The sequence below is a fragment of the Roseivirga sp. AWQ4_251 genome (genome assembly GCF_056158225.1).
Genome location: NZ_JBSWSW010000002.1, coordinates 1,559,307 through 1,789,992 on the forward strand (window position 1 = coordinate 1,559,307; position 230,686 = coordinate 1,789,992).

The following is a 230,686-nucleotide window of genomic DNA, read 5'->3' on the forward strand; positions in this document are numbered from 1 at the left end:
AGTCCATGCAAAGTCACGAACGTTTTCTGCTTTGTAGTGCCAAGTGTTTTTGCCAGTTGGTTTGCCTTGCTCAGCTGCTTTTGCTTCTTCCAAGGTTACAATTTCAACAGGGTCAACAAGCGATTTTTTGGCCTCTTCCCATCTCTTTTTCTGCTCAGCAGAAAGAATGTTGTTTGCGTTTTGAAGAACACCAGTAGATCCTACAACGTGGTCGTTAGGCACTGTCATTTTTACATCAAAGTTTCCGAATGTAAGCGCAAACTCTCCACGGCCAGTGAATTGTTTGTTATTCCATCCTTGGAAGTCTGAGTAAACGGCCATTCTTGGGTACCAGCCAGTAATGGTGTAAATGTAGTTTCCATCTTCTGGAAAATACTCATAACCACCACGAGCACCAGATTCGCTACGAGGGGTTGTGTTATACCACCATTTGATGTTGAATACCATTTTGGCGCCTGGCTTTAAAGGAGAAGCCAAATCGATACGCATCATGGTTTCGTTGATGGTATGTGTTAAAGCATTTCCTTTGGCGTCAGAAACTTCAGTTATATGAAAACCCCAATCGTTGTTGTGGCCATTCAATGACTGAATTTGACCATAAGACATTCTGTTTCTGATGCTGCTTTCATCCCATTTGTATGAAGGATTATCAGGCTGTCTTACGTTTTCGTCAAGCGAAATCCAAAGGTAATCCAATGGATCAGGAGAGTTGTTGTAATAGGTAATCGTTTCAGAACCAGTTAGTCTCTGGTTGTTGTCGTCCAACTCTGCTTCAATTACATAGTCAGCTCTTTGCTGCCAATACTTGTGTCCAGGAGCTCCTGAAGCTGTTCGGTAAACACTTGGGTCGCGCAACATACGCTCCAACTGTTCAAACCTCTTACCGTGGTTGCTATTGATAACTTGGGCCATGGCTTGGCCAGAAATTAATGCAAAGGCAGCCACTACAAAAAGTACTCTTTTCATATCTAATGGTTAGTTTGCTTATAAAGTTAACCCCGGTACCCCGAGGTTTAATTGCTAAAATACATGATACCTTTTTGAAAAAGGCTAAGTCTCTCCCCAGACTTTTTATGAATTACCAGAATTTTGTGCTCATCATCAAAGTGATGGCTATTCCGGCAATGGCCGATGAAATGACCATGTTCCAGTCTCTTTTAGCCACATTGAAAAGACCAATGAATACAAAAGAGATAATCATAAAGAATGCTACTATTATAATTTGGCCCAATTCTAAACCTAAGTTAAAGGCTAGCAATTGAGTGACAATGCTTTCATTTCTGCCTAAAAGGCTCTTTAAATAATTAGAAAACCCAAGCCCGTGAATCAACCCAAAGAATAGGGCGAAGAAATAGTTAAGGTTTAGGGCAGACGGCTTAATGCTGTTTTGCTTTCTTAAAATATTACTGAAGGCCGTAATGAAAATGGTTACGGGAATTAGAAACTCAATAATATCGGTACGGAAATTGACCAGTTGGAAAGTGCTTAATGCAAGTGTAATGGAATGCCCAATGGTAAAAGCCGTGATAAGAATCAATACTTTTCGCCAGTCTTGAATCAGGTAAATGGCACAAAGCGCTACCACAAAAAGAATGTGATCAAAACCGTTTACATCTAATATATGTTCGTAGCCTAGCTGGAAATAAAGTTTAAACTGATCCATTTATAATTAAGACGATGCCCTGAAGGATTTTCATTTAGCTTTGCAATTATAAAACTTAATTTTTGAAGCGCATACAAAAGAACTAGCCATGCCTACAAAGCTTTTATATACGGTGATCTTAAGCCTTTTTTGGAGTTTTCACCCATTTCACGTAAGTGTTTGCGATATAGAACACGACCCTGAAACCAATGCTTTACAAATTAGTCAACGCCTATTTATGGACGACCTGGCCACGGGCCTTCAGAAGTTCCATAAAATAGATTACATCGATACTTATAAGCCCGATAACCTGCAAAAACTGGATAGTTTGATTGGCTCTTACATTAAGGCAAAGCTTTTTATTACGGTAGACGGAAAAGATGTTTCTTTCAATTATTTGGGGAGCGAATTAGAAGGCGATGCTCGCTGGTGCTACATTGAAGTGAAGGGAATAAAAAGCATTGAACAAGCCGATGTTGCCAATACGTTGTTGGTAGAAACTTTCCCTGATCAAGAAAACATCGTTCATTTTAAAGCAAATGGCCAGCTTAAGAGTTATAAGCTTAACAAAAGAGAAATTTCACACACTTTTAAATTCGATTAATGCGACAACTCGCCTTTTTAAGCTTTTTGGCCTTAACCTTTAGCTGTTCCTTTGGCTCAAAAGAAGAGCAAAAATCTGCTGAATATTCATTAGATATTCCGAAGGCTACTTTTGTTACTTACCAGCTGCAAGAAGTGAAGGAATTTAAAGGCCCATGCACCGATCAGGAAAGTGGTGAACGCTGTTTGAGCATCGATATTCAATATCCTGTCATCAAATCAGGAGCTTCTGAACAAGCGCTCGACACCATTAACCTTCATATTGAAAAGGAAATTCTGAAGTACGCCTTTATCAACGAGCCTAAAGATGATTTTGACTTGCTGATTGAAGAAATGAGTACGGCTTATGATAAGTTTTTGAAAGAAAATCCAGATTATAAAGCAGGTTGGTTGTTGGAAATTAGCTCCGATATCATTTATCAAGATTCAACCTTTATCAGTACAGCTTCAACTATTTTTTCTTATACCGGAGGCGCGCATCCAAGTTCTTACCAAGTGTATCGCAGCTACGATTTAAAATCTGGTAAAGTGATCACGCTGAATGACTTTTTGGTGAAAGGTTATGAAAAGGAACTGAATGATTTGGCTGAGATTGAATTCAGAATGGACAAACAAATTCCACCAGAAAGATCGCTTGAAGATGAAGGTTACTTTTTTGATGAAGGAAAATTTTCGTTGAACGAAAACTTCGCCATCATCGATAAGAGCTTGCTTTTTTACTATAATCCTTATGAAATAGGTCCGCGATCAATGGGCGCAACGGAACTGGAGTTGAAACTTACGGATTACGTAGAACTGCTTAAGCCAAATGGCCTTTTGGGTAAGTTGAAAACGGAATAGAGTTTAATGAAATTTAAATTCTCGGAATAGCTCCCAGACTTTTCCATTATGTTTTAAAAGCCAGAAGGAGCTAACGGTAAACTCAGCTTCAAAGGTTTTTGACTCAAATTCCTGCCAAGCCTGTTCAAAAGCAGGCTTTTTTAAATCTCGAAAAGCCACAGTAATGTGAGGATTAAACCCTCGATTATGATTGCCATTAAACAGCTGCATTTGGCGCCAAGTGTATTTGATTAGCTGTTTTTGAAAGTCCATTAGGCTTTCAGAATAATCATTTTTGATAAAAATGGTCTTGGGAGCAAATGCGCCAAACCCGTTAAGCTTAAGGCTAAACGGAATAGGTTTTGGAGCTTTTTCCAAATACTCGAAAAGTTGATCTTCCTTATTTTCTTTCCAAAGAAAGGGCATGTGCACAGTGATATGAGCCGGAGAACGCAAAGCGCCCTTGCTTGCATAAACTCCAGCAAAATGCGCTTTAATCTCTTCTATTTTCTTACAAATGGCTTCCGGAGGAATAACAGCCAAGAAGTATTTTTGCTCATTCATCACTTAGGGGCAAAGTTATGCTATTTGTCAACGAGTTAAGTGACTGAAAGCATGGGTTTAAAACTAAAGACTGTTATCTTGAAATGATTTAATTTCTTAGGTGATTTTTTATGAAAAAGCTTTTTTCACTTTTTATTCTTGTGCTTTTCCTCTCAGCTTGTGGTAATTCATCCGAAAAAGCGGAAGCCGTAGTAGGCAATTACGAATTACAAATTGTTGATTCTGTTCAAGTAGATCTGTTTTCTCAGGGGTTGAATGTGATGGATGTTAACGATAAAACAGGCGATATTTTAGCCATTCAATCCGATCCTCCGGTAGTGTATGTGTTGAATGCAAAGGGCGAGATTTTGAAGAAAATGGACAAGCCAGCAGATTCTCCGGAAGGAGTGGGTTCATATGTTCTTTCGGCTGAATTTTATGAAGACGGTTTTGCTTTGATGGGCCATTTGCGTGTAAAAACCTACGATTCTGATTTCAATGTGAGAAAATCTACAAGGGTAAACGGCATACAGTCGGGTATGATTTATTTAGGCAGCAATCATTTGATGGAATTAAAAGGTGAAGATCATAATCGTTTGGTAGCTTATTTTGGCCCGCATTCTGAAAATTCTCCATTAACCGAAGAGTTCTATCAAGACTTTACCATTTTCGATGTGCTGGATCCATATTTGGCTTCCGATGAAAATTTGAACCTGAATGATACGTCTTCTCTTGTATATAAGCCTGTGGCAAAACTTGATAGTGAAAGCCGATTTTTAACCAGTGGAAGAGCCTTTTATTTTCTGCGCCCGATTTTCGACCTGAAGGATCACAGCTTTTATTATGCTTTTGAGAGCGATACAACGCTTTACGAACTTTCAGTGCCCGATGGAAAAACCTTGAGTAAAGTTTCAATCCCCTTCGATAGTTTCATTCCTTTTGATGGATATACCATGGGACAAGCTGGGCTTAAAGAACAGGGGCAACCTGGCGACAGAAGCGGGAGGATTGAAAAGGTATTTCACGTTGGCGATATGGATGTTGTCATTTACACTTCTGGTATTAAAAGGTCTAAAATAGAAGAGTTTGATGTTGAATCTCCAGACTTTCGAGACCAGCTTAGAAAGCTTGACTACAAAAAATACTTGATTCTAAAAGATGGGAAGAGAATGAATGCGGATTTGAGGCTTCCCAATAAAATATCATATTTTAATATATCTGACAATGACGGATACCTTTGGGCACGTCAAAATATCAATGATCTGGAAGAAGAGCCTGATTTGATTACTTTTTATAAAATGAAAGTGGTTCCTGTGAAATAGTTTTTAAAAGATATCAAGGTTTATCTCATAACATCTCTATTACCTATTTCCATTTGTATGATAGGCCGGCCCAGTTAGCCTATTCAGCTTTGAGGGCTAGTCAAATTGCGTTAAATTCCTCACGCTTAATACTAACTATATGAAAAGAATACTCTACGGCCTTTTACTCTTGGCTTTTTCTACATTTTTAATCCAGGCTCAAAGCCTGAAAAGCCCTGATGAATTTTTGGGCTACGAATTAGGAACTAGGTTTACTCCCAACTATAAAGTTGTTGACTACTACGAATATATTGCCGGCCAATTGGGCAATGTGAAGTTGCAGAAATATGGAGAAACCAACGAATTGCGCCCTTTGGTAGTGGCTTACGTTTCTTCTCAAGCTAACATCGACAAGTGGGAGCAAATTAGAACCGATAACTTGAAAAGAACAGGTTTGATGGAAGGCGAACCTTCAGCTGAAAAAATCGGGATTGTTTGGTTAAGCTATAATGTTCATGGCAACGAAGCTAATTCTACCGAAACGGCTATGAAGACTTTGTATGAGCTTGTTCGCCCTGGCAATGCAAAATCTAAAGAGTGGTTGAAAAACACAGTGGTGATTATGGATCCATGTATCAACCCTGATGGTAGAGACAGATACAGCAACTGGATCAATCAAGTGGCAGGAACTACGCCAAACCCAAATCCTGATGCTGCAGAACATCATGAGCCGTGGCCAGGGGGTAGAGCGAATCATTATTTATTCGACTTGAACCGTGACTGGGCTTGGCAAACACAAATTGAATCGCAACAACGTATGAAGCTCTATAATACTATTATGCCTCATATTCATGTAGATTTTCACGAGCAGGGCAGCAACAGCCCTTATTATTTTGCGCCTGCTGCCGAGCCTATTCACGAGCAAGTAACTCAATGGCAAAGAGATTTTCAGGATATCATCGGTAAAAACCACGCTAAGTATTTTGACGAAAACGGTTGGTTGTTCTTCACCAAAGAAAGCTTCGACATGCTTTATCCTTCGTATGGCGATTCGTACCCAATGTACAATGGAGCCATTGGAATGACATATGAGCAGGGAAGTAGCGATTTGGGCATTCTTACCGATGAAGGTGACACTTTGAAGCTTTCAGACGCCATTGCCCACCATTTTACAACGGGTATGTCTACGGTTGAAACTGCTTCAAAATACAATGAGAAGATGGTGGATGAGTTTGCCGCTTATTTCAACAAAGCCAAAAACAATCCTAAATCTAAGTTCAAAACTTACATTGTAAGAGGCACTAATCACCCGGATAAACTGAAAAGACTTACTGAGCTATTAGACGCTCAAAAAATTGAATATGGTGTTGGCCAAGTAAAAAAGCCGGTTTCTGCATTTGACTATAAAACTGGAAAAACCGGAAATGTAAGTTCGCAAAACGGAGATATAGTAATCAGCGCTTATCAGCCAAAGGCGGTGTTGGTCCAGGCTTTATTTGAGCCTAATACTTTTGCCAGCATTACCGATACTTATGACATTACTGCATGGGCAATTCCTTATATGTTCGGATTGGAAGCTTACGCTACTGAAGCTAAAATTGACGTTACTCCTCAAGCTTACCAAGTGCCTCAAGCCACAATAGATGCAAGTGGCAAACCAGCAGCTTATTTGCTGAAGTGGGAATCTTTGGAAGATGCAAAATTCTTGGCCGAACTGCTTAAGAATGATATCAAATTGAGATTTTCTGAAGCACCATTTGCTGTAGCTGGCAATGCTTACGAGCCAGGAACACTAATTATAACCCGAAAGGGAAATACGCACATGGGCAGCAAATTTGACGATATCGTTAAAAAAGCAGCTAAGGATTTGAACAGAAACTTATATTCAACGCCAACCACTTTTGTTGAAACAGGTAAAGATTTTGGTTCTAATGGTGTTCCGTTTTTGAAAGCTCCAAAAATTTTAGTTTTGAGAGGCGATGGTGTTTCCTCTTTGGGCTTTGGTGAATTTTGGTATTTCATGGAGCAAGAACTTCATTACCCAATCACCATGGTAAATACTGATGATTTCGGTTCTATCGATTTAGATAAATACAATACTTTGGTTTTGCCAAGCGGTTCTTATGGAAGAGCTCTGGGCGGAAGCAAAATGGATGAGGTAAAATCTTGGGTTCGTGGAGGCGGAAAAATCATCGCCATAGAACGTGCACTAAGTACTTTCTCTGGAAAGGATGGCTTCAGTTTAGATTCATACGCTTCGGATGCCGAAAGAAAAGCAGCCAACAATAAAACTGATGAGCAGAAGGAGAAAGAAGCACTTACTTCATATGCCGATAGAAGCGACTTGTATTCTAGCTTCCGTTTGCCTGGCGCAATTTTCAAGCTTAAAGTAGACAATACTCATCCGATGGCCTTTGGTTATGCCGATCAGTATTTCACTATTAAGAACAACAGCAGCCGTTATGCTTATTTGCCTAGCGGTGGAAATGTGGGTATTATTGAAAGTACCGATTCATACATCAGTGGCGTGGCTGGCGATAAAGCGAAAGAATCTTTAGCTAAATCTATGGTGTTTGGTGTGGAGAATTACGGCAGAGGAGCCATTGTTTATATGGCGGACAATCCTTTGTTCAGAGCTTTCTGGCAGAACGGAAAACTGTTTGTAGCCAATTCAATATTCTTTGTAGCTCAATAGAATCGAATGGTCTAAAAATAGAAAGGCCTCGTAGCAATGTTGCTGCGAGGCCTTTTTCATTCTTCTTTATAATTTTTAAAACTTAATGCCTATTTCTAAAGCGAAAAGCCTGTTTTTAAGCGTGAATTCGTCAAAAGCTGGGTTTTGCGATTTGATTTGATTGATAAAACCAAGGTTGTAAGAAAGTCCGGCAAAAACACGTGTATTCACACCAATGCTTCTTTCAAGCCCTCCACCAAAATTTCCTGCCAAATCATAACTTTTGAATTCGCGGATCATGTCATCATTATCCGGATTTCCATCGCTGCTGATTCTAATTTCAGGTATAAAACCAAAGTTGAAATATACTTTAGTGTCTAAAATCACTTCGTTGGTGTAAAGTTTCAATAGCAGCGGCACTTGAATAAACTCTTGGTCGAATTGCGAATAGCCTAATCGGGTTGAAATACTTTGCGTGGAGCGGGCCTCGATATCTACATTTTTCGAAGCGTAATTTACTCCAAAGCTGAAGTAGTAATTTTCTTGAAACTTATAATCTACAAAGCCTCCAAGTAAAAACTTAACCGACACACCGTTGGAGTTGAAATTGGTATCGCCATCAGTCGAAGGGTTGGAGTATGAAAGTGTTGGGCCTACTTTGATCCCAATGTTGTATTCTTGAGCGGCAGCGGTTAAGCTCACAATTGAGACAATAACGGCTGCAAATATGCATTTCCTCATGTGGATTAAAATAAATAAATACTTTTGTCATTTAAAAAGTGAGTATGCGCAAAAGCTGGTTTATTGTTCTTGTTTTCTTTTTTGTTCTGGGTTGTGGCAAAAGCGACCCTTGCACAGATATCCCAAACATCGATATCGATTTCACTTATGAAAGTCTGATTGAAGAGATTCATTCTGTTTCGGATACTTCTGAATTAAAACGCTTTTTTAAAGAGAATCCTATGGTGAAGGAATTCTTTTTTCAGGCAGCGCAGTATCCTTCAGAATCTGAAATGCTAACCGACATATTTGGCCAGCTGAAAAACCCTTACATCGATACTTTGTATCAAGAAACGGTTTCATTCTTTAATGAAGAAAACCTATCGAACGAGCTAGAAATTGCCTTTAAGCGCATTAAAGATCATTATCCTGACTACAAAGTACCGAAAGTACAAACCGTTTATTCAGGCTTTGGAAGCGATATTTACTTTTCTGATTCTCTATTGATTATCGGCTTGGATTTCTATTTGGGAGAAGAAGCTTCATTTAGACCTAATGTTTACGAATACTTAAAGCCTCGTCTTACACCTAATCACTTGGTGCCACAGATTGTCCAGTTTTCTTCATTGAAATTCAATAAAACGGATATGGGGCAACGCACAATTTTGGACGAAATGGTTTATTATGGAAAGGCACTTCAGTTTACCAAAACCATTTTGCCTTGTACGGCCGACAGCTTGATTATGGGGTATAGCAGTAAAGAAATGGCTTCGGCCATTCGCAGCGAGGGCTTTCTTTGGTCGTATTTTGTAGATAACGCCTTGCTCTACGACAAAACTCCAATGAATTTGACCAAGTACATCGATGAGCGACCAAAGGTTCCTGAAATCGATCCGATTTGCCCTGGCCGAATTGGGCAATGGTTAGGTTGGAGAATTGTTCAAAAGTATGTTGAGGAAAAAGAACCTTCTTTTGAAGAATTGATGGAAATGACGGATGCCAACGATATCCTTATGCAGTCAAAATATAGACCTCGGAATCACTGATTCTGATTTGTCTTTGATTGTTCAATACGCCAATTAGTTTCTGGATTTGAAGACGCTTAGCATAGTGATTTTCTGCTACTTGGCGAGCGTTGTTTTTATATCGCTCTAGAACTTCCGGATTCCTCATAAACCCTTTGATGTGTTCAAGAAACTCATCAGGGTTGTGAGGGTTGGCATAAAAGCCACATTCGTATTTTTCAACCAAATCTTTAGTCCAGCCTTTGGAGTTTACTACGGTGAGTTTACCTGAAGCCAAACTATCGAACATTTTGTTAGGGCTATTGGTGCCTAAAACAGGAATATCCGCAAAACAGACATAGGTTGCGTCTGTAATGTTCAAAATGCGCTTTACACCTTCTTTATTCTGATGGCTGTAAAATTCTAAATTATGGAGCTTTTTAAGGTAAGCCGATAACTTTAAGTTGGTAAGTCTACCGCCCTCGCCCACAATCTTAAAATTGATATTGAGATTTTGCTTTTGGCTGGCTTCGGCAATATCCAAGAAGAATTCCAAATGATTTGCCGTTCCAATACTTCCTAAATAGGTAACCACAAAGGGCATGTCAGCATGGTAAAAAGAGGTAAGTTTTGGATCTTTTTTCTCCTTGCTGAAAAATTCACAATCGGCCATATTGGGTATCATGAAAACATCCTTTTCAGGAACTACTTTCTTAATCCAATCCCGCATGCCAGGTGAGAGCGCTACTATTTTATCGGCATGGTTGTAAATCTTAGCCTCTAGTTTATAAAGCCATTTCTTAAGTGGTTTTCCTTTGATCACTCCAATTTGAATGGGTGCAGTTGGCCACAAATCTCTTACTTCAAAAACATAAGGCTTGTTGAGCTTTTCTTTTATCCAAAGCCCAATAAGGCCAACCGTTAAAGGTGTAGAAGTGATATAGGCTAAATCAAAATCTATTTTTTCTTTGACGATCAGTTTTTTGGCTTTCTTCACGAACTTCATGAAAGAAGAAACACGCTTCGCAAAACCCATATCGTTGGTATAACTGACAGGTAAATAGTGAACCGTTATGCCATCAATTTCCACCTTACGATAAATATTCTCATTGTGGCTGGTAATCATTTCTACTTCAAATCCATTATCTACCAAACCTTTCGCTAAATAATAAGAGCGAATGGCACCACCTTCTTGTGGTGTTTTAAAGTATTGATGGATGTATAGAATCTTCATAGGTAAGTATTATACACCTTAACGCAGAATTCCCTCCTTCTTTTCAAAATATCTGCAAAAATGTGTCAGTTCACATTTCTCACATTTCGGTGTTCGAGCCAAGCAGGTATATCTGCCATGAAGAATGAGCCAATGGTGAGCCAATGGAATTACCTCTTTCGAAAGGTTTTTAACGAGCTGTTTTTCAACGGCCAGTGGAGTAGAGGCATTTTGGTTTACAAGGCCTAATCTTTTAGAAACGCGAAATACATGCGTGTCTACTGCCATGCTTGGCTGATTCCAGATTACAGAAGTAATTACATTCGCAGTTTTTCGGCCTACTCCAGGTAGTTTTTGCAGTTGCTCAATGGTTTCGGGTATTTCGGAATTAAAGTCTTCCACCAACATTTTGCCTAAGCCCAAAAGGTGCTTGGTTTTGTTATTGGGGTACGAAACCGTTTTGATGTAAGGGAAAAGCTCATCGAAATTTGATGCTGCCAAGTGCTCTGGCGTTGGAAAATCCTGAAATAATTTAGGGGTAACCAGATTTATGCGTTTGTCAGTACATTGGGCACTAAGCACAACAGCCACAAGCAATTCAAACGGATTTGAATAGCTCAATTCCGTTTCTGCTTGTGGTTGATTTTCGCTGAAGTAATTTACAAATGCCGTGTATCTTTCTTTCCTCGTCATGCCCAAAAATAGGCTATTTCATGGAATGGAGATCGTAGGATTTTGAGTAACTCAGTATTTTATCGATTGATTTGTCAGAAGGAGCCATTTCAGCTTTGCTTAATGACTTTACAGTTTGCTGTAATGCTTTAAGTTCTGCGCCCATTTCTTCATCAAAAATGGCGGACGTTTCAATTTCGATATTTTCTTCAGTTTTGGTTTCCTGATATATATAACGGATCAGGTCATTCTGGGTAAAGGTTTTTATCATACGCAACGTTTAATTGGTCCATCTTCTTTCTAAGATTGATGAGCGCATAACGCATTCTACCAAGAGCAGTGTTTATGCTCACATCAGTAACTTCCGCAATTTCCTGAAAACTCATTTGCATATAGTGCCTCATCATAAGCACTTCACGCTGAGCATCGGGCAATTCCTTGATAAGTTCCCTTAATAACGCATGTGTGTCGTCTTTTATTTGACGGCTCTCAATAGATTCTTCAGAAAATTCCAAAGTGTTGAAAACATTGCTTCCGTCCTCCATTACAATGGTAGGGTAGCGTTTGGCTTTTCTAAAATGGTCAATGGCTAAATTATGAGCAATTCGGGTTACCCATGGCAAGAATTTTCCTTCTTCGTTATAACGGCCCGATTTTACCGTATTCACTACTTTAACGTATGTTTCTTGCAATAAATCTTCCGCCAAATCGTGATCTTTCACAATCATATAAATGGTGGTGAAGATTTTGTTTTTGTGGCGCGATACTAATTCCCCGAAGGCTTCTTCGTTACCGTTTTTGTATAGCGAAATCAGCTGGCTGTCGCTTACTGTATTATTCCTCATGTTAGTTACTGTTAGGTCTAAGTAGAGGTTTATATCATGCGGTAACGTTTGGGTTTAGAAATGATTAATAATTCGAATCTCAAATGTATTCATTCAAACAAATATTGCAAACGATAAATCGGCAAAATTTTAATGTGGGTTTGTGAATTTTCAGATGAGACTGAACACTCCAAACAAACCGCAACTATAATGCCATTGTGCGGAACTTTATTCTGATAAATGGATTTATTTTTCAGTTAACAAATAGCCGCTAGCTCTGTTATCTTTGCAATCTTATGAATTCAACAATTCTCGAACCCACTACCCCTATCGATAACCTTGATCCCAAGGAATTTATCATCATTAAAGGAGCTAAAGTAAACAACCTTAAAAGTGTAGATGTGGCCATACCACGAAACAAACTGGTTGTTGTTACTGGTCTTTCGGGTTCAGGAAAGTCGTCTTTGGCATTTGATACGCTTTTCGCTGAAGGCCAAAGAATGTATGTAGAAAGCTTGAGTTCATACGCTCGTCAGTTCTTGGGTAGAATGGAAAAGCCTGAAGTTGACTATATCAAGGGTGTTTCACCCGCCATAGCCATTGAGCAAAAAGTGAGCACTAGAAACCCTAGGTCTACTGTGGGCACCAGTACGGAGATTTACGATTATTTGAAATTACTTTTTGCCCGAATTGGTAGAACCTACAGTCCAATCAGCGGAAAGGAAGTTAGCAGAGATAGTGTAACCAGTATTGTTGAATTTTTAATGTCCAAGGATGAAGAAGCCAGGATTATGGTGCTTTGCCCTTTGATTGTTAAGGAAGAAAGGAGTTTGGAAGAGGAATTGAATCTTCTTTTGCAGAAAGGATACACCAGAGTTTTAGCGAAGGGTTCACCTTATTTTATTGAAGATTTGCTCAAAGATGGTCAAGACTTTAGGTCGAAAGATTTGGAAATTCTGATCGATCGCGGAGTTGTTACACATAATGAAGATACGCAGTTCCGATTTGCCGATTCTGTTCAAACCGCGCTTTTCGAAGGTCAAGGAGACTGTATTATTGATGTTGTTGGCGAGGGACGAACCTATTTCTCCGATAGGTTTGAAGCAGACGGAATGTTGTTTGAAGAACCGAGCGTTAACCTTTTCACTTTCAATAATCCTTACGGAGCTTGTAAGCGTTGCGAAGGCTTTGGGAAGATTTTAGGTATAGACCCCGATTTGGTAATTCCTGATAAATCGCTTTCGGTTTTCGAAGGTGCAATTGCGCCATGGCGAAGCGAAACCATGAGTACTTGGTTAAAACCGTTACTCAAGCATGGTATCGAATTCGATTTTCCAATTCACAGAACTTATGCGGAACTAACCCAAAAGGAGAAAGAAATACTCTGGACTGGCAATAAATACTTCAAAGGGCTCAATAAGTTCTTTGAACACCTCGAGTTTAAAAGCCATAAAATTCAATATCGTGTGTTGCTTTCGCGTTATCGCGGCCGCACAGATTGCCCAGATTGCCACGGCACCAGATTGAGAAAGGATGCTTCTTATGTTAAAATCAACAATAAGAGCATTACCGAGCTGGTTTTAATGGCCGTAAAGGATTCTGCCGAATTCTTTAAAAACTTGGAGCTTAGCCAGCATGAAGAAAAGGTGGCTAAAAGGCTTCTTCGAGAAATTCAAAACAGGCTGGAATATCTTGAAAGAGTAGGCTTGGGTTATCTAACCTTAAATAGGCTTACCAGCACACTTTCCGGAGGAGAATATCAGCGAATCAAATTGGCAACTTCTTTAGGAAGTGCCTTGGTAGGTTCAATGTACATTTTGGACGAACCAAGCATTGGTCTTCATCCACGAGATACTGATCGATTAATTTCGGTTTTACTTACCCTTCGCGATTTGGGAAATACCGTAGTTGTGGTTGAACATGAGGAAAAGGTGATGCAGGCCGCAGATCAAATTATCGATATTGGGCCTAATGCTGGTTCTCATGGAGGCGAATTGGTTTTTCAAGGCAGCATAGATCAACTGATGGAACATGGCCAAACGCACACGGCCAATTATTTAAGTGGAAGGGAGAAATTACCGATTCCTGAACAGCGTAGAGCTTGGAGAGATAAGTTGAAAGTAAAAGGCGCTCGTGAGAATAATCTCAAAAATGTCAGTGTGGATATTCCGTTAGATGTACTTACTGTAATTACAGGCGTAAGTGGATCTGGAAAATCTACTTTGATTAAGAAGATTGTCTACCCGGCTTTGGGAAAAATGCTAGGCACTGTTGGAGAGCAGACTGGCAAAATGGATGCTTTAGAAGGTGATGTAAAGAAGGTAACCCAAATTGAATTTGTAGATCAAAATCCTATTGGCAAATCTTCTCGCTCCAATCCTGTAACTTATGTGAAGGCCTATGATGCCATTCGAGCGTTATATTCAAATCAGCCTTTGGCAAAGCAGAGAGGTTATAAACCTGCATTCTTTTCTTTCAATGTTGATGGAGGGCGTTGTGAAACCTGCCAAGGAGAAGGTGTCGTGAAGATTGAGATGCAGTTTATGGCAGATATTCAGCTGACTTGTGAAAGCTGCAAAGGCCAGCGATTCAAACAGGAAATTCTGGAAGTGACTCATAACGGAAAGAACATTGCCGAAGTTCTGGATATGACCATTGATGATGCATTGATCTTTTTTGAAGATGAGAAGGCAGTGTATAACAAGCTACTTCCGCTTCAAGAAGTGGGTTTGGGCTATATTCGTTTGGGGCAATCGTCCAATTCTCTCAGTGGAGGCGAAGCCCAACGAGTAAAACTGGCGTATTATTTAGGCAAAGGAAAGAGCAACACCAAAGAGCATATTCTCTTCATTTTTGATGAACCCACCACAGGTCTTCATTTTCACGATATCAGTAAACTGATGAAGGCGATCAATGCTTTGATTGAGCAAGGAAACTCCGTAGTGATTATTGAACACAACACGGAAGTAATCAAATTAGCGGATTGGATTATTGATCTTGGACCAGAAGGAGGTCATGAAGGCGGTAATATTACCTTTACAGGAACGCCTGAAGAAATGATTCAGCTAGAAGATAACTACACCGCGAATTATCTGAAAGACGTTATGAAATAGGCTTCTTTCGAGCTTTTATTTTTCTGTTGATCACCCCTAAAACATTGGCTGAAATGATGAGCCCAGCACCCATGATTTTTGCGGTGCTCATACTTTCATTTAGAAAAATGTAGCTGGTGATCATGGCAATGGGAGTGCCTAGGTAGAAAATCAAACTGGTGTTTGTGGTAGGTAAAACCGTAGAAGCTCTGAGCCATAATGTATGAGCTCCAACAGTGCAAACTATACCAAGAATAAAGAGGTAAATCCAGTCTTGTTGACTTAATTCCCAATCAGATTTGGGAGATAGGATTATAAATACGATCAGGGCAAAAGTATATTGACCGAAGGCCCGTGTCAAAGAGTTGATATGCTGATTTTTCTGTTGGATAAAGGGCAGAATGGCAAAAAAGAAAGCGCTCACTAATCCTATTAAAATACCAGCGGTAAGGTCGTTTTCAAGGTTGAATTCTGGAACAATCAGAAAAATACCGACTAAAGCAATGGCTACGGCAAACACATCGGCAAGCAGAGGTTTCTTCCCGTTAATGATCCAGTTTAGATAGATCATATGAAGCCCAAAGGATGAAACAGAAAGAATGGCGATGGAAGGCGTGGAAAGCTTAACGCTGATAAAATAGGTGACCCAATGCACTCCAAAGGTAATCCCGATCCAGAAAAGGGCTTTCCAATCTTGCTTGGTCAGTTTTTTCAGCTTTTTACTTCTAACAATCAGGTATAAAAATCCAGAGCCAATAATGAGCCTAATAATGCCTATGGTAATTGCATTGACAGAAACTTCTTTAATAAAAACGGGGGTGATACCGAAAAGAAAAACGGCAATCAAACCTTCAATGTAATAGCGTGGGTTCAAGGGCTTTGTAATTCGGCTGCAAGTACGTTAAAATCTTGTCAATTTTGCCAAGAAGGAATGTTATATAAAAAAGAAGCCACACTGCGAAAACAATGTGGCTTCTCTCTAAGGTTTATGTTTTTTAGTCTTTTACTTCTGCGTTCTTAGTTTTCAAAAGTCCCTTTCTTTTCAAAATGGTCTCAACAAATTTTACCTCATTTTGAGTTTTGAAAACACTGAAAGGAAACATCATCATTTGGGCTTTGTTTACCACTAGCACAAACTGGTTCTTATCCATCCAAGCAGATTTGATCTGTTCCCATTTGATTGGCATGCCTTGCTTTGAGTTCAGTTTTATCAAAATCTGACGGCTGTCAATTTCGTATGAAAGTTTTTCGAAAAGCATTTTGCTTTGCTCCAGTTGAGTAACTCCAGTAAACTGAATTAACCAGAATAATATATAGAGCACAAAAGCAATTAGGGCTCCAATCCACCACCAATTAGATGGAATTACAAAGGCCATACTTGAAATGGCAACGGCAATTAAAACCACCCACCATTGCTCTTTTAAAATGTTGCGCATGCCTGCGCGGATATAAGCTTTTTTGTCTAAAGCGTACTTTTTTGTCTTTACAATCATGATTATTTCCCTGCTAACTCACACAGTGCCGAAAAAGGAACACAAACATAAGGATCAAAACCAAGGCTTCAATCATTAACTTCAAAAAATTCTGATCATTCCCTTTCAACTTGTTCTTCAGCTTTTAGACTAATATCCAAACTCTTGGCAGAGTGGGTAAGTGCTCCAACGGAAATATAGTCTACTCCGGTTTCAGCCACGGCCTGAATGGTTGATTCGGTAATGCCACCGGAGGCTTCAGTTTCTAAGCGGCCATTGATTATAGCTAAAGCCTCTTTCATCAGCTCGGGACTCATATTGTCCAGCATTATTCTGTCTACCCCTTCAAGGCTCAAAACCTCCTTAACTTCTTCTAAATCTCGAGTTTCTACTTCAATTTTTAGAGATCGGCCAGTATCATTTAAATATCGTTTTGTGGCTTCAACAGCATTTGTTATACCTCCTGCAAAATCGTTATGATTGTCCTTAAGCATCACCATGTCGAAAAGGCCAAATCGGTGGTTCACGCCACCACCAATAAACACAGCCCATTTTTCCATCAGTCGAAAATTTGGAGTGGTTTTGCGCGTATCCAGAAGTTTGCAAGAAGTGTGGGAAATCAGACTGTTGAGTTTGTTGGTATAAGTGGCAATTCCGCTCATACGCTGCATGCAATTGAGCATAAGTCTTTCGCCCGAAAGAATAGCCTGCGAATTGCCATGGATCCTCATGATGATGTCTCCTTTTGAAACACTTTCTCCATCTTTTACCAAAGCTTCAACCCGAATATTTGGATTGATTTTATGAAATATTTTTTCGGCTAATTCTATTCCTGCAATAATACCGCTGTCTTTCATAAGCAGATAAGCAGAATTTTCAGCATCGGCAGGAATAGATGCCAGAGAAGAATGATCTCCATCGCCCAAATCTTCTGCCAAGGCAGCAGTAATAAATTGATTTAAGGATTGTTCGGTTATGTATTTCGGCCACATGTGCCAAAATTAACAAATTGTGGGTGAGACTTATCGATCTTCTGTAAATTCCAATCGGTAAACTTTATAAGCTGATTTGTATTTCTTGGCCCTAACTACCACTCTGAATTTCTGATTTCCTGAAATATAGGAACCGATAGCATAGATAATTCCTCCATCAGAACTTCCTTCATGAATAAACTCAGTTTTATCTGCGGGGTAATTCTGAAAAAATTGCTTCAAAACAATTTCAGCCTGGTTGGTGCTATAATCTTTCTTCTCGTTGTCTAGCTTAATTTCTACCCTTTCGTGAAGAAATTTTGACAGTTCTCGGGAACTAGAAGATTTTAATGCCTCTTGTACATTATTGATGATGGTTTCTTCACTGTTTTGGGCATTGACCGCCAGCGAAAAAAACGTCACAATAATGGTAAGTATAAATACTTTAAAATTTTGAATCCTCATTTTTAGTGACTTAGCGCAAAAGTGAAACGAAAATAATGCCAATTATTACTTCCCTCCTAAGTGTTCAAAATCAAATTAATACAATGGTTTATCACTTACAAACCCGAGCATAATAATATATATTTGTCCCTATGGAAAAACGCGTGATTTTAATGATTCTGGATGGCTGGGGACTAGGAAATAACGACTCCGTGTCTGCCATTGCCCAAGCCAAAACTCCTTATATAGACAATCTTTACAAAACCTATTCACACAGCAAGCTTGAGGCTTCTGGCTTAGCGGTTGGTCTGCCTGAAGGCCAAATGGGTAATTCAGAAGTAGGCCACATGAATATTGGTGCTGGCCGAGTGGTTTACCAAGATTTAGTTAAAGTAAACAAGGCTGTTGAAGAGGGCACTTTGGCCGAAAGTCCGGTTTTGAAAGAAGCGTTGTCATATGCCAAGTCAGAAAATAAGAAGGTTCATTTCATCGGTTTGCTTTCCGATGGTGGAGTTCATTCTCATATCAACCACTTAAAAGGTCTTTTGTCAATCGCTGCAGATCAAGGTTTGAGCGATGTTTTTGTTCATGCATTTACGGACGGCAGAGATACTGACCCTAAAGGTGGAATTAAATATTTAGCAGACCTCGAAAACCATATGTCTCAAACTACTGGTTCGGTGGCTTCTGTGGTGGGTAGGTATTACGCCATGGACCGCGATAACCGTTGGGAAAGAGTAAAATTGGCTTATGATGCCATGGTTAAAGGTGTTGGTAAATCAACCGAAAATGTTCAGTTGAGTGTAGAAAGGTCTTACGAAGAAGGCGTAACCGATGAGTTTATCAAGCCAATCATTCAAACTCAAAATGGCGCTCCAATTGCTACCATCGAAGAGGGCGATGTTGTGCTTTGTTTCAACTTTAGAACCGATCGTGGTAGAGAAATTACTCAGGCTTTAACTCAAAAGGATTTCCCTGAGCAAGACATGCGAGCTTTGAAGCTTCACTACGTTACCATGACCAACTATGACGATACTTTCAAAGATGTTCATGTGATTTTCGACAAGGACAATTTGAAGAATACAATCGGAGAAGTATTGGCCAATGCTGGTAAAAAGCAGATTAGAATTGCCGAAACTGAGAAATATCCTCACGTTACTTTCTTCTTTAGTGGCGGAAGAGAAACTGAGTTTGACGGTGAAAAAAGAATTCTTTGCCCTTCTCCTAAAGTTGCCACCTATGATTTACAACCTGAAATGAGTGCTAATGACATCAAAGAGGCAATCATTAAAGAATTAGGTCAGAAGGAGGTAGATTTTGTTTGCTTGAATTTTGCAAATCCTGATATGGTAGGCCACACTGGTGTTTTCGAAGCTGCAGTAAAGGCTTGTGAAACCGTTGATAAATGTGCTGGAGAAGTATTGGATGCAGCTTTGGCCAATGACTATACTGCCATTGTAATTGCCGACCATGGTAATTCTGATATTATGGTAAACCCTGATGGAACGCCAAATACTGCACATACAACGAACCTCGTGCCCTGCATTCTTGTTGACAAGGAATTGAAACCTGAATTGAAGGATGGAAAATTAGGCGATTTAGCCCCGACCATTCTTACCCTAATGGGTGTGGACATTCCTGAAGACATGACAGGAGACGTATTGTTATAATGAAGAAAATTTTTGCATTAGCATTTACTGTGCTTTTGATAAGCGCTTGTGAAAAAGGTGAGAAATCGGAACCGATTAGAACAGGCGCTTATTTCGATTTGGTGGAGTTACTCGATGAGCAAACCGCCATTATGGGAGAAGAAAAGCCTAAACTTTCTAAGGAATTGGAAGTAGATGGCGAAACAGAAACCATAACTACCACTCTGGATTCTGCCAAAATGTGGAAGGATGAATTGGAGCTATTTTACCAGGCCGATATTAACAGACTTGGCTTAGAGAATGCTTACACTTCTTCTTCAGAATCATTGGAAAATGGCCAAACCAAGAAGGTAGATAAGGCAAAGTCGAAGGACACTATGATTCGCTCTATCGAGTATTATTATGAGCAAGAACGCCTTTCGAACATCAAGATTACAGTAGAGGAAAAAAACACCATTTACAAGTTCAATAAAGAGCTCAATTTAGAGTTCAGCAATGTAAATGGGCAAAATCTATTGACCTCCTTCTCAATTTATGGAGATCAGAAAATGGTATTAAAAAGCCCGTTGAATTATAATCTACGGGCTAATATCGATTGGAATTTATAGTTTGAAGAGAGCTTCGAGGAAACCGAGGTTCTCTTTACCTTTCTTCACAAGAAACAGAGGAATATCGCCACTTTCCATTACCAGCTTTTCTGCTACACTTCCAATTAAGAATGCAGCAGCGCCAGTTCTACCTTTCGAGCCCAGTATAATCAAGTCTACATCCTTTTCAGACGCAGTTCGGTAAATCTTATCTGCGGGGTGCGGGTCATCGTCTAGGGCGAAAGTATGCTCATATTCTACGCCTGTCAGATCAATTTTCTTGAAGAACTTCTCACACTCTTTTTTAGTGTTTTCAAGCATAATTTCAGCAAACTCATCATAGCTCTTTCCAGATTTATGATAGCCCACGGGAACCTTGTAAACGTGGTTGCTTAGCAACTTAGCACCAGTTTTACGTTGCACGTCCATTCCAATTTCAAAAGCCATAAGTGAATGCTCGGAATAATCCACCGGAACCATAATTTTATGAAGTTCCATACGGGGATTTTCAGGTACATACATGACTGATGAAGGGCTGCTTTTGGCAATTTTTTTAGAATTCAAACCTGTACCGGTCAGCTTCTGCTTCCTTCCCAAAATCATAAGGTCAACAACTTTAACCTTAGCTGTTTTTAGAACTTCATCAGTAATATTTCCAGTAGCAACAATTACATTCAAATCGCAACCTTCTGGTTTTTGAAAATGCTTATCGAGCGTATGCCTAATTTCATGTTCTAAGGTTTCATCTACCGGAACGGCCATGTGAGGGTATTTCTCTTTGATTTCCTCAGGCAATTCTAAGGTTTCGGCTACGTGAAGAAAATAAACAGAGTTGATCTCAAAAACCTTGGCAATCATTGAAGCATATTCAATGAGGTGGTTATCCATTTCGCTCAGGTCTAAGCAGACCATCATTCTTTGAAATTTATCTAAATCGTGCATGAGTGATGAAGTGTCTATTTACAGTGTAATTTATTGAAATAATCTGCCCAATTCTATGCCAAAAGGCTTTTTTTGATTGAACGGTAATTGAACTTGGGGTTTAAGATCAACATTCCTAACTTCGTGCGGTTTTAAAATTATAAGACTGTGGCAAAAGAGGGCTTTTTGGAAAAAATGAAGGAGCGATGGCATTTAGAATCGCTTACTCAGGTGGTGTTGGTCTTGGTTGTTTTCTCGCTTACGGGAATGTCGGTGGTTGCGATTAAACCCTTTATTTTCGATTTCTTTGGCATGAGTAGCCTGCCTTTGTTTGAGAAGATTTTGCTGTATATCGTCTTAATTTTCCCGCTTTACCAACTTTTCTTTCTCATTTATGGTACCCTGTTTGGGCAATTCCGTTTTGTGTGGAATTGGGAGAAAAGAACGGTAAGATCTATTGGGCGCTTGTTTACCAAAAAAAGCAACAAAGGCGAATAGCCTTCAAGGAACTTAATCGGCTTTTCATTCATTTTACACGTGAATGATTATATTTGATTGTGGACGCGCACGTTAAACAACTTTTAAAAGAACATTCTTTACGCCTTACCCAAGGCCGGGCCGATATTGTGGATATATTTCTCAATAATGAGGTGGCGGTTTCTCATGCCGATATCGAAGCAACGGTTGATGGTAAATACGATAGGGTAACGATTTATAGAACCTTAAAGTCGTTTTTGGACAAAGGCCTAATCCATAAAATTCTGGATGATAGAGGAGGAATTCGTTATGCACTTTGTGCGGACGAATGCTCTGAAGGTGCTCATCAACACAACCACATTCACTTCAAATGCAATGTTTGCGAACAAACCACTTGTTTAGAACATGTTGAAATTCCTTCGGTGAAACTTCCTAAAGGTTTTGAAGCTGAAGAAAGCAATTACTTGGTCACGGGTGTTTGCGATAAATGCCGAGTAAACTAGACCTTAAATTACGTTTTCTAATTCTTTATTCTTCTCCGTTTTGCTTGGCCATGAAACGCCAGGAGGAAGATCAATTTGAGGAGGTGTTAGCTCAAAACCTCCATCCGAATCATCATTATCAGTTTTGTTAATCAACCAGTGCCTCTTTATAAATTGAAATGAGAGGTAGGTGACTAGCACATAAACAATGCTGCTTAATATCAAATCAAGGTAAATGCTATTCATAAGCTTTCAACTTAGAGACATAATATCGCAATGTTTCTTCAGAAAGCCAATCAATAGCACTTCACTAAGTAAGAATACTTTTTCTTTTAGAAGAAGAAAATGAGCCAAATGACTACAAAGATTGGCAACAAAATAGGAACTGAATACCTAAGAATGTAGCCAAAGAAAGAAGGCATGTGAATACCGGTTTGTTCTGCAATGGACTTCACCATAAAGTTTGGGCCGTTACCAATGTAAGTCATGGCCCCGAAGAATACCGCACCAACCGCTATGGCGGTTAAGTTCAATACCGAATCATCATAAATTCCTCCGGCAGCATAACTTTGTACATCTAATATTGAGTTGATGTCACCACCTTGCGAGGCAAGGGCAGCCGCTAAGAAATTCAAATAAGTTGGAGCGTTATCCAAAAATCCTGAAAGAACTCCTGTTCCCCAGTACAAAGTATTATGGCTGATCAATTCAACTCCTGTTTCAGACTGAGCGAATTCACTTACCAAAGCCAAGGCAGGCATCATCGTTCCGAAAATCCCAATGAAAATAAATGCTACCTCACGAATAGGTTCAAAGTTAAATTCATTGCCTTCGATCGCCCTTTTATCAGCAAAACGGAAAGAGAAATAGCCTACGCTCAACATGATCAATTCTCTTAAGAAAGAGAATTTTTGTCCATGATAATGAATGGCTGGAACGCCCTCAATTACGTTCGGGTCTAAGAAAACTGAGGCAATAATTACTGCTAACCAAAAGAAGTTTCTAGCCCCAAGAATAGAAGTTTTATTCGTGTAATTAGGTACTTCGTCAGGATCAACGTCAGTGTTTCTTTTGTCTAGTATGTAGAAAATAACAGACAATATACCGAGAGCCGTGGCCCATGGAAAGAAGTTATGAACCAGTGTCCACATGAATGGAACACCTTTCAAGAAACCAAGAAATAATGGTGGATCACCAATTGGAGTTAAAGCACCACCAATATTGCTCACCATAAAAATGAAGAAGATAATATGGTAAGGCTGAATTCTTCCTTTGTTTAAGCGAACAAAAGGTCTGATCAAAAGCATAGATGCTCCGGTAGTACCGATCAAGTTGGCGATAACAGCACCAACTACAAGCAAACCTACATTGGTGATTGGTGTAGCCTTTTTGTCTACATTGATCATTATTCCACCCGATGCTATATATAAGGAAGAAAGCAGTGCAATAAACTGAACGTATTCTGCAAGCGCGTGCACAGGATGAGTTACGTCACCTAAACCGAATAGATAATAAAGTACAACGATTGCCGCTAATGAAACAGCAACAATGGGATAGTTCTTATGCCAAAAATGCTCGTAGAAAAGTGGGCCAGTAGCAATCATAGCCAACAGCAACACAAATGGGATTACAGACCAGCCTGGAGGTGAGACGTGATGCTCACCTGCAGCGGTTTCGTGTTCAGCATTTTCTTCATGATGTTCTTGCTCCACTATGGCAGCGGAATAGGCAGGAATCGGAACTTCGCTATATCTATCGACATTTTCTGCCCTGGCTATAAAGACCGAGAAAAACAGTAATATGGATAGTAAGAGTCTGGTTATCATGTAGGTTGATGTTGTCGCTAAAATATACTTCTGAATTGATATTACAAATTGCTCACAATGAATTCGGGGCAAGATAATCATTAGTGGCAAAACGAATGTTAATCTAATGTCAAATCAGCTTTTTGAGTGCAATTTCAAACGCTGTATTGGCAATATGAGTAGGTTCGCTGTTTTGTTTGTAAATATCTTCCAAGGCTTTTCTTATGGTTAAAGAAGTGTCCTGAAATATAGCTTGGTCTGTTATTTCTACCAATCCGCTCATAAAATAGGCAAAAGCTCTGGCCATTCCACAGTTGGCGATAAAATCAGGAATAACAGAAATTTGCTCGTCTACAAACTGCGCGATTGGCCCAAAGAAAATTTCTTTATCAGCAAATGGCACGTTGGCCCCAGAAGCAATTACTTCTAGTTTGGTCGCTAACATTTTGTCTACATATTCCTTTTTGAGCAGCCTTGAAGCAGCTGCGGGAACAAAAATTTCAGCGTCTAAATCCCAAATTTTTTCATTCACTTCTTCATAGGTAAGCATATTTTCAGCCACCAATTGATTGCCCTTTCTATTTAGAAATAATTGGGTGACTTCTTCGAAAGAGAAACCCTCAGTGTTGATTACACCGCCATCTCTATCAATAATGCCGACAATCTTTACGCCTGCTTTGGCGAGATAGTATGCGGCAGACGCACCAACATTTCCCCAGCCTTGAATTACAGCATGCTTGGTATTTAGGCTTCCGCCCCAGAGGTCGTAATAATGAATTACAGACTCGGCTACGCCATAACCCGTAATTAAATCCGCAACCGTGTATTTGTGTTCTAAAGCAGGAGTGTAGTTGATGTCTTCCACCACTTTTGAAACGCCAGTGCGTAATTGCCCTAGAAGTTTAATTTTCAATGGTTCGTTAGCTTGGTAGTGCCCATTTACCACGCCTTCTTGCGGATGCCAAAGGCCATAATCTTCAGTGATCGGAATTACTTCATCAATTTCATCAATGTTTAAATCACCCCCAGTTCCGTAGTAATTTTTAAGCAGTGGATAAACGGCTTTGTACCACCTTTTAAGCACTTCTTTTTTTCTTGGGTCGTTTGGGTCGAAATTGATACCAGACTTAGCCCCTCCAATGGCTGGTCCGCTTACCGTAAATTTCACTTCCATGGTTTTGGCCAACGATTCTACCTCATTTCGATCGAGCCCTGGGCGCATGCGGGTTCCTCCTCCTGCACTGCCTCCTCGAAGCGAATTAATGACCACCCAGCCGCAGGCTTCGGTTTCAGAATCGTTCCATTCAAATACAATTTCCGGCTTTTTGTTTTCGAATTTTTCTAGAAGATCTCTCATTTCCTTATAGTTTCTATGGGCGTAAAACTAATGATTAAACTGTCATACGCTAATGTTTTTACGATTGAAGTTGCTCAATTTGAAAATTAAAACTAAATTAATAGTTGTTAAATTGGAAGGTTCGTTATCATGGTTTTGACTGCGGAAAAATGTGGAGAATTGCTACTTCCTTTTTGATGAACATTCAAACCAGGGTTTTACATCTTTCTTGTAGTCAGACGGTTAACCTGCAAACGGTTGCCTAATTACTGGATAAGAGAAGGTGGCTTTAGAAATTACCTCTTTTCACAAATTTCGTTAAAAATGACTGATTTTAAGCCAATTATTAAGCGATCTAACTCTCATTTTTTTGAATCTAAAAGAAAAGCTGGCATATTTGTATCCCTCGAATTAGTGCTCGTTGGAACGAACCGTGTTTTGGTAAGCAATGCTTAAAAATCTAATAAAATATTCAGCCCTTTTATGGGCCTTTTTATTCTCTACAGGGCTTAATGCTCAATTTACTCAGAGTAGTTACTCTACTTTAGGTATTGGAGATGTTAACTGGGGAGGTTATTCGCACAATTCTGCCATGGGTGGCTTAGGAATAAGCTACAATAACCGCTTCTTTTTGAATAATATCAATCCGGCTTTGGTGGCTACCAATTACGAGTTGGTTTTTCAATTAGGAGCTTCTTTGGATTCGCGTAACTATACCCAGACAGATCCAAATACTTTGGATAATAATACCTTCAATTCATTTACAGGTGGGTTTAAAGATTTCGGTTTTTCACTTCCAATTAAATATGGAAAGTGGAATATGGCCTTGGGAATCAGTCCTTATTCTTCGGCCAACTATGGTTTGCTTCAAACCAATGACGGACCTGAAGGCTCTACCGTTTACACTGAGCTAAACGGTAATGGAGGTATTGATGAGGTTTATGTTACTCAGGCCTTCAAAATTGGAAGGGATTTAATGATTGGAGTGAAAGGTTCTTACTTATTCGGTTCAATTTTCCGCCAATCAGAATATGTTTTGGGTAACGTGGATGTAGCCACATTTGGCTCCACATATTATAATGAAAGAAGAAGCTTTTCTGATGTAACGGCCAGATTGGGTTTGGCTTACCGCTTAAGACTTTCTAAAACCAAAGCGCTTAACTTGGGTGCTTTCTACAATATCGAAACCAACCTGAGAAGTCGTAATCTCACTAAGTTTGAAAGTAGAAATGCCAGTGGTAATGTGTTGAGTAGCGATACGCTCATCAACAATGTTGATTCTCATTTGACTATTCCTGAAAGATTAGGTTTTGGTATTTCGTACGAGAAATTCCAGAAGTTTACCATTGGTGTTGATTTGCAAACTCAGGCTTGGAGCCAGTTTGTTACTGAATCTGGAACAACCAGTTCAGACTTCGGAGATGCTTATAGAATTGCCGTTGGTGGAGAATTTATACCAAATTCTGAAAACGGTAAGCTTTCTAGCAGAATTACTTATAGATTCGGGTTTCACTACGAAAGGACCCCATATTTAATCAATAATAATCAAGTAGGTGATTTTGGTATAGATTTTGGAACGTCTATTCCATTGAATGCTTTTTGGGGTGTTTCAAACGTCAACTTAGGGTTTTCATTCGGTCAGCGTGGTCAGGCAACTGATGGGTTGATCAAAGAGAATTACATTAAAATTAATCTTGGATTTAGCTTGCAAGACGTAACCTGGTTTGCAAGACAACAATATAACTAAACTACAGAGACATGAAATTTAAGTTATTATTTACCTTGATGATCCTTTCAATTGGATATTCAGCTTCGGCACAGTTCAATTGGCCTGAGGATCCTGAACAAAGAAAGGACGCTCAAGTAAAGTGGACTTTGTTTAGTGACAGCGAAAGCACTGGCAACTATGATGCTGCCAAGCCTCACTTGGAATACTTAATTAAAGAGTATCCAAATTTGAGTCAATCTACCTACATCAATGGTGTGAAAATTTGGGACGAGTTTTTTGACAATGCCAAAACAGATGAGGAAAGACAAGTTGCTGCTGATAAAGTGATGGAGCTTTACAACAAGAGATTTGAGATTTTCCCAGAATCTAAAAAAGAGAATATCGATAGACAAGCCATCAGTGCTTTCAAATACTACTATAGAGATGCCGATAAAACTCAGTTTCTTTTAGACATCTTTAAAGAAACTTATGATTTGGAAGGTAACGAAGCTTACTATCCTGTGGCAAAGTATTACATGAATACTGCTGCATTGGCTTTCGCTAGAAAAACTGGAATTACTGACGAAGAAATTCTTCAGATTTACGATAGAGCTTCAGAGCATATCGATGCTCAAATTGCAGATGCGAAAAGCAAAGGAAGAAGCACTAAGGCGATGGAAGCTAACAAAGAAACTATCGACCAAAAATTGGCTGACCTTAATTTGATCGACTGTGCTTTTATTGTAGAGAACTTGATTCCTAAGTTTGAAGCAGATCCATCGAATGCTGAATTAGCGAACCAAATTTTTGTTCAAGCTTACAACGGTGGTTGTACTGAAGAAGATTGGTTTGTAAGTGCTGCTGAAACTTTGTTTAAAGCAGATCCTTCTTACGGAATTGCTAACCTTTTAGCTTCAAGATATGCTCAAGAGAAGAATTACGAGCTTTCTAAGCAGTATTACAGAAAAGCATTAGAATTAACTGACGATAATACGGATAAAGGTAAAGCGTTGAAGCAAATTGCTCACACTGAAAGAGTAGAAGGCAATAAAGCTGAAGCTAGAAAAATAGCTTTGGAAGCTGCTGAAGTTGATCCAACTTTGAAAGAAGAGATGTACACTTTGATTGGTGACATGATTTTGTCAAGCTCAGAGTGTGATCAAAAGAAAAGCCAAGTAGATGACAGAGCGAAATTTATCGCTGCTTACGACTACTACATTCAAGGTGGAAACCAGGCTAAAGCCAATCAGGCTAGAACATACTTCCCAAGCCAAGGCGAAATCTTTACTGAAGGTAAAGAAGTAGGACAGTCTGTGTTTGTTGGATGTTGGATTCAGAAAAGCGTTAAGCTTCAAAAGAGACCTGATCAGCAATAAGATTTTGATTAACTGATATTGAGCGGTCTTCTCTACACTTTAGGGAAGGCCGTTTTTCATGAAATGACTTTTAAAAAATACATACTACTTCTGCCGGTAATTTTTCTGTGCTCTTGCGTAGGGGAAACCAAAAAACTCTCTGAAATGGAAGAGTATACTGGGCCTTCTCTGGAGTCGGAAGATGTTATGGTGATCATGACGGAAAATTCTATTTTGAAGCTGATCATAACTGGAGGCGAGCAGCTAACGTATCAGAATTCAGATGTGGAATTTCCTGATAAGATCAGAATCGATTTTTTCGATCCTGAAGGTGACACTACTTCCGTTTTGACTGCCGACTACGGTTATTTTGATGCTAAAACGAAGCTTTATAGAGCCACAGGCGATGTGTATGTTCACAATTTAAAAGAGAAACAAACATTAAGAACCGAGGAGCTGTTTTGGAATCAGGTAACCGAAAAGATTTTTACCGAACGCTTCTTTACCATCGAAACCGAAACGGACTTAATTAAGGGAGAGGGATTGGAAGCGCCTCAAGACTTTTCGGAATATTCTATTAAAACGCCAAGGGGCGAACTTGAAATTACAGAAGAGAATGAAGAACTTAACTGATACCATAATTTTCTCTCTTTGCGTGGTAATGTTTATCATAGCTGTTCATCAGACTATGACTTACGGACTGGCGGCATCATATTTTATTTTTATGATATCAATCGGTCTGTTATTTTTATACAGATTCCGCAAGGCCAAGCATAAAGAAAGAGAAGAAAAAGTACAGGCTCAGCAAAAGCCAAAGCGCAAAAACAAACGTTAATGGACTATTATCAAGGCTCGATTATTTTAATTAGCCTCATTTTCTCAGCTTTTTTTTCAGGGACAGAAATTGCTTTTGTCAGTTCCAGCAAGTTGCAGATTGAATTACAAAGCAAAAAAGGAGCCTTGAGTGGTCGTATTTTAGCTTTTTTCATTCAGAAACCTTCGCGCTTAATCAACACTGCTTTGGTGGGCAATACCATTGCTTTGGTTATTTATGGTTATTTCATGGCCTTAATTCTGGATCCGCTTATTAGTAGCGCTTTGCCAGAATATCTGGATAGCCCAGGAATTGTGCTGATTTTCCAAACCATACTTTCCACTTTACTGGTACTTTTTACCGCTGAGTTTACGCCAAAAAGCATATTTCTTATTAATCCGAACAGGCTTTTGAGCATTTTGGCTTTGCCCATTGCTTTGGTTTTTGGCTTGATGTTTCCCTTGGTTTGGATTATCGAGCAAATGTCGAAGTTCATTATCGTGTTTGTTCTCAGACAGAATTTCTCAGAAGATAGACCTGTTTTTGGTTTGACGGATTTGCGATCTTACATTCAGCGCAATTCACATGAAGATATCAAAGAAACTCGCGTAGAGCTGGACACCAAGATTTTTAATAATGCCTTGGAATTCAAAACCGTGAAGGTTCGTGAGTGTATGATTCCAAGAACGGAGATTGCGGCAGTTGAACTTGAAGATTCCATTGATGACCTCAAGGAAGAATTTATAGAAAGTGGCCACTCAAAAGTTTTGGTATATAAAAATAGCATCGATGAAGTGATCGGCTATTGCCACGCCTTAGAGCTTTTCAAAAAACCACAGGATATTGAAAGTATTCTGACCCCAATTATTATCGTTCCTGAAACCATGCTGGTAAATGAACTGATGATTCAATTCATTCAGGAAAGAAAAAGCCTTGCTTTGGTAGTTGATGAATTTGGTGGAACCTCAGGGCTCGTAAGTTTAGAAGACGTTATCGAGGAGATTTTTGGAGAGATTCAGGATGAACACGATGTGGAAGATTGGGTAGAACAGGAGTTAGGAGATAACAAGTATATTTTCAGTGCGCGCCACGAGGTAGACTACCTAAATGAGAAGTACGAATTCGATATTCCTGAAGGCGATTACGACACTTTAGGAGGCTTCATTTTATCCGTTACAGAGAATATTCCGCAAGTAAACGAGAGCATTTCTATTCCGCCATATAAGATAAAAATAGTGTCGATGGAAGATGCGCGCATCGACAATGTGATGTTCACGGTAATTCCTGACGAAGAAGACTGATTAACAGGCCTTTTTGTATCCCTTTTCTTTTGATTATAGTGCATAAAACAGTTATGTTTGCGCCTATTTCAATTAATAAGTACAAATGGCAATAATTAATACGCTCCGTGAAAAGATGGGGCGAATCGTGGTAATCGCAATTGGGGTGTCGCTATTGGCTTTCATCCTTTCTGATTTTAAATCCATTTTGGGTATCGCAGACTCTAGTAGAGACGTTGGTGAAATAGCCGGAGAAACTATTAGTCAAGAAGAATATACCAATCTGGTAGAAAGCATCAAGCAGAATTACATGGCTCAATATGGTGTAACGCCTAACGAGTTTTTGATGCAAACCATTAGAAATCAGGCTTGGGAGCAGCTTATTGCTCAAATTGCATACACTCAACGATTCGATGAGGCTGGTATCGAAGTTTCTACAGATGAAAGAGTAGACATGGTACAAGGTAAGAATGTTGCCCCTGCAGTGTTGCAGCAGTTCTCTGACCCTCAAACTGGTGAACTTGACAGAGAGTTCTTGAACCAAGTTTTAGTAAGCAGTGATTTGGATGCCCAATCTAGAATTAGATGGCAGATGTTTGAAAATAGCCTTGCCGAAAGCAGAAGAATGGCTAAATATCAAGCGCTATTCCAAAAGACAAACTACGTAACACTTGCTGAAGCTCAACAAGAATACTACAACCAACAAGCTAGTGCTACTGTAAACTATTTGTACGTTCCATTTATTTCGGTTGACGATGCTTCTATTGGAAACATCAGCGATTCTGATTTGAATGCTTATTTGAAATCTCACGAAGACGAATACAAAGTAGAAGAGAGCCGTTCTGTTGATTACGTTTCTTTCCCAATTATTCCTTCAGCAGCTGATTCAGCTTATTATAGAGATGAAATGGCCAGATTGAAAAGCCAATTAGAAAATTCTGACAACGACTCTACTTTCGCAGTAATCAATACAGAGCAAGGATTAGGTTTCTCTACTTACGATCCTACTGCCCTTCCAATTGAAATTGCCGAGAACCTTTCAGGTTTGAAAAAAGGTGATGTGGTTGGACCAAACTTGTCTAACGGAATTTACAGACTGTACAAACTTTCTGATATCGTTAAAAGCGAAAGTGAATTTGTTCGCGTTAGCCACATTTTGATTAAGACTGAAGGTCTTTCTGCTTCAGATAAAGCAAAAGCAAAAACTAAAGCTGATGGTTTATTGAGAAGAGCTAGAAACGGTGAAGACTTCGCTACATTGGCCAGAGAAAATTCTGACGATGGTTCTGCTACTGCTGGTGGCGATTTAGGTTGGTACAAGAAAGGTGGTTCTGGTCAAGGTCAATGGACTGAGCCTTTTGAAAACGCTGCTTTTGGAGCTTCAAGAACTGGCGTAATCAATAAAGTAATAGAAAGTGAATTCGGTTACCACATTATCGATGTTGTAAACGCACCTTCTAACAACAGATACAAATTGGCTATCATCATTAAAGAGTTGACTCCTTCTGACGAAACTATTGATGCTGCTTACCAAAAAGCTGGTGATTTTGTTTTCAATGCTGATTCATACGATGAATTCATCAATTACGCTTCAGAGAATGGTTATTCTGTTTTCAATGCAGACAACATTCTTTCTAGCAGCTCTAGCATCGGCCGTTTGCAAAACGCAAGACAAGTTGTTACTTGGACTTATGGTGACGCTTCTGTAGGTGATGTTCAAGATTTCGAATTGGGCGATGAATATATTGTAGCGGTTTACAGAGGAAAAGTTGAAGCAGGTATTGCTAAGCTTGATGATGTAAGAGGCGAAATCAAAATCAAAGTTCAAAACGAAAGAAAAGCGAAGTCTATCAAAGACAAACTTGCTAATGCTTCAGGTTCATTGTCTGATATCAGCAATTCATTCGATGCGCTTGCTCAAGTATATAATGATACTCAAATCAAACTTGCTAATGCTTCTTTACCAAATGTAGGCAGTGCTCCAGCAGCAGTTGGTGCAGCTTTCGCTTTAAAGAATGCTGGCGATAGAACTAAAGCAATCACTACCGATAGCGGTGTGGTTATTATCGAGTTGAAATCTAAAACTGAACCAGCTACTATTTCTGACTACACTACTTATGTGAATCAGGTTCAGCAAAGATTATCGGCAAGCAGCCAATTCAAGCTTAATCAAGCAGTAAGGGCCAAAGCCGACATCGTTGATAAACGTTATAAATTCTATTAAGAAATTGAATCGGCCTTCGGGCCGATTTTTTTTACCCATACGTTCTTAACTTTAGGGCATGGAAAAGTATACAACAGAACAGTTCAAGGAAAAGCTGGAGAACACGCATGATTTTCCTGCGCTTTATATGTTCAAATTTATTGTGACGGACGGAAAGCAGGAGGAGGTAAAAAGGCTTTTCCCAGGCCATGAAGTACAGTTTAAGGCATCCAGCAAGGGTACTTACATTAGTGTTACGGCTAAACCTATGATGCCTTCCAGCGATGCTATTATAGAAATCTACAAAGAAGCTGCTAAAATAGAAGGAATCATTGCCCTTTAGATTCAAACACTATATGGTTTTCTGTGCTTTTGCACTGGTTTTGGGTTGCTCAAAAAAGGAGAACGAAACCCAAACTAAGGAAACTATTGCCCCTTCCAAAGAGAGTAAAAAACAGCAACCACAGGATTCGCTTCAGGCAGAACCTTCTTCCGAAGATGAAGAGCGCACCGATTGGCAAAACCCTGATTTGATCATCGATTTGTTGGGCAATTTGGAAAACGAAGTTGTTGCGGATGTAGGTGCTGGTTCGGGCTATTTCACTTTTAAAATAGCAAGAAGAGCCAAAAAGGTTATTGCTTTAGATATTGATCCAAACTCTCTGGAGTACATTCAAAACCAAAAGGAAATAGTAGGAAGCTGGGCCGACAATATAGAAACCCGGCTAACTCCTGCCGATGTCCCGAACTTGTTGGATAATGAAGCAGATGTAGTTTTGGTTGTGAATACCTATGCCTACTTACCCAATAAAACCGAGTATCTGCCGAGGCTAAAAAGGGGAATGAAAAAGGGAGGTAGACTGGTAATCGTTGATTTTAAGGCTGGTGAAATCCCGATTGGTCCTTCAGATGAAAGTAAGATTGCTGCCAATGAAGTTGTACGTCAATTGAGAGCGGCAGGCTTTTCGAAAACAAAAACGGATTTGAACAGTCTACAATATCAGTACATTATAACAGCCATAAATGAGTAGACCATGTGGGAAGAGAAGGATAACAAATTAGTGAGAGAGTTTAAATTCGATGATTTTACACAAGCTTTTGGCTTTATGACAAAAGTGGCCATTGAAGCTGAAAAAATGAATCATCATCCAAACTGGTCTAATGTTTATAATACGGTGAATATTGAACTCACAACTCACGATGAGGGTAACACCATTACAGAAAAGGACCGTAAATTAGCAGCGAAAATCGATAGCCTAATTTAATGACTGAAATTTCACTCTACCTTGTGCCAACTCCCATTGGGAATTTAGAAGATATAACGCTACGTGCGCTTAGGGTTTTAAATGAGGTAGATATGATTTTGGCGGAAGATACCCGCACTTCTGGCAAGTTGTTAAAGCACCACAATATTGCCAAACCTTTACAGAGCTATCATATTTTTAACGAGCACAAAACAGTAGAGCAGCTCATCGGCAGAATGGAAAAAGGCGAACGCTTTGCCTTAGTTTCTGATGCTGGAACACCTTCTATTTCAGATCCAGGGTTTCTTTTGGTCCGCGAGGTGATTAAAGCTGGTTTAGAGGTGAACTGCTTGCCCGGTGCAACCGCTTTTGTGCCTGCATTGGTAAACTCAGGTTTGCCTTCCGATCGCTTTGTGTTTGAAGGTTTCCTGCCTCATAAGAAAGGTCGCCAGACCCGCTTGCAAAAACTTGCGGAAGAAGAACGAACTATTATTCTTTATGAATCTCCTCATCGCTTGATCAAGTGCCTTGAGCAATTAAAAGAGCATTTGGGTGATAGAAAAGCTTCCGTTTCCAGAGAAATTACAAAAATGTTTGAAGAGACCGTTCGTGGTTCACTTTCCGAAGTCATTGCGCATTTTACTGAAAAAGGCGTGAAAGGCGAATTTGTGGTTTTGGTGGAAGGGAAATCTTGATTGAGGCTCTAGCGGTTATATTTTGCGTATAGCTTATTAATCTTTTCCTTGGCGCGTGAGAGCCTCATTTTAACCGCGCTTTCAGAAATTCCCAGAGACAGTTCAATTTCTTTTATGGAATGTTTCTCTTTGTATTTTAAAAGCAGAATCAGTTTTTCCTCAGGTGTAATTTCTTCCAAAAGTTGATTTAGGGCGTTTTCCAAACTGTCCAAATCTACATTTTCTTCGTTAACCAAATCGGCCATTTCTTCTTGTAGCTTTTCCGAAATCACCTTGTGGGTTTTCTTTTTCTCTTTTCTTAAATAATCAATGCAAGTGTGGTGAATAATGGCATATAGCCAAGTTTTAAATTTGGCTTCTTTCCTGAACTGCTTCAGCTGCATAAAAACCTTGATCAATATCTCTTGACAAAGGTCTTCAGCCGCATCATCGTTTTTCACGTAACTGAAACACTTTTTCAGAATATAGCCCTCATATCGCGTAGTAATAAGGGCGAAATAGCGCTCATGAGCCCCACCATTTAGCATGGCCACTATTTCCTCATCGCTCAAGTTTGGATTATTGATCATAAAATAATTGTTGAACCACCTGTGACTTTTCAGAATGATTGCGTCAAAGGTGCATTAAAGTTAAAAAATTAGATGATCGTTCTGGATAAGACATGGTTTGATATTGATATGCTGCCTCAGCCTACGGACTCCACTTGTGGGCCAACTTGCTTGCAGGCTGTTTATCAATATTACGATGATTATATATCGCTGCCTGAGGTTATTGGGCAAGTGAAGCAGCTTAAAACGGGCGGAACCTTGGCTGTAAACCTTGGAAACCACGCTTTGAGAAAAGGATACAAGGCTACGATTTACACTTACAATTTGCAGCTTTTCGACCCTTCTTGGTTCGAAGGCTCCGAAGTGGATTTGCAGCACAAACTTTCCCTTCAAAGAAGATATAAAATCCAGCGTAGAATTCAGTTCGCATCTAATGCATACATGAAGTTTCTAAAGTTGGGTGGAGAAATAAAGTTTGAAGACTTAACTCCAGATCTGATCAAGGGATTTTTGAATGCTCAAAAACCGATTTTAACGGGCTTAAGTGCCACATACTTGTATGGCAGTAAGCGCGAAATCGGAGAAACCGTAACCGAATATGATGATTTAAGGGGTGTGCCAGTAGGTCACTTCGTGGTGTTAAATGGATATCATGAAGAGAGTGGTGAAGTGTCTGTGGCAGACCCGTTAAAAAATAATCCGTTGAGCCAAGGCCACCACTACAGTGTGGGCATCAACCGACTGATTAACGCCATCATGTTGGGCATTGTAACCTACGATGCCAATCTTCTTATCATCGAACCTAAAAGCTAATGTCGAAACTGATAGTAACAGAAAACCCAAAAAAATGGAAGTTTGATATACCCGGAGTAGAGGTGATTTCTGCCAGAGAATACTTCGCTAACGAAGGTTTAAGGCATCTCAACAATGTAAAAGTCATCAACCTTTGCCGCTCTTATCAATATCAAACTACTGGCTATTATGTTTCGTTATTGGCCGAAGCCCGAAATCACAAGGTGCTGCCCGAAGTGGCCACAATTCAAGATTTCCGCTTTCCGGCCATGATTAAGGATGATGCTCAAGACTTTGACGAATTGATTCAGAAAACCTTTAAAGGCTTAACTGAACTCAAGTTCGAACTGAAAATTTATTTTGGTTTTACAGGAAGTGTAAACACCGGAAAATTGGGACTCTTGCTCTTCAACTTGTTCCAGTCCCCTATTCTAAAAGCGGTTTTTATCAAAAAGGAAAAGTGGGTGTTAGAACAACTTAAACCCATGAACATTTATGATTTATCTGCGGAAGATAGACTGACATTGGGCGAGCAATTGGGACTTTTTTTAACCCGAAAAATGGTGGTTAGAAAGAACAACCCAAGAAGAAAGTACGATTTGGCCATTTTGGTGAATCCAGAGGATAACAACCCACCGTCAAACGCAAAGGCCTTACAGAAATTTGTAAAAGCCGCTGAGAAAACGGGTTTCAATACTGAAATCATCACCAAAAACGATTACGCAAGGCTCACTCAGTTCGATGCTTTGTTGATCAGGGAAACCACGAATGTAAATAACCACACTTTCCGTTTTGCGAAAAAAGCTGAATCAGAAGGTTTAGTGGTCATTGATGACCCAATGTCGATTTTGAGATGTACCAACAAAGTATACCTCAACGAATTGATGACAAGCCACAAAATCCCTGTTCCGAAGTCAACAATCATTTCACGCGATAAAGCCACGCCTGATACAGAAAAGCTTCAATTCCCTTTCATTTTGAAAGAGCCCGATGGTGCATTTTCAAAAGGAGTTAAAAAGGTGAATAACCCCGATGAGCTAAAAGCTTTATTGAAAGGCTTTTTCAAGGGGTCTGAATTGCTCATTGGTCAGGAGTTTATGCCAACACCTTTTGATTGGCGAGTAGGAATCATCAACAACGAACCGCTTTATATCTGTCGTTATCATATGGCCAGAAACCATTGGCAGATTGTAAACTGGAAAGAAGGCGATAAGCATGTGGAAGGCAATGCCGATACTTTGGCTGTGGAGCAAGCACCTGTGGGCTTGTTGAGAACCGCTTTGAAAGCGACCAAGCTGATTGGCAACGGACTTTATGGAGTAGACATAAAGGAAGTGAACGGAAAATTCTACGTGATTGAGATCAACGACAACCCGAACATTGATTCGGGTGTGGAAGATAAAATATTGAAAAACAGGCTCTATGAGCGCATTATGGAAGTAATGCTAGAGCGAATTAAAGCGAAATAACATGACAAACACAAACCGTCTTCATCTGTTTCAAGGTTTTGGAATAGAACTGGAATATATGATTGTGGATATGGAAACCTTGAGCGTTAAGCCTATTGCCGATGAGGTTTTTAAAGCGCTTACTGGTGAATATATGGGTGAAGTTAACTTGGGCAGCGTTACGTGGTCCAACGAACTTGCCTTGCATGTATTGGAGCTAAAATGTTCGGAGCCTACAGCTGATTTAAAACAATTGGCTGAGGATTTTAAAGATGCCATTGAGCAAATGAACGAGCTTTTGGCTGGTTTCAATGCAAGGTTAATGCCTTCAGCAGCCCACCCATGGATGAATCCTGAAAGGGAATCATTCCGCTGGTTGCATGATAATGCTGAAATCTATGAAGCTTACGATCGAATCTTCAACTGTAAAGGACATGGCTGGAGCAACCTTCAAAGCACGCACATCAACTTGCCTTTTTATGATGATGAAGAATTCTCAAAGTTGCATGGAGCCATTAGGGTATTGCTACCGTTGATTCCTGCGCTTTCTGCGAGTTCACCTATTATTGAAGGTAAGTTTACAGGCTTTTTGGATAAGCGTTTGGACTATTATCAAAACAACCAAAAGTCAGTACCTTCTTTAACAGGCAAGGTAATTCCGGAAGCTATTTTCTCTAAAAGAAGCTATAGAAAGTACATATACAGCCAAATAGAGCAAGATATTGCTCCGCTTGACCATGATGGAATTCTAGATCCTATTTGGTTGAATTCACGAGGGGCGATTGCTCGTTTTGATCGTGGTGCCATTGAAATCCGCATCATTGACATTCAGGAATGCCCTTCGGCAGACTTGGCCATTGCCAACTTGGTGATTGCTGCTTTGCAAATGTTGGTCGATGAAAAAGTGATTAGCACAGAAGCTCAGCATGAGTTTAAAACCACTGATTTATATCAAATATTCAAGTCGGTAATTCGTCATGGAGAACATGCCATGATTCATGATAAGGCATATTTGAAGGCTTTCGGTTTCGATCCTTTTGAAGAGGTTTCGGCTGCCGAATTCTGGAAAACGATGTTCATCAAATTGCTTCAGTTATATCCTGAAAGATTGGAACCTTGGTACGAACAAATCCATATGATTTTAGATCAGGGAACATTGTCGAGCCGTATTTTGGACGCTTGCAACGAGAATTTTGATCACAGCAATTTGAAAATGGTGTACCGTGAGTTAACCGATTGTTTGGAGAATAACGAGATGTTCGATCCATGCCTGGAAGACGCATTTTAATTACCTGCGAACATGCAGGAAATGCCATCCCAGAGCATTTTGCATATTTATTTAAAGGGGAAGATGAGGTGTTGAAGTCGCATCGGGGTTGGGACCCTGGTGCGGCTCAAATTGCTACTTATTTGGGTAGCGAGGCTGGCTGGCCAGTTTTTCTCCACCCTACAACCCGTCTTTTAGTTGAGGTGAATCGTTCTACTTTCCATCCTAACCTTTTCAGCGAGTTTACCATGGGATTAGATCCTGATGTAAAGAAGTTCCTTCTAGGAAAATATTATCAACCCTATCGTAAGTCGGTTTATCAATGGATTGAAAAACAAGTTGAAAGCAATTATGAAGTTGTACATTTTTCAATTCACACCTTTACCCCCGAATGGAATGGTAAAAAGCGACCAACCGATATCGGTATTTTGTTCGATGAAAAAAGAAAGAGGGAAAGCAAAATAGCGGCCGCTTTAAAGCAAGACTTAACGCATGCCGCCCCTCTACTTCGTATCGATGATAATGAACCTTATAAAGGCTCTGACGATGGTTTTACCACGGCTTTAAGAAAGAAGTTTGGAGTAAAGAAATACTCAGGAATAGAGATTGAAGTGAATCAGAAATTCTACTTCAATCAAGAACTGGGTTCCGTTCAATATTTGTTGAAACAGGCCATTAAAAACCTAGAGTTAGTTACGGCTTAGTTTGAAATTTAATTTTTGAATCGCTTTTCCATTTAAAATCTCAGCTGAGATTAAGGTTTGGTAATTCTGATTTTTCTGGAAAACCTTAGCAGAGTTACATAATGCCATATTAAGTTAATGTGGCTTACAAAAGAGAAGCCTTTTGAAACCCTTATATTTGCGTCAGAATAAGCCAGCCGTTATGCAACAACTACTTCAAGACGTTATTATACTCGCCAAAGAAACCGGAGAATTCATTCGTCAAGAATCCCTGAAATTTGATCAGTCGATGGTGGAATATAAGGGGAAGAACGATTTGGTTTCTTATGTAGATAAGCGCGCAGAAAAAATGATTGTGGATGGCTTAAAGCAGATTTTGCCAGGCGCTGGGTTTATTACTGAAGAAGGAACTGAAACCAAAAAATCAGACAGCTATAACTGGATTATTGATCCGTTGGATGGCACAACCAACTTTATTCATGGTTTGCCCGTTTTTGCGGTTTCAATTGCTTTGATGAAGCGCAATGAATTGGTTTTAGGCGTTGTTTACGAAGTGAATAGAGATGAATGTTTTCACGCGATGAAAGGTGGTGGTGCATTCTTAAATCATATGCCTATTTCGGTTTCTAAAGCCGATTCGCTAAGTCAATCGCTGATTGCAACGGGTTTCCCTTATTACAATTTTGAGCAGATGCATGCTTACCTTAACATTCTGAATGAGTTTATGCAAAACACGCACGGGCTGAGAAGAATGGGGAGTGCTGCCGTTGATTTGGCTTATACTGCCTGTGGCCGTTTTGAGGGCTTCTTCGAATATAATTTGAATTCATACGATGTGGCGGCAGGCGTTTTAATCGTTAAAGAAGCTGGTGGAATTGTAACCGATTTTAAAGGTGGAAACAATTTCGTTTTCGGTAGAGAACTGATTGCGGGTAATGCCAACCAGCCCGAAATGCTGGCGGTGATTCAAAAGCACTGGCACTAAATTACTTTTACCGCCAGGCTGTTTGGAATAATTCTAAATAACCTCGAACTTCGAAGTAGATTTCACGGTTAGATAGGCGATTATGGTACAGGAAATCATTATTGGAGCAATCTTTTTAGCGGCCGTATTTTTTATGGCTCGCAATCTTTATAAGCAATACAAAAGCGATAAAGGGTGTGCTGTGGGCTGCGCCTCATGTAATATTCCAGAGCCAAGTAAAAAGGATAAAGTTGAGCTTCCGAAGCATTTAAAAGCCCAATAATCTTTTCCGGTTAAGCCCAAACCCTAGTTCCTTCCGAGCAATTTTTACACATTTCAATTTCGCTGCGTGATTTTATCAAAGCCTTGCGAAAATTAGAGTAAGCCTCACCTTTCCAAATACTGTGGAAGTTTTCCGAAGCCATTTGGCCTAGTTGATAATGAGCGTCCTTATCGAAACAGCAGGGGACAACTTTTCCATCCCAAGTAATTACACAAGAGTGCCACATTTTCCAGCAGTGATTCAGTAATCGGTTTTTGATTTCCCACTTACCATCGGCTTTCTTTCTATAGCGTGCATATTTTTCAAGGGTCGGAATCAAATCAGAACCATCTTCATAATCATAGATCTGAGCCGTTTTAAAAGCTACTTCATCTACGCCTAAATCTTTGGCCAATTGTTGCACATCATCCAGCTGATGCTCGTTTGGTTTCACCACTAAATATTGAAAAATAATATGCGGGGTTTTGCTCTTGAGCTCCTCCTTCCATTTCACAATATTCTTAGTGCCTTCAATTACCTTTTCTAGCTTGCCGCCAATGCGGTATTGTTCGTAGGTTTCTTGAGTGGTACCGTCAATAGAAATAATCAATCTATCGAGGCCAGATTCCACGGTAGCTTTGGCGTTTTTGTCATTTAAATAATGAGCATTGGTGGAAGTTGCGGTGTACACTTTTTTAGAAGAAGCATAGGCAACATGTTTCAAGAAGTTGGAATTTAAATACGGTTCTCCTTGAAAATAGAAAATAAGATAACTGAGTTTGGGCGCTAGTTCGTCAATCGTTTTTCGGAACATTTCGTCCGTTAACATGCCCGTTTCCCGAGTAAAGTTACGCAGTCCGCTGGGGCATTCTGGGCAGCGCAAATTGCATGACGTTGTAGGTTCCAGAGAAATGCTGGTGGGCATTCCCCAGTGAATTGGTTTTTTGGTCAGTTTTGAAACCCAATAACTGCCAGCCAACTGCATCATGTTCCAAACCCTAAGTGGGCTGAGTTTCGAAATGTAGTTTAAGCCGTCAGTAAAATTTCGGTTCATGGCTTCAAATTAGGTTGGCAAATTTCTGCATCAAAACCGTAACCTCATTTTAATCGGATAAGTATTTTATCTTCGTACTCAGATTCAAGAAAACGAATGAAGCGCACAGTAATCTTTCTCGGTCTTCTATTGGCCACCCTCAACCTTTCGGCCCAGTTTTTAAGACTTTCTACCCAAGCCGAAGTAAGCATTATTACTGTTGGGCCGGGTTCGGAGCTTTACGATTGTTTTGGCCATGGCGCTATTCGGGTTAAAGACCCTTACTTGAGTATTGATGAGGTTTATAACTATGGTACATACGATTCTTTCGAAGATAATTTCGAAGCCAAATTTGCCCAAGGTAAGCTTCGCTACCGTTTGGACGTGCAAGATTTTAATCGGTTTTTGGGCTATTACCAATATCAGAGCCGTTGGGTAACAGAACAGGTTTTGAACCTGAACCAGCACGAAAAACAGGAGATTTTTGATTTTTTGAGATTGAATGCAATTCCAGAAAATAGCTATTATTTATACGACTTCTTCTACGACAATTGCGCTACCAAACTGCGCGATGTAGTGAAAGATGTTTTAGGCGATAAATTGATTTTCAAAGAAGAATACCTCACCGACCAAAAAACCTTTAGAGACCTGATTCAGGAAAATACATTCAATCACCCTTGGTGGGATTTTGGAATTGACATTGCGCTTGGAGCGGTAATCGATGTAAAAGCCACGCCTTGGGAACATATGTTTTTGCCCGATTATGTGAAAGAAGCTTACGACCATGCTGTAATTGAAAGGCCTTACGGAGAAGAAGCTGCTATAAAACAAACCAACAAGCTTTTTGAATCAGATTACTATGAAGTGAGGCACGAATCAATTTCGCCTTGGATGGTTTTTTCGCTCATTTCGCTGCTTGTTATTGTGCTTACTTTCAGAGATTTGACCCAAAACACCAGAGCGCGTTATCTCGATTTCAGCATTCTGTTCATCACAGGTTTAGTGGGCTTATTGGTGTTTCTGCTTTGGTTTGCTACGGATCATTCGGCTACGGCTAAAAACATGAATTTACTCTGGGCTTTTATGCCCAATTTGGTGGTGGCCTTTTACATTGTAAAGAAAAAGCCCGCTCGCTGGGTTCGTGTTTACGTACGTTTTCTATTCATTCTATTGCTTGCCATGGCGTTGATTTGGGTGTTCCAAATTCAGGTGTATTCTATCGCCATGTTGCCTATTATGCTTTTCATGGCCGTTCGCTATGCATTTCTTTGGCAAAAGGCTTTAGCAAAGTAAGCGATCAGGTTTTTTTGCTCTTAAAATCAATTGATTTGTAGAGGTTTATCTACAACTGGCGGAGAAAGTGCGCACCTACATCCCTTCAAAACGGCCTATTTCGGGCTTTTTACAGCTGGCATAGTATTTCCCTTATAGAGATTAACAATTTCGTTAAAATCTAAACTATAAAATTATGTTACGTTGGACACTAACCTTTCTCGTTATAGCCGTAATAGCGGCCATTCTTGGTTTCGGTGGATTAGCAGCTGGAGCCGCGTACATCGCTAAAATCATTTTCTTCATCTTCCTTGTGCTGTTGGTGATTTCACTATTCAGTGGTTTGGTAAGACGGCCTTAGCACAAAGCATTAAAAGAAACCATCACAAGAAGCTCTTTTGGGTATTTGTCTTTATAGATAAATACTCCTGCTTCTTTCAAAAAACCTCAATCTAAAGCATAGTCACTATGCTTTTTTTGACCCCAAGTATTATGAAAGCGGAGAAAAAAGAAATCATACTTATCTATAATTCTGAAAAGAAAGAAGATAGAATGGCGCTTACTTATGCGTCATCAGTAGGTGGATATCAGTTGAATGAAAGGAACATCATCAAAGATCCTTTAACGCCAACTCAAGTGGCTGAAGTAGCCGATGATTTGGGCGTTCAGGTTGTGGATTTGATAGATAGACAATCGGAGTTTTACATGGATGAGGTTAAAGATGCCAGCCTTTCTAATGAAGAAGTACTGAAATTGATGAAGCAACATCCAGAATTGCTAAAAACACCCATTGCCATGATGAATGATAAGGTGTTTTTCGTAAATTCTTCATACGATTTCGTGAATGTTGGCCTCGACTTTAAGCCTGATGAAGCTGAAAGTGGAAACGTTTATGAAACGCAGAAGAATAAATAGCGGCATTGAAAAGCTGCTTTAAAACCATTGATTAACCTAGCATAATTGAATGACAGACCGAGTTTCTGAATCTTTTCAAAGATTCTGGGATACCATGATTGCCCAACTGCCTCAAATTGTAGTGGGTGTTGTGATTTTTGCCTTATTAATTCTATTGGGCTCATTTCTGAGAGGATTGGTCCGTAAAAGATTGCTTAGGCGAGTAAACGATCAGCTTTTGGTCAACTTTATTGGCCGCTGTGTTTTCTTGGTCTTCTTCATTTTAGGTGTTGTGATTTTCTTGAACCAAGTAGGCTTGGGCAAAGCTGCGGGAGGCTTGCTGGCAGGTGCTGGCGTTTCGGCCTTAATTATTGGTTTTGCTTTTAAAGATATTGGTGAGAATTTCCTCTCCGGATTTTTTCTGGCCTTTAGTCGCCCGTTTGGGATTGGCGATATTATTCAGATCGAATCTTTTACGGGAACCGTGAAACAGCTGAACTTGAGGAATACGCATATCCGCACTTTTGATGGTCGCGATATTTTTGTTCCTAATTCCATGCTCATCAAAAATCCGCTGACCAATTTCACGCGCGATGGCCTTATGCGGCATGATTTTATTGTCGGTTTGGACTATGGCGATGACATTGCTGCAGCTACCAAATCCATATTAGAAGAACTCTCATCGCTTCAGAATATAAGCCGTTCCCAAGACTTAGAACCTTTTGTGATCATAAACGATTTGGGCACAAGCACGATCAATCTAAAAGTCCATTTCTGGATCAATACTTTCGATTTTCTGGGGTCTACCACGGTTTTAAAAAGTATGGTGATTCAAGCCGTAATTAAAAGGCTTATGAATGAAGGCTTTACCATGCCTGCCGATATTGTTGAACTTAAGATTTATCAAGAAGGTCAACCGATTCCTGTTTCTATTCGAGATGAAATTGGGTTTTTAAAGAAACCAACTCAAGGCTCTTAATTTGACTTAAGGCCTTTTAAAACGATATCTTCACGAATAAGAACATCCCTCATAAATAGATTTCTGTTTATTTTTTTCTGCCCTGATTCTTTAAAAGCTCTTAATATGTTTGAAAGGGTTAATGCCTCAATGAGCGAAAGATTAAGCTCGAAATCATCTCTACAATCGTTAATAAATTCATCGCTAAAATTAGGAGCCACGAGTAGTGTTTTAATTACTGAGTAGCCATAGGATTGTACCATTTCCTTGTATGCTTTAATCTGCCGAGATACCGTGCTGAATTTGGTGTAATTATCTTTGCTCGTTTTACATTCGATTAGAATCACATTGTTATCTCCTAGATTTACTAGAATATCAATTTGATTCTTCTTGTTGTTGATTTCTCGCTTTAAATGATCATCTACGGTTAAACCAAGCGTATCTAATATACTAGCTGTGATATCTTCAAATTTTAGTCCTAGATCTGCTTCCTTGATTTGTAAGCCATTTTCTTTCAGGGCATTGAGATCCCTTGTTCCTATCAAATGATAATTTTCTATGTAAAGGCTTTCAATGTCTTGATATGCCTTTAAGATGTTTGAAATTTCATCACCTCTTGTGGATATTTCTTTTGACTTACAAAAGCTCTGAATAGAATCTTGGCTTAAAAGATCCAGAATATCACGAGGCTTAATATTGAAATCGAGAAGATATTTTCCCGATAACACGTTTTCCTCACTCAACTCAAATTCTTCTTTTAATAGTTTGTTGATGCCTTTAATAGAGGAACCTAAATCGATTAACAGCCTTTCGTATCCTTCTATGGAAATACCGATTTTATCATCCTTTTCAACATTTAAGAAGTGATCAGTGATTAAATCAATTTTTGCTTCTATTGTGGCTCCACCGAAATTCGAAATATGAAGCTTTTCTGCAATGGTATTCAGGGTTTTCTTTCTTTCAGTAAGATTTGTTCCTGGTTTATGAATGTCTTCAGATAATGTCCTTTTTATGTTTAAGCCTTCAGAAATTATGGTTTTGATTTTAACTTCTCTTTCGGCTTTCCAGTCAATGTTATGTTTCTTACAAATAAGGTTGATTTGAGCATCTGAAAGTGTTTTTAAAGTTCTTCTAAAATGCTTGTCTGCTACTTCTTTCCCCCTGACATGCCTCAGTACTCGAACGATTTCATCTGCAACAAATACCTTGTTCTGTTTTTGCGAGTAAAATAAAACCCCTTTGTTCTTTAGCTCATCAATTATGGATTGAACTTCTTTTGAAACGAGAGGTATTATCTGATAATTTATGAGTTGTATTTCTTCTTGCGATAAGCCTAGTTCATTGGCGAGAGTTACTAAAATGCTCAGCTCATCACTGGTTATTTTAGAGTCAACATTATTGGCTATATCGTTGAAATAGGCAGTTTTTAAACATGCATGATAAATATGATAATCCCTTAGCCTGCTTTCAGAGAGTTCTGCATTATTCATCTCTTCTTGAAGGCTCTTAATTTTCTTTTTAATTGCCTTTACTTCTTTTACATATAAGGAGTAGAACCATTCTCGATTCATAATTGCGTTTCCGTCTCTACTGATTATATCAATGAGAAGGTCGAATTGAGAGGAAGTGTCAAGAAATTCATTTCTTAAGTACGTTTCAAAATCCTTTTCCAAGTACTTGAAAACTTCGCTAATCAACAGACTGTCTAGGTTCTTCAATTCGCCATCGTAACTCGATGTGATTTTGTCTATTGCCAACCTATTTTCAGAAACGGGAATAATCTCATTGATGATTTTCAGGAAAGAGTTCTTCTCTCGGAAGTTCAATTGTTCGACAATTTCATGAAGTTTCATAGTGCTGTATGGTTTGGTATGACCATTTAATCTACAAAAAATCAAATATTAATTAATCATATTATTAAACAATAAGCCTGAGTTGTTACTAATCCTTGCGAATTTTTTCAATAATCTTTTCTTCTCCTCCATTTTTCTACTGACATAGGGTTGTCACTAGTGCCCTTTAGGTTTGTGTAAGATTTAAATATACACACCATGAAAAATGAAACACTTGACGCTGTAGTGATTAGCCCTAGCCACCTTTTAACGCATTGGCAAGGCCATAGAACATTAACCCGAAGAGTAATCGAAGCTTTTCCAGAAGATCAACTCTTTAATTATTCCATTGGCGGAATGCGCCCTTTTTCTCAATTGGCACTTGAAATGATTCATATGGCGGTTCCCAGCGTAAAGGGGAGCGTTACTGGTCAATGGGAAGGTTTTGGCGATGGCTTTAAAGAACCTACCACCAAAGCAGAAATTTTAGCCCTTTGGGACGAATCTACTGAGCAATTGAATGAGCTTTTCCCTCAAATTAAGCCAGAGCGTTTTCAAGAAGTTGAATTGGCTTTTGGGCAATACGAAGGCACTATTCAAGCCTTGATTTTCTATTGTATCGATAATGAAATTCACCACAGAGGCCAAGGCTATGTTTATTTAAGAGCTTTGGGCGTTGAACCTCCAGCTTTTTGGGATAGAGTAAGATAAGCGAATGGAGTTTCACTTTTCAAAATTTGGTGAAACGGCCCATAGGATAAAAACTCAAAACAGAAAGAGTTGCACCATGTGTGGCTCTTTTTTTATACTATCTCGATTCGGAAATCAGCTCTTCAACCACTTCCCTAATCAAATCACTTTCAAAGCCCTTCATCATTAAATGCTGGCTTAGCTTACCCCTGATGATGTAGTCGTTTTGGCCTAATAAAGCATTGAATTTTTTCTCTCCGTGTTTCTTCAGCGTTTCGTAGTAAGCGTCTTCATCAATTTCCAGAAGGCCCTTTTTTACGCAGTAATCCGATATTTTATGTTGTTTTAGGCCTTGCAGAATTTTCTTTCGGCCCCAGCCCTTCATTCTAAATTTCCCGCCAACATAAGCTTTTGCAAATCGCTCTTCATTGATAAAACCTTCCATAATCAAGTCGGCCAAAATTTCTTCAACCTCATCAAAATGAAGGCCATAACTGTAAAGCTTATCCCGAACTTCTTGTTGCGACCTTTCTTGGTAAGCACAAAAATCGGCCGCTTTCAACTTGGCTGCTTTAGGCTCTAATCTCTTCTGTTTTCTATCTTCACTTTGAAATGCCATCGAACTAAGATAGAATGAATTATCTTTGGCACGAAACGCGAAAAATCGAATCATGAGAAAAAAAATCGTAGCAGGTAACTGGAAAATGAACAAAAGCTTCAGCGAAGGCCTTACACTGGCTTCTGAAGTAGTGAACATAGTAAAAGACGAATTAACCGATGATGTGTCGGTAATCATGTGTACGCCATTTATTCACTTGGCTCAAGTGGGTAAAACTGCTCAGGAAAGCGATAGCGTATTTTTAGGTGCTCAAAACATGAGCGAACATGCTTCAGGTGCCTACACGGGTGATATTTCTGCGGAAATGATCAAATCTGTTGGTGCTGAATTTGTGATTTTAGGTCACAGTGAAAGAAGAGAATATCACAACGAAAGCAACGAATTGTTAGCCAAAAAGGTAGATGTAGCTTTGGCCAATGAATTGACTCCTATTTTCTGTTGTGGCGAAGCTTTGGAAATCAGAGAAGCTGGAACTGAAGTAGCTTATGTAACGAATCAGCTAAAAGAAAGTCTTTTTCATTTAAGCGAAGAAGAAATTCAAAAAGTGGTGATTGCATACGAGCCAATTTGGGCAATCGGAACGGGCAAAACCGCAAGTTCGGAGCAAGCGCAAGAAATGCACAAAGCCCTTCGCGATTATTTGGCTGGCCAATATGGACAAGCCGTAGCCGATGAAATTTCTATTCTTTACGGTGGAAGTGCAAAACCAGGAAATGCTCCTGAGTTGTTCTCTCAACCTGATGTGGACGGAGGTTTAATTGGTGGAGCTTCTTTGAAAGCTCGTGATTTTGTGGATATCGCTAAGTCATTCTGAATTTATACTGCGTGAGCGAAATGAATTATATAGAAATCAAAGTCCATTGCGACCCAACTTTTGGCGAAATCCTAATTGCTGAAATGGGCGAATTGGACTTTGATACTTTCGTTGAAACCGAAGTTGGTTTCGATGCATACATTCCTGAGGATCAGTTTAGCCACCCTGCCTTGCAACAGCTTTTTAACAATTATAGAAAGCAAACCCGCATTTGGTACGAGCTAAAGAAAATCCCAAAACAAAACTGGAATGAGGAGTGGGAAAAAAACTACGACCCTATTGAAGTAGGCACAGATATTTTTGTGCGAGCAACTTTCCACGAATCCAGACCAGGTTTTACCCACGAGATCATCATTAACCCACAGATGTCCTTCGGAACGGGCCATCACGAAACCACTCACCAAATGCTGGCCATGCAGTTGGGGCTCGATCATAAGGGAAAAACTGTGCTCGATGTAGGTTCTGGAACTGGAATTTTGGCCATTATGGGCGCTAAACTTGGTGCTGCCGAAGTTTCCGCTACAGATATTGATGATTGGTGCATCGACAACGCGAAAGAAAACTTCGCTCTAAACGAAATTGAACCTAAGGCAGTATTGCTCGGTACCATTGATGAACTCAGCTTCGATAGCGATTTCGATATATTGTATGCTAATATAAATAAGAATGTTTTGTTGGCCGAAATGGATTATTATGCCAAATTGACCAAAGCTGAAGGCTATTTGTTTTTGAGCGGTTTTTATACCCACGATGTTCAAGATTTACTGGATAAAGCCCAACCTCTGGGGTTTGAACTTCAGAAACAGAGCGAAAAGAAAGATTGGGCAGCTCTTCTTCTAAAGAAAGTAGGCTAAAAGCATATTTTTTCGGCTGCTTATGCGTTAATAAGGGTCAGTCAAAAGGTCAAAATGGTTAAAGTGCTGAAGAGGCTCGCTTGTGTAGTTTGTTTTGCCTTGGCTTTTGGGTCGGGCGTGTATGCGCAGCAAAGTGCTGTCCAAGACTTTATTGTCTATTCTCCAGATTTAGAACGGATTCTGAAAACCCCAACTCCTTCGAGTTTTGGAGAAAACTACCAAGCCTTTATCGAAAAGTGGCAGTCTAACGGATTTACCTCTGAGCAGAAAAGTCAACTCGGTCAAACTTTAGTCAATCTGGAAGAAAAGGGTTTCAGGCCTCGCTTCGATTTTAAAGCGCTTTTCCACATGTTGGAATTGGCTGAAACTGAACGAAAATTCAATGCCCAGCAATTTGACGACCTTGTTAAGGCCTGCTTGAAGGCTTCCGAAAATTATGACAAAAAAGGAGTTGATCAGTTCTTTCAATATGCTTCTTATTTTCTTGGCGATATGGCTTTGTATAAAGACCGTAGCTACGGAATTTATGTAGAAAATGCTGATTTTGTACTCAAATTCAATGGTGTCGATGATTATGTGGAAGAGGAAAGTGAGCCTATTCAGGTAGATCAGGGGCCCGATGCTATTGAGCTTTTGATGCAACAGCGCGAACGCGAAGAGCAGGGCTTAACCACCGAAGAAGAAACCAACAATCTAGAAGATGAGTTGAATCAGCCGCTCCCAACAATGCCTCAGGAATTAGGAGCCGTGATTGAATTTAGTAAAGTCGATTTGGTTTTTTTAAACCGGCTCGACACCATTTATTTAAGAGGTGCTCAAGGAAATTTCTCTTTTGAAACCTTAGAATTTAAAGGCCAAGGTGGAGCCGTTGACTGGAGTAATGTTGGACTTCCGGCTTCTGAAGTATATGCCCAGCTGAAAAACTTTGCGTTTCCTATTAGAGCTACAGACATCAAGTTTGAAGAATCTTATTTTCACTATCAAGGCAAAATTCAGCAGCCTGTAGTTGGCTCGGTAGAAATCACACTTACTCCGCAACGGTCGAGTGTAGATACCTATCCGCGCTTTATTTCTGATTTTGCCGACACACCCGTTCAAGGCTTGGCTACTCCGGAACTCACTTATACTGGAGGAGTTAGTTTCGAAGGCAAGAAGTTCTATAGCCGTTCTGCTTTCAATGAATTTTCTACCATTGAGGTTAGTGTAGATGGTCAGAAGAAATTCAAGGCTCAAGCGCCTAGCTTCAATATCAATCAAGAAGATTCGGTTGTAAGTTCTGATATCGCCAGAGTGATTATTTACAATGGGCAAGATTCCATTTACCATCCAGCGGCAGAATTGGTGTACAATTACCACAAGCATTTGCTCAATTTGCAACCGAGTAAAGATGGTTTTGGCACTACGCCATTCAGTTCGTCATTCCACAATATGGATTTGACGGGCGACCGACTGATTTGGAATTTGAATGCAGATTCCTTGAACTTAACCATCGGTTCCGCTCGAAGCGAAGTGCCTTTGATTGTAGAATCGAAAGACTATTTCAATACCATCCGTTATAACAGTTTAGCGCAGTTATATGATTTCCATCCCCTGATTCTATCGGTAAAACAAGCCAGAAAAAATGAGCCCAAAAATGAGTTTTATTTACCAGAATTAGCATATGACAGAAAGCTGAACGAAGGCGTTTTGAAACGCACTATGATCGATCTGATGTCGAAGGGTTTGGTGCTTTTTGATGAGAATACGGGGCAGGTAATTATTACAGAAAAGGGTTTTCATTATTATGATGCTGGTCGCGATGAATCCGATTATGACGACCTGATTATTCCTTCTATCATCAGTTCTGCACCCAACGCCAAAATTGATTTGAGCAATGATACACTTACGGTGAGAGGCGTTGATAAATTCTTTGTGAGCGATTCGCTTGATGTAATTATTACGCCAACCGATGGTGTAATCAAGATTTTGGATAATCGAAACATGGAATTTGATGGCTCTTTGGAGGCAGGAAACTTCCAGTTCAATGGTCAAAAGTTTAAGTTTCGTTACGATGACTTTTTGGTTCAGCTTACCCATATTGATTCCATTAAGCTGGAAGTAGATTCCGAAGATGGCGGAAAGGAATCGCTGAAAAACCAACTGGTAAATACTTCCGGAACGCTAAGAATTAACGACCCAAATAATAAGTCGGCCCGAATATCGAAACCCGATTACCCGATCTTTTCTTCAGAAGAAAGCGCCAATGTGGTTTTCGGGAAAAAGGATGTTTTGAAAGGTGCTTATGACAGCACGGTTTACTTCGATGTTCCGCCTTTTCAATTGGACAGTGCTTCCAAAGCAGATCCTTCAGCTTATCAATTCGGAGGAACTTTCCATTCCAACGGGATTTTTCCTGAGTTTGAAGAAAAATTGCGGGTAATGCCCGATAAATCTTTTGGTTTTGTTCACGCCATTCCCGACTCGGGTTATAACCTTTACGGAACTACGGGTAAGCTCTATGGCGAAGTTAAAATGGATGAAAATGGGCTTACTTCTCCAGGAGCTATCGATTTTCTGACGGGTTCTTTCAATAGCGAATCGGTTACTTTTTACTTGGATTCGGCTTATACCAAAAAAGGAATCGATGGGGCAATTGCGGCTGGATCGGTCAATGGAACTTCATTTCCTTCAGTAAAATTGAAGCGCTATCAAATGAATTGGCTGGCCAAAAAGGACAGCATGCAGTTAAAGAATTTGGAAGGGCCATTTGAGGTTTACGATAGTTTGGGCAAGTTCAATGGAACCATGACGCTTTCTACCAAAGGTCTTTTCGCAAAAGGCAACATGGCCATTCAGGGTTCCAAAACCGAATCGGATATGTTTACCATGGCCGAAAATGCTTTTGAGGCTAGAAACTCGAGTTTTGAAGTAAGTTCAGACAATGCGCGCAAACCCATTTTGAGTTCCAAAGATGTTCGGGTAGATTATGATTTGGCTGCTAACCGCGCCAATATTCAACCCGAAGTGCAGGGATCTGCGGCCTTGACCTTCCCTTATGCGCAGTATAAAACCTCGATTCCTACGGCAGAATGGGACATTACCAACAAGGTGATTACCATGACCAAACCCGACACGGTGGATATTAGTAAGTCTTTCTTCTATTCAACGCGTTCAAAATTCGATTCGCTTGCTTTTAACGCTACCAAAGCTACTTACGACATCGCCAAGCAAGAAATGAAAGTGGAGGGAATTCCGTACATCACCGTTGCGGATGCGCGCATTACGCCTGAAAACAACGAAGTAATCATTGGAGAAAATTCAGAGATTTCTCAGCTGAAAAATGCCGTGGTTGTTATCGACACGGCTAACGGATACCACCGTTTCTTCAATGCAAGCATTACCATTGATTCGCGAACCCGATTTAGAGGCGAAGCTACTTACCAGCTTGTGAATGCTGTTCAAGATACTTTCAACATAAAATTTGATGCTTTTAGAACTGAGGAAGATGAAGAGCACGGAAAATTCACTAAGTCGAGTGGAAAGGTTTCGGCCGATCAGAATGTGATTGTTTCTCCAGGCTTCACCTTCAAAGGCGATATTTCGGTGTATGCTTATCGCGAAGCACTTGAATTGAACGGAGCGGTAAAGTTGAACTTAGATCGCTTGGAGAAAAATGTGTGGATCGAGTATCAGTCGAACGATGACATTAAGGAAGTGGTAATCCCATTCGATCAAGCTAAAACCGAATTTGGAAAGCCACTCAATGCGGGCCTCCATTTCAACAAAGGCGACATTTATATGACCTTTATTACAGAGAAACGAGGTTTGGACGATGACGATTTCTTCATTCCGAAAGGAGGAAACCTGTTCTACGATACGGAGCAAAAGAGCTACAAAATCGAAAACCCTGGAAAGGCCGAAGATCCCGCCAATCATTATAAAGGAAGCATGTTTTCTTATAATGAAGAAAGTCAGGATGTTTCTTTCGAGGGCAAGCTCAACTTCGTGAGTCCTTTTACAAAAGGAGTTGACATGCAAGCTTCAGGCAAAGGCGAAGGAAATTTAGATTCGGCTGATTTTAAAGTGAATGCAATGTTGGCTATAAACTTCGGTTTACCCGAAGAAAGCGCTCCACTAATGGCTAATAACCTGAAGGAAATGGGTGAGAAATTGGGCATTGCTCGCGCTCATGACGACCGTTCAGAACTTATTTATAAAGTAGCAGAATTTATTGGCGATGAAGCTACCAAAAAGTGGGATGAATCTTATCAGGCAGTGCCAATTCCGTTAGTTTCTGCTTCAGCAAATGGCGAACTGGTGAAGAACTTAGTGATTACGAATGTCGATTTAAAGTGGTCTAAACAGCTTAAAACGTTTTATAGCGAAGGCAAAATCGGAGTAAGCAACGTAAACGGAATCGATGTCAATCGTGAATTGGATGGTTTTGTCGAAATCAAAAAAACACCCGAAGGAGACATTGTGAATGTACTGCTACAAATGACCGATGGAACTTGGTATTATTTTACTTATGATGGTTTTAGCCTAGGTGCGTTTTCTTCTAACGATGCCTTTAATGCGTCCATAGCCAATGGTTCTAGCAAGGGCAAGCCAAGCAATTTCAAGCTGTTTTCTTACACGCTTGAAGAGGTTATTGCTTGGTCGAGAAACTACAGAAAGCTGTTCTATGGCGTGGATGAGCCTTATAAGCTTTTAATGGCGAAGGATTCGAACCAAAATGTGAAGAAGAAAGAAGTAGTAGAAGGCGATGGTTTCTAGACTGCCTTTGTGCCGCAAACGCGTTGGATTATAGCCGATTCCGTTTCTTCATTCTATCTTTTGGGCATTCCTTAACTTCTCTCTTTAAATTCGTTTAAATTGCGTGCAAACCTATGATTAAACGTTTGATATGAACGAATATATCCAATCTAACAAAGACCGTTTTTTGAATGAATTGCTCGATTTGCTTAGAATTCCTTCGGTAAGTGCCGATAGCAAATTCAAGGCAGACGTTTTAAAGGCGGCAGAATTTATCAAAGAAAAACTTATTGAAGCTGGTGCCGATGTAGCCGAAATTTGCCCAACGAATGGCCATCCTATTGTATATGGCGAGAAAATCGTTGATGCAAGTTTGCCAACCGTTTTGGTTTATGGCCATTATGATGTTCAGCCGGCCGATCCATACGAGCTTTGGGATTCCCCTCCTTTTGAGCCTGTCATCAAAGCTACAGAAATTCACCCTGATGGCGCTATTTTCGCCAGAGGCGCTTGTGATGATAAAGGCCAAATGTACATGCACATTAAGGCTTTCGAAACCATGATGCAGACTGGAAATTTAGACTGCAATGTTAAATTTTTGATTGAAGGCGAAGAAGAAGTAGGTTCAGATCACTTGGGCGTTTTCCTTCAAGAAAACAAAGAGAAACTAGCTGCCGACATCGTTTTGGTTTCAGATACTGGCATTATCGCGAATGATGTGCCTTCAATTACCGTTGGGCTCCGTGGCTTGAGCTACGTTCAGGTAGAAGTTACAGGGCCAAACCGCGATTTGCATTCGGGCTTGTATGGTGGCGCTGTTCCAAACCCAATCAACGTGTTGGCCGAAATGATCGCTTCTTTAAAAGATGCCGATAAACATATTTCAATCCCAGGCTTCTACGATGATGTAATTGAGCTTTCAACCGAAGAAAGAGAGGCCATGGCGCAAGCTCCTTTCAACGAAGAAGATTATAAAAAGTCGATTGGCCTTTCAGCTACTGAAGGCGAAAAAGGCTACACGTCTATGGAGCGTTCTTCTATTCGTCCAACATTAGATGTAAACGGAATTTGGGGTGGTTATACTGGCGAAGGCGCTAAAACCGTGATTGCTTCTAAAGCTTACGCTAAAATTTCAATGCGATTGGTGCCAAACCAAAAACCTGATAAAATCACCAAACTGTTTGAAGAGCATTTTAAAGCTATTGCGCCTCCTTCGGTGAGTGTAAAAGTAATTCCGCATCATGGTGGATTGCCAGCGGTTACCCCAACGGATTCACCCGCTTATATTGCTGCAGCCAAGGCAATGGAACAAACTTTTGGAAAAGCTCCTGTGCCTTTCAGGGGAGGAGGAAGTATTCCGATTGTTGCGCTTTTTGAAGAAACACTCGGCCTTAAAACCGTATTGATGGGCTTTGGCTTAGATTCAGACGCCATCCATTCTCCAAACGAGCATTATGGCCTTTTCAACTATTTCAAGGGCATCGAAACCATTCCGTTGTTCTTTAAGTATTTCGCTCAAGAAAATAAATAATCAACTTCTGCCAGATTCGTTCTTTTATGTTCGAATCTGGTAGGGTTTTCAACCTTCAATCGTATTGAATTACGTGTTTCACAGAATTCATTAATTATTCCTTCTTTATGAAAAAGCAGTTTCTTCTTTCATTCGCTTTTCTACTGCTCACCTGCTTTAGTGTTTATGGACAAAATTTCAAGAAAACCACTTCATGGTCTTTTGATGCTTCGCAGAAAGAAGTAAAAGTTGGCGATGAAGTAGAGCTGATTTTCAAGGTTGATGTAATTGACGATTGGTACATTTATTCTAGCGATGTAGATCCTGATATTGGGCCAATGCCTACGGAAGTGAGCTTTGAAGAAAATGGCTCGTTCGAAGTGGTTGGCAAACTAGAACCTGTTCACCCTAAAAAGAAATTTGATGATATATGGGGAGCAGAAGTCACCTATTTTACCGGTTCCGGAGAGTTTCGCCAAAAAATCAAAATTCTAAGCTCAAACCTCAAAATTGGTGGGACACTGGAATTTCAGACTTGTACTGATGTAACAGGGCAGTGCATTCCCGGAGATGAGGATTTTGATATCAGCTTTATTAAGGTTTCGGAAGAAGAGAATGAGCAAGAGGAACCTCAACAAACACAATTACCGAACATTACTTTGGGCACGGGCTTGCTTAACCCAACGGAATGGACTTTTGAAGCGAGCAGTAACCAAGTAAAAGTTGGCGATGAAATTAGCCTTTCTTTCAAAGTAGAAATTGAAGACGGCTGGTATTTATATTCCAGCGATGTAAATACCGATGCGGGTTTGAACCCAACCACGGTTGTTTTTGAAAAGAATTCAACTTTTGAAGCTTTAGGAGAGCTTTTACCCGTCAATCCAAAGGAGAAATTCGATCCTATTTTTAAAACCGATGTTACCTATTTTGAAAAGACAGGAGAGTTTCGACAAAAAATCAAAGTCCTTAAAAAGGATTACAAAATCAAAGGCACACTGGAATTTGTGACATGTTCCAACGAAAGTGGTCAGTGTGTAAAAGGTGAAAAGGACTTCACCATCGACTTTTTAGAGGTTTCAGGTAAGGATGTAAAAGTTGCCAAGCAAAGTAAGAGTTATGAGGATTTGCTAGTGCCTGAAGAAGGCAAGAGTCTTTGGGGCTTTTTTATAGCCGCATTCCTTTTTGGCCTAGCCGCCCTTTTAACGCCATGTGTTTTCCCCATGATTCCTATGACGGTCGCTTTTTTTACCAACAGCAGCCAGAGTAGAGGCCAAGCTATTTTTAAAGCGGCAGTTTACGGCATCAGCATTATCGTTATCTATATTTTGGTAGGCCTGCTGTTTACCAGTCTTTTCGGGGTTGGCATTGCCAATGACTTGGCCACGGGAGCTATTCCAAATATTATATTCTTCAGTGTGTTTCTGGTTTTTTCGCTTTCGTTTTTCGGCTTATTCGAAATCGTTTTGCCGAGTAAATTCGTGAATCGCATGGATCAAAAAGCTGAAAAGGGTGGCTTTTTAGGCACTTTCTTTATGGCTTTTACGCTGGTTTTGGTTTCGTTTTCATGCACGGGACCTATCGTAGGAACAATTCTTATAGAATCTTTTCAAGGCCAAGTAATGAAGCCAGTTGTAGGAATGCTGGGCTTTTCAAGCGCTTTTGCTATACCGTTTACATTGTTCGCCATTTTTCCAGGCATGTTGAAGGATTTACCAAAATCTGGCGGATGGTTGAATTCCGTAAAGGTGGTACTTGGCTTTATTGAACTCGCTTTGGGCTTTAAGTTCTTGAGTGTGGCCGATCAGGCTTATCATTGGGGGATTTTGGATAGAGAAATTTATATCGCCATTTGGTTGGTGATTGCTGTTTTGTTAGGCATTTATCTGCTCGGCAAGCTTCGACTACCTCATGACGATGAAGTTCGGGTGACCACGGTACCTAGGCTAATGTTGGCTATCGTCAGCTTTGTTTTCGCGGTGTATTTGTTGCCCGGAATGTTTGGTGCGCCTCTGAAGGGATTGGCGGGTTATCTGCCTCCAATGACCACGCATGATTTTGCTATACATCAAATTATGCGAGATGAACTAGGTTCGGTTCAGCCTTCAAATTCTGTTTCTAAAAATGGTTTTCCTGAAGAAGTAAGACATGCAAATATTCTTCATTTGCCTCACGGAATTAAAGGCTTTTTCGATTTTGATCAGGCCATGGCTTATGCTAAAAAAGTGAACAAACCTCTGTTTATTGACTTTACGGGGCATGGTTGTGTTAACTGCCGAAAAATGGAAGAATACGTTTGGTCCGACCCTGAGGTATTGAAAAAACTGAAGAACGATTACGTTGTGGTTGCGCTATATGTAGACGATAAAACAGAATTGCCTGAGTCAGAATGGTACACTTCTGAATTTGACAATAAGGTTAAGAAAACGATAGGAAAGCAGAATTTTGATTTTCAAATCACACGATTTAATGGAAATGCACAGCCTTATTATGTATTGCTCGATAATAATGAACAGCCTTTAGTTCGCCCAAAATCTTACGACCCAAGCGTTCCCAATTTCATTAAATTTTTAGACAGCGGATTGAAGGAATTTAAAAACAGATAATCCCATTTAGTAGGCACTAATCAATTTTTCAAATTGTTAAACACGCATGGCTGAAACGATTGTTAAAAACACTTATCCCGTTGAAGGCATGCATTGCGCAGGCTGCGCCAATACGGTTGAAAAAGCGCTCAATAATGCGAAGGGAGTAAAAGAAGCTTCGGTAAATTTTGCTACCAATACAGTTAGCCTAACTTTTGATCAATCCGAAGTAAACTTCAAAAGTCTTCAGAAATATGTTGAAGGCGCAGGATATAAATTACAAGCCAAAGAAGATAAAGCTGCTACTGATCAGAATCGAGAAACTGAACTTTTAAAAACCAAAAAGGCTTTGATCTGGGCCTCGGCTCTTTCATTGGTGGTCATGGTGCTTTCAATGTTTGTTGGGGCATTCGATTATAAGAATTGGGTGCTGTTGCTACTTTCCACACCAGTGGTTTTTGTGGCGGGTTCACGCTTTTTCGTCAGTGCTTTTCAGCAAATAAAAAGAGCAGCCGTTAATATGGATACGCTGATTGCATTCGGAACGGGTTCTGCCTTCCTTTTCAGCTTATTCAATACCATTTTTCCAGAGGTAATAAAAAATCAAGGGCTCGAGGTTCATGTGTATTATGAGTTGGCCGCGGTCATTATTTCATTCATTTTGTTAGGGAAATTTCTGGAAGAAAGAGCCAAATTTTCAACATCAAAAGCAATAGAAAAGCTTTTTCAACTTCAAGTTAAAAAGGCGATTAGAGTAAAAGATGGCCAACAAGAAGAAGTGGCTTTAGAAGAAGTTCAGATAGGTGATGTGCTTTTGGTGAAGGCGGGAGAAAAAATTCCAGTGGATGGAAAGATTGTTTCGGGCCAAGCGAGTTTGGATGAAAGCATGATTTCTGGAGAATCGGTTTTAGTGGTTAAATCTGAGGATGACCAGGTGAGAGCTGGCACAATCAACACCGATGGTTCTCTTGAAATTCGAACTGAAAAATTAGGTGACGATACACTTTTAGGGCAAATCATTAAAATGGTGAGCGATGCTCAAGGTTCAAAAGCTCCTGCCCAAAAGTTGGCAGATAAAATTGCTGGAATTTTTGTTCCTGTAGTTTTGGTTTTGGCCGCCATCACTTTTGTGTTGTGGTATATTTTGGGGCCAAACCCATCTGTCACTTATGCCTTTATCAATACATTTTCTGTATTGATTATTGCTTGCCCATGTGCTTTGGGGCTTGCAACACCCATGGCCATAATGGTGGGTATTGGAAAAGGAGCCAAAAGTGGAATTTTGATTAAAGATGCTATCGCCCTGGAAAATGCATCTAAAATCGATAAGCTTTTCGTAGACAAAACAGGAACCATTTCCGAAGGAAAACTTTCAGTTACTGACTTTCACACTTTCTTTGATGAAGACCAAAATCTAGAGATACTAAGTGTGTTAAATGGAATCGAAGCAGCTTCAGCCCATCCTATTGCGGACGCTGTCACCCATTATTTGCACGATCATTATCATTTATTTCCAGTACAGGTAAAGCAGTTGAAAACTATTGCAGGCATTGGAATGGAAGCGCAGCTAGGTGAGCATTCTTACAAGGTTTTGGGCAAGAATGGGGTGAAAAATCTGACCATAAATAATCAGGTAGAAGCTTTAGTCAAAGACTTGGATAACCAAGGAAGAACGCTTGTCTATTTTGTTCGCGATGAAGAATTAATGGCGTTGATCGCGCTTAACGATACTGTGAAGAAAACTTCAGCATTATTGGTTGAGCAACTTCAAGCCAGTGGAATTGAAGTTGAAATGCTTTCTGGAGATAATGAAAGAATCTGCGCAAACGTGGCTCGAGAAACGGGAATTAAGCATTTCAGAGCCAATTTACTTCCTGCAGACAAACATAAAATTGTAAAGGAGGCAAAGGCAACCGGGAAAATAGTGGCTTTTGCTGGCGATGGCATCAACGATGCACCTTCAATGGCCGAAGCTGATTTAGGAATTGCAATGAGCACAGGAGCCGATGTAGCTTTAGAAAGTGCTTCAGTCACTTTATTGAATGGTGATATTTCCAAACTTCTCCAGCTCACAAAGCTTTCAGAAAAAACCATCAAAACTATGAAGCAAAATCTCTTTTGGGCTTTTGTTTATAACCTGATTGCCATACCCGTGGCAGCGGGAATTTTGTATCCTATAAACGGATTTTTGCTCAACCCAATGATAGCAGGAGCGGCCATGGCTTTCTCCTCACTTTCTGTTGTTTTAAATAGCCTTAGGCTCAGAAATACAAGGCTTTAAATCCGTAAAACTTTTTTGACTTTGGGCTTATTATTTTCGTTATTTAGCCGTTAAAGGTAAAAAATAAAGAATGAGCAAAAAGAATTTAGGAATTGCCGGAGTTGTGGGTTTGGTAGCAGTGGCAATTCTTTATTTTACTTTTCAGAAGAAAAGCGATGTACTAAACTCAGACGAAGTAGAAATAAGGGCAGAAGAAGAGGTGCTTCCGCCAGAGCCCCAATTTAAATTTGGAATCCCTCTTGATGAATATGAGATTGTCGAGGGCAAGATCCAAAGAAATCAAACCATCGCAGACATTCTTCTTCCCTTTAACATCAGTAATCAAGACATCTTCAGTTTAGATAAACTCTCAAAGAATGTTTTCAGTGTAAGAAATTTAGTGCCTAATCGAGATTATACCCTTTTCTACAGAGAGGATTCGATTAAAAAGGCCGCTTTTTTTGTGTATGAGCCAAACGCACTTGAATATGTAGTGTATGAGCTTGGCGATTCTATTCAAATTCACAAAGAAGAAAGAGATGTTGAAGTGGTTGAACAAACCATGTCTGGGCAAATTACAGTTTCATTAGATCATGCAATTCGTCAGCAAGGCGGTTCCGCTGCTTTGGTAAGTGCTGTTGCCGATGTTTTTGGTTGGCAACTCGACTTCAAAACCCTTCAAAGAGGCGACTGGTTTAAGGTGGTTTATGAGGAAAAATTAGTAAATGGTGAATCCATTGGCATAGGACAAATTAAAGGAGCTGAATTTAATCACGTAGGTCGTCCTTTTATGGCTTATGCTTATGATTTAGGCAATGGTTATGATTTCTATGATGAAAAAGGAGAAAGTCTTCAGCGTGCTTTTTTGAGATACCCAGTAGAGTATTCAAGAATTTCTAGCCGCTATAATCCGAACCGTTTTCACCCCGTACTCAAAAGAAGAACCCCACACTTGGGAACCGATTTTGCAGCTGAAAAGGGAACACCAATTAAGGCTGCTGCAGACGGAACAATTATAGCGCGTGGTTGGACTAACGGAAATGGGAATTATGTGAAAATCAGACATAACGGAACTTATACTACAGGCTACTTGCACATGTCTAAATTTGGCAAATACAAAAATGGGCAAAGGGTTAAAAAAGGAGACGTTATTGGTTATGTAGGAGACACTGGTTTGGCAACAGGCTACCACTTATGCTTTAGGTTCTGGAAAAATGGCCAGCAGATAGACTTCTTAAGAGAGAAACTTCCAGCAGAGAAACCACTTTCGGCTGATCATTTGGTGAAGTTCGAAGCCATTCGTTCGCTTCTGGATAAGAAACTTAGTGATATTCCTTCTGCCGGAGCAGAAGATGTTATAACGGCAAGCGCCAAATAATGAAAGGAAATTCTAAATTTAAAGCAGGATCATCGTCCTGCTTTTTTTATGCCTTCTAAACTATGAAAAAATCACTTGTTACATGTGCCTTTTTGTTAAGCTGCCTTTGCTTACACGGTCAAAAAGTTGGTGTGGTAATGAGTGGAGGTGCAGCCAAAGGCATTGCTCATATTGGTGTTCTAAAGGCTTTGGAAGAGAATAATATTCCCATCGATTATGTGATTGGAACCAGCATGGGGGCAGTTGTTGGTTCGTTGTATGCTGCAGGTCTTTCGCCTGTGGAAATTGAGCAAATTGCGCTTAATCCCTCTTTTGAAGATTGGGTGAATGGAACTTCTTCGGATCGCTATCAATACAACTACACCAAATCTCAGGATAATGCTTCATGGCTTACGGTAGATCTTCTTTTCGATGAAAATTTTCAAGCTTCTTTCAATACACCATTAGCCAATGACTTGATCATTAATTTTTTGCTGAACGAATATTTGAGCCAGGCTGCTCAAGCGGCAGACTATAATTTCGATCATCTTTTTGTACCTTTTAAAGCCATTGCGGCCGAGATTTTCTCAGAGCAAGTGGTGAGACTGGATACTGGTTCTCTCATGCTTGCTACCCGATCTTCAATGGCCGTTCCGTTTTTCTATCGTCCTATTAAGTTTCAGAACAAATACATTTTCGATGGAGGTTTGTACGACAATTTTCCTGTCGACATAATGAAGGAAGTTTATAAACCTGGGGTTACGATTGGGATAAATGTGGCTACTAAAAAAGTAGATAAATATCCGTTTGATGCAGATGAAGAAATTCTTACCGATGCTTTGCTCTTCATGTTCTTGGATAAAACTGACCCCAACATGCTGGATAGTACAGATATTTACATCGAACCAAATATGAAGCCTTTTACAGCCATGGACTTTGATAAAGTGGCGGAATTAATTCAAGCAGGTTACGAAGTTACATTAGCTCAAATGGATGAAATTAAATCCAGAGTCAGCGCCAGAGTGGAACCTTCAAAGGTGGATCAAAAGCGAAAGGAATTTCGAAGTCATTTTAAGAAATGGCATTTTGGTGGTTTGAAATTGCATGGTTTTGAAGAGAAGCAAGAGGAATATATCAGTTCACTCATTTCGTTTGAAGATGGCCCGCTTTCTTTGCAAGAAATCCGTCACGCTTACTTTCAACTAGTTTCCGAACCTTATTTCAAAAACATTTACCTCAACTTTGATTATGACTTTGAAAAGGACTTTTTTGTGCTGGATTTGTTTCTTAAGCCTACCGCTAAAAAAGCGCTTTCTGTGGATGTTGGTGGTAATATTTCTACAAGAAATGTAAGTACCCTTCACATGGGTTTGAATTTCAATTCGTTCAACCGCTACCTCAATACCTATAAATTCAAGGCTTCAACCGGTCGCTTTTACGAATCTGTTTATTTGGGCTCTAGGTTCAACTTAAATCCTAAATCGAGATTTTTTCTAGAGCCATCTTTCCTTTTCAATCAATGGGACTTTATTGATGCCGATGATTTTTTCGATGATGGATTTAGCCCAACAGTTCTCAACCAAATTGATAGAAAACTAGGATTGACCGCTGGTATTGGAGCCGGTCAGCGAACCGTTATTTCGGCCGAAGCTGCGGTAATTCGCAATTCCGATAGGTTCAGCAACATTCCAAATGTTTCTTCAGATGAAACCTTGGATAGGCTCTCGTATAAGGCTTTTAAAGGGAAAGTTAGTTTTGAGCGTAATAGCTTGAACGCAAAGCAATTTCCAACTTCGGGTGTTCGCTTTTACAGCAATGCTAATATCTTTTTAGGAAGCTCTACTTACATACCTGGCACTACAAGCAGTTTTTATAAACCCAATATGAGTTCACGATATGTAAACGATAGGAATTGGTTTACACTGGAACTTCATTTCGAAGAATATAAAAAGCTTTCCGACAATTATACTTTTGGGTGGAAAGTAGAATCCATGTATAGCACTCAGCCCGAGTTCGATAATTACCAAGCAACCTTGATTTATAATCGGCAGTTTAGCCCTATGTTTGATTCAGAAACCTATTTTCTACCTAAATACAGAGCCTTTAGCTATTTCGGTTTGGGAATGGTGCATTCATTTTTGTTGGCGGAAAGTCTTTATTTGAGAACTGAAATTTATGGTTTTTCACCTTACCAAATGGTTATAGAAGCCGATGATCAAGCGCCCGTTTTCAAGAAGGGTTTTGATAAAGTCCAGTTTTCAGGAATGGCTGCTTTGATTTACAATACCATTTTAGGGCCACTGACTTTTCGGGCCAACTATTTGGAGAATCCCAAAGCACATGTGGGCATGTCATTAACTTTTGGTTATATGATTTTTGGGCAAAGGTCAACTTATTGATGCAAAAAGCTTTGCTACTTATAACTGCATCTTTGTATCAAACATGATTAAAATTCATTATTATTGAATATCAATAGTCTGATAAAGCATCAACTTTTATGAGAATCTTTTTCAGCGCCCTATTCTTGGTGCTTTTCTCAAGCCTACTTTATCCGCAATCCACTATGCAGTGGGCTTCCCGGGTAGTTGACTTTTCTTCTGAACTCTCAGAACTGCAAGGTTCTGCTAGGCAAGCTTTGGGCAAGCCAAATATTTTGCCGGCTGGGGGCGACAATCCTAGTGCGTGGTCGCCTTTCAATCCGAATACCTTAGAGTACATCAAAGTTCAGTTCGATATTTCTATGCCGATAGAACAGATTGCGGTAGGTGAAACTTTCAATCCAGGAGCCATTAAAGAGATTTTGGCTTATGACGATGACGGCAAAGAACATTCTGTTTTTAAACAAACCCCTGGGCCAGTAGAGGAGCTTTATCGCATGTTCCATGTTTTTATGGATCGAACTCCCTTTAATGTTAAATCCCTGAAGTTGGTTATTGATGGAAAATCTGTGGATGGTTTTACTTCGATTGATTGTATCGGCATTTCCAATAGCCAAGAGCCCATTGAGGCGGAAATCAATCTGATGCCGAATATCAATACAAAGTTGGTGGTTTACAGATTGAATGATTTGGTGAACAGCACCAATCGTGAAATCAAGCCTTTGCTAACCAAGGATAAGAAAACCCTCTATTTCAGCAGAAGAGGTCATCCTGAAAATGTGGGAGGAGAAGATGATTTGGAAGATATCTGGTATTCTGACTTCGATGAAAAAACCATGGATTGGGGCGAGGCCAAAAATGTTGGCGAACCTTTGAATAATATCGATCCTAATTTCATCAGTTCATTTTTGTTAGAAGATGAAGAGTTGATCATTCTAGGGAATGAATATTGGCCCGGAGGAATGAAATACGGCATTTCGAAGAGTTTAAGAACTTCTGATTCAACTTGGAGTAAACCGGAAAACCTGCGCATTTTCAACGACTTAAATGTTCATCGCAATGTAAATTTTTGGCTAACTCCCGATAGTGAAATTCTTTTGATTTCCGAAGAAGGAAGAGGCACAGAAGGTGGCCGCGATTTGTACGTATGTTTTTTGCAGAAGGATGGTTTATGGACGGAACCTCTTCACATGGGAAATGTCATAAACTCTGCAGGAGAAGAAGAAGGTCCGTTTTTAATGCCCGACCGCAAGACTTTGTTTTTCACTTCGGAAGGACATAGTGGCTATGGAAAGAAGGACATTTTTATGACCCGAAGATTGGATAACTCTTGGCAAAGCTGGACCGAGCCGCAAAACCTTGGCCCAGTAATCAATAGCGAAGTAGATGACATGTTCCTTTTCATTCCTCATGATGGCTCTTTTGCATATTTCTGTCGCGAAGTGGAAGGAAACGATTTGGATATCCATTCTTTAACGCTGCCATTGGTAACAGAACAGCTTCGCCTGGTGAGTTTGTGTGGAAAAATTACCGATCCTGAAACTCAGGAGCCTTTAGATGCTGAGGTAGTTTTTTCTCGTTTGAGGGATGGCGTTGAAGTAGGTAGAGTACGTACCGATGAAGCAGGCAATTACTGTATTGAACTTCCCGCGGATGAAATATATAGCTATAGAGCCGAAATTCCAGGCTTTATTCCGGTGGGATCAACCATCGATTTGCTCGATGTTGGTGAGGTAAATGTATATGCTGCTACTTTAGACAGGTTGGATTTGGATAGCGCAGATGTTGCCGCAGGAGAGCCAATTTCAGTGCCCGATGATGTTATGAAAGCCGTTGCTATCAACCTTTCATTGCCAGAAATTAAGCGCGATACTTTTGAGGTTTTGAATGCACAAAGAAGAGAAATTACTCAGCCTCAGATTCAAGGAACTGCAATAGTAAGTGGAGTAACTGCTCCAGTAATTAACCTGAACACGCAAATCGTAAAAGCCGCTCCAGGAGCTTCATTTATTATCAGAAATGTATTTTTCGATTTCGATAAAGATTTGCTCAAGCCAAGGTCATGGACTGAGATTCGGAACCTGGCCAAGTTTATGAACGACTACCCAACTGCGGTTGTCGAATTGGCTGGTCACACCGATAATTATGGCACTAACGAATATAATGTAGATCTTTCCCGAAGAAGAGTTGAGGCGGTTCGCAAAGCATTGGCAACGCTGGGAATTAAGGAAGACAGACTGAAGTTTGTGTGGTACGGGGAAGAAATTCCGATAGCTTCTAACAGAACTCGAAGTGGAAGGGCGCTTAACCGCAGAGTTGAGTTTACGATATTGAGTATGTAACGTAACCCTCTAAAAATATTTAAGCCTTTAAATGCAGCTTTTTATAGCGATTTAAAGGCTTTCTTTTTTGATGCTCAGCTCTGCTTATTTCGTCTGGCTGATTTTGTGCTCACGCAGGTGCGTGATGTAATTGCTAAGAACGCTCTGCTTTACTTGCTCGCTAAGGTCCTTATTGTGCAGGATTTCATTAATTACTAATTGCATAATGTATTTAATTCTAATGGAAGGGTAATATTCATTCGCCTTCCGGGCATACTCTAACGCAGAAAGTAGCTCAGAGTTTCTAAAAGCTACAATTGCCTTATTGTAATATTGTAAGCCTGCTAACTGCTTCAGGTCAATCTTATTATCGAATTGGCTATGGTCTAAAATTCCATCTGAGGCAACCAGCATTAAGTCGCTTTGACTTATTTTTTTACTGTATTCTTCTATGGCTTCTTTTACTTCAGAAGTTCCGGCTAAAAAGCCTCTAGCGCCTAAAGTGGATTCTAAAATGAAAGTTCGGCCATTGTTGTTAACCGTTAAATATACATGGTCGGGTAATTCTACAATTTGGTAATCAAAACCAAAATGAGATAGAATCAGGGAATACATAATTGTACCTGTTAAACAGCCATATACATTTTCTGTCATTGTATCGTTAAAATCGGAATAGCGATCATAACGTTTTAACGCTCTTCTATTGGTGCGTTGAAACATCTTTCTTAAGAATTTGTAGTCGTCAGGAGTTTTTGTTCTCAGGGTTTCTACTTCGGAAAGTATGTTCTCGAAATTTTTACGAACATTGGCTATAACTGCTGAGTCTTCTCCTGTGAAAAAGACATCAGCCTTCTGAAGGGTTTCAGGGATTGTAGGGGACTGATGGGGATGAGCTAGAGGTTGAATCGCCAAGAGACCAACCACCATCATAAACCATATTTGCTTTCTTCTCATCATCTCTTTTCTGCTTCACGTTACGATGGTTAATAACGAAAAATTTAACACTAAGTTAACATTGAATTAACATTAGGCAAAATTTGGTAATCTTTATTTTACATTGGCTTGACTTTGGGCGTCTTCTATTGATATAATTTCTGTTGCCAAATCCAGTAAAATTCCACTTCTTCCGCCAATCAAACCAATTATACTCATGCCGAAAGCCCCGACTTAAATTGCTAAGTCAATTCGTTCCTATAGACAGGTGCATAAAATTCTGGGTTTGGTGTTATCGGTATTGGTAATACTGAGTGCGGTGACGGGTATTTTTTTAGGCTGGAAGAAGAACTTTGATATTCTTCAGCCCCCAACTCAAAAAGGCGCGACTTTGAAAATGGCCGAGTGGAAACCCATTGAAGAATTGGCCCAGGTCGCATTAACTGCTGTGGACAGTATAGGCTTGTCTGCTTCTAATTTCGATAGAATTGAATACCGACCTACCAAAGGAATTGCCAAAGTAATTTTCGATACGGGTAGCTGGGAAGTTCAGATTGATGCACAAACGCTTGAAGTTCTATCCGTTGCAAGGCGCCATTCCGATTGGATTGAGCACATTCACGATGGCTCCATAATTTCAGAAGTCTTTAAAGTCACGGCCATGAATGTTTTGGGCTTTGGACTCCTGGTTCTTGTGATTTCGGGCCTTTGGTTATGGTATGGCCCAAAGAAAATCCGAAAGCTAAAGTCTTAGCCCCAAGATTAATTAATCTTGAAATTTGTAACATCGCCTAGCCTTGGTAGTTAATAATTTATCTACTTAGACTTACATTCGCATACATATGAAACGCTTTTTAAAAATCTTCTTCGGCATTATTGTGGGCATTTTCTTATTGCTTTTGCTCATTCCGGTTTTTTTCAAGGATAAGATCCGAGACCTTATCATAAAGGAATTCGACAAGAATACAGAGGCAACTTTGTTCTTCGATGTAGATCAATTCAGTCTTTCACTCATCAGAAATTTCCCGAACTGCACCATCGGTTTGGGCGACTTTGGCATTATTGGCAATGGTGTGTTTGAAGGCGATACGCTCGCCAGTGCACGAGAGCTAGAGGCTACAGTTGATATAAAAGAAGTGCTTTTTGGCGATGCTATTAACATCAAAGGAGTGAGCCTAAATTCGCCCGACATTACCATTATCACTTTGGCGGATGGTACTGTTAATTATGATATTATGAAGGCCGTGGAAGAACCAACGCCAGAAGTTTCTTCTGAGCCTTCAGCCGTGAATTTTGGTATCAAAAGCTTTAGTGTTTCAGATGGTAATTTTGTCTATTTCGATCAAGCTGCAGGTGTGGTGGCGCAACTTAATGGCATCAACATTTCAGGAAATGGTGATTTTGCCCAAGATATTTTCGATTTAGAGGCGAATGGCGAAGTAGAATCCGTTGGGGTGAACTACGATGGAATGGATTACTTAACGGATAAAAAAGTAACAATCGATATGATTTTGAGCATGGATTTGACCAACTCAAAATATACCTTCAAGGAAAATGAATTCCTGATCAATGACTTTCCGCTGGCTATCGATGGTTCGTTTACTATGTTGGAAGAAGCTTACGCCATGGATTTGTCGTTTTCTTCTCCTTCTTCTGATTTCAAAAAAATCTTCTCACTTATTCCTGGGGCTTACACCGAAAGCTTCGATAATGTGGATGCCTCTGGTAAAGTAGCTTTCAGCGGAATGGTAAAAGGGCGCTATTCAGAAACCGAAATGCCTGCTTTTAACTTGGCTTTGAATATCGAAAATGGTTCTGTTCAATACCCAGATTTACCCGAATCCATTCACAATGTGGAGGTTGATTTAAAGGTGGATAATCCTGATGGAGTTATTGAAAACACCATGGTAGACTTGCGCGAAATGCATGTGGATTTTGGCAAGAATCCATTTTATGCTAAGCTGAAGATCGATAATCTGCGCGATTACAATATGAATGCGGATGTTCAGGGAACCTTGAATTTGAAGGATTTGAACAGCATGATTCCAATGGAAGGCCTAACCCTTGATGGACTACTTTCTATTAGTGCTAAAGCAAGCGGGGTTTACGATTCCATTCATAATAAAATACCAACTTTTGATGTTTCCATGGATTTGACGGAAGGTCGAATTCAAACCAGCGAATTCCCTACTCCGCTAGAAAACATCAATGTAAAAGCGCAAGCTACAAATTCAACTACCAGATTAAACGACACCAAAATCAATGTTCCATCGGCTAAGTTTACCTTAGATGGACAACCTTTTGAAGCATCGCTTATCGCTGAAAATTTAGACGATATTCATTGGGATGCAACTGCTAAAGGAAAAGTGGATTTAGAAAAGCTCTTCAAGATTTTCCCGATGGAAGGTGTAGAAGCTTCAGGGATTATAACCGCGGACTTGAAGTCTACCGGAAAGATGAGTGACGTAGAAAATGAGCGCTACCAAAGTTTAAATACTAGTGGTGCTATAGAAGTGCAGAACTTGGTGTATAAAGACGAAGCCATTGGTAAAACGATTAGCGTTTCTTCAGGCAAAAGTTCATTCAATAAGGATGCAATATCGCTTGATCAGTTAGAAGGAAAAGCTGGCGAGACAAGCTTTAAAGCCAATGGTAAAATAGAGAATTACATGGGCTTTGCTTTGAACGAAGGAACCTTGAGAGGAAATCTTAATGCCACAGCCGATGTTTTGAATATTGACGAATGGATGACTTCTTCTGAAGAAGAAGCCGTTGATGAAAATGGAGAACCGCTCGAAGTTGTCAGAATTCCTGAAAATGTGGATTTCAAAATGACTACTAAAGTGGATAAGGTTTTATACAATTCACTAACCATGAACGATGTGAATGGTGGCGTTGTGGTAAAAGATGGAAAAGTAAGCTTGGACAACACCAACATGAAGGCTCTTCAAGGTACAATTGGGTTGCAAGGCTCTTATGACAGTAAACCGGAAAAACCACTTTTTGCCTTTGGTTTTAAGGTGAAGGAAGTTTCCATTCCAGCTTCGTTCCAAAGTATCGATATGATCGCAAAACTAGCGCCAATCACAGAAAGAATGGAAGGTTTGCTTTCTACGGATTTCTCTTTGGCAGGTGCCTTGGGAGCAGATATGATGCCTGAGTATAGTTCTTTGACAGGTAGTGGCGTAATTCAATTGTTGCAAGCGAGTTTAGATGAAAATTCGAAAATGGTGAAAGGTTTGGCGGCTTTGACCAAAATCAACGATTTGGCCACCTCAACTTTAGATAGAGTGAAAATGACAGCTGAAATTAAGGATGGCCGACTTTTCGTAAAACCGTTTGATGTAAACCTTGGTCAATATAAAGCGAGTATCGGAGGCAGCACGGGCATTGATGGAAGCATAGATTATGTTGTGGCTATGGATGTTCCTGCGGGTAAAATTGGCTCCCAGCTCAATAGCTTAATCGGTCAACTGACAGGTAATAATGCTATCGCAGGTTCTAATACCATCCGACTGAACATTGGTGTGGATGGAACTTTTAAAGATCCTAAGTTTGGCTTAAGAGGCGTAGGCAGTGGTGATGGCACTGATGTTAAGTCAGCGGTTACGGCTTCTGTAAAAGCTAAAGTTGAAGAGAAGAAAGAAGAAGCCAAGGCTGAAGTTCAAGCCAAGGTAGACCAAGCGAAAGACTTTGTTGATGCGAAATTGGATGCTAAGAAATCGGAATTGAAAGCAAAAGCAGATTCCCTTCTAGAAGCGAAAAAGGATAGTGCGGCTTCAAAAATTGCTGACAAATTGGGTGTCAATAAAGATAGCACCGATCAGAAATTAGAGGAGGCTAAGAAGAAAGCTGAAAGTGTTCTGAAAGGAATTCTGAAAAAGAAAAAGAAGGATAATAAAGACAATGACTAGGGTTTCTCTTTAGCAGAAAAGGAAAGTCACAAAAAGTTTTTGCAGCCTGTAACATAATGGGCCTTAAGCACATCTTATAGGTATCGAGAAATCGATACCTTTTTTAATGATTTCTTCTAATCGGATGGTAAACTTAACAATCTGATAACTAGAAGTTTGAAATGAGGAAATTCCAATTTTGTAAGATTGCTCTTAATTATGAAAGCTCTACCACACATCGATTTAGGAACGGGTTATGTGCAAATATCTAAGCTTCCATTCGACCAAGCTTTGCTTCTTCGCGAATGGTTGCCACAAACCAGTTTTATCAAGCTTCAGGCTGCTGATCAGATTCTAGAAGATTGCATTCAATATTCTGAATATGAATACTGGTTTGATTTCCAGTTTGCCGCTGTAAGCGACTTCGAATTCGATTTCTAGTTTATCGACTGCCAAAAAAATAAGGCCACCATTTCTGGTGACCTTGCCTGTTTTTTTAAGCTGAAACAAATTTTTAGAATTCCATTGGAACTTCAATCACTAAAACTTCAGCATAAGACCTAGCTTTCAATTCCACTTTATCAGTTTCGGTTACGCCAATTGCATCGCGGGTGTCTAAGTTTTCACCGGCCGCGCTGAGTTCTCCATTCAATACAAACAGATAAACACCATTGCCTGATTTTTTGACTTCGTAAGTCAGCTGGGTGCCAGCGTCTAAATTGGCTAAGCTGAAATACGCGTCCTGATTGATCCACAAAGCATCTTTATCCTCAGGAGAAACTACCGTTTGAAATTGATTCATTCGGTCTTCTGGTAGATAAGTTTTTTGCTCATAACGCGGAGTTATGTTTCTTTCTTTAGGGAAAACCCAAATTTGAAGAAAATGTACTTCCTCATCCTTGTTGTGGTTGAACTCCGAATGCTGAATACCTGAACCGGCCGACATGATTTGTACATCACCTTGGCGGATGACTTCGTTTCTACCAGTAGAATCTTTGTGTTCTAAGTCACCGAACAATGGTATGGACACAATTTCCATGTTGTCGTGAGGGTGGGCTCCAAAGCCTTTGCCTTCTGCCACTTGATCGTCATTCAATACTCTCAACGCCCCAAAATGAACCCTTTCAGGGTTATAATAGCCAGAGAAACTAAAAGTATGTCGGCTTTTCAGCCAGCCATGATTGGCTTCGCCACGACTTTCAGATTTGTGAATTACGGTTTTCATATCTATTTCCTTTCTTTAAATTTCAATTTGTATGTATATACATGTAATTAACTTTTTATACTAAATTTAGGTTCCATCACTTATCATTTCTTAGTTAATCAGCTTTTAAAAGGTCGTTTATAGAACATTTTAATCCATGAAAATTAAGTGAAAGGAACTATTGTTTCAAAGTCGGCTTTCTGCTGACTGAATATTTATAATTTTGTCCGTGACCGAACCGCAGCAGCAGAATATTAAAGTAGTTATTCCAGCTTTCAACGAGGAGAAATCCATTGGCCATGTTATTTCTGATATTCCTAAAAACTGGGTTTCAGAAATTATTGTCGTCAACAATGCTTCTACTGATAATACGGCCGCTGTGGCTCAATCTTTAGGCGCTACTGTACTGAATCAACCGATTCCTGGTTACGGAAACGCCTGTTTGAAAGGAATAGAATATCTTACCAATCCTTCAAAAAGCCCCGAAATTTTGGTGTTTATGGATGGTGATTATTCAGATTACCCAGAAGAACTTCCGCTACTTGTTCAACCTATAATAGAAGGAAAAGCTGATTTTGTTATCGGTTCTCGAGCTCTTGGAAAAAGAGAGAGTGGTTCAATGACTTTTCCGCAGGTTTTTGGTAATTGGTTGGCAACTACTTTGCTCAAGTGGTTTTATGGCACTCAATTCACCGATTTGGGGCCTTTTCGCGCAATTCGATTCGACAGCCTTCTTCAGTTACAAATGAAGGATAAAACTTATGGCTGGACGGTAGAAATGCAGTTGAAAGCTGCGAAAATGAAACTGCGATCTACCGAAGTTGCTGTAAACTATAAAAGGCGAATTGGGGTTAGCAAGGTGTCTGGAACGGTGAAAGGAACTATCTTGGCGGGTTATAAAATTTTGTTTACAATTTTTAAGTATTTGTAATGTATTGGTTGGAATTAATCGTACTCACGCTATACACAGGAGCGCTGTCGTTTATTTTCCTTTACAGCCTATCGCAGCTTAATTTGGTTTATAAATTCCGCAAAGCGAAAAGAAAACACCTTCTTCCAGAAAAGCCTGAAATTTCTGGTGATTACAGATTTCCTCATGTCACTGTTCAGCTGCCTGTTTATAACGAACTCTATGTGGTAGAAAGGCTTATCGATGCCGTTTGCAAATTGGATTGGCCTAGCAAAAAGTTAGAAATTCAAGTGCTGGACGACTCCAATGACGAAACGGTTGAATTGATTGCAGCCAAAGTTTCCGAATGGCAGCAAAAAGGTGTTGATGTTCAGCATATAAGAAGGCCAGAGCGAAAGGGTTTTAAGGCTGGTGCGCTTCAATATGGATTGGAAATCGCAAAAGGTGAGTTCATTGCCATTTTCGATGCTGATTTTCTTCCAGACACGGACTTTCTTAAAAACACAGTTCCTCATTTCGATAGGTCGGAAAAGATTGGCGTAGTGCAAAGTCGCTGGGGGCACATCAATGAAAAATATTCTTTGCTTACCAAGCTTCAAGCTTTTGGGTTGAATACCCATTTTTTTGTTGAGCAAAATGGGAGGTCAACTGGCGGGCACTTTCTCAATTTTAATGGCACGGCAGGCATTTGGCGAAAAACCTGCATAGAAGATGCGGGAGGTTGGAAAGCCGATACGCTAACTGAAGATTTAGATTTGAGCTACAGAGCCCAACTAAAAGGTTGGAACATTTTCTATGTTTCTAACACCGTGGCTCCTGCCGAATTACCGGCTGCCATGGGAGCAATAAAATCGCAGCAATATCGCTGGACGAAAGGTGCTGCCGAAACCAGTCGAAAACTTTTGCCTAAAGTGCTTAAGGCACATTTACCCTTCGGAACCAAGTTTCACGCTACTTTTCATTTACTGAACTCTGCAATTTTCATTTGCATTGTCATCACTGCTTTATTAAGTATTCCTGTGCTTTTCATCAGAAATTTATCTTCTGGTTGGCAGGTTTTGCTCAACATTTCAAGCATCTTTCTTTTGGGCTACATTTTCCTTATCGTCTTTTATTGGAATGGCTTCAAAGAAAAGAAAGAAGGCTTTTGGAAGACTTTGCTTGAGTTTATTCCTCAAATGTTTATGCTTTTGGCGGTTTTTCTGGGGCTTAGCATCCACAATGCCATTGCAGTGTTTGAAGGTCTTATTGGAAAGAAAACGCCCTTTGTGCGAACACCAAAATTCAACATCAAATCAAAGGCTGATGGCTGGAAACAGAACAAGTACTTTAACAAGAAAATCAATGCTTTAACAGCTTTGGAGGGGCTGCTTTCCTTATACTTTGTGGCAGGTATTGGCCTTGCTTTTTACTTTCATGATTTTGCTTTACTCCCTTTTCATATTTTGCTTAGCTTAGGCTTTATGTTGGTGTTCTACTATAGCATTCAGCATACGCGCAATGCCTAAAAATAACGGTCTCCTTTCCTCTTCATACATCGTTTTAGCGGTTTTAACCATCGTGTTGGGCTACTATATCGATCGCGGACAAACCATACCTCTGCTTTCTGCCTTTATAATTATGGTAGCTGCTACTTTTTATGTAATAAAGCAGACCCATGAAAGCGAAGTCGATTTGCCTTTTTACTGGGGAATGTTGCTTCGCTTGCTCTTGCTCTTTTCCATTCCAGCCCTTTCCGATGATGTTTATCGTTTCATTTGGGATGGGAGATTGACCACTCAATTGATTGATCCATATAAGCATCTCCCCACTTTTCATTTAAATAAGGGGATTGAAGGCATCACTCCCGAACTTTTTGCCAAGCTGAATTCTCCTGAATACTTCTCGGTTTACCCACCTTTTAATCAGGTGTTTTTCTTTTTAGCGGCTTTACTTAGTCCCAATTCTGAGTTTTGGTCTATTGTAATTTTAAGGCTGGTAATTTTCGTTTTCGAAATTGGCAATGTACGCATGATCCGAAAATTACTTAGGCATTATGGCTTGCCCGAAAAATATGGACTTTTCTATGCCCTAAACCCAATGGTGATTTTGGAACTAACGGGTAATCTCCATTTCGAGGCCATTTTAATATACTTTCTGCTATTGGCCATTTGGTGTTTCGAACAAGAAAAACTCAGAACTAGTGCTGTTTACTTTGGCCTAGCAGTGGCTACTAAGTTTATTCCTTTAATTTTTCTTCCCCTTCTTTTCAGAAAAATCGGGTTTAAAAAAACCGTGGTCTACGGCCTTATTGTCGCGCTGGTAGTGGTCATTTCTTTCCTTCCTCTAATCAATACGGCACATATTTGGGCCATTTACGACAGTGCTGAGCTTTATTTTCAAAAATTTGAATTCAATGCAAGCGTGTATTATCTGGCTCGCTGGTATGGATTTGTTACGCAAGGGCATAACATCATAGCCCAAAGCGGTGTTTGGATGATGATAGCTGCTTTTTCTGGCATTATGCTTTACTCCTTTTTGGGGCTGAAAAGAAAGTTGCCCGAACAAATGATGTGGGTTTGGGCCATCTATCTGCTTTTTGCTACAACGGTTCACCCTTGGTACACCATCCCTTTGTTGGCGGTGAGTTTGTTTACGGAAAAGCGGTTTGCGTTTATTTGGACGATTTTGATCTTTTTCACTTACGCCAATTACATGGCAGGTGAGTATTTTGAATGGCTGGAAATTGTTGCGATAGAATATTCCCTAGTGGCTTTGGTAGCCATTTACGAGGCGTTTGGCCGTTCGGTGCAAAGGTGGTTTGTTTAAACCAGCTACTTTTTATCTTCGCAGCCATGAGTAGGCTTTTGATTCTCGGATTTTTGTTGTTGGCGCCTTTTTCATCCCAGGCTCAAGAGGATTTTCTGGTGATTTTCTCTTCCGGAAGAAACTACAAGCATGATGCTTCTGGTTTTTCAGAACTTAAGGGCGGTACACAACTTTCTGCGGAAGATAAAATTGAATTGCTTCCAAATAGTACAGCTGTGCTCATGGATAGTGCAGGGCGATTATTAAAACTCACGCTCGATGGAAAGTACGATATGGCTACCATTAATCTTTCAGGCCTTTCTGCTCCTTCGGAACTGATGCATAGAGAATGGACACAGTTTTATAGAACCATAGAATTGCGTTCAGAGCCCGAACTAAATGGCTTTCTTTTTCCGAAGACCTATGTGCCTTTTCAGTTTGATTTTCCTGTTTCTACTGAAGTTTATGGCCGATACATTATGTTGAAATGGCCTGAGAAAAAAGGCCCATACGCAATTGAAATCAGTGATGAGTACGAATCGGTTTTCAAGCAATTTAAAACCGATTCAACCTATTTTTCTCTAGATATTTTGGGAGAAGATTTGGCTTTTAAAGATGCGTTTGGTGTTCAGGTAATAGATCAAAATTCGAATGCTAGATCTGGAGTTTTCTTTTTGGACAAAATGTCTCCACCGGAAAAGGAAATTCTGGATCAACTTCTTCGTTCGTTCCCGGAAAATGAAAGCAGCATTTTTGAACTGACCAAAGCTGTCATTTTTGAGAACCGTGGTTTGTTTGCCGATGCTGCTTCTCTGCTGAGAAAGCTTGCTCAGGAAAACCCAGCCCTTTATAAAACTTTTTACGAAGCGTATTTAAAGAGAAATGGCTTTGAAGCCCTTATAGATTCAACTGATAAGTAATGTGCTTTTTGCCAGGAACAGCACCAAGTGCCTTGTGAATAGCAATCATTTTATCGTTAAAATCGCCAACCCAGCTTAATTCACCTTCAACATAGTGGCTACCTGAAGCGCCTTCAAAACATTTGTAAGTTACCACGGACTCCAAGCCCATGTTTTGATATTTTGGGTGCGTTCCCATTACAACCACCCTCAAGCGGTTCATTACTTTTCTGTGCTTTAGCCAAACAAAGCGAAGCTTGTTCCAGAAATTAAGCTTACCATTAAAGTATTTGATGATTTGGTTCACATCAGGAAGCACCAACACAAAGCTGGCAGGCTGATTATCGATATATGCGAACCAAATAAATTGAGGATCGTGAAAGGGCTTTATTTTTTTGAAGGTCTCCTTTACGTACTCTTTTTTAATCGGGGTGAAGTTTTCGTGACCCGCCCAGGCTGCATTATAAACCGTCATGAAGTCTTCGGCAAACATGTCGAATTGCTTCATGTCGAATTGCTTTAAGGTCAGGTTGGGGCGCTTCGAAATGGCATATTTTGCAATTTTAACAAATCGCTCTGGCAACCCATCTTCCACATTCAGGTGGTTGGTGAGCTGCTCCATTTTGGTGGTGAAACCGTAGGCCTCGAAAAATCCCTTATAATAAGAATGGTTATAAGCCATTCCGTTTGAAGGATGCGTAAAACCTTCTACCAAAAGACCCCAGAAAGAATCATTTTCACCAAAGTTGATTGGGCCATGGATTGTGTTTACACCACGTTGAACCAGCCAATCTTTAGCAATATCGAAAAGTTTAAAGGCTATTTCCTGATCGTTAATAAACTCGAAAAAGCCGATTCCGCCTATTCTTCGGTTATCATAATTGGCTTTGGATTCGTTGATGAAGGCCGCAATTCTACCAATTAATTCGCCTTTATCATTTTTTAGAATCCACCTTGTCGCCTCACCATCTTGATAGAAAACATTCTCGGTAGGATCGAAAATAGCATTGATTTCTTTGTCTAGCGGACAGACCCAAACGGGATCATTTTTGTAGATGACCCTGGCCACATCCAGAAACTGACGGGCATCTGTACTATTTTTGACCTCGATAACCTGCATTCTCTATTTGGTGTTTTTGACTTTTGATGACAAAGAAATCTGATATTTAGCAATACTTAAAGCCTTTAACGTATTTTTTGAGCTATCTCAGCAACCCTTTCGATAATAGATCATCAAAAATGATTCGATCTACAAACGAAACCAAGTCTTTGTCTTTATGCTGAACCCATCGAATTTCTTCAATCTCCGCGGCAGCTTCTAGCGTGCCGTTGAAACTTGCCCTGTAGCAGGTCATCTGAACCTCAATTCCTTCTGCTTTGCCATGTGCCTGAGCTTGAAAAGTGCCATAGTAATCCAAACTTTCTGGTTTGAGGCTTACCGATAGCTCCTCTTCGATTTCTCTCAGTAAAGCTTGTTCATCGGATTCATCTGTTTCCCTTTTTCCTCCCGGTATATAGTAGGCGTCTTTCCCTTTGGATCTAGCTACAAGAATTTTCCCTTCTTGAATTTCGATCCAAGCCAGTTTGTCAATCAGTTTCATTCTTCCATCAGTTTGCGCAGAATTTCCTGAGCAGCTTTGGCAATTACGGTTCCCGGACCGAATACAGCTGTTGCTCCGGCATCTTTCAAAAATTGATAATCTGCGGGAGGAATTACTCCGCCTGCAATCACCATAATATCTTCTCTGCCCAATCTCTTCAACTCATTAATAAGTTGCGGGATCAAGGTTTTGTGACCAGCGGCTAAACTTGACGCTCCAATGATATGAACATCGTTTTCAGCAGCCTGAAGTGCGGTTTCTTCCGGAGTTTGAAAAAGTGGCCCGATATCGACATCAAAACCAAGGTCGGCAAAACTGGTAGCAATTACTTTGGCGCCTCTGTCGTGGCCATCTTGACCCATTTTGGCCACCATAATTCTTGGTCTTCTACCGTCCATTTCGGCAAATTGATCGGCCAATTCGCGAGCCTTTTTAAAGTCTTCGTTGTCTTTCACTTCGTTTGAATAAACACCAGTTATGGAATGAATTACGGCTTTATGTCGGCCAAATTCTTTTTCCATGGCCATTGAAATTTCTCCCAAAGAAGCTCTGTTTCTAGCTGCTTCTACGGCTAATTCCAGAAGATTTCCTTCACCCGTTTTTGCACAGTTTTCAAGAGCTTTTAAGCTGGCTTCAACTTTTTCGGAATCGCGCTCTCTTTTTAGTTTATCAAGTCTTTCGAGTTGAGCCTTTCTTACTGCAGTATTATCTACTTCAAGCAATTCAATATCAAGCTCTTCATCAATTTGATAACGGTTTACGCCCACAATGACATCCTTACCAGAATCGATTCTGGCTTGCTTTCTAGCCGCGGCTTCTTCAATTCTCATTTTGGGTAGGCCTTGCTCAATCGCTTTAGCCATTCCGCCCAATTCTTCGACTTCTTCAATAAGCGCCCAAGCCTTTTTCACCAGTTGGTCGGTTAGGTATTCTACATAATGGGAACCGCCCCATGGGTCAACTACTTTGCAGATGTCAGTTTCTTCTTGAAGATAAATTTGTGTGTTTCGCGCAATTTTGGCTGAAAAGTCAGTGGGTAAAGCAATGGCTTCATCTAATGCATTGGTATGAAGCGATTGGGTATGGCCCAAGGCGGCTGCCATAGCTTCTACACAAGTTCGAGTTACGTTATTGAATGGATCTTGCTCGGTGAGGCTCCAGCCCGAAGTTTGGCTGTGAGTTCTTAAAGCCAAAGATTTGTCACTTTTTGGGTTGAATTGCTTCACGATTTTCGACCAAAGCAAACGACCCGCTCTCATTTTGGCAATTTCCATGAAGTGGTTCATGCCAATGCCCCAGAAGAATGAAAGGCGAGGAGCGAAATCATCAATATTCAAGCCTGCAGCAATTCCTGTTCTAATGTACTCTAAACCATCAGCCAGCGTGTATGCCAACTCGATGTGAGCAGGTGCACCAGCTTCGTGCATATGATAGCCAGAAATACTGATGGAATTGAATCGAGGCATATATTTGGCGGTGTATTCAAAGATATCGCCAATGATTCTCATGGAAGGAAGAGGCGGGTAGATGTAGGTGTTTCTCACCATAAACTCTTTCAGAATATCATTCTGAATGGTTCCGCTAAGTTGTTCTTTGCTTACGCCCTGCTCTTCTGCCGCTACAATATAAAATGCCATGATAGGAATAACGGCTCCGTTCATGGTCATAGAAACAGACATTTTATCCAATGGAATTTGGTCGAAAAGTACCTCCATATCCAAAATGGAATCGATGGCAACACCAGCTTTTCCGACATCGCCTACTACGCGCGGGTGATCCGAGTCGTAGCCGCGGTGAGTTGCCAAATCAAAGGCTACGGAAAGCCCTTTTTGCCCTGCCGCTAAATTTCTTCTATAAAAAGCGTTCGATTCTTCTGCAGTAGAAAAGCCCGCATACTGGCGAATTGTCCAAGGCCTTTGTGTGTACATTGAAGCGTATGGGCCTCGTAAATAAGGCGGCTGCCCTGCAATAAAGCCTAAGTGTTCAGCCTGGGCAATATCTTTTTGGTGAACACTTGAAGGAACCTCAATTCCTTCAGCCGTAGTCCAAGTTGAGCCTACTTGATCAGATGCTTTATGCTCAATTTCGAGTGATTTTAAAGTAGGTCTCATATCAATAATTCTCTATTAAAGCTTCGATTTGATCTTTGGATAATTTGCCATAACCGCCATGTTTTTCAATTTCGGTTAGCATTTGCCAACTGCCTTCAACGATTTGGTTGGTAATGGATTCTATGTAATAAGAACCCGCAGCAGGATCAATCACTTTATCGAAGTACGATTCGTCTTTCAGTAAGGTGGAAATGTTTCTAGCGATTCTATCTCCTTGATCTGGGTTTTTCGGAAATAGTTCAGAGAAAGGCTGAACAATTAGAGCGTTGGAACCTCCGGTAATAGCTGACATCGCTTCTGTTGTTGCCCTTAATAAATAGTTGTACTCGTCTTTTGTAGGTTCAGTCCAAAAGCCTGAAAACGAAGCGATTTCAAATGCCTGAGCCTGAATGTTTAAGCCGTATGATTTAGCTAATTCTACCAAAAGTATGCGTAAGGCTCGGTGTTTGGCTATTTCTATGAAATATGAGTTGCTCAATTTTAGGCAAAACTGAGATTGCTTTAAAAAGCCTTCAATATCATCCGTTTTTAAGCCTTTTTGGTCAATTTCATCGATCAATTGAGCCAATAAAAAAGCCAGTTCCAATTTGACATTTTCATGTGGACTATGAACAAAGGCCGTATTGAAATATGGAAGTGTTTTGGCAAACGATTGAGTGCAACCATAAATAAAACCTCTTACCAGTTTCGGATCAACTCCAGATGTTTCCACGTACTTCTCGAAACTTGGTAACGTTTCTTCTGAATTTTCAGTGCACTGAATCGCTACATGGCAATAAGGCAGCATGACATTTTGCAGAAGCTTGTTGAAATCAGGTTGCTTTTTCAGACTGAAAAGTAAACCCGTGGCTCCGCTTCCTAAAGCCTTTAAGGCCTTTGCGTTGGCAATAGCTTCATCTTCAGCCTTAATTACCTGATAGTTTACCCAGTTTCTGGCGCCTAATTCGGTAGCTTGTTGGTTGGGTTGGTCTAGATTGGGTAATTGTTGCGGTAAATCTTCTTCCGTGTAAAACGGCTTGAGCGAAAGACCAGCTTTTTGCCAGTTTAAACTTTCGGTCGATTTTCCCTTTAGTTCTTTTTCAATTCTAAGTCGCCATTCTTCAGGGCCCGACTTTTTAAAATCATCGAAAAGTTTTTCCTCCATATCCTTTTTGATTGATAGCGCGAAAATAAGGCATTTCTGATGGCTTTTGTTTGGAATATACAAATTCACGTAAGTCTTTCATAACATATTGACTTAATCCAAGTTATTGATATGGCATTAATTAAGAGGGTAAGTTTAAGTCTGAAATTAATTTGAAGAAGGATCAATGATTGACTTTCATGTTCGTCTAATTTTTATCAATTTTGTCTTCCCTCTAAATTCAAACGAGGGATTTTTTTTCCAATTTGCATAATCATTTAATGGTGAAAGATAGCGTATCGGTTTGGGAAGACTGTCTGCAATTCATTAGAAGTCAGGTAGGTGAGCAGAGCTACAGAACTTGGTTCGAGCCGATAGTACCTATAGCTTTAAGAGAAGGAATTCTAACGATTCAAGTACCCAGTCAGTTTTTCTACGAATATTTAGAAGAGCATTATGTTCACCTGTTGAGGCAGGTAATTCAAAAGGAATTGGGCCAACATGGAAGGTTGGAATACTCGGTAATTGTGGATAGTGGCAGTTCTCAAAACCAGCCATATTCAGTTACCTTACCTAACCAAAGTCCAAAAAATAAATGGGAGCAAGATAAACCCGCTCCAGTTAAAAGTCCGTTCGAAATGCCTTCTGTTGAAGATGAGTTCAGGCATTCGAACCTTAATCCGAATTACGATTTCGAAAATTATATTGAAGGCGATTGTAACCGATTGGCGCGTTCGGCAGGTATTGCTGTGGCGGAAAAGCCTGGTGTTACTTCTTTCAACCCATTAATGGTTTATGGCGGTGTTGGTTTGGGAAAAACCCACCTTATTCAATCAATAGGAAACAAAATCAGAAGAGATAACAAGAATCACTTTGTGCTTTATGTTTCTTCTGAAAAGTTTACCACTCAGTTTACTGACGCCATTAAAAACAACAGCATTCAGAGTTTTACAAACTTCTACCTTCAAGTAGATACGCTGATAATAGATGACGTTCAGTTCTTCTCTGGAAAAGAGAAAACTCAGGAAATGTTCTTCCACATTTTCAACCACTTACACCAAAGCGGCAAGCAGATTGTAATGTCATCGGATCGTGCACCAAGAGACTTGAAAGGTTTGCAAGATCGATTGCTTTCGCGTTTCAAATGGGGCCTAACAGCCGATTTGCAAATGCCGGATTTTGAGACTAGGATGGCTATTATCAGCCGTAAAATGCAATCTGACGGTATTTATATTCCTGATGATGTAATAGAATATTTGGCTTACAGTGTCGACACCAATGTAAGAGAGCTTGAAGGCGTTTTGATTTCTTTAATTGCCCACGCTACTTTAAATAAAACGGATATCAATCTGGAGCTGGCTAAGCAGACTTTGAAAAATATTGTTCACGATATTGAGTTTGAAGTAGGCGTAGATTACATTCAGAAGTCGGTTGGTGAGTATTTCCAAGTGAGTGTGGAAGACTTGAAAGACAAAACCAGAAAGAAAGAGATTGTAATTGCTCGCCAGGTGGCGATGTACCTTTGTAAAGAGTACACCAATCATTCTTTAAAATCGATTGGTTATCATTTTGGCGGTCGCGACCACTCTACTGTAATTCACGCAGTGCAGTCCGTTAGTGATATGATGGACGTGGACTCTAAATTCAGCCACAGTATAGAAGAGCTGAAGAAGAAAATGAGAATGAAATCAGTATAAAATAAAAAAGGGGCCTTCTGCCCCTTCTTTTTTTGCTGTAACGTGATGCACTACTTCACCGCTACGAATTGTATGAATTCTTTACCTCTTGTGTGAAATTTCACTCTGTACTGGCCTTGAGCCAATTTTGAAAGGTCGTATCTTCTTACTTCTTTGTTTTCGTTCACTTTTTCAGAGAACAAGCGATTTGAATTGCTGTCGTAGATTGAAACTTCTACATCTGATTTCTCTTCAGCAGGAAGAATGATATCTAACAAGTCGCCATTTTTACGAAGAACAGGTTTTAGGATCACTACTTTTTCAGACTCTAAAACACTGGCAGCTACTTGAGAAATTTTAACCGGCACAATGGTTAAGCTTGTTTCAGTTTCTACTTCAAGAGAATAATTTCCTGCTTTTAAAGAAGAAAGGTCAAACTTTTTACCGTAGTCTTTACCGTTAGTTACTCTTTCAAAGTGTAGTTCAATTCCTCTGTCGTCTGTCAATTTGATTTGAGTCTCTCCTTTTCCGAACCCACTTGCATTAAGAGCAATCATTTTTGCTCCAATCGTCTCTACTTTCACTTCTGGTTTGCCACCATTTGCGAAACTCATTGTTGAGATCATGACCATCATGATCATCAATATTCCGTTTTTCAAAGTTTTCATATTGTTTGATTTTCGGTTGTTCAATAACTAATTGATGGTAACAAAGGTAGGGCAGGCACCATGCGCTCACTACGACAGTTTTGGCAGGTTTATGTGCTAAATTAACCCAGTATATAGGCGATTCGCCTATAATTGGTAGTATTGAATATATATTGGTTAATTTTGCATAGAACAAGCTTAACTTTGAAACGTTAAATTGTCTGTTGAATAGGGGAAGGAGTTAAAGATGAAGACAAACAAACCCGCATTAGAAAGAATCAGTCCTGCCTTTGGAAGCTCGTTTTTGGTAAGAAGATATTCTGATTCTTGCGAAAACGAGTTGGCAAACTGGCATTTTCACCCAGAACTTGAACTTATCTATGTAAATGGCGGAAGCGGCAAACGCCATATAGGTAAGCATTTGAGCTATTTTAACGATGGTGATTTAGTGCTTATGGGATCTTACTTGCCACACTATGGCTTTACAAATCGCTTAACGGGAAATAGCTCGGAAACCGTTATTCAAATGCGAGAAGACTTTCTGGGTGATCAGTTTTTCGAACTGCCAGAAATGGCTTCTGTTAAAAAGATGCTGGTTTTGGCTAAAAAGGGTTTGGCTTTTCATGGAGAAGCCAAAAAACGAATTGGGGAAAAAATAGAAAGCTTGGCCTGGAAAGATCAATACGATCGCCTTTTGGGTCTGTTGAGTGTTTTAAAAGATTTATCGTTAACCGAAGAATATGACGTTCTGAATGCTGAAGGCGTGGCCATGGCTGTGGATCTTCAGGATAACGACAGAATGAATACGGTATATAGTTACATCCGCGAGCATTTTAAAGAGCATATTTCTTTAGAAGAAATCTCTGATAAAGTGAGCATGACGGTTCCTGCCTTTTGCAGGTACTTTAAAAAGATTTCTAGGAAAACCTTCACACGTTTTGTGAATGAATATAGAGTAGTTCACGCCTCAAAGCTATTGGCCGAAACATCCACCAGCATTACTGAAATTAGCTTTGAAAGTGGCTTCAATAATTTTTCTCATTTTAATAAGCTCTTTAAAGAGTTTACAGGCAAAAGCCCTTCTGCCTACAGAAATGAGTTTAAGAAGATTATTGTAGAGGAGTGACTTGACTAGAGTAAAAAGAAAAGAAGCTATTTCAAAAGCTTTCAAGTCTGGTTATTCTGAATTTATTTCGAATTCCCTCTTATTGGATTTTCATCCATTTTCAGGCCTGAAACAAGTTCAGGGCGACTTAAATTTTGCTAATGAAATAGCCTCTTTGTGATTTATCTTCGGTTGTAGCTACTGAAACCTATACCTCAATGTATTCTGGTTTCCGTTTTTGTCAATAATATCGATATATATGTTACCAGAGTAACGCTCTAAATAGTGTGCCACACTAGAAGGGTCCGCAGCCCATTTTCTGTTAATGGCGTAAATGATATCGCCTTCTTTAATGTCTTTTAATTTTCTTAAGAAACCCGTGTTCTCATTGATTTGGGTCACTTTTACTCCGTATTTCAAGCCTAAATCTTCCAATTCAGCCGGGGTAAGTTTTCTTAATTCAGCCCCGAGAAAATCAGAGAAGTGAATGTCTTCTTCATCTAATCCAGATTCTCTATCCAAAATATCAGTTGTGCCCAAAATGTTCTCTAAAGTCATTCGGGTTTCGTAAGCACGTTGGTTTCTTTTGTACTGAACCAAAAGTTCTTCTCCTGGCAACATGTATGAAAGCAACTCATCGAAAGTAGCTTTGCTATTTACCTTTCTGTCATTCAATTTAGTGATTACGTCACCAGCTTGTAAACCAGCTTTTTGCGCAGCACTTTCTTGTCTTACCGACTGAATTAATACACCTGACAAATCTTTCAGGTTTTCTCTCTCGGCAATTCTTTCTGTTACATCAGTAACCTCAGCTCCGGTATATGCTTTCTGTACATACTTGTACTTTTTCAAATCTTCAACCACTTTGGTTACCACATCTGAAGGAACAGCAAAGCCATAACCAGCATACGAACCCGTTCTTGAAATGATAGAAGTATTGATGCCGATCAACTCACCTTCAGTATTAACTAAGGCGCCACCGCTGTTTCCTGGGTTAATGGCAGCATCGGTTTGAATGTACAATTCGATTGGGAAATTCTCCCTTAAAGCAGCAGTTTCGCTACCCAAAGCACTTACAATTCCTGCAGTTACGGTAGAATTAAGATTGAACGGATTACCTACTGCTAAAACCCAATCTCCAATTTTTACATCAGAGCTTTTGCCCATTTGAATAGCCGGCAAATCTTCAGCATCGATTTTCAAAACCGCTATGTCCATTCTTGGGTCTGTACCAATAAGTTTCGCTTCGTAAGTTCTTTTTTCGTGCATTACTTCAATGGCATCCGCACCTTCAATCACGTGATTGTTGGTGATAATGTAGCCATCCTTGGAATAGATAACTCCCGAACCAGAAGATATGGCAACTTGCTCATTGCGGCTCTGATCGCCATAGAATAAATCTAGGAATGAAACGCCTCTTCTGTTTCTCTGCAAATTTTTAATGTAAACCACACTGCTGATGGACTTGTCGGCAGCGGTTCTGAAATCAGCAGGAGCCTCAAACGGTCGAGCTACTGATGCTACTGATTCTTCTTTGTCATATGTTTCGTTTTCGTTTGTATAACTTACCTGACGGTAACCTGAAGGAACCTCTCTGATGACTTCTTTGACCTGAGTAGGACTCAGCCATTGCTGAAAGGTGAAGGCTCCGGCCAGTCCGGCCACAAAAGCCAGAAAGATGGTTTTTACGGTGCTTTTCATAAACTTCTCCTTACTTTATTTTTTAGTCTGTACTTACTTTTTCAAAAAGTGTGCAATTGTATTAAGCCTGAAAACTTGTCAGTATTTAAAATGCACAACATACAAACGTACGTTCAAGGTCAAATGTTGGTCTTGAAAGGTTTGTTAATTAAGGTTAAATGCCCTTTTGAGTTATTGAGAGCTACATTCACCTATATTGAGAAACTTCTGATTTGGTGTTTTTGGCGCATTAAAAAATATATCTTTGCTGTATATGGGAATCAAGTCGTTTCTTAGTAAACCGATGGCCAAATATGTGGCTTCGAAACAGCGCAAATGGGCTTCAAACCCCAAAGCAACTCAAGAAAAGGTATTTCAGCAATTGATTGAATCGGCAAAAGATACCGTTTTCGGAAAGGATCATGACTTCGGTAACATTCGAACGTATGAAGATTTTAAGAGCCGCGTTCCTGTAAGAGATTATGAGGAGCTGAAACCCTATGTGGAGAAGATCCTACAAGGGGAAAGTGATGTGCTTTGGCCGGGTAAACCAGCCTATTTTGCCAAAACATCGGGTACTACTTCAGGCACCAAATACATTCCTATTACCAGAGATTCAATTCCCAATCATATCAACAGTGCTCGAAATGCGATTTTGAGTTATGTAGCGGAAACTGGAAAATCACAGTTTCTGGATGGTAAGCTGATTTTTCTCTCGGGAAGTCCCGAAACCTATAAAACGGCAGGTATTAATACGGGTCGACTTTCCGGTATTGTGAACCATCATGTGCCAGGTTATTTGCGCGCCAATCAAATGCCTAGCTACGAAACCAATTGTATTGAAGATTGGGAAGAAAAGCTTGACGCCATTATTGACGAAACACTGGGAGAAAAAATGACCCTGATTTCGGGTATTCCCCCTTGGGTTCAAATGTATTTTGATAGAATTCAGGCCAAAACCGGTAAGAAGATCAAAGATGTTTTTCCTGATTTTGGCTTGTTTATTTATGGCGGAGTAAACTTTGAGCCTTACCGCCAAAAGCTTTTTGAAAGCATTGGAAAGGAGGTGGATAGCATTGAGCTTTATCCTGCTTCGGAAGGTTTCATCGCTTATCAAGATTCTCAGAAAGAACCTGGTTTACTTCTTTTACTGAACACGGGTATATTTTTCGAATTCATTCCTGCGGAAGAATATTTTGACGAAAACCCAACTAGGCTTTCCATTGCAGAAGTTGAACTAGACAAAAACTACGCACTGATCATCAACAATAATGCGGGCTTGTGGGGCTATTCAATTGGCGATACGGTGAAGTTTGTATCAAAAGATCCGTATCGTTTAGTGGTTTCAGGCCGAATTAAACATTTTATTTCTGCCTTTGGCGAACATGTGATTGGCGAAGAAGTAGAAAAAGCCATGAAATATGCCATGGAAAAGCATCCGGAAACAGAACTTGTAGAGTTTACTGTGGCTCCGCAGGTTACGCCAACTTCAGGCTTGCCGCTTCATGAATGGTACGTGGAATTCTCTCAAGAACCCGCTGATTTGGAGGCCTTTGAAAAAGACCTAAATTTGCAGCTTCAAAAACTGAATACTTACTACGATGATTTGATTACAGGAAGTATTCTGAAAAATCTGGAAGTAAAAGTTTTGCAGCGCGATGCCTTTATTGAATATATGAAATCGCAAGGCAAATTGGGTGGTCAAAACAAAGTGCCACGCCTTTCAAACGACAGAAAAATAGCCGATGCACTTATGCATTATCTGAAATAGTATTACACCGAGTGGAGGAAAATAAAAAGCACATTGCCATCCTGGGCTCAACCGGATCTATCGGTACTCAGGCACTGGAAGTTATTGCCGCAAACCCTGACAGGTTTTGTGCGGAGGTTTTGACGGCTCAAAATAATAGTGATTTGCTGATTCAGCAGGCTATTGCCTTTCAGCCAAATGCCGTTGTGATTTGCAATGAAGACCATTACCAGAAGGTTTTCGATGCTCTCGACCCCCACGATATAAAAGTATATGCAGGTCAAAATGCGCTTTCTTCAGTAGTGCAAATGGATTCTGTTGATTTGGTACTTACCGCTTTGGTAGGTTATGCTGGTTTAACACCCACCATCAAGGCTATTGAAAGCAAAAAGCCAATCGCTTTGGCAAACAAAGAAACTTTAGTGGTTGCGGGCGAGCTGATTACCAATTTAGCCAAGGAAAATGCCGTTAATATTTATCCGGTAGATTCAGAGCATTCTGCCATTTTTCAATGTTTGGTGGGCGAATTCCATAATCCTATTGAGAAAATTATTCTTACAGCTTCAGGAGGTCCTTTCAGAGGAAGAGATATTGATTTTCTGAAAAATGTAACCAAAGAACAGGCTTTAAAGCACCCTAATTGGGATATGGGAGCTAAGATTACCATCGATTCAGCTTCTTTGATGAACAAAGGGCTCGAGGTGATTGAAGCCAAATGGCTTTTCGGATTATCTCAGGAACAAATAGAGGTAATCGTTCATCCACAATCCATTGTACATAGCATCGTTCAGTTTGAAGATGGCAGCATGAAAGCACAAATGGGCTTGCCAGATATGAAGCTGCCTATTCAGTTTGCCATGACTTACCCCGATAGAATCAAATCCGATTTTCCTCGATTTGACTTTATCAATTACCCAGAATTAACCTTTGAAAAACCAGATACTCAAACATTCCGTAATTTAGCTTTGGCTTTTGAGGCTTTGAAACAAGGCGGTAATATGCCTTGTATTTTGAATGCGGCCAATGAGATTGCGGTTGAGAAATTCCTGAAAGATGAAATCAGCTTTTTAGGAATGTCCGATTTAGTGGAGCACTGCATGCAGAACATATCTTTTGTAAAAAAGCCTACGTATGAGGACTATGTCTTTACGGACAATGAGACAAGAAAATTAGCATTAGAACATATAAATTAATTAATGGAGACTATCGTACAAGTGGCCCAGCTTCTGCTGGCACTTTCAATTTTGGTGGGAATACACGAAGCTGGTCATATGATCGCTGCCCGTATATTCGGTATGAGAGTAGAGAAATTCTTTATCGGTTTTCCGCCAAGAATATTCAGTTTCAAAAAGGGAGAGACAGAATACGGCCTTGGAGCAGTTCCGCTTGGGGGCTTTGTTAAAATTTCAGGGATGATTGACGAATCCATGGATAAGGAGCAAATGAAGCAAGAGCCTCAGCCATGGGAATTTCGTTCGAAACCAGCTTGGCAACGACTTATCGTGATGTTGGGCGGAATCATTGTAAACGTTGTAGCGGGTATCATCGCTTTTATTATTCTTACCTACAATATGGGCGAAACCTATATTCCAGCAGAATATTCTAAAGAAATCGGAATTGTTGCTGGGGATATTGGTCAAGAAGTTGGTTTCGAAACCGGAGATAAGGTGATCAAAGTAAATGGAGAGGACTACAGCCGCTTTTCGCAGATTTGGAGTGGTGAAACTTTGCTGGCTTCAGATGGCTATTGGACCGTTGAAAGAAACGGTAAAATGGTTGACATTCCTGTTCCACACGGCTTTTTAAATCGTTTGGGAGAAGATGATTTCGAATATAATTTCATAAGAATCAGGCTCCCGGTTGTGGTAGGTGGTTTGCAGGATGGCTTCAATATTCCGCTTGAAAAGGGAGATAAGATTTTGAAAGTAGCAGATCAAAACATTCAATATTTTGATCAGTTGAAAGCTACTTTGCCGAATTACGTTGGGCAGGAAGTTCCTTTCGTTATCGACAGAAGCGGATCTGAAATGACCGTGAACTTAGCCGTTAATGACAGCGCTCAAGTAGGCTTTGTTTTGGGCAATACTTTAGAGCTTGCTAAAGACGAATATACTTTTGCTGAAGCTATTCCAAGAGGAACATCAAAAGCTTTCGGTGCCGTTATTTTGAATGCAAAAGCCATGGGTAAAATGTTTACTGGAGGTGTTTCTGCAAGAAGTTTGAGCGGCCCAATCGGTATTGTAAACATGTTCCCTAAAACCTGGGACTGGAATCAATTCTGGTTTACTACTGGCTTTATTTCAATGATTTTGGCCTTTATGAATTTGCTGCCAATTCCAGCATTAGATGGTGGACACGTTGTGTTTTTACTGTTCGAAATGATTTCTGGAAAAGCTCCTTCTGATAAATTCTTAGAAAACGCTCAAAAAGTAGGTATGATTATTCTGCTTGTTTTGATGGTGTTCGTTTTCGGAAATGATATTCTAAAATTATTTGGCATTTAGCCATTACCACCTTTGCTTCCGGTAGCAGGCTCAATGTTGCCGGAAGCTTCTTCAGGATCGCGATAGATTTCAAATTCCACTCTTCTATTTATCGCTCTGTCTTCGTCCGTTTTTTCCTTTTGAATGATAGGTCTTTGGCTACCATAGCCAATAGCAAACAATCGTGATTCGTCTACACCTCTATCGATAATCCAGGTTCTGATGGCATCGGCCCTGCGTTGTGAAAGCGTTAGGTTTAATAAAGCATCACCACTGGAATCTGTATGGCCAGAGACATTGAGCTTGAAAGAAGGATGGTCAATCAAGAAGTCAACAACTTTCAATAAATCATCTTCCATTTCAGGAAGAATATCTGACTTTCCGTTTTCGAATTCTAGTGAAGCAAATTCTATTTTACTAGCTACACGCTCTACTACACCTTCGTAGGTAGTTTCTCCATCAAGGAAAAACATTTTTTCGAGCCTGAAAATATCATCTCCCTGAATCACCAAAAGGTAATTTCTTTCATTTATCAAATCGAACTCAAAGGTTCCGTCATCCCTCGCAAATTTCGGGGCGACTTCTATCCCTTCATCCAAATCAATGATGGAAACCACCACGTTTTTAGGAATCTTCCCTTTTACTTCTTGAATTTTTCCAGAAAAGCGAGTAGTGGCCAAAGGCTGGCCTTCCATTGGTAAGGGGAATGAATACAAATCGAGGTTTTTCATGCCCTTTTCCTTCGATCTGGAATAGAAAATGTCGCGAGAGGCTTTATCAATGCTGAAGTAAAACTCAGTTCCAACCCCATTCACCAATGGGCCAATATTGATAGGTTCGGAAAAATTCTTCCCTGATTTATAAGTCTTATAAATGTCGTAATCTCCAAAGTTGAGGAGGTGACCATTGCTGCTGAAATAGAGAACATTATGTTCTGGGTGATAAAACGGACTCACTTCATTCTGTCTGGTGTTTACAATAGGTCCTAAGTTTTGAGGCACTACCCAACGATTGTTTGAATTTTTATAAGTGTAATAGAGGTCTGCCAAGCCGAATCCGCCTCCTCTATCAGACGAAAAGTAAAGTGTGTCTTCTGTTGGAGAAAGCGTGGGGTGCGAATCCCATCCGCTAGAATTCACCCATCCACCCATGTTTTTTGGTGCAGACCATGCTGTGTCGCCCTGATATTCTGAATAATATAAGTCACAGTTGCCAAAGCTATCGGGAGCCTCACAACGGGAAAAATAGATGGTTTTTCCGTCTTTGGTCAGAGCAGCTGAGCCCTCGTTATATTGGCTGTTGATTCCGCTAAAAGGTTTGGCTTCTCCCCAACGGTTTCCATCAAATTCTGAAAAGTAGATGTCTTCATTGGCGATTACTTTAATGCCTTCAGTTCGGGCATTTCGTTTTGATGTAAAAAGTAAAATCTGGTCGTCACGAGCTACGCTAGGGGCATAATCTTCCAAAGTTGAGTTGATTTGGGCTCCCATGGTGGTTAACACTCCTCTGGGTGGAATTAGCGTGTCTACCTGCCTTCTAAAATCGACCAATTCATAATAATATTCTAGAGGAACATAGTTGCGAGTGCTGTTTGGATTAAGCGAATCGTAGCGAGCCAAAACCTGCTCTATGGGTAATCCCCGCCTGTGATGTTTTAAAACAAGGCTATAAAGAGGGCGTGCTTGTTCTGGCGAACCAAAAACTTCAGTGAGTTTGGCAAGCCGCCAAAGGTAATAGGTTTCGTAAGCGAAGTTTTGAATTCCGAAATTTGAAACATACTCTTTTAGGGCTGGGTAGAGTTCTTTCCAATTTCGTTCTCTATCAAGTTTTTCAATATGTTTTTGGGCTTTCGCGTTTCGGTAGAGGTTTACCTTGTTGATGTTCTTAAAAACAAGGTTTGTAACTTCAATGGAAGTGGAGTCGGAGTTTAATTCAACCTTTGTAGCCGTTTTGTCATCTTTCTTGTTCTTTTTGAAAATCTGAGCCTCAGTAACAAGGTTACAACAAACTAACATGACCAATATGTAAAGGGTCAGTCTTTTCATTTTAAACACATACTGAGCTTTTGGCTGTAAAAATTAAGCTAACAAGGTCTTTTGCAGGTAAATGATCACTCGATCGACCCACACAATAATTCAATCCGAAGACAGTCAAAGAACGTAAATTCAATTAATATTCTTTAGAAGCTCTTCAAAACAAAGATGAAATTACTCGTTTTTCGTCACAATAAAAAAACGGTTCATGTCATACTAGTGTTTGGCATAGGGCTTGCAATTTAGGTGAGCCGCATTTATTTAAGGACAAACGTGTCAATATGGCACTTGCTATATGAAAATTGATAATCAGATGTTTGGGGCTATGTTGGCCAATGAGGTTGATGATGAGGAAGCTGCAGACTTTATTCAAGTAATTGGAGGAGAAGAGGAGGAAGAGCCCAATGAGGCTGAACAACCAGATGAACTTCCGATTTTGGCGGTTCGTAACACCGTTCTGTTTCCTGGTGTTTTGATTCCTATTACGGTTGGCCGCCAGAAATCCATAAAAGTTGTCAAAAACGCATACAAGGGAAATAAAATTGTAGGAGTCCTAACGCAGGAAAATCCTCAGATTGACGACCCTAAAGAAAGCGATTTATTCAAGGTTGGAACAGTAGCCAAAATTGTAAAAATGTTGGTGCTGCCCGATGGCAATACCACCATTATTATTCAGGGGAAAAGAAGGTTTGCGGTAGAAGAGTTTACTTCTACGAGCCCTTATTTAATGGCCAAGGTTAAGTATTTGGAAGAAAATTTTCCAAAGAGACAGAGCAAGGAAGTAAAAGCCATTATCCAGTCCATTCGAGATACTGCGAATAAAATAATGTCGCTAAATCCTGAAATTCCAAAGGAAGCTCAGGTGGCGCTAGATAATATTGAAAAGCCAAGTTTCTTGGTTCATTTTCTTTCCAGCAACATTAATACTGAAGCAAAGGAAAAGCAGAAGCTGCTTGAAATTAATGATGGCGTAGAACGTGCCACAGCTTTGCTACAACATATGATGAAGGAAGTTCAGCTTCTTGAACTCAAGCATGAAATTCAGAGTAAAGTGCATTCTGATATCGATCAGCAACAGCGCGATTACTTCTTGCGTCAGCAGATGAAAGTGTTGCAAGATGAGCTTGGTGAGGATGGCCCAGAAAGAGAAGTTGAGGCACTTCGAAAAAAAGGAGAAGGTAAAAAATGGCCAGACAAGGTTAAGCTTCACTTCAATAAAGAACTCGACAAAGTTTTACGCATGAATCCTATGGCTGCGGAATATCCTATCGCCATGAATTATGCTGAACTGATGATAGACTTGCCTTGGGAAGACTATTCTGAAGATAAACTCGACTTAAAACGAGCCAAAAAGATTTTGGATAAAGATCACTTTGGCTTGGAAAAAGTGAAAGATAGAATTCTGGAATACTTGGCCGTTCTTAAATTGAAGAACGATTTAAAAGGCCCTATTCTTTGTTTATATGGCCCTCCTGGTGTGGGTAAAACCTCGCTAGGGAAAAGTATTGCCAAGGCGCTTGGTCGCCAGTATGTCAGAATGTCTTTGGGTGGTGTTCATGATGAGGCTGAAATTCGAGGTCATAGAAAAACCTATGTAGGGGCTATGCCGGGCAAGGTGATTCAGAACATTAAAAAGTCTAAAACTTCGAACCCCGTTTTTGTATTGGACGAAATCGATAAGGTCAATTCTAATTTCCGTGGAGATCCGTCTTCCGCTTTGTTAGAGGTGCTCGATCCGGAACAAAATAACGAGTTTGTAGACAACTACTTAGAAGTTGAATACGATCTTTCTAAAGTGCTTTTCATTGCTACGGCCAACGCTTTGGATACCATTCAGCCAGCCCTTCGCGATAGAATGGAAATCATTGAAGTGACAGGCTATACGGTTGAAGAAAAAATTGAGATTGCTAAGCGTCATCTGATTCCAAAGCAGAAAGAAGATCACGGTTTGAAGCCTGAAGATTTGACTTTCGATAAAAAGGCAATTCAGAAAATTGTTGATGAATATACGCGTGAATCTGGTGTTAGAAATTTAGAAAGACGTATCGGTTCTGTGGTGCGGAGCGCGGCCAAATCTTTGGCAATGGAAGAAGAGTACGATACTAAAGTTTCTTCTGAATTCATTGAAAAAGTACTTGGTGGACCAATTTTCGACAAGGAAACTTATACGGATAATAAAACCGCAGGAGTTGTAACTGGCTTAGCTTGGACAGCTGTTGGCGGTGAAATTCTTTTCATTGAAACCAACCTGAGCAGAGGCAAAGGCAAGCTTACGCTTTCGGGCCAGTTAGGCGATGTAATGAAAGAATCTGCTATGGCGGCTCTTTCTTACCTGAAGTCCGAAGCGCATAAATATGGTATAGATTATCGCGTGTTCGATCGTTACGATTTACACATTCATGTGCCTGCTGGTGCGGTTCCGAAAGATGGACCATCTGCTGGAATTACTATGCTTACGGCCATAGCTTCTTTATTCACACAGCGTAAAGTGAAAAATAAATTGGCCATGACAGGCGAAATTACTTTGCGCGGAAGAGTGCTTCCGGTTGGGGGTATCAAGGAGAAAATCTTAGCGGCCCGAAGAGCGGGAATCAAAGAGCTTATTTTGAGTAAGAAGAACGAAAAGGATATTCTTGATATTGATGATAGATACATCAAAGGGCTAACCATTAATTATGTTGAAACGGCTGAAGAAGTGCTTGAATTGGCTTTGTTAAAGCAAAAAGTAACCGATGCTGTTGAATTAGTGGTAGAAGACTAAATTTCAGACTATTTTCAAGTTTATAATCTTACTTCAATTCCTGCCGTTGGAATGATAAAACCATCAGTCATATGGATGCTTAAATTTTTCGGACATTGAGCTACCGAAACGCACTCATATGGCTGATCTTTTTTTTACCTGCTGTTGCCCAAGCACAACTGGGGGGCAAAAGGGCTTTTGAGTTTTTGAATCTTCCGGGGAGCGCAAGATTGTCTGCTTTGGGAGGAGTAAATATTACCTCAGGTTGGGCTGATCCCGCAATGTTGGCTTCAAACCCTGCCTTACTCAATAGCCAATGGCACAATCAGCTTGTTATAAACCGATTGGGTTACTTTGCCAATATTGGCCAAACCAGTTTGGTTTATGCCAGAACGCTGAAGGATTCCAGTACTTGGGCCGCTCAATTGACTTATTTGGATTATGGAGACATCCAAAGTCGTGACCAATATGGATTTCTCAATGGGGAATTTAAAGCGGCTGAATACGTTTTTGGGCTGAGCCGTTCTATCAATTTCGGGCCATTTCAGGCGGGTACCACACTTAAAATTGCAGCTTCTAGTTTGGGTGGATTTAGTGCCTCTTCTCTGCTCATGGATTTTGGAGGAACATTTAAACATCCTGAAAAGGATCTAACCATAGGATTGGCGGTAAAGAACCTTGGTTTTCTCCTTTCCGATTACACCGAAAACAACAACAGCCAGCTGCCTTTAGATGTCCAAATCGGAATGAGCTACAAGCCTCGATATATGCCTTTCCGTTTTTCTGTAACAGCCAGAAACCTAAATCGCACTGACGTAGTTTATTTTGATCCGGCCAGTAACTCGTTGTACGGAAACAACGAAAAGCCGGGCTTTAGTGAAGAAATTTTCAGAAGGTTGGTTTTTGGAACCGAATTGCTGATTCATAAGAATTTTCAACTTAGGGTGGGTTATAATCACCTGCTCCATCAAGAATTAAAAATGGAAACCGCTTCGGGCGGTGCTGGCTTCTCTTTTGGATTTATGTTCAAGGTAAAACGCTTTGAATTTTCCTATGCCCGAGCCATGTACCACACTGCTGGAGGTAGCAACACCTTTCAAATGGTAACCGATTTAAGCGGAATCGTAAAGAAAAAGAATTGATATGCTGAATGAACAATATTTAACCCCAAGGCAAATCGTAGCTGAGCTCGATAAATACATCATTGGCCAACACGATGCGAAAAAGAATGTGGCTATTGCGCTTCGTAATCGTTGGAGACGCATGCATGTAAAAGCTGAAATGCAAAGCGAAATTGTGCCAAATAACATTCTTATGATTGGGGCAACAGGTGTGGGTAAAACAGAAATTGCCCGAAGATTGGCTAAAATTGCCGATGCGCCTTTCACCAAAGTAGAAGCTTCAAAATTTACAGAGGTAGGCTATGTAGGTCGCGATGTAGAAAGCATGGTTCGCGATTTAGTGGAGCAATCTGTGAACTTGGTTCGCCAATCAAAAAAAGAAGAAGTAAAGGGCCGCGCAGAGCAAGCAGTTGAAGATATCATTCTCGATGCTTTAATTCCCCCTATTAAAAATACTCGCCCTTCGGCCACTGTGGTAGAAGATGGTGCTGAACCCGATAAAATGTCGGATGCGGAATTGAACGAGAGAACCCGCGAGCGTTTTCGCGAAAAAATACGTTCAGGCGAAATAGACAGCCGAAAAATTGAAATTAACGTGCAAGCGCCTTCTGGGGCCGGCATGGGCATGATCGGTGGTGGAGGTATGGATGAAGTTTCCATGATGAACCTTCAGGACATGCTGAGCAATGTGTTGCCTAAGAAAAGCAAACGCAGAAAAGTTACAATCGAAGAAGCCAAAAAGCTGCTTTTAGAAGAAGAGAGCGCCAAGCTCATCGATATGGACGAAGTGAAAGAGGAGGCCATTCGTAAAGCTGAAAACACTGGGATCATCTTTATCGATGAAATTGATAAAGTAGCGGGCAGTTCATCCAAACAAGGCGGAGGCCCAGATGTGAGCCGCGAGGGTGTTCAACGCGATTTGCTTCCGATTGTGGAAGGCAGCTCTGTGAACACGAAGTACGGAATCATCAATACAGATCATATACTTTTCATTGCAGCAGGTGCATTTCATGTGGCAAAACCTTCTGATCTTATTCCCGAACTTCAAGGTCGTTTCCCAATTCGTGTGGAATTAAATAGCCTTACAAGAGACGATTTCTATCAAATTCTGAAGGAACCAAAAAACGCCTTAACTAAGCAATATGAGGCTCTATTAATGTCTGAAGATGTGTCGTTGGAATACACCGATGATGCTTTAAAAGAACTGGCAGAAATTGCTTTCAGGGTGAATGAAGAGGTTGAAAATATTGGTGCTAGAAGATTGCACACTGTAATGAGCAAATTGCTGAACGATATTCTTTTCGATATTCCTGACACCATTCCGCATAACGCGAAGGTGGTAATTTCTAAAGAAATGGTTCAAGAACGCCTTTCAGGTTTGGTTCAAAACAAAGACCTGAGCGAATTCATTCTTTAGCATAAAAAAGGAACTCTTCCAAAGTTCATTATTCAATTGTGTATTGAACAAAAACGGACCGAAGCCAAATGATTAAAACTTTTGGAGAGTTCAGATCTAAATAATTTTGAATGACTAATTTGCCCTCAAATAAGCAAGCATGAAACTCTGGCAAAAAGAAACGCAAGTATCCGAAATTGTAGAACGTTTTACCGTTGGTCGCGATCTTGAATTCGATATTCATTTGGCTCCCTACGATGTGCTGGGTTCCTTGGCGCATACCGAAATGTTAGCCAGCATCGACCTATTGACAATGGAAGAAAAGGAGGCCATTCATGCTGAGCTTAAAAATATATTTCGAACCATTCAGTCGGGTGATTTTTCTATTCAAGAAGGAGTTGAAGATATTCATTCTCAAGTGGAATTATTGCTTACCCAAAGGCTGGGCGATATAGGTAAGAAAATCCATAGCGGTCGTTCTCGAAACGATCAGGTTCTTGTGGATTTGAAGCTTTTTATGCGTTCTGAGCTAAAGCAAATTGTAGAAGGTGTCGATACACTTTTCAAGCGATTTATGAGCCTGAGCAACGAGTACAAAGGGGTTTTGATGCCAGGTTATACGCATATGCAAGTCGCCATGCCTTCTTCTTTCGGTCTGTGGTTTGGCGCTTACGCGGAAAGCCTGGTAGACGATTTATACACGTTAGAAGCAGCTTATAAAGTCGTAAATAAAAATCCATTGGGTTCTGGTGCTGGCTTTGGTTCTTCCTTCCCCTTAAACCGAAGAATGACTACCGATTTATTGGGCTTTGAAGATCTGAATTATAACGTGGTGTATGCCATGATGGGCCGAGGCAAGGCGGAACGAACTTTGGCTACGGGAATGGCTGCGATAGGTGCAACACTCGGCAAATTTGCTATGGATGTTTGCTTGTACATGGGGCAAGATTTTGGCTTTATCAGTTTCCCAGATGAGCTCACTACAGGTTCCAGCATTATGCCTCACAAAAAGAATCCCGATGTTTTTGAACTGATGCGTGGCAAGTGTAACCGTCTTCAGGCTTTACCTATGGATATCGCTATGATTACCACGAACCTGCCTGTTGGCTATCACCGTGAAATGCAGTTGATCAAAGAGCTGATTTTTCCTGGTATTCAGGATTTGAAAGATTGCTTGTTCATGGCTGATTTTATGCTTCAGAAAATAAAAATCAATCAAGAACTTATTGCCAAAGACAAGTACAATTACCTGTTCAGCGTGGAAGAAGTGAATAGACTTGTGCTTTCAGGAGTTCCTTTCAGAGATGCTTATAAACAAGTAGGAATGGAGATTGAAAGGGGCGAATTCAAACCTGAACGCACGGTTAATCATAACCACGAAGGCAGTATTGGTCAGCTGAACCACTCAGAAATTAGCGCCATGATGGAGAAAGCTCTTTCTGCTTTCCATTTTACCAAATGGGAAAAAGCTTTTGAGGGATTGGTGAGCTAAGTCTTTCTCGAGTTCTTCTGTTTAAGGCAGTTGAAAATGAGCTTTTGAAGAGGTGAGGTTTACTCACTCAATTCAAACAGATCGTTGCTAGGCCAGTTTTTGATTTGCTTGAAAGATTCGCGCATAGCCCAACGGCTAGTGTTCCAGAAGCTGCCTCTGCGAGGCGTTGTGTTTGCGATAATCACCCAAGAAATTCCATTCAGGTCGCGGGTTAATAGAGCTGAAGTGCCGGATAATGTTCCGGTTCTCCACCAATGCTCACCCTGAACACTTCGCCATCCTAAAGGTCTATTAACACCTCCAACTCCGTGAATCATCTTGTCCATAAGGCTTTCGCTTAAAATGTCTTTGTAGCGTTTGGAATAGCCATCTACCAAAACCAGAAGCCTCATTAAGTCTACAGAATTGGCAACCCATCCGCCTGCTGGCCCAATCAATTTAATGTCGTCTGCGCCATAAGGCTTGTCGGTCATTTGGCCAGAGCCCGTGAATGATAACTGTTTGTTGTCGGGGCTGTAATCGTAATATTTTACCTCGTTGGGCAATCTGTCCTTTTCAAAACTACCCGCTATTTGCATGTGCCTAATTCCATTGGGCTTCAGAATATTGGCTTGAACCCATTCTTCGTAACCTTTGCCCGTTTTTTCTTCAATAATTCTTCCTAGCAAGCAGTAACCAAAATTGGAGTAATCATAATGAGTGCCTGGCACATAAGGCAAGTGTCGGGTAATTACAAAATGAATCACCTCATCAAAATCAATCGGATAAGCCGCCTTATCCATTTTATGGATTTTGTGAGGAATAAACATCGGATCGCCATAAGTAATCAAACTCCAGCCACCGGTATGGTTAAGTAGGTGTTTAACTTTGATTTTGTAATAATTACGATTTCGAATTCCAGAATATTTTGGGCCTTTAAGAATGCCCTTGTCTCCAAAAACAAAGTCATCTAAAGAAAGCTTTCCATCGTCTACCATTTTCAAAATGGCTGTTGCTGTCAATAGCTTGGAAACACTACCGATACGGAAAACATGAGAAGGATTTACAGGCACCTTATTTTCTTTATCGGCATAGCCAAAACCTTTGGCGTAAACCAACTTTTCATTTTTTACAACCCCAACCGTAATACCAGTTAACTTCAGGCTATTTACAACGCGTTGTGCATAGTTGTCGATGGGTTCTAGCGCAGCAATATCAGAGTCGGCATTGGTGAGCGCTCTTCTTGCTTCTTCCTTTTCGGTCTTCACTTTTTCTTCACTTTTCGGGTGAAAAGCTGAAAATGCTACGAATAAACTTATCGAAAGAATAACCAGAATTATCTTGCTCTTGTACTGCATAGAAAGTGAACGACCCTTATAAATAGCAAGTATAAGAAAACTCACTAAAAACGTAAAGGCCAAGGGACAGTCCCTCGGCCTTTCTTACTTGACATCAAAACGAAAATTAACGGGGAAGTACTTGATTTTAAGTGTTTTATTGAGATGCATCGTTTAAACTCCAATCGTAATCCATAAAGTTTATTTCAGCATCTTTATCAATTTTTATTTTCGAATACTTGTTCAGAAAATCGATCAAGGTTTGGCCTTTTTTGAAATCGCCACCAAACCAGTTGAAGATTTTTGATAACTCAACTTCGTTCTTGTTGATTTTGTTACGCTGCGTGTCATTAATAAAGGCTTTTGCCTGCTCGTTCAATTGCCTTTCAATTTTGTCGGCTGTGTAAGCTTCATTTCTTAATACTGGGCATGAAAATGACGCGCAATTGATGGCGAAATGGATTCGAGGTTCGTTAAACTGCTTTCTAAGAATTTTGTGTTCAATGCGGTCGAGGCTAAAATCTTCGCCTCCAATTTTAAACCATTCCTTCGTCCAAACCGTGTTGAGCGTAGGAATGCTGATGGTGGGATTCAGGTCTTTAATGCTTTCTACTGGGTAATTGTCTACGATTAATTTTACCGTAAAGGCGTTGTAAGCGTTAATCCAATACGCCAGTTTTTCCTCTTTGTTCCAAGTGTCTGAAGGGGCATTTTCGCTAAGTTCATCTAAGTACTTTTGCAATTTTTCCTTCTCAGTACTTATGCCTTTATAGTTCATAAAACCATTTGAGCTTACATATTTATGCAGAAGCTCATTCCACAATTGATGATCGGGAGATACACCAGAATTGGCGAACGAACTGTTGTTCTGCGAACAGGCGGCCAGTAGAAACATCAAAAGGATCAGGTTCAAAAATCTTTTCATAACTCCTCATTTAACTTTAGAAACGAAACAATGTTCACAACGGTAAAACACTGATGTCGCCTGAAAGCTATACGAAGTGAATTGACTTACCTGTTGATGTAATTTATTTGAAGCAGATCTTTTTGTGCTGAAATGCATGAGACACTTCCGTAATCGAGGTTTAATTTGAAGAAATTTTCGGGTGTTAAATTCACGGATTTCCCCAGTATAGACAGAATTACACCTGCGTGAGTCACTATGCCTATTTTTTCATCTTTGGTTTAAAGTAGTTCTTCAAAAAATGAAGAAGTGCGCTCTATCAAATCCGTCATGCTCTCGCCATTGGGCACACGATAATTGACAAAATCGGCCATCCATGGTTCCAGTTCTTCGGGAGCAATTTCATTCCAATTCAGCATTTCCCACCTACCGAAATGGAGTTCTTTTAAACGATCGTCACCTTGAAAATCAGGAGTAAATTTAGCCGCTAATTGAGTACAACGAACTAATGGGCTTGAATAGACTTTATCCAATTTTGGCAGGTGTGGGCAAAGTTTCTCAAATTCCGAAGTAAACGTTTTTTCGTTCAGAGCTAAGTCTGTCTGTCCGTAACAAATTCCCTTTTCAACCTGGGGTGTGGTATGGCGAATCAGATAAATTTCCACAGCAATAAAATGGAAAGGTAAAATACGATTTCAGTGATTTGTTGGGTTGCGCCAAGGCAGTCGCCTGTATAGCCGCCAATCCATTTTTTAAAGAAAGTGCCTAGTTTCCATTTGGCGATGAAAAGTGGGAGAATGACCAGGAAAATCCATTCGTTTTGAAAAAGAAGCAAGGGCAAAACACCTAGGAATCCAGCAACCAAAACAATGTTCCATGAAATGCCTTTGGCTACAGGCTTGGCTTTCGAAAGCGCATCTTCTCTTACATATTCATGGGTGAAAATGAAAGTTGAAGCCACAAAGCGACTTAAACTGTGGCCAGCAAGGTAAACGGCCAAAATACGAATGACATCGCCATGAAAAAGGCTTGTCAGCCTGAAAAGAAGCCAGAATTTAACGTCCAAAATGAAAATAAGCCCAGCCACGCCATACGTACCCACGCGGCTATCTTTCATAATGGTCAGGATTTTTTCTTTAGTCCAACCGCCACCAAACCCATCGCAAACATCGGCAAAACCGTCTTCGTGAAATGCGCCAGTAAGCCAAACCGAAGCAATCATAGAAGATAGCACTGCTAAAACAGGTTCGCCTAAATAGTAGAATGCTGCAAAGGGAAGCAGGGAGAGAAAAGCTACAATCCACCCGATTAAGGGCAGATATCGTGTAGCCTTATTCAAATATTCTTCAGAATGATCGACCCATTTTGGGCATGGAATCCGCGTATAAAACATTATCGCGGTAAAGAATATTTTAACTTCCTTTCTCATTTATTAGCCTTCATTTTTACTCGAAACTCCAGCAGATTCGAAACTTGCCATCTCGTTCAGAAAGTTGACAGCACTTTGGATAATGGGATAGGCCACAGCACAACCGGTTCCTTCTCCCAATCTCATGCCCAAGTCAAGGATGGGTTCTGCTTGCAAGAATTCGAGCATTTTAACATGGCCTTGTTCTGCAGAAGTATGACAGAAAATGGCATTTTGAATTACATCGGGATTCAATTCCATGGCTGCCAAAAATGCAGAACCCACAATAAAACCATCGATTAGCAGCATCATTTTGAGCTCGTGGGCTTTTAAAATCGCTCCGCAAATCATGGCAATTTCGAAACCACCATAGGCGGCTAATGCGCTTTCAACAGAATGGTTTTTGCCGTGCAGCTGAACCGCTTTTCGGAGCATGTGAATTTTATTTCTAAAACCCTGATCGTCCAAACCGGTCCCGCGTCCGATGCATTCGTTTAAAGGAATCTCGGTAAAAATATGCATCAACAACGCAGCAGATGAGGTGTTTCCAATGCCCATTTCGCCAAAGCCAATTACATTACAACCACTTTGGAAAATCTTTTCAACAATGGAAGCGCCCTTGTCCATAGCTTCTTGGGCTGCCTTTTCGCTCATCGCTTCTCCTTCTAAAAAATTAGCCGTGCCCTTGCCCATACTGGCATGTATCAAATCTTCAGTCGATTCGAAATCGTAGTTGACACCCGCATTTACAACTTTCAGTTCGATATTATTTTGCTTCGCGAACACATTAATGGCAGCTCCACCTCGCATAAAGTTGAGCACCATTTGAGCAGTAACTTCTTGCGGATAAGCACTGATGCCCGCTTTGGCTGCGCCATGATCGGCCGCGAAAACTACAAGGGTTGGTTTTGTCAATTTGGGTTGTGAAGTGCCCTGAATATTGCCAATCTGAAAAGCTAGTTTTTCCAATTTGCCCAAGGCGCCCAAGGGTTTGGTTTTGTAGTCAATTTTGGCTTGAAGTGATTTTTGAAAATCAGTTTTGTCCATTTTCTATTTAAGATTAAGAGGAAGGCCCGAAACCATGAGAATGGCTTTGTCGGCCTTTTGAGCGATATATTGGTTTACCCAACCTTGCAAGTCGGTGAATTTTCTGCCTGATTCATGGTGTGAATGCACACCCATTCCAATTTCATTTGAAATGATGATGAATGTCGCGGCTTGTTGACTAAGTCCATCGATTTCTGTTTTGGCTTGTTCCAAACATGCATCAACATCGTTTTTGGTGTCGACAAAGAAATTGTTGAGCCAAAGCGTAACGCAATCCATAACCACAACACGGCCAGTAAAACCGAGTTGGCTTACGTATTTTTCTTCTTCAATATTTTCCCAGCGGTCGTCTCTATCGGCTTGATGGCGAGCAATTCGGTTTCTAAAATCACCGTCCCAATAGCGTGCTGTAGCCAGATAAATAGGGTTGTTGCTCAGTTCCAACGCAAGCTTTTGGGCATAGCTGGATTTACCAGAGCGTTGGCCGCCCGTGATGTAATAAATCATGTTGCAGAAAATAATTCGATGAATGCGTAATGTTCGAAGCTTAGGATTTCGCCCGTTTTGATGGCGAGAGGTTCGCGGTGCAAAGGGCCATCAACTACCAGCGTGTGGTATTCTCCATTTTCGCCACAGGCATCAATTTCCAACTTGTGAAACATTTTGATCATGTCTTTGTCAATGATTTTTCCGAGCAGTTGTGGAGCCAATTCTTTTCGGCATGAAACAATCATGGCTTTTATGCCCAAATCCACCATTTCATAAACCAAAGCTTCACGGTTTTGCTGCCAAAGTGGAAGTTCTGCTTCCAGCCCGGCTGCTTCTGAAACCTTTTCTTCCCAGGCTTTATGAGATTCAATATCGATATCGCCAAAAACCATATTGCTTGGCTCATACACCATTTTTAGCTTTTGAAGCTTTTCGATATATGCCGTTTCATAGTCTTGCCAAGTTGCAGAGCCAAACCAGATTGGGAGGTTTACGCACTTGGCCTGTTGCTTCAAAATATTTTTGGGAATGCCATGAGACCGGGAAAACTCACCGTTTTCATTTAGCATATTGAACAAAGCCCGAGGTTCGGCTCCGGCTCTGTAGGCTTTCAAAAAAGCAAGATAGCAGTCCTTTCCCCCGCTCCAGGAGCAAAGGAAAGAACTGCTATGATTTAGTGAAGTCAAGGGCTTAGAATTTGCCGGTGATTCCGATGGTGAAGTTGGCTGGACGAGTTGTATAGCCGTAAACACCCACAAAATCTTCGTCAAGTAGGTTGTTGATCATACCAGAGAAAATCAGTTTTCCGTCCAAAATTTCATGGCTGATGGTTAAGTCTACCATGTTGTAACCGTCAAGTGTTACTAAATATGGATCAGAGAAAATTGAAGCTTGTCTGTCACCAAAACGGGTGTAATTCACCGAAGCTCTGGTTTGAGGAGTGAAAGCGTATCTCACTTTTGCTCCGTATTTTAAGTCAGGAATTCTATAGAACTGAGCTGGATTTCCGAATTGGTATTTTGCGAAATTTCCGGTCAATTCTAGTTTTTCTGCGGCTTTCCATTCAAAATCAACTTCAACACCCTGAATTTTTCTTTCGCCCACAACATTAGCATAACCGCCTCCAATGTAATTGCCTTGGCCGTCATATTGTGATACAAAATCGATAGCGTTTTCCTCGGTTCTCCAGAAGTATTCAGCATTCAAAGTGAATTTTTCACCCAAATAAATCGAAGCTCCAAAGTCAGTTGATTCGCTTTCTTCAGAACTCAAATCTGGATTTCCATAGAAAGAAGAGAACAATTGGTAAAGACTAGGAGAAACAAAAGCGGTTGAATAAGAACCAAAAACCTTCAATCGGTTGGTTTCGCTCAGGTTGAAAAGGTAGCTTGGGTTAATGTTGTACACAAAGTTTGAACCGTACTCGCTGTTGATGTTCAAACGCACGCCACCATTGAAAGTAAAGCCTTCAGTTACTTCAATGAAGAGGTTCAAGTAAGGGTCGATATTGCTTTGAGTTGGTTGTTCACCAGCATCTTCGAACTTATAATCCTGATACTGAACACCTACAATGCTTTTGATTTTATCGTTGAAAATGAACTCGTTAGTTAAGTCAGCTTGGGTGTTTTTTCCTTTGTTGGTTGAAGGATAAGCCGAATCAAATGCGCGGTTGATGCGGTTAAAGTTATACTTCAGCTGAAGTTTACCCTTGTTGTACTTGAACTGAGGGTTCAAACCAAAACTTACCTGACGAATGGTAAATTCATTGTCGGCATCTGCAAAAGCGCCATCGTCATAATCCGACTTCAGTTTTTCGTAAGAGAAGTTTCCGTTTAGAGTGAAATTCTCAGTGAAATCATAACCCAGTTTGGTTCTTCCAGAATATCTGTAGTAACCATCGTTACCGAAAGCTAGGTTTGGATCATTATCCTGAGCTGCAGAAAAACCTTCGCTGGTAGAAAAGGCCCCAGCGGCCAAATATCTGAATTTGCCAGCTTTTCCCTGAACATCGGCATTGGTGTTTGAAGTTGTAAACGAACCGATAGTTTGAGAAAGCGTAACCTCCGGTTTTTCAGCGGTTGGTTCTTTCAGTTTGATATTGATTACGCCAGAAGAAGCGCCAGTTCCGTAGAGCGCGCTTGCTCCGCCTTTCAATACTTCAATGTATTCCACGGCTTGGGAATTCAACAATCTCAAGTCGTAATCATTGGCAATTGAAGAAGGGTCGTTGATGGGCAAACCATCGATCAAAATCAAAGTTTGGCGGTTTCTGCCTCCGCGAATGCTGTAATCTAAGTTAGTGCCGGGCGTACCGAAAGCGCCATCAATGTTGATGCCAGGTAGCAAATTCAATAGGTCTGCAACCGTTCTTCCAGGTGCCTTTTCAATATCCTCAGCCGTGATTTTGTAAATCACTTTACCCGTTTTTTCGATCGGAGTTTCGAACTTATTTGCGGTTACCACCACTTCGCCAAGGTCTCGGAATTTTTCCTCTTGAGCCTGAGATACTGCGATGGCTGAAAAAGTTAGGGCAAAAAAAGCCCCCCATTTTCTAAAATTTAGATTCATAGTTTATTAAATATGTTTAAGTAGTTCCTCTATTGAATGATAGGTTGTATTGGTCGTGTTTAAGTGCCATTGAGGCTTGCCTAAGCCACCTGACGCGGTTATTATTTTGTCTTCGTTTGCTAATTCCGAAGCCACAAACCCAGCCCTTTCTATGGCGCTTTTGGTCCATCTTTTTAGCATCGGTTCTCCTTTTATTCCGATACTCGCCAGAATTGGGAAATCAGAAATACGCTTGAAGCTTCCCAGTTCATAATCGAATTGCAGGTTTTCCTTTTGAAAAGCTTTTTCAAATTTTCCTGTCAACACCAAATCCTCAGGGCAACCTTGCTCAATGGAGTAATCCTGCGTAACGAGCCAAAGCTGATCGGCATGCGCCAAAGCCATGTCAACCTCGTGGGTAGAAAGCAGAATGGCCTTGTTTTCTTCCATGGCCAGTTTTCTTAAAAGGTGGAAGATTTCGATTCGGTTAGGAAGATCGAGGTGGGCAGTAGGTTCGTCCAGAAAAATGATTTCAGTATCCTGAGCCAAAGTTCTTGCGATCATCACTTTCTGCCTTTCGCCATCGCTGAGTTCTCCAATATGAGTATTGGCAAAATCAAGCGTTCCTGTGGCTTCCATCGCCTTATAAATAATGTTTTTGTCTTCTTTGGAAAGTGAACCGAGCCAGCCCGTATAGGGGAAACGTCCCAAGCTCACCAAGGCATAAGCCGTCAGGTTTCCTGGAGCAACCCTATCCGTAAGCACAAGGCTAAGTTGCTTGGCCATGGTTTTGGGTGAAATGGAGGCCAAGGGCTGATCATGAATGGAAATGGCGCCTTGAATTGGCTTTTGAATGCCTGCCAAAGACCGCATCAAAGTGGATTTTCCAGCGCCATTTACCCCGAGTAAACAGGTCAGTTTACCTTTTTCTAATCCAAGGTTTAGCTTTTCCAGTACCATTTTGGCATCGCCTTTATGAAAATAACCGATGCTCAAATTCTCCGTTTTCAATATGGTTTCAGGCATTTTCAAAAGCTGGCTTTTAGGTTTCTGCGTTGAAGAATGATCCAGATGACAATGGGAGAACCAATCATAGCGGTGATGGCATTGACTGGTAAAATGGTTTGGCTGCCCGGTACTTGCGAAATTATGTCGCAAAAGAGCATCAGGATGCCTCCGATTAAAGCCGAAGCTGGCACCAGAATTCTATGATCGGAAGTATTAAGAAAGCTTCGCGAAAGATGTGGCACAGCAATGCCAACAAAACCAATTGGCCCGCAAAAACCTGTGATGGCTCCTGCTAATAGGCTGGTAGTGGCTATAATGGCTATTCGCGACCATTTTACATTCAGCCCCATGCTTTGCGCATAGTTTTCGCCCAAAAGCAAAACGTTCAGGGTTTTGGAAAGAAAGAAGGTGATGACAACTCCGGTGAGCACAATAATAGAAAGAGCTCCTAATTGCCCGTTAGTAACACCTCCTAAGCTGCCGAATGTCCAAAGAATGTACTCTTGAATTTGTTCAGGATCGCTGAAATATTGCCAAATACTGACCACCGCAATCGTAATGTTCGCGACCATGATTCCGACAATCAGCATGACTACATTGTCTTTTATTTTGAAGGAAATGCCGAGAATAATGAGCAGTACTGCTGCTGCCCCTAAAGTAGAAGCAATAATAATTAGCCAGCTGCCTTCAATACCCAATTGGCGAATGGAGAATGCTGTGGTGGCAGCTCCTGTGGCCAACATTACAGCGGCAACACCCAAGCTTGCACCTGCAGTAATTCCCAAAACCGAAGGCCCAGCCAATGGATTTCTAAAGAGCGTTTGCATTTGCAAGCCACCCAAAGAAAGTGCTGTTCCTGCTAACAAAGCGGTAATAGCTCTGGGTAATCTAATTTTCAGAATGATGGCATGCCAAGCCGCATTGTCTATGGTTCCGCCCGTGAGCGCCTTAAAGACATCGGGTACAGGGATTCTCACCGAGCCGAGGGCAATGTCGAGCAGAAAAAGCACGGCCAATACCAAGCACAGAATGATGAGCAAACGCGCCTTAAAGGCACTGGCCTTTGCGGTAATATCGTTTTCAGGAAGATTCAATTGTGATTTATTGAAGTTGGGAGTAATACACCAATTCGTGATCGGGCAATAATTGCGGGTGGAAGATTTTTACCACATCTTTCAAAACTACATCAGGTTCAACCACTCCGCGCTCGTAATAATCGTTCCCACCTCCCTCGGTATAGCGGCCAAAGATGTTGTAGATGTGATTTTCCTTGTAGGATTTGAAATCTGAATAGCGCTCATCGCGAGAGCGAATGTCCTTCATAGTTCTGGCTGAACCTGGCGCCATCCAAAAGTCGGCTTTTAAACCAAATTCATAAACGGTTTCAAAATCGAGTTTCAAGCTACCCGTTGAAGGATCGTTTTTCCAAGGGTAGTCAGAACCTGCAATATTCATTACATGGTAAGCGAAACTTCTTCCTCCGGCCACGTGCCAAGCATCACCTTGAGCAATTCCTGTGATTGTTAGTGGTTTAGAATCTACGTTTTGCACCAATTCTAGCACCTGATTGTAGCGATTTTCAATGGCCGAGAATTTCTCGTTTACCAAGGCTTCTTTGTTTAAAAGCGCAGCCAATAGTTTAACCCATTCCGCACGGCCCAATAGATTGTTTTCTTGCCAATCGGCATTCATTACCACAGGAATTCCGACTTGAGCCAATTGCTGATAGGCTTCGTTCTGTGAATTTGGATAACCCACAGACAAAACCACATCAGCCCCCATGTTAATCACGGTTTCTACATTGAGAGAGCCAGCAGGAGATACTTCTGTAATTTTACCAGCATCGGTTCTGTCTTTAATTTCTTGGTTGCTGATGTATTGTTTGATTTCCACACCTTTCAATTGATCTATAGCATCTAGCAATTCGAACATGCCTAAGTGAGTGGTGGAAAGAGAAACCGCATTTTCAACAGGAATGGAAACGATTTGATGCTTTTCGAAACCTTCAGGTGCTGGAGTTCCTTTTTGTAACAGCACAAAATCGACTGTGTCTGCTACTTGGTTATAGTGCCTGAAAAGGTGAAGCGTTTTGTAGTTGCCATGATATTCAATGTCGAAACCGACTGAATGATCGATAGAAGCCTTATCGGGGAAGTAATCTTTCTTTGGGTCGAAATCGGGAAAATCAGATTGCTGCTTAGAAGCATTCTGGCAAGCCGAAGTGGCGAAGAAAAGTAAAAGGGCAAACGGTGTTAGAAACCGCAAGCCGAAGCTGGCTTTGTTTTCAGTTTTTCTCATGCTAATAACTCTTCCTCAGAGAGCGGTTTAGTGAATAATTACAAAGGCAGGTCTTCTGACTTTCCTGGGTGATTGCGCCTTCCCATCCCGTTAATCGGATAGTGGCTTTTTGCAACAACCTTGATAAAGGATTACAGCAGCTGGGACTGTTCAGGACTTACACCTGATTCCCTTTTAATTTCTATTTCTTGGCAGAAACAGAAAACCCTTGCGGTGGCACAAATGTAGATAAAATTTGAGATATCGTGTTTGAAGGTCGATTTTTTTACACTTGCGGAAGCAAACCAAATGCCTTGGCGAATTCTTCAACTTTGTTTTTTAGCTCAGGAAGAGCTTCTTTCGGATCGCTAAAATCGATGTCGTTTACTTGCCAATAGGTGATTTTATCTTCCCATTCTGAAAACATTTCCTTCATCATTGGTCGGTGTTCTCGCTCACAAAGCGCTACGATGTGAGGCGTTTTCTGAAGGTGTCTTTCTTCCAGCTGTTCCGGAAATTTTTGAATGCCAATGGGGAGTTTCAGTTCATGTAAATATTTGAGAGTGTGGGGAGAAATAAGGCCTTCGTTGATGCCTCGGTAAGCCAATAAGCCCTTCGAATTGGCTATGTTGCTTTGCGTAATATGATTTAAGTAAACCTCACAAAACCTGCTTCTGTAGTAATTGCCGGAACAGATAAAGAGAACTTTTGGGCTTTCGAAATTTAAATTTTCAGTAGTCCATTGGCCGATGGCCACCAAAGTTTGAGCGTCAACTATTTGACCTGAATGTATTAACAACTCAACTTCTTTTTGGGAAAAAAAGCTGCAACTAAATTCTGATTCATTTTTAAGATGAATGGCGCGTGCAGCAAAAATGGAAATCCATTCATTGGAATAGCCCACAGAAGGGTTGACGGTGATTAAATGCTTAGCCAAATTGAAAGTATAACCTGTTTCTTCTTCCAATTCGCGCCTGGCGGTTTGTTCTGGCGTTTCTCCTTTTTCGATTACTCCACCCGGAATTTCATAGGTAGGAATTGGATAGTCGCTGCGTTGTTGCTCGAACAGCAGAATGCGGTTTTGTTCATCGAGCAATAATACTGATGCTGAACCAGGATGATCGATAATTTGATTGAAATTTTCGCGCGAAATCAATTCCTTCATGAAATAAAGGAAAGCAAAACACTGATTTTAAGAAAGCGGTTGATGCTTAGTTTGTGTTAATTTTCGTCCCAAAGATTGTTAGGTACAATTTCTAAAACGTGTCCATCAGGGTCGTTAAAATAGAAAGACTTTAAGCCTTCTCTCCATTCATATTCGCTTGTGATTTTTATACCTAGGGCAATGATTTTTTCTTTCCAGAAATCATATTCTGAAATGAGAACGCCAAAGGCAATGTGTTGCTTTCCTTCAGCAGAATGAGGAGGAAGAACTTCTTGATTTTTACTTGATTCGGGATTGAAACAAAGCAGCATACAATCGCCCACACGGAAGAAAATATGCTTGTTTTCGATATGAGCGACAATGGGCAAACCCAAGCGATCGTGATAAAAAGCTCGGGTTTGATCAAGGTCTGAAACGTAAAGGCAGGTTTCTTTAATATGGCTTAGCTGCGGGCTGGCCATATCATTTTTTCCAGCCTTTTACGGCAATTTCTTCAACGCTTTTTTCAACTTTTTCGCGAAGTTCGGTTTTGTATTCAACCAGTCGATTGGTCAAATCTTGATCGAAAGCTCCCACAATTTGAGCGGCAAGAATACCCGCATTTTTGGCGCCATCTAAGGCTACCGTAGCAACAGGAACACCGCCAGGCATTTGTAGAATGGACAAAATTGAATCCCATCCATCGATAGAATTACTTGACTTTACAGGAACGCCAATTACAGGCAAAGTAGTAAGTGAAGCCACCATTCCCGGTAAGTGGGCTGCTCCACCAGCTCCGGCAATAATCACTTTCAATCCTCGAAGGGCTGCCTTTTCAGCATATTCCACCATTCTGTGTGGCGTTCGGTGAGCCGATACAATGGTAAGTTCAAAATCAACGCCTAAATCTTCAAGAATTTGAGCCGCCTCGCCCATTACGCGAAGGTCGCTTTGGCTGCCCATTATTATGCCTACTTGTGGAGTATTCATGCCTTTATCTTTAAATGTGTTTTAACGAAATCAACTTTTTGTGCCAAATCCTCTACTTGTGGGGCAGTTATGGTAACGTGTCCCATTTTTCGGAAAGGTTTGGTGGTTTTCTTACCATATAAATGAATATGCACGCCAGCTTGTTCAAGCACTTCTTCCATACCTTCGTATTTGGCATCGCCTTCAAAACCATCTTCGCCTAAAAGGTTTACCATAGCCGCAGGCTGAATAAGTGAAGTGTCGCCTAAAGGCAAGTTCAAAATAGCGCGTAGATGCTGTTCGAACTGAGAAGTTTTATTGCCTTCAATCGTCTGATGGCCACTGTTGTGGGTACGCGGAGCAATTTCGTTTACCAAAACTTCACCATCCTTAGTTAGAAACATTTCGATGGCCAGTAGCCCAACCATTTCTAATTTGCTGATCAGGTTTTTAGCAATGCTTTGTGCCTTTTCTTCTACTTCTTTGGAAATAGTTGCAGGAGAAAAAAGATACTCCACCAAGTTGTGTTCTGGATGGAAAACCATTTCCACCGTTGGAAAACTTGTGATTTCACCTTTTTCGTTGCGGGCAGCAATTACTGCCAATTCCTTTTCGAACGGAATCAGTTTTTCTACAAAACCAGGCGCATCAAAGGCTTTGTCAAGGTCGTTTTCAGTGCGGATTACCTGAACGCCTCTACCATCGTAGCCACCAGTCGCCAGTTTGTTTACAAATGGAAGGAAATCCTTGTGGTTAGCAACATCGGCTTTGCCTTTTACTTCAATAAAATCAGCGGTAGGTATGCCGTGTTCTTTGTAAAAATTCTTCTGGTGAAATTTATTCTGAATCAGCTCAATGATTTCAGGTTGAGGGAAAACCTTTTTGCCTTCGCTGGCCAATTTCTTCAGGGCAGCTGTGTTCACATTTTCAATTTCAATGGTGATCACATCTTTATCCTGACCGAATTGATAAACGGTATCAAAATCGGTTAGGGCGCCATTGGTAAATGAAGACGCAATTTCTTTGCATGGAGCGTTTGGGTCGGGATCCAAAGAGTGCACATTGAAGTTGAAATCAATGGCAGATTGGATCATCATTCGGCCTAATTGACCACCTCCTAAAACGCCAATTTTAAAGTTAGAATCGAAAACAGACATGCTTGATTTTTGTGGAATGCGGGCAAATTTAGTCAATAATTTCTATACCCATCTTCTGCATCAGCTTAGTAGCATTAAAGCTTTTGCAAATGCCTGGGGTTAAGGTATAATCGAAAATAATGTCGTCATTTTCAATTACACTATTAAAGCTGTAATTCTTAACACCTTGGAGTTCTGTTGTAATTTGGCCAAGCGTTAAATCGTGGGTAGAAACAAAACCAAATGCATATGATTTGTTGAGTTGCCTAATGAGGGCAATGGCTCCTGTATGACGATCTTCCGAATTCGTGCCTTTTAGAACTTCATCTACCATAAACAGAGTCGGAATTTCAGTGTTGATTGAGCCCAAAAGCTGCTTCAGCCTTTTCAGTTCGGCATAGAATGAAGAAACGCTTTCTTCCAAATCATCTTGGGTTCGCATACTGGTGAAAACCTGTAACCTGGAGATCTGCATATTTTCAGCACACACAGGAGCGCCAAGCAGTGCAAGAACAGAATTGAGGCCCACCGTGCGTAAAAATGTACTTTTTCCGCTCATGTTGCTTCCTGTGATTAAACAGATTCCGCCCTTGCCAGAAAAATCAAAATCGTTGCTTATCCGCTTTTTAGCATTGATAAGCGGATGCCCCATTTGTGTCGCTTTGATTATAAAAGGCTCTTCTTCAATAATAGGGAAAGTGAAAGCTGGATTTGAGAAATGAAAGCCGCCAACACTGTTAATGGCTTCAATTTCGCCAATGGCCTGAAACCAATCACTGATATTTTCTTTAGTGCGTTCTTTCCATTTTTCCGCCTGAATTACCCAGTATACATCTAACAAAAACAGCATGTTGAAGATATGATACATGAGGTTGGCCCTGTTATGAAAGTTGTCCAAAATAAATTGAAGTTGCTTTATGATAACTGAAGCCTTTTGATTGTCGGAATGCAAGCGGCCTTTCAGCTCCACCAGCAATTCTGATTTTAGCGGTTGCTCTTCAATCAACCTAATTTGAGCTTCGTAAGCTTTAATAAGCTGATTGCTTTCTATCGTTTTCTGATATATGTTTCCCGCTCTTGAAAATACAGTAGAAAGGATAATAATATTGAAGACCACAGCCAATAAAACGAGGCCAAAAGGTGCTAATCCTAAGGCAGATAGCGCTATCGCTACAACTGAAAAAAGCGGAAAAATAAGCATTGCGATACTGTAGAACTTCTGCTTCAGTACGGTACTGTCTTCTTTAATCCATTCTAATAGAGAATGAATACTTGCTTTTTCGTCATGATTGGCTCTTCCTGCGGCTGCAATGTTTTGCCTCCAATCAATAAGCTCACTTACTTCTTCAACCGCTTTTTGTCTTCGTTCAATTTCTGTTTTGAATGAAGGCTGACTTAGCCAATTTACTAAGGTTTGCTTTCCATAATTGGTAGAAGTTCTGTTGAGCAATTGAAAGAGGGAGTGCTTTCCAAAAATATCTAAATCAATATGATATTCGTGAGTCGGTTTGATGAATTCACTGCCGTCTTCTAAGCCAGAAAGTTTCATTTCAAGCCTGGCCAATTCTTCTTCATTAAGGTTGAGAAGTGCCTCTTTAAAAGAGAGTTGAGCCTTAATATTTACATGCCTTTTTAAGAAGAAAAGAAAGGAAACCAGAAAGATTAAAATCGTAATAACTATGCCTTCGGTAGATTTTTCATTTGCAAAAACGGTGACTAGCGTAGCGGCCAAAAAAAAGGAGAGAACCCTAAACCAAGCTATGTTAATCGACTTTTTTTTGAGTGTATTGTGTTCGGTTTCAAACTTTGAAATACGATCGGTGTAGATTTTTTTCATGAGGAACTTTAAGGGGCGTTTTCAGTTTGATTATTGAAATCTGCCAGATTCCAAACTTATTGATAGAGATTAACACTTTTACCTAAAAACAGAATTAATTGTTGCCCTTATTATGTGGGGGTAATTTGTTTTTTCTTTTTAACTTCAACGCTATTGAATTTTTAACTGAGTGCCAATAAAAGAGAGTCAACTGATAGCTGCTTTTGCCAAAGGTGACAGAAAGGCTTTTGAACAGCTTTTCCATGAACATTACCAGCCAGCGTGCCGGTATGTTCAGCGTATAATCCGAGATGAGGACACTACGGAAGAGATTGTTCAGAGCACGTTTGTAAATATTTGGGAAAAGCGAGAAATGCTTCGTGAAGACATAAGCTTTAGATCTTATTTGTTCAGGGCCGCGTACAATACGGCTTTGAATTATATAAAGCATAAAAAGGTAGTAGCCAATTATGCGAATAAAAAGCAAGAGCATTTAGAGGTTTCAATGCAAAGCTATGTAAGTCATCAGCCCGATTTTGAACTTCAAAAAAGGATTGAAACCGCTTTAGATAGCTTGCCTCCTCAATGCCAAAAAGTGTTTAGAATGAGCAGGGAAGAAGGGATGAAATACCATGAGATTGCCGATGAATTGGGCATCTCAAAAAAGACGGTCGAGGTTCATATGGGCAAAGCGCTGAAGATACTGAGAACCAGCTTAAAAGATTATTTGATTTTTTTTCTGCCACTAGTGGTTTTTTGGTAGGGGAATAATCAGTTAGGGTTGTTACTTTAACTGACAGAAAGAACAGAACAATGGAAGAGTTAATAGCCAAGTATTTGGCTAATGAACTTAGCGGGAAAGAAAGAGCCGATTTTGAAGCAGAATTGATTCAAAATCAGGCACTGGCTGATGAACTAGAAGTTTATGCAGCTGTGATGGATATTGCTTCTGATCAAGCATCTACCTTTAATTCTCAAAAAGCTTGGAACAACGTTGACCAACGTATTTCCAAAACCAAGGTTGTTGAAATGAAACGACCTACTTATAACTGGCTCAAAGTAGCGGCAGCCTTTTTAGTTTTTGCAGTAGCTGGTTTTTTAGCGTACAATTCTTCTCAGAAGAAATCTTCGACAGACGAGGAGTTAACGCTTGCAACAGAATCGAATGGGATTAGAGAATTTCAATTGGCCGATGGTTCTGTAGTAAAATTAAATGCGAATTCTAAAATCACTTTGGCTGAAGGCTTTGGTGAAGATAATAGAAGCCTGACCCTTGAAGGCGAAGCAAATTTTGATGTCTCCAGAAACGAATCACTTCCTTTTGTAATTAATGCCGGTAATAGTCAAGTAAAAGTACTTGGAACTAGCTTTAACCTGACCACATATCCTGATGAGGATATTGAGCTAAATGTTACCGAAGGTACTGTTGAATTTTCATCTACCGTAAATGGTGATGTGAAAGAGCAGATTACCAAAGGCGAGATGGCAAAGATGGATCGTGGAGGAAGATCAATTCTAAAAGCCAGCATCAAAAATGCTAATTTCAGCGGCTGGTGGACCAGAAGATTAGAGTTTGATAATACGCCTTTACCTGAAGCGCTCGACTATATTGAAGACACCTATTGGGTGAAGTTCGAGTACAACAAGGAAACCTTCAAAAACTGCCCATTGAATGGGATTTATGAGCATAAGTCTGTGAGCGAAATAATCGAAGCCATAGACGCCACTTTCCCAAATATTCAATTCATCCAGAAAGAAAATCACATAAAATTAGAAGGAAAGCCCTGTACTGAGTAAATTGGTGCATGGTCAGGAAATTTCTGGTTTCCATTTACGCATTTTGGTGTATATCTAGTCAGGCTCAGGAAGTAAATCAGTCGGTACTTGAGAAGGATGTAAACATTGAATTTAACAATGTTTCGCTTAGTGCTGCCCTGCGCCAACTGAACCGACACACTGGTATCAGCTTTTCCTACAACAATAATATCATTCCTAAAGGCGAGAAATTCTCTGCCAATTATGAAGGTGTTCCTTTGAAAATTGTACTCGAAGAAATGCTTTCTGAAGCCAATCTCTTTTATAAAGAAATAGGTTCTACGGTTGTTATTTTAAAAAGAGAAACTACTGATAGAACCATAAAAGGTAGAGTTATTGATGCCCAAACCAACTCACCTTTGGCTTATGCGAATGTATTTATTGACAATAGTACCTTGGGCGTTGCATCAGATAGTGAAGGTTATTTCGAAATGCGCGATGTGCCCAATATTGCCTTTAAGTTGGTGGTGTCTTATGTGGGCTATGTTTCCAAAACTATTCCGTTTGCAGAAAAGCAGGATATTGAGCCGCAGAGCAGTTATATTGTTGAGTTAGAATTAGAGGAAATTACGCTTGCTCCCATTCAGGTGTTGGCCAAAAAAACTTATAGACAAAGAAGGAGAGACAAGCGACTCTACAAGCGTTTTGAGGATGATTTTTTAGGTAGAGACAGCAATGCCAAGGATTGCAAAATCACCAATCCAGAAGTCTTAGATTTTATCGTGCTAGATTCTCTCGACAATTATCAGGTGGAAGCTAGCGATGTTCTTTATATCGAAAATCAAGCTATGGGTTATCGGATTGAGTATATGCTGGATGAATATACGTTTGTAAATGGAATAAAAACCAGTGTGGGGAAAGCTCAATTTGTGGAATTGGAACCCAAATCAAAAAAGCAAAATAGACGTTGGGAAGAAGCCCGTTCAAGAGCCTATTACGGTTCTGTCAATCACTTTCTTCACTCACTAATCGATGAAAGATTGAGGGAGGAAGGCTTTATGATCAACACCGTTCAGTTTGACTCTGTGACTTCTGAATACAGTACTCCTTTGAATCCCAAACCAATTTCTGAAATATTCAGGCTTCAACAGACTGATAGTGAGTTTGAATATGTTTTAGGTGTCAGTTCTGATATAGAGGTTACTTATACCAATGCTTACGAAGATGATGAGTATAAGAAGTTGTACAGAAGTAAATCAAAAACAGGCAACTATAAATACACAGATCAGAAGTCGCGTTCTACCATTTCGCTTTCCAATGACCAAAGCCTTTCTAGTTATCAGGTGGTTGGTATGGACATCAGTGATGTGCCATTATTCCAGAAGTCTGTAATCCTTTTTCAGAAGGAAAATCCCATTGTGGCGTACCCAGGGTATTTCAGCGATAAGAAAGCTGCTTTATACTTGGGCTGGTGGACTTGGGGTGGCTTGTCTGTTAAACTTCCGCTCAATTACAGGCCTTCTCAAGAAGACGACCAACCAGAATAACCTTCTTTTGCTTAAGAGAAAATGTGATAAGTGACCAATGCCGAAAGGTATGCCACGGCTGTCATGTATGCCATTTGAATCAATGGCCATTTCCATCCTTTGGTTTCTCTATAAACAATTGCCAAAGTACTCATACATTGCATAGCAAATGCGTAGAATACCATAAGAGAGAATGCTACAGCTCGAGTGTACATTGGTCCGCCTGTTTCAGGATTCTTTTCTTCTCTTAAACGTTCACGAATTGTGACTTCATCGTCATCATCAGCGCCAATACTGTAAATGGTCGACATGGTACCAACAAACACTTCTCGGGCAGCAAATGAGGTGAACAGTGCAATTCCTATTTTCCAATCGTAGCCTAAAGGACGAATGGTCGGCTCAATCATTTTGCCAAAACTACCAGCAATGGAATGCTCAAGTTTGTATGAGTTCAGGGCGATTTCGTATTCTTCTTCAGAAACATTTGTACCCAATTCTACTCTTACATTTTCTTCGGCATTTTTAAATTTCTCGCTAAAACCATAAGAAGCCAATACCCAAAGAATAATGGAAATCGCAATAATCACTTTTCCAGCTTCCAGCACAAAGGTTTTGGACTTATCAAAAATGGTTAAGCCTATGTTTTTCCAGCTTGGGATTTTATAACCAGGCAGCTCCATAATGAAGTAAGCTCGCTCGTTGGTTTTGAGAATGAACTTCATGGCAACTGCCGATAAAATAGCAGCCAGAAAACCCAACAAGTAAAGTCCCATGAGCACAAGGCCTTGAAGATTGAAGATGCCCAAAATAGGCTGATTTGGCACTACAAGGCCAATCAATATGGCATAAACAGGGAGCCTAGCCGAGCAACTCATGAAAGGGGTGACAAAGATGGTAATAAGCCTATCTTTCCAGCTTTCGATATTTCTTGTGGCCATAATTGCAGGAATTGCACAGGCCATTCCGCTGATAAGTGGCACTACAGATTTTCCGTTAAGGCCGAACTTCCTCATGAGTTTGTCCATAAGAAAAACTGCTCTTGACATATAGCCGCTTTCTTCTAAAAGAGCGATAAAGGCGAAAAGAATAGCGATTTGAGGAATAAAAACGAGTACTCCAGCCAAGCCGGCTAGAATTCCTTCCGTTAATAAATCAGTAAGTACGCCTTCTGGCAATACTGAAGATACCCAGCCGCTAAATTCGGCAATGGAACCTTCAATCAAGTCCATTGGTCCTTCTGCCCAAGCAAATATGGCTTGGAAAATTAGCATCAGAACGGTGAAGAAGATCAAGTAGCCAAAAACTGGATGGGTAGCAACTTGATCGATTTTCTGTGTAACGGATTTCTTATCTTCGTCTACCGAAGTTTTGATGTTTCGGTCTACAATGTCAGAGATGAGCTGATATCGGCCTAAAGTTTCTTGAGACTGAGTTGGAACGTCATAAAAGCCGTTTTCATCTTTGATTTTGGCGATTTTCTCTTTTTCATCTTCGCTCAAAAAACTTAGCCTTACCGACTGCTGGGCATATTGGTAAGCTCTGTAGTTTTCAGTCAGTTCAAACTCTGACTTAATATCTTCTATCGTTTTAGGCGCTAAATGATAGGTGTCGTAAAAAGGCCTCTTGTTTTTAAGTAGCGATTGGGTTAAGGCTTCTTTTAGTGTTTTAACCCCATCTCCGGAATGCGAATTGGTAGGAACAATTTTTACCCCTAAATCGATGCTTAGTCCTCTTAAATCGATATTCAACTTTTTCAGTTGAGCCACGTCCATCATGTTCAAAACTAAAATGATTGGCATGCCCAAATCCCTCATTTGAGTGAATAGAAGCAGGTTTCGCTTTAGGTTTGAAGCATCCGTTACAATAATCAGTTTATCAGGATGCTGAGGGTGATTTGGGTCCAGAAGAACGTCTTGCACAACCTGTTCATCCAAAGTTTTTGGATAAATACTGTAAGTGCCAGGAAGGTCAATGATTTCAGCTGTGGTGCCGTCAGGCAGTTTGGCAAAGCCAGATTTCTTGTCTACCGTAACCCCAGGGAAATTTCCCGTTTTTTGATTAAGGCCAGTAAGAAGATTGAAAAGAGTGGTTTTTCCTGAGTTTGGATTGCCCACCAAGGCAATTTTTGTTCTTTCAGATTTTTGCATCTAACTAATCTTCAAGCATGATACAAGCTGCTTCGTTTTTGCGAAGCGAAAGGCAGTAACCAGAAACTGCTATGGCAATTGGGTCTCCGAAGGGAGCTACCAAATCCACTTTTACCTCGGTTCCGGGTAGGCAACCCATCTCCATCAGTTTTACCGATAGCGTGTCATCATTAAATCCTTTGATGATGCCTTTCTGGTTTTTTTTCAACTCTGCCAGGCTTTTCATGGCTTGTGCTTATTTAGATTAATTATAAACAGCTGCAATTTAGCAGAGCTTATGATTATTACAAAACGATGAATCTTAATAGTCACTTAATTTCTGATAATCGTAAAAGAAAGTGGTTTTAATGATCGGTTTCTGGGGTTAAAATCCAAGTTGAATGTTTAAAGGGTTGCCATTTTACGTTGGTCAAATCTACTTCTGGGTCGATGATAGCCTTTCGTGCACTACCATTTAGGCTGATTTTGGTCGTGGCGTAAACTTCTACATCTTCTATTCCTTTTTCCTTAAAGTCTTCTTCTATTTTTTGTGCAAACTGCCAAATCATATCAGGGTGTGTAGGAACAATCGCCATTTGTTTGCGGCTTAGATAGTCGGCTGAATCAATGATGAAAGTTTCTCCTGTGGCTGGATCAACCACCTTCATTTCTAAACTGCCATACTTTACTCTAAGCATCATTCGCCATGAAAGTCGGTGGCCTTCTTCCGTCCAGAAGACATCGCCTTTAAACAGATGATGCCTTAAGGGAAGGTAAATCTGTAAACCGAAATAGCAGGCAAAAACCACGGCCAATACAAATCGACCAGCTTTGAGTTCGGTTTGTTGGTTCTTCGCTAAAGCGAGGCTTGGTTTCTTTTTGAAGAAAATTCTTCGAATTGTTTCCGGTTCAAAGAATAGAACACAAGTGCCAATCATTAGGTAGGGGAAAATCCCGATCTGAAATACTATAGAATTGAACAGATGAAAAAATAAGGAAGCAATGAAAGCGGCTACACGTGTTTTTTTCCAAAGTAAGAAGTAAATAATCAGCAGGTCGAAAATTACTCCTCCATACATAATCGACTTTTGTAGCCAATCTTCCTGCAAAGCAGAGCCAATGAGCCAATAACTCTTTTTGGAAAGTAATGCAACGTGGATAAATTGACCTTCTACCCAACCTGGATATAATTTGTTAAGAGCAGCATAAGTGAAGACAATCCAAAGCTGAATTTTAAAAATCGTAAGACACCAACGAGGGCAAGTAATGCTGACAACACTATTCCACCTTTTGGCGTCAAAAGACTTATATGCATGAGCCGGTACGGTAAGCATGAATAGGCAGAAAAGAATAAGTAAATAGTAGTGGTTGTTGTAGTAGGATTTCTGCATCCAATAAACGAGTGTCCAAAGAATGGTGAAAAGGCTGAGACTAATTCGATAATGATAACCTACCATAACGCAGAGTCCGCAAATTGCCATGGCAGCAAAGTAGAAATACATGCCGTAGCCAGGTAAAGGCTGTAGCCAATCTAAACCGATAAGGCTAAAAGTGAACTGAGGTTCAAGCAAGGCCACTCTTAGCCAGCCTGTAAGCATGGCGCCAAAGGTTTCGGCAAAAAGTAAAAAGCCGAAAATCATCCTAAACAAAATGAGCGGAGAGTTGTCTACCTGATCAAATTGGCGTTGGATGGTTTTTGAAATTAAACCGAACATGAAGCCAATCTATACATTTCTTGAATCTAATACATTCTTAGATCGTTATAAAATCATAAGTCAGCCAGAAGAACAAAAGCCTAAGCCGAAAAAGGCAGAAGAGAAAACCCAATCTAAAAAGCCTAATCAAAAGGAAGAAAAGGAGAATGACGATCCATTTGATTTCGGTGGATTTCCTAAAAATGTTCCGTTAAAAAAGAATATAGGTTGTGGAGGCTAACTATTCGGTGTAATATACCCTTTTCACCCTATCACTTACATTTGTGAGAATCTCATAGGGAATAGTATTAGCTTTTTGAGCTAGCTCGCTGATGCTCGGTTTTTCGCCAAAAACAATTGCTGGATCTCCTTCATCGGCATCTATATCCGTAATATCCACCATAGTCATGTCCATACATACGTTCCCAATAACGTTAGCCAGCTGCCCATTGATGAGCACTTGTCCGTTGCCATTGCTGAAAATGCGTGAAAAGCCATCGGCATAACCAATGGCAATGGTGGCGATTTTCATGTCATGTTCGGCCTTCCCTTTTCTGCCATAACCAATGCTTGAACCCTTTTCTACCTTTCTGATTTGAGAAATTACGGTTTTTAAGGTGCTTATTGGTTTTAGGGCTTTTTGTAAAATGCCGTTCGGTTCAATGCCATAAAGGCCAATTCCCAAACGGACCATGTCCATTTGATATTCAGGGAAACTGACAATGCCGGCCGAGTTTAAAGCGTGCTTGATTGTTTTGATACCTAAAGCTTGCTCCATCCGTTCGGCATTTTCTTTAAAAACCTCAAGTTGTTTTAGAGAGAATACTTGGTGTTCCACTTCATCAGAAGCGGCCAAATGTGTGTAAATACTCTGAACCCTTAAATTGGAGCTGCTTTTGATGTGTTCTATTAGCTCATCTAAATCGGAAGGATCAAAGCCCAATCGGTTCATTCCGGTGTTTATCGTGAAATGTCCTTTTAATACTTTGTCTTTCTTATTATAGAAATCGATGAACTGTTCGAACTGTTTGAAACTGTAAATTTCAGGTTCAATGTCAAATTCGATCAAGTTTTCTAAGTCATCTTCCGAAGGGTTAATTACCATAATAGGCAATTTGATGCCACTTTTTCTAAGTTGAACCGCTTCATCTACATACGCAACGCCCAGATAGTCAACCTTATGGAACTGTAGTAGATTGGCAATTTCTGCACCGCCACTCCCATAGGCCAGCGCTTTTACCATAATCAGTAATTTGGTGGAAGGCTTGAGCCGCTGCCGATAAACGTTCAAATTATGGGTAACAGCATCGAGATTGATTTCTAGAACAGTTTGATGAACCCGTTCCATAAACTGTTTTACAATGCGTTCGAAACCGAAACTTCTAGCGCCCTTAACCAGTATTACCTGCTTTTCGAAATGTTGAAGCGAATGAGAAAGAAACTCTTCAGTGCTTTCAAAGAATTGACTTGATTCAGGGAATAGGTTTTTGAATTGAGAAATCTCAGGCCCCACCGCATAGAACTCGTCAATCCCTTTTTCAGAGAGCAATTGAGCCACACGTTTATATGTCGATGGTTTGGCTCCAGACTGAAGAATATCGGATAGAATTAGAGCTTTCTTCTTAAAATGAGTTTGCTGGGTTAGAAAATCTAAAGCTGTTTCAAGGCCAGCTAAATCATTATTATAAGTGTCGTCAATGATATAGGTATTGTTGATGCCCTTTTTCAACTCTAGCCTCATTTTGATAGGCTTTAGGTTGTCAATGCCTGCTTGGATTTGCCCTGGTGCCCAACCGTTGAAATAGGTAAAGCAAACGCAGTGGATCATATTCTCCAAGTAGGAGTCATTTTCAGAATGAAATTGAAGCTGAAATGTTTTGTGATTATAAGTGAACTGGAAGGTTCCTTTGCCTACTCGCTCAACAGATAAGTCAGCCGTTGCATTAAACCCCCAAGAAATTAATTGCTTTGGGTGGTTTTCCAGCCTTTCAATGGCTCTTGAAATTAATGGATTGTCATTTCTGTAAAACAAGGTCTGAGCATGTTGAAAGAGAATTAGTTTTTCGTCAAGCTTCTGATCTATGTTTTCAAAATATTCCTCGTGGGCAGAACCGATATTTGTAAGTATGCCTTGCGTAGGTTGAATGATGTTTTCCAGCTTTTCCATCTCTTCAGGATTGGAAATGCCAGCTTCAAAAATTCCCACATCATGGCCTTCGTTAAGGTTCCAAACCGAAAGCGGAACGCCAATTTGAGAGTTGAAACTTTTGGGGCTTTTGCAAACATTCCAATGGGCCGAAAGCATTTGAGCTAGCCATTCTTTGACTATAGTTTTTCCGTTGCTGCCAGTTATGGCCACTACTTCTTTGTTGAATTCTTCCCGCTTTAAAGCGGCAGTGGATTGAAGAGCGGCAACCGAAGATTTAACCTGAATCACATTGGTTTCAGGCGGCATACCGCTTATCTCTTTTTCAACAATAAAATTCTTGAACCCTGAACTGGCTAATTCTTGTACAAAATTGTGCCCATCATGGTTTGGGCCAGCAATGGCAAAAAACAATGCAGCTTCAGGATCGGTAGCATTTCTGCTGTCCGTTACGAGTTGTTTGATGTCCTGATTTTCGCCTTTCGAAAGAAAGATTCCTCGGACAGCCTTATGGATTTGGTCAAGCTTCAACAGTGAAAATTAGAATAAGCGAACCCCATTTGGTACCGGTTTGTCTGGAGCGCAAAGTACTACGTTTTCGTTCTCATCTGGAAATCCTGTCACCAAAACCTCTGACATAAGGTTGGCAATTTGTTTAGGTGGAAAATTGGTTATGCATACGACTTGCTTACCGATGAGCTCTTCTTGTGAATAATGATGAGTGATTTGAGCACTTGATTTTTTAATGCCTAATTCTGGGCCCAAATCAACATGGAGAATCCATGCAGGTTTACGGGCTTTTTCAAAAGGCTGAACTTCTATGATCGTACCCACACGGATTTCTACTTTCTCGAAATCTGACCAATTTATGTGACTCATGTTGCTTATTTGAGAATGTGATTTTAACGTCTTAATAATATGTATGGGGGAAAACTAAACAAAATAAAATATCGACCGTTTAGATAATTGCGATTTTTTGTTAATTTTATCGCCCTGTGAAATAACAATATGAGCAAGAGACTACTTCGAATCGTTACTTTTGGATTGCTTGGCGTAACCGTTCACACACTTAGTGTGATGGGTCAAGAACAAGGAGAAGAAATCTTAATTCCTGTGGTAAAACATGAATATACCTCTCAGGATAGCGTTACATCGTCAGATTTTGGTGTAGAGCACAAAGCTGAAACCCGTTCAGAATCCACTACTCCTACCAACAATTTGAAATTAATTCCTTCAGATTCACATGCCATCCCAGCCGATAAATTTGCTGGCGAAAAGAAAGGTGATTCTACCAAAGTGATTAAAAAGGAAGACAATCAATCGAATTTATCTTTCAATTTTCTCTATTACATTTTTTACAAGTTCAAGCCTTCCGAAGTCTTCGAGAAAAAATAAAAACCTTTTCTACTCTGTTTTTACCTTTTGAACTTTCGTTATTGCAATAGCGTTGCATCTGCAATTACTTTGCATTCATGAATTTCAAAGGAACCCTCCTCATTCTTTTTACGCTCATTTATTCTACTGGTCTGTTCGCCCAAACGGATTGTCATATCCTTTTGTCGGGGTCGATTATTGGTGCCGACACTCAAGAAACAGTTCCTCTGGCCACTGTTGAAGTAGTTGGAACGGGTAAAAGTGCAGTGGCAGATGAGAACGGGAAATTCAAAATAGATAATCTCTGTAAGGGTAATTATCAGTTGATTGTGCGTTTTGTGGGTTATCAAACAAAAAAGGAGTTTGTTGAAATTTCTGGAAATCAGGAAATAAAGATTGAGCTGTCTCCTGAGGTCAAGGATTTGGAGGAGGTGACCGTTGAGGGAAATAAGGTTGAAGAAATAGCCACTTTGAAAAGAAATGCCTTGCAAAAGGAAGAGCTTTTTCAACGTGGGGGAGAATCTTTAGGTAAGTCTTTATCGGGGATTTCCGGAGTGAATATGCTGCAAACTGGGCCAAATATTGCCAAACCTGTAATCCACGGTTTGCACAGCAATCGAATCTTGATCTTGAACAATGGAATTCGACAAGAAGGTCAACAGTGGGGGCAAGAACATGCTCCTGAGATTGATCCTTTTGTAGCCACAAACTTAGAGTTGATCAAAGGCGCGGCAGCCGTAAAATATGGCTCTGATGCTATTGGTGGAGTAATTTTGGTGAACCCGCCAGATTTGCCCGATTCAGGTGCTCCAACAGGATCTGCAAATCTTGTTTTGGGTTCGAACAACCAAATGTATACGGGTAGCATTCAAGTAGAAGGTGGAGTTAGTGGAATAAAGGGGCTTGGATGGCGAGCTCAAACCAGTTATAAAAAGGCTGGCGATGCCCGATCTGCCAATTACAGATTGACAAACACCGGGACGTTGGAACATAACTTTTCCTTGGGCCTTGGCTATCATAAAGAAAGGGGTGGGTTGGAATTGTTCTTCAGTAGTTTCGATGCGCAGATTGGTATTTTAAGAAGTGCCCATATCGGAAACCTATCGGATTTAGAAAAGGCTATTGGAAGCGATAGGCCGTTGATCATTAACGATTTCAGTTATGAAATTTTGAACCCTCACCAACATGTAAAACATCAGCTGCTTAAGGTAAATGGGCATTTGGACAGTGATTTGGGTGAGTTTACGGTTCAGTACGGTCTTCAGCATAATGAAAGAAAGGAGTACGATATTAGAAGGGGTGGTCGTTCAAAAATTCCTGCGCTTTCTCTTGAGCTCATCACTCATACGCTTGAGTTGGATTTAAATACCAAAACAGTCAATAAATTTAAAGGAGATTTTGGAGCAAGCTTTTTATACCAAGGCAATACCAATAATCCGGAAACCGGCATTCGCCCTCTTATTCCAAACTTTGATAATTGGACTGCCGGAGCTCATGCCATCGGCCGATACATAGAGGATAAGTATGAGCTTGAAGCTGGATTGCGATATGATTTCAAACACTATTTGGTAAAGCGGTTCGATTCTCAAAAGAACTTGTTAAAGCCTGAATTTAACTTCAGCAATGTGACAGGTTCTATTGGCGCTTTATTCTTTTTGAACTCAAGCTGGAGTTTGAGGAGTAATTTAGGTACGGCCTGGAGGGCTCCTCACATTAATGAGTTGTATAGTGGTGGACTTCACCATGGTTCGGCTACTATTGAAGAAGGAAGAGACGATTTAGCCAGTGAAAAGGCAATTAAATGGATAACCGATTTAGAGCACAATTCAGATAAATATTCCTTCAACCTAGCCTTTTACTACAACTACATAAGAGATTATATTTTCTTAAGACCAGAAGATGTTGCACTAACTATTCAAGGGGCTTTTCCTCTATTAAGGTATACCCAAACGGATGCTTCGTTTGTGGGAATAGATGCAGATTTAGACTACCATTTAACCGAACACTTCGATGTAAAAGGAAAGCTTTCGTTGATTCGAGCGGAAGATTTGGTGACTCATGGTCCTTTGATCAGCATTCCTGCAAATCGACTGAATGCAGGAATAACCTATCATTTTAATGAAGGTAAATTGAAAGAGCCTTTCGTAACCTTTTCTGCGGATTTTGTAGATAAGCAACGCAACGCGCCAAGGGTGGTTACTATTGAAGAAATTTTGGAGGCGGACAAAAACGATCAGGACTTGTTTGCCAATGATCAAACCGTGTTCGATTTAACCGCCCCACCTTCTGGCTATATAAATTTGGCCATTAGCGCAGGCTTCAAAGTGCCATTAGCACATAACGATCTTTCTGTTTTCGTTTCTGGTGAAAACATCTTGAATAACGAATACCGAGATTATATGAATCGCTTGAGGTATTATGCGGCCGATATGGGAAGAAATATCAGCTTAAAGCTGAATTATACCTTCTAGTTCTTTTGGCTAACAATAAAGTCTTCTAAGTCTTTTAGGGTAAGATTGCCTTCGTAGTAAGCCCGGCCAAAAATAACGCCTTTAACGCCTATTTCTTCAAGCTTTTTGATGTCATCTATGGAACGGACACCGCCACTGGCAAGTACGAAAATGTCTTTAAAACGAGAGATGATCTCTTTGTACATTTCGAAATTTGGGCCCTCTTGAATCCCATCTTTGGCTACATCAGTGCTCTTTACATATTTGAGCCCACGCATGTAGTAATAGTTGATGTGATCAAAAAGATCGATGTCGGTGTGTTTTTGCCAGCCTTTAATGGCGATTTTACCATTCAATGCATCGGCTCCCAATGTGATCTTTTCCCTTCCGTAGGACACTAACCATGAACCAAATTGCTTTTGGTTGGTATGCGAAACAGAAGCGGCTGTAATTGAAGTGGCGCCATATTCATAGGCCTTGCTTATATCTCCATCGGTGGAGATTCCACCACTGTAATCAATCTTCAGTTTGGTATAACCTGCAATAGATTCTAGTACATGGTAATTGACAGGAGTTCCCTTTCTGGCCCCATCAAGATCTACAATATGGATTTTCTTAACGCCACATTGTTCAAACCTTCTGGCAATATCCACAGGGCTATCTTTATAAACGGTTTCGCTTGAATAATCACCTTGTTTTAAGCGAGTAAGCTTGCCATCAATAATTGATATAGAAGGTACGATTTCGATCATATAAAAGTCTCTAAAGTAGGGTTGAAATGCTTAAAACTAATCATTAATGCACCAAATGTATCAACTTGGATATTATTAATTTGTTATAAGCGGAGCCAATGAAAGTACGAAAAATATAGCTTATTTCAAAGCGCATTTCGGCTTGCTCGTCTTGAAATTGAGGCTAAATTTTAAGTTGAATATTAGATGAGTACAATGTTAATCTGCTGTACTCTCAGTGATTAGCTTAAATCCAGAGCCATGTAAGGTTATGATTTGAACTGATTCATCTTCCTTCAACATTTTTCTGAGCTTGGCAATGTAAACGTCCATACTTCGAGCGTTAAAATAGCTGTCGTCTCTCCAAATGATTTTAAGTGCAGTAGATCGGTCTAAGGGCTGATTAATGTGCAGACAAAGTAATCTTAAAAGCTCTGATTCTTTCGAAGTAAGCTTGTTCTCGTCACCATTTCGGGAAAGAATTTGCTTGTCGTAATCAAAGTGAAATGAACCAAACTCAAATACTTTTTGATCGGAAATTTGAGGGTTCTTTTCAGCGGTTCTTCTCAAAATGGCTTGAATTCTGAGCAGAAGTTCTTCCATGCTGAAAGGTTTGGTGATGTAATCATCCGCACCAATTTTAAAACCTTCGATTGTGTCTTCCTTCATCGATTTGGCCGTAAGGAAAATGATCGGAGTCACTTTGTCTTCTCTTCTGATTTCCTTTGCCATGGAAAAACCGTCCTTTTTAGGCAGCATCACATCAAAAAGGCAAAGGTCGAAAGCTTCGCGCTTAAAGGCTTTAACACCTTCTTCGCCATCGCGGCAAAGTTTTGTTTCATACCCTTTTAAAGAAAGGTATTCATTAAGGATTTGCCCTAAGTTAGGGTCGTCTTCTACGATTAAAAGTTTAAAACTAGCCATGAGTGAACGGTAAATATACTTTAAATGTGCTGCCTTTTCCAAGGTCGCTTTTCACAGAAACCGAACCCTTGTGCATTTCAACTATGTTTTTTACGTAAGATAGGCCCAAACCGAATCCTTTGATGTCGTGAACATTTCCGGTAGAAACGCGGTAGAACTTCTCAAATATTTTTTCTGTGGCTTCTTTGGTCATACCAATGCCTTTGTCAGATATTCTAATGATCACTCCGGTAGAAATGTTTTCCGTTCGAATATGAATTTCAGGAACTTCCGGAGAATACTTGTTGGCGTTGTCCAGCAGGTTGTAAATAATGTTGGTGAGGTGAACCTTGTCCGCTTCAATAATTGGGTTACTTGCCAAAAGCTGACTAGAAATGGAACCGCCTCTTTTCTGAACTACAATTTCGATATTTACTAAAGCCTTTTCGATGATATCGTGAACATCGGCACTTTCAAATTTTAGTTTGAAATCTTTCTTATCTAAACTGGCAATTTGAAGTACTTTTTCAACCTGCATGCCCAGCCTCTTGTTTTCATCACGAATCACCTGAACATAACGATCTACAATGCTTTGGTTTTGTTTCAAGTCATTATCCTGAAGTGCTTCTGCAGCAAGTGAAACCGTTGCTATTGGCGTTTTGAACTCGTGAGTCATGTTATTGATGAAATCGTTCTTGACTTCAGAAATTTTCTTCTGCCTAAGAATTACCATAATGGCGTAGGCAAAACAGCCGATTACAATAACCATAAGTAGGCCCGAAGCAGAAAGCGGCAATAAACCTTGCTTCAACAAGTATCTTCTTTGACTTGGGAAATATATGCTCAGGTAATAATCTTTCGGTACCAAATCCATCGGAAAAAGATTGGCCTGAAGATTAGAACTCTTGATTTTCATTGTGTTTTCAGGATCATCAGTATTGATCAATGGTGCATTGCCCGAATCATGCTGAATAATACCGTAATTATATTCTAAATCTATACCTCTGTTTTTCAGTTCTCGCTTTAAAAGTGTGTCCAAATCCAAAGGGTTTACTCTTTCAAAAAGATTGTTGCTTCCTTCTAAATGACTTGCCCAATCGCGCTGAATTGCTTTAAAACGTTGGTTCATTTGCTGTTCTAGCTGAAGCTTCTGGGTTTGTAAATCAGCATTCTGGTTTGGGTAGAAGGCATTTTGAGCTGGTCCAAAAACGCTAAAATCGAAAAATATATTCAGCTGTTTTGTTTCTTCGTCAAATTCAAACTGAATGGCCGATTCCATCATCATTTGATCGATTTCTGGAATTGGAGGCATTTCATTTACGCTGCCATTGTTAGCATTGATCAAACTGTCTCTGATAGAACGCAGTTGCTCTGGCGGTACGGGCATAATCTGATTCACATCACTTTGCAGAAAGTTGAAATCATTTTCCCGAGCCAGTTTATTGGCCACCTCATTAAGTGCAGACTGAACGCCTTGCGTAAAGCGTTCCTCATTCACCTTGTTTACCTCGCTAATCCAATAGAACTGAAAAACGATCAAGCCCGTCATGGCTAAACTCAGCAAGGCTATCAACCACCGTATCTTCTTTCTGCTCATGTGTCAAAAGTACTTTATTAAAATAGCTATGGTTCTGAGCTTAACAAAAATTAACATGATTTAACCACCCTTTAACATCCTCAGGGCGGTATAATAAATAGTTTTGAATCAAGGATTTAAAGGTTAAAATATGAAATGGTCAATCAATAAAAATTTAGCAAAAATTGCCATGGGTTTGATGGTGTTTTTGGCTTTAGGTTCAGGTTGGAAGGCTCAAGCGCAAACCCAAGAGCAAAGTCAGAGCAAGTCGGTTTCGATAACTACTACCGAGGATGGAAAGGTAAAATTGAAGGTGACAATGAAAGAAGGGAACGACACCAGAAATTTTGAAAAGACCTATGATAGTTACGAGGATATTCAGGCAGACCCTGATCTGGAAAAATATGGAATCGATTTGGATGCTTGGAATTTTGGTGGTGCAACAGGAGCCAGTGGGCCAACTAGCTTTATGAACTTTAGAAGCATGCCCGGAATGCCAAGTTGGGACGATGACGATAACAACTTCTTTATGTTCGACTTCGACACCGATTCTATTGGCAGCAGAATTCAGGAAATGATGAAGGATCATTTTCAGGGAAATCGCTTCTATTTCAATTTTGGCGATGGCGACAATCCGTTTATGTCAAAAATGGATTCCCTTCAAAGCCAGTTTCACTTCAATTTCGATGATGGCAAAATGTTTTTTAATGGAGATGAATTCATGAATATGGATTCCCTTCAGCAAGCTTTAAAAGACAGGTTTGGCGCTATGCAATTTGATTTTGACTTCGACAATTGGGATAACTTGGACAAGTTTCCAGGATGGAATTCCAATGAAGAAGAAACCGACAACGGATTCAGAGTAATTTCTAGATCACGAGTGTATGTAAGATCGGCCAATGAAGACGATAAAGCTTTAGCGGGGTCTGATAAAATGGAAGATTTAGCCATTAAGGACATCAGCTTTTATCCAAATCCGAGTGATGGAAAATTCAACCTTGAACTGGCAACTGCTCAAAAAGGCGCAGTTCAAGTGAAAATAATTAGCCCAACGGGTAAGAAGGTGTTTGATAAAACCAATTCAGCAGCAAGTTCTGACTTTGAGTTTAATATCGACATTTCCGACCAAGATGAGGGCGTTTATGTTCTTCAGGTAATTCAGAACAACAAAGTACTTACCAAGAGAATTATTATTGAGTAGTCTAGTTTCATAGTTAAGGTTTAAGAGGAAGGTTGGTCAATCTTCCTCTTTTTATTTTTCTACCACCTATATTTGCCCCTCAATTAATTATTAAGATGGATTTAGTAAACAACCGTTTTTCCATTCAGGGTGTAGATGTAGAAAGCTTAACAGAACAGTTTGGCACCCCTTTGTATGTGTATGATGCTGAGAAAATTTCTGAGCAATTCAACAAGTTGAACAATGCTTTTAGCGCTGTTAAACTTAAGGTGAAATACGCGGCTAAATCCCTTACTAATATTTCAATTTTAAAACTGCTGAAAAGCCTGGGCTCCGATTTGGATTGTGTTTCTATTCAGGAAGTACACTTAGGAATAAAGGCAGGCTTTACGCCAGATCAGATTCTATACACTCCAAACTGCGTTTCTTTTGCTGAAATCAAAGAAGCAGTTGCCCTTGGCGTTATGATCAATCTGGATAACATTTCTATTCTAGAGCAATTTGGCCACGAATACCACGGCACAGTTCCGGTTTGCATTCGCCTAAACCCACACATTATGGCGGGTGGAAATAAGAAAATTTCTACTGGTCATGCCGATTCTAAATTCGGAATTTCGATCTACCAACTTCAGCATATCGTGCGCGTGGTAAATACCTATGGCATCAATGTTACTGGGCTACACATGCACACTGGTTCTGATATTCTTGATGCTGAAGTTTTCTTAAGAGCAGCCGATATTCTTTTCGATGCCGCTAAAAACTTCAAGAACCTAGAGTTTATCGACTTCGGAAGTGGTTTTAAAGTAGGTTATAAAGAAGGTGATATCGTTACTGATATTGAAGAATTAGGCGAAAAATTGGGTTCTGCTTTCAATACTTTCTGTAAAGAATATGGTAAAGAGCTTGAAATGTGGTTTGAGCCAGGTAAGTTTTTGGTGAGCGAATCGGGTTATTTATTGGCGAAAACCAACGTGGTTAAAACTACTCCAGCAACTGTTTTTGTAGGGATTGATACAGGCTTAAATCACCTTATCAGGCCAATGATGTACGATGCCTATCACGAAATCTTTAATGTATCGAACCCCGAAGGAACCAAGCGAATTTACACCGTAGTAGGTTACATCTGCGAAACGGATACTTTTGGGCTGGACAGAAAAATTACGGAAGTAAAAGAGGGCGATATTATAGGCTTTAAAAATGCTGGAGCTTATTCTTTCAGCATGTCTTCAAATTATAATTCGCGATTGCGTCCTGCTGAGGTTCTCATTTATAATGGCAAAGCGCATTTGATCAGAGAAAGAGAAACTTTTGACGATCTGCTCAAAAACCAAATTGAGTTGGATATATAATTTCTGGATCGATTTATGCATAACCGAGCTAATAGTTTGGAGGCTGTTTGTTATCTTTCCGAACTAACGCGTTGAAAATTTTTACCCAATTCAGAATTTAGAAAAATGAAAAGAGTTTATATCCTTTTTGTAGTTTTTGCAGCAGCAATCGCATCTTTCAGTTTTACTAGTGCTCAAGATCCAGCTTTGAAAAAAAGTATGGAAGCTGGTAAAAGTGTGTATGATGGGCTTTGTATGGCTTGTCATCTTAATGAAGGTCAAGGTATTGCTGGTGTTTTTCCTCCTTTGGCAAAATCAGATTTCTTGATGAAAGATGCTGATAGAGCTATCAAAATTTTGATTCACGGACAGGACGGTGAACTTACCGTAAATGGCAAAAAGTACAACGGTGCTATGCCTGCTACTGGTCTTGAAGACAAAGATATTGCTGATGTTTTGAACTACGTTCGTAACTCATGGGGCAATAAGGATGAGAAAATGATTACTGCCGAAAAAGTGGCTAAAATCAGAGCGGAAAAGAAATAATTGATAAAATAACATTGTCTTAATAGCCTCAACTGAGGCTATTTTTATTTTAGGGCTTTCGTTCCTAATTAAAATCGCCTTCCTATGAAGTCAATTCAAAATACTAAGTTTTTTAAGTCTGCCTTTTTTCTGTTCACGCTCATAGCTCTAGTAGGGGCTGGTTGTAAGGAAAACGGCTCCGATCCCGATCCGATTGATTCCGAAAGTGAAATCAGTAATCGATTTTCTTTAGGCGAAAAAGTAGGTCAAATCCAATCTGCTGAAATCAATGAAGCTTCGGGTTTGGTAGAAAGTAGAACTAAATCAGGAGTGCTTTTTACCCACAACGATAGTGGAGGAGAGCCGAAGGTTTATGCTATCGATAAGGAAGGAAAAACCGTTTCTACATTAACTTTAAGCGGGGCAACAAATAGAGATTGGGAAGATATTGCCGCTGGGCCTGGGCCAGAAAATGATGTGTCTTATGTTTTTGTGGGCGACATTGGCGATAACAATGCGGTTAGAGAAAATCTTGTGATTTACAGATTTGTCGAACCAAATATGGCTGCAGATGACTTGGCTGATGAGCAAACGATCCAGACTGTGGAAGCCATTAAGTATAAATATGAAAACGGAGCTCGCGATGCGGAAACGCTAATGGTCGATCCACAAACAAAAGACATTTACATTGTTTCCAAACGTGAAGCGAAAGTTGGTTTATACGTGCTAGCCTATCCTCAGTCTACTACGGAAATGAATACCGCGAAATTCGTAACAGAAATCCCTTACACCTATTTCACTGGTGGTGAAATTTCGCCTGATGGTTCTGAAATTTTAATTAAAAACTACTTCAGTGTTTATTACTGGCCTAGAAACAATGGGCAAACCGTAGGAGAAGCTTTGGCAGAATTGCCAGAGAAGTTGCAGTACAATTCTGAACCTCAAGGAGAAGCCATCTGCTTTGCAACAGATGGCTCCGGATATTTTACTGTAAGTGAAAAGGATGGCAGTAAGCCTGTTCCTGTTCTTTTCTATAAAAGAAATTAACTAGCGCTAATCGTATTTAGCGTAGCAGTAAAGGCATTGTAATACGATCTACCTATCGGAATTTTCTTCTCGCCAAGGTGAACGTGATTTGTGTCAATTGCAGTAACAGAATCTACCTGAACTACGAATGATTTGTGAACTCTTAAGAAGCGATCTTTAGGCAGCTTGTCCGTGATTTCTTTCAGAGATTTTCTCACTGTGAAATCGCGACCATCGCTGGCGTGTAACGTGATGTGATTTCCGTCTGCTTCAATCCAAATCAAATCAGAGTATTTCACTTTTTCCAACAAACCTTTCTTCTTCACAAAGATAGAATCGTTGTTGTAAGTGGTTGGATTGCTGCTTACTAAGCTTTCACCAGAGTTTACTGCAATTCTATTTTTGTTGAAAAGAGCTACCTCAATAGCAGCGTAAACATCGTCTTTAGTGAAAGGCTTAACAATAAAGCCTAGAGGTTGTGTATGCTTTGCTCTGTTAACAGTTTCTTTATCAGAATACGATGTAATATATACAAAGGGAACTTTATACTGCTCTTGAATAATTCCTCCAAGTTCAATACCATCTTGATCTCCTTTAATTTTCACATCAAGCAACACAAGGTCGGGCCTCGATGTCTTTATGGCTTTGATAGCCTGATTTGCGGAGTTGGCAATTTCTGTTCTTTCATAACCAAAAATGCCTAGCATTTCCTGCAGGTTTTCTGCAATAAAGGGCTCATCCTCTACTATTAATATTCGAGGAGATTGGTCATAGTCATTGTCGATTATAGCCATCTGTTTTGTATTTATGCGGTTGAGGTGAATAGTTTTTTTTGTCCGTGATACGGGAAAATACTATCTTAAAATTAGACAAATTAATTCATAGAGGCCATAGTTGTTATGCAAAACGTTTTAGAGGGTCCCACAGACGAAATACCAGATTCAAATGCGAATTCGGTCAATTATAAGTCTGTGATTAACAATCTTTCAGAAGTTATTTGGAGTGTAGATCTTTCCGTAGAACCATATAAAATTATCTATTTAAACGATCCGTTGGCCAGAGTGCCAAATGGTACTTTTAAAAGAGCTCCCGAAACCATAGATGAGTGGCAAACTTTTATTCATCCCGATGATCAAGAACGTATCATGGATGAGTTGGTGAATGCCTTCAATTCTGGAAAAGGAAGCTACGCTTATCAGGTGTTGCGAGGAGATGATACTTATCGGTATGTGAGGGATTGTGTGAATGTGCTTTATCAAGACGATAAGCCCATGCGCATGGATGTGGTAACCATCGATATTGATGATGTGCGCAGGTCTCGAAGAAATTTGGAACTGAGCCAGCAGCGCCTTAAAAGCATTGTAGATTCATTGCCCGATCCTGTTTTTATTTCTACTCAGGATTCGGGAAAAGTCATTTTCGCTAACGAAGTACTTTTCCGGGTTTATGGAATGAAACCGAGCGAGTTTTTAGGGAACAAGCTTATTCATTTTTACCAAAATTTTGAAGGCAGAAGATCTTACTTGGACGGATTGGTGAAAAATGGAATGGTTCAGAATCATGAACTTATGCTCACCAATAGCAAAGGCGAATCATTTTGGGTAAGCGCATCTACCAAGCCGCTAGACTTTCAAAATGAGGCTTGCTATATCACCATTCTTCAAGATATCACCGTTCGAAAATCTCTGGAAAGGGAGCTGAAACAGAGTAATGATCGCTATCAACTTGCTGTTGAAGGAACCAATGATGTAATCTGGGAGTACGATTTCAAAAAGCGAACCTCTTACTTATCTCCCCAGTTTTGGGATACCATGGGTTTGCTTACCTCGGAAAACCCGCTTGATGAAAATTTATTGGCCAAGTTTATTCATGAAGAAGATCGAATGGATTTCATTCAGACTATTCATGACAAATTTGAGGCACAAGAAGAAGAACTTGAAATGGAAGCCCGCTTTTTGGGTGCAAACGATCGGGTGATTTGGGTTTTTATCAAGGCCAAAATCCTGTACCGTTCTGGTGGCGACCCGAAAAGAATTGTAGGCTCATTGTCTAACATCACTTCGTTAAAACAAGCTCAATCCAAGCTTCGCGAAAGTGAATTCAAATACAAACTGATTTCCGAGTATTCCAGCGATTGTATTTGCCTGCAAACGCCAGACGGTACTTTCGTATTTGTGAGCCCCGCCTGTAGCGAAGTTTTGGGGTATGAAGCCGGTGAATTGGCGGAATTGCGCATGAGAGAATTTATGGAGAAAGATCACCTGATACGTGTTTCTGAAACCATGCTCGAAGTGATTCAGCGCAAGAAGAGAACTGGAAGCGTAACTTTTAAAGCAAAACATAAAAAGGGCCATGATGTATGGCTTGAAACTCGTGGAGGTTTGATTCTGGACAACGAAGGAGAACCTCAATACCTACTCACTTCAACCCGCGATGTAACCGAAAGAATTGAAGCCGCTCAAAAGCTTTGCGAGAGCCAAGAACGCTATAAACTGATTACAGAAAATTCTCACGATGTAGTTTCTCTCATCGACCTTTCGGGGAAATACGATTTCGTTTCGCCTTCTGTTAAGGAAACGCTGGGTTACGAAATTGATGAAATGATCGGTAAGGTTGTCATAGATTTTATTCATCCAGATGATATGCCTGAGCTTGAAAGGCACATTACGGATATCGTAAGCAATAAAAAAAGAGATGAGCGATTGACTTTCCGTTTCAAGAATCGTGATGGCAATTGGCGTTGGGTAGAATGCCAAATTGGGGTAATTCTAGACGATCAGAATGAGGTGCTTTATCTGAGATCGAACAAAAGGGATGTCACCGATCAAATTGTTACCAAACAAAAACTGAAGGAAAAAGAGCAGCAATACAAACTGGTTTCAGAAAATTCTGGTGATGTGATTGCCCTGCAAGATGTGAATGGGGTGATTTCGTTTATTTCGCCTTCATGCAAAGGGCTTTTGGGCTATAGCCCAGACAATTTGTTGGGCACCAAGTTTGAAAGCTTGATTCACAGCAGTGAAAAACCTTTTGTGAAGTCGGTGATCGATCAAACGATCAAAGATCAGAGTAAGAACATCAAAGTGACTTACCGAATTCAGTCGGAAGAACTTGAATACGTTTGGGTTGAATCGTCTTACACTGCTATTGTAGACCCGAAAGGTAAATTCCTCTACTTACAATCTTCAACCCGAGATATTTCCGAGAGAATTAAGGCTTTGGAAAAGGAACGCCAACTGAGCAAGTTGAAATCTAGCTTTATTTCCATGGCTTCTCACGAATTTAGAACTCCGCTTACTACGATTCAATCGAGTAACGAGCTGATCAATATGTATTTGGAAAGTGACTCAGATTCAAATCCAAAACTGAAGAAGCACGTGGGGCGAATTCGTACTGAATTGGAGCGAATGAACTCGTTATTGAAAGATGTTTTCACGCTTGGCAGGCTCGATGTTGGCAAAACCAAACTGAAGCCAGAAATCACTTCTTTGGCAGGTATAGTAAAACAAGTGGTGCTCGAAAATTCAGTTCAGCATCAGTCAAGAAATGTAAAAATTCATATTCAAGGCGAAGAAAGGCAGGTCAATTTGGATAGTCAGCTTATGAGCCATGCGATCTCCAATTTGGTGAATAATGCTTTGAAATATTCGCCCGATAAACGCGACCCTGAAGTAACCATCATTTACTATAAAATTGGAGTTAGAGTTGAAGTAAGAGATTTTGGAATTGGTATTCCAGAGAAGGATCAAAAAGGTCTTTTTGAATCTTTCTCGCGAGCCAGCAACGTTGGTGATATTGAAGGAACCGGCCTAGGATTGATTATTGTAAAGCAGTTTGTGGAAATGCATGGCGGAACAGTTTCATTCCATAGCGAGGTAAATCAAGGAACCACTTTTGTGATAGATTTGCCCGAAGAAAATTAGACTATACAAAATAAAAGAGGCTGTCTCTAAAACTGATTTCTGAACAGTTTGAGGCAGCCTCTTTTTATAGTTTCTCTTTTAGAAGTAGAAGCCGAATTTAATCAGGGGAACAACGCCTTCTTCGGAAGCAGCAACCAAAACATTGATAGCAGCAAAATTGAAAGGTGTAATGAAAACACCTCCGCCATATCCATGGTGAATTTTGTTAGATTTTTCGCCATCTACCCAAACCATTCCTAAGTCGTTAAACAGAATCAAACCAACCTGAGAAGGCAAAAGGTACGATCTCCAATCAAATAACTTTATTCTCAAATCGAATTGGTGATACATGCTGCTTTCTCCATAAAATCTAAATCTTCTATAACCTCTTAAAGTGCTGAAACCGTCTAGTCTGGCTGCTTGGAAGAACTCAAAATCACCAAAACTTTTTTGATAGCCCATTCTTGTGGCAAAAGTTGTTCGCGAAGATTCTGTAAAGCTCCAATGGAAAGTGAAGTCTGTATTCAGCTGACTACTGTTTTTAGAATATTCCCCAATTCCGCCACTATATTGGTAATTCAAGTTAAATACAGCTCCTTTGGTTGGAATTAAAGCATTTCTGGTTCCGTCAATGTGTATCCCGATAAGGCCACCCGTGTAGAATTTACGCTCGAAGAAATTTTCGCCTTGGCCACTGCTTGCCGCGAAACTCGTGATAAAACGGTCGTTGCTATCTTCTACTTCCACGCTTCGGAAATGTGGGCCAAATTCAAGATATCCGAATTCTGTAAATGGAACCTGCAGAGTTGGTTTTACGATAAATTCTTCGAATCTGGCGCGGTAGTACGTTCTATCTAAATCTTTATTTAGCTCACTTTTATTACCCAAACCGAAGAAGTTGTTGACAAAATTCGGTACGCGAGCATCGGCCACAAGTGAAAAATCTGTTTTTCCATAAATGTCGGTTAGCTTAAGATCGTAAGAAAGATTGTAGCTCGAAGTGGCCATCGCATAATTCGCTTGAATCACTTGTTTCGATCCGTAAGGTTCTTTTCTAAACCCATCTTTCTTGATCAGAACTCCTCCACCAAGAAAAACTCCATCATCTGGATTGTAGTTGAAAGAAGCTAATGGAGCCACCAAATCGTAGTCAAATTCCTCTCGGTTATATCTGTTGATATCTAAGTCATGATCGGTGGTTAAATCTTTGGTTTCAGAGCTTTTGGTTAGAGAAGTTCCCGTTGCATAATCGTAAACCAGTGTTTTTTTGCTCCAACCTTTCACCTTGCTGTTGTCAACAATGGTGTCGTTTCCTTCGCCAGCAATAATGCGGATTTTTATGCCTTTGTCTACCTCGCCCTTAAGCTCGAATCTGTCGTCATCACCAAAGCCGAAAAGTCTGATTTCTTCCGTTTCCGAAGTTTTGAAAGTTCTATCGTAAATGATTTTATCTAGCTTTCCCTTCTTCGAAATTTTATGAATGGTGACTTTCGTGTGCTCGTCATCCAGCCTGTTGATTTCGAACAGTTCTCGTTTGTCGCTTGCTAAAACATCCACCTGTTTTGAGATGATCAGGTAATATTGCTCAGCGTATTTTTCAAGATTGTCTCTTCGGTTTTTGAGTTTTCTGATAATTTCTTCCCCGTGTAATTCGAAGATTTGTTCCGGCCATTGATGAATTGCCTTTTCAATCAACTCATCCGTTAATGCGGCTTTCAATTCTTTGGCTTGCTGAAGCCATTCTTCCAGAGAAACGCCCGTCATAAAAATACGATCGAAGTAGCGAATTCGGTACGATCCCAAACTTATCATCAGATCGATATCATCATGAAAGCCACGAAGGGCAGGCTGAGCCCATTTAGAAGAGGCTACTTTTTTGAATAGTCCTTCTCCTGCAAAAAACGCTACGTCACGGTCGCGAGGAATAGGTTTAAATAGCTTTTCATCGTCTTTTTTATTGTATTCGATCCAGCGCCATTGGTCGTCATGACGATCCCAATCACCTAGCCAGAAATCAAAGAGACGGTTTCTGGCTACAAAAATCTGGTCTACATGATTGTCGTTGTCCTTTCTTAAGGTTTCGTACAAATCAGGGCTTGACTCTACATCGTCTCCATTGCCAAAAAACGGTTCTTTGATGTTTTCTTTATTGGCCCTTTCTTCAAAAAGAGCCATAGTGTTTGCAAAATCCTTTCGGTAAATGCCAAAACGAGGATCGTCAGGAATATAAAAAGCCTGAGGATTGGTATGGAAAATACCGGCAGCTTCGGCCAATGTGGGAATCACGAACGGAGCATAAGGGTGCGAGGCCGAAATTCCATCTTGCACAATGGACTTAATAAAGGTTTCGCGCAATTCGGGAGGAAGTGTGAGCGCTGGGTTTTTATCCATGGAGCGCAAAACATACTGCTTTCCATCCTTGCCTTCTAAGCGTAACGAAATGGTTTGGTGGCCTCCTCCTCTTTGTAGAATTTTTAAGCCCCCTTTTATACTTCCCAAGTCGAAAACAGGCACTTTTACATCAGCAGCCCATTCTTTTCTATAGTTATTACCAAACAATTTCAGGTGGAGTTTACTACGCTCGAAGTATTGCTTGCTGGCAGCAAAAACGGTGTCTTTGTCTTTGAAAGAAATTTTGGAGTATTCAGCCATTAAATCTTTAGGAGAAGGCTGAAAAGGTTTGTCGGCAATGATGGCCGAATAAAGCGTTTTGGGTTCATTGTTTTCTGGTGAAACAAAAGTCAGCTTGGTTTCTCCGTTGGCGTAATAGTCCAAACGGGCAAAGCCCATGGTGTTGGTGGCGAAAACAGCATCGCCTTTTTGTTTTACGTGAGCGTTGTTCTTCGAGCCAGCTCCGCTTACAATATAATTTCTGCCATCTTTTTTAATGTACTCCAAGGCATGCTCATGGCCAGCTACATGAATCAAATCTGGGTGCTGTTTCATCAGAGCAACCATAGCTTCTTGAACTTCTTTGTATTTAGGGTGGGCAATGTCTTGAATATTGCCGAACCACTTGCGATAAAGCGGGTAAATAGAACCAATCACCGGCATAGGCAAATAAAGCGAATGCGTTTTTTTCATGGCCGTAAACGGGAAGATGTGGTCTTTAAAGCGAAAAACGCCTCCATGAATTCCGTAAGTGTACATTGGGTGGTGCGTTGCTACAATCACCTTTTTATGGATGTTTCTTAAGAGAACATCTTGAAACTGTGAAAAAACATCTGCTTTAGTAATGGCGTCACAATCTGAGCCTTCTCCTGGTTTTACGCCTCTGTGCAAGAACCATTGCACATCAACTATCACCAAGGTCATTTTTTCATTCAAATCAACTTCTACTGGGCCAGGGCAGCCTCGGCTTGGGAGCCAGAAATTTTGACTGTCTAATCTGTCTTCTACGTACTTTTCTTGCCTCAGTAACCAGTCGTAGCCATAAAGCTTGCCTTGTGCCCAATCGTGATTTCCTGGAACAAAAATTTTAGTGCCTAGAAAATCTTTTGCGGCTTCAATTTGTCCATCAATTGCTTTTTCTGAATCGTCCCTGAGTTTATGGCCTACAGGAGGCAAGCCTTTAGGATAAATGTTGTCTCCTAAAAACAATACTGCTCCATTTTTGCCGGCTTTGTCTAGCTCGCTTTTTAGTAGAGTGAGCACGGGATTTTCAATAGGTTCACCAGCATCTCCCACCAGAAATACCGAGTATATAGGTTTTTCTTCGGCTTGAAAAGCTTGGGCGTTACTGACCAAAAAAATAAAAGAGAGGATCAGGTAAATTTTCTTCATAGACACTTTTTACACGATTGGATTTGGAACATGTCTCAAATCAAAAAAATTCAAAGTAAGGCCAAAGAGATAAAATACCGAATTATTTCATTTTAAACCTTACAATAGTACCGCCATTTCCGTCTATTTCATTGGCGATAAACAGTTCTCCGTCAGGCGAAAAGGTAATCCCTTCTGGCTGTGGAAAAATACTGCTTTTTAATCTTGAAAGGTTTTTCGGTTTTCCTTCGTTATCGAAAACTACTAAAGCACGACCAACAGAAGCTAGCAGATAAATATCTCCGGTGATGGGATGAACCGCTACTCCCGATGGTCTAAATTTCTTGCTGTCTGAACCTAAAACCCGTTCTAAATCCGAATCTCTTAAGGTAACCACAGGCGTTTTTGAGAATTTCTCAGTAGCCAAATCATAGGCATAAACAGCTTTTCCTTTCACTTTTACTTTGCCCACATCGCCTTCATCTTTCAAAGCAATTAAAAGTCGGTGATGTGCTTTGTCGTAGCCCAAACCTTCAACATTGTTGTCTGAATCAAAAGGAGAATCGATAGTTCCCACCACACCTTCAATGTTGATGTTGAATTTGTACATTTTGCCATTGCTTTTAATCGCGTACATGTCTGCACCAACCAATTCGATGCCTTCAAAATCGCCATTTCCTTCAAATCTGATTCGGTGAACGATTTTTTTCTGCTGAATGTCATATACGTAAACACGTCCGTGCTCATCATTAAGAGCAGCAAGTTGGTTTGGAGCGTAGTAGGTAAGGCCTGAAATTTCTTCTAGAGAAGAGGGCATGTAAAACACATCATCAGGATTTTTCAGGTCGTAAGGGAATTCCTCTTTGGATTGGGCCAATGCTGGTGAAATAATAGAAATGAATAATATAATTTGTAAGAAAAAACGCGTTAGTGACATGCTTACGTAACAAAATAAGAGACAAATTGATTTCGCTCAGATAATTTTCGGCCTATGTAATTTAAGCTGAGCCAATTATATTTAAGCAATGATAGAACAAATAACGGTTTTGGACAAAGTAAAGGAATACACAGAAGAGATTCTGAAAAGTAAGATTCCTTCCAATTTTGTTTATCACAATCAGTATCATACCAGCAGAGTGGTAAAAGCTGCGGAAACCATTGGCGAGAAAAGCGGCTTAAGCGATGAAGATTTAGAGGTGGTTTTAATTGCAGCCTGGTTTCATGACACCGGCTATAGTGCGGGTTGCCTTCAGCATGAAAAATCGAGTGCTGAACTGGCCAAAAAATTTCTAGAAGAAGCACAGTATCCAGAAGCTAAAATTGAAAAAGTTTTAGGATGCATTATGGCTACGCAAATGCCACAGAAACCTCAGAATTTGCTCGAAGAAGTTTTATGCGATGCAGATTTGCATCATTTAGCTTGCGATGATTACCCAACAATGTCGGCTAAAATGCATGCCGAAGTGGAACATATCAAGGGCTATAAAATCAATGAAGATGATTGGAATCGTATGAATTACAACTTCTTCAAAGACCATGAGTTTTTTACGGATTACGCCAAAACCTATCTGGAACCTATTAAAAAGCAAAACCTGAAGGCCATAAAAAAGAAAAGCAAATCCGATAATAAGGATGACAAATATGTAAAGGAACTGGAAGCTAAAGTTTCGAAACTTGAATCTAAATTGAGTTTAAAGCCCGATAGAGGCATAGAAACCATGTTTCGAACCACTTCTAAAAACCATTTGGAATTGAGCTCTATGGCCGATAATAAGGCTAACATTATGATCTCCGTGAACACTATTATTATTTCCGTGGTGGTTTCAGTGCTAATCAGAAAGCTTTACGAGTACCCCAATTTGGTGATTCCTACGGTAATGTTGGTGGTGGTTTGCTTAACCACTATTGTGCTTTCTATTTTGGCTACAAGGCCAAATGTTTCATCAGGTATGTTCACTGATGATGAAGTGCTTAACAAAAAAACCAATCTCCTTTTCTTCGGAAATTTCCACAAAATGAAATTCGATCGCTACGAATGGGGTATGAAGGAAATGATGAAAGATGGAGAATACCTCTATGGCAGCATGATTAAGGATATTTATTTTTTAGGGGTTGTACTGGAGAAAAAATATAAGCTTTTGAGGTTAGCTTATACCACTTTTATGATTGGCTTTGTGCTCTCAATCATTGCCTTTGTCTGTGCCATGTTGATGTTTCCGCCAGAAGAGCAGCAGACTTTCTATACTTTTTAAATCAGTCTGAAGAACGTCTCATAATCGAACTAAGGTGAACGTTATCGAACATTATTTAAGGGCGAAATTTTGCTTAACTGCTTTGTATGAATAACTTAGTCCTTGGCATGTTAATTGGTAACTGCTGAGAGGTCAAAAATTAAATTTTTACGCATGATAAAGCTACACGATATCGATAAGTATGTCGATTCAAAATATCAGAGAACCTTCATACTGAAAGGCATCGATTTAGAAATTGAGCAGGGCGAATTTGTAACGATTATGGGGCCAAGTGGAGCCGGAAAATCCACTTTGATGAACATCATCGGTATGTTGGACGAGCCTTCGCAAGGTGAATATTACTTTTTTGACGAACCCATTCACCGAATGAAGGAAAGAAAGCGCTCAGAGCTTCACAAACATCATATTGGCTTTGTATTTCAGGCTTACCATTTGATTGACGAGCTTACAGTTTATGAAAATATTGAAACGCCACTTTTATATAAAGGTGTAAAATCTTCTGAAAGAAAGAGTTTGGTGGCAGAAATGCTGGATAGGTTTCAAATGGTAGCCAAGAAGGATCTGTTCCCAGAACAACTTTCAGGAGGACAGCAACAGTTGGTTGGTGTGGCCAGAGCTTTGATTGGCCAGCCTAAGTTACTTTTGGCCGATGAGCCTACCGGAAACTTGCACTCCGATCAGGCAGAAGAAATTATGAAGTTGTTCCAAAAGTTGAATCAAGAAGGAATGACGATTGTTCAGGTAACACACTCTAGAGAAAACGCTGCTTATGGCAAAAGAACCATCAATATTGTAGATGGAGCCGTAGATACTGACGACAGACACTAAGCTTATTTTCCACAAAGAATATGTAAAGCATCGGGATTCCTCGATGCTTTTTTTATGGTTGAACCACAGTAATAGTTTATTCCTTGAATTTGATTTTGAGTATCACCGGGTTCTCTGAAGAGAGGATTTCTTCTAAGTTATAATCGCCTTTTACCGACCATTGACTACTTTCTAAACTTTCTAAAAAGGCTTCGAGCTTGTAGCTTTGCATAAAAGCTACCAATCTATCTCCTTGCCATTGACGTGCTCTGAACCATAAGCCTTCTGCACTTTCCTTTAATGTTGAAAATTCCTTTGTGTTTCTATTTAGAAGGCCGAATTCTCTGTGTTTTCTATTGATCCAGTATTCAATGGCAATCATTTTTGAAGAAATTAAAGGGAACAGTTCATAAACTTTTGTTCCTTTTTGCATTATGGAAAATGCCTCGTTTAAAGTTAATTTTTTGTCTTTGCTGCCCCAGGCCCAATTTTCATTAAAATCTAAATGGAGGTAAGGTGTAACCCTATCTTTTGCGACATAGTACAGCGTGTCTTTCAGTTTTTTCTTGAAGAGAATGAAATTGTCTTCTTTGATCAGCTCTGAAGATATGCCATGTGGGAATGGGGGCACGTAATTACTTTTCAGCTTTTGATCTACCACCTTCAAGTTCTGATCTAAAATGAGGAGAGAGTAGCCGGCTGCTTTGGCTCTTCCATTGGGGAAAATATTTTCAGAAGTGCTAATGACATACCCGTCATCTAGCATGGACATTTCACCTAAACGAATCGTCTTATCAATGCTTACCTTTTTTTCATTCAGATATTCCCCGTTTAAGTCAAACCTTAGCAGTTTTCTTTGATCTTGGCTAAATACTTCAATCGTATTATTTTTTAGCCAAACACTGTTGACGCCTGAATAGTAGGTTGGGCCATTTCCTTGGCGGCTTATAGTGGAAATATGCCCTCCTTTACTGTTGAATATGAAGATTTTTTTCTGGTATTTATCCACTACGGCCAGTCCCTGTGGTAATTCTACAAAAACAGTGGCTTCGGAGATAAGCGAGTTTTCGGTTTCTTCTAAGCCAATGATTTCAACATGATCTATAATTTCAGCAGGTTTAACTTTTTTTGAGCTAAGGGCTAGTTTATAATGCTCAAAATTGGGCGTCTCCTGAGCTGTCAGTTTTAAACTGATTGACAGAAATATTAAAAAGTAGATGTGCTTGGTTCTCATTAGAATGTGTTGTGTGTTTTTGTCTCCGAGCACTGAATTTTCTTGAGTCGAATGAGCAGCGAAAAGTGTATTTCAATCACTTTTGATTTCGTTGAATTTGATATGTTACAATCTCAAAATGGTTTTATAAGCAATGAACGACTATTCGCTAAAGTTGGATTGAACAAGTTGTTCATAAATTATTTAAGGTACTGTTCTAAAGAACCCACTAGCTTAAAAAGTAGTCGCGAATCTTCAGTGATTATTTCTGCAGTTCCGTTCATTTCCTGAATAAACTTTAAAGGTTGTTCATAAGTAGAGTTCATTCCGTTCTCCAAACTTATTTGTGCAATGTACTTTTGCTCAACAGGAACAAGCGAAATTGAACTGATATGGCCGATCAAATATCCATATTCCAAATAGGGAAAACCGGAAAGCTTAATATTCACCTTTTGACCAATTTCAACTTTTCCCAATGCGGCTCCGTCAATGGTGGCTCTACAAATAATCTCAGTTTTTTCATTGGGAACCACGGTAGCTAGCGCTTGACCAGGAGCTACGGTTTGCTTGCTGCTCCAAAATTCAGTTTGTGTTAGCTGACCAGAGATTGGTGCAGTAAGAATATAACGACTTTTCCAGTCTTCAATCGATCGTAGTAGGTTTCTTTTTTGATCCGCTACGTTCGTTCTTAGTTCTGTGAGTTTTTGGTAATGTGCCGCTTCTCTTTCATCCAATTTTTGTTTGAGGTTGAGTATGGCAACTTCGTTTTCGTTAAACGATGCCGTGTATTGAATATGTGAAGCTTTTTGTTGCAGAAAGGTTAAAACGGCTCCGTCATAATCCATTTTGCTAATTCCATAACCGCCTTTGTGGTAATAAGTGGAATCCCTCAAGTATTTCTCTTCTAACATGCTGAATTCCTTTTCTTTTACCTTTCGGTGTTCCTTCATTTGTTCATAGAACTCTTGCTTTTTCTCAATTTCCTTTAAAATGAAATTGTAGTCTTGTTCAAAGGTGTTGTGAGTCAAATACTGTTTGGTTTCGAAGAGTGTTTTCTGAAACTGAAAGAGGGCTTCTTTCAATGAACCTAGACTGAGGCCTTCTGGAGTAACAGCATTTGTTATTTCATTGTTGGATGGTGTTAAGCTGTTGAGCCATGTTTCCAGTGTATTTACGTCTTCAAGGCTGGCCTCTGCTTCAAAAATTACGATAGGTTCGCCTTGTTTGACTTCATCTTTGTCTTTCTTTATCCAGGTTTCAATTCTACCCCCTTCCCTGGAAATTATGGGCGCAGGAGAATTCAAAGTAGTAATGAGTAGTGGAGCTTCTACAATTACAGGATATTTGAAAAAATAACTGGCTACAAGTATTCCAAAAATGGTGGTAAATAAAAGTGTAATTCCCCAACGAATGATCCAATGGGGAATATGCCCCATAATTTCCTGTACCTCTTCGCTATGATTTTGTTCTAAATCAATTCTTGGCATTTCCCTGCTTGTTTAATCACCTAATTCTAATTGATTTCTAACTAGTTCGAAATACGCGCCTTTCGCTTTTACCAGGTCTTCGTGAGTGCCTTTTTCAGCAATTTTACCTTTATCTAGCACAATGATTTGATCTGCATTTTTAACTGTACTCAGCCTATGAGCCACTATAACTACAGTTCTGCCATGGAAAAACTCGTTTAAGTTTTCCATAATGACACGTTCATTTTTGGCATCTAAGGAATTGGTGGCTTCATCAAAAAACAGGTAGCCAGGGTCTTTATAAACCGACCTTGAAATTAAAATCCGCTGTTTTTGTCCAGAACTTAAGCCGTGTCCATCGTTACCTATTTTGGTGTTAAACCCGAGAGGAAGAGACTCTATAAACTCACCAATATTGGCCGTTTTAACCGATTTTTTCACTTTGTCCCAATCCGGTTTATCATCGATTACGCTGATGTTTTCCACAATGCTGTCGGAGAAAATAAAGCCATCTTGCATTACCACTCCACATTCTTTGCGCCATTGGCTCGGGCTATAATTTCTAATCGGTATTTTATTTAAAAGAATTTCCCCATTAACGGGTTTGTAAAAGCCCAAGAGAAGTTTTATTAGGGTGGTTTTTCCGCTGCCGCTGGCCCCTACAATTGCTGTTATCTTTTTTGAAGGAATGCTTAGACTGATGTTGTCAAGCACCTTTTCTGAATTTGGTCCTTCATATTGAAAGGTAAGATCTATTATTTCTAAAGTAGAAGCTAAAGGGATGTCCCTGATTAAGCCATCTTCAGGTTTTTCTTCATCTTCTCTATCATGAATTTCCGAAAGCCTTTCTAAACTAATTTTAGCATCTTGAGCTGCCTGCGTAAAGCCTATAAATTGCTGAATGGGTGCATTTAATTGGCCAATTATGTATTGTATGGCCACCATCATCCCAAGTGTCATTTCTCCGTTAACAACGGCTTGAACTGAAAGGAAGGAGATAAAAATGTTTTTGGTTTGATCTATAAAAGTAGAGCCTATTTGTTGGTTTTGGCTGAGCGTGAGTCCACTTACGCTTACTTTGAAAAGTCTGGCTTGTATCCGTTCCCATTCCCAACGCTTTCTTTTTTCAGCATTGTTCAGTTTAATTTCTTGCATGCCAGTAACAAGTTGAACCAGATTACTTTGGTTAGAAGATGATTCTGTAAACCTTTTGTAATCTAGGTCGCGCCTTTTCTTTAAAAAAATGAGAATCCAACCAATGTATAATACACTCCCTAAGTAAAATACACCCAAAATACTAAGGTCGTATGTAGCCATAATAAAGCTGTACAGCACCAGAGTAATAACAGCAAATATGATGTCGATTAAAGACTTGGTTAGGAACGATTGAATTCGGTTATGATCGCCAATACGCTGCATGATGTCTCCGATTTTTTTCACATCAAAGTAGGCGATGGGTAGGCGCATTAACTTGGAAAGAAAGTTTGAAATCAGTGAAATACTTACTCTCGTTGTCACGTGCAGCGATATCCAACTTCTGATTAGGCCATTGGCAGTTTGTCCAAAGGTTAAGATCAGCTGGGCAATTAGCACTAGAACAACAAATCCGATATCCCTATTGTTGATGCCTACATCTACAATAGACTGTGTTAGATAAGGGAATAAAAGGCTAATTAAACTACCCGTTAGCAGCCCAAGCATTAATTGAAGAATGTACTTTCTGTAAGGCCGTAAATAACCTAGCAAATACCCAAATTTGAGTTTCCGCTTTTCGTGCGGATTGTCTTCATAGAATTCTGGTGTAGTTTCTAGTAGTAGGCTAATCCCTTGGCCAGATTCGTTATTCGAAACTGTTTTCCAATGTTTGATGAACTGCTCTTTGGTGTAGGTAATTAATCCATGAGATGGGTCGGAGACATAGATGGTATCTTTTTGGTTTGCCCTTTTCTTGATTTTATAGACAACCACAAAGTGGTTTTGATTCCAATGAACAATAGCTGGCAAGGGGGCTTCATCTCTTAATTGTTCGTAGCTGATTTTAACACCTTGGGTATGTAAGCCTATAGCTTCAGCGGCATGGCTAATGCCCATCATAGAAACGCCCTCTCGGGTAATGTAACTTAGCTCACGTAGCTTTTCAAGGCTAAAGGATTTTCCATAGAATTTGGCGACTATCCTTAAGCAGGTGGGGCCGCAATCCATGGTGTCGAGTTGTTTGTAATGAGGAAATTTCAATTTATTCTTTTGGGAAAGAAATTGTAAGAATTAAAGTAAATGTTTTTATTTAATTGTAATGTTAAAATTAATTCGAATTATTAAATATGAAGTTTGAAAAATATTTATTCTGGTTAAAATTTACTTTAACGGCAACTATTTTACTATATGTTACTGGATGCTCGAATAAAGAAGGCAGTCAAACCAACGGTGAGGTAATCCTTATTCCTATTGATTCAATTAGGGTAGACGTTTTAAATACAATAAGGTCTTTTGATTATGATGCCGAGAACAATCTTTTTTTGCTAGGTGACGTAGCGGATGCTACGAGTGCATTGCTTCCTCCAGGGGGGGCGTCAAGTGGAAATAAGTTGGGGTTTATAATCGTAAATAGTGAAGGTGAAATTATAGGGCAGTTTAATAATACAGAAGAGGGGCCAAATAGTCATGGAAAATGGTCTATGAGCAACCTATTTCTTGATAGTGGCAAGGTTGGAGTTTATTCTGAAAGCGGTTTTTTTGCTTATGATTTTCGTGGTGAACTGTTGAAAAGAGTGAAAGGGTTGAACTCACGATCTTTTTTCGGGCAGCCTATTTATAATATAAGTGCTTTTCAAAACGGAAATCTGGCTTTGGGTTATACAAAAATGACCAATGAAGTATTTACTCACTTCGATAGCCTGTATTATTATTTGAATTCCTTTAAGATTTTTGACTTGAATGGCTTATTAGAGTCAAGTGATGATATTAATGAACATATAATTAAGTCATTCAGGCTTCCACACGAGATAGCTTCCGTTGATCCCAATAAAATTAGTGGCTGGGTTGTTCCGAGAATGACAATTGATAGAAAAAGAGGTGTTTTGAATGTATTATATAACCAAGTTCACAAGGTTTATCAATATTCAATAGAGGATGGAAGTCTCTTGAATACTATTGATTTGAAGCCTCTTTACTTTAGTAGCGGTAACGAACCTCCTGAAGTTAAGGAAAGTAGTTGGATGCGAAATGGTGGGGCGTTGATCAACTCATCCTATCGGGATATGATACAGGTTGGTGATTATACATTAATAAGATACAACAGTGCTATTTCACAAACTCAGGCCGATCAATTGGTTAATTCTGGAGGGCCTTCAGAGAGTGCGTATTGGGCAACATTGCGACAATCGAGCTATAAATTTTATTATCTTTTGATAAAAGGTAATAGTATATTAAAGAAAGACTTTCAGTTGGATGAATTGACCCCACAGCCTGGTGAAGAGTATTTTGAAAGCTTCTCAAGCCTAAGAGGCCAAATCATAGGAGGAGATGGTTTAAACTCTCTATATGTATTATATAACAATGATTCCTCTAAGGAAAGACCATATAAGTTAATTGTTAGATATGAACTAAAAATTGACTAACCATTTTTTCTTTAGAATTTAATATTCAAGTCGTTTTTCTTTTTTGGCTTGAAAAGCTGATTGAGCAAAAAATCATGATTTCTTCAGAAGCACTTTGTTGGGCTATTTCACAAAATTCCATGCTCCTGACGAACTATGTATAAAAGTGAAAAATGATGCTGATTCATATTATTTAGTGCTTACGAAATAATGAATCGCCAATGGCTTCAGCGGCATGGCAATGCCCATTATGGAAATGCCCTCTCTGGTTATATAGCTGAGCTCCCGGAGTTTTCTAGGGTAAAGGCTTTGCCATAATATTTGGCTATCATTCTGAGGCACGATGGGTCGCAGTCCATGGCATCCAATTGTATGTAAAAAGGGAATTTCAAGAGGGTCTCTTTACTTTAATGTGGCAATCATCACTACTGGATTATCTTCTGGTTCTATATTTTGAAGTTTCTGTAAATTTTTGGGCAAAGAGGAAATTTTATCGGGGTTGTTTTGAAACCAGTCGTAAATTTGTTCCCCAGATGCTATTCCTATTGCTTTTTGTTCCTTATGGTCTATCCTTTCGGGAATAAAGTCGACAAAACCATCTAGGTCATTTTTGAATCCATCCCACTCGGCTTTTTTGTTATTTGCTATTTTTAGCGTCCCCGTTTTTTTATTGAAATAGCCACTATGATTACGGTCATGAAAGCCAATTCTGAAAAAAAGGAAATCCTCACTTTCTGCAATGGAGAACATGAAAATATACTCCGACATTGATTTTATTAATATTTCTTGTCTCTTTTCATAGGGAGGGCTGTATTTGCCTAAGTCCAAAACGTATCTGGCCTGTAGGGTATCCAAGGTTACTTGAAAAATGGTATCCGAGAAATATTCCTTAAAGTAAAGGTCGTTTTTAAGATTATAGAAAAGCCCCTCTCTTGTATTGGATACATACTTGTTTGGGTCAATTATACAAGTAAGTTCATTCTTATATGTCTTCTTCAAATCGCCATTAAAATCATAGGCAATAAGCCTTGTTTTTCCCTTTCCGGTATGGTTGGGTACAAAACCAACCACGTAGGTATCATTGAGAATGCCAAAACTCGCAACTGGTTCTTCCGAAAGACTTTCCCAATTGGGACTAGGGATTTTGTTGGCCACTTTCCCGGTCCACAAGGAATATTGAAGTATATCATTGCGCCAGCCTTTGGCATATACAAACTCACGGGTGGCATCTAATCCAAGAAAGCCTAGTGAAGTTAAATATCCCTCTGGGTCTCTACTGGTATTTCCTATTTCTCTTAGGTATTTTCCGGTCAGCCTGCTATACAACGAAATTCTTTTAAAAGCCTTGACCAGGATTAAGCTGTCGTTCACAATATGAACTTGAGGATACCCCTTAAAAACACTCTCCTCAGAATTTTCCAAGGGTATGTACTCAATACTGCTAACAAAGGAGCTAACGGGTATACTTTCCTCTTTTGTTAATGCTTGGTATATGGGTAGTACTTCAATGTCATTATTGATTCTTTGGTTAGAATTACTCGAACATGAAACCAATAGAAAGAATAATGGTAGAGAAATATTCAAGAGTGTTCTGATGTTAATAGAGTTATAAAAGTAACCCTCTAGAATATTTCTTTATTTTCAATAGAATAAGAAAGAGGGTTACTTGAACTATTGGTTTTTTTGATTATTGTTAATTAGCAGGTTCACAATGTCCGTTTGGTACCTCACCCACGTTCTCATTAGGGTAATAAGGGTTTGTACCCCCATCTACGTACCCACAATGGAACACTACATCGTCCCACATGAACTGCTCAGTATTGTATACGCCAGACCATTGGGTTGTAAGGTCACCATAAAGACATTGGCAAGAAACATCAAGAGCCATATTACCTCCTTTAACAGAAAGCAATGTTTCATTTGAAATTGGTTCTCCTATCTTTTTCATTTTTCTAAAAATTTAGTTGTTAAAAATTGGTTTAAGGTGTGTTAACACGGTACTATATATTAAATGATCATTTCGGGTTGGGTTAATTTTGAAAGCTTAGGAAGCGGATGAAGATCAAGAGCTTCTGTCAATTTGTATTCTTCAGGAATTGATTTTTGATTTATAAAATAGGCTGGAAGCCCCTCAATTCCATTTTGCCTTAAATTCAAAAAGTTGGTACTTATAAATGCCTTTTCCTCGGGGCTTAAATTTTCAGGATTTCCATCTTCATTTGAGGGCTTGAATTTGTGCTTATACCAATCTTCTAAAAGATTGAAACTTGCCTGATCGCCTGCGTTTTTTAGAGTGGCTGAGAGTAATTTCATAAAACCTAATTGTTGATTGTCTGTTTGACTCATCACTGGAATTACATGGATACGCAGCCTTGGATGTTCATCCATAATATGTCTTAATGAAAGAAAGCTCTCCTTACAATAAGAGCAGGTGAGGCTGATAAAAACGGTAAGCGTATCGGCTTCTAAGGACACATTGCCAACCAAAATATCGTATTGGCTATAGTTAATTTGAATCGATTTTTCTTTTTGCCACAGTAAATTAAAAATGTCAGGATTTCTTTTGAACCTACTAAGTTTAAGGCCTTCTTCTTTTAGGTTGATTTTGTTTAACCAAGCTTGTTTAGCTAGTAAATAAGCTATTGAGAAAAACAGAATATAGGGAAGCGTTGTGGTGAATAGGTTTGATGAGGGAATGGAAGGAGAGAAAAGAAGGGCGATACTTCCTTCTATTAATATGATAACCAATGTAGTCAAACAGAATACACACCATTTTTTAATCAGGACGGCTTGCTGATATACAGATATGAATAGATAGGGTAAGGCCATCAAGGCCAAAATTTTAATTTCTGAAATAGATTCAGGCTTTGTTAAGAAGACTAAGAGCGTGGATGAGAAATAAATAAAGCCTATGTCGCTCCATTTTATCCATTGATATAGCCGAGAGTATTTGCTGCTTAAAACAGAATCACAGTCTACTGACTTACCCATTTTGCAGACTTTCGAGGCGAAGTCTTTATTCGAGGTCCAGTCTTTATAAACTAACACAGAGGTCAAGGCGAGCCCTAAAATCTTTGTGATGAAAATGCTAGCCCTTTCAGTAGAAGAAAAGATGACTGAAGCATTAATTATGGATAGATAGAAGAACGCTAGAGCGAATAAAAATGTAAGAGAGTATAAGAGAAAGGAGGTTGTGTCTTTTTCAGATGTGAATTTTTTAGGGGTGAAGTCTTGTGATTTCTCTATGAGTACAACAATACCAGTGAATGTTTTTTCAAATCCCTCACGTGATATTGTCTGAATTTTTTGTGAGGTACTGTAATACTGTACTTTTTCACTATTGATATTTAGAATGAATGCACAGTTTTCTTCTTTCCCATTTTTGAGGTGGGCTATAAAACAGCCGTCAATTTCTTTAAGCTGCTCTGTTTTAACTTTTGCAGGGTATGTACTTATGCCAAATTCCTCTAGCGTATCACAGAGGCTTTTAAGCGTTGGGTAGTTGGGGTGCGATCTAATTCTGGATTCTAGAGTTTCTTTTTTTACTAAAACATTGAAATGATTTAGCGATTTAATTAGAACGATAGTAAGGTTATGATTCACTTTTAATGAAGGATTTTATAAAAGCTAATTTTAATTGCTTAGAAATAAAATTATCATTCAAATATTTTATACAAGAGGTTTTATCTGTTTTTAATAGGGTTAAAATGTTTTTTTATATAATATTAAAAAGTGAATTGATTAGAGTTTTTTGAATTTGATTTTGAGTATCACCGGGTTTTCAGATGAGAGGACTTCTTCTAAATCAAAATCTCCCTTGATTTGCCATTGCTCTTGTTTCAAGGTTTTTAAAAATGCATCGATTTGATAGCTAGCCATAGTGGCGATGAGTATATTGCCTTTCCATTGAAGGGGTTGGAACCACAAGTCTCCTGAATTTCCTTTCAGGGTCAAAAACTGTCCGGTACTTCTATTCAAAAGTCCAAATCCCTTTCGTTCTCTATTGATCCAGTACTCAATAGCGATCTTCTTTGGAGAGACTACAGGGAATATTTCATAGACTTTTGAACCTCTTGTTATTGCGGCAAACGCTTCGTTCATACTCGGTTTTTTGCCTTTAGAACCCCAAGCCCAATTCTCGTTAAAGTCTAAATGTAGATAAGGGGTGACTTTATTTTTCGATGCGTAGTACAAAGTGTCATTCAGTGTGTTTTTGAAAAGAACAGCGTTATCTTCTTTAATCAGATTTAAAGACAAGCCATGTGGGAAAGGAGGGATATAATTGTTTTTCAGTTTTTGATCGACAACCTTCAAGTCCTTATCTAAAATAATTAGGGAGTAGCCGGCTGTTTCAACTCTTCCATTAAGTGAAATATTCTCAATTGTACTGATGACGTATCCGTCATCTAGCATGGACATTTGACCTAAGCGGATGGTTTTATCGATTTTCAGTTTTTTGTGGTTCAAATATTTTCCATCTAAACCAAACCTGAAGAGTTCTCTTTTGTCAGAATTGAAAAGTTCAATTGCGTTATTTTTTAGCCAAACACTGCTAAAACCAGAGTAAGAAGTTGGTCCATCTCCATACCGGTATATGCTCGAAAGGTATTTGCCCTGACTGTTGAATAAGAATACTTTTTTCTGGTTTTTGTCGGCAATGGCAAAGCCTTCGGGCAATTTAACAAACATAGATACATTTGAAATGAGGGAGCCTTTGGTTTCTTCTAGGCGGATGATTTCAATATGGTCTATGATGTCAGAATGGTTAACTTTTTTTGAGTTTAGACTTAATTTGATGTGTTCAAAATCAGGTGCTTTCTGTGCAAGCAGATTTGAGGCTAGAATAAGTGATGTGAAAAAGTAGATAAATCTCACTTTAAGAAGTTTCTACTATACTACTTAAAATGATATTTATAATTAAATTAATTTTTTTTAATCTAAAATTAAGTTAGTGAAGAAACTTCTAATTCAATTGTAAAAACAATTGAATTAATGAGCAAGAAAATTTAACTGCGGAAGGGCTTTCTAGCTATAGAGATCAAAAGAATTCGAAGAGTAACCCTTTTTCTAAGCACCTCTTGGGAATCAACCTTTCATTTTATATAACTGCCACCATGGTGTTCCTGGTAAGTCGTGGTGTTCGTAGTGGTAACCAAAGAAATAACAGCTTAAAAATGCCCATAAATGATTTTTCTGCAAGCTTCTTGAAAAATGCTTGTTGTTGGGAGAATGCGTTCCTTTATGCGGTAAGTATGTGCCAAAATAAAACAGCTGAAAGGTGGAAATCACGGCAGGAAGTATCCATAGTAAGATCAAATTTTCAACAGGGAAGAAAAGCTTCAGTAGGTTGAAGGTGATGGCCATCAACACTATCTGTTGCCAGCTGATGTATTGCTTCAAAAAATTAAAATACCACACAAAAAAATTACCACCGTGATAATCAGGGTCTTTATCGGTTGCTACAAAGCGGTGATGCTCATGATGTTTTGGGAACAACCTATGATAAAAATTGAAGCTGAAAAGCAATGCTGCAAGCGTTCCAATAGATTTATTCACCCTTTTGTTTTTTGAAATTGAACCATGCATGGCATCATGCGCAGTAATAAAAAGACCAGTATACAAATGAGTTTGAATTAATATCAGAAGGTAGAGCCATGGCGATTTGTAATCGATGGAAAGTTGTAGGCCATACGAAAGGCAAACAAACCAAATTGAAATCACCGTTATGGCGATGATAATTCCCAGGTTTGTTTTCAGCCATTGCATATACAAAGAAAGGGATTCTAATTTTATAAGGTTAGGCTTGACTGCGTTGAAAACAAGCTAGAAAATCCACTTTGAAAATAAAAATAGGATTGACCTAGAGGTAAAGTTTGGCTTGCGATCATTCTATAGCATTTCCAAATAAGTCTTTATTTCTTCCATAAGCCACATTGGGGTTGATGTAGCTCCGCAAATGCCAATGCGTTCGTTTTTCGAAAACCATTCTGTTTTAACATCATCCAAAGATGAAACGAAATAGGTATTGGGATTTTGACTGCGACAGACATTATACAGCACCTTTCCGTTCGAAGATTTTGTGCCGCTTACAAACACAATTTGATCGTAGTTTTTAGCAAAGGCCCGAAGTTCTTTGTCGCGATTGGATACCTGTCTGCAAATGGTGTCGTTACTGTTAACGCTAATTCCGCTTTCGGTTAGCACTTTATTGATTTCGTAAAACTGGTCGGTGCTTTTGGTGGTTTGGCTATACAGCGTAATTTCTTTCGGAAGATTCTCAATTTCCAATTCATCCAAATTCTGAAAAACAACCGCTTGATTATTGGTTTGGCCCAAAAGTCCTACTACTTCGGCATGGCCATGTTTTCCGTAAATGAATATGTTTTCTTCCTTATCGAATGAATTTTTGATTCTGTTTTGAAGCTTGAGCACTACCGGGCAAGAAGCATCTATCAACTCCAAATTATTCTCTAATGCTAATTGATAGGTTGAAGGCGGTTCGCCATGAGCTCGAATAAGCACTTTGGCGTTTTTAATTTCTTTTAATTGCTGATGATTGATGATTTCTAGCCCTTTCTGTTCCAGTCTTCTTACTTCTTCATCGTTGTGAACAATGTCGCCAAGGCAATACAATTGCCCAGTTTCATCCAGAATTTCTTCTGCCATTTCTATGGCGTAAACCACTCCAAAGCAGAAGCCCGAATTTACATCTATCTCGACTGTCAGGTTGAACATATGCTTGGAAACAGAAATCAAACGTTTATGTTTTGAGATTTTTCACAGTTTTTTCATCCTATATACGCGCTGTTAAGTGCTTATGGATGAGCCTAAATGATCTTTACTCTATGCTGAAAATAAGTGTAAAGCAGGATTCCCATTTTTTTGGAATCGGCAATTCGAATTCTCTGTTCTTTAATTTTTGAAGCGGGTAATTTTTTGATTTTGTTGAAGAGCTTTAGGTAATATCTGTAAGCCAAATAAACCCCTAGCTTAGCTCCGGCAGGCAATCGTAAAATGCCATCTAATGCTTCGTCAAAGTCTTTTTGAATATCTTCCTCTATTTGAGTCTTAGCTCCTTTCCCAAACTGATTAAAATCTACTCCAGGAAAATAAACTCGGCCTCGGTCTTCATAATCGCTTTTAATGTCTCTTATGAAGTTCACTTTTTGAAATGCTGCACCTAACTTTTTAGCTGGAGCTTCTAATGATTGATAAAGTTCTTTATCTCCTTCGCAGAAAACATAAAGGCACATAAGCCCTACCACTTCCGCAGAACCATAAATGTATTCTTCATAGCCGGCCTTATCGTAATGGGTTTCTTCCAGGTCGAGTTCCATGCTGAACAAAAAGGCATCAATGAGTTTATGATCTATCTGATATTTATTCACTACCCATTGGAAACTATGAAGAACCGGGTTAAGGCTCAGCTTATTATCAATAGCCTGATAGGTTCGTTCTTTAAAATCCTGAAGAAGCTTTCGTTTGTCCTGATCATGGAAAGTATCCACAATCTCATCGGCATAGCGAACAAAGCCGTAGATGGCATAAATGGGCATATGGAATTTTTTGTCCAAAGTTTTAATGCCCAAGGTGAATGAGGTGCTGTATCGCTTGGTAATCAGCTTGCTGCACTCCAAATTGGTTTTATCAAATAGATCCCTCATATCAGTAGAATAGCCCTGTATTTGAGCTACTTATGGTTCAATCGGCTTTATAACTAAAATATAACCTCGAGGTTTAAGAAAATTCCTTTAAAATTTCCTTTGCCACTACTTGGCCTGAAATCAGACTAGGCGGAACGCCCGGCCCAGGAACAGTTAGCTGGCCCGTGAAGTATAAGTTATCCAATTTTTTGCTTTTAAGCTGAGGCTTGAGAATGGCAGTTTGTTTTAATGTATTTGCCAAACCATAAGCATTGCCCTTAAAGGCATTGTAATCACTAACGAAATCTTTGTGGGCAAAAGATCTTTTATAAACGATATTCTCGCGAAAATCTAAACCCAGTTTATCTTTCATTCGATTCATAACCAAATCGAAATAATGCGCTCTGATTTCTTCCGTATCTTCTAATCCTGGTGCTACAGGAATAAGTATGAATACATTTTCACATCCTTCTGGCGCTACGGTATCATCTGTTTTTGAAGTGACAGAAACATAGAATAATGGATTTTCAGGCCATCTAGGGTCCGTATAAATATCGTGGGAATGAGGACCAAAATCCGTATCGAAAAATAGGTTATGGTGAAGGAGACCATCTAATTTTTTGTTCACGCCCAAATAGTACAACAAAGAAGAAGGAGCCATCACTCGGCTATCCCAATATTCTTCATCATAATTTCTTTTGCCTTTGCTTAAAAGCTGTGAATCTACATGATGATAATCTGCGCCAGCAACGATAATATCGGCAACAAATTCACCTTGAGGCGTGGTAACCGAACAGGCTTTGTCTCCTGTGTGATTAATGCTTTGAACTTCGTGGTTGGTTAAAATCTCGACACCTTTTTCGATGGCGAGGTTTTCCAAGGCTTCAACAATTTTGAACATTCCACCTTTCGGATACCATGTTCCTAAAGACATATCCGCGTAGTTCATCAAGCTATAAAGCGCAGGTGTGTTTTCAGGAAGTGCCCCCAAAAAGAGCACAGGAAATTCCATCAATTGAATGAGTTTTTCATGCTTAAAGAACTTCCGCACGTGTTTCGCCATCGACTGAAAAACATCCATTCTCAGAACATCAACCAGAAGTTTTGGATTGGCGAATTCCATAAGAGAACGACCAGGTTTATGTACCAAATCGTTTATGCCTACCTCGTATTTGTAGGCGGCTTGCTTCAAAAATTTTCTAAGTTGAATCCCGGCCCCTTTTTCAATGGAATCGAAAAGCTGTTCTAGCTCCTCCATTTTAGCAGGAAGCGGCATAACGTCTTGCTTATCGTAAATAACCTGATAGGAAGGGTCTAAGCGGATGAGCTCGTAATAATCGCTGGTAGATTTGCCAAACTGATTGAAAAAGTTTTCGAACACATCGGGCATCCAGTACCAACTAGGACCCATATCAAAGGTAAAGCCCGAATCAGAAAACTGTCGGGCTCTACCTCCAATGGTTGAATTTTTTTCTAAAAGCTTTACGCTAAAACCTTCGTGGGCTAAGCATATTGCTGTGGATAGGCCGGCAAATCCCGAACCTATGATAATTACATTTTCTTTTGCCATTCAAAGCTCAAATGCTAGCGAGTTTTGTAAGTTTTCAGTCTGTCTTTCAAAAGTTTTCTAGCGATGTGAATTCTGTTTTTCACAGTACCAATCGGAATCTCCAATCTGTCGGCAATTTCTTGATACTTGAAACCTCTGAAATAAAGCAGGAAAGGTGTTTTGTAAACATCATCCAATTTATCGATAGCGCTGTTGATGTCTCTTAAGGCGAAGTCACCGTAAGCTCTGTTTTCAATTTTGCTGTCAGAAGAATTGATGAAGTGTAGATTATCGGTAGTGTCAATGAAAGTTCCTCTTCTCACCATTCTTTGGTAATTAGTGATGAAGGTGTTTTTCATAATGGTATATAACCAAGCTTTCAAGTTTGTTCCGTCCGAAAACTTATCTCTGTTTTTGTAGGCCTTCATAAGCGTTTCTTGTAGCAGATCGTTAGCATCTTCCGAATCTTTGGTCAATTTCAGCGCAAAAGGTCTAAGAGACTTGGTCATTTGGCTGATGGTGTGATTATACTCAAGAGCTGTCATGGTTATGGATATTTTTGTTTAATCAAATTTGTTAAATAGTTAAACACAATCCAAGCAAAGACTGTGGAAGTTTTGCCAACAAAAGTTAAACAAAAGTTAATTTGCTTAGTCTATTGAAAGATCAACGACTACAAATGCCCATTTCAGAGCCATAAACGGCAATTTTTAGGGTTTAAATTTTGTTTAAAAAAATTAAACAAAACTAAAACAAGAGAGGTTGGGAGAAATCTTAATGTGGAATTTTTTGCCCACTTGAGATTTTGAGTGTGGAATTTTCTTCCACATAGTCAATCAAATGGTTAAGGTTTGATACCGCTTTTACATTCTCAGGCAGGTTTAAATCCTGTCCGATCACCTGTCGACCGCTTACCAGAATCTGAGAATTTGGGAACAGTTTTGATACTGTTTGAAGGTATTCTTCGGGCGCATTATCATTAGGGCGCGAGGTTAGCACAGTAAGCAAGAATTCGGGCTCATAGGCTTCATATACTTGCCTTAAATCTTCCAAAGGAAGAGTTTGTCCTAAGTAAATCACTTTAGCCTGCCTCGACTTTATTAAGTAGCTAGCAAAAAGCAGATTGAGCTCGTGCAATTCACCTTCAGGTAAATAGAGCATGTATTTAGGTGCTGAAGTATCTGTGGTTGCTACTTGACCATCGATAGCGGCTATAATTTTCTGTTTGATTAGGTGGCTGATGAAATGCTCGTGTGCTGGATTGATGGCATCTGTTTGCCACATGATTCCGATCTTGGCTAGAAAAGGGCTGATGATTTTCATCATGGTTCTTTCAAAGCCGATTTTCAAAGTATTGCTACTGATGATCTTTTCGAAACGCTGTTCGTCTAAATCGATCATCGAAAGGGTAAGTGCATAAATCTGATCAGAGAAGTTGGTGGTTTTGTCCGCATTTTCGTTGACAGCTTCAATCAGCTCTTCTTTAGACATTTCGGCTATTTTGGAAATTTTATAGCCATTGTCCTTGAGCAAGGAAACATTGAGAATGAGCTTTAAATCATCCTGATCGTAATATCGAATATTGGTTTCTGTGCGCTTTGGGTTGATTAAATTGTATCGCTGTTCCCAAACACGCAAAGTGTGAGCTTTAATCCCTGAAAGGTGCTCTAAATCCTTAATTGAATAATTCGCCACGACTATTTCTCTCCTTCTTCTCTAAAATACTTTTTCGGCACTAACAACAATCCGAAAGATACACTTCCGTCTTTTTCTCTAGACTTATGGTGATCGCGATGGGCTTTGGCTATCGCTTTCAAATATTTGGATTTAGGTCTTCCAAACCAGCTCAACCTTTTATGAATCAACACATCGTGTAACACAAAATATAATGTGCCATACAAGCTGATTCCGGTTCCAATCCAAAATCGATAATCTAGCGTTTCAACACCTAGGAAAATAAGTACAATGGCTATTCCTCCAAAAATGAGAGTGAATACATCATTGAATTCTAAAAATCCCTTTGTGTGTTGATGATGGGTTTTATGAATTTTCCATAAAACCCCGTGCATAATGTATTTATGGATCCACCAAGAGAATGCTTCCATCAGGGCAAAACCTAAGAATAACCATAACACAGATTCAATCATTAGCCACACAACTGGTTGTTGAATACTTTGTTTATAAAATTTTTCAAATTAAGCTAAGCACTGCGAAAAACAAACTCATTATGTATAAAAGCTTAATTGCCAGTGGATTGTTTTTAGAAAACGGTAATTTTTGAAAGAGAAAGTGAAGGCACAGCGCAGTGACAAACCAACCTATGTAATTTTGTAATGGAATTTCGCCTGCCTGCCAACTCCAAAAATCAAAGGCAATGGCCACAGGTTCAATAAACAAATCCAAGGCAGTCATCATTAAAGCCCCAAGGATGCAGCGCAGCCAGAAGTTAGAAGTTAAGGCATTGCTGGCAAACCCCGTGATGTAAATCAGTATGGCCCAGTTAAGTCCAATGGCTAAAGGCACATTCATAACTTGAAAACCCAGTGTAGCACCATAACTATATTCTCCGAAAATTTTGCCTGTTGAAACGCCAACTACTTCTATCAAAAAACCTAAAACCGCAGTGAGAATGATAAAAAGAAAATAGGCTGGCTTTTTCTCTTCTTCAAAATGAAAAATAATGGCAGCTGTTAATAATAGATTGAACGGTGTAAGCTGAATGAACAGATCGCGCGTATTTTCAAAGCTAAGGCCGATAACTCCTGCCGCATACATGGCCATTAAAAGGAATAAGGCCAGTTTTTGATTTCTTGGACCTGTAGAAAGTAATTGTTCAATCATGGTTTAAAATCCCGTCTTGATGGCGTATTTGTTTAGAGCTTCGAAATGATTGTTCTAAATTTGCCTTAAAGCTAATGCTATGATTTTATACAACGTTACTGTAGCCATTGAAAAGTCGGTTGAAGAAGACTGGAAAGTTTGGATGAAGGATATTCATATTCCTGAAGTTATGGCCACAGGTGCTTTTATAGAGTTTAAATTTTTTAAGGTGATGAAAGAAGAGGAAGATTCTTCTTCATACAGCATTCAGTTTTTTGCAGAAGACATGGCTAAACTACAGCATTACCTTGGTCATCATGCGCCAGCTCTTCAGCAGAAGAGTGCACAGGCTTTTCCTGATAAATTTGCAGCTTTCAGAACCCTACTTAGGCAAGAAGTTTAAGTTTAGCTAAACTTAAAGTCTTGGATTTGCTGATATTCTAATTTGCAGTTGATCCACTCTTCGTCCAAATCTGCCCCCAGTTTTTTGTAGAAGTTAATGGCTGGCTCATTCCAATCGAGTACTTGCCACATTACCTGTTTGGCGTTTACAGCTTGAGCTTCTTTAACAATGGCGTCTAAAAGCAGTTTTCCCAAGCCTTTTCCGCGCTGAGATTCGCGAACTACCAAATCCTCTAGGTAAATCGCTTTTCCTTTCCAGGTAGAATAACGGTAATAGAAAATGGCTGTTCCTTGGATTTGACCTTCTACTTCGGCTACAAAAAATTCAAAAATGGGTTTCGCTCCAAAACCATCTTCTTGCATTCTTTCTACCGAATTGTCCACTTGGTCGAGCGCCTTTTCATATTCGGCTAATTCTTTTACAAGCTCTAAAATTGCGGGTAAATCTTGAATGGTTCCTTTTCTGATTTGCATTTGTAGTGGTTTGAAGTTTTAAGCTTAGTTTCTTCTGGAAGACTTTTGATTGGGTGCAAATTTACCTCACCAGTTCAATTTTGCCAGTTCGCAACTCATCTATTGAATATTCGTTTACCTCGAGTTTCCAGGCCGCTTTATAAGAATATTGACCGATGGGTGCGGGTTTGCCTTGAAAATAGCCGTCCCAACGTTTGGCTGGCGAATCGGAATAGAAAACTATGGCTCCCCAGCGGTTATAAATGGTCATGTGAAACTCAAAATCGCATGAGGTTGACGGCCCAAAAGTGTCGTTATTCTGATCGCCATTCGGAGAAAAGGCAGTTGGCATAAATACCTTCGGAATGGTTTCTTCCACAATTTGGCTTGAGGAAGTGCTACAATTATTAGCGTCCGTGACCAAAACAGAGTAAGTGCCCTGAGGAAACCCTGTTGCCAAAGCCGTTTCATCTGGAGAATAATCCCATGTGAATCGGTAAGGTGGTGTTCCGCCCGAAACAAAGGCTTCTAATGTGCCGTCACTTCCTCCTGGGCAAGAAACCAAGGTCGAAGCAATCGAATCGATTACCAGCGGTTCTGGTTCACCAATTGAAAATTTTAAAGTGATTTTACAGTCGTTTTCATCTAGGATATCTACGGAGTAATCTCCTTTTTTCAGGCCAGTGGCTATAGGCTTGTTAGAAACACCATTAGGCCAGTAATACGTGTAATCGCCAGTTCCGCCCGAAACCATTGCGGTTGCCGATCCCGAAGCTTGTCCATAACACAAGGCATCCGAAGCTTCAATATCCCCTTTAAGTTGAGTGGGCTGTGTAATTTCAAATTGAAATTCGCTGATACAGCCATCAGCATTAACTAAAACAGAATAGCTGCCCGCTGGTAGCCCTGTGATTTCGTTTTCATTTGCAGTTCCGCTGTTATTGGTTTGCCAAATAAACCCAAGAGGCGTGGTGCCTTGCTTTATAATGGCTTCGGCAGAGCCATTATTCCCATTATAGCAACTCACATGGTGCAGATTGAATTCAACCAAAATTTCATCTCTTACATCAACTTCTAAGATCGGAGAATCACCATCACAAACGTCAGTAGCCGTGCTTGTGCTTTCGGTAAAGTACAAGGTTCCTTTTCCTGGAGCATTCCATTGAACTTCGATTTCAGGCGAACCTTGTCCGTTTATAATTTGCCCGTTGGTGATGTGCCATGTGTACAGCGAGCCCGGGCTTTCCACTGCTGTATATGTGTACACCTGATCGATTTCTAAAAAACAAATTATATCTAAACCGTCTGGTTTTAATGGCTCGAGCTTTTCGTTGATGGTTACATCTAATGTGGTGTCTATTTCGCAATAAACACTCGAAGTGGCCTTTAGCGAAACGGAGGCTGCATTGTTAGTGTCGCCCCAATTCACAATAATTTCGTTTGTGTTTTCGCCTGAAACAATTTTACCACCGTCAACGATCCACTCATAACTGTAACCGCTAATGCTGGCTGCGGTATAAGTAACGCCTTCAAGGTTTGGGCAAACTGAAGTTGGGCCTTCAATGCCGATTTCAGGTTTAAAGTCTAAAGTAGTGGTTCCGCTGATGGATGAAACCACATCGGGTTCGTTCGCAAAACCTCCATATTCTACAATATATCCTGTTGGGGCAAATTGTCCATCACCTCCTGCGTTGGGCAAATCATTCCATCTGCCTGGAGGAGAAGACCAGTCCATCATGTGAGCGTAATCTTCGTCACCGCCTGTGTTGTTGGGCTCTCCATTGTTCCAATTAATGAAACCAGCGGAGAGCAATCTTCCCGCTCCACCGTTTTCGGCAAGTTCTGGCCCAGTAACCCAGCGCCAAGTGCCTTCTTGAGCTTCATCGGAAGCTCCAATCCAAGCCGTTCCTGAAACCCTGTTCAGAATGAAATCATTTTCTTCGCTGGTTGTGATTGTGGCCAAATAGCCTTTCAATCCAAAGAATTCTGTTTGTGAAGCTTTGTCTCTTGCACTGGACCAAGTAACTCCGCTTTCAGCAAAAAATTGATAGAAATGGCCATTGGTTACCAAAAAATCTAAGTTAGAAAGGCTGACATCGATATTTTTAGTATTGAGACTGGTGCTTTCAGAATAGAAAAAAGTTTGGGCAAGAGCGTCTCTATATTGCTGAACCGTGGCTTGCCCAGATAGATTTAATACGCCATTGGCGTCATCATAAGAGGTATTGATGCCAGCATTGCCAGCGAAGTAAAGTGTATCTGTGGCCGCATCGTAATTTTCGCCAATTACAATTTGAATGCCTTCCAGCGGATCGTTATCGTTGCCTTCCAGCGTAACAATTTCGCTTATGCTCATGGCAGCATTGGGTGTATAACAAAAATACGCTTGCATTTTTACCTCAAGCGTATTCTGTGCCTGTACACCCAAGGCTGTACTAAGCAAAATGATCCACAAAGAAATTTTAGAAATTTTGTTCCTCAACACAGTCCTCTGGTATAGATAGATAGCCTCAAAAATGAGGTTTCTAAGATAGGAGAATTAAGGGTTAAAATTAAATTCTATCAAATCCAGTATACGGAATTAATACCTCTGGTATATTGATTCCATGCTCGGTCTGATTGTTCTCTAAAATTGAAGCAATAATTCTTGGTAAAGCTAAAGCGCTACCGTTCAAAGTATGGAGCAGAGTGGTTTTCTTGTCTTCGCCTTTATATCTCAGTTTTAATCTGTTTGCCTGATAAGTTTCAAAGTTACTTACTGAACTCACCTCAAGCCATTTTTCTTGAGCTGCAGAGTACACTTCAAAATCGAAAGTAAGTGCTGACGTGAAACCAATATCGCCACCGCATAATCTCAAAATTCTATATTGAAGACCTAGCTTTCCGAGCAAACTGGCTACGTGATTACACATGTCATCCAAAGCTTTGTAAGAATCTTCAGGCTTACATACCTGCACAATTTCTACTTTGTCGAATTGATGAAGGCGGTTTAGACCGCGAACATGGGCTCCCCAGCTTCCTGCTTCTCTTCGGAAACATGGCGTAAAACCGCAATGCTTTACAGGAAGTTGATCTTCATTTACGATTACATCTCTGTATAAATTTGTGATTGGAACCTCCGCTGTAGGAATAAGAAAAAGATTTTCGTTGCCTACATGGTACATCTGTCCTTCTTTATCGGGCAATTGGCCGGTGCCATAACCAGAAGCTTCATTTACCATGATTGGAGGCTGCACTTCAGAATAGCCAGCCGCAACAGCTTCGTCTAAAAAGAAGTTGACCAAAGCTCTTTGCAAACGAGCACCTTTACCTTTATACACAGGGAAGCCTGCACCGGTGATTTTTATACCTAAGTCGAAGTCTATTATGTCGTATTGCTTGATTAAATCCCAGTGAGGAACGGCTTTGTCATGAAGCTTAGGCGCTTCTCCCACCGTTTTTACTACTTCATTGTCCTCCTCAGTATTTCCACTAGGCACTGAAGTATGAGGGACGTTCGGGATGGTGTAAAGCAAATCCTGAAGCTCTTTTTCGATTTGGGCAAGTTGCTCGCCTAACTCTTTGCTTTCGGCTTTAAGTTGGGCTGTTTTCGCTTTAATCTCGTTAGCTTCTTCTTTTTTGCCTTGTTTCATTAAGGCGCCAATTTCTCTAGCAATGGCATTGGCTTCTGCCAAGTTGGAGTCCAGCGATTGTTGTGTGGATTTTCTGTTTTCGTCCAAGGCAATGGCTTGGTCTAATACTTCTTCCAAATTAGGGAAATTTCTTTTTTTCAATCCCTCGATTACACGCTCTTTTTCAGAAACAATCTGGCTGATTTGCAACATGGCTATTTTTGATTTAGGAGGGCAAATTAAATGAATTCCACCCAAAAAGGAGAGATAATCTTAGTGCTTCTGCATCTATTTGTCTAATTTTAGCGTTAATGCTTGACAAGTAATTTGGGAACCTCTATTATTGCATGTTCCTAAGATGAGAGTGATCTTTTCCGCACATCATCTCTTGAATTACTCTAAATAATTAATCAGAAAATTTTTATTTAATCTTTCCCCACCAGGAATAGGGATTCCCCAAAGAATAAATTTATGTACACCATTGAAGAATTGAAGGTTAGGCTTCTTTCAGAACTGAAGGAGATTGCCGAAGCCATGGGCTTGAAGAACTACAAAAAGCTCGCAAAGCAAGAACTAATTTATGCTATTCTCGATCAGCAGGCCATCACCCCCGATGAAAAATTGCCAAAGAAATCGAGCGAAAAAACTGAAGAAGCTGCCCCTTCCCCTCAAGCAGAAAAAACAAACACCCCTAAGAACGAAAAATCAGAAAAAGATCGTCCTACAAGAAGAAGGGTGAAAAGAGAAAACGTAACGGATTCTAAATCTGAAGATTCAACCAGCGAGGCTAAAACCGAAGTTGCTGTTGAAGAAACTAAGGAAGAAGCACCAGAAGTACCTAAAAAACAGCCAAGACGCGAGCAACCAAAAGAAGAAAATGTGGAAGCGCCAGCGTCTAATTCATCTCAAGAAAACGAGAGTGAAAATGGCAAAAGAGAGGGTAGAAGGAACGATAAAAGGGAAAACGGAAACGGAGAGAGAAGGGAAAACCGCAGGAACCAAAAACAACAATACAATCAAAACATCAAGGATTTTGATGGTTTAATTGAAAGCGAAGGCGTTTTGGAAATTATGCAAGATGGCTATGGTTTCTTAAGGTCTTCTGACTACAATTATTTGGCGAGCCCAGACGATATTTATGTTTCACCTTCACAAATCAAACTGTTTGGCCTTAAAACAGGCGATACAGTTAAAGGTCAAATCAGACCTCCTAAAGAAGGAGAAAAGTATTTCGCTCTTTTAAGAGTAGAATCTGTAAACGGAAAAACTACCGAGGAAATCAGAGATAGAGTTCCTTTTGAATATTTAACACCTCTTTTCCCAGAAGAGAAAATTAACTTAAGTACTAAGCCAAGCATCAACTCTACCCGTATTTTGGACATGTTCGCGCCAATCGGTAAAGGACAAAGAGGTATGATTGTGGCTCAGCCAAAAACTGGTAAAACGGTACTTTTGAAAGAAGTGGCCAACGCCATTGCTGAAAACCACCCAGAAATTTATTTGATCATCCTTTTGATCGATGAAAGACCTGAAGAGGTTACTGATATGGCAAGAAGCGTTAAAGCTGAAGTTATTTCTTCAACTTTCGATGAGCAAGCTGAGCGCCATGTTAAGGTTTCTAACATTGTGTTGGAAAAAGCAAAAAGAATGGTTGAGTGTGGTCACGATGTAGTGATTCTTCTTGATTCTATTACCCGTTTGGCTAGAGCTTATAACACTGTAGTTCCTTCGTCAGGAAAAATTCTTTCTGGTGGTGTGGATGCTAACGCACTTCACAAACCTAAGCGTTTCTTTGGTGCGGCAAGAAATGTAGAAAATGGCGGATCGCTTTCTATCATTGCTACTGCGCTTATCGAAACAGGTTCTAAAATGGACGAGGTTATCTTTGAAGAATTCAAAGGTACAGGTAACATGGAGCTTCAATTGGACAGAAAATTGGCCAACAAGCGTGTTTATCCGGCTATCGATGTGCCTGCTTCTGGAACCAGAAGAGAAGATTTGTTGATGAGCAAAGAAGAACTTCAGCGTGTATGGATTTTGAGAAAATTCATGTCAGACATGAACTCGACAGAAGCCATGGAATTCCTTTTGGAAAGAATGAAAGGAACTCGCGACAACGAAGAATTCTTGATTTCAATGAACGGATAATCGTTTTAGATATAATTTTTAAAGCCTGTTTGGAAACTCAGACAGGCTTTTTTTATGGCCTGTGTTCATGAAAAAACAGAATTCCATACAAACCAACTTGCAAAGAGCCTCTTTTTCATTTAGATTTTAAGGTATGATGAAAAAGAGGGTGCTGGTTGTTGAAAACGAAATCATTATTGCCGATAATCTCTGCAGTACACTTGATTCTTTAGGGTACGAAGTGAGTGAGCCTGCCTTGAGTTACGCTATGGCTATTGATACGCTGAAAAATCAAGAATTTGACATCGCCATTTTAGATATTCATTTGGGAGGGAAAAAAACAGGGATTGATGTAGCTGATTATATCCGAACCCATCTTAAAATTCCTTTCATTTTTCTGTCTTCCCATTCCGATCAAAAAACATTGGAATTGGCGAAAAGCACTATGCCTTATGCCTATTTAGTAAAACCTTTTCAGCCAGCGGATGTAATGACAGCTTTGGAAATTGCGATGAACAATTTCAGTCGTTTTGCGAAATCTGAACCAAACGCCAAGAGCAACTCAATCCCGGATTTAACGGCTATGGAAAGGGTGATTATCCGCTTGGTTGCCGAAAAATTGACCACCAAACAAATCGCTGAGAAGCTCTTTATTAGTGAGAATACGGTGAAAAATCATCGCCATAATATTTGCGCAAAGCTTGGGCTTACATCGGGAACACACTCCCTTTTAATGTGGGCTTTAGAAAACTCAGAGCATCTGGGTTAGATTCTATTCAAAACGGGCGAAATTTCCACACTTGCTCCTTTGGGCTTATGAGATTATAGTGTTTATCTTTATTAAAGATTATACTTTACTGTATTCAAGCCTCAAAATTCAGTCTTTATGTTTTGCATTCGTGATTCGGGCTCACGAAGGTAAATCTGTATAAAATGACGCTTTAAAAGGTTTGAATCAACGACCGACTGAACCTTGTTTTATGAAAATCAGACGACTATTTTTTCTGTGCCCGTTTTGTCTTTTGCTGTTTTCTAATGCTGCTTTTTCCCAAAGCAAACTTCAAAAACAAATCGACAGCTTAGATCAGATCATTCAACATACCAAAGATCAAGATTCTCTTCTTTCCCTTCTTTCTACCCAACTCAGTTTGGTAAAGCAAACCGATGATTTAAAGAAGCAGGCTTTGGTAGAAATGGCTCTGGGAAATGCTTCGGATTATGAAGGTGTTGCCATGGAAAGCCATCATAAAAATGCTTTGGCTATCTATAAAACCATCGCTGATACTTTTGGGATTATCAATGCTTATTACGAGTTGGCTGAAGCCAAACTTCTTCAAAATAACTATGACAGCACCAGAATTTATGCTGAAGAAGTGGTGGCTCTGTCGCTAGTCGATAAGGATACCGTCTCTTTAATCAAAGGCAGGTTGATGTTGGCGAGTGTATACAACCATTTGGCCTTGTATACGGAAGCCCTGAAGGAATTGAATCAAGGGAAAATTCTGGCAGAAAGTACTCCAGATAATGAAACCGTTTTGATTGATATATTGAATCGCGAGTTGTTCATTTTCTATTCTTTGGGCGAATACGACAAAAGTGCTGAAGACATTAGCCGAATTCTGGAGATTCTTAAACCAAAAGGAAATGCTAGAAGCTTAAACATATGGTCGAATAACTTAGCCAGTGTGTATTCGCTTTGTAATTGTGTTTCGTATGAAAAGCGAAAATCCATTCTAAAACAGTCTATTGCTTATGCTGAAGAGGCAAATTTCCCATATGGAAAAGCCTTCGCTTATAAACATTTGGCCGATGTACATAAAGATGCTGGCCAGCTCGATAGCTCAAAAGTCTACTTAGACAAAATTGAAAAGCTGCTTCCTCAAATCAATAAGAAGGATTTTACAGCTTTGGTGAGCATTGCTCAGGCTGTTTATTGGCGCAAAAACGGAAATAGAGATAATGCCATTCAGTATTTCACTAAGGCATATAACATTTGGGAAGAAATTGGGAAGCAGAAAGAGCAAATGGAAATTGCAGGCAATCTTTCCAGTTTGTATGAAGAAAAGGGAAATTTTACTCAGGCCTATAAGTACATGCACACTTATGTTAGCCTAAAAGATTCACTTTATAGCGAAGACAATATCCGAAACATCAAAGAGTTGGAAATGACCTATGATTTTCGCCAAAAACAAATCACGGATAGCCTTCGAAATCAAGAACAATTAAACAGATTGGCTTACGAGGCTTCTTTCCAAAAAAGAACCAAAAACCTTTTATTTATTGGTGTTTTCGTGGTTTTGATTGTCGCTATAATCGTTTACAAGAGTTTGGTAAGCCAAAGAAAGCTATCGCGTTTGTTAGCGATTAAATCCGAAGAAGTTGAAAATGAATTGAACGCCAAAAAGCTATTACTTACAGAAATTCATCACAGGGTAAAAAACAACTTTCAGATTCTTTCTAGCCTTTTGGAATTACAAGCCAGAGGAACAGATGATCAAGCTACTCGTGATTTAATTTCCGAAGGAAAAAGTAGAGTAAAGTCTATGGCTTTGATTCACAATCAGCTTTACAATACGGATAGTCTTAAAGTCAAGTTACTGGATTACCTAAAAAATCTCGTAACGGAAGTTCAGAAGTCGTTTGTAGGCCATGAATCAGAAGTTGACTATGATGTAAATCCTGACTACGATGTTGATGTGGACAACATGGTTCCATTAGGGCTTATTGCCAATGAGCTGATTACTAATGCTTATAAGTATGCGGGCTCTGTGAATCTGAAATTGACGATTAGCCTTTATACCGATGGGAATTATAAAGTACTTGAGTTTAAAGACAACGGGCCAGGTTTACCAAACAGCTTCGACTTGACTCAGACAAAGACCACCGGAATTTGGCTGATTTCTCGCTTGGCAATGCAGCTGCATGGTCGCTATGAATATGAATTTCAAGAAGGAGCAGTCTTCAAAATATACTTTTCTCAGAGCGAGTTTGTTGAGGCTTAATTAGAATAGGTAAGCAATTTCACTTCGAAAAAGCATACAACCGTTCATAGGAAAAATTGTCATATCCATATATTGTTTAATACTAATATTTAGTCTTTTAGGTCTATTTACCAGCAAATGAGCAAGGCTTAGTTTTGTTTTCGAATAAACATAAGTGGCGACTGCTCAGAAAACTGTTCTTATTGTTGAAAATGAAATCATCGTTGCCGATGAGATTGCAGGAATTGTAATTGACTTGGGGCTTTTGCCTCTTTTTCCAGCTTTTACATTTACCCAAGCCGTTCAGCTTTTTCAAACCACTTTGCCAGATTTAATCATTCTAGATATCCGTTTAGCTGGTGAGAAATCGGGCTTTGAATTTGCCGAATGGGTCTATACTTTCAAGGCTACCCCTATAATTTTTGTAAGTGTAAATGATGATTTGGCAACTCAAGTAAGAGCGAAATTGATGAATTCGTTTGGCTATATAACTAAACCATTTGAAGCTAACGAACTGAAAAACTGTGTATTAGAGGCTCTGAGAATATGAAAATGAACCTTTAGGTCTATTTACCCTACCAAAAAGGTCTGTTACCTTTCTCCTGTTATTATAACTTTTTAATTATGGCTAAGAAAATTTTGATCGTAGAAGACAATGAGGGGATAGCCGAAAATTTATGCGACTTGTTAGAACTGTCGGGGTACGACATTTGCCCGTTTGCCCCAACGTATGACGATGCCATTGATAAATTTCAGGAGTTTAACCCAGATTTAACCATTTTGGATATTAACCTTGAAGGTGATTTAACGGGCATCGATGTTGCAAATTTCATCCGCGAGCATTCCGATAGACCGTTTATTTATCATTCTGCTTCAGTAGCAAAAGAGACCTTAGAATTGGCTAAGGCAACAAATCCATATGCCTTTTTGGTAAAGCCTGTGCAGTTTATCAACCTGAAAACCACACTTGAATTTGCCATAAATAACTATGAATCGCAGGTTGAAGTAATTCCAAATGTAAAGGTAACGAGGCCAGCGCAGGCTGAATTGCCAAAGTTTACACCCACCGAACGAAAGATCATTAAGGAGATCGCTAAAAATCATTCTACCAAATTGATAGCCAGAAAGCTGGAGGTGAGCGAAAGCACAGTTAAGAACCACCGCCATAACATTTCTCGAAAATTGAAACTATCTGCTACTACACATGCGTTGGTAAATTGGGTTTTGAGCCATAAGGCAGAATTAAATATCTGAATGGCAGAAAAAAACATATAAAATTATAAAATAGACCTTAAGGTCTATTGGACAAGTAGGGCAAACCAATTACTTTTAATCCGATTTATATGGAATAGGACAAAAACAGAGCTATCTGTAATTTTTTTTCCTGAAAATTTAATTTCATAGAAAAATGTAGAAAGATATCATTGACCATGTAGTTGTGGATCGATGGACTATTGATTGAGGTAATAGTCGAATAGGAAAGCTGCCATAAGGGTGGCTTTCTTTTTTATATATATGTCTACACATGAAATGGAAGATACCCTAAAGCATTTATAAATTTTCCTTGGCAAAGGGATTGCATTATCAATTCCATTAACCATTTCATTTAACCATATGCCGCTCTTAGGAAAAATTATAAAGAAGACAATTGATGTCGCTAGCGACTTTTTTGAAGAAAGTCAGAATCCCGTTGAAGCTCAAGCCAAAGTGCTGGAAAATCTGCTTAAAACGGCTAAAAATACAGCTTTTGGCCAACGTTATCAATTCGATCATATTCTGGAATCACCTGATGTTTCCAAAGCATTTCGCAGTGCCGTACCCTGTTTCGATTATCATAGAATGCATGAGGAATGGTGGCACAAAACTGTGGAAGGAATTCCCGATGTTACATGGCCGGGAAGCCCCGAATATTTTGCTTTGAGTTCTGGTACCACAGGCTCAAAAAGCAAGCGGATTCCTGTAACTGCTGAAATGATTGAAACCATTCGTAAAACGGGAATTCAACAGATTATGAGCCTTTCAGAATATGATTTGCCAGAAGAGTTTTTCGAAAAGCAAATCATGATGCTAGGCAGTAGCACCAATTTGGAAGAACGCGATGGCCATTTAGAAGGCGAAATCAGCGGAATTAGCGCAAGCAATATTCCTTTTTGGTTTAAAGGATATTATAAGCCTGGAGAAGATATTGCCGCTATTGATAGTTGGGATGAAAGAGTGCAAACCATAGCCGAAAGAGCTTCGCAATGGGACATCGGAGCACTTTCAGGTATTCCTACTTGGATTGAATTGATGCTTAAAAAGGTGATTGAGTACAACGGACTTAACCATATCCATGAAATTTGGCCTTCGTTGTCTGTTTATACCACTGGAGGAGTTCCATTTGAGCCTCACCGCGAAGGGTTTGAGAAACTCTTGGGCAGACCGCTTTTATATTTAGATACATATTTAGCTTCCGAAGGATTTATTGCCTTGCAAGTCCATCCGAACGATGATATGTCGATGCAATTGGCGTACAATGGAGGGATTTATTTTGAGTTTGTTCCTTTTGAAGAACAGAATTTTGATGCTACTGGAGCTCCACATGAAGACGCTCCTGCCCTGTCGCTGGCCGAAGTTGAAGAAGGTAAAGAGTATGCTTTACTAATTTCTACGGTTAGTGGAGCGTGGCGCTATAGTATTGGCGATACTGTGAAAATTACCAATAAGGAAAAAGCAGAAATTAAGATTACGGGTAGAACCAAATTCTTTCTTAACGTAGTCGGTTCTCAGCTTTCTATGAATAAAATGAACGATGCTATTCGAGGTTTGGAAGAAAATTTCGAACTGGATTTTCCGGAGTTTACAGTAGCGGCAGTTCAATACGATGATGAATTTTATCATCATTGGGTTTTGGGAGCCGGTAAGCCTGTTCACATTGAAGAAACTAAATTGGCTGAAAAGCTGGATGAGTTGCTGAAGAGCGCAAATAAGAATTATGGCGTGGCCAGAAAGAAAGCTCTAAAAGGCGTTAAAGTGACCGTGGTAGATAAGGAAGCTTTCTACGATTGGAGTGAAAGGAACAAGAAGAAGGGTGGTCAGGTTAAAGTGGCTCAGATGCTGGGAGAGAAAGAAATGAAAGAATTCCTTTCATTTCTTGAATTAGACTTCAGCTAATTTCTCAGGAATTCTTTCCTCATCAGTATTTACAATCTCCATAATCTGCTGAGGACTTAAATACAACTTGCTGATCTTTCGCTTATATCTATTCGGAAGATCAGCATTGTTTATTATAAAGTTTTTGGTCGCTAGAATTTCATGTCTTAAACCATGGCGAACGGCAATTTCATCTGCAGTACGCTCGGCTTTTCTCATAAATTTTTTCGAAGTAAGATACTTCAGTCCAAACTTAATCAGGTCCATCAGCGATCTTTCTCGGTAATCCATCACATGACCAAGTTCATGGCCTAACCAACCAATCATAATGTTTTGTGGCAAAGTTTCAATTTTCATCAACTCGCCATCAATCACAAAGCGTCTTCTTATGAAAATCACGTATGAGCGATCTGCAGCATTTTTGAAAAAGGAAGGAATGGTTGGGCGCGCACTCATAACCGACTTGGTTTTGGTTTCGGCAAACCTAAACTCTATTCGCACCTCTTTGAGTTCGGGGTAATGAGAAAGTGTTTTTAAAATGGGTTCGCGTAAAGCTTCAGGAATGGTTTTTCCCCAAGCAAATGTGTTTAGCATTAAATTATCCATATGGGTTTTGGTTGAACGTTTCAAAATTGAGATTCGATTTGTAGTTTGGCCTTTTCAAAATATTTATCACCGAATTTTTGGGCGATAAACTCAGGTTTAAGGCGTTTAACAAACATTTTTGATTTTTCTTAAAGAAAATTCCGTGCCGAGCCTAACAATTTGGTTGTTTCTGTGCTTTACTAATTATTCTGTGTAGATAATTCCCCAAAGTGGAGCGCAGAGTTCATCAGGTTTTAAGAAATATGCAAGATTCCAGAAAGGTTGCAATAGTAGATGACGAAGAGTTTATTGGAAGAATGGTTTCTAAATTCCTAGAAAGAGAGGGATTTAGTACCAAGTATTTCGATCGTATGAACGCGGCTCGCGAGGACTTTTTAGAAACGCAGTATGATTACTATTTTCTGGATTTGAACTTGCCTGATGGCACTGGCTTCGATCTAGTTCCCATTATTAAGGAGCATACTCATAATGCTAAAATCATCATTATAAGTGCCCATGATGGGGTGGAAGAAATGACTAGAGCAGAAGCCCTTGGGGTGGATGACTTTATTCATAAACCCTTTAGTAAAAAAGCTATACTGGACACCTTAACATAAGTTGATGAGTAAAATACTAATTGTTGATGACGACAAGGATATTTGTCTGTTGTTGCAAAAATACCTGACCAAAAAAGGTTACGAAGCTTCTGTAGTAGATAGCGGTCGCGATGCCGAAGAATGGCTCAAGAAAAATGAGGTAGACTTGGTGCTTTGCGATTTTAAGCTACCTGACTACTCGGGTTTGGAGATGCTCCAAAAAATTAAAATCATCGATTCTAAAATCCAGGTGATTATCATAACGGGTTACTCCGATGTGAGAGTGGCCGTGGAGGCTTTGAAAAAAGGCGCTTTTGAATACGTAACCAAGCCTCTTTATCCCGATGAGATTTTACTTACCATTCAATCGGCATTAAACAAAAAAGAAGAGCCTGCCCATCCACGCGAAAAAATTAAGCGCGGTGGCAGTAATCGTAAAGATTTTGTGGAGGGAGTAAGTCCAGAAGCCCAAACCATTTCCCGACACATCGACCTTATTGCCCCTACCGACATGTCGGTGATTATTTTGGGCGAAACCGGAGTTGGAAAAGAATTCGTGGCCAATGCCATTCACGAAAAAAGTAAGCGTTCCGGACAACCTTTTCAGGCGGTTGATTGTGGCGCATTGCCTAAAGATTTAGCAGGTTCTGAATTATTCGGTCATGTAAAAGGTGCTTTTACCGGAGCTATTACCGATAAAAAAGGATGTTTTGAATTGGCCGATGGAGGAACCCTTTTCTTAGATGAAATCGGAAATTTAACTTACGAAAATCAAGTAAAGCTTCTTCGTGTTCTTCAAGAAAGAAAAGTAAAACCTTTAGGCGGAACCAAAGAAGTTCCGATCAATGTGCGCGTAGTTGTGGCCACAAACGACAACCTAAAGGAAATGGTAAAGCAAGGAAAATTCAGAGAAGACATTTTCCACCGACTTAACGAGTTTAGAATTGATGTTCCGCCTTTGCGAGAAAGACCTGAAGACGTAAAAGTGTTTGCAGAGTACTTCTTGGTTCAGGCCGACCGCCAATTAGATAAAGACGTGAAAGGCTTTACCGATGAAGCCATGGATAGACTCAAAGAATACACCTGGCACGGAAACCTTCGCGAGTTAAGCAATGTGGTAAAAAGAGCGGTGCTTCTTTGCCAAGATGATTATATCGAAACCATTCATTTGCCTCAAGAGATTGTTATGCCTGAGCTTTCTGAAGACAATGGCGTTATGGAGGTTTCCTTCAACGGAGAAATGCCTTCAGACCTAAAATCCGTGGCCGAAGCAGCTGAAAAGCGTGCCATTATGGAAGTGTTGAGAAGAACAAAAAACAATAAGAGTAAAACAGCAGAGCTGCTTAAAGTAGATAGAAAAACACTTTATAATAAATTGAAATCTTACGGAATTAACGTTTGATTTCTTTAAGCAAAAAACATTAAAAAGGCCATCTGAATTTTCAGATGGCCTTTTTTGGTGGTTGTGGTGAGGATATTTTATTGCATACCCAAGGCTAAGTAAAACTGGATCAACGAGTTTTTAGCGTCTCCCAATACAGCTCTTGAATTGTCGGAATTTGCAATTTCGGCTAGTCCCATGTTGTAACGAGCACCTACTTCGGCATTGCCAAAATTGATACCTACACTTCCTACAAATCCATAATCGAAATCTTTCAAATTATCTCGGTTTACTTCATCGTAAGAGCTACCAAAATCTCCATCGGTAGTAACGTTGGCACTAATCAGGTAAGAAATATACGGTCCGAAAGAAATATCCAATGCCGAACCCGCTTTCAAATCAAGCATTACCGGCAAATCGATATAGTTAAGGTTAAATTTGGCTTCCCCGTCAAAAGGTCCTGTGCTGTATTCAGATCTGTTTCCTTTTGTAGAAAAAAGTAATTCGGTCTGAATGGCGGCTGAAGGAGCAATTTGTGACTCTTTAAAAATACCCACACTAAAGCCTGGGCGTAAATTTTTATCATCAATATCTTCTGTATAGAAGTTACTTAAGTTGAAACTTCCCTTAATACCAGATCTAAATTCTTGGCTATGCGCCTTTTGTCCACACAGGCTCAAAAGTAGTAGGGAAAAAATGCTTGTTAATACAATCTTTTTCATGACTTTATGGTTTATTCGTTAAGTTTTAAGTACCATATGGAAAAGTTCATGCCACGCTAATTTTGTGGTATTGGGCCATTGTTTCACACATTTTGTGGGGAAAAAGAACCACGAATGAGAAAAAACCACCCTTTATGCTCCAAAGGTTAGCCAAGGATCCCGAGTTTGCAGAAATCATTCTTGCCAACTTACAATATGCCCCTTATGGCATTTTTACCTTTAAATCGTTGAGAAACGAGCAGGGTGAAATCTATGATTTTGAATGTGTGTTCATGAATCCCAAGGCAGAAGAAATCACGAAGATTCCGCGGGATGAAATGGTTGGCGCTACCTTGCTACAAAAAATGCCGGGCAATAAAGAAGCTGGCTTATTCGACCATTATTGCGCGGTAGTTGAAACAGGCGAGAAAAAGGTAATCAAGCAGTTCTACGAAGGAGAGCATTTTAATAACTGGTTCGAAATCCATGCCTTTAAAATGGACGATGGTTTTACCGTTAACTTTTTAGATGTAACCGCCTATGAAAATGCCTTGGGCGAAATAGAAGTAGCCGATTCTCGCTACAGACAACTTTTCCATGAATCCATAGATTGTATTTTCATTACTAACAATGAATTGTTGTTCATCGATGCCAACAATTCAATGGTGAAGACTTTCGGCTTTGAACGTGAAAAATTTAGAAATCTATCGCTGAAAGACCTTTTCAAGAATGAAGATGACTTTATCCGTTTCAATCGTGAATTCTACAAAAACGATCGGGTTATTGATTTTGAGGCAGAACTGGAATTGGCTTGTGGAAACATTGCCATTTGCCTTATTAATATAGTAGAGCTCTCGCATACCGAAGATGGCATTCACATGTTTCAAGGAATCATTCGGGATATTTCTCAGAAAAAAAGGGCGGAAAGGGAATTGCTTTGGGCTGAAAAACTAAGCATGACGGGCAAAATTGCACGAACCATTGCCCATGAAGTCAGAAATCCGCTTACTAACCTTTCCTTGGCTTTAGATCAACTCAGAGAAGAAATTCCCCCAGAGGTGGAAGACTCGGAGTTGTATATGGATATCATCGATAGAAATGCCAAGCGTATTGGGAATTTGATTACGGAATTGCTGGAATCGTCTAAACCTAAATCGCTGAGATTAGAACGTCTTTCTTTGAAAGACCAAGTTCAAACTACTTTGAAGCTGATATTAGATCGGTTGAAATTGCAGAAAATGGAATTGGTTGAAGATTATGACGAAAAACTACCGCTGATTTCCATGGATAGCGCTCAAATGAACATAGCGCTGCTCAATCTTTTTCTAAACGCGATAGAAGCCATGAAACCTACTGAAGGTAGGCTCACTATTAAAACGAGTGTTTTAGAAAATCAGGCTTTTTTAGAAGTGAGCGATAATGGTAAGGGAATACCTAAAGATGATATGGACAATCTGTTCGAGCCATTCTTTACCGCTAAAAAAGGAGGAATGGGCTTGGGCTTAACTACAGTTCAGAATATTGTAAAAAGTCATACAGGAAGAATTTGGGCCGAAAGCGAACTAGGGACAGGCACCACCTTCAAAATCCTTCTCCCCTTTAATTGAGTGATTTCCTAGAAAAGGGCATTTAACTGAATGTTCAATTAAAAAACACTAAATATGTTCCTCTTCAATCTAGCAGACTAGCAGAGGCCATTCCCCCTTTTTCGAAAAGGGGGCTAGGGGGATTAGAACAACCATATTTCATTACTTGAAAAGCCAATCCTCCCAACCTCTTCCGATGCCCAGAGACTTCGGGGCGGAACGCCAAGGAGGAGTGTCCGTGCAAACATCGTTGATCAAAATTTTATGGAGGTGCTCTTGCTAGGAAATTACCTTTAATTGAGGGCTCTTTTCCACACTTTTGTGTATGTCTTTGCTCAAAATTTTATGTTAAGTAGCCGCTATTGCCTATAAGTGCCTTGGAACGAAATTCGTGTCATAGTTATCAGTTGACAAAAAATAAATATTAAGACGATATGATAACTGAAAACGGAATTGCACAAAAAACGGAGATTAAGCCTACAACTCATAAACGAGTTTTCGCCCGATTGGGCTATACAAAAATGGAAACTGCTGAAATTGTAGAAGCCATGAATAAATTATTGGCCAATTACAGCGTCCATTATCAAAAGCTTAGAAACTTTCACTGGAATGTAAAAGGAGCCGATTTCTTTGACATGCACGAGCAGTTTGAGAGACAATACAATGATGCGAAAGTAGCCATTGATGATATTGCCGAACGCATTCGTGTTTTTGGCCAAACACCTTTAAGCACCATGAGAGAATATTTGGAATACTCTCAAATCAAAGAATCAGGTACAGATTTGACAGCAAAAGAAATGGTTTCGGAGATTCTGAAAGACTACGAGATTTTGCTTGAGTTCAAATTCAAAGTAATCGATGTAGCCTTGGATAATGGCGACAGCGGTACAGTAGATATGATGAATTCGTTGGTGAAACAAACAGAGAAAAATCACTGGATGTTTACTGCGTTTTCTAGAGAACAATAATTAAAAACTAAACTATTGAGTATGTAGAGGTGGGGTTATTCCCCACCTTTTTTTGTGTAAAAAATTCCACGCTTTTTCACCCAGTATTCTCAAAATGTTGCTCTGTAAGCTTAAAATGGCTGTTTTTGGCTTTGGTATGGTTCTTTCAAACTGAACGGTGAACATCAAAACTCAATTGACATTATGAAAAGATTTCTTCAAGGCAATTGGAGTCAGATCAGGGGAAAGCTAAAGAGAAAACACGCTGAACTTTCCGATGATGATCTGAAATATGTGGAAGGTAGGGAAGAAGAACTCTTAGGAAAACTGGAAGTAAAGCTAGACAAGAGTAGAACAGAAGTTATTTCAGAATTGAAAAGCTTAATAACTATATAAAATCACTGCCTAACACATGAATTTCGGGATATCAGACGCCATCCAAATTGTATCGAATAAACTAGAAAGCTGGTTAGAAACTCTAACCTCTATGTTGCCCAATATTGTGGTAGCCATTCTGGTCTTTCTGGTCTTTTACTTGGTCAGTAGAATTGTGAAATCAACATCGAAAAATTTGATTTCAAGATTTTCTGAACAACGCGCCATAATAGACTTGTTTTCTACCATTCTGGCCTTGGTCACTTTGATCATCGGCTTGGTTGTAGCCTTAAATGTGTTGCAGCTTACCAAAGCGGTTACGTCCCTTTTGGCTGGTGCGGGAATCATCGGTTTGGCCTTAGGTTTCGCCTTTCAGGATATCTCGGCCAATTTCATTTCCGGTATAATCATGGCCTTTAAAAAGCCGATTGTAGTTGGGGATATTATTGAAACGAACGGATATAGCGGCTTTGTAGAACAAATCGATCTGAGAGCCACCGTTTTAAGAACGTTTCAAGGGCTTCATGTCATTATTCCGAATAAGGATATTTTCCAGAATGCCCTTACCAATTATACACGAACACACACACGAAGAGTGGATTTAGAAGTAGGCGTTTCGTACGGAGACGATCTCGATAAAGTAAAAGATGTTGTTTTAAAAGCCGTGAGTTCAAATTCTCACCTCGTTGATGGCAAGCCTGTAGAAATGGTGTACGAAGAATTTGGAAGTTCTTCCATCAATCTGAAGGTAATGTTCTGGATAGAATACGGGCCGGAAAATCCCCAGTATTTAGGTGCCAGAAGCGAAGCCATTGTGGCGATTAAGAAAGCCTTCGATGAAAATGATATCATGATTCCATTCCCAATCAGAACCTTGGATTTTGGAATTAAAGGAGGAGAAAAGCTGGCTGAACAACTTGAATCGAAAGAAATTAAACTGTTACCAAAACATAAATAGAAAAGTAAATCACAATTAAACCCCTATAATCATGAAAAGAACATTCAAAATCATAAGTGCTTTGTCGCTATCATTATTCCTTTTATCAAGCTGCGACAATAACAGAAGAACAAACGATCATTTTGAAGATGAAAGATCGGAAATGGCTCAGAAGCTGGATAGAGCTGAAGACGATATCGATGAGATGATTGACAATATTGACGACAGATTAGAAAAAGCAGGAGATGATACCCGCAAAGGTTTGGAAAATGCTCGTGAAGAATTGGTAGAACAAAAACATGCCATTCAAGAAGCAGCTGATGATGTTGCCGATGCAACAGAAGATGCTTGGGAAGACACCAAAGATGCTGTTGAAAAAAGTTATGACAAAACCGTAGATGCCTTGGACGATGTTAGAAACGACATTGCCGATTGGTTCTCTACTAAATCATAATATCAAACATCCAAACTAACTCAAAGCATTAAAATCATTTGGCTCTATATACTGTTAAACCCATCAAAAGATGGGTTTACTCAGGGCCTTAAGTTCTTTAATCAAAAAAAATAAACAGATGAAACGAATTATTATTTGCGCATTCGTAGCCATGCTCGCTTTTGGCTTTTCAAATCAAGCTAAAGCCCAGGACTACAACACAGCTGTTGGACTTCGATTTGGAGGAACCAGCGGATTAACAATTAAAACCCGTGGATTTGAAGGTATTGTTGGCTTCTGGGGAAATGGCTTTAGCCTTACCGGACTGGCCGAAAAACATACTATGGCTTTCGATTCTCCTGATGTAAACTGGTATTACGGATGGGGTGGACACGTAGCATTTTACAATGACGGAGATCCAAGATACGATTACGGTCGTGGAGACAGAAGATATGACGATTCCGAAGTAGGTTTCGGTATTGATGGTATAGTTGGGCTGGAGTTTTCTCCAAGAGAAATTCCTTTGGCGTTTAGCCTGGGCCTCAAACCATTTCTAGAAATAGACACAGATGGCGATTTACATGCCGCACCCGACCCTGCAATCGGTATAAAATTTATAATCAATTAATTCCTGTTGAGGTAGATTGTTGAGTTGAGAGGCTCCTTGTTTCAAGGGCCTCTTTTTTTGTGTTTGGTAGAAAGTAATTTCTTCTTGCCTCTTTTAGTGATTCCTTTTCTCCTTCAGTTTGGTGTTTTCTCTTCAGAAGGAATTTTTATTGAAGGGCATTTTCAAACTGTGCTCAAATTCTCTTCAGCATAAGTAATCGAACGAACATTTTTTAGCGTATCAGTTTCTCCTCTTTTGTTGAAAATATACCCGCATGCGCTCACTGTTTCGGGGTGCAATTTCCCCAGTTTCCCCATTTAAATGTGTTTTTTTCGGTCAAATTCGCTGTTTTTGGCTTTGGTGAAGTAATTGCCATTTAACCAGTACAAACAAAAAAATCAAGTTTCATTAAAATCTAATAATCATGTTATACTGGTCAATAGTCTTTTTCATTGTAGCCATAGTTGCTGCGCTATTTGGTTTCAGAGGAATTGCCTCGGCCTCTTCAGGCATCGCCAAATTCTTGTTCTTTATTTTCATTGTATTATTTATTCTATCACTCCTTTATCAAGGTTTCGCGTGATAGCCCAATCATAAAAGAAATCGGAAAGCGCCAGCCCGAAAGCGGAACACCAGAGGCAAATCGTCCATCAAATGGAACAGTGTGAAATGAAAATGTAGAGCGAACGCTACATTTTCAAGCCCAAAACCCCTCTAATTTCTCAATTCAGCAGTTGGTCAGCTTTTTGGATAAACCCTAAACGTTAAATCAAACAAACTTTAATTGATATGAAAAATTTAAAAACAATAGGTTGCGGACTTCTTGCCGCGCTAACACTAGGATTCACAACAAGCTGTAGTGATGATGACAATTCTGGAGAAATGTCAGGTACAGGTTCTGCCACTTTCGAAGTAGCAGATGCTCCAATCGATAACGCTGAAGTAAGCGGTGTATTTGTAACTATTACTAATGTTGAAGTTAACGGAGAAACTGTTGATTCATTCAATGGCCCTATAACTGTTGATTTATTGGCTCTTCAAAAAGGTAAAACTGAGGTGTTAGCTACTGACGATTTGAACGCGGGTACTTACAATGACATTACTTTTACTTTAGATTTAGCCACTGACGAAGACGGAAACAGCCCAGGTTCTTATGTAATGACTACCAGTGGTAAGCAAGCTCTAGAGTTGAACGGAGAAGAAAAAGTTGAATTGGTAGCTAGCGGTTCTTACGATATTATGGCGAATTCTACCCAAAACATTGTAGTTGACTTTGACCTTAGAAAAATGATTAAGGAAGAAGATAACGGTGCAATGGAAAGCGATAAATATACTTTGGTTTCTAAATCAGAAGCTAGTGCTGCCCTAAGATTGGTAACTAAGCAAGAAGCTGGTAACATTATGGGTTCTGTAGATATGTCTGGTTTCGAAGGTGCTGACAAAGTAATCGTTTATGCTTACAAAAAAGGTGAGTTCGATGCTGATGCTGAAGCGCAAGGTCAAGGAGAAAGCAATATCAAATTTGCTCATGCAGTTTCTAGTGCTGTTGTAGATGGTAGCTTAACCGGTTCTGGTAGTTTCCAACTTTCATATATGGAAAAAGGAGATTACGAATTAGTGTACGCTGCTTATAACGAAAATGAATTCACCAGTGAATTAGACTTTTCAGCGCTTATTAAATCTTCTTTGAGTGCTGAAGGCGAAATGGGAGATGAAGTTTCAGTTTCTGCAAACGCTAACGTAAACATCTCTTTGTCACTAACTTCATTGTTTGACTAAGAAATACCCCAATCAACATAGATCTTTAATCAAAGGGAGATTGCCTAACAGCAGTCTCCCTTTTGTTTTTTTATTCTGTTCACCTCTTGTCTACCCTGTTGTAGACCATTTGACTTATGAGTAAATTGATCTTAGCAAAGAAATTTTAAGTGCTTTACGCAGCCTTTTCTGTCTTACCGAAGTACGGTAAGCGAAAGGGGCGGCAATTGACTAAGATTGAAAAGCTTTTGGAACTGATTATTGAGGGCTGTAAGCAAAACGACAGGCAAAGCCAACAGCAGTTGTATAAAGATTATTACAGCTATGGCATGAGCATTTGTATACGCTACACTGGCAACGAAACCGATGCTGTGGAAGTGCTCAACGATGGCTTTTTAAAAGTATTCAAAAACATTAAAAAGTTTGAAAGCGACAAGCCCTTTAAGCCATGGCTTAGAAGAATCTTGGTCAATTCCTGTATAGACCACATCAAGCGAAACGCTAAACATAAATTCTTGGCCGATATTACCGAGGCAGAAATTGCCCAGTCGACCGGTGAAGCTCCCGATCATAATCTCAATTATGAGGAAATTCTAGCCAGAATTGGGAAATTGTCTCCAGCTTATCGCGCTGTTTTTAACCTTTATGTGATTGACGGTTTTAAACATCAAGAGATTGCCGATAAATTGGGGATTACTGAAAGTACTTCAAAAGCAAATTTAACCAGGGCCAAGGCCATTTTAAGGGCGGGTCTTCAGAAGGAGGTGTTCAAATATGGATGAGGCGAAAGAACCCGAAGATCGGTTAGAACAGTTGGCGAGAGAAGCAGCTGATAATGCGCGGTTTGAATTTAATCCGGGTGCATGGGAGGCCATGGAAAAGAAGCTGGACGCTCCGAATAGAAAGCCATTCGCTTGGTGGAAATGGCTATTGCCTCTTTTGCTTCTAGGCAGTTTGGCAGTTTTTCTGCTAAAACCCAATACTGAAAATCAACAACCCAAAGCTAACCAGAAAGGTGAAAGTTCAAGCATTGATTCAACCCAAAACAAACCTAATTCAGTAGAAAGCGATTCTAATTCTACAGAAAAAAATCAGGTAGCCGAAAATGCTCAAAAGGAGGGTGCTTTCGATTCCGACAGTGATTTGCCAAAAAATGAGTCATCAGCTTTGGCGAATGTTGATAGAAGCTTTAATACTGATGAAGCAAAAAATAACAGTCTCAGTAATTTAGTGCCAACTGAGGATTCAGAACTTGATAGTTTTATTAGTCGAACGAATGACCTACAGGCCGCTCCAATTATTTGGCTGGCTTTTGTAGAAAGCCTGAAGGCTCTCCTCAAATGGTTTTGCCTCAGCTCATTCTTTACAAAGAAGATGAGATTGATTCCATGAAAAGCCCAAAATGGGCTGTTTCTGTATTTGCTTCCGCTGACTTTAGCACTACCCGATTAGATGGTTTTTCCAAACCAGGAACTATGGCAGGTATAGCTTTGGAATATTATTTCAATCAGCGATGGAGCTTTCAAACTGGAGCCGTTTTTTCAGTGAAAAAGTATACCGCGCTAGGTTCAGAATACCAGAACCCTTCATGGGCTACTTATTACGACATCACGAATATTAATGCCACCTGTAAAGTGGTAGACATACCTTTGAATGTCCGCAGATATTTCGCTACCCAAAGCGGAGATAATTTTTTCGCGTCTACTGGGATTTCTTCTTACCTAATGCTTTCCGAGGATTATGATTACCAATACGAAGGCTATCATCCTAATTGGCCCGATCACTATGGAGTCAAAAATCAAAACCAGCATTATTTGGGAGTATTGAATCTTTCTGTTGGTTATGAACGCATGTTGACTTCTCATTTGATCTTAGGCCTAGAGCCTTTTGCTAAGGTGCCTTTGGCGGGCGTTGGTGTGGGTAAAGTCAAGTTATTGAGCTTTGGCGCCAATTTGTCGCTCAAATTGAGGCACTGAGCAAACTTCTTTTAACAAAGCGACTTGTAATCAGTTAAATACATAAATCAGCAGCGGTTTTTAACAATAAAAAATCGCGCTAGCGGTTTTATTAATGTGCGGTATAGCAAGTACTGTATGTTTTGGTTGAAGAGAGAGGTTGCCTATTCAGGCGGCCTCTTGTTTTTTAAGCGTTCTTAATCCGAAAACCGCTGAGCTTACGCCAAAAAATTAGTTTCTTTAAACATGAACTGGGGATTTATAGGTTTCGGGAGAATTGCCCGAAAATTTTTAGAGAGTTTAAATGTAGTTGACGGAGAAGTGGCTTATGCTTTTGCTTCACGATCTAATGCCAAAGCATTGCAAAATGAGTTTCCTGAAGTTAAAGTATACAATAGCTACGAAGCGCTGTTGGCCGACCCCAATGTTGATGTAGTTTATATCAGTACAACCCATAATTTTCATTGCCAAAACACGATTGATGCTTTGCTGGCTGGAAAACACGTGCTTTGCGAAAAGCCAATGGGAATTTCTTCCAAAGAAATATCCGCTATGATTGAAGCCGCAAAATCATCGGGTAAGTTTCTTATGGAAGCCATGTGGATGCGCTATCTGCCAGCATATAAAGAGGCCATTTCAAGAGCCAAATCGGGAGCAATCGGAAAGGTGAAATCAGTGACCGCCAACTTCGGATTTAATTCTCCGGAAAAGCTTTCGGATGAAGGCCGTTTGCTCAACCCAGATTTAGCTGGTGGAGCTCTTTACGATGTGGGCGTTTATCCCCTCACCTTCGCTGCAGATTTGTTTGGCTGGCAGCCCGATAGCTTTAAAGCTTCAGCCGAAATTTCATCTACCGGTGTTGATGAAAGCATTTATTTGCAGTTGGACTATGGCAATGAACAAGTGGCGCAATTGGCGGCTAGTATTACTTTAGTTACCAGCAAAGAGGCCTATATTTATGGAGAAGAAGGATTTATCCATCTTCCATTTTTCTGGAAAAACGAAAGTTTTACCATTCATAAAGGAGACGAAATTGAAACAGTGAATCTGCCGTATACAAGTACAGGCTATGCTCATGAAATTGAAGAAGTAGCAAGATGTATAAAGGCTGGAGAAAGCGAATCACCGTTGTTCACCCTTAACGATAGCTTAATGAGTGCTAAGTTGGTAGAGAACATTCTTTCTTCCATATTCAAGTAAACTAAAACCAAAACAACATGCCCAAAGGCTTTTTAATTGATCAGGACGGAGTTATTTATGTAGAAAACAAAATGATTCCGGGAGCGGATAAATTTGTTGAAACACTTCAAAAGGAAAATATCCCTTTCACTTTTATGACCAATAATAGCCAGCGAACGCCTTTGGATGCGGTTAGAAAGTTGGCCAAAATGGGGATTCATGTTGAAGAAAGTAATGTGTACACTAGTGCCATGGCAACGGCTCACTTTATGGGGCAGCAATTTCCTAACGGAACGGCCTATGTTTTGGGTGAAGGTGGACTAATTTCAAGCCTTCATGAGCATGGTTTTACATTGGTTCAAAACGATCCCGATTTTGTGGTAGTGGGCGAAGGCATCAATTTTACGTTAGAAATGGTGAGAAAGGCCATCGACTTTATTTTGGGCGGTGCAAAGCTAATCGCTACAAACTTAGATCCTTCACCAAGAAAGCCAGGCTGGAATAATTTGGGTATTGCAGGCATAGTTTCTATGATTGAAACCGCTACTGGAAAGCAGGCTTTTTCGGTAGGTAAACCAAGCCCTGTAATGATGCGCCAAGCGAGAAAATACATTGGTTTGGCAACAGATGAAGCTACCGTAATCGGAGATACATTGGCAACCGATATTCAGGGTGGAGTTCAGGTGGGCTATAACACCATTTTAACCCTTTCAGGAATGTCGAAGCGTGAGAACTTGAATGACTTTCCTTTTAAGCCAGATATGGTGGTAAATTCTATTGCTGACATCAAACTTCCGTTGCCTTGGTGGAAAGAATAACCCCCTGAGAACATCAGAGGGTTTAGTTTTTCATCTTTGTTTGGCCAAAGAACAACGCGTTACAATGACAGTGTCTTTGTGATCTTATCCGAAAGCCTCACAATTTTATTCGTGAACAATCATTAAAGGCATAGGAATGTCAAGCATCATGCGCTTGGTTTCGCTGCCGTGAGTGATTCTGTCGATAATGTTGTGATGGCGCGCAATCATGGCCATTAAATTGATTTTCTCTTCCTGAGCAAAGGCCACCAAACCTTCTTCTACATCGAAATCTCTTCTAAAGTGGAAAGAGTGTTTCACCTTCTTCAGGTACTTTTCTAGCCCCTTCGCAATTTCAATTTCATCATGTTCCAAAGCCGGATCTTGGTCAATGTGAATAATACAGATTTCAGCATAAAAAGCATTGGCTAGCTCAATTATGGGCTGCAAAGCAGAAGCTTCCGGTAAGCTTTTATAATCGCCCGCAATGGCAATTTTTGTCATTTTGCTGATGTCAGAATCACATGGCAAAGCAATGATTGGATGCTTAATATGCTTCATAAGGTGATAGGTGTTGCTGCCCAAAAACGCTCTTTGTAGCCCACCAGCGCCTTGGGTTCCCATGATTACGAAGGCAATGTCGTGGGTTTTAATCAGGTCTTCCACGTTGTCCATCAGAACTCCTGCTTGTATATCGGAATGAACTTTGACTTTGGTGTGCTTTGCAATTTCTTTAATCAGTTTATCTACCCTTTTTTCTGCTCCTTCGCGCAAAGTGTCCATTTCTTCACCCACCAAGCCGGGAGTACTTTCCGCAATCGCTACAGGTAAAATATAAGTATGGTGAATAATCAGTTCCATGTTAAGGCGCTCGGCCAAAAGGGCTGCATTCTGAAGTGCGTTTTCAGCGCATTCTGAAAAATCTATAGGTACAATGATCTTTTTCATGACATAGGTGTTTTAGTCGTTCTTATCTGTTTTAAAAGTAGGCCAAAAGCCAGTGGTTTTGCGTGATGCGCATCAACCAGATTTATGATTTGGATCATAAAAGAAGTATGGCCTCACCTTGTAAACGAGCTAAATGCGAGTATGTTAATCCTGATTCTTTTTGAAAAGAAATAGCGTTGTGAAAGCGATCAGAGCCAAGCCAATGGTGAGCAGGCAATAGTTGGCTAAAGTCATAAAAAGTGCATAACCAAAGAGGTCATCATGGGGCCTTCTCCTTATCATTTCTGAAAATGAAGCTATGCTTTCAGCATGCAATAAAAAGTATCTGAGCCATAAGGCTAGAAGCCCGGCCAAATAAAGTCCTATAATCCGAAGGGTGCGTTTCACGAAAAAGTGGAGGTAATAAAAAAGCCATTGTTTAAACTAGACAATGGCTTTTTGGTAGTGGATTTTCTATTTATTGTAGAACTTCCAATTGGTTTCAAAGTTCTTCTTCAGTTTTTGATCAGTGAGAATGGCCCTCACCATTTCTACAGGCATGCTGTTTTCATGCAATACCGCATCGTGATATTCTTTTAGGGTCATTTTGCCGCTGTCCACCAATTCTTTCTTAAGGGCATAAAATTGCATTCCGCCCGTCATGTAAGCTAACTGGTAAAGTGGGCCGTAATTGGCCGTAAACGATCTGCGTACTTCACCAGCAGCATTGGCGCGTTCGTGGCCTACTCTATCCACCAAGAAATCGATACATTGTTGAGGCGTCCATTTGCCTAAGTGGTAGTTTAATGAGAATATAATGCGCGCGCAACGGTGCATTCTCCAGAAAAGCATTCCGATTTTATCTTCAGGGGATTGCGGAAAGTCCATATCCCAAAGAAGCAATTCCCAATAAAGTGCCCAGCCTTCCGTCCAGAATGGAGTTCTGTAAAAACGGTATTCTTTGTATCGATTGTTCATAAATCCTTGCAAATGGTGACCGGCAATCAGTTCGTGATGAACCGTAGCGCGAGAGAAATGAGGGTTGTTGCCGCGCATACTCATCAGTTTGTCTTCATGCTCCATTTCATCTGTTGGGTAAGAAATCTGCAGCGTTTCTCCTCCTAAGAAGAAAGGGCTAATCAGTTGTCTTTCAGGAGAAATCATCGACATTCTCCAGCTCTCTTCAGCGATTGGTGGAATAGTCACCAAATCATTTTTCTTAAGGAAATCAACCGACTCGTTGTACAATTTAAGCATCGCTTCAGGTTGATGGCCTTCAGGAACGAAGGACATTTTTACCTTTTCTTGAGCCTTTTTCCAATCATTGCCAAAGCCCATTTCTTGCGAAGCTTTCAGCAATTCAGCATCGCACCAAGCGAATTCTTTATTGGCGATTTCTACCAATTCTTCCGGAGAATAAGGAATCATTTCGTACTTCAACAATCGGGTCAGTTCTTCTCGGCCAATCGGATTGCCAATAATGCCACTACCATCGTCAGGAGGAAGTGTGCTTTTATCTACTTGAGCAGTAAAGAGCTTAGAATAATTGTCCAATGCCGTATTCAGCGCAGCATATGGTTTTTTAACCCACCAAGTAAATTGTGGGTCGTAACCTTCATAAAACTCATAAACACTGGTTAATGCTCTTTTGTAACCCCAAATTACGCCAGCAGCCCTGGAAGTCAGGTTTCTTGGGAAAGTTGGGTTTTCTTCCTTCAGTTTGATAGAAATCGCTTCGATTTGATTTACGATATCATTGAGTTGAGCCGCAACTTTATCGCCTTCCATGTGATGGCCTCTTCTTCGCTTTTTTTCAATCTCGTATAACGGAGTTCCGAAATCAATCCATGATTTGATCTGATTGTATTCTTTCTCTTCAACATCAAGATCAAACAGATTTTCATCGATATATCTTTTAGTAAGTAAATAATCTACTTGGCCTCCTGTAGAGAATTTATTGAAGGGCATTTTCTCCATTTTGGCCGCTTCATTTTTAAAGAATTCCCTAAAACGTTCTCTTCTTTCAGGCGAATTGGCCACGGTATAAAAACGCGAAAGGCTTCCGTTATCTGCCCTAAGCTGAACCATGTATTCATACATTTCAGTAACCGCAGGAGTTTCTGATTTGGACTGAAATGCGTTCAAAGGAGAACAAACAACAAGGGCTAAAAAGAGTGCCCAAAGTGGTTTAAAAGTCGACTTCATCATTTTACGTAAGGTTGAAAAAGTAAAATAACGATAGTAAGCTGAAGTTCAATCTATTACTTCTCAGGCAGCCTGATTATTTGGATAAGTGGTATTGACTTGAAGCAAGGTTGATGAAAAATAGGAAGCTTTAAAACAAAAAAGTCCGTTCGCTAAGGGCAAACGGACTTTGAATATTTTGTGAGGCGAAATCTTATTTCATTTCACTTTTTGGTATGAATTTAAATTTTTGACCACCTACTGAAGCTTCGTACATTAAGCCGCCAATGGCCTGGGTAAATACGGCAACACCATCGGTATAACTGGCATCGGCCGAAACTCCTGACTTTAAAGCTACGGCCGAAGCTTGTGCCGCAAATTGATATTTGTTGTTTATAAAGCGGTTAAAGCTGTCGGCATCTTCAAAAAAGATTATTTCACTGTATTCTTGGCCACCAAACTGAAAACCTACGGTAATCTAAGTCATGTTTGAGCCGCCAATCATAGCACCTTGCTTATAAACCACACCTTTTCCAGCCGCACCGCCAATGCCAATTGCTCCTTTTCCAATGGATGGGAAAACAGCATAACCAAATGAATTATCGAAAAAGGCTTGTAAACCGCTGTCAGTACTTTTGAAAGTAGCTATCGTTTTAGATGCCTTTTTGGTGTCATATTTTTCTTTCTTTTGGCCAAATGCATTGGTAGTTATCATTACTCCCAAAATCATAAAAGCCGCTATCCATCTGCTCATTTTCATATTGCTTGTGTCTGTTCTATCTTAAATTTTACTTCCTAACGTAATGATCTTCATTTTCGTGAGGCACAATGTTTAATACATTGGCCAAAACCAAACGAATTAGGGTGCGCGAAGCTACAAACTTTCTAATGTTGGCTTCTTTGGCAAACTGCTTTAACGTGGTAAATCCGGAAGCGTCTAAGATTTCCATCAGTTTTTGCTCCTTATCGCCAAATGTAAACTGAATGTCTTTGGCTTTAGTTCTTCTGCGCATGATTTCGCGCATTTCGCGACTTGCCTGCAAACTTTGGTCTTTATAACGAACGTAAGCTTTTCTTTCTTGGGTTGAAGATGTGCTTTTTATAAAGTGTGGAGGTTTTTGGCTTTTGGGTATTTCAAAAACGGCAATGGCTTTTTTCTCATTGATTTTCACAATGTGTTTGTCGTAACTGAGTGTTGGCCGAATCAATTTTTCTATGGCCTCTTCCATAGCAAATATTTCTCCGTCAATATCTCTTGTTCCAGAAACAGTACCGTCATCATCTACCCCGATCAATAAAACGCCACCATCGGTATTGGCAAAAGCCACTAATTCTTTGACTATCTTTTCAGGGAAATTGGCCTTCTTTTTAAACTCAAGATGAAGGTTCTCTCCTTCCTTTGTCAATCGGCCTAATTCTTTAAGTGTCCACATTTCTTCAATCCGAAATAATTAACCCTTTTGTTTTCAGTTGGTTATAAATTGGTTAGATTAAGTTTTGGTCATTTTTAACTAATCTAATCTTTTATGCAAACCCGAAAATTACTACCAATTTTTTTGTGTCTGCTCATTTTTTCTTGTCAACCTAAGCAAGAAAAATCGGTATTGTTTACCCTTCAAGTAGATGAACCCGATTTAGAGCAAGAATATTCCCTAATGATTTCTTCTTCTACCGCAAAGCAACTTTATGGAGAACCAGAATACACCTTCACTTTAGGTGAAGATGGAACATACCAGACTACTTTGAACATAGAACAACCTGTGATGGCTTTGGTTAGAGGAGATTTTTATAAGTCGATTTATCTAGAACCTGGAAAGCCTTTAATGCTAAAAGCAAATAAACAAGAAGATAAAAAGGTTGATTTTGAATACGAAGGAGAGGGAGCCGAATATTTAAAAGTGCTAGATAGCCTTTCTGGATTTGATCGTCAGTTCGCAGAGAAGCATTCGGAATTAAAATACAGGCAGTATTCATTGGATTGGGATGAATTTAAAAAGCAAAGCGATGAATTGAGCGAGGCAAAAAACAGTTATATCCAAAGTAAGTCAGATCTGCTTTCCGAAGATTTTAAATACATTATGAAAGCCCAGTTTTTTGCTGAAAATGCCAGTGGCCTTCGAACTTATGGAAGTTATTACAACGCTTACCAGAAAAAAGAAGGTGAAGAAGATTTTGAAGCGCCAGGCCTTTCAGATGTTTATCAGCAAGCTTTTCAGTTTGATGATAGAGCATTGACTTCGAGTTGATTTGGGAGTTTTGTGACTTCTTATGTGAATACAGAAGGGGTAAAGTCTCTGGGCGATTTTGGTGATACACCTTGGTATTCTACTCCAGGTGTGTATCAAAAGCTTTACGATTTTACTGTTGATAGCAAAGAGATTCCGGAGAACTATAAATCATACATGCTTGGGGATTTCGTGAGCATGCTAATCATGTCTGTAGGCATTGACGAGGCTTGGGATTTTAAAGATGAGTATTTGGCTGATTATCCTGATTCGAAATATGCGAAAATCATTGAAACCTCATACGCCAAGTTTGAACCCATAAGAAGCGGAAAAGTAGCGCCAGATTTTGAATATGAGTCAATTGATGGGGAAATGGTTTCTTTAAGCAGTTTGAAAGGGAATGTGGTTTATGTAGATGTTTGGGCTACTTGGTGTGGGCCGTGTATCAGCGAATTTCCAAGTTATAAAGAATTGAAAAAGCGTTTGGCTCATGCTGAAGATGTAAAATGGCTTTATGTATCGGTAGATGATGCTGATGATAAAGAAAAGTGGGTTAAATTTTTAGAGAAGAATGAATTAGACGGCATTCAGCTTTTTGGTGGAAATGGATGGGATACCTCCATAACTGAAAAGTACCAGATCAAAGGAATTCCTAGATATTTGCTTATAGACAAAGAAGGTAAAATTTATAGCTCTAATGCTCCGCGACCTTCTTCTGGCGATGTGATTTATAATGAAATTCAAAAGCTCAGAGGCGTCTCTCTAGAAAATGCTACCTCTATGAGGTAATTTTCAGCTTGGACAAAAAATTAAAAGCTTGCCTGAATGAAGATTCGCGGCAAGCTTTTTTTATTTCTATTTGGTTAAGAAGCTTAAGATGTAGCCAGTACCTCGTTAATCACTTTGGCGTAGAAATCTTCGTAATGCGGTAAAATATTAGTGATGTCGAATTGCTGAGCTCTTTTCAGTGCATTGGCTTTGAATGTACTTAAATGATCTTCACTCAAAATGTGAAGCGCATTTTTGGTCATATCTTTAATGTCTCCAATTTTCGAAACAAAGCCTGTTTCTCCATTAATATTCAGTTCGGGAATACCGCCCGCATTAGAAGTAATCAATGGAACTTCGCAGGCCATAGCCTCCAAAGCCGCTAAACCAAAGCTTTCCTTTTCCGAAGGCATAATGAACAAATCGGCTACAGAAAGCACTTCTTCTACCGCCTCTAATTTGCCTAGAAAGCGAACGTCTTCATAAATACCCAACTCACGACAAAGGGTTTCAATGTGGCCTCTTTCTGGTCCATCGCCTACTAAAAGAAGCTTAGCAGGAATGGTCTCCTGAATTTTATGGAAAACCTTCACCACATCATCAATACGTTTCACCTTTCTAAAGTTAGAAGTGTGAACCACTAACTTTTCTCCGTTCGGACAAATAGCGGTTTTGAAATGATCTTTGCGTTGTTTCTTGAATTTTTCAAGATCTATAAAGTTGGGAATCACCTCAATTTCCCGAGTAATATTGAAATGCTTGTAGGTGTCTTGTTTCAAATCTTCCGAAACAGAGGTCACTCCATCCGATTGATTGATGCTATAAGTAACCACAGGTTCGTAGGACGGATCTTTGCCTACCAAAGTAATGTCAGTTCCGTGAAGCGTGGTAATCACGGGAATTTCAATTCCTTGGGTTTTTAAGATTTGCTTTGCCAAAACTGCCGCAGAAGCGTGTGGTATAGCGTAGTGTACATGAAGCATGTCTAGCTTTTCATACTTTACCACGTCTACCATTTTACTGGCCAAAGCCAATTCGTAAGGAGGGAATTTGAAAAGCGGATATGATCGAATATTTACTTCGTGATAGAAGAGATTTTCGTTAAAGAAATCTAACCTAGTAGGTTGGGAATAGGTGATAAAATGAATTTTGTGGCCTTTTTTGGCCAATCCAATACCCAATTCGGTAGCTACCACCCCTGATCCGCCAAAGGTCGGATAACAAACAATACCAATTTTCATTAATTCTTCGTGCTTATCGCTGACCAGTTAGTAACTGGCTATTGCTGGTTAAAGTTCCAGATAGATTCGTAGATCACATCCTGAATTTTGGTACGGATGTCCCAGTTCATGAGTTTTGTGTTTTCTGCATCTGGGTAAACTCTATTCGCCAAAAATATGTAAACCAAATCTTGTTCGGGGTCGGCCCAAATGCCTGTGCCTGTAAACCCAGAGTGGCCAAAAGTGGCTGCGGAAGCATAGCGCGAAGTTGGTCCAGCATCTTTTCCAACAATGGGTTTATCCCAGCCCATACCTCTACGATTGTCTTCTGTTTGTTGAGCTGTAAAGGCAGGAATTGTGTTTACACTGTAATATTGCTGACCTCCATACTGCCCTCTTTGTAAATGCATTTGCATGAGAATGGCCAAATCAAGCGCATTTGAAAAAAGCCCGGCATGGCCTGCAACGCCTCCCATCATGGCAGCACCTTGGTCGTGTACGGTTCCTCTCAAAAGTGTTTTTCGGAATAAGAAATCGTCTTCGGTTGGTGCTATTTCAGCATAAAAGCCACGCTCAGTAGGTAAGTAACCCAAGGTTTGCAAACCCAAAGGTTGATATAGCTGCTTCTGTAAAAATTCATTGATGGGCTGATTCAAAACTTTTTCCGCAAGCTTTAAAAAGAAATAATAGCCCATGTCGGAATATAGATAATCGTATTTGCTTTCTCCACGAGGCATTTTTCTTAAGTCGGCATCAATTACCCAATGCCAAAGCGAATCCGTTAGTGCTTGACTTCCAAAAATATGCTCGGCTACTTTCGCTTTGTAGCCCGTTCCTGGGGTTTCTCTGTAATATTGCTCTTTTAGCTGGCCGTTGTCTATGGTTCGTTTCCAAAAAGGAATGTAAGGAAGCAAACCTGCTTGGTGAAGAAGAACATCTCGGATGACAAGATTTTCTTTATTGGTGCCTTTTACTTCGGGCAAATATTCGCCTAGGGTTTTGTTCATGTCCAAAAGCCCGTTGTCGTTTAGGTACATCAGCACTTGCACGCTGGCCGCTACTTTGGTTACAGAGGCCAAATCATAAATGGTTTGGTCGGTGATAGCATCTAAGCTATCGTAGGTTTGGAAACCATAGTTTTTTCTGAAAACCACTTTACCCTTTCTGGCCACAATGATTTGACCGCCAGGTGTTGCTTTTCCTTTGATGGCTTTGTCCATCCAAGCGTCAATGCCTTTAAGTGTGGCTCCGTCCATACCCACTTCTTCTGGCAACCCAAAGCTCAACCTTGAAGCGGTAAGGGTTTTTACTCCAGAACCTTTTTTGAAAGAACCAGCCGTTACGGGTAATTCTCCTTCTGCCCGAAGGGCACCAAAAATTATTTGTGGCGCAATATCTCTTGTTATTTCGTTGTCTTCGTAAGTGCAAAGTATGTTTTTAACACCCTCGAAATATTGAAGGCCATAGGCATTGCCAAGTGCGACAACGATGACTTTTGTTTGGGCTTGAAGCTTTTTAATCAGTTCAATATGGCTTGAGTTGATGCCATGTTGGTTTCGTGGAGAATTGGTAATGCCGCCATAACCGACTACAATAACATCATATTTGGACGCTAATGAATCAATAGTGCTTTCTTCTGTTTTGCCAAAAGTGAAATGGTCGAAGTGGGCGTAGTTGTCCAATTCACTCTGAAATACATTGCCTTCTGCATCGCCAAAAAACAATGAAGCGAATTTAGTGCTGTCCACATCAATGATTGGCAAGAGCTGATCGGTGTTGTCTACAACTGTAATTGCTTTTTGGTACAGAATGCGATTGAGCATTTTCGAATAGCTGTTGTTGATTCTTTCCGTGAGGTTATTGGTAATAATGGTTTGGTCTTCATTTAAACCCATCCAGTATTTTGCAAGCAAAATGTTTTTTACGCGAGCGTCTAGCGATGCTTGGGAAAGGTCTCCTTTCTTAATCGCTTTCTGAACCTGAATTATGGCTTTAGAGACATCTAGTGGAAAAAGGATCACATCATTACCTGCCATAAGCGCTTTTACATCCGCTTCGCCTGGCTCGTAATATTTTGCTACGCCTTGCATGTTCATGGCATCCGTAAATGCAAGTCCGTCAAAGCCTAATTCTTTTTTCAGAAGATCAGTTACTACTTTATTGGAAAGCGTTGTGGGGGTTTTTGGACGAGCATCATAGGCAGGAATCTGTAAGTGAGCCACCATTACGCTCATTAAGCTATCCTTCATCAATTGCTTGAAAGGGTAAAGCTCAATTTCGCTCATGCGAGCTTTGTCATGATTGATTACGGGTAAATCTGCATGCGAATCCACATCCGTATCGCCATGGCCGGGAAAATGTTTGGCATTGGCCATAATGCCATTATCCTGAAGGCCCTTCATGTAAGCAATGCCTTTTTCAGCCACGTTATATTTGTCTTCCCCAAAAGAACGATAGCCAATTACAGGATTGTTTGGGTTCACATTTACATCAACTACTGGGGCGAAGTTGATATGCATTTTCAGTTGTTTAAACTGATTGGCGACTTCTTTGCCCATTTCGTAAACCCATTTTTTATCTTGAATAGCACCCAAAGTCATTTGTTTAGGGAAATCCAAAACGCTATCGAGACGCATGCCCACGCCCCATTCAGCATCCATAGCAATGGCAAGAGGTACTTTCGCTTCTGCTTGGTAGCGATTGTTCAATTCAGCTTGCCGAACTGGGCCTCCTTGAAAGAAGATTAAACCGCCAATATTATAATCCTTAATCAGTTTATCGATTTCGGCATAATGGCTTTCATCTCGATTGGAATATGCAGCAACCATAAACAGTTGGCCAAGCCGCTGTTCTGGCGTTAGCGCATTAAAAACACTGTCGGCCCAAGCTTGCTGTTTGAGTGTATCGCGTTTAGCATAAATTTTTTGGGCCATCAAACTTTGAGTGGCCAGAAATATCAGGAGAAAGGTGCAAGCAACTTTGTTCAGCATTATGCCGTAATTTTTAGTTATAGCAAATAAAGTATAAATTTGTTCATGGGCGGTTCGTTAAGGTAATGATTTGCATATGAACAACGCCAAAATAGCATAAACAATATCATGAAGCTACCGAGTCTTATCAGAAAACCCAATTATCAGCGATTTGATATCAAACCTAGGTACTACGATCCTGTTAAAGAGGACATAGAAAACCGTACCAGTAGGATCAAAGCTGAAATGGGAATGGCCGAAGCTGATCTTGACGCTGGCTATCGATCTCAAATTCAGGGTTCTTTCAGAAAGAACATGAAACACGCTAAAGGTGGTGGGGTAGATCAAACAAGCATGCTAAGGCTCATCATTTTTGTGGTTTTGGTATTGGTAGCTGGAGGGTTTGTGTACATAGGCACAGAGATTTTCTATCTCGGCCTTCTTTATATTCCTTTTCTTCTTTGGAAGAAAATGCGAAAGTAGCGTCCTTCGTGTTTTCATGCCCGATTTAATACGATTACTTCCTGATAACATCGCCAATCAGATTGCTGCTGGTGAAGTTGTGCAGAGGCCTGCCTCTATTGTAAAAGAGCTGCTGGAAAATTCCATTGATGCAAAGGCTACCCAAATTAAATTGATTATTAAAGATGCTGGTAAGGCATTGGTGCAGGTAGTTGACAACGGTATTGGAATGTCTGAAACGGACATCCGTATGTGTTTCGAGCGCCATGCAACCTCTAAAATCAGGGAAACAGAAGACCTTTTTAATATTCGCACCATGGGCTTTCGTGGTGAAGCGATGGCGTCTATTGCTGCGGTTGGGCAAGTAGAGGCTAAAACCCGAAGGGCTGAAGATGAGTTGGGTGTTTTGCTTCATATAGAGGCTTCCGAAGTAAAAAAGCAAGAACCAGTTTCTACCCCAGTGGGCACATCGATTTGCGTGAAAAACGTGTTTTTTAATGTGCCAGCAAGGCGAAATTTCCTGAAGTCAAATTCCGTAGAAACCCGCCATATCGTAGATGAATTTCAAAGAGTGGCTTTGGCAAATCCTGAAGTGGAAATGTCGATGTACCACAACGATCTTGAAATGTACCACTTAACCGCGGGTAAACTTAGCCACCGTATCGTTGGGCTTTTTGGCAAGAAGTATCAGTCGCAAATGGCTTCTTGTTTAGAAGAAACAGAATGGGTGAAGGTGTATGGTTATGTGGGTAAACCAGAGTTTGCCAAGAAGTCGAGAGGAGAACAGTTTTTCTTTGTAAATAATCGCTTCATCAAAAGTACTTACCTGAATCATGCAGTAATGACTGCTTTTGAAGGTTTGATTTCAGATGGAAGTTTTCCCTTCTACACTTTGTTTTTGGAGTTAGATCCCAAGCATATCGATATCAATGTTCATCCGACTAAAACAGAAATTAAGTTTGACGATGAACGCACCGTTTACGCTATTGTAAGGGCTGCGGTAAAGCAAGCTTTAGGAACGCATAACATTACTCCGGCCATTGATTTTGGTTCCGATGTGAATTTTGCTTCGTTCAACCCCCAAGCTCAGGTTGAAAAACCGTCTCATCAAGCACCAAATCTTTCTTCCGATAGGGCTTATGGCCAGTTCAAAAATTTAGATCGAAAGAGAGAATCTACTTCGCATTGGGAGAAGTTGTATGAAGGTTTGCAAAGGGATATTGAAAAGGAGGAGCGAAGTAATGCTCAAATGGAAATTCATCCTGAGGCACCTGAAGCGCCAATGGTTCAAAGTGCTAGCACCGTCACCTTGAGTAGTGCGGCTAATTTAGCTGCGCCCAAAACAAAACCTGAAAACCTCTCTCCTTCTTCTCAGTATTTTCAGATTCATAAAAAATATATTGCTACCCATGTAAAGTCGGGTTTGTTATTGGTGGCTCAGCAAGAGGCCCACGAGCGTATTTTGTATGAGCGCTTCTATCAAATGATCAAAAATAGGTCGGGTGCTTCGCAACAAAGTTTGTTTCCGCAGAGTTTGGAACTCAACCCATCAGACTTTGCTCTCGTTATGGGTATGAAGGAAGAAATTAACGCCATTGGCTTTGAATTTTCTGAGTTTGGAAAAAATACCATTGCCATTAACGGAGTGCCAGCAGATTTAAAAGCGGCCAACGAAAAGCAGTTATTCGAAGGGTTTGTAGAGCAGTTTAAACAGAATCAGTCAGAGTTAGGGATAGATGCAGATGAGAACATTGCACGTTCCATAGCCAGAAGATCTTCTTTGAAAATGGGAACAACGCTCTCGCCAGAAGAAATGTCTTCGCTGATCGATCAGCTTTTTGCTTGCAAAAATCCGAACTATGCTCCGAATGGCAGAAAAACAACTTTCATTATTGAATTGGAAAAAATAGACCAGTTTTTTAACTAACACCTATGTTTGGAAGATTAACTCCCCTCGTAAAGAACTTACTCTATATCAATATCGGCATTTGGCTAGTCATGGCCTTAATGAAAATTGACTTGGCAAGTAGGTTTGGCCTTTACTTTATTGAATCAGATCATTTTAACCCTGTGCAGTTTATTACTTACATGTTTCTACACTCTGTGAGAGACGCGAGAGGTGATATTGAGTTTATGCACATTTTCGGAAACATGTTTGCTCTGTTCATATTTGGGCCGTTGTTAGAGCAATTTCTTGGGCAGAAGAAGTTTTTCATTCTCTATATGGTTACAGGAATTGGAGCTGGGCTTTTCTATACTGGCGTAAACTATATTGAAGTTTCAAAGATTAAACATGATGTGGAGGTTTATTTAGATAACCCAACATCTGATCAATTCAACCTCCTTATTGCTAAGCATAATATTTATAACGACAATATTTACACTTTTATAGATCAATACTCGCGAAACGAAAACAGCCCAGAACTGAAGCAAAAAGCAGAAGGTTTTGCAAGAGGCTTGTATTCCTTTTTCGGGAATTATCCTATGGTGGGGGCATCAGGGGCGGTTTTTGGTGTTTTGGCCGCGTTTGCTCTTCTATTCCCAAATACAGAACTTTTTTTACTGTTTATACCTTTTCCCATCAAGGCTAAATATTTGGTTACGGTTTACATTCTTTACGAAGTATTCTCGGAACTGAAGAGGGCACCTGGTGACAATGTCGCGCATTTGGCGCACATAGGCGGGGCCTTAATCGCCTTCTTTTTGGTTACTTATTGGAAACGGGGTAGAAAGGATTTCTATTAACAATGAATAGTATTTTAGACGATTTTAAATTCGCGTTTAAAACGGGGAATATTCTAAACCAGCTTATCGTCATCAATGTGGTGATGTTTGTGGTTTTGGGTGTGCTTGGCGTGTTTTTTACCATTGCGGGCTATGGTGGTTTATTTGAAGAGATCAGCCGTTATGTGTCGCTTCCCGCAGATTTAGACCGACTTGTTTTTCAGCCATGGAGCTTGATAAGCTACTTCTTCTACCATCAAGGTATTATGCATATTCTTTTCAATATGCTGTTTCTGTATTGGTTTGGTAGAATCATTGCTGAGTTTTTAGGGCAGAATAAAGTGCTTGGCCTATATGTTTGGGGCGGAATTTTGGGAGGCCTTTTCTATATTATGATTTATAATTTTGTGCCTTATTATCAGCCGGCAGTACCTTATTCGTATTTATTAGGAGCTTCCGGTGGTGTAATTGCCATTGTGGTAGGTGCGGCAGCTTTTATGCCCAATTACGCTATTCATTTGCTCTTTTTGGGGCCGGTAAAGCTTAAGTATATTGCTGGGTTTTACGTGGTAACATCGTTGTTACAATCTACAGGTTCGAATGCCGGAGGAGAAATTGCCCATTTGGGAGGCGCCTTAGCTGGCTACTTGTTCATTGTTCAGCTGAAAAAAGGGAACGATTGGAGCAGGGTTATTGCAAGGTTTATCGGTTGGGTAAAAGGAATATTTAAGCCAAGACCCAAAATTAAGGTCAGCTACAGAAAGGCCAGTAAAGCTTCAAAAAGTTCGGCAAAGTCAGCGAAAACTTCTTCAAAATCAAATGCTTCACAATCTGAGATAGACGCTATTCTGGATAAAATTTCAGATAAAGGCTACGATGCTCTTTCCAAAGAAGAGAAACAAAAGCTTTTTAACGCGAGTAAGGACTAGTTACGGTTTCATTTTGAAGTGAGTCTCAATACTTGTGGTTTCCATCTGGTTTTGAAATGGCTCACTTTAAATGATATTTAAGCTCGATACCCAACTCTTTTTTCTTAGAGTTAATAACACCTTTACTTCTTGAGCCATCCAACAAAAGCGAGTTACATTGAGAATCTGATAGCAGGGGGATGGAGCCTTTGCTTTTTAAGCCTGTCTGATTTAACTCTTATTTGCCAATTGGCCGCAAGCTGCATCAATATCTTTTCCGCGACTTCTTCAAAAAATTAGCAATTACGCCCCTTCATTGAGAATGCTCTAGTAAATTTCTAAATCATAATACAATGAGTTCTATTGTGGTTGATTTCGTCCCTTGTATATGATTGCAATTTATTGTTCTTGTTTGTTTGTGACAGTATATTCTATGGTTCCAACGACAGGTTTTCCTCCCGATGTTAAGCCTTCTACGATTACTTGAATCGTGTCTAGATCATCAGAATTGAAATAGGAAACGATAGCTTCACCAGATTTATTAGTTACAATATTAGGTTCCCAGTGTAGAGAAATTCTATGGTCGGGCATTGGAGAATTCTGATTGAACTCATATTTAGGCGCGTAGAACTCTTGGGAGACGTGATATGCGGTTGGCAGAGAAAAAGGAAATACTCCATTTTCTGTTTTGGAGAATGCTCGATATCCTGTTTTTGTAAAGAATAACATAGCTCCTTGAGAAGCATTGGAGCCAAATATGGCAGCGTCAGGTCCTTTGAAAACCTCAATACGTTCAAACATCTCCATGGGTAGGTTTAAAAGAGCATCTAAGTCTACCTGTACGTTGTCTAAAAAGAAAAGGGGTTGATCTTCACTTGGTATTACGTCTATAACTGAGCCAATTGGGCCATCCCCATTTGTTAAAAATGTAGGAGGGGTGCTTGTTTGTTTTCTGATTTGAATAAGTACAGCGTTTCCTTTTCCAAAGTTTGAGTGTGAAATATTTACGCCAGGTAATCTACCTTGCAATGATTGAAAAATATTGCTTTTATTTTGGTTCTTGACTAGTTCTGTAAGATCAAAGGTAAAGGAAGGCTGTCCATATAGAGATTTCTTTTGGGTAATTTCAGACATAGCTTCAACAGAGACTGATTCCAATATTCTTACTGAATCTCCAAAATACATTTGACTTAAGAAATCTTGATTTGCGTTTGGTATAGATGGAGTGCTTGTCTCCAGTTTTTCTAATTCTCTTTCTTTAAAGAAGATTTCTTGAAAACCTGGATTTATATTGGGTAAATTCAGTGTGCTGTCTATATTAATTTGTATCTCTTTGTTACTTCTTGAATCCGCACCTCTTATCATGAAAAACATGTCTTTATAAGGCATGGCATTCTCTATTGTAAAGTTGCCGTTTCTGTCGGTTTCTGTAACTATGGTTTCTGGGTTTTTGCTTTCATTATTTATATAGGTGACAGTACCCCTTTTTACGGGCTTTTCATTTGATTTATATACCATGTTACCATGTATGTCCATCCTTTTGGCATAATTTATTTCCGTTTTATCTGGTGAAAACTCTTCTATCTGTTCCCAAGTGAATCGGCTCCATCCATTGGTCATCATAACTAAATCAAGCTGATGTTTTTTGAGCTGACTAACATTTTCAAAATAATATGCTGGATGGTGAACGTAACCTTTTATGTCAGAATTGAGCAGGAGGTTAGAAACAATGTTATCATTGATGGATTTATTGTAGATCCTGTCTTTATTTAATGCGGTTAAGGAAAAGTTTCCTTCAAGCGGAGTTCCGTTTTTGTCCTTTAAAAGTATTTTTAGACTGGTTTTTTCTCTTGTTTGGTAGGAGGCTTGATCGGGTTCAATTTTCAACTCAAGACCTTCCATTGGATAGATGAAAAATAACCTTTGAGCAATAGGAGTGCCTTTTTTATTAAACAAGGTTATTTGATTAATTCCAGGCATAAATGTTGATTTTGGTATGGAAAGGCTATCGGCTCCATTTTTGAAATTCAATGAATTAGTATATGTTAGCCACCCTCTCGACTGACAAATGATAAACATATCAGAGTCTTGAGTATTACTCTTAAATCTCACAAGAACCTCATTGTCGGAACTATTGGTGTCCACATGGAAGATAGTTCCTTTTGTTTCAACCTTTGGAAAGGTATACGATTTTACATTTCCATTTTGGTCTATTGTTTGGGCATTGTATAAATCTCCTGATTTGGGAGAAAACTGGAAAACCCCCATGCCATTATGTTCGGATTTGAAATAAGCAACGTCTGTTCCATTCTGATTGACTATTTTTCCTTTTATAGAAACAGGCATTCCATTTTGGTCAATAGCTTTGAAAGCAACATTGGTAATTAGTCCATTTATCAAATGCCCACTTTCTGGGAAAAATTGTAAGTCTAAATCTTTTGAAGATTCTATTGGGAGTTTTTTTATTGGAGGGTCAATAATGATGGTCTTCTTAAAGAAGAAATCAGTAGACATGGATTCCATAGCTGTAGTATAAGCTCTGAGCGTATATTTGCCCCCAGCTAGATCTTTGCCTAAATTGAAGCTCCCCTCTGCTATTCCATTGTTAGAGCTAAGTAAGATGCTTTCGGTAATTTCGTTTTGTGGGTTAATCAAATCAACTCTGATGTTGTGACTTAAAGGTGAGGGTTGATGTAATGGTCCAGCCACAACATAAGCTTTGAACCATAAAGTCTCTTTTGGGTAGAATTCGGATCTATTTGTGTGAATGTATATTTTCTCTACTGGATGGCTTTGAGTGAAGTTGGATAGTTGTGAAAGTAGTTTTCTTCTTTCCTTACTGTCGTCAATTTTTATTGAATCATTACTCTCATAATCAACAGGCAATAAATGATAAGTGCCTTCTCCGGCCCATTCACCAAATGTTTTTATGGCAGAAGGGTTTAAGATTACTCCATTCTTATAAACAAAGATGTAATCTTCATTCATCTTTAATTGGGAGAATTGTGTTCCCCCAGAACTGGAAAACTCATTTTTGTAATTAACTACTAGTGTTCCTCCAAAATTGATTTTCATAAGATTGTTGAACTTTGTTTCTTCAATAGAAAAAGTAACAGGTAGGTTATTAGGGTCTAATTTGACGAGTCCATTGTTTTGAGAATCATAGTAGTCGGCCACATCGATATTTTCTTCTGCTTCAGGGTCAATTGTGCTTAGGAAGGCTTCAAAACCTTCTTCTTCAAGATTTTTATCTAGTAGAGAAAGAAAAAAGTGTCTTATTGAGCCGTTGTATGCCCGTTGTCTATTTTCTAGCCAAAAGAGTTTCTGTGAAGGAGTAAAAGCTTTTTGTTCTGAAAATTTTGGATACCCTAATACAAGGTTTGTTTTATTACTTAGTATAAACTCTTTGATGTAATATTCTAAATTGTAGCCCAGATGGTCATTTTCTATTCTAAGGGTATAGGGTTTGTTTGATGCGAGGAAGCCATTTTCTTGCTTTTCTAATATTATATCTTCTTCATTGAGAATTGCGATCTGAGACTCATTGTATCCTTTGCCAAAAAAGAAATCCTTAAATTCTTTGATGGTTTTTCGTCTTAGAGTTTTGTCTTGTTCGGAAACTACAACTACAGAAGCTAAAGAGATAGGGTTCTCTATAAGGCCCGCTTTTATTGTTATTTCCTTGCCTTCTGCTTCAATTACCTGAACGTGCGTTTTGTAATTAACATGCGAAAATACTAGCTCGTATATTCCGTTTTCTAGGTTTTTAATTTCAAATTTTCCGTTCGAGTTGGTGAATTGTCCTTTGGAACTACCTGATATATAAACATTGCAGTTCTCTATGGGCTCATTGTTTGCCCCATCTACAACCGTCCCTGAAATTCTAGTTTGTCCGTAAGCAATTGTCGTTGATAAAGCGATTAAGAAGGATATAAAAATTGAATTTCTCATGGTCTTTGCTAAGGTTGGATGGGGCGATTTATTATTTCTTTTCTACGTAATAATTGAACGTTTGGGTTATGGGTTGTCCAGAATTAGAAATTCCTTGTACATCAATTTTAAACTGCCCTTCATTGTCCGTATTCCAAAATTCCACACTCGCAATACCATTTTCGCCTATCTCGACATTTGGACTCCAAAGCACTGTTGCTCTAAAATCTGGCATGGCATGTTCAGGAAGAGGAGTGTCGTATTTAGGAGAGTAAAAATCTCTGTTACTTTGATAAGCGTTTTGGAGAATGGTTGTATAAAAACCCTCTTGTTTATTCATTGGCTTAGTGCTTACGCCTTGGTAAGTATAGAAGGCCAATACTCCATAGGCTCCATTGGAACCAAATACGGCTGCACTAGGAGATTTAAAAACTTCAACCCTTTCAATATCTATAGCAGAAGTATATATAATAGTATTTAAGTCAGTAGGCATGTCGTTCAGGTAAATAGCGGGCACGCCTGTCGCTCCCCTAATGGTTAATGTGGCAAATGGACCACTGTAATCTACCTTTACGCCAGCTACCCTTCCTTGGAGTAATTCAATAGGGTTTATCACTTGTTTAGCTGCAGTTGGTAGGCTTTCATAACTGAAGGTCCTATCTCCAGGGCCATAAAGGCCTTCATTTTTAGTGAAGTTTTCTCTTTCGCTTTCTACAACAAATGAATCCAATAAAATAACTGAAGGATCGAATTGGTAGGATTCTCTGATCTGCTCTCTTTTTAAGCTGTTGTCAATAAACGATTCGTTTAATTGTTTTGATGCTGTAATTGAAACAGGATTCCAAGCTATTGGAGCGGTGTAAGGTCTGTCGGTATCAAACTCAAATCTGACATTCTTTTTTCCCTTTTCATTGCTTCCCTGAAATGAAACAGGGGTTCTATCATAAGCCTCAATATTGAAAAAATTCCAATTGCCAAATTCGTCCGTGCTTGTGGTTCTAATAGTAGGGGGGGTACTTGAGTTGTCAAAATAAGTGACTTCTCCATTAGGAATTGGTTTATCATGGTTGTTTTTTAGGGTTCCTTTAACCTGAAGTCCCTTTTCTATTAAAAAATCAATTTTGGGTAGATTATTGTCCAATAATGATTTCCATTCAAATCTCGACCAACCATGAGTTATCATAAGAAGATCTAGGTGGAAGTTGGTTGTCTCACTATTATCCTTAAAATAATAGTTGGGATTTTCAATATGACCTCTTAGGTCTGAATTTAGTAACAATTCGGACTCGATATTGGAAGGTTTGCTCGTATTGGGTGCTTGGCTAATATCCGTAACTGAAATTGATAAATTACCTTTTATTGGCTCTCCGAATTCATTGACAACTTTAATGTCTGCCTTCGTTTTATCTCTCGGGCTGTATTCTTCTTTATCAACATTTATAGAAACTTGAGTGCCCTTGTTTTTAATAAATAGGAGTTTTTCCAATAGAGGGTTGCCGTTTTTATCAAACACTGTAATGTGTTGAATCCCAGGAAGCATCTTCTTTGAAGATATGTCCAGAAAGGCAAAATCTTTGGAGAGGTCGAGCGGAAAGGAATGAGATATACTACCCCTACAATGGACAAGTACATTGAGATGATCTTTATTTTTTGTGGCTTTATTGCTCCTTAGACTTAACCTAATAATGTCATCTTGAGAACTCTGGCTGACAGAAAGCGAAAATCCTGTCTTTTTAATTTCTGGAAAAGAAATTTTTTCTGTTGAATTTTCAAGCATTGCATAGTATTCCTCATTATAATTCGGAGTAAATATAAAGGAGCCCATCCCGTTATGTACGGATTGAAAATCGGCTATAATTTGTCCTTTCGAATCGTAAATTTGTCCTTTTGCCTCAAATGAATTTCCCTTGCTGTCTATTGCTTTGAAAGCTAATCTGGTAGGTACTTGATCTACTAGATATCCCCCTTCAGGGAAAAATTGAAGATCAATATTTTCATCCATAGGAGTAGATTCTTCTATAATACTGTTTTCTCCGTTGGTGATTCGGATGTTTCTTTGAAAGAAAAACTCTTCCCCGAAATTTTTCATCCAATTTGTATAGGCTCTCAATAGGTAAGTGCCTCCACTGATGTTTTTTGGTAAAATAATACGGCTATTGGCCAACCCGTTTTCTGAGTGAATGACGGTGGAGCTTATTAATTCCTTTTTTGGTGAGATTAGTTCAATGTAAACTACATTGCTGAGAGGAGATGGCTGATGGAAAGAGCCGGCTACCAAGTAGCTTTTGATCCAAATTGTTTCTCCTTCAAAATAATCTCCCTTGTCAGTATGGAGATAAATTTTCTCTTGTGGAAATTCAATATTATAGTTTTCGAGTTTTGATATGACTTCTGTAACTGATTTAGGACTTAATGGGATAATCAATAAGGTTATCAGCGTGCTAAGAAGAGTGAGCTTGGAAGGTTGGGCAGAAATGTTCATATATAAGGAGCTTTAAAAAATATAACATCATCAATAATTGAGCCAATTATGTTGTTTTCTCGTTTTAAAGTAATTTTTTAAATAAGAAAAAGTATATTTTTTTCTTTTTGAGCTTTAGTAAGGTGTGAACATAGGGTTGACAGACAATTTTTGAAAATTAAAATCAACTTTAACTCTTATTTGCCAATTGGCCGCAAGCTGCATCAATATCTTTTCCGCGGCTTCTTCTAACGTTTACAATTATTCCCTTTTCTTCGAGAATTCGCTTGTACATGTCTAAGCTCGCAGGATCGGCTTGCTGAAATTCTCCATCATCGATAGGATTGTATTCTATGATGTTCACTTTGGAAGCCACTTTTCCGCAATACTTGGCCAATGCCCGAGCATGCCTTTCGTCATCGTTAATGTCTTTCCAAACTACGTACTCAAAAGTGATTTTGCGTTTCGTTTTCTGATACCAATAATTTAGGGCATCGGCTAATTCATCCAGATCGCTTTTTTCGTTGATGGGCATCATGCGAGACCGCGTTTCGTCAATGGCCGAGTGTAGCGAAACGGCCAAGTTGAATTTAGCTTCTTCATCGGCCATTCTCACAATCATTTTTGGAATGCCGACTGTGGAAAGTGTAATTCTCTTTGGCGACATGCCCAGCCCTTCAGGAGAAGTGATTTTGTGGATCGACTCCATCACGTTTTGATAGTTCAAAAGTGGTTCGCCCATGCCCATGTACACAATATTGGTGAGCGGGCGGTTAAAATAGAGTTCGCCTTCTTCTTTAATGGCTACTACCTGATCGTAAATTTCATCTGGATTAAGGTTTCTCATGCGCTTAAGTCTCGCGGTTGCACAAAAGTGACAATTGAGACTGCAGCCTACTTGTGAAGAAATGCATGCGGTAATTCTATTATCCGTAGGAATCAAAACAGATTCAACCACTAGGCCATCGTGCAATTTTACAGCATTTTTTATAGTGCCGTCATTGCTGCGCTGCATTTCATCAACCTTAATATGGTTAATGGCAAAATGCTCTTTTAGCAATTCTCGGGTATTTAGCGAAATGTTCGTCATTTGGTCGAAATCCTTTGCCGATTTCTTCCAAAGCCATTCATGAACCTGCTTTGCTCTAAAAGCTTTGTCTCCAATACTGATAAAAAACTCTTGAATTTCTTCTAAAGAAAGCTGTCTGATATCGCGTTTCGCACTTGTCATTTTGCAAAGGTAAGCATCTAAGCTTGAATCTTTGAAAGGAAAGCCTCGGGTATATTCACCACCTTACTTTCTTTATAATCGAACATTACCATTCCTGTTTTGGCATGAGCAATGGTTTTGCTTTCGGAAGTGAGATTATAAACCATATCAAAACTCTTGCGACTGATTTCAGTAATGGCTACTTCCACTTTGATTTTGTCACCATGGAAAGCCTCACCTTTATAAACTATGGCGGTATCGGCTTGTATCAGTCCAAACCCATCAATTGAGATTTCATCTTTATAACCTAGCTGATTTAAGAATCGAAACCTTGCCTCATGAATCATGCTGAGCAAACTGTCGTTTCCTAAATGGCCTCCATAATTAATGTCGGATATCCTAACTGAAATCTCAGTTTCAAACAAAAAACTACTCGGCAGGTCAATTTTTACTCTTGGCATATTTTAGGCTTTTATTGCGTAAATCTAAGTCATAATGTCTGATTATGGAGCGTTGAAACTCTTTTTTAAGCCATAATTTCCGAATTTCTATATTGGATAGTGGTTTGATAAACCTCTTTTCGAACAGCGATGTTCAGCATATACTGAGGAGAAAAACACAACAATGGACTTTAAAAAATATACGATCAAATCACAGGAGGCTATTCAAAAGGCAGCCGAGATTGCTGCCGGCAATCAGCAACAGGCCATTGAGCCTGGACACCTTTTAAAGGCTATCCTTTTACTAGATGAGAATGTAATTTCTTTTCTGGTAAAGAAACTAAGCGTGAACAAGGTACAGCTAGAAAATCAGCTGGATGAAATTGTAAATGGCTACCCAAAAGTGAGTGGTCAGCAGCCTTATTTGTCTAATGATGCGCATTCGGCTTTAACCAAAGCTTTGGATTTTCTTAAGGAATTCAAAGATGAGTTTGTAGCCATTGAGCACATCGTTTTGGGTTTGCTCGAAGGAAAAGACAAGGTAGCCAAACTCATGAAGGAATTGGGTTTTGGGAAGAGGGAGCTTATTGCAGCTATTAAAGAGTTGAGAGGTGGAAATTCTGTAACCGACCAAAACGCTGAAGCAAAATATCAGTCATTGAGTCGTTATTCTAAGAATTTGAACGAATTGGCCAGCCAGGGAAAAATTGATCCTGTAATTGGCCGCGATGAGGAAATTAGAAGGGTGCTTCAAATTCTTTCTAGAAGAACCAAAAACAACCCGATTCTTTTAGGAGAACCTGGCGTTGGTAAAACTGCGATTGTTGAGGGAATGGCACAGCGGATTGTCGATGGTGACGTTCCTGAAAACCTAAAATCCAAAACCATCATTTCTTTGGATATGGGGCTTTTGGTGGCAGGAGCTAAATACAAAGGCGAGTTTGAAGAAAGGCTAAAAGCGGTAATTAAGGAAGTTCAAGATTCAGAGGGCGAAATCATTCTGTTCATCGATGAAATCCACACCTTGATTGGTGCGGGCGGTGGCGGAGAAGGGGCTATGGATGCTGCTAATTTGCTGAAACCTGCTTTGGCTCGTGGAGAGTTGCACGCTATCGGAGCCACAACGCTTAAGGAATACCAGAAATATATTGAAAAGGATAAGGCTTTAGAGCGAAGATTCCAGACCGTAATTGTGGATGAACCGAATCGTGACGATGCCATTTCCATTCTTCGAGGTATCAAAGAGAAATACGAGGTGCACCACGGAGTGCGTATAAAGGATGATGCGGTTATTGCTGCGGTTGAGCTTTCTACCCGTTATATCTCCGATCGTTTTTTGCCCGATAAGGCCATCGATTTAATGGATGAAGCGGCTTCTAAATTGAGAATTGAAATCGATTCTTTACCTGAAGAGCTTGACGAATTGAACCGTAGAATCATGCAGTTGGAAATTGAGCGTGAGGCCATTCGAAGGGAAAAGAACAAGGATAAAGAGTCAGTGCTTTCAAAGGAAATCGCAGAGCTTTCCGAAAAACGCGACAGCCTAAAAGCGAAGTGGGAGAATGAGAAATCTGTAATTGTTGGTATTCGCCAAGAGAAGGAAAATATCGATCGATATAAATCTGAAGCAGAGAAAGCCGAGCGCGAAGGAGACTTTGGAAGAGTAGCTGAAATCCGATATGGAAAAATCACTGAGGCGGAGCAAAAGCTTGAAGAATACAAACAGAAGATTAGGGAAATGCAGGGTGAAAAATCCTTGTTGAAAGAGGAAGTTGATTCTGAAGATATTGCTGAAGTCGTGGCTAAATGGACCGGAATTCCGGTTTCAAAAATGCTTCAATCCGAAAGAGAAAAATTACTTCATTTGGAAGAAGAGTTAGGCAAACGTGTAGCCGGACAGAAGGAAGCAATTTCAGCATTGTCCGATGCGGTTCGCAGAAGCCGAGCAGGTTTGCAAGACCCTAAACGTCCGATTGGTTCTTTCATCTTTTTGGGTACAACTGGAGTTGGTAAAACGGAATTGGCGAAAGCGCTAGCCGAATACCTCTTCAACGATGAGAATAATATGGTGCGAATCGATATGTCGGAATATCAAGAACGTCATTCGGTTTCTAGGCTTATTGGGGCGCCTCCGGGTTATGTGGGGTACGATGAAGGCGGCCAATTGACCGAGGCTGTGCGTAGAAAACCGTATTCGGTGATTTTGCTCGATGAGATTGAAAAAGCGCATCCAGATGCATTCAATATTCTGTTGCAGGTGTTAGACGATGGGCGATTGACAGACAATAAAGGTCGTGTAGCGAACTTCAAAAACACGATCATTATTATGACCACAAACATTGGTTCTCATTTAATTCAAGAGAATTTTGAGAAGATCAATGAAGAAAATGTGCTCGATGTAATTGATGATACAAAGGCTCAAGTTTTCGATTTATTGAAGAAATCGGTAAGGCCTGAATTCTTGAACAGAATCGATGAAACCATCATGTTTATGCCTTTGAATAAAGACAATATCCGCCAGATTGTGAGAATTCAGTTTGGACTGATTCAGAAGCAATTGAAAGAAAATGGAATTGAAATTGAGGCTACAGACGAAGTGCTTGATTTCTTGGGAGAACTCGGTTGGGATCCGCAGTTTGGAGCCAGACCATTAAAAAGAGTGATTCAGAGAAAAGTGCTGAATGAGCTTTCTAAGCAGATTTTAGCAGGTACAATTGATCGAGATTCTGTGGTAAGTGTAGAGCTTGGTACGGACCGTGAAATCGAATTTGTGAATTTAGAAAAAGTAGAGGAGCTGTAAAATGCTTAATAAAGGTGAAGGGGCTCGAAGTATGTCCCTTCCCTTTTGCTTTACTGAATCATTGATATAACTAAAATGCTGATTATCAATATTGAACATGAATATATTCCTGCCTTGAAATAGTTCTGCGATGAAATTAAAATGGATCCTTTGGAGTTGTTAACTTCTGTGTTTTTTTTGACTATTTGGACAAGGTCTGAAAGCATTTCCTTTTCAAATCCACATTCTTTCTTATATTTCTTTAAGGCCATCTCTGGAGCTCCATGCATATACTTGAATTTTTTTATGTTAAGAGTATTAGTAGATTTTAATATGGAAAGAATGAAGAATAGAAATGTGATAGAGAATAATAATGTTATCAATATTTGGCAGGTTAGACCCATTTTTTTTATTTCATCAAATAATAGGGGTATGACAAGTGTAGTTATTGAAAAGGCTGTACTTGATTGAGAGGTTACATTTGACAATTTACTTTCAATTGTCTCCATTCTTTTTTCCTGAGAATCATATAAGTTTTTTAGATATTCTAACCGATTGGCGAATTCTGAGTTTTTCATTGATTCTGCGTTAGTTTTTCTAATAGAGCTTCTGAAATTTGTAGTCCTAGTTCAAGTTCTAACCACGCCCATTGACCATTAGGGTTTATTTCAAGGAAGTAATATGATCCATCCGTTGCCCTTATTATGTCAATAGCCCCAAACTCTAGATTAAGCTGTTTTATAAGTAAAATGCACTTCTCCTTTATCTCGGTTGGTAAACTATATATAGCATATTTACATTTTCCATGTCTCCAATCTGTTTTGGTTTTTTCATTTTCTTGTGAGTCAATACGTGCTGAGAATATTTTTTCACCCACAATAGTTACTCTTACCTCATAGAGTTTTTTTATTTCCCTTTGAAAAATGCATGGAAAAATTTCAAAATTTTCCAAATTGTTAATGTCGTCTTCTTGTAAAAGATTTGTGAAGATTAATTTCTCTCCAAGACCCCCATCATGGAGTGGTTTGATTATTACCCTTTTGTTGAATTCTTCTATAAACTGTTTCAGTTTATTATGCTCATTTGTTACTATTGTTTCTGGTGTTTTTAACCCTAAACTATTTGCTATTTTTAATTGCAGTAATTTGTTTTCTGCTTTATCAATGTGTTGTGGCTTGCTAATCCAGTAGGATTGATCATAGAGAGTGGAAATGTTATTTATTAGGGATTTGTATGCACGTAGCCAGTATTCGGTTGCTTCAATTGATTCTAACTTCATTTTGGGGGCATGTGTTCTACGAAACCAAATAGATTTGAAGTCGGAATAATTATCAATATTCAATTCATTAGTTCTTGTCATAAACTCGAAATTGTAATCGATATGAATCGAATCACAATTGAGTCTTAGGTAATTAACTTTTTTTGAATTGAGCTTATTGACTAAAAAGTCAGTGGTTAGATCATTCCTGTGAGAAATAATTAGCAGCATTAATCTTGGTCATTAGTCTCAATGTTTCCTCTAGTATTTGTCATGGTCCATAAAAAGCAATGAAGATCACTGTCACTATCGGTTGCTTCAGAATTGACAAGGGTTAGGGTTTGTGTTTCTAAGTATCCAGATGCTTCATAATCCGAATCAGTTGACTCACCTGTTACTTTAGTTTGTGTATTAGTACCTAATGAAAGTTTGTCGAAAATAGGCTCTTTAGTTCTTTTGTCAATGTTCAAATTTTTATCATTTGAATACTCATATTCTGGTTCATTAGAGTTAGTATCTTCCTTTGGTTCCGCATATTTGATTAACAGTGGTCTCATGTTTAAGTATAACTTATATTTTTTTACCTAAAAATAGGGAAATAATATGATAGATTGGGTGGCCTCTGAAAAGTAGGGGTAATTGTAAATTGAATTGGTGTTGCTTTTTATTGAATTTTATGTAGACTCGTATGGAGTGATTATCCATATTCAATCAATATCAATATCAAATTCGCTCAGTAAGGCCAGCACTTCTGGAGCTGAGAATTTTGCCTTTTTAATTCGGTTTTTGGCTGGGCTAAATAAGTAACCTTCGGCTTGCCTGAAATCTGCTTTGTTCAGATTGCAGTTGTCGAAATTGCTTCCTTTTAAGTTTGAACCTTTAAAGCTCGAAGCAGAAAGGTCCGTTTCAACAAAGTCACATTCCTTGATTTCGCTATTGAAAAAGGAAGTTCTTGGGATTTTCAATCCTGTAAAATTGCAATAGCTGATTTGGCAACCTTCAAAAGAAAATGAAAGCAGCATTTTGCTAATACTTTCCAGATCGATGCCGCTAAGTTTACAGTCTTTAAAAGCTATAGCTTCCCATTTGGTGTCGGTTACTTTTACTCGGGTCAGGTTGCAAGCTTCAAAAGTGCAGTTTTCGAAATAAGCTTGGCTTAAGTCGGCATGTGAGAAATCACAATTTTTAAAATGACATTCATCGTAATAGCTCCCTTTGAGCGATGTATTACTGAAGTTTTCTCCTTTAAATGTTTGTTCGCTAAATTCTGACATTACTAAAAAAACTGGGGACTGAAATTTAGTGTTTCAGTCCCCAAATTATAAACTAAAATCTGTTGTTTTATTTTTTGCCTACCCAAGCATCTCTTCTAGCTTTGGCTTGTGCACTGGCATTCGTGTCGATGTCCGTTGCATAGCGGTCGGCCTCGGTTAAAGTTACCTGAGCCGATTTTTCTTCGCCCCACATTTTCTTGTACTTGATTTCGATTTTATCACCAGGTTTATGGCTGGAAATCATATCGTTAATGTTCGAATCATCATTCAGTACATTGCCATCAATGCTCAGGATTATGTCTTCAGATTCAATTCCTGCATTATAAAGTGGGGAATCGACTGTGGCATTACTTGTTAGCGACCAACCTGAACGCATTTTTCTGATGTTTCCTCCTAAACTTGCTTGACCAGAAGAGGTATTGGTAAATATCACTCCCATTTTGGCGAACAAATCGTTATAATCTGGCCATTGGCTATCGAAAACATATTTGCTGAAGAAGTTATCGGCAAAGCTTTGTCCAGCGTATTCACCTAATCTGGCTTGTAAATCGCGAACAGTATATGGAATTTCTGGCTTGCCATGGTTTAGCCACACATGCTGCATAAATCCATCCAAGCTTTTGCCGTTGTCCATAGTGCGTAGCGACATATCTAGCGCCAATCCAATCACAGATCCGTAAGTATAATAGCTGATGAAAATGTTGCTAAGGTTGGTTGGGTCAATAGAGCTTGCGGCATCCACAAACGGAGCTTGGTAACTCATTTCAATCGGGTTGTTGTATTTTCTACCAGGGGCATTCATAACGTAACCCACGCTTCCGCCAAGTCCTTTAATGTATTGTTCGCCAGTAATGCTACCCGAACGGGCTCTCATTAAATTGGTATAATACTGAGTGAAACCTTCTGCAAACCAAAGTTCTCCGCTCATATTGGCGTCTTCAAAACTAAATGGCTCTAAAGATTTAGGGCGAATTCGCTCCACATTCCAGCAATGGAAAAATTCGTGTGAAATGGTACCCATTGAAGTTACGCCTAATGGACGCTCTACAGGTAGGCCGCTTACCACATAAGTAGAATTTCTGTGCTCCATACCATCTCCGCTGGCATTTGGCATAAAACAAGTTAAGAAAGTGTACATGCCGAAATCATAGCTTGGCAGTTCGCCAAAAACTTCTTTTTGTTGTTCAACAATGCCAATAAGCTCATCGAAATAGCGATCTACTTCTTTGTCGGTAGTGCCTAATTTGTGCATGGCCAAGCGAATAGTCTGGTCGCCAACTTTTCTTTCTCGCATGTACAAATCTGCAATTTCAGTTGGGCTATCCATTAAGTAATAGGTGTCTGGCGCATAGAAAACATTGTCGCCTAAAGGCTTAAGCTGAGTAGCAACTTTCCAGTTTCTGTCTTTTCTTACATTGAATTTTACTTTTACTGGGCGGTGATCTAAACCTCGTGCCCAAGCTAAAGTAGCAGGCATATTCAAGTGCGCGTGGGTTTCGTCAATTCCTGAATAAGTTCCTCCGCCACGGTTGGCGTATAATGTATATTCAAAATTTACCGTACCGTCATGCCCAGCAACATTCCACTGATGAGCGTTTGGTCTGGTAACAGGTAGTTCTTTGCCTTTGCTGTCGGTAGCTTTTACAGAATATACATTCTTAGCGAATTCATGAACGGCATAACGGCCTGGAGAACTTCGGCTCATGCGAACTTCAAGCACTTTGTTTTCCAGATTACTGAATTTGACCTTGATGTGCGCTTCGTGGTGGACCGCATTTTCAAACGAAAGCTCATACTCATTATAAGTTTGAGCATGGATGGCCAAGCTGAAACATGCGGCTAAAAAAATGGTAAACAGTAGTTTTTTCATGTGTGAATAGAATTGAAGCATAAGCTTTGAGTTTTTTACTGGACAATCCTTAAATATCTGAAAGATTTAGTCGTTTTCTGCGGTAGAAGATGATAAAGCTTAAAAATTGGGTTTCAACGGGCAAACAAGGGTCAGATGGCTCAGCCAGTTACCGCTTAGATTTTGTTATTGCTTTGGCAATTTTGGTTATCAATGATTTTTGGCTGAAAAGCATTTTTCAGAACTCATTTACAGGTAAGCTTTCCGATTTTGCGGGTATTTACGCGCTCTTTGTGTTTTTAAAGCATCAAACTTTTCTCAAGGAAAGTATTATAAAGCTGATCATCATTTTGGCTTTCAGTTGGTGGAAAAGCGAGCTTTCTCAGCCTTTCTTTAACTTTTGGAATTCACTTCCCCTTTTCAAGCTTCATCGTGTATTGGATTATACCGACCTCTTTGCACTTGGGGTTTTATTCATTCCTGAAAGAATGAGTTTTCGAATGCCCGTTTTCAAAATGAAAAGGGCGGTTTTGTTGCCTGTTATTCTGTTTTGTTTTGTAGCCACTTCGGTGCCTGCTAAACGAATTTTCATAGTAGAACAACACGAGCAAAGGTATGATATTGACATGCCGGCCGACTCTGTTGTGTCTTTCATTCAATCCTTGGATAGGCCCAAAGATGTGTACTATAACCCTTTTAGTTTAGAGTTGAGCCAATCGACTTTGGCAGATTCCCTTGCTCGGTATGTGTTGCAATACGATAGTGTCAATCAGCAGTATGTGCGTTTTCCTTATGGTATTTTCAGCATAAATGAACAAGGAGGAAAATCTACTCTTATTTTGAAGAAAGCTTTCTGGCTAGGCAATTATAGAGATGATTTTGATGAGGCTTATGGGAAGAGATCAGCAAGAAGTTTTGAAAGGTCATTGATCAAGAAAATCAGAAAGCAGGAAAAGAAATATAAAAGAAGTAATCTCTGAGTTCAGTTCACTTTTCCGCCCAAAAGCTAGCTAAGTTTTACTTAAAGTGGTATTTCAAGGCCACTATGCTTATCTTTCATTTCAACCTTTAAGTCTTCGAAATGAGAAAATTAAGCTTCTTGCTAATTCTGATTTGTGGTTTTTTGCATGCCACTCATTTACAAGCTCAGAAAAGAAAAAGCAAAACCCCTTCCACTACAACCTACGATACCACGCTCTACAATGCCCTGCAGTTCCGTAATATTGGGCCTTTTAGAGGCGGCCGAGCTACTGCGGTTGCTGGGGTGGTTCAAGACCCTATGACTTACTATATGGGTTCTACGGGCGGAGTTTATAAAACCGAAGATGCTGGTGGAAGCTGGAAAAATATTTCCGATGGTTTTTTCAATACGGCTTCGGTGGGCGCTATCGCTGTGGCCGAATCTGATCCTAATGTCATTTATGTAGGCATGGGCGAAGCTCCCGTTCGTGGTGTAATGACTTCTCATGGAGATGGTGTTTACAAATCAACGGATGGCGGAAAAACCTGGGAACACCTTGGCTTAGAGAAAACCCGACAGATTTCGAAAATTGTAGTCGACCCACGGAATGCAGATGTGGTGATTGTAGGGGCGCAAGGCAGTCCTTATGGAGCCACAGCAGATCGCGGTATTTATCGATCTAATAATGGAGGGAAAACTTGGGAGAAAGTTCACTATGTAGATGAAAACTCTGGCGTGAGCGATTTGAGCATGGATATGACCAATCCGCGTATTATTTATGCCGCATATTGGGATCACAGGCGTTTTCCGTGGAAAGTACAAAGTGGTGGGCCTGGCAGTGGAATCTATAAGTCTTCCGATGGAGGAATTACTTGGAAGAAGCTAATCGAAGGTTTACCTAAGGAAGTCATGGGTAAAATTGGAGTTTCTGTTTCAAGGGCTAACCCAGATAAGGTTTGGGCAATAATTGAGGCTGAAAAAGGCGGGCTATACCGCTCTGACGATGGTGGAAAGCATTGGGAACTCATTAATTCCGATAGATTGCTTCGAGCAAGGTCTTGGTATTACATGCATATTTTGGCTCATCCAACCGATCCAGAGTCTGTATTTATCATGAATGCTCCGCTTGTTCAGAGCACCGATGATGGTAGAACGTTTGTGAACTTAAATACGCCCCATGGCGACAACCATCAGCTTTGGGTAAATCCACTTCATCCCGAATTTATGGTGAATGCCAATGATGGTGGCGCCAATGTTTCTATAAATGGTGGAAAGGATTGGTCTACCCAGAATAATCAACCTACCGCTCAGTTTTATCGCGTAAATGCCGATAACCAATTTCCCTACAGAGTTTATGGAGGGCAACAGGACAACACTTCAGTTTCAATTGCATCTAGAGTTGATGGCTCAGGAATTTCGAATGAGGATTTCTATCCCGTGGGCGGTTGTGAAAGTGCCTATTCTGCTTTCGATCCTGATGATCCCAAATATGTCTATTCAGGCTGTTATCAGGGAATTATAGATGAATGGAACGCAAAAACAAAGCAGACTAAGGATGTTATGGCGTATCCTTTTCAGGGCTTAGGTTCTAACCCTAGAGACTTAAAATATCGCTTCAACTGGAATGCGCCTATTGTTGCCTCAAAACACGATCCTTCTATCATTTATCATGGAGGAAATAAGCTGTTGAAAACCTCTAATCGTGGCATTACTTGGAAAGAATTAAGCCCCGATTTAACTCGAAACGATACTGCTACCATCAATTGGGGTGGTGGGCCAATTACAAATGAAGGTGCTGGTGGAGAAATTTACCATACGATCTATTACATAGCGGAATCGCCTCACACACCTGAGGTAATCTATGTTGGGGCAGATGATGGCTTGGTACACCTCACTAAAAATGGAGGTGAAAGTTGGGAGAATATCACTCCTGCAAATTTAGCTGAAGGCATGGTGAACCAAATTGAGGTTTCTCCTCACGATCCAGCTACGGTGTATATGGCTTACACGCGTTATAAGTTCAACGATTTCACTCCACTTATTTACAAGTCGACCGATTATGGCCAAAACTGGAAACTTATGGTGAATGGCATAGCGCCTGACGCACATCTCAGGGTAGTTCGTGAAGACCCAATTAAGAAGAACTTGCTGTTCGCGGGTACAGAACTTGGTCTTTATATTTCTTTTGATGGCGGTGAACAATGGTCCAAATTTCAGCAGAATTTGCCTATTGTTCCTGTTACAGATTTAATGATTCATCAGGGCGATTTGATTGTAGCAACACAAGGAAGAGCCTTCTGGATTCTGGACGATATTAATCCGCTAAGAGAATTGGCAGAAGCTTCAAAAAGCGAGTTTTTTGTTTACGAACCACGGCCAGCAATTAGAGATAATGCCGTTCGAAGTAATAATCCTGCGCTTGGTCAAAATCCATATCCGGGATTCACAATAAGGTATTATTTAAAGGAAAATATTGATTCTGTTGATCTGGAGGTCACCTTCAAAAATGCGAACGGACAAGTTGTAAGAAGCTTTTCTACATCAGCTAAAGACCGCCAAAATAAGATTTCAAAAAAGAGCGGTATGAATCAACTGAATTGGAACCTTTCACAAGCCAATTTTGATGGAGTAGAAGGTGTTTTCATGGGTTTAGGAGCTGGAGGCCATAGGGTGGCACCAGGAAAATATTCGGTGACATTAAGCTATGGAGACCAAACGGAGTCTAAGGCTTTGGAGATTCTGCCCGACCCACGTTGGGAAGCAACTGAAATGCAATATTTGGAGCAGCAAAATTTGCTGATTGCCATTCGCAAAATGATTGTCAATCTTCAGGAAAAGGCCAATGAATTCCGTTCAATTCGAGGTCAACTGAAGGATTTGAAGGCTCGAATTCCAAAAGAGGGATTCCAAGAAATTCATGATGAAATTGATGTTGTTATAGGAGAAATTGATAAGGTGGAAGAAAAAATGATTCAGCCAAAACAACAAACCTTTCAAGATGTAATCAATTTTCCGAACAAGCTGGAAGTTAATCTGTTGCATATTTATGGAACAATTGATGGCATTGAGCCTCCTGTTACAGATGGACAGAAAAGAAGGGTGAGAGATTTGCAATTTGAGTTTACGCAATTGATAGAAGTGATTTCTGCGATAGACGATCAAGTGGAAGCTCTGAACGAATTAATCAGTAGAGAAAAGGTGCCGGTAATCGGCTCGAAAAAGAAAAACTAATTGGAAAAAAACTTGATAGAGGAATTGGGCAGCTTAGCGCTGGCTACCCGCCTGAAAAACCTAAGTGAAAGATTGGCTAAAGATGTAGCCGCTATTTATAAGGCTTCAGACTTCGACTTTGAACCGCGTTGGTTTGCGGTAATTTATGCATTGAAGAATGGAGATGAATTGGCGGTAACGGAATTGGCTTCAATGCTTCAGCAAACTCACCCTGCCGTAAATCAAGTTGCCAATGTTTTGGTTAAACGCCAATTAGTAATTGAGTCGAAAGATGCTTCAGACCAAAGAAAAAGACTTTTGAAGTTAAGCGCTTCGGGCCACGATTTAGTGATGAAAATGGAAGGCCTTTGGGACAAAATCAAAGAAGCCAATGACAGTTTAATGCAAGATAGCTCTCTATCATTTCTTGAAAACATCAAATCAATTGAAAGTGCGTTAGACGAAAAGTCAATGTACGATAGAGTGAATGAATTGCTCTAAAATTGAGATTAAGAAACTAAAAAGGGCCGCAATTGCGGCCCTTTTTAGTTTCTGGGATTCCAATCCCTAAATGTGTCTCATTTGCGTGCTAGATATTGTACGGAAACGAACCCATTCCTAACTTTTTTTAGTCCATTTGTTTTTTTAAGTGTTTGTAGTTCAGTGGTTTGTGATAAATTAAAAGTTTAGGTATGTTTTTTGGTAAGCGATTACGTATAAAGTTGAATTAGACTGACCAATCCAATTTCCATATTACCTATTTAACAATTCACCATGTTTAAAAACCACATCAAAATTGCGCTAAGAAGCTTGTTGAAAAGCAAGGCTACTTCGGTAATCAACGTACTTGGCCTTTCCGTAGGAATGGCTTGCTGTATCATCATTTTTCTGTTTGTTCAGAATGAGCTTTCCTATGATAAGTTCCATGCAAAATCAGACGATATTTTTCGCGTGTTGACCATTGATGAAGCTTTGGGTGTGAGCAATAGTTTGGTAGGCATAACCATGCCTGTTTTGGGAGAAGCTATGGAAGAGAATTTTCCTGAAGTGGTGAATAGAGTGCGCATGATTCCTCAAGGCAGGCAATTAATCACCTATGAACAACAAGGTTTTTATACTGAGAATTTTGCTTATGCGGAACCTTCCCTTTTTGAAATGTTCGACTTTAAACTAGTTGATGGCGATGTAAAGTCTGCGCTTCAAAGTCCAAATACTGTGGTGGTGACGCAGAGCATGGCAAAAAAGGCATTTGGTTCAGAAAACGCCATTGGAAAACGAATCGATATCGGAAATCAAGCGGGTTTAGAAGTGGTGGCTGTAATGAAAGATATTACTGAAAACAGCCATTTGAATTTTGATGTAATCGTGTCCATGCAGCAGGCAGACACAACTTCTGGCTTTGCTCAATTTTTAAATTCATGGAATAGCATCAGCATGGTTACTTACGTTCAACTGGCCGATCCTGCTTCGGAACAGTCGGTAGAAGGTAAGATGGAGACTTTAATCCGAGAGAATAATGTGGGTGATAACTTCAGTGTCACTCTTCAACCATTGAAAGACGTTCATTTGAAGTCAAGTGGAATATTATTTGAGAATTACAACCTAAATAAAACCGATGAGGGATATGTGTATACATTGGCTGCCGTGGGTCTTTTTGTCATACTTATTGCCTCTTTCAATTTCATGAATCTTTCTACGGCTCGCTCGGCCAATAGGGCTAAGGAAGTCGGTATAAGAAAGGTTTTTGGAGCATTCAAAAATCAATTGGTCAATCAGTTTATGATTGAATCTGTGGTTATATGTTTTGTGTCTTTGATGCTTGCCATTGGATTAGTTGCGGCATTGGGGTCGGCAGTTCATCTTCCTTTTGAGAAAAATCTTGCCTTGCTCTTTGTTTCTAATCCCATTTGGCTGCTAGGTGCTGTAGTATTCACCCTAATTTTAGGGTTGTTTTCAGGAAGTTACCCAGCGTTTATGTTGTCCAGCTTTCATCCTATCAGCATTCTTCGAGGATCGTTTAAAACAGGATCGAAGGGCGTGGTATTGAGAAAGGGCTTGGTGGTTTTTCAATTCATGGTTTCCATCGTGATGATTATAGGTACCACCATCGTTTACAATCAATTGCAGCATTTGCGAAATGCAAAAAAGGGTTTTGACACCGAACAAATTTTGACGCTTAATGTCGGCCATCCAAGTCTTCAGTCTTCTATAGAAGTTTTAAAAAATAAGCTGGAGCAGAACCCGACCATACTGAAAACAGCCAGAACGGGCTCAATGCCTGGTCGAACATTCGGCAGAAGAGGAGTTACACCTGATGGCGCGGGGCCAGATGATCAGTGGATTGTGAGCGTGCTTTCTTTCGATGACGGTTTTGTGGATTTAATGGGGATGGAAATGGTTGAAGGCAGAATGTTTAGCAAAGAAACGCCTTCTGATCAGCAACAAGCCGTAATTATAAATGAAGCTATGGCCAAACAGTTGGATTGGAATGAGCCGATTGGGAAAAAACTGACTTTTGGCAATCAAGAAAGCACCATTATTGGTGTGGTGAAAGACTTTCATTTTGCGTCAATGCGCTACAAGATTGAGCCTTTGGCGATGTTCTTTGCGCCTAATGGCGGTGGTAATCTGGCGTTGAAACTCAATTCGGAAAATATGGCCGAAACCATGAATTATATTCAACAGTCTTGGGATGAAATTTACCCAAACAGCCCACTTGAATACCGATTTTTTGATGAGGAATTCGGACAACAATATCAGTCCGATGAACGCTTTGGTAAGCTCGTATTCAGCTTTACTTGGTTGGCCATTTTTATTGCTTGTTTAGGTCTGTTTGGTTTGTCGGCATTTACGGCAGAACAAAAAACCAAAGAGATTGGCGTAAGAAAAGTAATGGGAGCATCAGTTTCAGGTATTGTCTTTCTGCTATCAAAACAATTCTCTAAACTGATTGTAATCGCAGTAATTTTAGCCGCTCCGGTTGCTTACTTTATGATGGATAAATGGTTGAGTGATTTTGCCTACAGAGTAGAAATCAGTTGGGTTTGGTTTGCTCTGAGTGCTTTGACTGCCACTTTGATCGCTTTCTTAACCATTGCATTTCAATCAGTAAAAGCAGCCATGATTAACCCTGCTCGATCTTTAAGGTATCAATAAGAAATTCATCGAATGCTTAATAATCAGAAGTGTTTTAGCATTTTTTAACAGTTTGTTGAGTAAGGGTTGCAACTTTCGGTCGCACATTGGGTATAATTGTTGATACCTCAATTATGTGACAGTCGGTTAAGACTAAAATCAGCGAATTTCGTTAGATTGTATGTCGCTCTTATCCGGAGCATTTGTTGAGTTCGAAACTGCGAGTTGATATGAAATTTATTAATAGAGTTATGCTAATTCCGGCCCTTTTCCTTGTGGGCCTTTCAAATATATACGCCAGTGTTCAGCCCGATACTACCGAGTATCTACAGCCTAAGGCCGAACATATTAAAGAGGCGATGCTCGTAACCCAAATTCTGGATTATTTTCATTACAGAGATATTGATTTAAACGATTCGCTTTCTTCTGTGGTGCTCGATAATTATCTCGATGCCTTGGATGCAAGCAAGAACTATTTTCTGGCTTCAGATATTCAGAGTTTTCAGAAATACAGATTTTCTTTTGATGAAGACTTGAAAAAGGGAAATCTGGTGCCTGCTTATTACATTTTCAATATCTATAAGAAAAGAGTAGAAAATAGGTTGAATTATGCTTTGGCCCATGCGAAAGATAAATTCGACTTTACAAAAAATGAACGATTCGAGTTTGATAGAGAAGAAGTTCCATATGCAAAATCTGATGCTGAGTTAGATGAGCTTTGGAGAAAAATTATTAAAAATCAGGCATTAACTTCAAAGCTTAGCGGTTCTGACGATGAGAAAATAGCCAAACTTCTAACTGAAAGATATGAGCGTTTCAAGAGCAATGTTGACAAATATAACAGCAATGATGTTTTTGAAATTTTAATGAATTCGTTGACCGAGGCTTTCGATCCGCACACCAATTATTTTACGCCTCTAAATGCGGAAGACTTTAAAAGAGAAAGCTCCAAAACCATGGAGGGGATTGGCGCTACACTTCAACAAGATGATGATTTCACTAAAATTGTTGAATTGAGGCCTGGCGGACCAGCTTTTTTAAGTGGCCAAATTGATGTTGACGATAGAGTTGTAGGCATAGCGCAAGGCGTAGAAGGCGAAATGATTGATGTTGTGGGCTGGAGATCGGATGAAGTGGCGGGTCAAATACGTGGCCCAAAAGGAACAATTGTTCGTTTAGAGCTTTTGCCTGCGGGCAGACAAGTGGGCAGTCCAACGAAAGAAGTGCGAATCGTTCGTGATAAAATCAATTATGATGAAGCTCGCGCCAAAAGCAAGGTGGTTCAGTATACAGAAGGGGGCCATACTTACAATATTGGAATTATCACCATTCCTGATTTTTACTTGAATGCTGAAGAGTTGGAAGCTGGTAAAGAAGACTATATCAGCACAACAAATGATGTTAAAAAGCTGATCAAAGAATTAGAAGCCCAAGGTGTAGAAGGTGTTATGCTGGATATCCGTAACAATGGTGGAGGAGCTCTTTTTGAAGCTATTAATCTTTCAGGTTTATTCTTACCAGGAGGACCAGTAGTTCAGGTAAAATATTCTAATGGGAGAATCACTAAGGAAGAAGATGAGGATAAGGAAATGTTCTACACAGGCCCATTGAGCGTGGTGATTAACCGTTTTT

General features: G+C 39.8%; 196 protein-coding genes, 1 pseudogene and 1 riboswitch (2 of these 198 only partly in view). Of the genes and pseudogenes, 104 read left to right on the plus strand and 93 right to left on the minus strand.

Annotated features, from left to right (window positions below):
- Positions 1 to 966, minus strand: the start of a protein-coding gene (locus tag ACXACJ_RS20735) for a M1 family metallopeptidase (RefSeq protein WP_475136344.1). Its footprint begins 1,005 nt before the window's first position; 966 of the gene's 1,971 nt are visible here — the first part of the coding sequence; its start codon is at positions 964 to 966; its stop codon lies beyond the left edge, outside the window.
- 112 nt (positions 967 to 1,078) lie between these two features.
- On the minus strand, positions 1,079 to 1,663 hold the full coding sequence (locus ACXACJ_RS20740) for a HupE/UreJ family protein (protein WP_475136345.1): 585 nt from the start codon (positions 1,661 to 1,663) through the stop codon (positions 1,079 to 1,081).
- A gap of 88 nt (positions 1,664 to 1,751) precedes the next feature.
- Here ACXACJ_RS20740 and ACXACJ_RS20745 point away from each other — a divergent pair, with 88 nt between their 5' ends.
- Together ACXACJ_RS20745 and ACXACJ_RS20750 are read left to right on the plus strand one after the other, a co-directional pair.
- A complete protein-coding gene (locus ACXACJ_RS20745; protein ID WP_475136346.1) occupies positions 1,752 to 2,246 on the plus strand; it encodes a DUF6702 family protein in 495 nt (164 codons plus the stop codon).
- Entirely contained in the window at positions 2,246 to 3,085 is an 840-nt protein-coding gene (locus tag ACXACJ_RS20750) for a DUF3298 and DUF4163 domain-containing protein (RefSeq protein WP_475136347.1), read from the plus strand. The genes ACXACJ_RS20745 and ACXACJ_RS20750 overlap by 1 nt, the downstream gene beginning before the upstream one ends.
- 3 nt (positions 3,086 to 3,088) lie before the next feature.
- On the opposite strand, the gene ACXACJ_RS20755 is transcribed toward ACXACJ_RS20750, so the two are convergent.
- Positions 3,089 to 3,628 carry a 2'-5' RNA ligase family protein gene (locus ACXACJ_RS20755; RefSeq protein WP_475136348.1) on the minus strand — a complete coding sequence of 180 codons (540 nt, stop codon included), beginning with the start codon at positions 3,626 to 3,628 and terminating at the stop codon, positions 3,089 to 3,091.
- 110 nt (positions 3,629 to 3,738) lie between these two features.
- On the opposite strand from ACXACJ_RS20755, the gene ACXACJ_RS20760 reads away from it, so the two are divergent.
- Together ACXACJ_RS20760 and ACXACJ_RS20765 are read left to right on the plus strand one after the other, a co-directional pair.
- A complete protein-coding gene (locus ACXACJ_RS20760) occupies positions 3,739 to 4,929 on the plus strand; it encodes a putative periplasmic lipoprotein (protein ID WP_475136349.1) in 1,191 nt (396 codons plus the stop codon).
- 139 nt (positions 4,930 to 5,068) lie between these two features.
- On the plus strand, positions 5,069 to 7,603 hold the full coding sequence (locus ACXACJ_RS20765; RefSeq protein WP_475136350.1) for a M14 family metallopeptidase: 2,535 nt from the start codon (positions 5,069 to 5,071) through the stop codon (positions 7,601 to 7,603).
- A 75-nt stretch (positions 7,604 to 7,678) separates the two neighbouring features.
- Here the strand turns inward: ACXACJ_RS20765 and ACXACJ_RS20770 are convergent, their stop codons facing one another.
- On the minus strand, positions 7,679 to 8,323 hold the full coding sequence (locus tag ACXACJ_RS20770) for a porin family protein (RefSeq protein WP_475136351.1): 645 nt from the start codon (positions 8,321 to 8,323) through the stop codon (positions 7,679 to 7,681).
- 44 nt (positions 8,324 to 8,367) lie between these two features.
- Between ACXACJ_RS20770 and gldB the strand changes: the two genes are divergently transcribed.
- A complete protein-coding gene (gene gldB / locus ACXACJ_RS20775; RefSeq protein WP_475136352.1) occupies positions 8,368 to 9,348 on the plus strand; it encodes a gliding motility lipoprotein GldB in 981 nt (326 codons plus the stop codon).
- On the opposite strand, the gene ACXACJ_RS20780 is transcribed toward gldB, so the two are convergent.
- From ACXACJ_RS20780 to ACXACJ_RS20795, 4 genes are read right to left on the minus strand one after another with little or no spacing between them, the layout of a single operon-like run.
- On the minus strand, positions 9,314 to 10,540 hold the full coding sequence (locus ACXACJ_RS20780; protein ID WP_475136353.1) for a glycosyltransferase family 4 protein: 1,227 nt from the start codon (positions 10,538 to 10,540) through the stop codon (positions 9,314 to 9,316). The two genes, gldB and ACXACJ_RS20780, sit on opposite strands and share 35 nt — an antisense overlap.
- An 18-nt stretch (positions 10,541 to 10,558) precedes the next feature.
- On the minus strand, positions 10,559 to 11,212 hold the full coding sequence (gene nth, locus ACXACJ_RS20785; RefSeq protein WP_475136354.1) for an endonuclease III: 654 nt from the start codon (positions 11,210 to 11,212) through the stop codon (positions 10,559 to 10,561).
- A gap of 13 nt (positions 11,213 to 11,225) precedes the next feature.
- Positions 11,226 to 11,462 (minus strand): hypothetical protein, encoded by a 237-nt coding sequence (locus ACXACJ_RS20790; RefSeq protein ID WP_475136355.1) that lies wholly within the window; start codon positions 11,460 to 11,462, stop codon positions 11,226 to 11,228.
- A complete protein-coding gene (locus ACXACJ_RS20795) occupies positions 11,437 to 12,036 on the minus strand; it encodes an RNA polymerase sigma factor (RefSeq protein WP_475136356.1) in 600 nt (199 codons plus the stop codon). Before ACXACJ_RS20795 ends, ACXACJ_RS20790 begins: the two co-directional genes overlap by 26 nt.
- A gap of 275 nt (positions 12,037 to 12,311) precedes the next feature.
- On the opposite strand from ACXACJ_RS20795, the gene uvrA reads away from it, so the two are divergent.
- Positions 12,312 to 15,128, plus strand: coding sequence for an excinuclease ABC subunit UvrA (uvrA, locus tag ACXACJ_RS20800; protein WP_475136357.1), 2,817 nt, complete (start codon positions 12,312 to 12,314; stop codon positions 15,126 to 15,128).
- Here the strand turns inward: uvrA and ACXACJ_RS20805 are convergent.
- From ACXACJ_RS20805 to ACXACJ_RS20820, 4 genes are all read right to left on the minus strand, one after another.
- Positions 15,118 to 15,981, minus strand: a complete 864-nt coding sequence (locus ACXACJ_RS20805; RefSeq protein ID WP_475136358.1) for a DMT family transporter — start codon at positions 15,979 to 15,981, stop codon at positions 15,118 to 15,120. The two genes, uvrA and ACXACJ_RS20805, sit on opposite strands and share 11 nt — an antisense overlap.
- A 121-nt stretch (positions 15,982 to 16,102) precedes the next feature.
- A complete protein-coding gene (locus tag ACXACJ_RS20810; protein WP_475136359.1) occupies positions 16,103 to 16,600 on the minus strand; it encodes a YcxB family protein in 498 nt (165 codons plus the stop codon).
- 95 nt (positions 16,601 to 16,695) lie between these two features.
- Positions 16,696 to 17,571, minus strand: a complete 876-nt coding sequence (gene nadC / locus ACXACJ_RS20815) for a carboxylating nicotinate-nucleotide diphosphorylase (protein ID WP_475136360.1) — start codon at positions 17,569 to 17,571, stop codon at positions 16,696 to 16,698.
- A gap of 30 nt (positions 17,572 to 17,601) precedes the next feature.
- Positions 17,602 to 18,015, minus strand: a complete 414-nt coding sequence (locus ACXACJ_RS20820) for a DUF4783 domain-containing protein (protein ID WP_475136361.1) — start codon at positions 18,013 to 18,015, stop codon at positions 17,602 to 17,604.
- A 131-nt stretch (positions 18,016 to 18,146) separates the two neighbouring features.
- Between ACXACJ_RS20820 and gpmI the strand changes: the two genes are divergently transcribed.
- Both gpmI and ACXACJ_RS20830 read left to right on the plus strand, forming a co-directional pair.
- The gene (gpmI, locus tag ACXACJ_RS20825) at positions 18,147 to 19,664 is read left to right on the plus strand and encodes a 2,3-bisphosphoglycerate-independent phosphoglycerate mutase (RefSeq protein ID WP_475136362.1); all 1,518 of its coding nucleotides are present in this window, start codon (positions 18,147 to 18,149) and stop codon (positions 19,662 to 19,664) included.
- Positions 19,664 to 20,251, plus strand: coding sequence for a hypothetical protein (locus ACXACJ_RS20830; protein WP_475136363.1), 588 nt, complete (start codon positions 19,664 to 19,666; stop codon positions 20,249 to 20,251). The genes gpmI and ACXACJ_RS20830 overlap by 1 nt, the downstream gene beginning before the upstream one ends.
- On the opposite strand, the gene ACXACJ_RS20835 is transcribed toward ACXACJ_RS20830, so the two are convergent.
- Positions 20,246 to 21,145: a universal stress protein gene (locus ACXACJ_RS20835; RefSeq protein ID WP_475136364.1), complete on the minus strand. Its 900-nt coding sequence runs from the start codon at positions 21,143 to 21,145 to the stop codon at positions 20,246 to 20,248. The genes ACXACJ_RS20830 and ACXACJ_RS20835 overlap by 6 nt on opposite strands.
- A gap of 174 nt (positions 21,146 to 21,319) precedes the next feature.
- Here ACXACJ_RS20835 and ACXACJ_RS20840 point away from each other — a divergent pair, with 174 nt between their 5' ends.
- Both ACXACJ_RS20840 and ACXACJ_RS20845 read left to right on the plus strand, forming a co-directional pair.
- Positions 21,320 to 21,649 (plus strand): DUF6787 family protein, encoded by a 330-nt coding sequence (locus ACXACJ_RS20840; RefSeq protein ID WP_475136365.1) that lies wholly within the window; start codon positions 21,320 to 21,322, stop codon positions 21,647 to 21,649.
- A 59-nt stretch (positions 21,650 to 21,708) separates the two neighbouring features.
- Positions 21,709 to 22,131 (plus strand): Fur family transcriptional regulator, encoded by a 423-nt coding sequence (locus tag ACXACJ_RS20845; protein WP_475136366.1) that lies wholly within the window; start codon positions 21,709 to 21,711, stop codon positions 22,129 to 22,131.
- Positions 22,132 to 22,134: 3 nt separating this feature from the next.
- Here the strand turns inward: ACXACJ_RS20845 and ACXACJ_RS20850 are convergent, their stop codons facing one another.
- From ACXACJ_RS20850 to ACXACJ_RS20860, 3 genes are all read right to left on the minus strand, one after another.
- On the minus strand, positions 22,135 to 22,356 hold the full coding sequence (locus tag ACXACJ_RS20850) for a hypothetical protein (protein WP_475136367.1): 222 nt from the start codon (positions 22,354 to 22,356) through the stop codon (positions 22,135 to 22,137).
- Positions 22,357 to 22,442: 86 nt separating this feature from the next.
- Positions 22,443 to 23,936 carry a sodium:proton antiporter gene (locus ACXACJ_RS20855; protein WP_475136368.1) on the minus strand — a complete coding sequence of 498 codons (1,494 nt, stop codon included), beginning with the start codon at positions 23,934 to 23,936 and terminating at the stop codon, positions 22,443 to 22,445.
- A 109-nt stretch (positions 23,937 to 24,045) separates the two neighbouring features.
- A complete protein-coding gene (locus tag ACXACJ_RS20860) occupies positions 24,046 to 25,272 on the minus strand; it encodes a Glu/Leu/Phe/Val dehydrogenase dimerization domain-containing protein (RefSeq protein ID WP_475136369.1) in 1,227 nt (408 codons plus the stop codon).
- Between the two features lie 427 nt (positions 25,273 to 25,699).
- Between ACXACJ_RS20860 and bamG the strand changes: the two genes are divergently transcribed.
- From bamG to rsmI, 10 genes are all read left to right on the plus strand, one after another.
- A complete protein-coding gene (gene bamG / locus ACXACJ_RS20865) occupies positions 25,700 to 26,998 on the plus strand; it encodes a BamG family beta-barrel-assembly machinery protein (protein WP_475136370.1) in 1,299 nt (432 codons plus the stop codon).
- An 11-nt stretch (positions 26,999 to 27,009) separates the two neighbouring features.
- A complete protein-coding gene (locus ACXACJ_RS20870; protein WP_475136371.1) occupies positions 27,010 to 28,335 on the plus strand; it encodes a tetratricopeptide repeat protein in 1,326 nt (441 codons plus the stop codon).
- A gap of 63 nt (positions 28,336 to 28,398) precedes the next feature.
- Positions 28,399 to 28,947, plus strand: a complete 549-nt coding sequence (lptC, locus tag ACXACJ_RS20875) for an LPS export ABC transporter periplasmic protein LptC (RefSeq protein ID WP_475136798.1) — start codon at positions 28,399 to 28,401, stop codon at positions 28,945 to 28,947.
- A gap of 55 nt (positions 28,948 to 29,002) precedes the next feature.
- On the plus strand, positions 29,003 to 29,149 hold the full coding sequence (locus ACXACJ_RS20880) for a hypothetical protein (protein WP_475136372.1): 147 nt from the start codon (positions 29,003 to 29,005) through the stop codon (positions 29,147 to 29,149).
- Positions 29,149 to 30,429, plus strand: coding sequence for a hemolysin family protein (locus ACXACJ_RS20885; RefSeq protein ID WP_475136373.1), 1,281 nt, complete (start codon positions 29,149 to 29,151; stop codon positions 30,427 to 30,429). Before ACXACJ_RS20880 ends, ACXACJ_RS20885 begins: the two co-directional genes overlap by 1 nt.
- Positions 30,430 to 30,514: 85 nt before the next feature.
- Complete coding sequence (locus tag ACXACJ_RS20890; RefSeq protein WP_475136374.1) at positions 30,515 to 32,632, plus strand: peptidylprolyl isomerase; 2,118 nt, start codon at positions 30,515 to 30,517, stop codon at positions 32,630 to 32,632.
- A gap of 58 nt (positions 32,633 to 32,690) precedes the next feature.
- Positions 32,691 to 32,954 (plus strand): DUF493 family protein, encoded by a 264-nt coding sequence (locus tag ACXACJ_RS20895; protein WP_475136375.1) that lies wholly within the window; start codon positions 32,691 to 32,693, stop codon positions 32,952 to 32,954.
- A gap of 13 nt (positions 32,955 to 32,967) precedes the next feature.
- Positions 32,968 to 33,642 (plus strand): class I SAM-dependent methyltransferase, encoded by a 675-nt coding sequence (locus tag ACXACJ_RS20900; RefSeq protein WP_475136376.1) that lies wholly within the window; start codon positions 32,968 to 32,970, stop codon positions 33,640 to 33,642.
- A 3-nt stretch (positions 33,643 to 33,645) separates the two neighbouring features.
- On the plus strand, positions 33,646 to 33,876 hold the full coding sequence (locus ACXACJ_RS20905) for a 4a-hydroxytetrahydrobiopterin dehydratase (RefSeq protein ID WP_475136377.1): 231 nt from the start codon (positions 33,646 to 33,648) through the stop codon (positions 33,874 to 33,876).
- On the plus strand, positions 33,876 to 34,550 hold the full coding sequence (gene rsmI, locus ACXACJ_RS20910; RefSeq protein ID WP_475136378.1) for a 16S rRNA (cytidine(1402)-2'-O)-methyltransferase: 675 nt from the start codon (positions 33,876 to 33,878) through the stop codon (positions 34,548 to 34,550). The genes ACXACJ_RS20905 and rsmI overlap by 1 nt, the downstream gene beginning before the upstream one ends.
- A gap of 8 nt (positions 34,551 to 34,558) precedes the next feature.
- Here the strand turns inward: rsmI and ACXACJ_RS20915 are convergent, their stop codons facing one another.
- Positions 34,559 to 35,119, minus strand: coding sequence for an RNA polymerase sigma factor (locus tag ACXACJ_RS20915; protein WP_475136379.1), 561 nt, complete (start codon positions 35,117 to 35,119; stop codon positions 34,559 to 34,561).
- A 72-nt stretch (positions 35,120 to 35,191) separates the two neighbouring features.
- Between ACXACJ_RS20915 and ACXACJ_RS20920 the strand changes: the two genes are divergently transcribed.
- The 6 genes from ACXACJ_RS20920 (at position 35,192) to ACXACJ_RS20945 (ending at position 40,535) form a co-directional block, all read left to right on the plus strand.
- On the plus strand, positions 35,192 to 35,911 hold the full coding sequence (locus ACXACJ_RS20920) for a cysteine peptidase family C39 domain-containing protein (RefSeq protein WP_475136380.1): 720 nt from the start codon (positions 35,192 to 35,194) through the stop codon (positions 35,909 to 35,911).
- Complete coding sequence (locus tag ACXACJ_RS20925) at positions 35,911 to 37,359, plus strand: RimK family protein (protein ID WP_475136381.1); 1,449 nt, start codon at positions 35,911 to 35,913, stop codon at positions 37,357 to 37,359. Before ACXACJ_RS20920 ends, ACXACJ_RS20925 begins: the two co-directional genes overlap by 1 nt.
- Position 37,360: 1 nt before the next feature.
- Positions 37,361 to 38,626: a carboxylate-amine ligase gene (locus tag ACXACJ_RS20930; RefSeq protein WP_475136382.1), complete on the plus strand. Its 1,266-nt coding sequence runs from the start codon at positions 37,361 to 37,363 to the stop codon at positions 38,624 to 38,626.
- On the plus strand, positions 38,605 to 39,309 hold the full coding sequence (locus ACXACJ_RS20935) for an N-formylglutamate amidohydrolase (protein WP_475136383.1): 705 nt from the start codon (positions 38,605 to 38,607) through the stop codon (positions 39,307 to 39,309). Before ACXACJ_RS20930 ends, ACXACJ_RS20935 begins: the two co-directional genes overlap by 22 nt.
- Positions 39,310 to 39,490: 181 nt before the next feature.
- Positions 39,491 to 40,273: an inositol monophosphatase family protein gene (locus tag ACXACJ_RS20940; protein WP_475136384.1), complete on the plus strand. Its 783-nt coding sequence runs from the start codon at positions 39,491 to 39,493 to the stop codon at positions 40,271 to 40,273.
- Positions 40,274 to 40,355: 82 nt separating this feature from the next.
- Positions 40,356 to 40,535, plus strand: coding sequence for a FeoB-associated Cys-rich membrane protein (locus ACXACJ_RS20945; RefSeq protein ID WP_475136385.1), 180 nt, complete (start codon positions 40,356 to 40,358; stop codon positions 40,533 to 40,535).
- Positions 40,536 to 40,545: 10 nt separating this feature from the next.
- Here ACXACJ_RS20945 and ACXACJ_RS20950 read toward each other — a convergent pair whose 3' ends face one another.
- On the minus strand, positions 40,546 to 41,568 hold the full coding sequence (locus tag ACXACJ_RS20950) for an SPASM domain-containing protein (protein WP_475136386.1): 1,023 nt from the start codon (positions 41,566 to 41,568) through the stop codon (positions 40,546 to 40,548).
- Positions 41,569 to 41,664: 96 nt separating this feature from the next.
- Here ACXACJ_RS20950 and ACXACJ_RS20955 point away from each other — a divergent pair, with 96 nt between their 5' ends.
- The 4 genes from ACXACJ_RS20955 (at position 41,665) to ACXACJ_RS20970 (ending at position 44,692) form a co-directional block, all read left to right on the plus strand.
- Positions 41,665 to 42,840 carry a lipoprotein N-acyltransferase Lnb domain-containing protein gene (locus ACXACJ_RS20955; RefSeq protein WP_475136387.1) on the plus strand — a complete coding sequence of 392 codons (1,176 nt, stop codon included), beginning with the start codon at positions 41,665 to 41,667 and terminating at the stop codon, positions 42,838 to 42,840.
- Between the two features lie 175 nt (positions 42,841 to 43,015).
- Entirely contained in the window at positions 43,016 to 43,180 is a 165-nt protein-coding gene (locus ACXACJ_RS20960) for a DUF1328 domain-containing protein (protein WP_475136388.1), read from the plus strand.
- Positions 43,181 to 43,311: 131 nt separating this feature from the next.
- The gene (locus tag ACXACJ_RS20965; RefSeq protein ID WP_475136389.1) at positions 43,312 to 43,734 is read left to right on the plus strand and encodes an arsenate reductase family protein; all 423 of its coding nucleotides are present in this window, start codon (positions 43,312 to 43,314) and stop codon (positions 43,732 to 43,734) included.
- A gap of 49 nt (positions 43,735 to 43,783) precedes the next feature.
- Positions 43,784 to 44,692, plus strand: coding sequence for a mechanosensitive ion channel family protein (locus tag ACXACJ_RS20970; RefSeq protein ID WP_475136390.1), 909 nt, complete (start codon positions 43,784 to 43,786; stop codon positions 44,690 to 44,692).
- Here ACXACJ_RS20970 and ACXACJ_RS20975 read toward each other — a convergent pair.
- Positions 44,689 to 46,344, minus strand: coding sequence for a hypothetical protein (locus tag ACXACJ_RS20975; RefSeq protein WP_475136391.1), 1,656 nt, complete (start codon positions 46,342 to 46,344; stop codon positions 44,689 to 44,691). The two genes, ACXACJ_RS20970 and ACXACJ_RS20975, sit on opposite strands and share 4 nt — an antisense overlap.
- Positions 46,345 to 46,722: 378 nt before the next feature.
- Between ACXACJ_RS20975 and ACXACJ_RS20980 the strand changes: the two genes are divergently transcribed.
- Complete coding sequence (locus ACXACJ_RS20980; RefSeq protein WP_475136392.1) at positions 46,723 to 47,214, plus strand: DinB family protein; 492 nt, start codon at positions 46,723 to 46,725, stop codon at positions 47,212 to 47,214.
- A gap of 97 nt (positions 47,215 to 47,311) precedes the next feature.
- On the opposite strand, the gene ACXACJ_RS20985 is transcribed toward ACXACJ_RS20980, so the two are convergent.
- Positions 47,312 to 47,812 carry a regulatory protein RecX gene (locus tag ACXACJ_RS20985; protein ID WP_475136393.1) on the minus strand — a complete coding sequence of 167 codons (501 nt, stop codon included), beginning with the start codon at positions 47,810 to 47,812 and terminating at the stop codon, positions 47,312 to 47,314.
- A 52-nt stretch (positions 47,813 to 47,864) separates the two neighbouring features.
- Here ACXACJ_RS20985 and tpiA point away from each other — a divergent pair, with 52 nt between their 5' ends.
- From tpiA to ACXACJ_RS21030, 9 genes are all read left to right on the plus strand, one after another.
- Positions 47,865 to 48,626, plus strand: coding sequence for a triose-phosphate isomerase (tpiA, locus tag ACXACJ_RS20990; protein ID WP_475136394.1), 762 nt, complete (start codon positions 47,865 to 47,867; stop codon positions 48,624 to 48,626).
- 20 nt (positions 48,627 to 48,646) lie between these two features.
- Positions 48,647 to 49,480 carry a 50S ribosomal protein L11 methyltransferase gene (prmA, locus tag ACXACJ_RS20995; protein WP_475136799.1) on the plus strand — a complete coding sequence of 278 codons (834 nt, stop codon included), beginning with the start codon at positions 48,647 to 48,649 and terminating at the stop codon, positions 49,478 to 49,480.
- Positions 49,481 to 49,543: 63 nt separating this feature from the next.
- Positions 49,544 to 54,235: a hypothetical protein gene (locus ACXACJ_RS21000; RefSeq protein WP_475136395.1), complete on the plus strand. Its 4,692-nt coding sequence runs from the start codon at positions 49,544 to 49,546 to the stop codon at positions 54,233 to 54,235.
- A gap of 130 nt (positions 54,236 to 54,365) precedes the next feature.
- Entirely contained in the window at positions 54,366 to 55,745 is a 1,380-nt protein-coding gene (locus ACXACJ_RS21005) for a dipeptidase (protein WP_475136396.1), read from the plus strand.
- A 107-nt stretch (positions 55,746 to 55,852) separates the two neighbouring features.
- On the plus strand, positions 55,853 to 58,327 hold the full coding sequence (locus ACXACJ_RS21010) for a protein-disulfide reductase DsbD family protein (protein ID WP_475136397.1): 2,475 nt from the start codon (positions 55,853 to 55,855) through the stop codon (positions 58,325 to 58,327).
- A gap of 46 nt (positions 58,328 to 58,373) precedes the next feature.
- The gene (locus tag ACXACJ_RS21015; RefSeq protein ID WP_475136398.1) at positions 58,374 to 60,587 is read left to right on the plus strand and encodes a heavy metal translocating P-type ATPase; all 2,214 of its coding nucleotides are present in this window, start codon (positions 58,374 to 58,376) and stop codon (positions 60,585 to 60,587) included.
- A 70-nt stretch (positions 60,588 to 60,657) separates the two neighbouring features.
- The gene (locus ACXACJ_RS21020; protein WP_475136399.1) at positions 60,658 to 61,944 is read left to right on the plus strand and encodes a peptidoglycan DD-metalloendopeptidase family protein; all 1,287 of its coding nucleotides are present in this window, start codon (positions 60,658 to 60,660) and stop codon (positions 61,942 to 61,944) included.
- Positions 61,945 to 62,006: 62 nt separating this feature from the next.
- The gene (locus ACXACJ_RS21025) at positions 62,007 to 64,322 is read left to right on the plus strand and encodes a patatin-like phospholipase family protein (protein WP_475136400.1); all 2,316 of its coding nucleotides are present in this window, start codon (positions 62,007 to 62,009) and stop codon (positions 64,320 to 64,322) included.
- A gap of 98 nt (positions 64,323 to 64,420) precedes the next feature.
- On the plus strand, positions 64,421 to 66,643 hold the full coding sequence (locus ACXACJ_RS21030) for an OmpA family protein (RefSeq protein ID WP_475136401.1): 2,223 nt from the start codon (positions 64,421 to 64,423) through the stop codon (positions 66,641 to 66,643).
- A gap of 84 nt (positions 66,644 to 66,727) precedes the next feature.
- On the opposite strand, the gene ACXACJ_RS21035 is transcribed toward ACXACJ_RS21030, so the two are convergent.
- On the minus strand, positions 66,728 to 67,579 hold the full coding sequence (locus ACXACJ_RS21035; RefSeq protein WP_475136402.1) for a hypothetical protein: 852 nt from the start codon (positions 67,577 to 67,579) through the stop codon (positions 66,728 to 66,730).
- Positions 67,580 to 67,823: 244 nt separating this feature from the next.
- Here ACXACJ_RS21035 and ACXACJ_RS21040 point away from each other — a divergent pair, with 244 nt between their 5' ends.
- The 3 genes from ACXACJ_RS21040 to ACXACJ_RS21050 all read left to right on the plus strand — a co-directional run bounded on the left by ACXACJ_RS21040 (position 67,824) and on the right by ACXACJ_RS21050 (position 71,889).
- Entirely contained in the window at positions 67,824 to 68,309 is a 486-nt protein-coding gene (locus ACXACJ_RS21040; RefSeq protein ID WP_475136403.1) for a PepSY-associated TM helix domain-containing protein, read from the plus strand.
- Positions 68,310 to 68,397: 88 nt separating this feature from the next.
- Positions 68,398 to 71,469 carry a hypothetical protein gene (locus ACXACJ_RS21045; RefSeq protein WP_475136404.1) on the plus strand — a complete coding sequence of 1,024 codons (3,072 nt, stop codon included), beginning with the start codon at positions 68,398 to 68,400 and terminating at the stop codon, positions 71,467 to 71,469.
- Positions 71,470 to 71,667: 198 nt separating this feature from the next.
- A complete protein-coding gene (locus ACXACJ_RS21050; protein ID WP_475136405.1) occupies positions 71,668 to 71,889 on the plus strand; it encodes a hypothetical protein in 222 nt (73 codons plus the stop codon).
- Positions 71,890 to 71,962: 73 nt separating this feature from the next.
- On the opposite strand, the gene ACXACJ_RS21055 is transcribed toward ACXACJ_RS21050, so the two are convergent.
- Positions 71,963 to 72,673 carry a pirin family protein gene (locus ACXACJ_RS21055; RefSeq protein ID WP_475136406.1) on the minus strand — a complete coding sequence of 237 codons (711 nt, stop codon included), beginning with the start codon at positions 72,671 to 72,673 and terminating at the stop codon, positions 71,963 to 71,965.
- Between the two features lie 208 nt (positions 72,674 to 72,881).
- On the opposite strand from ACXACJ_RS21055, the gene ACXACJ_RS21060 reads away from it, so the two are divergent.
- From ACXACJ_RS21060 to ACXACJ_RS21075, 4 genes are read left to right on the plus strand one after another with little or no spacing between them, the layout of a single operon-like run.
- Positions 72,882 to 73,583 carry a glycosyltransferase family 2 protein gene (locus ACXACJ_RS21060; RefSeq protein ID WP_475136407.1) on the plus strand — a complete coding sequence of 234 codons (702 nt, stop codon included), beginning with the start codon at positions 72,882 to 72,884 and terminating at the stop codon, positions 73,581 to 73,583.
- Positions 73,583 to 75,070, plus strand: coding sequence for a cellulose synthase family protein (locus ACXACJ_RS21065; RefSeq protein WP_475136408.1), 1,488 nt, complete (start codon positions 73,583 to 73,585; stop codon positions 75,068 to 75,070). The genes ACXACJ_RS21060 and ACXACJ_RS21065 overlap by 1 nt, the downstream gene beginning before the upstream one ends.
- Positions 75,063 to 76,370 (plus strand): MptA/MptB family glycosyltransferase, encoded by a 1,308-nt coding sequence (locus ACXACJ_RS21070; RefSeq protein WP_475136409.1) that lies wholly within the window; start codon positions 75,063 to 75,065, stop codon positions 76,368 to 76,370. Before ACXACJ_RS21065 ends, ACXACJ_RS21070 begins: the two co-directional genes overlap by 8 nt.
- Positions 76,371 to 76,396: 26 nt before the next feature.
- On the plus strand, positions 76,397 to 77,269 hold the full coding sequence (locus tag ACXACJ_RS21075; protein ID WP_475136410.1) for a hypothetical protein: 873 nt from the start codon (positions 76,397 to 76,399) through the stop codon (positions 77,267 to 77,269).
- Here the strand turns inward: ACXACJ_RS21075 and ACXACJ_RS21080 are convergent.
- The 4 genes from ACXACJ_RS21080 to ACXACJ_RS21095 all read right to left on the minus strand — a co-directional run bounded on the left by ACXACJ_RS21080 (position 77,247) and on the right by ACXACJ_RS21095 (position 82,104).
- Positions 77,247 to 78,368 carry a hypothetical protein gene (locus tag ACXACJ_RS21080; protein WP_475136411.1) on the minus strand — a complete coding sequence of 374 codons (1,122 nt, stop codon included), beginning with the start codon at positions 78,366 to 78,368 and terminating at the stop codon, positions 77,247 to 77,249. The genes ACXACJ_RS21075 and ACXACJ_RS21080 overlap by 23 nt on opposite strands.
- Before the next feature lie 82 nt (positions 78,369 to 78,450).
- Positions 78,451 to 78,849, minus strand: a complete 399-nt coding sequence (locus ACXACJ_RS21085) for an NUDIX hydrolase (RefSeq protein ID WP_475136412.1) — start codon at positions 78,847 to 78,849, stop codon at positions 78,451 to 78,453.
- A complete protein-coding gene (gene scpA, locus ACXACJ_RS21090; protein ID WP_475136413.1) occupies positions 78,846 to 80,960 on the minus strand; it encodes a methylmalonyl-CoA mutase in 2,115 nt (704 codons plus the stop codon). The genes ACXACJ_RS21085 and scpA overlap by 4 nt, the downstream gene beginning before the upstream one ends.
- Before the next feature lies 1 nt (position 80,961).
- Positions 80,962 to 82,104 carry a methylmalonyl-CoA mutase family protein gene (locus ACXACJ_RS21095; protein WP_475136414.1) on the minus strand — a complete coding sequence of 381 codons (1,143 nt, stop codon included), beginning with the start codon at positions 82,102 to 82,104 and terminating at the stop codon, positions 80,962 to 80,964.
- A gap of 260 nt (positions 82,105 to 82,364) precedes the next feature.
- Between ACXACJ_RS21095 and dnaA the strand changes: the two genes are divergently transcribed.
- Positions 82,365 to 83,780 carry a chromosomal replication initiator protein DnaA gene (gene dnaA / locus ACXACJ_RS21100; RefSeq protein WP_475136415.1) on the plus strand — a complete coding sequence of 472 codons (1,416 nt, stop codon included), beginning with the start codon at positions 82,365 to 82,367 and terminating at the stop codon, positions 83,778 to 83,780.
- Positions 83,781 to 83,830: 50 nt separating this feature from the next.
- Here the strand turns inward: dnaA and ACXACJ_RS21105 are convergent, their stop codons facing one another.
- The gene (locus ACXACJ_RS21105) at positions 83,831 to 84,427 is read right to left on the minus strand and encodes a hypothetical protein (protein ID WP_475136416.1); all 597 of its coding nucleotides are present in this window, start codon (positions 84,425 to 84,427) and stop codon (positions 83,831 to 83,833) included.
- Positions 84,428 to 84,653: 226 nt separating this feature from the next.
- Here ACXACJ_RS21105 and ACXACJ_RS21110 point away from each other — a divergent pair, with 226 nt between their 5' ends.
- The gene (locus ACXACJ_RS21110; RefSeq protein WP_475136417.1) at positions 84,654 to 85,532 is read left to right on the plus strand and encodes an AraC family transcriptional regulator; all 879 of its coding nucleotides are present in this window, start codon (positions 84,654 to 84,656) and stop codon (positions 85,530 to 85,532) included.
- Positions 85,533 to 85,709: 177 nt separating this feature from the next.
- Here the strand turns inward: ACXACJ_RS21110 and ACXACJ_RS21115 are convergent, their stop codons facing one another.
- A complete protein-coding gene (locus ACXACJ_RS21115) occupies positions 85,710 to 87,212 on the minus strand; it encodes a S1C family serine protease (RefSeq protein WP_475136418.1) in 1,503 nt (500 codons plus the stop codon).
- Between the two features lie 253 nt (positions 87,213 to 87,465).
- On the opposite strand from ACXACJ_RS21115, the gene ACXACJ_RS21120 reads away from it, so the two are divergent.
- The 3 genes from ACXACJ_RS21120 to rseP are packed head-to-tail and all read left to right on the plus strand — an operon-like array spanning position 87,466 to position 91,445.
- Complete coding sequence (locus ACXACJ_RS21120) at positions 87,466 to 88,962, plus strand: GH3 auxin-responsive promoter family protein (protein ID WP_475136419.1); 1,497 nt, start codon at positions 87,466 to 87,468, stop codon at positions 88,960 to 88,962.
- 11 nt (positions 88,963 to 88,973) lie between these two features.
- Positions 88,974 to 90,134 (plus strand): 1-deoxy-D-xylulose-5-phosphate reductoisomerase, encoded by a 1,161-nt coding sequence (locus ACXACJ_RS21125; RefSeq protein WP_475136420.1) that lies wholly within the window; start codon positions 88,974 to 88,976, stop codon positions 90,132 to 90,134.
- Between the two features lie 3 nt (positions 90,135 to 90,137).
- Positions 90,138 to 91,445 carry an RIP metalloprotease RseP gene (gene rseP, locus ACXACJ_RS21130; RefSeq protein ID WP_475136421.1) on the plus strand — a complete coding sequence of 436 codons (1,308 nt, stop codon included), beginning with the start codon at positions 90,138 to 90,140 and terminating at the stop codon, positions 91,443 to 91,445.
- On the opposite strand, the gene ACXACJ_RS21135 is transcribed toward rseP, so the two are convergent.
- Positions 91,442 to 93,469 (minus strand): OmpA family protein, encoded by a 2,028-nt coding sequence (locus ACXACJ_RS21135; protein ID WP_475136422.1) that lies wholly within the window; start codon positions 93,467 to 93,469, stop codon positions 91,442 to 91,444. The genes rseP and ACXACJ_RS21135 overlap by 4 nt on opposite strands.
- Positions 93,470 to 93,752: 283 nt before the next feature.
- Here ACXACJ_RS21135 and lon point away from each other — a divergent pair, with 283 nt between their 5' ends.
- From lon to argH, 4 genes are all read left to right on the plus strand, one after another.
- Positions 93,753 to 96,218, plus strand: a complete 2,466-nt coding sequence (gene lon, locus ACXACJ_RS21140) for an endopeptidase La (protein WP_475136423.1) — start codon at positions 93,753 to 93,755, stop codon at positions 96,216 to 96,218.
- A gap of 95 nt (positions 96,219 to 96,313) precedes the next feature.
- The gene (gene porQ / locus ACXACJ_RS21145) at positions 96,314 to 97,339 is read left to right on the plus strand and encodes a type IX secretion system protein PorQ (protein WP_475136424.1); all 1,026 of its coding nucleotides are present in this window, start codon (positions 96,314 to 96,316) and stop codon (positions 97,337 to 97,339) included.
- A gap of 1 nt (position 97,340) precedes the next feature.
- Complete coding sequence (gene hslU / locus ACXACJ_RS21150; RefSeq protein WP_475136425.1) at positions 97,341 to 98,735, plus strand: ATP-dependent protease ATPase subunit HslU; 1,395 nt, start codon at positions 97,341 to 97,343, stop codon at positions 98,733 to 98,735.
- A 139-nt stretch (positions 98,736 to 98,874) separates the two neighbouring features.
- On the plus strand, positions 98,875 to 100,206 hold the full coding sequence (gene argH, locus ACXACJ_RS21155; RefSeq protein ID WP_475136426.1) for an argininosuccinate lyase: 1,332 nt from the start codon (positions 98,875 to 98,877) through the stop codon (positions 100,204 to 100,206).
- Positions 100,207 to 100,265: 59 nt separating this feature from the next.
- Here argH and ACXACJ_RS21160 read toward each other — a convergent pair whose 3' ends face one another.
- The 16 genes and pseudogenes from ACXACJ_RS21160 to ACXACJ_RS21235 all read right to left on the minus strand — a co-directional run bounded on the left by ACXACJ_RS21160 (position 100,266) and on the right by ACXACJ_RS21235 (position 116,288).
- The gene (locus ACXACJ_RS21160; RefSeq protein ID WP_475136427.1) at positions 100,266 to 101,453 is read right to left on the minus strand and encodes a serine hydrolase domain-containing protein; all 1,188 of its coding nucleotides are present in this window, start codon (positions 101,451 to 101,453) and stop codon (positions 100,266 to 100,268) included.
- A gap of 226 nt (positions 101,454 to 101,679) precedes the next feature.
- Entirely contained in the window at positions 101,680 to 102,447 is a 768-nt protein-coding gene (locus ACXACJ_RS21165; RefSeq protein ID WP_475136428.1) for a DUF547 domain-containing protein, read from the minus strand.
- Positions 102,448 to 102,533: 86 nt separating this feature from the next.
- A pseudogene (gene cobC / locus ACXACJ_RS21170) lies at positions 102,534 to 103,091 on the minus strand (alpha-ribazole phosphatase).
- Positions 103,076 to 103,855 (minus strand): adenosylcobinamide-GDP ribazoletransferase, encoded by a 780-nt coding sequence (locus tag ACXACJ_RS21175; RefSeq protein WP_475136429.1) that lies wholly within the window; start codon positions 103,853 to 103,855, stop codon positions 103,076 to 103,078. The pseudogene cobC and the gene ACXACJ_RS21175 overlap by 16 nt, the downstream one beginning before the upstream one ends.
- 3 nt (positions 103,856 to 103,858) lie before the next feature.
- Positions 103,859 to 104,881 carry a nicotinate-nucleotide--dimethylbenzimidazole phosphoribosyltransferase gene (cobT, locus tag ACXACJ_RS21180; protein ID WP_475136430.1) on the minus strand — a complete coding sequence of 341 codons (1,023 nt, stop codon included), beginning with the start codon at positions 104,879 to 104,881 and terminating at the stop codon, positions 103,859 to 103,861.
- 3 nt (positions 104,882 to 104,884) lie between these two features.
- Complete coding sequence (locus tag ACXACJ_RS21185) at positions 104,885 to 105,388, minus strand: bifunctional adenosylcobinamide kinase/adenosylcobinamide-phosphate guanylyltransferase (RefSeq protein ID WP_475136431.1); 504 nt, start codon at positions 105,386 to 105,388, stop codon at positions 104,885 to 104,887.
- Positions 105,385 to 106,122 carry a Dph6-related ATP pyrophosphatase gene (locus ACXACJ_RS21190; RefSeq protein WP_475136800.1) on the minus strand — a complete coding sequence of 246 codons (738 nt, stop codon included), beginning with the start codon at positions 106,120 to 106,122 and terminating at the stop codon, positions 105,385 to 105,387. Before ACXACJ_RS21190 ends, ACXACJ_RS21185 begins: the two co-directional genes overlap by 4 nt.
- The gene (locus ACXACJ_RS21195) at positions 106,061 to 107,938 is read right to left on the minus strand and encodes a TonB-dependent receptor plug domain-containing protein (protein ID WP_475136432.1); all 1,878 of its coding nucleotides are present in this window, start codon (positions 107,936 to 107,938) and stop codon (positions 106,061 to 106,063) included. The genes ACXACJ_RS21190 and ACXACJ_RS21195 overlap by 62 nt, the downstream gene beginning before the upstream one ends.
- 6 nt (positions 107,939 to 107,944) lie before the next feature.
- A complete protein-coding gene (locus ACXACJ_RS21200) occupies positions 107,945 to 108,943 on the minus strand; it encodes an ABC transporter ATP-binding protein (protein ID WP_475136433.1) in 999 nt (332 codons plus the stop codon).
- 2 nt (positions 108,944 to 108,945) lie between these two features.
- Entirely contained in the window at positions 108,946 to 110,019 is a 1,074-nt protein-coding gene (locus tag ACXACJ_RS21205) for a FecCD family ABC transporter permease (RefSeq protein ID WP_475136434.1), read from the minus strand.
- A gap of 7 nt (positions 110,020 to 110,026) precedes the next feature.
- Positions 110,027 to 111,223 carry an ABC transporter substrate-binding protein gene (locus ACXACJ_RS21210; RefSeq protein WP_475136435.1) on the minus strand — a complete coding sequence of 399 codons (1,197 nt, stop codon included), beginning with the start codon at positions 111,221 to 111,223 and terminating at the stop codon, positions 110,027 to 110,029.
- A 28-nt stretch (positions 111,224 to 111,251) separates the two neighbouring features.
- Positions 111,252 to 111,448: riboswitch (cobalamin riboswitch) on the minus strand.
- A 40-nt stretch (positions 111,449 to 111,488) separates the two neighbouring features.
- Positions 111,489 to 112,367 (minus strand): NUDIX domain-containing protein, encoded by an 879-nt coding sequence (locus tag ACXACJ_RS21215; protein WP_475136436.1) that lies wholly within the window; start codon positions 112,365 to 112,367, stop codon positions 111,489 to 111,491.
- 56 nt (positions 112,368 to 112,423) lie between these two features.
- Positions 112,424 to 112,828, minus strand: coding sequence for a VOC family protein (locus tag ACXACJ_RS21220; RefSeq protein WP_475136437.1), 405 nt, complete (start codon positions 112,826 to 112,828; stop codon positions 112,424 to 112,426).
- A gap of 1 nt (position 112,829) precedes the next feature.
- Entirely contained in the window at positions 112,830 to 113,336 is a 507-nt protein-coding gene (purE, locus tag ACXACJ_RS21225) for a 5-(carboxyamino)imidazole ribonucleotide mutase (protein WP_475136438.1), read from the minus strand.
- Complete coding sequence (locus ACXACJ_RS21230) at positions 113,333 to 114,472, minus strand: 5-(carboxyamino)imidazole ribonucleotide synthase (RefSeq protein WP_475136439.1); 1,140 nt, start codon at positions 114,470 to 114,472, stop codon at positions 113,333 to 113,335. Before ACXACJ_RS21230 ends, purE begins: the two co-directional genes overlap by 4 nt.
- 28 nt (positions 114,473 to 114,500) lie before the next feature.
- Positions 114,501 to 116,288: a MutS-related protein gene (locus ACXACJ_RS21235; RefSeq protein ID WP_475136440.1), complete on the minus strand. Its 1,788-nt coding sequence runs from the start codon at positions 116,286 to 116,288 to the stop codon at positions 114,501 to 114,503.
- 169 nt (positions 116,289 to 116,457) lie between these two features.
- On the opposite strand from ACXACJ_RS21235, the gene ACXACJ_RS21240 reads away from it, so the two are divergent.
- The 3 genes from ACXACJ_RS21240 to ACXACJ_RS21250 are packed head-to-tail and all read left to right on the plus strand — an operon-like array spanning position 116,458 to position 119,569.
- Entirely contained in the window at positions 116,458 to 117,030 is a 573-nt protein-coding gene (locus ACXACJ_RS21240) for an RNA polymerase sigma-70 factor (protein WP_475136441.1), read from the plus strand.
- A 50-nt stretch (positions 117,031 to 117,080) separates the two neighbouring features.
- Positions 117,081 to 118,064 (plus strand): FecR family protein, encoded by a 984-nt coding sequence (locus tag ACXACJ_RS21245; protein WP_475136442.1) that lies wholly within the window; start codon positions 117,081 to 117,083, stop codon positions 118,062 to 118,064.
- Between the two features lie 8 nt (positions 118,065 to 118,072).
- Positions 118,073 to 119,569, plus strand: a complete 1,497-nt coding sequence (locus tag ACXACJ_RS21250) for a carboxypeptidase-like regulatory domain-containing protein (RefSeq protein ID WP_475136443.1) — start codon at positions 118,073 to 118,075, stop codon at positions 119,567 to 119,569.
- 11 nt (positions 119,570 to 119,580) lie between these two features.
- Here ACXACJ_RS21250 and feoB read toward each other — a convergent pair whose 3' ends face one another.
- From feoB to ACXACJ_RS21265, 3 genes are all read right to left on the minus strand, one after another.
- A complete protein-coding gene (feoB, locus tag ACXACJ_RS21255) occupies positions 119,581 to 121,695 on the minus strand; it encodes a ferrous iron transport protein B (protein ID WP_475136444.1) in 2,115 nt (704 codons plus the stop codon).
- A gap of 4 nt (positions 121,696 to 121,699) precedes the next feature.
- Complete coding sequence (locus ACXACJ_RS21260; protein WP_475136445.1) at positions 121,700 to 121,921, minus strand: FeoA family protein; 222 nt, start codon at positions 121,919 to 121,921, stop codon at positions 121,700 to 121,702.
- A 118-nt stretch (positions 121,922 to 122,039) separates the two neighbouring features.
- Complete coding sequence (locus ACXACJ_RS21265; RefSeq protein WP_475136446.1) at positions 122,040 to 123,389, minus strand: HTTM domain-containing protein; 1,350 nt, start codon at positions 123,387 to 123,389, stop codon at positions 122,040 to 122,042.
- Here ACXACJ_RS21265 and ACXACJ_RS21270 point away from each other — a divergent pair.
- Positions 123,388 to 123,609 carry a hypothetical protein gene (locus tag ACXACJ_RS21270; protein ID WP_475136447.1) on the plus strand — a complete coding sequence of 74 codons (222 nt, stop codon included), beginning with the start codon at positions 123,388 to 123,390 and terminating at the stop codon, positions 123,607 to 123,609. The genes ACXACJ_RS21265 and ACXACJ_RS21270 overlap by 2 nt on opposite strands.
- Here ACXACJ_RS21270 and ACXACJ_RS21275 read toward each other — a convergent pair whose 3' ends face one another.
- Complete coding sequence (locus ACXACJ_RS21275; RefSeq protein WP_475136448.1) at positions 123,610 to 126,045, minus strand: bifunctional UDP-N-acetylmuramoyl-tripeptide:D-alanyl-D-alanine ligase/alanine racemase; 2,436 nt, start codon at positions 126,043 to 126,045, stop codon at positions 123,610 to 123,612.
- A gap of 9 nt (positions 126,046 to 126,054) precedes the next feature.
- On the minus strand, positions 126,055 to 126,393 hold the full coding sequence (locus ACXACJ_RS21280) for a tRNA-binding protein (RefSeq protein ID WP_475136449.1): 339 nt from the start codon (positions 126,391 to 126,393) through the stop codon (positions 126,055 to 126,057).
- A 129-nt stretch (positions 126,394 to 126,522) separates the two neighbouring features.
- Here ACXACJ_RS21280 and ACXACJ_RS21285 point away from each other — a divergent pair, with 129 nt between their 5' ends.
- Together ACXACJ_RS21285 and ACXACJ_RS21290 are read left to right on the plus strand one after the other, a co-directional pair.
- Positions 126,523 to 126,909, plus strand: coding sequence for a hypothetical protein (locus tag ACXACJ_RS21285; protein ID WP_475136450.1), 387 nt, complete (start codon positions 126,523 to 126,525; stop codon positions 126,907 to 126,909).
- A gap of 77 nt (positions 126,910 to 126,986) precedes the next feature.
- Positions 126,987 to 129,359 carry a TonB-dependent receptor gene (locus tag ACXACJ_RS21290; protein ID WP_475136451.1) on the plus strand — a complete coding sequence of 791 codons (2,373 nt, stop codon included), beginning with the start codon at positions 126,987 to 126,989 and terminating at the stop codon, positions 129,357 to 129,359.
- On the opposite strand, the gene ACXACJ_RS21295 is transcribed toward ACXACJ_RS21290, so the two are convergent.
- The 3 genes from ACXACJ_RS21295 to ACXACJ_RS21305 form a co-directional block, all read right to left on the minus strand.
- The gene (locus ACXACJ_RS21295) at positions 129,356 to 130,090 is read right to left on the minus strand and encodes a 1-(5-phosphoribosyl)-5-[(5-phosphoribosylamino)methylideneamino]imidazole-4-carboxamide isomerase (RefSeq protein ID WP_475136452.1); all 735 of its coding nucleotides are present in this window, start codon (positions 130,088 to 130,090) and stop codon (positions 129,356 to 129,358) included. The two genes, ACXACJ_RS21290 and ACXACJ_RS21295, sit on opposite strands and share 4 nt — an antisense overlap.
- Before the next feature lie 198 nt (positions 130,091 to 130,288).
- On the minus strand, positions 130,289 to 130,993 hold the full coding sequence (locus ACXACJ_RS21300) for a response regulator transcription factor (RefSeq protein ID WP_475136453.1): 705 nt from the start codon (positions 130,991 to 130,993) through the stop codon (positions 130,289 to 130,291).
- Positions 130,986 to 132,569 (minus strand): sensor histidine kinase, encoded by a 1,584-nt coding sequence (locus ACXACJ_RS21305; RefSeq protein ID WP_475136454.1) that lies wholly within the window; start codon positions 132,567 to 132,569, stop codon positions 130,986 to 130,988. The genes ACXACJ_RS21300 and ACXACJ_RS21305 overlap by 8 nt, the downstream gene beginning before the upstream one ends.
- 130 nt (positions 132,570 to 132,699) lie before the next feature.
- On the opposite strand from ACXACJ_RS21305, the gene ACXACJ_RS21310 reads away from it, so the two are divergent.
- From ACXACJ_RS21310 to ACXACJ_RS21325, 4 genes are all read left to right on the plus strand, one after another.
- Positions 132,700 to 133,749, plus strand: coding sequence for a T9SS type A sorting domain-containing protein (locus ACXACJ_RS21310; protein WP_475136455.1), 1,050 nt, complete (start codon positions 132,700 to 132,702; stop codon positions 133,747 to 133,749).
- Positions 133,750 to 133,844: 95 nt separating this feature from the next.
- Positions 133,845 to 135,077, plus strand: coding sequence for a diaminopimelate decarboxylase (gene lysA / locus ACXACJ_RS21315; protein ID WP_475136456.1), 1,233 nt, complete (start codon positions 133,845 to 133,847; stop codon positions 135,075 to 135,077).
- 105 nt (positions 135,078 to 135,182) lie between these two features.
- Positions 135,183 to 135,602, plus strand: a complete 420-nt coding sequence (locus ACXACJ_RS21320) for a c-type cytochrome (RefSeq protein WP_475136457.1) — start codon at positions 135,183 to 135,185, stop codon at positions 135,600 to 135,602.
- Positions 135,603 to 135,686: 84 nt separating this feature from the next.
- A complete protein-coding gene (locus ACXACJ_RS21325; protein WP_475136458.1) occupies positions 135,687 to 136,628 on the plus strand; it encodes a PE-PGRS family protein in 942 nt (313 codons plus the stop codon).
- Here ACXACJ_RS21325 and ACXACJ_RS21330 read toward each other — a convergent pair.
- The gene (locus ACXACJ_RS21330) at positions 136,625 to 137,401 is read right to left on the minus strand and encodes a LytR/AlgR family response regulator transcription factor (protein ID WP_475136459.1); all 777 of its coding nucleotides are present in this window, start codon (positions 137,399 to 137,401) and stop codon (positions 136,625 to 136,627) included. The genes ACXACJ_RS21325 and ACXACJ_RS21330 overlap by 4 nt on opposite strands.
- A 105-nt stretch (positions 137,402 to 137,506) precedes the next feature.
- Between ACXACJ_RS21330 and ACXACJ_RS21335 the strand changes: the two genes are divergently transcribed.
- Positions 137,507 to 140,530: a PAS domain-containing protein gene (locus tag ACXACJ_RS21335; protein WP_475136460.1), complete on the plus strand. Its 3,024-nt coding sequence runs from the start codon at positions 137,507 to 137,509 to the stop codon at positions 140,528 to 140,530.
- Between the two features lie 78 nt (positions 140,531 to 140,608).
- Here the strand turns inward: ACXACJ_RS21335 and ACXACJ_RS21340 are convergent, their stop codons facing one another.
- Entirely contained in the window at positions 140,609 to 144,292 is a 3,684-nt protein-coding gene (locus ACXACJ_RS21340) for a BamA/TamA family outer membrane protein (protein WP_475136461.1), read from the minus strand.
- A gap of 82 nt (positions 144,293 to 144,374) precedes the next feature.
- The gene (locus ACXACJ_RS21345) at positions 144,375 to 145,208 is read right to left on the minus strand and encodes an SdiA-regulated domain-containing protein (RefSeq protein WP_475136462.1); all 834 of its coding nucleotides are present in this window, start codon (positions 145,206 to 145,208) and stop codon (positions 144,375 to 144,377) included.
- Positions 145,209 to 145,296: 88 nt separating this feature from the next.
- Here ACXACJ_RS21345 and ACXACJ_RS21350 point away from each other — a divergent pair, with 88 nt between their 5' ends.
- Both ACXACJ_RS21350 and ACXACJ_RS21355 read left to right on the plus strand, forming a co-directional pair.
- Positions 145,297 to 146,523 carry a Pycsar system effector family protein gene (locus ACXACJ_RS21350; protein ID WP_475136463.1) on the plus strand — a complete coding sequence of 409 codons (1,227 nt, stop codon included), beginning with the start codon at positions 145,297 to 145,299 and terminating at the stop codon, positions 146,521 to 146,523.
- 153 nt (positions 146,524 to 146,676) lie between these two features.
- Complete coding sequence (locus tag ACXACJ_RS21355) at positions 146,677 to 147,351, plus strand: ABC transporter ATP-binding protein (RefSeq protein WP_475136464.1); 675 nt, start codon at positions 146,677 to 146,679, stop codon at positions 147,349 to 147,351.
- A gap of 76 nt (positions 147,352 to 147,427) precedes the next feature.
- On the opposite strand, the gene ACXACJ_RS21360 is transcribed toward ACXACJ_RS21355, so the two are convergent.
- From ACXACJ_RS21360 to ACXACJ_RS21370, 3 genes are all read right to left on the minus strand, one after another.
- A complete protein-coding gene (locus ACXACJ_RS21360) occupies positions 147,428 to 148,564 on the minus strand; it encodes a 6-bladed beta-propeller (protein WP_475136465.1) in 1,137 nt (378 codons plus the stop codon).
- 179 nt (positions 148,565 to 148,743) lie between these two features.
- Positions 148,744 to 150,030, minus strand: coding sequence for a hypothetical protein (locus tag ACXACJ_RS21365; RefSeq protein ID WP_475136467.1), 1,287 nt, complete (start codon positions 150,028 to 150,030; stop codon positions 148,744 to 148,746).
- A 12-nt stretch (positions 150,031 to 150,042) separates the two neighbouring features.
- Positions 150,043 to 152,244, minus strand: coding sequence for a peptidase domain-containing ABC transporter (locus ACXACJ_RS21370; protein WP_475136468.1), 2,202 nt, complete (start codon positions 152,242 to 152,244; stop codon positions 150,043 to 150,045).
- Positions 152,245 to 152,330: 86 nt separating this feature from the next.
- Between ACXACJ_RS21370 and ACXACJ_RS21375 the strand changes: the two genes are divergently transcribed.
- Positions 152,331 to 153,626, plus strand: coding sequence for a hypothetical protein (locus ACXACJ_RS21375; RefSeq protein WP_475136469.1), 1,296 nt, complete (start codon positions 152,331 to 152,333; stop codon positions 153,624 to 153,626).
- Between the two features lie 248 nt (positions 153,627 to 153,874).
- Here ACXACJ_RS21375 and ACXACJ_RS21380 read toward each other — a convergent pair whose 3' ends face one another.
- From ACXACJ_RS21380 to ACXACJ_RS21440, 13 genes are all read right to left on the minus strand, one after another.
- Positions 153,875 to 153,964 carry a hypothetical protein gene (locus tag ACXACJ_RS21380; RefSeq protein ID WP_475136801.1) on the minus strand — a complete coding sequence of 30 codons (90 nt, stop codon included), beginning with the start codon at positions 153,962 to 153,964 and terminating at the stop codon, positions 153,875 to 153,877.
- Positions 153,965 to 154,007: 43 nt separating this feature from the next.
- On the minus strand, positions 154,008 to 155,189 hold the full coding sequence (locus tag ACXACJ_RS21385) for a 6-bladed beta-propeller (RefSeq protein WP_475136470.1): 1,182 nt from the start codon (positions 155,187 to 155,189) through the stop codon (positions 154,008 to 154,010).
- Between the two features lie 109 nt (positions 155,190 to 155,298).
- Entirely contained in the window at positions 155,299 to 155,553 is a 255-nt protein-coding gene (locus ACXACJ_RS21390; protein ID WP_475136471.1) for a hypothetical protein, read from the minus strand.
- Positions 155,554 to 155,612: 59 nt separating this feature from the next.
- Positions 155,613 to 157,208: a vitamin K epoxide reductase family protein gene (locus ACXACJ_RS21395; protein ID WP_475136472.1), complete on the minus strand. Its 1,596-nt coding sequence runs from the start codon at positions 157,206 to 157,208 to the stop codon at positions 155,613 to 155,615.
- Between the two features lie 138 nt (positions 157,209 to 157,346).
- Positions 157,347 to 158,480, minus strand: coding sequence for a 6-bladed beta-propeller (locus ACXACJ_RS21400; protein WP_475136473.1), 1,134 nt, complete (start codon positions 158,478 to 158,480; stop codon positions 157,347 to 157,349).
- Between the two features lie 210 nt (positions 158,481 to 158,690).
- Positions 158,691 to 159,371 (minus strand): fatty acid desaturase, encoded by a 681-nt coding sequence (locus ACXACJ_RS21405; RefSeq protein ID WP_475136474.1) that lies wholly within the window; start codon positions 159,369 to 159,371, stop codon positions 158,691 to 158,693.
- A gap of 123 nt (positions 159,372 to 159,494) precedes the next feature.
- Positions 159,495 to 160,340: a 4-hydroxy-3-methylbut-2-enyl diphosphate reductase gene (locus ACXACJ_RS21410; protein WP_475136475.1), complete on the minus strand. Its 846-nt coding sequence runs from the start codon at positions 160,338 to 160,340 to the stop codon at positions 159,495 to 159,497.
- 92 nt (positions 160,341 to 160,432) lie between these two features.
- Complete coding sequence (locus ACXACJ_RS21415; protein WP_475136476.1) at positions 160,433 to 161,269, minus strand: phytoene/squalene synthase family protein; 837 nt, start codon at positions 161,267 to 161,269, stop codon at positions 160,433 to 160,435.
- Between the two features lie 73 nt (positions 161,270 to 161,342).
- Positions 161,343 to 162,818 (minus strand): phytoene desaturase family protein, encoded by a 1,476-nt coding sequence (locus tag ACXACJ_RS21420; RefSeq protein ID WP_475136477.1) that lies wholly within the window; start codon positions 162,816 to 162,818, stop codon positions 161,343 to 161,345.
- 14 nt (positions 162,819 to 162,832) lie between these two features.
- Positions 162,833 to 163,342 (minus strand): RNA polymerase sigma factor, encoded by a 510-nt coding sequence (locus ACXACJ_RS21425; RefSeq protein WP_475136478.1) that lies wholly within the window; start codon positions 163,340 to 163,342, stop codon positions 162,833 to 162,835.
- A 229-nt stretch (positions 163,343 to 163,571) separates the two neighbouring features.
- Complete coding sequence (locus tag ACXACJ_RS21430; RefSeq protein WP_475136479.1) at positions 163,572 to 164,492, minus strand: MerR family transcriptional regulator; 921 nt, start codon at positions 164,490 to 164,492, stop codon at positions 163,572 to 163,574.
- Positions 164,493 to 164,494: 2 nt separating this feature from the next.
- The gene (locus ACXACJ_RS21435; protein ID WP_475136480.1) at positions 164,495 to 164,944 is read right to left on the minus strand and encodes a sterol desaturase family protein; all 450 of its coding nucleotides are present in this window, start codon (positions 164,942 to 164,944) and stop codon (positions 164,495 to 164,497) included.
- Positions 164,945 to 164,987: 43 nt separating this feature from the next.
- The gene (locus ACXACJ_RS21440; protein WP_475136481.1) at positions 164,988 to 165,638 is read right to left on the minus strand and encodes a carotenoid biosynthesis protein; all 651 of its coding nucleotides are present in this window, start codon (positions 165,636 to 165,638) and stop codon (positions 164,988 to 164,990) included.
- A 79-nt stretch (positions 165,639 to 165,717) separates the two neighbouring features.
- Between ACXACJ_RS21440 and ACXACJ_RS21445 the strand changes: the two genes are divergently transcribed.
- On the plus strand, positions 165,718 to 166,020 hold the full coding sequence (locus ACXACJ_RS21445; protein WP_475136482.1) for a DUF4286 family protein: 303 nt from the start codon (positions 165,718 to 165,720) through the stop codon (positions 166,018 to 166,020).
- A 2-nt stretch (positions 166,021 to 166,022) separates the two neighbouring features.
- On the opposite strand, the gene ACXACJ_RS21450 is transcribed toward ACXACJ_RS21445, so the two are convergent.
- From ACXACJ_RS21450 to serS, 3 genes are all read right to left on the minus strand, one after another.
- Positions 166,023 to 166,493, minus strand: coding sequence for an N-acetyltransferase family protein (locus tag ACXACJ_RS21450; RefSeq protein ID WP_475136483.1), 471 nt, complete (start codon positions 166,491 to 166,493; stop codon positions 166,023 to 166,025).
- A gap of 61 nt (positions 166,494 to 166,554) precedes the next feature.
- Positions 166,555 to 168,957, minus strand: a complete 2,403-nt coding sequence (locus ACXACJ_RS21455) for a T9SS type B sorting domain-containing protein (protein ID WP_475136484.1) — start codon at positions 168,955 to 168,957, stop codon at positions 166,555 to 166,557.
- A gap of 67 nt (positions 168,958 to 169,024) precedes the next feature.
- Positions 169,025 to 170,296, minus strand: a complete 1,272-nt coding sequence (gene serS / locus ACXACJ_RS21460; RefSeq protein ID WP_475136485.1) for a serine--tRNA ligase — start codon at positions 170,294 to 170,296, stop codon at positions 169,025 to 169,027.
- 258 nt (positions 170,297 to 170,554) lie between these two features.
- Between serS and rho the strand changes: the two genes are divergently transcribed.
- From rho to ACXACJ_RS21490, 6 genes are all read left to right on the plus strand, one after another.
- Positions 170,555 to 172,231, plus strand: a complete 1,677-nt coding sequence (gene rho / locus ACXACJ_RS21465) for a transcription termination factor Rho (protein ID WP_475136486.1) — start codon at positions 170,555 to 170,557, stop codon at positions 172,229 to 172,231.
- A gap of 133 nt (positions 172,232 to 172,364) precedes the next feature.
- Positions 172,365 to 172,979: a response regulator gene (locus ACXACJ_RS21470; RefSeq protein ID WP_475136487.1), complete on the plus strand. Its 615-nt coding sequence runs from the start codon at positions 172,365 to 172,367 to the stop codon at positions 172,977 to 172,979.
- A 211-nt stretch (positions 172,980 to 173,190) separates the two neighbouring features.
- On the plus strand, positions 173,191 to 175,212 hold the full coding sequence (locus ACXACJ_RS21475) for a histidine kinase dimerization/phosphoacceptor domain -containing protein (RefSeq protein WP_475136488.1): 2,022 nt from the start codon (positions 173,191 to 173,193) through the stop codon (positions 175,210 to 175,212).
- Between the two features lie 154 nt (positions 175,213 to 175,366).
- The gene (locus tag ACXACJ_RS21480; RefSeq protein WP_475136489.1) at positions 175,367 to 175,741 is read left to right on the plus strand and encodes a response regulator; all 375 of its coding nucleotides are present in this window, start codon (positions 175,367 to 175,369) and stop codon (positions 175,739 to 175,741) included.
- A gap of 74 nt (positions 175,742 to 175,815) precedes the next feature.
- Positions 175,816 to 176,445, plus strand: coding sequence for a response regulator (locus ACXACJ_RS21485; protein ID WP_475136490.1), 630 nt, complete (start codon positions 175,816 to 175,818; stop codon positions 176,443 to 176,445).
- 360 nt (positions 176,446 to 176,805) lie between these two features.
- Positions 176,806 to 178,344, plus strand: a complete 1,539-nt coding sequence (locus ACXACJ_RS21490; RefSeq protein WP_475136491.1) for a GH3 family acyl-acid amido synthetase — start codon at positions 176,806 to 176,808, stop codon at positions 178,342 to 178,344.
- On the opposite strand, the gene ACXACJ_RS21495 is transcribed toward ACXACJ_RS21490, so the two are convergent.
- Entirely contained in the window at positions 178,330 to 178,929 is a 600-nt protein-coding gene (locus ACXACJ_RS21495) for a hypothetical protein (RefSeq protein WP_475136492.1), read from the minus strand. The genes ACXACJ_RS21490 and ACXACJ_RS21495 overlap by 15 nt on opposite strands.
- Positions 178,930 to 179,171: 242 nt before the next feature.
- Between ACXACJ_RS21495 and ACXACJ_RS21500 the strand changes: the two genes are divergently transcribed.
- Together ACXACJ_RS21500 and ACXACJ_RS21505 are read left to right on the plus strand one after the other, a co-directional pair.
- Entirely contained in the window at positions 179,172 to 179,525 is a 354-nt protein-coding gene (locus tag ACXACJ_RS21500) for a response regulator transcription factor (protein WP_475136493.1), read from the plus strand.
- Between the two features lie 4 nt (positions 179,526 to 179,529).
- Positions 179,530 to 180,906: a sigma-54-dependent transcriptional regulator gene (locus ACXACJ_RS21505; RefSeq protein WP_475136494.1), complete on the plus strand. Its 1,377-nt coding sequence runs from the start codon at positions 179,530 to 179,532 to the stop codon at positions 180,904 to 180,906.
- Between the two features lie 77 nt (positions 180,907 to 180,983).
- On the opposite strand, the gene ACXACJ_RS21510 is transcribed toward ACXACJ_RS21505, so the two are convergent.
- Positions 180,984 to 181,607, minus strand: coding sequence for a porin family protein (locus ACXACJ_RS21510; protein WP_475136495.1), 624 nt, complete (start codon positions 181,605 to 181,607; stop codon positions 180,984 to 180,986).
- 134 nt (positions 181,608 to 181,741) lie between these two features.
- On the opposite strand from ACXACJ_RS21510, the gene ACXACJ_RS21515 reads away from it, so the two are divergent.
- From ACXACJ_RS21515 to ACXACJ_RS21575, 13 genes are all read left to right on the plus strand, one after another.
- On the plus strand, positions 181,742 to 183,193 hold the full coding sequence (locus ACXACJ_RS21515; protein ID WP_475136496.1) for a two-component system sensor histidine kinase NtrB: 1,452 nt from the start codon (positions 181,742 to 181,744) through the stop codon (positions 183,191 to 183,193).
- A 413-nt stretch (positions 183,194 to 183,606) separates the two neighbouring features.
- Positions 183,607 to 184,140, plus strand: coding sequence for a Dps family protein (locus tag ACXACJ_RS21520; RefSeq protein WP_475136497.1), 534 nt, complete (start codon positions 183,607 to 183,609; stop codon positions 184,138 to 184,140).
- A 183-nt stretch (positions 184,141 to 184,323) separates the two neighbouring features.
- Positions 184,324 to 184,515, plus strand: a complete 192-nt coding sequence (locus ACXACJ_RS21525; RefSeq protein ID WP_475136498.1) for a CsbD family protein — start codon at positions 184,324 to 184,326, stop codon at positions 184,513 to 184,515.
- A gap of 16 nt (positions 184,516 to 184,531) precedes the next feature.
- On the plus strand, positions 184,532 to 185,452 hold the full coding sequence (locus ACXACJ_RS21530; protein ID WP_475136499.1) for a mechanosensitive ion channel family protein: 921 nt from the start codon (positions 184,532 to 184,534) through the stop codon (positions 185,450 to 185,452).
- A gap of 31 nt (positions 185,453 to 185,483) precedes the next feature.
- Positions 185,484 to 185,885, plus strand: coding sequence for a sll1863 family stress response protein (locus ACXACJ_RS21535; protein WP_475136500.1), 402 nt, complete (start codon positions 185,484 to 185,486; stop codon positions 185,883 to 185,885).
- A 118-nt stretch (positions 185,886 to 186,003) separates the two neighbouring features.
- On the plus strand, positions 186,004 to 186,492 hold the full coding sequence (locus tag ACXACJ_RS21540) for a hypothetical protein (RefSeq protein WP_475136501.1): 489 nt from the start codon (positions 186,004 to 186,006) through the stop codon (positions 186,490 to 186,492).
- 403 nt (positions 186,493 to 186,895) lie between these two features.
- The gene (locus ACXACJ_RS21545; RefSeq protein ID WP_475136502.1) at positions 186,896 to 187,054 is read left to right on the plus strand and encodes a DUF1328 domain-containing protein; all 159 of its coding nucleotides are present in this window, start codon (positions 186,896 to 186,898) and stop codon (positions 187,052 to 187,054) included.
- A gap of 206 nt (positions 187,055 to 187,260) precedes the next feature.
- Positions 187,261 to 188,250 carry a DUF4382 domain-containing protein gene (locus ACXACJ_RS21550; protein ID WP_475136503.1) on the plus strand — a complete coding sequence of 330 codons (990 nt, stop codon included), beginning with the start codon at positions 187,261 to 187,263 and terminating at the stop codon, positions 188,248 to 188,250.
- A gap of 206 nt (positions 188,251 to 188,456) precedes the next feature.
- On the plus strand, positions 188,457 to 189,011 hold the full coding sequence (locus ACXACJ_RS21555) for an RNA polymerase sigma factor (RefSeq protein WP_475136504.1): 555 nt from the start codon (positions 188,457 to 188,459) through the stop codon (positions 189,009 to 189,011).
- Positions 189,004 to 189,621, plus strand: coding sequence for a hypothetical protein (locus ACXACJ_RS21560; protein WP_475136505.1), 618 nt, complete (start codon positions 189,004 to 189,006; stop codon positions 189,619 to 189,621). Before ACXACJ_RS21555 ends, ACXACJ_RS21560 begins: the two co-directional genes overlap by 8 nt.
- Positions 189,576 to 190,205, plus strand: coding sequence for an outer membrane beta-barrel protein (locus tag ACXACJ_RS21565; protein ID WP_475136506.1), 630 nt, complete (start codon positions 189,576 to 189,578; stop codon positions 190,203 to 190,205). Before ACXACJ_RS21560 ends, ACXACJ_RS21565 begins: the two co-directional genes overlap by 46 nt.
- Positions 190,206 to 190,430: 225 nt before the next feature.
- A complete protein-coding gene (locus ACXACJ_RS21570; protein WP_475136507.1) occupies positions 190,431 to 191,384 on the plus strand; it encodes a Gfo/Idh/MocA family protein in 954 nt (317 codons plus the stop codon).
- A 17-nt stretch (positions 191,385 to 191,401) separates the two neighbouring features.
- Positions 191,402 to 192,181 (plus strand): HAD-IIA family hydrolase, encoded by a 780-nt coding sequence (locus tag ACXACJ_RS21575; protein WP_475136508.1) that lies wholly within the window; start codon positions 191,402 to 191,404, stop codon positions 192,179 to 192,181.
- Positions 192,182 to 192,286: 105 nt separating this feature from the next.
- Here ACXACJ_RS21575 and ACXACJ_RS21580 read toward each other — a convergent pair whose 3' ends face one another.
- From ACXACJ_RS21580 to ACXACJ_RS21600, 5 genes are all read right to left on the minus strand, one after another.
- The gene (locus ACXACJ_RS21580; protein WP_475136509.1) at positions 192,287 to 193,108 is read right to left on the minus strand and encodes a universal stress protein; all 822 of its coding nucleotides are present in this window, start codon (positions 193,106 to 193,108) and stop codon (positions 192,287 to 192,289) included.
- A 144-nt stretch (positions 193,109 to 193,252) separates the two neighbouring features.
- On the minus strand, positions 193,253 to 193,390 hold the full coding sequence (locus ACXACJ_RS21585) for a hypothetical protein (protein WP_475136510.1): 138 nt from the start codon (positions 193,388 to 193,390) through the stop codon (positions 193,253 to 193,255).
- Between the two features lie 171 nt (positions 193,391 to 193,561).
- On the minus strand, positions 193,562 to 195,295 hold the full coding sequence (locus tag ACXACJ_RS21590) for a DUF885 family protein (RefSeq protein WP_475136511.1): 1,734 nt from the start codon (positions 195,293 to 195,295) through the stop codon (positions 193,562 to 193,564).
- A gap of 454 nt (positions 195,296 to 195,749) precedes the next feature.
- The gene (locus ACXACJ_RS21595; protein ID WP_475136512.1) at positions 195,750 to 196,025 is read right to left on the minus strand and encodes a hypothetical protein; all 276 of its coding nucleotides are present in this window, start codon (positions 196,023 to 196,025) and stop codon (positions 195,750 to 195,752) included.
- A gap of 34 nt (positions 196,026 to 196,059) precedes the next feature.
- Positions 196,060 to 196,704: an AlbA family DNA-binding domain-containing protein gene (locus tag ACXACJ_RS21600; protein WP_475136513.1), complete on the minus strand. Its 645-nt coding sequence runs from the start codon at positions 196,702 to 196,704 to the stop codon at positions 196,060 to 196,062.
- A gap of 171 nt (positions 196,705 to 196,875) precedes the next feature.
- Between ACXACJ_RS21600 and ACXACJ_RS21605 the strand changes: the two genes are divergently transcribed.
- Together ACXACJ_RS21605 and ACXACJ_RS21610 are read left to right on the plus strand one after the other, a co-directional pair.
- Entirely contained in the window at positions 196,876 to 197,517 is a 642-nt protein-coding gene (locus ACXACJ_RS21605; protein WP_475136514.1) for a hypothetical protein, read from the plus strand.
- Between the two features lie 24 nt (positions 197,518 to 197,541).
- Entirely contained in the window at positions 197,542 to 198,285 is a 744-nt protein-coding gene (locus tag ACXACJ_RS21610) for a TlpA family protein disulfide reductase (protein ID WP_475136515.1), read from the plus strand.
- Between the two features lie 83 nt (positions 198,286 to 198,368).
- Here ACXACJ_RS21610 and bshA read toward each other — a convergent pair whose 3' ends face one another.
- Together bshA and ACXACJ_RS21620 are read right to left on the minus strand one after the other, a co-directional pair.
- Positions 198,369 to 199,505: an N-acetyl-alpha-D-glucosaminyl L-malate synthase BshA gene (gene bshA / locus ACXACJ_RS21615; RefSeq protein WP_475136516.1), complete on the minus strand. Its 1,137-nt coding sequence runs from the start codon at positions 199,503 to 199,505 to the stop codon at positions 198,369 to 198,371.
- A gap of 38 nt (positions 199,506 to 199,543) precedes the next feature.
- Positions 199,544 to 202,417, minus strand: coding sequence for a glycoside hydrolase family 3 N-terminal domain-containing protein (locus ACXACJ_RS21620; RefSeq protein WP_475136517.1), 2,874 nt, complete (start codon positions 202,415 to 202,417; stop codon positions 199,544 to 199,546).
- A 165-nt stretch (positions 202,418 to 202,582) separates the two neighbouring features.
- Between ACXACJ_RS21620 and ACXACJ_RS21625 the strand changes: the two genes are divergently transcribed.
- From ACXACJ_RS21625 to ACXACJ_RS21640, 4 genes are read left to right on the plus strand one after another with little or no spacing between them, the layout of a single operon-like run.
- Entirely contained in the window at positions 202,583 to 202,936 is a 354-nt protein-coding gene (locus ACXACJ_RS21625) for a hypothetical protein (RefSeq protein ID WP_475136518.1), read from the plus strand.
- Positions 202,937 to 202,952: 16 nt separating this feature from the next.
- On the plus strand, positions 202,953 to 204,842 hold the full coding sequence (gene mutL / locus ACXACJ_RS21630) for a DNA mismatch repair endonuclease MutL (RefSeq protein WP_475136519.1): 1,890 nt from the start codon (positions 202,953 to 202,955) through the stop codon (positions 204,840 to 204,842).
- A 5-nt stretch (positions 204,843 to 204,847) separates the two neighbouring features.
- Entirely contained in the window at positions 204,848 to 205,660 is an 813-nt protein-coding gene (locus tag ACXACJ_RS21635) for a rhomboid family intramembrane serine protease (protein WP_475136520.1), read from the plus strand.
- 2 nt (positions 205,661 to 205,662) lie between these two features.
- Positions 205,663 to 206,568, plus strand: coding sequence for a rhomboid family intramembrane serine protease (locus ACXACJ_RS21640; protein ID WP_475136521.1), 906 nt, complete (start codon positions 205,663 to 205,665; stop codon positions 206,566 to 206,568).
- Between the two features lie 378 nt (positions 206,569 to 206,946).
- Here ACXACJ_RS21640 and ACXACJ_RS21645 read toward each other — a convergent pair whose 3' ends face one another.
- From ACXACJ_RS21645 to ACXACJ_RS21660, 4 genes are all read right to left on the minus strand, one after another.
- Positions 206,947 to 210,498 (minus strand): carboxypeptidase-like regulatory domain-containing protein, encoded by a 3,552-nt coding sequence (locus tag ACXACJ_RS21645; RefSeq protein WP_475136522.1) that lies wholly within the window; start codon positions 210,496 to 210,498, stop codon positions 206,947 to 206,949.
- A 31-nt stretch (positions 210,499 to 210,529) separates the two neighbouring features.
- Positions 210,530 to 212,959, minus strand: a complete 2,430-nt coding sequence (locus ACXACJ_RS21650; RefSeq protein ID WP_475136523.1) for a TonB-dependent receptor plug domain-containing protein — start codon at positions 212,957 to 212,959, stop codon at positions 210,530 to 210,532.
- A gap of 169 nt (positions 212,960 to 213,128) precedes the next feature.
- Entirely contained in the window at positions 213,129 to 214,169 is a 1,041-nt protein-coding gene (rlmN, locus tag ACXACJ_RS21655; RefSeq protein ID WP_475136524.1) for a dual-specificity RNA methyltransferase RlmN, read from the minus strand.
- A gap of 17 nt (positions 214,170 to 214,186) precedes the next feature.
- Positions 214,187 to 214,609: an acyl-CoA thioesterase gene (locus ACXACJ_RS21660; protein ID WP_475136525.1), complete on the minus strand. Its 423-nt coding sequence runs from the start codon at positions 214,607 to 214,609 to the stop codon at positions 214,187 to 214,189.
- A 163-nt stretch (positions 214,610 to 214,772) separates the two neighbouring features.
- Between ACXACJ_RS21660 and clpB the strand changes: the two genes are divergently transcribed.
- Positions 214,773 to 217,388 (plus strand): ATP-dependent chaperone ClpB, encoded by a 2,616-nt coding sequence (gene clpB / locus ACXACJ_RS21665; RefSeq protein WP_475136526.1) that lies wholly within the window; start codon positions 214,773 to 214,775, stop codon positions 217,386 to 217,388.
- A gap of 50 nt (positions 217,389 to 217,438) precedes the next feature.
- On the opposite strand, the gene ACXACJ_RS21670 is transcribed toward clpB, so the two are convergent.
- The 5 genes from ACXACJ_RS21670 to ACXACJ_RS21690 form a co-directional block, all read right to left on the minus strand.
- Positions 217,439 to 217,945 (minus strand): hypothetical protein, encoded by a 507-nt coding sequence (locus ACXACJ_RS21670; protein WP_475136527.1) that lies wholly within the window; start codon positions 217,943 to 217,945, stop codon positions 217,439 to 217,441.
- The gene (locus ACXACJ_RS21675) at positions 217,942 to 218,646 is read right to left on the minus strand and encodes an ATP-grasp domain-containing protein (protein ID WP_475136528.1); all 705 of its coding nucleotides are present in this window, start codon (positions 218,644 to 218,646) and stop codon (positions 217,942 to 217,944) included. Before ACXACJ_RS21675 ends, ACXACJ_RS21670 begins: the two co-directional genes overlap by 4 nt.
- A gap of 209 nt (positions 218,647 to 218,855) precedes the next feature.
- Entirely contained in the window at positions 218,856 to 219,182 is a 327-nt protein-coding gene (locus ACXACJ_RS21680) for a hypothetical protein (RefSeq protein WP_475136529.1), read from the minus strand.
- 150 nt (positions 219,183 to 219,332) lie between these two features.
- On the minus strand, positions 219,333 to 219,899 hold the full coding sequence (locus ACXACJ_RS21685) for a pentapeptide repeat-containing protein (protein WP_475136530.1): 567 nt from the start codon (positions 219,897 to 219,899) through the stop codon (positions 219,333 to 219,335).
- A 67-nt stretch (positions 219,900 to 219,966) separates the two neighbouring features.
- Positions 219,967 to 221,769, minus strand: coding sequence for a M61 family metallopeptidase (locus ACXACJ_RS21690; RefSeq protein ID WP_475136531.1), 1,803 nt, complete (start codon positions 221,767 to 221,769; stop codon positions 219,967 to 219,969).
- Between the two features lie 89 nt (positions 221,770 to 221,858).
- On the opposite strand from ACXACJ_RS21690, the gene ACXACJ_RS21695 reads away from it, so the two are divergent.
- From ACXACJ_RS21695 to ACXACJ_RS21715, 5 genes are all read left to right on the plus strand, one after another.
- A complete protein-coding gene (locus tag ACXACJ_RS21695) occupies positions 221,859 to 222,728 on the plus strand; it encodes a hypothetical protein (RefSeq protein WP_475136532.1) in 870 nt (289 codons plus the stop codon).
- A 101-nt stretch (positions 222,729 to 222,829) separates the two neighbouring features.
- Complete coding sequence (locus ACXACJ_RS21700) at positions 222,830 to 225,940, plus strand: VPS10 domain-containing protein (RefSeq protein ID WP_475136533.1); 3,111 nt, start codon at positions 222,830 to 222,832, stop codon at positions 225,938 to 225,940.
- Positions 225,941 to 226,420 carry a MarR family winged helix-turn-helix transcriptional regulator gene (locus ACXACJ_RS21705; protein ID WP_475136534.1) on the plus strand — a complete coding sequence of 160 codons (480 nt, stop codon included), beginning with the start codon at positions 225,941 to 225,943 and terminating at the stop codon, positions 226,418 to 226,420.
- 273 nt (positions 226,421 to 226,693) lie between these two features.
- Positions 226,694 to 229,075, plus strand: coding sequence for an ABC transporter permease (locus ACXACJ_RS21710; RefSeq protein ID WP_475136535.1), 2,382 nt, complete (start codon positions 226,694 to 226,696; stop codon positions 229,073 to 229,075).
- A 209-nt stretch (positions 229,076 to 229,284) separates the two neighbouring features.
- Positions 229,285 to 230,686: the 5' portion of a carboxy terminal-processing peptidase gene (locus tag ACXACJ_RS21715; RefSeq protein WP_475136536.1), read on the plus strand. 656 nt of this gene lie beyond the right edge of the window; the window shows 1,402 of its 2,058 coding nt (coding positions 1-1,402); its start codon is at positions 229,285 to 229,287; the stop codon falls past the right edge of the window.

Excerpts from the sequence above, each read along its gene's own strand:
- ACXACJ_RS20740 (WP_475136345.1), bottom strand. The coding sequence starts at position 1,663 with ATGGATCAGTTTAAACTTTATTTCCAGCTAGGCTACGAACATATATTA.
- ACXACJ_RS20745 (WP_475136346.1), top strand. The coding sequence starts at position 1,752 with ATGCCTACAAAGCTTTTATATACGGTGATCTTAAGCCTTTTTTGGAGT.
- ACXACJ_RS20750 (WP_475136347.1), top strand. The coding sequence starts at position 2,246 with ATGCGACAACTCGCCTTTTTAAGCTTTTTGGCCTTAACCTTTAGCTGT.
- ACXACJ_RS20755 (WP_475136348.1), bottom strand. The coding sequence starts at position 3,628 with ATGAATGAGCAAAAATACTTCTTGGCTGTTATTCCTCCGGAAGCCATT.
- ACXACJ_RS20760 (WP_475136349.1), top strand. The coding sequence starts at position 3,739 with ATGAAAAAGCTTTTTTCACTTTTTATTCTTGTGCTTTTCCTCTCAGCT.
- ACXACJ_RS20765 (WP_475136350.1), top strand. The coding sequence starts at position 5,069 with ATGAAAAGAATACTCTACGGCCTTTTACTCTTGGCTTTTTCTACATTT.
- ACXACJ_RS20770 (WP_475136351.1), bottom strand. The coding sequence starts at position 8,323 with ATGAGGAAATGCATATTTGCAGCCGTTATTGTCTCAATTGTGAGCTTA.
- gldB (WP_475136352.1), top strand. The coding sequence starts at position 8,368 with ATGCGCAAAAGCTGGTTTATTGTTCTTGTTTTCTTTTTTGTTCTGGGT.
- ACXACJ_RS20780 (WP_475136353.1), bottom strand. The coding sequence starts at position 10,540 with ATGAAGATTCTATACATCCATCAATACTTTAAAACACCACAAGAAGGT.
- nth (WP_475136354.1), bottom strand. The coding sequence starts at position 11,212 with ATGACGAGGAAAGAAAGATACACGGCATTTGTAAATTACTTCAGCGAA.
- ACXACJ_RS20790 (WP_475136355.1), bottom strand. The coding sequence starts at position 11,462 with ATGATAAAAACCTTTACCCAGAATGACCTGATCCGTTATATATATCAG.
- ACXACJ_RS20795 (WP_475136356.1), bottom strand. The coding sequence starts at position 12,036 with ATGAGGAATAATACAGTAAGCGACAGCCAGCTGATTTCGCTATACAAA.
- uvrA (WP_475136357.1), top strand. The coding sequence starts at position 12,312 with ATGAATTCAACAATTCTCGAACCCACTACCCCTATCGATAACCTTGAT.
- ACXACJ_RS20810 (WP_475136359.1), bottom strand. The coding sequence starts at position 16,600 with ATGATTGTAAAGACAAAAAAGTACGCTTTAGACAAAAAAGCTTATATC.
- nadC (WP_475136360.1), bottom strand. The coding sequence starts at position 17,571 with ATGTGGCCGAAATACATAACCGAACAATCCTTAAATCAATTTATTACT.
- ACXACJ_RS20820 (WP_475136361.1), bottom strand. The coding sequence starts at position 18,015 with ATGAGGATTCAAAATTTTAAAGTATTTATACTTACCATTATTGTGACG.
- gpmI (WP_475136362.1), top strand. The coding sequence starts at position 18,147 with ATGGAAAAACGCGTGATTTTAATGATTCTGGATGGCTGGGGACTAGGA.
- ACXACJ_RS20830 (WP_475136363.1), top strand. The coding sequence starts at position 19,664 with ATGAAGAAAATTTTTGCATTAGCATTTACTGTGCTTTTGATAAGCGCT.
- ACXACJ_RS20835 (WP_475136364.1), bottom strand. The coding sequence starts at position 21,145 with ATGATGGTCTGCTTAGACCTGAGCGAAATGGATAACCACCTCATTGAA.
- ACXACJ_RS20850 (WP_475136367.1), bottom strand. The coding sequence starts at position 22,356 with ATGAATAGCATTTACCTTGATTTGATATTAAGCAGCATTGTTTATGTG.
- ACXACJ_RS20855 (WP_475136368.1), bottom strand. The coding sequence starts at position 23,936 with ATGATAACCAGACTCTTACTATCCATATTACTGTTTTTCTCGGTCTTT.
- ACXACJ_RS20860 (WP_475136369.1), bottom strand. The coding sequence starts at position 25,272 with ATGAGAGATCTTCTAGAAAAATTCGAAAACAAAAAGCCGGAAATTGTA.
- bamG (WP_475136370.1), top strand. The coding sequence starts at position 25,700 with ATGCTTAAAAATCTAATAAAATATTCAGCCCTTTTATGGGCCTTTTTA.
- ACXACJ_RS20870 (WP_475136371.1), top strand. The coding sequence starts at position 27,010 with ATGAAATTTAAGTTATTATTTACCTTGATGATCCTTTCAATTGGATAT.
- lptC (WP_475136798.1), top strand. The coding sequence starts at position 28,399 with ATGACTTTTAAAAAATACATACTACTTCTGCCGGTAATTTTTCTGTGC.
- ACXACJ_RS20880 (WP_475136372.1), top strand. The coding sequence starts at position 29,003 with ATGACTTACGGACTGGCGGCATCATATTTTATTTTTATGATATCAATC.
- ACXACJ_RS20885 (WP_475136373.1), top strand. The coding sequence starts at position 29,149 with ATGGACTATTATCAAGGCTCGATTATTTTAATTAGCCTCATTTTCTCA.
- ACXACJ_RS20890 (WP_475136374.1), top strand. The coding sequence starts at position 30,515 with ATGGCAATAATTAATACGCTCCGTGAAAAGATGGGGCGAATCGTGGTA.
- ACXACJ_RS20895 (WP_475136375.1), top strand. The coding sequence starts at position 32,691 with ATGGAAAAGTATACAACAGAACAGTTCAAGGAAAAGCTGGAGAACACG.
- ACXACJ_RS20900 (WP_475136376.1), top strand. The coding sequence starts at position 32,968 with ATGGTTTTCTGTGCTTTTGCACTGGTTTTGGGTTGCTCAAAAAAGGAG.
- ACXACJ_RS20905 (WP_475136377.1), top strand. The coding sequence starts at position 33,646 with ATGTGGGAAGAGAAGGATAACAAATTAGTGAGAGAGTTTAAATTCGAT.
- rsmI (WP_475136378.1), top strand. The coding sequence starts at position 33,876 with ATGACTGAAATTTCACTCTACCTTGTGCCAACTCCCATTGGGAATTTA.
- ACXACJ_RS20915 (WP_475136379.1), bottom strand. The coding sequence starts at position 35,119 with ATGATCAATAATCCAAACTTGAGCGATGAGGAAATAGTGGCCATGCTA.
- ACXACJ_RS20920 (WP_475136380.1), top strand. The coding sequence starts at position 35,192 with ATGATCGTTCTGGATAAGACATGGTTTGATATTGATATGCTGCCTCAG.
- ACXACJ_RS20925 (WP_475136381.1), top strand. The coding sequence starts at position 35,911 with ATGTCGAAACTGATAGTAACAGAAAACCCAAAAAAATGGAAGTTTGAT.
- ACXACJ_RS20930 (WP_475136382.1), top strand. The coding sequence starts at position 37,361 with ATGACAAACACAAACCGTCTTCATCTGTTTCAAGGTTTTGGAATAGAA.
- ACXACJ_RS20935 (WP_475136383.1), top strand. The coding sequence starts at position 38,605 with ATGCCTGGAAGACGCATTTTAATTACCTGCGAACATGCAGGAAATGCC.
- ACXACJ_RS20940 (WP_475136384.1), top strand. The coding sequence starts at position 39,491 with ATGCAACAACTACTTCAAGACGTTATTATACTCGCCAAAGAAACCGGA.
- ACXACJ_RS20945 (WP_475136385.1), top strand. The coding sequence starts at position 40,356 with ATGGTACAGGAAATCATTATTGGAGCAATCTTTTTAGCGGCCGTATTT.
- ACXACJ_RS20950 (WP_475136386.1), bottom strand. The coding sequence starts at position 41,568 with ATGAACCGAAATTTTACTGACGGCTTAAACTACATTTCGAAACTCAGC.
- ACXACJ_RS20955 (WP_475136387.1), top strand. The coding sequence starts at position 41,665 with ATGAAGCGCACAGTAATCTTTCTCGGTCTTCTATTGGCCACCCTCAAC.
- ACXACJ_RS20960 (WP_475136388.1), top strand. The coding sequence starts at position 43,016 with ATGTTACGTTGGACACTAACCTTTCTCGTTATAGCCGTAATAGCGGCC.
- ACXACJ_RS20965 (WP_475136389.1), top strand. The coding sequence starts at position 43,312 with ATGAAAGCGGAGAAAAAAGAAATCATACTTATCTATAATTCTGAAAAG.
- ACXACJ_RS20970 (WP_475136390.1), top strand. The coding sequence starts at position 43,784 with ATGACAGACCGAGTTTCTGAATCTTTTCAAAGATTCTGGGATACCATG.
- ACXACJ_RS20980 (WP_475136392.1), top strand. The coding sequence starts at position 46,723 with ATGAAAAATGAAACACTTGACGCTGTAGTGATTAGCCCTAGCCACCTT.
- ACXACJ_RS20985 (WP_475136393.1), bottom strand. The coding sequence starts at position 47,812 with ATGGCATTTCAAAGTGAAGATAGAAAACAGAAGAGATTAGAGCCTAAA.
- tpiA (WP_475136394.1), top strand. The coding sequence starts at position 47,865 with ATGAGAAAAAAAATCGTAGCAGGTAACTGGAAAATGAACAAAAGCTTC.
- prmA (WP_475136799.1), top strand. The coding sequence starts at position 48,647 with ATGAATTATATAGAAATCAAAGTCCATTGCGACCCAACTTTTGGCGAA.
- ACXACJ_RS21005 (WP_475136396.1), top strand. The coding sequence starts at position 54,366 with ATGAACGAATATATCCAATCTAACAAAGACCGTTTTTTGAATGAATTG.
- ACXACJ_RS21010 (WP_475136397.1), top strand. The coding sequence starts at position 55,853 with ATGAAAAAGCAGTTTCTTCTTTCATTCGCTTTTCTACTGCTCACCTGC.
- ACXACJ_RS21015 (WP_475136398.1), top strand. The coding sequence starts at position 58,374 with ATGGCTGAAACGATTGTTAAAAACACTTATCCCGTTGAAGGCATGCAT.
- ACXACJ_RS21020 (WP_475136399.1), top strand. The coding sequence starts at position 60,658 with ATGAGCAAAAAGAATTTAGGAATTGCCGGAGTTGTGGGTTTGGTAGCA.
- ACXACJ_RS21025 (WP_475136400.1), top strand. The coding sequence starts at position 62,007 with ATGAAAAAATCACTTGTTACATGTGCCTTTTTGTTAAGCTGCCTTTGC.
- ACXACJ_RS21030 (WP_475136401.1), top strand. The coding sequence starts at position 64,421 with ATGAGAATCTTTTTCAGCGCCCTATTCTTGGTGCTTTTCTCAAGCCTA.
- ACXACJ_RS21035 (WP_475136402.1), bottom strand. The coding sequence starts at position 67,579 with ATGATGAGAAGAAAGCAAATATGGTTTATGATGGTGGTTGGTCTCTTG.
- ACXACJ_RS21045 (WP_475136404.1), top strand. The coding sequence starts at position 68,398 with ATGAAACGCTTTTTAAAAATCTTCTTCGGCATTATTGTGGGCATTTTC.
- ACXACJ_RS21050 (WP_475136405.1), top strand. The coding sequence starts at position 71,668 with ATGAAAGCTCTACCACACATCGATTTAGGAACGGGTTATGTGCAAATA.
- ACXACJ_RS21055 (WP_475136406.1), bottom strand. The coding sequence starts at position 72,673 with ATGAAAACCGTAATTCACAAATCTGAAAGTCGTGGCGAAGCCAATCAT.
- ACXACJ_RS21065 (WP_475136408.1), top strand. The coding sequence starts at position 73,583 with ATGTATTGGTTGGAATTAATCGTACTCACGCTATACACAGGAGCGCTG.
- ACXACJ_RS21070 (WP_475136409.1), top strand. The coding sequence starts at position 75,063 with ATGCCTAAAAATAACGGTCTCCTTTCCTCTTCATACATCGTTTTAGCG.
- ACXACJ_RS21075 (WP_475136410.1), top strand. The coding sequence starts at position 76,397 with ATGAGTAGGCTTTTGATTCTCGGATTTTTGTTGTTGGCGCCTTTTTCA.
- ACXACJ_RS21080 (WP_475136411.1), bottom strand. The coding sequence starts at position 78,368 with ATGCAGGTTATCGAGGTCAAAAATAGTACAGATGCCCGTCAGTTTCTG.
- ACXACJ_RS21085 (WP_475136412.1), bottom strand. The coding sequence starts at position 78,849 with ATGAAACTGATTGACAAACTGGCTTGGATCGAAATTCAAGAAGGGAAA.
- scpA (WP_475136413.1), bottom strand. The coding sequence starts at position 80,960 with ATGAGACCTACTTTAAAATCACTCGAAATTGAGCATAAAGCATCTGAT.
- ACXACJ_RS21095 (WP_475136414.1), bottom strand. The coding sequence starts at position 82,104 with ATGGAGGAAAAACTTTTCGATGATTTTAAAAAGTCGGGCCCTGAAGAA.
- dnaA (WP_475136415.1), top strand. The coding sequence starts at position 82,365 with ATGGTGAAAGATAGCGTATCGGTTTGGGAAGACTGTCTGCAATTCATT.
- ACXACJ_RS21105 (WP_475136416.1), bottom strand. The coding sequence starts at position 84,427 with ATGAAAACTTTGAAAAACGGAATATTGATGATCATGATGGTCATGATC.
- ACXACJ_RS21110 (WP_475136417.1), top strand. The coding sequence starts at position 84,654 with ATGAAGACAAACAAACCCGCATTAGAAAGAATCAGTCCTGCCTTTGGA.
- ACXACJ_RS21115 (WP_475136418.1), bottom strand. The coding sequence starts at position 87,212 with ATGAAAAGCACCGTAAAAACCATCTTTCTGGCTTTTGTGGCCGGACTG.
- ACXACJ_RS21120 (WP_475136419.1), top strand. The coding sequence starts at position 87,466 with ATGGGAATCAAGTCGTTTCTTAGTAAACCGATGGCCAAATATGTGGCT.
- rseP (WP_475136421.1), top strand. The coding sequence starts at position 90,138 with ATGGAGACTATCGTACAAGTGGCCCAGCTTCTGCTGGCACTTTCAATT.
- ACXACJ_RS21135 (WP_475136422.1), bottom strand. The coding sequence starts at position 93,469 with ATGAAAAGACTGACCCTTTACATATTGGTCATGTTAGTTTGTTGTAAC.
- lon (WP_475136423.1), top strand. The coding sequence starts at position 93,753 with ATGAAAATTGATAATCAGATGTTTGGGGCTATGTTGGCCAATGAGGTT.
- hslU (WP_475136425.1), top strand. The coding sequence starts at position 97,341 with ATGCTGAATGAACAATATTTAACCCCAAGGCAAATCGTAGCTGAGCTC.
- argH (WP_475136426.1), top strand. The coding sequence starts at position 98,875 with ATGAAACTCTGGCAAAAAGAAACGCAAGTATCCGAAATTGTAGAACGT.
- ACXACJ_RS21165 (WP_475136428.1), bottom strand. The coding sequence starts at position 102,447 with ATGAAAAGATTTTTGAACCTGATCCTTTTGATGTTTCTACTGGCCGCC.
- ACXACJ_RS21175 (WP_475136429.1), bottom strand. The coding sequence starts at position 103,855 with ATGAGAAAGGAAGTTAAAATATTCTTTACCGCGATAATGTTTTATACG.
- cobT (WP_475136430.1), bottom strand. The coding sequence starts at position 104,881 with ATGGACAAAACTGATTTTCAAAAATCACTTCAAGCCAAAATTGACTAC.
- ACXACJ_RS21185 (WP_475136431.1), bottom strand. The coding sequence starts at position 105,388 with ATGATTTATTACATCACGGGCGGCCAACGCTCTGGTAAATCCAGCTAT.
- ACXACJ_RS21195 (WP_475136432.1), bottom strand. The coding sequence starts at position 107,938 with ATGAATCTAAATTTTAGAAAATGGGGGGCTTTTTTTGCCCTAACTTTT.
- ACXACJ_RS21200 (WP_475136433.1), bottom strand. The coding sequence starts at position 108,943 with ATGCCTGAAACCATATTGAAAACGGAGAATTTGAGCATCGGTTATTTT.
- ACXACJ_RS21210 (WP_475136435.1), bottom strand. The coding sequence starts at position 111,223 with ATGAGAAAAACTGAAAACAAAGCCAGCTTCGGCTTGCGGTTTCTAACA.
- ACXACJ_RS21215 (WP_475136436.1), bottom strand. The coding sequence starts at position 112,367 with ATGAAGGAATTGATTTCGCGCGAAAATTTCAATCAAATTATCGATCAT.
- ACXACJ_RS21220 (WP_475136437.1), bottom strand. The coding sequence starts at position 112,828 with ATGGCCAGCCCGCAGCTAAGCCATATTAAAGAAACCTGCCTTTACGTT.
- purE (WP_475136438.1), bottom strand. The coding sequence starts at position 113,336 with ATGAATACTCCACAAGTAGGCATAATAATGGGCAGCCAAAGCGACCTT.
- ACXACJ_RS21230 (WP_475136439.1), bottom strand. The coding sequence starts at position 114,472 with ATGTCTGTTTTCGATTCTAACTTTAAAATTGGCGTTTTAGGAGGTGGT.
- ACXACJ_RS21235 (WP_475136440.1), bottom strand. The coding sequence starts at position 116,288 with ATGAAAAAAATCTACACCGATCGTATTTCAAAGTTTGAAACCGAACAC.
- ACXACJ_RS21245 (WP_475136442.1), top strand. The coding sequence starts at position 117,081 with ATGGAAGAGTTAATAGCCAAGTATTTGGCTAATGAACTTAGCGGGAAA.
- ACXACJ_RS21250 (WP_475136443.1), top strand. The coding sequence starts at position 118,073 with ATGGTCAGGAAATTTCTGGTTTCCATTTACGCATTTTGGTGTATATCT.
- feoB (WP_475136444.1), bottom strand. The coding sequence starts at position 121,695 with ATGCAAAAATCTGAAAGAACAAAAATTGCCTTGGTGGGCAATCCAAAC.
- ACXACJ_RS21260 (WP_475136445.1), bottom strand. The coding sequence starts at position 121,921 with ATGAAAAGCCTGGCAGAGTTGAAAAAAAACCAGAAAGGCATCATCAAA.
- ACXACJ_RS21270 (WP_475136447.1), top strand. The coding sequence starts at position 123,388 with ATGAAGCCAATCTATACATTTCTTGAATCTAATACATTCTTAGATCGT.
- ACXACJ_RS21265 (WP_475136446.1), bottom strand. The coding sequence starts at position 123,389 with ATGTTCGGTTTAATTTCAAAAACCATCCAACGCCAATTTGATCAGGTA.
- ACXACJ_RS21280 (WP_475136449.1), bottom strand. The coding sequence starts at position 126,393 with ATGAGTCACATAAATTGGTCAGATTTCGAGAAAGTAGAAATCCGTGTG.
- ACXACJ_RS21285 (WP_475136450.1), top strand. The coding sequence starts at position 126,523 with ATGAGCAAGAGACTACTTCGAATCGTTACTTTTGGATTGCTTGGCGTA.
- ACXACJ_RS21290 (WP_475136451.1), top strand. The coding sequence starts at position 126,987 with ATGAATTTCAAAGGAACCCTCCTCATTCTTTTTACGCTCATTTATTCT.
- ACXACJ_RS21295 (WP_475136452.1), bottom strand. The coding sequence starts at position 130,090 with ATGATCGAAATCGTACCTTCTATATCAATTATTGATGGCAAGCTTACT.
- ACXACJ_RS21300 (WP_475136453.1), bottom strand. The coding sequence starts at position 130,993 with ATGGCTAGTTTTAAACTTTTAATCGTAGAAGACGACCCTAACTTAGGG.
- ACXACJ_RS21305 (WP_475136454.1), bottom strand. The coding sequence starts at position 132,569 with ATGAGCAGAAAGAAGATACGGTGGTTGATAGCCTTGCTGAGTTTAGCC.
- ACXACJ_RS21310 (WP_475136455.1), top strand. The coding sequence starts at position 132,700 with ATGAAATGGTCAATCAATAAAAATTTAGCAAAAATTGCCATGGGTTTG.
- lysA (WP_475136456.1), top strand. The coding sequence starts at position 133,845 with ATGGATTTAGTAAACAACCGTTTTTCCATTCAGGGTGTAGATGTAGAA.
- ACXACJ_RS21320 (WP_475136457.1), top strand. The coding sequence starts at position 135,183 with ATGAAAAGAGTTTATATCCTTTTTGTAGTTTTTGCAGCAGCAATCGCA.
- ACXACJ_RS21325 (WP_475136458.1), top strand. The coding sequence starts at position 135,687 with ATGAAGTCAATTCAAAATACTAAGTTTTTTAAGTCTGCCTTTTTTCTG.
- ACXACJ_RS21330 (WP_475136459.1), bottom strand. The coding sequence starts at position 137,401 with ATGGCTATAATCGACAATGACTATGACCAATCTCCTCGAATATTAATA.
- ACXACJ_RS21335 (WP_475136460.1), top strand. The coding sequence starts at position 137,507 with ATGCAAAACGTTTTAGAGGGTCCCACAGACGAAATACCAGATTCAAAT.
- ACXACJ_RS21340 (WP_475136461.1), bottom strand. The coding sequence starts at position 144,292 with ATGAAGAAAATTTACCTGATCCTCTCTTTTATTTTTTTGGTCAGTAAC.
- ACXACJ_RS21345 (WP_475136462.1), bottom strand. The coding sequence starts at position 145,208 with ATGTCACTAACGCGTTTTTTCTTACAAATTATATTATTCATTTCTATT.
- ACXACJ_RS21350 (WP_475136463.1), top strand. The coding sequence starts at position 145,297 with ATGATAGAACAAATAACGGTTTTGGACAAAGTAAAGGAATACACAGAA.
- ACXACJ_RS21355 (WP_475136464.1), top strand. The coding sequence starts at position 146,677 with ATGATAAAGCTACACGATATCGATAAGTATGTCGATTCAAAATATCAG.
- ACXACJ_RS21360 (WP_475136465.1), bottom strand. The coding sequence starts at position 148,564 with ATGAGAACCAAGCACATCTACTTTTTAATATTTCTGTCAATCAGTTTA.
- ACXACJ_RS21365 (WP_475136467.1), bottom strand. The coding sequence starts at position 150,030 with ATGCCAAGAATTGATTTAGAACAAAATCATAGCGAAGAGGTACAGGAA.
- ACXACJ_RS21375 (WP_475136469.1), top strand. The coding sequence starts at position 152,331 with ATGAAGTTTGAAAAATATTTATTCTGGTTAAAATTTACTTTAACGGCA.
- ACXACJ_RS21380 (WP_475136801.1), bottom strand. The coding sequence starts at position 153,964 with ATGGACTGCGACCCATCGTGCCTCAGAATGATAGCCAAATATTATGGC.
- ACXACJ_RS21390 (WP_475136471.1), bottom strand. The coding sequence starts at position 155,553 with ATGAAAAAGATAGGAGAACCAATTTCAAATGAAACATTGCTTTCTGTT.
- ACXACJ_RS21405 (WP_475136474.1), bottom strand. The coding sequence starts at position 159,371 with ATGCAATGGCTGAAAACAAACCTGGGAATTATCATCGCCATAACGGTG.
- ACXACJ_RS21410 (WP_475136475.1), bottom strand. The coding sequence starts at position 160,340 with ATGTTCAACCTGACAGTCGAGATAGATGTAAATTCGGGCTTCTGCTTT.
- ACXACJ_RS21415 (WP_475136476.1), bottom strand. The coding sequence starts at position 161,269 with ATGAGGGATCTATTTGATAAAACCAATTTGGAGTGCAGCAAGCTGATT.
- ACXACJ_RS21420 (WP_475136477.1), bottom strand. The coding sequence starts at position 162,818 with ATGGCAAAAGAAAATGTAATTATCATAGGTTCGGGATTTGCCGGCCTA.
- ACXACJ_RS21425 (WP_475136478.1), bottom strand. The coding sequence starts at position 163,342 with ATGACAGCTCTTGAGTATAATCACACCATCAGCCAAATGACCAAGTCT.
- ACXACJ_RS21435 (WP_475136480.1), bottom strand. The coding sequence starts at position 164,944 with ATGATTGAATCTGTGTTATGGTTATTCTTAGGTTTTGCCCTGATGGAA.
- ACXACJ_RS21440 (WP_475136481.1), bottom strand. The coding sequence starts at position 165,638 with ATGATTGAACAATTACTTTCTACAGGTCCAAGAAATCAAAAACTGGCC.
- ACXACJ_RS21445 (WP_475136482.1), top strand. The coding sequence starts at position 165,718 with ATGATTTTATACAACGTTACTGTAGCCATTGAAAAGTCGGTTGAAGAA.
- ACXACJ_RS21450 (WP_475136483.1), bottom strand. The coding sequence starts at position 166,493 with ATGCAAATCAGAAAAGGAACCATTCAAGATTTACCCGCAATTTTAGAG.
- serS (WP_475136485.1), bottom strand. The coding sequence starts at position 170,296 with ATGTTGCAAATCAGCCAGATTGTTTCTGAAAAAGAGCGTGTAATCGAG.
- rho (WP_475136486.1), top strand. The coding sequence starts at position 170,555 with ATGTACACCATTGAAGAATTGAAGGTTAGGCTTCTTTCAGAACTGAAG.
- ACXACJ_RS21470 (WP_475136487.1), top strand. The coding sequence starts at position 172,365 with ATGATGAAAAAGAGGGTGCTGGTTGTTGAAAACGAAATCATTATTGCC.
- ACXACJ_RS21475 (WP_475136488.1), top strand. The coding sequence starts at position 173,191 with ATGAAAATCAGACGACTATTTTTTCTGTGCCCGTTTTGTCTTTTGCTG.
- ACXACJ_RS21485 (WP_475136490.1), top strand. The coding sequence starts at position 175,816 with ATGGCTAAGAAAATTTTGATCGTAGAAGACAATGAGGGGATAGCCGAA.
- ACXACJ_RS21490 (WP_475136491.1), top strand. The coding sequence starts at position 176,806 with ATGCCGCTCTTAGGAAAAATTATAAAGAAGACAATTGATGTCGCTAGC.
- ACXACJ_RS21495 (WP_475136492.1), bottom strand. The coding sequence starts at position 178,929 with ATGGATAATTTAATGCTAAACACATTTGCTTGGGGAAAAACCATTCCT.
- ACXACJ_RS21500 (WP_475136493.1), top strand. The coding sequence starts at position 179,172 with ATGCAAGATTCCAGAAAGGTTGCAATAGTAGATGACGAAGAGTTTATT.
- ACXACJ_RS21505 (WP_475136494.1), top strand. The coding sequence starts at position 179,530 with ATGAGTAAAATACTAATTGTTGATGACGACAAGGATATTTGTCTGTTG.
- ACXACJ_RS21510 (WP_475136495.1), bottom strand. The coding sequence starts at position 181,607 with ATGAAAAAGATTGTATTAACAAGCATTTTTTCCCTACTACTTTTGAGC.
- ACXACJ_RS21515 (WP_475136496.1), top strand. The coding sequence starts at position 181,742 with ATGCTCCAAAGGTTAGCCAAGGATCCCGAGTTTGCAGAAATCATTCTT.
- ACXACJ_RS21520 (WP_475136497.1), top strand. The coding sequence starts at position 183,607 with ATGATAACTGAAAACGGAATTGCACAAAAAACGGAGATTAAGCCTACA.
- ACXACJ_RS21525 (WP_475136498.1), top strand. The coding sequence starts at position 184,324 with ATGAAAAGATTTCTTCAAGGCAATTGGAGTCAGATCAGGGGAAAGCTA.
- ACXACJ_RS21530 (WP_475136499.1), top strand. The coding sequence starts at position 184,532 with ATGAATTTCGGGATATCAGACGCCATCCAAATTGTATCGAATAAACTA.
- ACXACJ_RS21535 (WP_475136500.1), top strand. The coding sequence starts at position 185,484 with ATGAAAAGAACATTCAAAATCATAAGTGCTTTGTCGCTATCATTATTC.
- ACXACJ_RS21540 (WP_475136501.1), top strand. The coding sequence starts at position 186,004 with ATGAAACGAATTATTATTTGCGCATTCGTAGCCATGCTCGCTTTTGGC.
- ACXACJ_RS21545 (WP_475136502.1), top strand. The coding sequence starts at position 186,896 with ATGTTATACTGGTCAATAGTCTTTTTCATTGTAGCCATAGTTGCTGCG.
- ACXACJ_RS21550 (WP_475136503.1), top strand. The coding sequence starts at position 187,261 with ATGAAAAATTTAAAAACAATAGGTTGCGGACTTCTTGCCGCGCTAACA.
- ACXACJ_RS21560 (WP_475136505.1), top strand. The coding sequence starts at position 189,004 with ATGGATGAGGCGAAAGAACCCGAAGATCGGTTAGAACAGTTGGCGAGA.
- ACXACJ_RS21570 (WP_475136507.1), top strand. The coding sequence starts at position 190,431 with ATGAACTGGGGATTTATAGGTTTCGGGAGAATTGCCCGAAAATTTTTA.
- ACXACJ_RS21575 (WP_475136508.1), top strand. The coding sequence starts at position 191,402 with ATGCCCAAAGGCTTTTTAATTGATCAGGACGGAGTTATTTATGTAGAA.
- ACXACJ_RS21580 (WP_475136509.1), bottom strand. The coding sequence starts at position 193,108 with ATGAAAAAGATCATTGTACCTATAGATTTTTCAGAATGCGCTGAAAAC.
- ACXACJ_RS21585 (WP_475136510.1), bottom strand. The coding sequence starts at position 193,390 with ATGATAAGGAGAAGGCCCCATGATGACCTCTTTGGTTATGCACTTTTT.
- ACXACJ_RS21590 (WP_475136511.1), bottom strand. The coding sequence starts at position 195,295 with ATGATGAAGTCGACTTTTAAACCACTTTGGGCACTCTTTTTAGCCCTT.
- ACXACJ_RS21595 (WP_475136512.1), bottom strand. The coding sequence starts at position 196,025 with ATGAGCAGATGGATAGCGGCTTTTATGATTTTGGGAGTAATGATAACT.
- ACXACJ_RS21600 (WP_475136513.1), bottom strand. The coding sequence starts at position 196,704 with ATGTGGACACTTAAAGAATTAGGCCGATTGACAAAGGAAGGAGAGAAC.
- bshA (WP_475136516.1), bottom strand. The coding sequence starts at position 199,505 with ATGAAAATTGGTATTGTTTGTTATCCGACCTTTGGCGGATCAGGGGTG.
- ACXACJ_RS21620 (WP_475136517.1), bottom strand. The coding sequence starts at position 202,417 with ATGGCCCAAAAAATTTATGCTAAACGCGATACACTCAAACAGCAAGCT.
- ACXACJ_RS21625 (WP_475136518.1), top strand. The coding sequence starts at position 202,583 with ATGAAGCTACCGAGTCTTATCAGAAAACCCAATTATCAGCGATTTGAT.
- mutL (WP_475136519.1), top strand. The coding sequence starts at position 202,953 with ATGCCCGATTTAATACGATTACTTCCTGATAACATCGCCAATCAGATT.
- ACXACJ_RS21635 (WP_475136520.1), top strand. The coding sequence starts at position 204,848 with ATGTTTGGAAGATTAACTCCCCTCGTAAAGAACTTACTCTATATCAAT.
- ACXACJ_RS21640 (WP_475136521.1), top strand. The coding sequence starts at position 205,663 with ATGAATAGTATTTTAGACGATTTTAAATTCGCGTTTAAAACGGGGAAT.
- ACXACJ_RS21645 (WP_475136522.1), bottom strand. The coding sequence starts at position 210,498 with ATGAGAAATTCAATTTTTATATCCTTCTTAATCGCTTTATCAACGACA.
- ACXACJ_RS21650 (WP_475136523.1), bottom strand. The coding sequence starts at position 212,959 with ATGAACATTTCTGCCCAACCTTCCAAGCTCACTCTTCTTAGCACGCTG.
- rlmN (WP_475136524.1), bottom strand. The coding sequence starts at position 214,169 with ATGACAAGTGCGAAACGCGATATCAGACAGCTTTCTTTAGAAGAAATT.
- ACXACJ_RS21660 (WP_475136525.1), bottom strand. The coding sequence starts at position 214,609 with ATGCCAAGAGTAAAAATTGACCTGCCGAGTAGTTTTTTGTTTGAAACT.
- clpB (WP_475136526.1), top strand. The coding sequence starts at position 214,773 with ATGGACTTTAAAAAATATACGATCAAATCACAGGAGGCTATTCAAAAG.
- ACXACJ_RS21670 (WP_475136527.1), bottom strand. The coding sequence starts at position 217,945 with ATGAAAAACTCAGAATTCGCCAATCGGTTAGAATATCTAAAAAACTTA.
- ACXACJ_RS21675 (WP_475136528.1), bottom strand. The coding sequence starts at position 218,646 with ATGAAGTTAGAATCAATTGAAGCAACCGAATACTGGCTACGTGCATAC.
- ACXACJ_RS21680 (WP_475136529.1), bottom strand. The coding sequence starts at position 219,182 with ATGAGACCACTGTTAATCAAATATGCGGAACCAAAGGAAGATACTAAC.
- ACXACJ_RS21685 (WP_475136530.1), bottom strand. The coding sequence starts at position 219,899 with ATGTCAGAATTTAGCGAACAAACATTTAAAGGAGAAAACTTCAGTAAT.
- ACXACJ_RS21690 (WP_475136531.1), bottom strand. The coding sequence starts at position 221,769 with ATGAAAAAACTACTGTTTACCATTTTTTTAGCCGCATGTTTCAGCTTG.
- ACXACJ_RS21695 (WP_475136532.1), top strand. The coding sequence starts at position 221,859 with ATGATAAAGCTTAAAAATTGGGTTTCAACGGGCAAACAAGGGTCAGAT.
- ACXACJ_RS21700 (WP_475136533.1), top strand. The coding sequence starts at position 222,830 with ATGAGAAAATTAAGCTTCTTGCTAATTCTGATTTGTGGTTTTTTGCAT.
- ACXACJ_RS21710 (WP_475136535.1), top strand. The coding sequence starts at position 226,694 with ATGTTTAAAAACCACATCAAAATTGCGCTAAGAAGCTTGTTGAAAAGC.